This is a genomic window from Niastella soli (assembly GCF_017742245.1).
Lineage (GTDB): Bacteria > Bacteroidota > Bacteroidia > Chitinophagales > Chitinophagaceae > Niastella > Niastella soli.
Genome location: NZ_JAGHKO010000001.1, coordinates 693,746 through 924,431, shown reverse-complemented (window position 1 = coordinate 924,431; position 230,686 = coordinate 693,746). Strand labels below are relative to the sequence as shown.

Sequence of the window (230,686 nt, the reverse complement as noted above, 5' to 3'; positions counted from 1 at the left end):
AGCAACTGGAAATTAACCCCCCAGTCGGTAGTTACCTATTTAATCGGAGGCAAATTGAAAAACGGATTTGAAGTAACGCCCAAATACATTGGTAACAAACGGCTGATGGAAATAGCCGTGGCTACTTTAACTACCGACCGAGCCTTGTTATTATATGGATTGCCCGGCACCGCCAAAAGCTGGGTAAGTGAGCACCTGGCTGCAGCGGTTTGTGGCGATTCCACCATGATCATCCAGGGTACGGCCGGCACCAGTGAGGAAGCCATTCGTTATGGCTGGAACTATGCCCGTTTGCTGGCGGAAGGTCCATCAGAAAAAGCCTTGGTGGAAACACCCGTTATGCGTTCCATGAAGGATGGTAAGATTGTAAGGATTGAAGAGTTGACCCGTATTGGCGCCGATGTGCAGGATACGCTCATTACTATTCTGTCTGAAAAAACATTGCCTGTGCCTGAATTAAATACCGAAGTACAGGCGGTTAAAGGTTTCAACGTAATAGCAACCGCCAATAACCGAGATAAAGGGGTGAATGAATTATCAAGCGCGCTAAAACGCCGGTTCAATACCGTTATATTACCCGTGCCGGATTCAATGGATGAAGAAATTGATATAGTAAAACGGCGGGTGGAGAGCTTCGAAAAAGTAATGGAGTTGCCTGCAGAGCCGCCAGCGTTACAGGAGATCCGTCGTATTGTGACCATCTTCCGGGAACTGCGCAGCGGTGTTACCCTCGATGGGAAAACAAAAATAAAAACACCCAGTGGTACGCTTAGTACAGCAGAAGCCATTTCTGTAGTAAATAATGGATTGGCAATGGCGGCCTATTTTGGTGATGGTCAGTTAAAAGCCGCCGATCTCGCTGCAGGTATTATTGGTTCGGTTGTGAAAGACCCGGTGCAGGATAAACTTGTTTGGCAGGAATACCTGGAGACGGTTGTAAAACCAAGAGAAGACTGGAAGGATATTTATCGTGCATGTAGAGATTTGTTGTAACCAACCCCCACCACTCACCATGATCCACATACTAGGCATACGACACCATGGTCCCGGTTCTGCCAGAAATGTAAAAGAGTTTCTGGAGGCTGTACAACCGGACATTGTACTGGTAGAAGGGCCGCCTGAAGCGGACCCCTTGCTGCAATGGGTAAACCATGCTGAGCTGAAACCACCGGTAGCAATACTGGTGTATCAACCTGATGACCCGCAACGGTCATCGTTTTATCCTTTTGCAGAATTTTCTCCCGAATGGCAGGCAATCGCCTATGCCCGCCGCAATAATATCCATGTGCGGTTTATGGACCTGCCCAGCAGCCATCAGATCGCACTGGAAAAAGAAAAAAAGGAACCACCTGCTTCCGTTGAACCATCCGTGAACAATTATATGGTGCGGAACAATGAAGCAGGAGAAAAAATAGCATTCGCCAAAGACCCGATCTCGTACCTGGCCGAAGCGGCCGGTTATGAAGATGGTGAAAAATGGTGGGAGCATATGTTTGAGCACCGGCAAAGTAATGAACAGGTGTTTGACGCTGTAACAGAAGCTATGCAGGTGTTGCGCGAAACCATGCCGGGAAAGGAAGACCGCGCAGAACAATGCCGCGAGGCCTGGATGCGAAAAACCATTCGCCAGGCTGAAAAGGAAATGTTCCAGAATATAGCGGTGATCTGCGGCGCCTGGCATGCCCCGGCATTGGTTACCATGCCCCCGGCCAAAGAAGATAATGAGTTGTTAAAAGGGCTGCCCAAGGTTAAGGTAGAATGTACCTGGATCCCCTGGACCTACAGCCGGCTGAGCTATTACAGTGGTTATGGCGCCGGCATCGGATCGCCCGGCTGGTATGACCATATCTGGCATTACCCTTCAGATGATGGCACGCGCTGGATGGCCAAGGTGGCCCAGCTGTTCAGAACAAAACAAATGGATACTTCCGTAGCGCATGTAATAGAAGCCGTACGCCTGGCTGAATCATTGGCCAGCATGCGCAACTTATACAAGGCCGGACTGGAAGAATTGAATGAAGCTACCCGAACAGTGCTTTGTAATGGGGAAAGCATTCAGATGCAATTGATCAATGATGAGCTGATCGTAAGTAACCGGATCGGCGAAGTGCCCCAGGAGATCCCTAAACCCCCATTACAGCTGGATATTGAGAAGCTGCAAAAGCGACTGCGATTGCCAGCAATGGCCGACTGGAAGGATTATACGCTCGATCTGCGTAAGGAAAACGACCTGGAGCGCAGCATCTTCTTACACCGGTTACAATTGCTGGAAATAAACTGGGGCGAACGGCAGGAGGTATCAGGAAAGGGCACCTTTAAGGAACAGTGGAGGTTGCAATGGAGCCCGGAGTTGTCGATCAATATCATTGAAAAAGGCAACTGGGGCAATACGGTGGCAGAAGCGGCCGAGAAATTTGTGATCGCAAAAACCAATGATGCTGATTCATTAAGCGTGGTTACCGAGTTAATGGAGAATACCATTCCGGCCGAATTACACCTGGCCGTGGAAATATGCATACAACGCATCAATAACCTGGCTGCTGCCAGTGGCGATGTGATACAATTGATGGAAGTAGTGCCGGGACTGGTACAGGCAAGCCGTTATGGCAGTGTGCGAAAGACCGATGCCGACCTGGTATTGGGCATTGTAAATAGCATGCTTACCCGTATCTGTGTAAGTTTGCCCGCAGCCTGTACCGCCGTGAGCGACGATGCCGCACAAAAGCTGCTGGAGTTTTTCTTTAAGTTAAACGATGCGGTAAATGTGTTACAGCAAGAAGACATTACCACCCAGTGGCAGCAAACCCTGCAGGCCATAGCAGCAGGCGGTAATACCTCTCCTACCATTGCCGGGTATGCCACCCGGCTGCTGGCAGATTATAAATTACTGGAAGGCGAAGCGCTGGTACGTGTATTTCATTATGCCATGTCTTCGGCAACACCCCCAGATAAAGCAGCTGCCTGGCTGGAAGGTTTCCTCAAAGGCAGTGGTACTATTTTATTAATAGATAATGATCTGTGGAGCCTGGTTGACAACTGGGTAAATACCCTGGATGAAGAGACCTTTACAAGGGTATTGCCTTTGCTTCGAAGAACGTTCGCCGGCTTTTCATCACCGGAAAGAAAAAAGCTGGGCGAGAAAGTAAAGTCCGGCGGAACAGGTACCGCCATAAAACAGGTAGAAAGTAATCTTGATGAAGAAAGGGCCCGGCAGGGGATCCCGGTCATCCTGCAATTATTAGGCATAAAAACCAACCAATGAGCAACAACGAACAACATACCCGCAAATGGCGGTTGATCCTGGGTGGAAAAGAAAATGACGGCACTGGCGTTACACTGAATGAGCGTGACCTGCAAATGGATAAAACGCTGGAAGCGCTATACGACAGTACCCGCACGGGCGGACTGGGTCCTTCTTCGCCCAATGTGGCCCGCTGGCTGGGTGACATCCGGACGTTTTTTCCTTCCTCCATTGTGCAGGTAATGCAGCAGGATGCTTTGAACCGGCTGAACCTGACCCAAATGTTGTTTGAAAAGGAAATGTTGGAAAATGTTGAAGCCGATGTGCACCTGGTGGCTACCCTAATGACATTAAGCAAAGTAATTCCCGATAAAACAAAAGATACGGCCCGTCAGGTGGTGCGCAAAGTGGTGGAGGAACTGATTCGTAAACTCTCACAACCAACACAGCAGGCCATCATCGGCAGCCTGAACAGAAGCACCCGAAACCGACGGCCCAGGCATAATGAGATCAACTGGCATGCTACCATTCAAAAGAACCTGAAACATTATCAACCTGATTATAAAACGATCATCCCTGAAACCAGGATCGGCTATGGCCGTAAAAGGACCGCATTGAAAGATGTGGTGTTGTGTATAGATCAAAGCGGCTCAATGGGAACGTCTGTAGTGTATTCTGGCATCTTTGGCGCTGTAATGGCCTCCATACCCGCCATTAAAACAAAGATGGTAGTGTTTGATACCGCTGTCTCAGACCTCACAGAAGAACTGACCGACCCGGTGGAATTATTGTTTGGCGTGCAATTAGGTGGGGGAACAGATATCAACCTGGCGCTTACGTATTGCCAGCAGATCATTACCAAACCCAACGATACGGTGTTGGTATTGATCACTGATCTGTACGAAGGCGGTAATGAAGATAAAATGCGTAAGCGGGCTGCTGAACTGGTAGCCGCGGGCGTACAGGTAGTGGTATTGCTGGCATTGAATGATGAAGGCGCTCCCTTCTACGATCATAACAATGCACAATATTTTTCCAACCTGGGCATCCCTGTATTTGCCTGCACCCCCGATAAATTCCCTGACCTGATGGCCGCCGCCCTGAGTAAACAGGATATTGGGTTATGGGCCGCAAAAGAAGACATGGTTATTAAAAAATAAAGAAGGTGTCCTAAAAGTAACGACCACCTTCCTTGTTTTAAACTTTGTGAAGTAAGACGTAGGAGGTAGGAAATCTGAAATTCGCGAGCCTCGTACTTCCTACCTCTTACCTCGCTTACTTACGTGTGTATGTTTTGAAATAACCACATTCCCTGATCGCTTCTTTATAGAACTGCGTATTGGAATATTGTTGTTTCAATGCTTTAAAACCATTCCAGGCTAAAAAGTCAGGTCTGTTATCAGAGGTATATAAAGAATCTTTATTGTTGACTACTTTTCCCTCGTAATATTCATTGCGTTCACATTTGGCCAGCATGAAGTGGCATTTTGCTTTCTGCTCATCAGTTTTGGCAACACTGAGTGCCAGTGAATAGTATTTATTGGCCGGTTCCATACTGCCTGGAATAGTCAGGACGCGAGTGCCCTCACTGCTATAGCATTGATACACATTACAATCATAAAAGGCGCGGGCATTACCATACCAGGTTACATTGTAAAACGCATTGGCCAGCAGCATGGCATTGGTGTATACATCTGTACCTGTTTTGATTTTATCTTCCATGTCTTTCATTTTTTTGAGTAATGAAAGTTTGGTGTATTTTATCTTTTGCGGCGCTTCATGGTCACAATCGTGACAATCCTGTAAACGGCCATTGAAGGGGTTGCCCGGCATTTCGACACTAACAGTACCTGGCCCTGCTTTTGAAACGGCTTCCTCCATTTTTGAAATGGCTTCCTCCAGTTTGTTGGCATACGTTGCCTGGATGGCCTGGTATTCAAGCAGGTCTTCCATTTTTAGCGGATATTGTTTGGCGACCAGTACTTCATAAGGCGATTTATTGGGCTTGTTTAAAAAACTTTTCAGGGCCTCTATGTTTTTGTTATCCGAATAATAAGCGCAATCGTTTTCAAAACACACCGCTTTAATAGACTCGTGTTGATTGCTGTATTTGTGCGCCAATGTTCTTTTGATCCAGTTTATGGCCCCCTGGGTCCTTACTTCTTTATTTATATGCTCATCCAGCAGCCATCCAAGATCGGGTAAAATAGTTTTTTCCAGTTTGGCATCTGCTTTGGGTGCAACAGAAACGGTGTTTATTAATTTAAATACGCGCAGTTGTTCCTTTTCCCCTTGTTCTTTTGGCAGCTTTTTTTCTGCCTGTGCATAGCAGGCCGCTGCCTGCTGGTAGTTCCCTTTTGCCATATACAAGTAGCCGGTAGCCATATGCCACATGGCTGGCTGGTTGGTATTGCCAGCCTGTGCAATGCGGTTGATCAGGGCAGTCAGCGCGTTTTTGGACGTATCGCTGCCCTCATATTTATAAGAATTAGGATTCAGGCTTTCTTCTATCTCATTGATGGCTCTTGTTAATAAGAGATCCAGTTTTTCGCTGCGAGGGTTTAATGCATAGATCTCCTGGATGGCACGATATTGATCGCCATAAAAAACACCGAGCATCTGCCACAGCGTAGCCTTTTCGTCGTTATTGGCGCATAGGGCCAGCGTTGCCTTCCAGTCGTTTTCTTCCTGCGGATGAAAGCTATAATGGGCCACTGTTTTCAGGGCATTGGCGCCATCGTATACTTTGCTGTAATAATAATTGGCTTTAGTATAGTTCTTCAATTTATAGTAAGCGCCAGCTGCATAGGCCATGGTGCGATAATACAACTCATTCTTCGGAAAGGCTTTTTCATTGCTTTCGAAAAAGCTGATCGCTTTTTGGGCGGAGTCATTAAAGAAATAAGACCGTTCCAACTGGAACCAGTACCGTTGTTTTAAGAATGGATCTTTTGCCTGGGTGTACTGCTGCTGCAATTTGTTGTTTAAAGGCTTTGCGTTATAATAGGGATTTTTCTTTTTTGATTCATAATCCCATTCATATTCGAGGTTATTAACCGAAAATACTTCCGATTGCTTGGCGAGCGATAAATAAGTAAGGAAGGCGATTGCCTTTTTCTCCCCCTTTTTAAGCAGCTGGAACGACTGCATACTGGAAGGCAGGGTTTTTAATTTCCCGGCAGCGTAACCAGCTGCGCTGTCAATTGATCCCTCAGTAGCTTTGAGTAATAAATATTCCAGTTCGGTATACGGAGCGCCGCTGCCCAAATAAGCGGCCCAGTCATTGACATTTGATTTGTTAAACCGGGTGTCGTGTTGGTTATCGTACCCGAAACTATAAAAACTAAAAGAGGCATAGTAGAAAGGACTATAACTGCTATCGACAAAAGCCTCCGGGCTAAAGTTGAGGCGGGACCCATCGTCCCAGTCGCCGGCGCAGGCCAGTATAATACCGGTGCCAACGGTAATGGAACTAATTAAGGCTAGAACGTACTTTTTTGTAAATATCCTTTTCATATTGAATGAGGTTAGTGCTATCAAGGTCGTAGAAGATCAATTTGCCAATCCGTCGATTGGTATGTTGGTTTATTTGTTTTGTTATCTCCAGCAGGTCTTCAGCCGGTACATGCTCGGCTTTTATTTCATCACCCTGCTGAAAATAATAACCTGCCTTAAAGCAGGCATGTTTTGCCTGGTACCGGTTGTTAGTTAAAATAGTAAAGTTGCTGTCATTATTAAATTGTGTAAAGTTAGTTTTATTTAAGAGTTCAACTACCCGGCCGTTGCGTAGTTGAAGACCCCAGGAAAACAGGGGCAGGGCAACATCCAGTGGCAATGGATATGATCTTATATAAGCGTTGTACCGGTTGGCAATCGCTTTTTCATAAATGGAGTTATTGTTGTCGCCATTAATAGCGCCCATGTTGTAATACATGAGTACGCCACTATTAACTGGCGGTATGCCTGTTCTTTCTTTATATTTTACCTGGTGTAACCGGATAGTAGCAGAAATTTTACAAACTGCAATATCCCGGTATCGCCGAATGAACTCAAAGAAATTATCGCGGGTACTTTCGGTCCAGTCACAATCGAATTGTATTTCCCGGGTTGTGAGTTGCTGTGATTGATTTATTTGATGAACGAGCCGGGATACGTTAACGACCAGGGTGTTAATATCGGCAGGTTGCAAGCGTTCAAATGTTCTGTTCTTTATAAATATTACCGGCACTACGTTGTATCGCTTTATGGAGGAGTCCAGCTGGATAGGAGATACTGGCTCAGGTTGGGTAGCTTCGGGTTTGAAATCAATATCAAAATAACGAACGTACAAGGTGTCGACCGCATGTTCCCGTAATACATCCTGTTCGTACCCATTCAGACCGAACTGTGTTTTCCAGTAATAGAATGAAATAGGGCGATCAGGTTTTTGTTGTTGGCAGGCTGCCAGCAACAAAACAAAAACCAAAAGGGACCGGTACTTTTTCATTCCAGCGGGGTTATTGAATAACGGTTCGAAGATAAGACGGGTTATGCTTATACCCCAATGAAATGCATAGCGGTTACTGGGTAATCTGGCGGTGCCGGTCCTTTTTGCTGAAAAGTAAATGGTCCCTTTTGCCATCCGGCGGTTCTTCTCGATCCAACGAATACAGTTTAAATAGGAGTACTTGGTACTACCAATGAATGTTTTATATTGCAGCCCATGTCAGCATCCGGTTCAGAGATCAAGGTAGCAGTAGATGCCATTGTCTTCGGGTATTCCAAGAACGAAGGCGTGTCTATCCTGCTTATTCAGCGGAAATATCCCCCATTTAAAAATATGTGGGCTATACCGGGAGGCTTTGTGCTGCCCGAAGAGTCGCTGGAAGATGCGGTGCGCCGGGAATTACTGGAAGAAACAGGCATTGAGGTGAATTACCTGGAGCAATTGTATACGTTTGGCGATCCTGACCGGGACCCACGTAAACGGGTAATATCTATCAGCTATTTTGCCCTGGTGAAAAGCAGCCAGTTTCAGCAGTTAAAAGCCAGTACCGATGCGGAGAATGCAGAATGGTTCAATTTTAAATCCCTGCCTTCGCTGGCCTTTGATCATAAAAAGATCCTGAATATGGCCATTGAGCGGGTACGTACCAAGATCCGCTATCAGCCAATCGGGTTTGAGTTGCTTGATCGTAAATTCCCGTTCTCCGATCTGGAAAAGTTATATATTACCTTACTTGACCGCGATATAGACCGTCGTAATTTCTCCAAAAAAATGCTGGCCCTGGGCATACTTGATGAAACCAATGAGTATGCGAAGAGTGAAGGAAAGGGCCGTCCCAGCAAAATGTACCAGTTCAATAAAAAGCGTTACCAGGAACTGGTAAAGGAAGGGATCAATTTTGAGATCTAGCAAATATATAATACTGTTAAAGTGATAAAGCAGGCTTGATGGTTGAAAGTATGTAAAGTATATTACTCCTGCATCCCTTTATAAACCATTGTATGAAACCTCCTGTATTGCCCCTGCTAATCGCGTGTTTATTTCAATCCGGTGTTTCGTTTGCACAAACTACTGATAAAGCATTATTACACTTTGAAAGTGCCGGACTTTCGATGGGTGTCAGCAAACAGGAGCAGGTTATGGTTGGGACCAAGGTGGGGGAAGTGGCAATTACCGACTCGGTAAAAGGGTTTTGGCGTACGGCTAATGTTAATCCGGTTTCCGAGTCCTCATTAAGTGGTGTGTCAATAGAGAATGTCTGTTATTTCAATGCCGATACCGCATTTGTTTCAGGTTTTATAAAAAACAAGGATAAGTATAATATTATTTATCATACGATTGATGGTGGTAAGCACTGGAAACCCATTGACTTTGGTATGGATGGCTGGGTAGATGATGCCGCCTGTCTCGATAACGGCGAAGCGTGGTTGAGCGTTTCAGGTAAAGGGATCGCCTATACAAAAGATCATGGTTTTACCTGGAATTCGCTGTCATTTCCCTATCCCAGGGAACGGTTTGCAAAGATCTACTTTAATAATAAGCACGAGGGTATTATAGGGTCGTTGTGGAATGTACTGGCATATACTCCCGATAATTGTAATTCCTGGACCACCCTTCCCACGCCGCTGAATCAGAAAAAATATAACAAGACAGCCCCACAGCGTCGGCCAGAATTTGACCGTGTTGCCATATTTAAAGACTATTTGCTGGTAAGCCAGGAAGACCTTGTCTTTTACTCAAGGAAAGATTCGGTGAATTGGGTATTTATGCCCGGTTATACAGACTTTTATACTGATGCTGAAAACAACGCTTTGTATTTTAAAACAAGCAAAGGCGGTTTTATAAAAAGCGATGATCATTTACAACCGATATCAAGTTTTAAAAATATAGGTAATCCCTGTGCCGCAAGTTGCAAAAATGGCAGCCTGTTTATTTTGAATTTAATGAATATACTGCAGATAAATACAAAGGGTGAGGTAATTGAATCGCCCCTTTATACCAATAACCTGGCTGAAATAGAGCCAACCTTATTCCATTATTCAGCTAGTGGTAATCTGGGTTCCATTGGCAATAAAATTTACAGGCAAAAGGAGTATAAGGGTCAATGGAATTATGCATTTACTTTACCCTTTACATGCGATAGCGGTCATTTATCAATGACGGATACGGGCACCATTCTGTTTAGCCGAAAAGATGACTCCTTATTTTATTACAGCCTCGCAGATGCAAAAGTGGAAAAAAGGGCCAAAGCAGAAGTCTTGAAAAACTTTTGCGCCAAAGAAATACAAACAATAGTTTTTTCGAAAGGAAGCCAGGGGTGTTTCCATTATGTCTCAGACAAAATGGAGTATGTACTGGAAGGTGGAAGTTTTGTACTATCTCAGAAATCCAATCCGCAGAAAGGCCAAACTGTTTATTTAAAAGATAATGCAGATGAAATAGACCAGGAGGCAGTGCAGTCATTTGTAAAGAAGATCCCAGCTATTTACCACGATCTGATAACCATTAATGATTTGAAATTTACGCAAAACGAATATGATGCCTGTAAGCGTAATATACTGACGTTTAAAACGTTTCTGGAAAGCAACCAGGGTAAGAAAAAGGTGGATAGAGAAGAAAAAGAGGGCACCTTTACTTTTTACGTCAATAACCTCGATTTTAATAAGCTCATAGCCCTGGTAGACAGTGTTAAAACAATTGATCAGGCTGTTTTGTACAATTATTTTATGTTTTCCGGGTTGTGGAGCACAACCAGTTTATGGGCCAGGGTCTTGTTAGTAAATGCTGATAATGAAGTGCTGGAAATTAAAAGCACTTTTTATAAACCGGCTGCTTTTTATTTTCCCTGGGTGATCTCAGTGAATGGTACTACCTCAGCCACCATGTCTATTGAGATCAATAAATTTTTATACTCAGTATTCCCCGGTTTTCTTGATGCTGGCAAGCGAGTAGATATAATTCAAGACCTTGTAAAAGAACTGTATAGGCAAGAGGAATAAGCTCTGATAGTTTATTTTGCGTGTATTTGACGCAAAATATTTGGAGATTCCAGATCTGCGATATAAATTTGCGTATAAATAACGCAAAATGAAAGCAACTGGTGTTATTATCGCAAGATTTCAGACCCCGTACCTGCACGAAGGACACAAATATTTAATCGACGAGATCCGCTCGAAACACAATAAAGTAGTAATAGTACTGGGCGTATCCCCCGTAAAAGGCAGCCGCCGCAACCCCTTTGATTTTTATACCCGGGAAAGATTATTAAAACAATACGCCCCTGAGTTGATGGTATTGCCTCTGAGCGATCATCCCTCCGATGAGACCTGGAGCAAAAACCTGGATACCCTGTTACAAAATACCTTCCCTTCTGAATCGTTTATCTTATACGGTAGCCGCGACTGCTTTATGCCTTATTACAGCGGCCATTTACAGGTAGTAGCCCTGCCTGAGTTTGGAGAACATTCTGCCACGGCTATTCGCAATGATAATAGTGACAAAGTGCTTGACTCAACTGATTTCAGAATGGGGATCAATTATGCTTTTCAAAATACCTATTCAAAAGTGTATCCCACTGTTGATATTGCGGTACTGAAAGCGGACGATACCCAATTATTATTAGGAAAAAAGCACAATGCACCGCAATGGCGTTTCCCTGGTGGATTTACCGATCCTACTGATGATAGCTACGAGGCAGCAGCCCGCAGGGAATTGCAGGAAGAATGCGGTGATATAGAGGTGAACGCCATGCAATATATAGGTTCTACCAAAATAGACGACTGGCGTTACCGTTCTGAAGAAGATAAGATTGTAACCCTTTTATTTAAAACACAATGGGTGTTCGGACAGGCAAAAGCCAATGACGACCTGAAAGAACTGAGCTGGTTCCCGATAAAAGAGCTCCAGGCTATGATGCAGCAGGGAGACATTGCCAAAGAACACCACGTACTGGTAAATCTATTATTGAGTAACTTGAATAAATAATAACAGACCTTAAAACAACCCTGGTTCACATTTTAAACAGCACATCGTATGAAAACGCAAGAAAATTTTGTATTACTCGCCGATGCTTATAAATATTCTCACCATAAATTATACTATCCCGGAACAACCAAGATCTATTCTTATCTCGAAAGCCGGGGCGGACAATTTGATGAGACCGTGTTCTTTGGACTGCAATATTTTTTAAAATATTATCTCGAAGGCCAGGTGATCACCAAAGAAAAGATCGATGAGGCCGAAGTCTTTTTAACCCAGGTATTTGGCAGAACAGATGTATTTGACCGCAGTAAATTCGATTACATTCTGGAGAAATACAATGGCCGCTTACCGGTTAGAATAAAAGCAGTGGCTGAAGGGACCGTTGTACCGGTTAACAATGTGTTGATGACCATCGAGAATACAGACCCTGAATGTTTCTGGTTATCGAACTTTTTAGAAACCCTGTTGATGCAGGTATGGTATCCTTGCACCGTAGCTACTGTTTCTCACGAGGTAAGAAAGATTGTAGAAGAGTATTTTGAGGAAACTGCTTCAGAGGCATCCAAACCAGCCATTGATTTTGTACTGAATGATTTTGGTTTCCGCGGGGTAAGTTCTGTTGAAAGTGCCGGTTTAGGCGGCGCAGCCCACCTGATCAACTTCAGAGGCAGCGATACCCTGATGGGTAGTATGCTGGCAAAAAGATATTACGATGCACAAAAAGTATACGGCTTATCAATACCTGCAACAGAGCACTCAGTATGTACGCTGTTGGGTGAAGAAGGCGAACTGGAAGTATTCAAACACATTTTAAAGACCTTCCCTACCGGGGTAGTAGCTTGTGTGTCTGACTCCTTTGACATCTTCAGGGCTTGTAGCGAGTACTGGGGCACAGAATTAAAAGACCTCGTATTAAGCAGGGATGGTGTACTGGTAATTCGTCCGGATAGTGGTGATCCTGTTTTCACGCTGTTAAGAGTGTTTGATATTTTATTAAACAAATTCGGATATACTATCAATGAAAAAGGATACAAAGTACTGCCTCCGCAAGTACGCGTAATACAGGGGGATGGAGTAAATGTACAGGCTATCCGCAGTATCTATGGCGCCCTGAAAGTAAATGGCCTCAGTGCTGAGAACCTGGTGTTGGGAATGGGCGGCGCCTTATTACAAAAGGTAGACAGAGATACGCAAAAATTTGCCTTCAAATGTTCTTATGCCGAAGTGAATGGTAAACCTGTAGATGTGCAGAAAAGTCCGGTAGAACTGGATACACATGGTAAACTGGTACAGTCATTTAAAAAATCAAAAGCCGGACAATTAAAACTAATTCGCACCGACGCCGGCTATCAAACCGTAAGAAAAGAAACCCCAACCGGATATGAGGACCTTCTGATAACGGTGTTTGAGAATGGAGAAATAATCAACACCAGCAGTTTTGAAGAGATCAGGGAACGGGCAGTTGTTACGAGAGAGGTGCAGATGATATCTTAAAAGAAGTTTTATGAACCAACGTAGAAGAGTTGAAATAGCAAATGATACACTGGAGATCCTGGAGAAAGGATTTTACAATAATAGCAAGGGTGAAAAAGTAGATATAGCCTTAATCCAGCAAAACGCAGTTGACAATACCCGGTTATTCAAACCTGAAGAATTAGAAGAGCTACTGGAAACCATAAAAAAGGAGAACGGCTTTCAAACACAGTATGAAGTAACCAATGAGACCACCTGTGATGCGGCCCGCCGGCTGGTAAATGGCGGTGTACAGGATGTGCTTTGTTTGAATTTTGCTTCTGCAAAAAATCCAGGTGGTGGTTTTTTGGGTGGGGCCCTGGCGCAGGAAGAATGCATTGCACGGGCAAGTGGGTTGTACCCTTGTTTGTTGTCGGCGATGGAATACTATAACTATCACAGAAGTAATAGGACCGGTTTGTATTCTGACCACATGATCTATTCCCCCGCCGTACCCCTTTTGAAAGATGAAGGCGGGCAGGAACTGGATGTACCGGTATGTACTGCCATTATAACCTCCCCGGCTGTGAATGCAGGCGTTATTATGCGGGATGAGGGCGGTAAAATGGATAAAATAGCTCCAGTGATGCGGGTGCGGATAGAGAAGCTGTTAGCGCTTTGTCTGAGCAGGAAACACACCACGTTGGTGCTGGGCGCCTGGGGTTGTGGTGTATTCAGGAATGAGCCTGAAGTTATTTCACAATTGTTTCTGGAAGCGCTTAACGGCCCATTCGCCAACCAGTTTCAACGGATCGTATTTGCCGTTAAAACCAATAAGGAAAGTATAATAGAACCATTCAGGAAGAGATTTAATTAGGAACTAATCATGAAATACTCAATAGCCTGGTTAAAAGAACAAGTAGCCAAAGGAGTAGCAGTCAAGTATAATTTCTTCTGGGGACATACCCCAAAAATTCCCGGGGTAACAGATAAATCCTGTTTAAGTCAATGGTTTCCTGCTGCTTTTACAGTAGAAGGAATAACATACCCAACAGCCGAGCACTGGATGATGGCAGAAAAGGCACGCTTGTTCAAAGATGAAGAGGCCCTGGAAAAAATACTTAATTCGTCAAAGCCTGGTACCGCAAAAGCTTTAGGCAGAACGGTGAGAAATTTTGATAAGGCAGTATGGGAAGCCAAAGCTTATCATATTGTTGTGGAAGGCAGTGTGCGCAAGTTTTCACAGAACGAATCACTTAAAAACTTCCTGCTGACTACCGGTAACACAATAATCGTTGAAGCAAGTCCGCGTGACCGCATTTGGGGCATTGGCCTGGGTCAGGAAAGAGCTGCAGAAGGCCCTCACGTCTGGCGGGGAAAGAACTGGTTGGGTTTTGCCTTAATGGAAGCACGCGATAAATTAAATACAAACTGATGAAACCAAACCCTGTACACGGCGCTTTATTTGGACTGGCAATTGGTGATGCATTGGGGGTGCCTGTTGAAATGATAAAACGGGATGTGTTGAAGAAAGATCCAGTTCAGGATTTTACAAACTATAAAGGTCCTGAAGGATACAAAGGTCACCAGCAACCAGTAGGTACTTTCTCCGATGACAGCTCCCTCACGTTTTGCCTGGCTGAATCATTATGCAATGGCTATAACCTGAATGATATAGCAGCACGTTTTGTGCAATATTTCTTTGAAGGTTACTGGACAGCAGGTGGCGTCGTGTTTGGGGTGGGTAAATCAACCGAAGATGCAATAACCCGTTTACGGGATGGCGTTCTGCCAGAGCGATCAGGTAATTACGATGTGAATTGTACCGGCAATGGCTCATTGATGCGCATACTGCCGCTGCTGTTTTACCTACGGGCTTATCCTGTAGGAATGCGATACCATATGACCAGGCAGGTAGCCAGTATAACCCATGGAAGCATACAAACCATTTTGCCATGTTTCTATTTTCTTGAATTTGCTCTGGAGATATTAAATGGAAGTGACAGACAAACAGCTTATGGCAATACTGCTAAAACGGTGTCGACATTTATTTCAAATCTGGAACCTGGTCAACAGCATATGGATGTATTGACACCATTAATTAACGAGGATATTACGCAGCGGAGCGAGGGTTCAATCAATTCAATACACCATGCGGTACATACCATACAGGCCGCCATGTATTGTTTTATGAAAACAAACAGTTATACAGAGGCCGTATTAATGGCAGTGAACCTGGGTGATGATACCGATACTACCGCCGCCGTAACAGGTGGGTTAGCCGGTTTGTATTATGGATTCGATGCCATTCCTGAAAAATGGATCGCTCAATTAAAAAGAAGTAATGAAATAAAAGACCTGGGCGATCGATTGACGAAAGCAATGGGTCTTTAAAGAGAAGTATAGTAATGGAAAAGCAAGTAAAACATATAAGTAAATTTTTAAGCCTGGTGTTAAGACATGAACCAGCGCAAATAGGGCTTGCCCTCGACGAAGAAGGTTGGGCTGATGTAGCAGAGTTAATGGAGAAGATGAATAAAAAAGGCCCGCGCATTGATTTTGCTACTCTGGAAATAGTAGTAGAGACCAACGATAAAAAGCGGTTTGCTTTTAATGAAGATAAAACCCGTATACGCGCCAGCCAGGGACATACAATAGAAGTTGATCTGAACCTGCCGCCGCAGGTCCCGCCAACGGTCCTTTATCATGGAACTGCAGATAAAAACCTGCCCATTATTAAAGAAAAGGGGTTGGTCAGAATGGAGCGGCAGCATTTGCATTTATCTGCCGAAGTAAGCACTGCCAAAAACGTAGGTGGGCGTCATGGTAAGCCGGTAGTGCTGGTTATTCAGGCACTGGCCATGCATGAAAAGGGCTATGTATTTTATTTGTCAGCCAATGGTGTCTGGCTAACCGATCATGTACCCGCTGCATTTATCGGTTTCGGAGAATAACGTAATGAATTTCTAAATAACAAGTATGATAATAACCCCCGTTCATGGCGCTTTATTTGGTGTGGCTATAGGTGATGCATTGGGTGTGCCGGCTGAGTTTACGAACCGCAGTACGTTGCGGCAGGACCCTGTTACGGATTTTATCGGTTTTAAAAGTCATGGACAGCCACCGGGGACGTTCTCCGATGACAGTTCATTGACCTTTTGCCTGGCTGAATCTTTATGCCTGGGCTATGACCTGAATGATGCGGGCAAACGATTTGTTATGTGGTATGATGAGCATTACTGGACCGCCGGTAATGAAGTTTTTGATATTGGTAATACCACCCGAAATGCTATTTATCGTTTACGAAGAGGCACCAAACCTTCGCTGGCTGGGGACTTTGACGAAGGTTGTAATGGCAACGGTTCTTTAATGCGGATCATGCCCTTGTTGTTCTACATCCGTGATTTTGAGATCGAGAAACGTTATGACATTATTAAAGAGGTTTCTTCTATGACGCATGGACATATTCGCTCGGTGATTGCCTGTTTTTATTACCTGGAGTATGCATTGGAACTATTAAAAGGCAGCGATAAACAGACCGCTTATGCAAATACAGCAAAGTCAGTACATGCGTTTATTGTAAACAAACAAATTATACGGGACGAAGTCAATTTGTTTTCGCCATTGCTGCAGGAAGATATTACAAAAAGGGATATTGATTCCATTCCATCCCGGGGTTATGTGATGAATACGTTGCAGGCATCGATGTACTGTTTTCTTACTACCGACAACTATCAGGATGCTACCCTGATGGCTGTTAACCTGGGTAATGATTCAGACACTACAGCGGCCGTAACTGGTGGACTGGCCGGCCTGTATTATGGTTTTGATTCCATTCCTGAAAAGTGGCGCCATGAAGTTAAAAGAAGCAACGATATAAAAGACCTGTGCGACCGCCTGGCGAAAGCAATGGGGCTGTAGCAAATACCTGCCCATTAAACCTTTTTCTTCCTCTGCTGTTGTAGATGGCATGTCTCTACAATTAAGTATCCTTGATCAAACCCCCATTCGCCGGGGAAGTAATGCGGCTGAAGCTTTACAGGAATCTATTGAACTGGTGCGCAAGGCGGATGAATGGGGATATACCCGCTATTGGTTAAGTGAACATCATAATACCATTACACTGGCCGGCGCAGCCCCTGAGATCCTGATCGCCCGTCTGGCGTCAGAAAGCAAACGCATTCGTTTGGGATCAGGTGGCATTATGCTGCCCAATCACAGTACGCTGAAAGTAGCGGAGAACTTCAAGTTGTTGGAAGCCTTATATCCACAACGCATCGACCTTGGGGTGGGCCGGGCACCTGGCGGCGACCGCATCACTGCACAATTACTCAATCCTTCCAATACATTCGATCCGCAGGAATATATTCAACAGATCGGTGATCTGCAGGACTTCTTAACAGACAACCCAAACTACCATAATATACAGGGTAAAGTACGGGCCATTCCGAAAATAGATACGGTGCCTGAAATGTGGATGTTGACCAGTAGTGGCGAAAGCGCTTACCTGGCAGCTCATAGCGGTATGGCATTGAGTTTTGCGCAGTTCATCAATCCGGTTGGTGGTAAAGAAGCGATCGCTATTTACAAACAACGCTTTAAACCCTCGGCACAATTGAAAGCGCCTAAAACAAGTGTGGGTGTTTTTGCTTTCTGTTCTGAAGATGAACAAAAAGCAGCGCAGGTACAGGCCGTTATGGATTACCGGTTATTAAGTTTTGAAAAAGGCCGGTATGATGAGATCCCTACATATGAAGCTGCCAGCAAATATGATTATAGCCCTGCTGAATGGCAACGCGTATTGTTTAACAGGCAACGCACTATTGTAGGAACACCTGATGTAGTAAAAGAAAAAATTACAGCCCTGGCTGCCGAACTGGATGTACCTGAAGTAATTCTTTCCACATTTACTGAAAGCCAGGAGGACCGCTTCAAGAGTTACGAATTATTAGCTAAGCTGTTTGACTTAACTACTAATACAAATAGCAAGCAGGCATAATATTACTGATGCAATATTTTAATAAGCAGAAAAGCTGTTCTGATGAGCAGCTTTTTTATATTATATATTCCGCATGGGCATTGCCAATTTTGTGATCACGTATTATTTTTAGCCCAAACAAAACGGTTTCACAAACTGTTTTATAATTCTAGCCGTATTAGATTATATATGAAAATTAAAGCAATTATAACGGGCGCATCCGGAATGGTGGGGGAAGGGGTTTTGCATGAATGCCTGTTACATCCTGATGTAGAGGAAATATTGATAGTGGGTCGTAGAACAGCTGGTTATACACATCCCAGGGTAAAAGAAATAATACATCCTGACTTTTTTGACCTCTCGCCAATTAAGGATCAGTTGAAGGGTTATAATGCCTGCTACTTTTGTTTAGGCGCTTCTTCCATTGGTATGAAGGAAAAGGATTATCATCATGTTACCTACGATCTTACCATGCACATGGCAACCATCCTGGCCGATCAAAATCCGGGCATGACCTTTTGCTATGTTTCAGGCGCAGGTACCGATAGTACCGAACATGGAAAAATGATGTGGGCCCGCGTTAAAGGACAAACAGAGAACGACCTGATGCGTTTGTCGTTTAAAGCTGCTTATATGTTCAGGCCGGGTTTTATGAAACCTACCAAAGGACTGAAGCATGTATTAAAAGGATATAAATTCTTTACCTGGATGTATCCTGCTTTAAAGGCATTGTTTCCGAGCCGGGTGTCAACTTTACGGGAAGTAGGATTGGCGATGATCAATGGAACCTTGAAAGGCTACGAAAGGCCAATACTGGAAGTAAAGGATATAATAAAGCTGGCCCATAATACTGCATGACAAAAAAATCCCGCCGTGGCGGGATAAAAAAGCATTGCTGCTTTTTGTTTTTCTTGATTGGTAGCAAATTAAAGCCGTTCAGGGGTTAAAGGTTTCATCAGCAGCTTGCTGGAGTGTTCTATCTGGTCGCTGTTATAACCGTCCCGATTGTCGAAAAATTGCATAGTTCAGGCAGAAATGTAAAGGCAGGCTTTGTTATTTGACATATATCAAGTTCGGTCTGAGGGTAGTAAAGAATCCTATAAAGTATTAATTATTAGCAGTATATCAAGGCATGAATAATCTTGAATATATGCATTAAGCTGTTATTGAAGCAGCTAGTACGTTCAACTTTTATGCATTGCTTTCAGCAAATGAATGGTGGTATTCATATGTATAAGTTAGGAAAATTACCGCGAAAGCAGGTGAGTCGTGGAGGAGGGGGAAATATTACAGGGAAGGATAATAAATAGGCATTAAAGGATTACCGGCTTTAGCTCCTGTAGCTGCAACACGTACAGGGCTAAAGCGTGGCGGTAATGAATGCACAATGAATTGATTGATGGTAAAGGTTATTTTGCACACCTTTTAGTGAGCTTCTTGAGCGCTCGCTTCGTTAGTTGTTTTTTTATCATCCAATAGGCCATGCGCCTTTATCCATAACGTGAGTGAAACCAGTGAGGTAAAGATCAGCAGACCCGATAAATTGTATTCATTTTTCAAATACAGTATGGCACTTATTACGCTTGTAATTACAATGCAGGCCAGTTCCAATAACATGTAGAGCAGTTTCATATGGTACCGTTAATTTATAATGATTGAATACGGGAATACGGAATTGCTTATCAGCACATGCTGATAACATACAATACACTGGTTGATCCAGGAGATTGCTGGAATTGATTAATAGTCAAATGTGCGTAAGGAAATTGGATTTGACTTAGGGGTAGTAAATGTGCAGGGAAGTAATAGGTGCTTTACAAATTTGGCAAGCAAATTTTAATAGTGCAAGCTTTTGGCAGGTCTTTTCTTAAATATTTATTTTTCTTATAGACAAGCGGTTAATCTTTTTTGCATTATGCATTTTGTGCCACAGCAGGAAAATTGTTCAAGGCCAGGTATTCTGCCCATTGCAGACCGCCAGGTAATTGCCGGTCGCTGAATTCGAGATGGATCACCCGTCTTTTATTATTGTTTACCGTTCTGTTAGAGGCGTGGAGTAATAATGGCTGCATGATCATAATACCGCCTTGGGACACTTTACAAACAACTTCTTTTTCTTTGCTCCCGTCAATGGCCTCGGGCCGGTAGATCCCCTTTTGGTGTGAACCAGGCACTATTTTCAAGGCGCCGTTGTTTTCATCGGTATCATCGAGGTGTATCCTGATCGTAAAAATGTTCTCCAGCAGATCAACGGGTGGTTGTACGGCAAACTGATCGTTCTTGACAGTCCACTGATCAAACCTTCCACGGCTTTCTTCTGGTCAACGGAAATGGTGAGGTCCTGGTGGTAAGCTACAAACCAGTTTGACTGCTCCGGTTTATCAAAATAGATTGATTTTACCAGGAAGTAATCCTTGCCGAACAACTGGCTTATTATATCACGTAAACGGCTGGTAAAGATGTACGGGATTATAACGGGTACTTCTTTTACAAACCGCCTGATGGCAAACAGGTCGTTTGTTTTTCTAAAAGCCGGGCCATTGGTATCGATACTATTAATAGTATCAAGAATGGCTGTTACTTCGTTTATAGTAAATACGTCGTTGATGATCGCATATCCTGCTGACCGTAAAGACTCCATATGCTGTTTTTACAGTTGAATGATATTATAAATAGGCACCGGAGGATCGAATGACTGATTGCTCTCATTCTGATTATAGATCTTGTTTACGATGTCCATGCCTTTTATCACTGTACCAAAGGCCGCATAACCCTGTTTGTCAGGATTGTTCTCGCCGCCAAAATCAAAACCGGGCTGGTCGCTCAAACAAATAAAGAACTCGCTGGTGGCAGTGCCAGGCGCCAGGCGGGCCAAAGAGATAGTACCCCGCTTATGCAGAATATGCGTTTGTGCAGTGGTCTCGTGAGGAATACCGGTCAGCGTATCATGTACTTTGGGCATCGATTTATACATGCCTCCCTGTATCAGTTCGGCTTTGTCGGCATTGGAAGGCTGGTTGTCGTCGTTTAATACGCGGTAAAACGAACTGTTTTTATAGTACCCGGATTTGATATAAGAGAGAAATGCCTGCACGGTTTTAGGCGCCTGTTCAGGATATAACTCCACTTCTATTTCGCCTTTGCTGGTTTGTATTTCAATATGTGGGTTCTTATACTTTTGTCCGCAGGCTCCTAATAATAAAGACAGGGTTAAAACAAGTAGGTATTGGTTGCGCATCGATTAATTTTAACAATGCAATATATAGTTTATCACCTGATTGTTAAAGAAATAATAACCAGCTGTTAACGATCTCCCAAATGGACGGTTTTACTAAACCATGAGTAAACCGAAAGAACAGTACGCCTTCTTATACATGACCACTCTTTATTCACTTTAAAACACCAGGTCATGAAATCTTATTTACGCTTAACCGTTTTGTTGATTGCTGTTGCTTCTTTCACCAGTTGTACAAAAGTTGGAGTTATAGTAGATATACAACCTACCATTACCGGTTCATGGGTGCTTACTAATGCCGCTCAAAAAGATGCCTATGGCTGGTATACTGTGAATACCGGTGTTGAAAACGGCGTTTTTACTTTCTATAGCAATGGACAGGCCACCTATGTTGAAAATGGTTCTACGCTTAAAGGTAACTGGAGCATGAGCACTGCTTCTAATGGTTACTATGATGAAGCAGGAGTTTACTATACCAATTCACACCAGAACCTGCAGATCCACGTATCAAACTACAAGGGTGATGATGTTGTAGATATGGTGTTTGATAATGTAGATATTTATCCGAACTCTTTTGTAGCTACCAACTATATGAATCACACCATTGGCCGTTACAAGTTCAGTAGATATTAATTGGGTTTAATTCGTACTATATCGAAGGGTTATAAAATAAAGAGCCATCCCGCTAAACCGGAATGGCTCTTTTTATTTTGCTGAGGTTCATTAATTATAAAATCCCACGTTTGGGTGCAAACTCCTGCTCCCATTTTTCTATCTGATTTAATAGCTGGTAACTCGAAATAATATCCTGTGCAAAGGAAGCCTGTCTGAATGGCAGGTCAGCTGCTTTGCCCTGAGATAGTAACCAGGCATTGTTTATCAGTTGCTCTTCGCTATAAGTACCATCGCCGAGGGCTTTATAATACCGCATTTGTTGTTGCAGGTCTTTCTTCAGGGAGGCCGCCACTTTGTTGGCCAGTGGAAGATCATCAGCCAGGTAACAGGCTTCCAGGAACTGAAGTGAGAAGATGTTATGGAGGTTACCCCGATTGGTTGTCATGCCATACGGTACATTGGCTTCATTCACATGGTCATCATAGCGATGCAAAACTTTTCTGGCTTCTTCTTTTCTGCCAGCTTGTGCCAGGCTGCGGGCTATTTGGGCATGCGCCATTTTAATAGTGTTCATCCGGCGGCGGTTCTCTTCATCAAAATACACACTTTTTCTATTGGCGTGGCCATACCCAAATTTTTGCATGATGTTGTTATAAGCTACAGTAAGGTCCACTCCGGTATTTTCAACAGGCACCAGTTGGTAGGCGAGGCCATTCAACCGGGTGTATTTATCCAGACCCAGGTCTTGCGCCGTGCCGAGGTTGGCGAAACAGATCGGCCGTTTCCATTGATTGGCGGCAATTACCGCTAGCATGGCGAGGTCATTCTTGAAAAGATAGTTTTTATTATTCAGGTCAATGTGTAAGGCGTCAACTGCTTTTTCACCAGGTTGTATGGCCCCACTCGCGGTTGCCATTTTTATATCAACCAGCACGCTGAACTTTTGGGTAGGGAATAAATGATAGATATCTCCATCCTCTGAAGCAGAGGTGAACCGCTGATCATCGCTGCCTACTACGTTTTTAAGTATGTCGTACAGGTCATAGTATTTGTCTTTTTCGTACCCGGGCATTTGCGAGTAGTAAACTACATTAAGTTTATCACCGGCCACCTGTTCGGGCGTGAATACTACGTTGAAGGGCGCGCTTTTATTCACTTTATAGCGCAACTGGTCAAAGCCCCAGTCGGTACCAATAAGGGTGCTAACCACTACGCGCACATCTTTTCGAATGCCTTCCACTTCCTGGGCGTACCACAGGGCATAGGAGTCGTTGTCTTCGGCTGTAAATAATATGGCATTGGGTGGACAGCTTTCCAGGTAATTCTTTGCGAGGTCGAGGGCCAGTGTTTTCTGGCTTCGGTCATGATCGTCCCATTCCTGCTGCGCCATTAATACCGGAACAGCCAGTAAACAAAGACTGGCTGCCAGGTAAGCTGCCACTGGTGCCTTAGTTGCTTTCTCTAAAAGCTGTTTCAACCAAAGTACGCCTAAACCGATCCAGATACTAAATGCATAGAACGAACCCACAAACGCATAGTCCCGTTCCCGGGGTTGATACCCGGCCTGGTTTAGAAATACAACGATGGCCAATCCCGTGACCAGGAATAATAAGCCATTAACCAGCCCGTCGCGGCGATTTCTTTTTAGCTGATAGAACAATCCGGCAACACCCAACAGTAATGGGAGCATATACAACCGGTTGTAGGCTTTGTTACCAACATGGGCCGTATCGGGCATTTTTTGCTGATTGCCATACAGTGCATTATCAAGAAATGAAATGCCGCTAATGAAATTACTGTCGCGTGGGTTGCCAAATCCCTGCAGGTCGTTTTGGCGACCGGCAAAATTCCACATGAAATAGCGCATGTACATCCAGCCGGCCTGATACCGGGTAAAGTATCTCAGGTTATCGGCCATGTTGGGGGTTTCGTCAACCTCCAATCCGGCAAACTGGCGGTAACAGTCTATTTGCCCGCGTTCATTGCTGGCATCGTACATGCGGGGGAACAGGTGCGCGCCCGGAGCGCCGCTCCAATTTTGAATATAGCGGCTGCCTGCTACTTCATATTTTTTGTTGCCTCTTACATATTGATCGCCTGCTTTGGCGTAAGGTGTTTTCTCTGTAAAGTCGGGTCCATAAGCAATAGGCCAGTCGCCATATTTTTCCCGGCTCAGATAACCTTCCAGGTTAATGGGGTTATCAATATTGTACATGTCAACTCCGGGGTTGGCGTTCGAACGGATCATGGTGGTGAGATAGGTTGAGTAACCGAGCAACATAAAGGCGCAGCTCCACAAGCCAATTGTCAAATACTTCAGCTTTCTTTTATTGGCTAATCGTATACCCCAGGCAATAGTGCCGGCTATTAGTATAAAGAAGCAAGTAAAGCCAGCAAAGAAAGGCATGCCCAATTCATTGGTGAAGTAAATGTCAAAGGCGCCAGCGCTTTTTATGGTGTATACAATAATGAACTTCATGACAAACAGGGTGATGGCGCAACCTATTAAAAAGGCCAGCAGGGTATTCCGCTTTGTTACCTTAAACCGTTTGAAATAATACACCATGATGATGGCCGGTATGGTTAACAGGTTCAACAGGTGAACCCCAATGGAAAGCCCCATCATATAAAAAATGAATACAAGCCATTTGTCGGCGCCCGGTTGGTGGGCCTGCCGTTCCCATTTTAATATGGCCCAGAACACCAGGGCTGTGAAGAAGGAGGAAAGGGCATATACCTCACCTTCAACAGCACTGAACCAGAATGAATCGGAGAAGGTATAAGCCAATGCGCCTACTGTTCCTGCACTGATAATAATAAATATAGATTGCCGGGTAAGCGGCTCCTCATTTTTTTGTACCAGCTTTCTCGCAAAGTGAGTGATGGTCCAGAATAGGAACAAAATGGTAAATCCGCTGGCAATAGCACTCATGCTGTTAACGGCAACGGCGGCGTTGTGCGGGTTGTTACCAAACAGGATGATAAAGAACCGGGCAATCAGAATAAAGAGCGGAGCACCCGGAGGGTGAGGAATGCCGATAGTATAGGCAGTTGATATAAATTCCCCGCAATCCCATAAGCTAACGGTTGGTTCCATCGTTAGCAGATAAACGGTACAGGCTATGGCACATACCACCCATCCCGCCAGGTTGTTCACTTTGTTGAAATTCATTGTAATGGATTTAAAGTTGATGACATATATATGAGTTTATAGAATACACAGTCATCATCCGGCAATGGACCGGATGTTATATTTACTTTAATCCCTTTCCTGATCTGGTAATTTCAAAGTGCCTTTCTGTTTCAATGCCTTAACAGAACCTTAAATTTCGAATATATTTTTACAATACCATTTTCGGAGGTGTGATCATTGTCCTATAGAAACGTTAATAATTTCCAGAAACGGCCTGAAGGGTGATATGTGAATAAACAAACATATACACTATTTACAATGGCATAGATTTTTCTTCAGCTGTTGCATACAAACTCCCCATATGAAATTTGCTTTTCGTGGTTTAATGGTAATAGCCATGGTGCTGATTGCCGGTAGCTATAATGGCGCCCAGGCACAAAAGCTGTTTTTCCTGTTTGCGCACGGTCAATATGCTTCACCGGTGCAAACCGGTTTCAAGAACGATTACAATTTTGGATTGGGAGGGGAAGCGGGTGCCGGCATTGGCTTCGGCACAAAGACGTTTTTAACCGGCACATTAGGGTACACCGTTTTTGATGCAAAGACAAAAGAGCTGGGTAATATTATCTATGTTCCAATGAAACTGGGATTACGCAGATATTTTTTACCAGCTAATTTATTATTCATACATGTCGATGCCGGGGTGGCCCATATAAAAGATAAAACCAATAATGCCTCATCTTCCCGCTTTAGCGGCGATGTAGGTGCGGGCGTAAAGTTAGGCCCGTTTGAAGTAGGGGTGGCGTATGATGGGTTCTCACGGGGCGAGTCTGCAGGATATGCTTCGTGGTGGGCTTTTAAAGCGGGATGGAGGTTTGGGTTGTAGTAAAAAGTTGACCAGTTAACCAGTAATACAGCAAGCCGTAGGCCGAGTAAACAATAGAAAGCCGGAAGGACAGTTACTAAAAATTAGTAACGTGTGCCGGCTTTCAGTATTTTATATCATCTGCGTCTCCCCCCTCAATCTGGCGCCCCCCTCAGCGGGGTGCCTATATACGAGTAATCGTGCTCAATTTAAACTTTAGGTCCCCTTTATCAACATTGTCAACCCTATCAACGGTGCCAGTCCGATTATAAACAGCCTTTAATTTCTTCAATAGTCTCTAAGAAACGCTTTTCGTGTTTAATGTTTTTCTGCCACGCCAGATCACGTTCAATCAGGTCAATTTCTTTTTTGATAGTAGCACCTTCTTTGCCCGGTTCATTACCTAAAATATACACGGTGTCGGAAATAGCTACGCTGTTCTCTATGTCGTGCGAAACAATGATGAGGGTTTTTAACTCATCAGACAACGAAACCTGCAGTAACAGTTCCACCGCTTTGTCAAGCATACATACATCAAGGCCACTGAAGGGTTCATCCAGTAAAATAAAATCAGAACCCTTTAAAAGTTGTTGCATGATACTTACCCGTTGACGCTGTCCGCCCGATAATTGTTGCGGGTAAAGGTTCAAATGCCCGGTCAGTTGAAACTGTTCTGCATACTGGTCAATGGTTTGTTTTTCCTTGCCCGCCAGTTTTTTGTTCTTTTTGGCGGCCAGTAACAACGATTGATAAACGGTGCGCCATTCAAACAAATAATAGTTCTGGAAAATAACACCCATGTCACCGGCCTTTACCGGTTTATTGTCGTGGATGGTTATTTGTCCGGCGGTAGGGGCTTGCAATCCAGATAATATTTTGAACAACTGGGTTTTACCAATACCGCTTCTACCGATCAATGATACCACCTGCCCCTGTTCTACACCAGGACGGATGATATTCTTGATACAAAAATTTATGTCACGCAGAATAGGCCGGTCGTATGTAAGCTGCACATTGTTAGCCTGTAATACTACTTCTGCTTTAATACATTCTGTCATTTTGCTTTTGCTGTTTTTAACTTGCTATAAGGGAACAACCAGTGTCTGAGGGTTCCCAGTAAATAGTCGAAACATAAACCGATCATAAATATGGCCAGCTGTAAGGCCAGTACATTGGTAAGGTCGTTGTACTTATTGTATTTTATCAGCAGGGTACCAATACCACCTTCACTCATGCTCAGTCCTTCTACCATGGTGATCATTAACCACGAGATAGCGAAGTTCTGGCGCAGGATCTCGAATACCTGGTCGGCCTTACCAACGATGATCACTTCATACAAAGTTTGCCAGTTGTTATAACCCAGTGTTTTACACAGTTCATATTCCTGGGGGTTAATGTTGATGATCACCGCCAGGAACGAGGTTACAAAGAAAGGAACGATGCCAAATACCAGTAAGGATAATTTAAGCTCGCTGCCATCTTTTGTAAGAAGCGTGAAAATGAATATCAAACCCGTAAGTGTCAAATACCGGCATTTCACTATGAACAGGGCCACACTTTTAAAAAAGGGCAATACGGATAAATAAGCAAACAACAGGGTGATCAATATGCTGTACAACATGGCTTTTAAAGTAAGCAGCAGGCTTACCAGCATATTGTCGAGGAATAGTTTGGTGCCCAGCAGGTTTATAAAAGCACTGGCAACTTTACCTGGTTTGGGTATCAAGCCATCTGACAATACCTGCCATAGCAACAGCGTAATAACCACCTGTACCGCCACCATGATCATAAATGTTTGCTTGTTGATGGTAGCAAATGGTTGAATAAGCTTTTTCATTTTTTCTTTGGTTGGTTGGTTGCGGTTTGAACTGTTTAAATAAGCCGTGTTATGGCTGCAACCCCATAACACGGCATTTATTACTGATAGCTAACACTACTCGTTATTGACCCAACACAATTTCTACCCGGCGGTTCTTGCTTCTGCCAGATTCGGTACTGTTATCGGCTATGGGTTTTTCCGAACCATAACCTTTGGCTTCGATCTGGTTTTGTTTCAACCCTTTTTTCAACAGGTAGCTTTTAACTGATTCCGCTCTCTTGTGTGACAAAGGAACGTTCACGTCGTCGCTACCCTGGTTATCGGTGTGGCCATATACCCCCAGTTTCAAACCTTCCGCTACTACAGCCGATTCGAATATTTCATCCAGCAATTTGTACGAACCTGATTTGATGTTGGCAGAGCCAGTCTCAAACTCGATCTTGTACGATTTGGATGATACGGCTTCCGTGATCTGTTCGGCATATTTCGCTTCAATAGCCTTACCCTGTAATAAATCAGGGTGGTTAGAGATCACGCTGAACAGGAACGATTTGTCAACGGCTTTTTCGTATGGTAAAAAGCTGGGCAGTATGGTCGGGTACATTTTCACCATCAGGTTACCGAAGGTGTTGTACACTGCTTTATACCGGTCAACTTTATCATCGCCTAACCCATAGGTATTGGCCATATCGTTCAGGTTGAAGACGGCAGAGCCACCCAAATTCACCTTCAGACCCTGAATGTCTTTTTCTTCAATGCCATTAAAGTACTTCAACCAATAATCGGCATTTTGTTCCTGGTACAGTTTGGTGCTCACTTCAGCCGCAAACTTTTTGGCTTCGTTGAACGAACGTACCTGGTCGCCTGCCTGTGCCAGGGCAATGATCATGTTCTCGATATCGGTACGGTGATCATTCGCCCATCTTTTAATGGCAATGGTTTGGTTACTCATTTGCGATGCGTACTGTTTGGTGCTGGCGACAGATACCAGACCACCCTTTTTAGTGGCGACGTTTACGTCACCGGGTGTCCAGGTGGCTACCGCATCAACACCAACAGTGGTGTCGGTTCCGGTGGTTTTACCATTTACGATCAGTTTCCTTTTTTCAGTATAACCGGTGATGTACTTGTTAGGCGCATCCAGGAAGTCGTTGGCGGCAATAAGGTTAATGGCATTGCCGTCGTAGGTGGTTTCGTCGGGGTTTACTTTTAACCCGTTGTCACCGGCCCATTTTAAGAGAATATTGATGTCACCGTCGCGCAGTACACCGGCCACACATTTACCCAGCGCGTTCTTAGGGTCCTGTTTCCAGGACAGCGGACCCATCACCTGGTCTTCACCAAATGATTTACCGTGGGTGACTGGTATAATAATGGGTTGGTATTCGGGGCCTAAAGGTTCCAGCTCTTTGGCGAGCGAGGTCATAAAGGCCGGCATACCGTCGCCCATGAAGGTGATCAATACACCTGTAGCATTCGGGTTGCTTTTATAATCGTTGGCAAATTTTACCAGGTCGGCCATTTGTTTGTTACAGTCGTCCTGACGGATGTATGTCACATCGAGGTGCGCCTTGTCGAACAAAGAACCTTTTGTTGTACGAACGCCACCGTTAGCATACATACCGCTGAACTGGCTGTTCCAGGCCATGCGTTCCCAGGTAATTGATGTACCGCCGTTCACGGCCTGTTCATCACCAGGTAATGGTAATTGAACTGCATTGCCTTGTAAAGACGCTTCGGGTGCATCAGGCAGGGCTACTTTACCTACTTCAATGGAGCCGTTTACATCTTTCGGCCGGTTTTGATACCACCTCACTGCTAAAATACCTGTTGCTACTACTGCAGCGATGATCAATACTTTACCAGCGGGTTTTAATTTGAGTGCCATTTTCTAATTATAGTTTATAGTTGTTTAAATTGTTTTGTTTGGCTTTTCATAAGGTACGTGATAGTGAATCGGCAATCGGCAGTTCGCTTCGCCGCCGGTTGGCGGCTTCAGCGGTCGTGAAACGGCCTTCTTCCCTCCGACACGTCGGGCAGGCTGTCAACTGATCAGCTAGTCCAACAACCCCCTATACCTGTCAGGTGTATTTATTCCTTTCAACTTACCGTTATCACTATTTTTATCCAGCGCGTTCTGGGTGTAGTTAAAGTCGTTGTCCATATTGAACTGATTAATGAGTTCAATAGCCTGGGCCGATTTGGCTTTATCTTCCAGCACCTTGTCATCCATGAAGCGCGAGGTGACATCTATGGCCGATTTAATGTGGCCGATCTTTTCACCTATCTGTACCTTCAATATGGCCAGGGCTTTTTCGGCGTCCTGGTTCAGTTCATCGTCGCCCTTGAAGGCTTTCATGGCGCTTGTAACGGCCGATAAACCGGTCGTTACTGAATAGTACAGGTCTTTCTTGGCTTCCAGATCGAGCTTCGCATCTTCGAGCATAATACCACTCTCTTCATAGGCGGCATCGGCAAATTTTATCAGTTTGTTCAGGTCGCCTACTATGGGCGATACATTGTCGATGTACTCCCGGCAACGCAACACATTGTTGGCATACAGATCAACCTGACGACTACCTTTTCCTTGTTCGGCTTGCAGGATCTTTACTTTTTGTACGTTCAACTGCAACTCTTTTTCTTTGTCGCTCAGTTTGTCTACCAGCTCACTTTGTTTGCCTTTTAGTTTGGCGGCCTGTTGATATAAGGTGTTCCTGTCCTTATAACCCTGTTCAATTTTGGCTTGCAAAATGGCGAACGGGTTCAGCTCAATAGCAATGCCAATGGTGTAGTTGGCAATAAATTCAGACAGGTACTTCAATGCCCGCCAGAATTTTTTATTGGTTACGATCATCAGCAAAAAGCCAAGGATCACACCGCCAATAACCAGGTTCACCAGGTTCCAGGTTACGGTTACCAGCCAGGGCAATACATAGGTCAGGAACCCATATGCCAGACCTGCAAATAAGGATACAGCTATTACGGTGGTGGCTATGTTCTTGGGTTCAGAGAACCAGCCAGGTGTTTTTGCTTTTTGAATCGCGTTTATCATGTTTCGTTGGTTTATTGTATATAGTTTTTAATTTTTTCTATGTCACGGGTTATACGGTTTTTCATGGCCTCGCTTTCCAGCTTGTAGCCACCCGTATTGGCCTCGATCTTTGCTTCATTCTCTTTTATTTCTGCCTGCGTATTTAATAAGTCGTTTTGCAACGCGCTTATTTCCTGCGTCAGTTGTTGAATGCGTTTTTCTTTTTCTTCCATCTGCCGTTTCTTTTCCACTACCTTTTCTTGTAAAGCAGCGTCAACAGTATTGTGGAAATTCTGGGCATCGGTTTCCAGCAATTGCAGGTATTGCGCAGCGGTCGACATCAGTTTTTGTTTGTCGAGCCCCTGTACGCTTAAACCCGCAAAGGCTGTGATGAACCGTACCTGTTCATCTGGTACTGCCTGCATGGCTTCTAACATCTTACTGTATTCGAAGTAGTCAGGGCCGGGCAGGTTGGCTTCGCGAAACAATTTTTCAAAGTATTCTTTGAACTTACTGCTGTTAGCCGTTGTTGTATAACTGGTGTTAGCAGTTGTACTGGAGACAGTTGGTACTGGTTCTGTTTTGGGCAATCCTTCTTTATTAGATGGTTGCTTTTCCGTTTCCGGTTTTTTGTCGTCGTTTACCTCCACAAACGCAGACAAAATTTTCTTTCCTAAGTTGGCCATAGTTGTATATGTGTTTAAGTGGTTTGTATGAGCGCAAAACTTCCCCTGCTCCCGCCTTAACGGAAGTGTTTGATAGAGGAAATAATTTGATAATGGCTGGCTTTGGTCAAGCCACTTCCAGTCCCCCCGATTTATCGGAGAGTTTAAGTCTGTTCAGGAATGTCCGCGAGCGGTCACCCATAACAGTTGAACTGTTATGTCATTTTGTTATATCGTCTGCCTTGTTAGCTTAACTGAAAGTAATTCAGAAGGGCAGTGTGTCCCTGATAATAAGGGTACCGGCCATAGGAGGATTGATCTCCGGCTTTTTCTTTTCTCTTGCTGCGGGTATTACTGACTGTGATTGCTCATTTTGCATTTCATCGTATAACATCTGTCGTACCATTAGCAGAATTATTACACCAAGTAACGGACTGAGCCAACATTTTAATTTCATCGTTTGAGAATTGAGCATGGCAAAAACGTAACACTTCCCCGGCGCTTGCATATATGTAAGTGCCTGAGTATGGTTCATTCAGTGAGCCAAAAACGCTTGATTAAAATTGGCGGATTGCTGGTGGTTTTACTCGTTGACGGTAGATGAAGAAACGGAGTTCTATAACCTTGTTCATGTTAGTGGAGAATGTTCTCCTGTTTGTTTAGACAAGTCAAAGTTATATGGGCGTTAACATTTCGTTTAGAAAATCCGACACGAGCGGCAACTTTTGTTTGCCAGCCGGTAAAGTATGTATGATGATCGGTAGTATAAATGGGTAAAAGCGCCTAATGCGGGGTAAGTGGTTGAGTTTCTGCGTATAAGAGATCGAAAATTCTCCAGGCTATGCTATAACTGGCAATTCAAAAGTGGTTGATTATTAATTGTATATAACTCCATAGTCTAAGTATTTCTCTGAATGTCAATCGATTAAGCAGCGCCACATTGGTGAACCTTGAGGATACCATATATCCTGGGGTGTACCTACGGTATTCTTAGGCTATTCTTAGGGCCATCTTAGGCTTAAAACTTTGCCGTCTGCCAGATGCGAGTCTGGCTATTAGTCGGAGATTGCCCATTGTCCATTGCCAAAAAAAATTACCCGGAAGCAACAGCACTTCCGGGTAACTATAAAAGACCTTATTTACTCTGCAGCATGGTCAGCAATTTTCTGTCGAGCTTATATCCATACCAGTTTTCATATTGTATATCTGACCGGTTTGAATTCAGAAGACCGAAATCGCCTTTCAGTTCCCACAAGGCAAAGCCAATTCCGTTTGAAGCAAGAATGTCGAGCACATCGCCAAACCAGGCGAGGAACACATTGTGCGGGGTTTCTTTCCAGCAACCACATTCACCGCAATGCACGCCTACTCCTTTTTTTGCCAGGTCAATCCAGGGTTTGTAGTATTCCTCCATAGTTGCCTTGCTGTAATAATTGCCGCCCATATCGCCAGGCCATACAGGTTTAGGCTGATAGGCGGGGTCGGGAAATACCCAGGGGGCTTTGTAGTGTGAGATCTCATATGGTACATAACCCCGGCAGCTTTGTGCAATGTTGAGATCGATGAGTTCTGAAACGGGATCGGTACCGCCCATGTTACCATCGGCAATCACATAAAATTTTGGATTCTCTTTACGAATGGCCAAAGCGGCTGCCTGGGCTACGGCGCGATAAGTAGCGCCGGGTACAGCCGTGGTTTTTGAATTGGTGTCATTCACATCTTCCCGGTAACAGGGTTCATTCACCAGATCGAAGCTGATCTTTTGGGTTGACACATTTTTGAACCGTTTTGCCCAGAAGCTCCAGTGATAATTAAATGCATCCTGCGCATCTTTCTGCTTCCATAGATTATAAGGTTCGTGGTAACCGTTGCTTACACAAAAGCCGGGTGCACGATGCAAATTTAGACTTACGTGTAAACCATACTTTTGCGCCAGGTAAATGGTTTTCTCTATCTGATTTGCCTTGCTCTCATCTATCTTATATACATCGTCGGCATTGATGTATTTCTGATGCGCCTTTATATTCAAATACGTAGGATAGGCAACCGGCATGCGAATAAAGTCGAACCCCCAGTCGGCTACCCATTTAAAAAACTCCTCTGGCGTATTACCGCCAACATACTCGGGATCGGGCTGAAAATAATCAGGGATATTGAACCCCTTCCATTTGGGCAATTTGTTAAGTAAGGAGATGTCACTGTTGTCGGTAATGGTACTTGTAGTAGTAGAGTCACCGATGTTATTCTTTTTTGTTAGCGCTGCAATTTCAGGTACTACTTTAGAGCATCCTATAATTGTACTCGCAGCAGCCAGCCCGGCATTCCGTAGGAATGCCCGGCGATTCAGGCCTGTTTTCATATTCGCTACCTCCCAAGGATTTAAAAAGTGTGTAAGATTTTCCGCTACAATTAAAGAATAACTCATATTACATGTTTGATGCCAAAAAAAATAATGATCAAACAACTGTTCAGCAAATTTAATTCCCTTCTTTCCCGGCTGTTGCCAAACCGTCAGGTTAACTTCGTTTGATGATCTGTGATACTAACATCGATCAATATTACAGGTAAGAAAGTGTATACACCTGGTGACAAACATAAAGCCCACACGAAGCGGGCTTTATATTGCACGTATAAATGCAGGCAAACAATAATTTCGACATTGATTTTAATCAATTAGCACTGTAAAATAAAGGGTGAATGTCATGGAGGCAGTCTGCATAAGGTTTTTTGTTTGGCTGTATCGGGTAATGTTAAATGGTTTTTCACATTGTGTAATTACAGCCAGTAGGTGTTTTCGTTTAGCCGCCAGCGATTACTGCCAGGCAGGCGGGGCCGGAGACCGGTAGCAGGTTCAATGGTCACCGTTAATGCCCCATCGCCTGGCATGCTCGTGTTCACCAGAAAGTGCTGGCGGGATCAGTCAATGTTATTAACCGGTAGCGGAAATAAAAACCGGTGCGGCTTTTAATAGTAGCGCTAAAATTGCCAGCCGTGCTCACCGGTCTTATTTCCTATTCGAGTTGCTAAACGCTTTTTACCACCTGGCTGTATCAGTCAGGCGAAATATGGTTAGTAGATTTTGTGCGTGTGCGGTTGATTAATGGAGATGAGAAATATTGGAATTCATTCTTATTGAGATTAATGTCTGCAAGCTTTTCTGAAAATATTGGAAGGTTGTGGTCATCCGGATCAATGTTCGTTGTTAATGTAAAAATATAGGGAATGTGGTGTTGCTATTACCCCTATTAATTCAAAGAATACCTGAATTGGGTCAACAAATACTTAGTGTCGTTAGGGTGTGCCTCCGGTTTATTTGATATAGATCAATTAAATATTGCAATGGGAAGTAAGGGGTAAGGGAAAATGCTTACAGATAATGAAGGTTTCTTCTCAGTGAAGCAAATACATATATTTTTTTGTGTTCATAATTGAGTCAGTGGTGTTTTATATCTTATATAAATGTCGTTGATTTATACTTGGTTTGATAGCTGTACACTCTCCGATGTAAGAATCTTGTTTTAATCAAAACCATTAGCAGCATGAAAAGCTATTCAATTCGAGTAAACAGTATTGACCGGGAAAATGAATTTAAACGATTAGCGCTTGAAACCGGTGGTGATCTGGAAGAAGCCCATACGCTCATCAGGTTCTCGAATGATTTAGGGCGGGGAAAAATTAGGACCTGGCACCTGGATGCGGGATTGTATATGCGGGTATGGGACCTGTACCTGCTGAAACCAATTGAATTTATTAAGGAAGCATTGCCTGTATACGTTACTAATAATGGGTATAGTCTATTATGTATACATACTCATGAATCGGTTGAGCTTCGACATATTAACCAACATCAGCAATTTAATAAGGTACGGGAAAGGCGATTTGCCATGGTGCCCGACTCGGCAACAGCAGGTTTTCAATTGAATCCGGCACTGCCTGTGCAACTGATCGATTTTTCTATTTCAGGGTACTGGCTTAAACAACAACCCGGTTACCTGGGCATTGCCCGGTATTTTAATGACGACGCCATGGAGGTTAATGGAATGCCGGTGTTGGTAGAACCTTTTCATTTAAAAACCAATACGCTAACTAGTAAGCTGATAGAAAGAGTAGACGATCCCAGGGCGGATGCTACTGCCGTTTTTTCACTGGGGACCGACCTGATAAAGGATTTTATGTCTTTCACCTCAAGCTCAACGGAAAAAGCGAGCGGTAATATTGAGTTGTATTATGAAAAGGTAAAAAAGGCGGAGGCTATTCTACTCGATCACTTGCAGAAAATGCCACCACGTATGAGCATGATCGCAAAAATGGTGGCGCTAAGTGAATCTACTTTAAAGCGGTATTTCAAGCTTATTTATGGTAAAAGCGTATATGAGTACTATCTAAACAAGAAAATGGATATGGCACGAACGATCATGTTACAAAAACCCTATTCTGTAAATGAAATTGCAGAGTTGATGGGGTATGAAAAAGTGAGCCATTTTATTGAAATATTTAAAAAGCACCATGGCTGCTCTCCTGGTAGTATAAAGAAGAAGCAGCTTGAAAACGCGTCGTTTTCGCATTAACATCGTCCCCTTAGTCGGCTTTTACAACCCTGCGAAGCGTTTAGCTTTGTAGGGTTTTTTTGTTACTAAAACCCAAACTTGGGTAAGGTGGGTCTGTATACAGCCGGTTCATGTCGGGCTGGTTCTTTAAAGAACCAGTTGTAGCACCGGTTAAGAAGTCCTAAGAAATTATGTTTATAAGTGAATCGGGGTTGGTAACTATAATACTTAGCGCTGCCGATCTTGAATTTGATCAACACCATTTCCTGAAAAGCTTTTGATTTTATTTCATCCGATAAAGTAATAAGGCTGTTTAACTCTTCGGGATCATTTATAATATAGGCTTTGCCTGTTATTTGCAGGTAGTAGCCTTTACCCTTACGGTAGATCTGCATATCAGCTAAAAATTCGCGGTCAAACTCTTGTAAATGCTGCTCAGGCCGGTTGGTGAAGAACCAGATATTTGCCAGTTCGTCTACTTTTAATATCGATACTATGGTTGTAGGGAACTTTAACACGCCTCCGCTCATATTATAAAACAACGCACTTCCTATTCCCTGGATCTTATGCTGTAGAAAAGGTATACTGTTGGAGGATCTCATATGTGTGTTTTAGTGTTTAAAGTTCAAAACAAATACCAGTTAAAGTTTGCTTTCAAGAAGGCCAACAAGCACGATTCACGTAGAGTTTTTTCTACACATGCTTTAAGCTCTTTTGTCAATCGTGGCATTCCTTTTTTATCAATCGATTACGAATCCGTTTTTTTCACCACAAAACAATGCGTTATGGAAAGAGGTAGAAGTTCAAAGAGTCATGGTGCGACAAAAACTTCCAGGAGTAGTAGTAATAAAACGTCGGAGTCCATGGGTAAAAAGGATAAGAGTTCATTACTGAAAGATTTTTTTGTTGAGCAGTTACAGGATATCTACTGGGCAGAAAAGGCGTTGGTTAAGGAATTGCCCAAAATGCAAGGGGCCACTACCACAGAAGAGTTGGCAGAAGCTATAACTGAACATGTGACCGAAACACAGGAGCACATAAGCAGGTTAGAAGAAGCCTTTGAAATGATGGGTGAAACTGCCAGGGCAAAAAAATGCGAAGCGATGGAAGGTCTGATCAAAGAAGCACATAGTATTATAAATGAAACCCAAAAAGGCTCAGCTACCCGCGATGCGGCTATTATTATGGCCGCCCAAAAAGTTGAGCATTATGAAATTGCCACTTATGGCAGCCTGGTACAACTGGCCAAAACCATTGGATTGAATGATGTGGCCGAACTGCTGGGGCAAACCCTGGCTGAAGAGAAAAATTGCGACCAGGTGCTTACCCAAATTGCCGAAGGTAACATTAACGAAGAAGGAGCCCGGGAAGAGGAAGGTGAACAACAGATGGAGGAAGGCAATGAAGGGGAGGAAGATTAGAGCCAAATTAGAAATTAATTAAAACCACCCCGAATTACCCTAAAAGCAGGGGGCTGGTATGAGTTTTTTAGTTCTGGTTATAGATTTAGGGGTTTTTTAAGGTCTACTGGTGTCGGGCCATTCTTGGCCTGACTTTTTTTTGTCCCTACCTGACCAAAGTCCACAAATACTCACACGATTCCTAAATTTTACAATTATGCCGAGAACGAGAAAGAAGAACATACTATCTATGTTATTCCAGAAGATGTCGAATAAAGTGACCAAAGTGACCGGTTCGCCCGTGGCTTTTATGATCGCCCTATCGATAGTGATCATCTGGGCTGTTACGGGGCCGATATTTGGTTATTCAGATACCTGGCAATTAGTAATTAACACAGGAACTACCATTGTCACCTTTTTAATGGTATTTATAATTCAACAGTCGCAGAATAAAGACACGGTGGCTATTCATTTGAAATTAAACGAGTTGATAGCCAGTCATGAGCGGGCAAGCAACCGCTTGGTAGATATTGAGGATCTAACCGATGAAGAGCTACAAAGGATCAAAGAGTTCTACATAACCATTTCTGAGCTGGCTGAAAAGGAAAATGGAGTTAACATTTCTCACTCATTAAATGAGGCGAAAAATCTCCATAAATTAAAACAGCAACAAAAAACGGGGAAATGATATGGGGCAGTTGGCAAATGTGACGCATAGGCAATATTTAAAAATAAACAGGGATTATGCGAAAGCGGCCAGCCTGGCCGATCTGGTTTACGTGTCAGATAATAAACCAGGCATTGCACGAATAAAAAAAGGCAGGGGATACTCCTATGTATACGGGGGCAAGGTGATCCGGAAACAGGAAGATATCCAAAGGATCCGCAGCCTGGCTATTCCGCCCTCCTGGACATCGGTATGGATCTGTACCCTGGCAAACGGACATATACAGGCCACCGGTTTAGACCTGCGGAAGCGAAAACAATACCGGTATCATCCCTTGTGGTCGGTGCTACGTAACGAAACCAAATTTCACCGGATGGTAGAATTTGGCAAAGCATTGCCGGTATTAAGGAAACAAATTTTGATTGATCTTGACCAAAGAGTGTTATCGGCTTCGAAAGTGATTGCTACCGTGATCAGTTTAATGGAGCGCACCTACATAAGGGTGGGCAGCGGTGAATATGAAAAACAATATGGCTCTCATGGCTTGACTACGCTGAAAGACAAACATGTAGCCATTACAGGCAACACTATTAAATTCTCCTTTAAAGGGAAAAAGGGAGTGAGCCATAACATAACGCTCAAAAGTAAACGGTTAGCCCACATTGTAAAGAACTGCCGCGAAATACCCGGAGCGGAGTTGTTTCAGTATTTTGATGAAGGAGGTAACAAGCACCCTGTTGATTCGGGGATGATAAACAGTTATATAAAAGAAACTACGGGTATGGATTTTACCTCGAAAGACTTTAGGACCTGGGCGGGTTCGCTTAACCTGTTAAGATCGTTACAGGCCATGGGTGAAGCGCTTACACAAACCGAGCAAAAGAAGAATATAGTGGCTGCGTTGGATGAAGTGAGCCTAAAGTTAGGGAATACCCGCACTGTATGTAAAAAATACTACGTACATCCAGGGCTGATAGCTCTATACGAACAGAGTAGCCTGGATAAATATCTGAAAGCACTGGCAGGGGAGGACCCTACAGAGCCCGCTCCTGGTCTGCATGACGATGAACAGGTTTTGATGAAAATTCTACAGTCATTCCACAAAAGTTAACGGAGATTGGGAAGTATTTTCTACAGATGCAAATAGTTCCCGTTTAAAATTTTAGGCATAGTTTTTATAAAAATATATATGTAATCGGCCATAAGAAAAGAGCGAAAGGGAAAGTGAAAAGGCGCGGTAAAAAGCAGATTATTTAAACTCATAATAAACTTACGCTACAAATCAGGCCTTAACCAAGGACTCCCGATGTTTCTACATCGGGTTTTTTTTTTGCTCGCCCGCCAAAGCTTCAGCGTAGGCGGGATCGCCCGCCGGGTGAGAGGATATGGGGGAGGTAAGTAGTAGGAAGTTGATCAGTTGACCAGTTGATCAGGAAGAAGGTTGACTGCCGATTCTCGACATGAGGCCCGAACTTCGGAAATCCTTTCACGTTTGCCGTTTCACGTTTCACGTCTGCCGTTTGCCGTCTGCCGATTTGTATTAGCCCATTGCCCATTGCCTATTGCCAATTGCCCTTGTGCCTCGCCCCGCATGAAACACAAAACCCACCCCTTCCCTCCCAGGAGGGGATCTTAAAAACAAGCATTAACTAAACGACATTGATTGCCGATTGCCGAATCGAAGCCCGAACTTCGGAAATCCTTTCACGTTTGCCGTTTCACGTTTCACGATTCCCGTCTGCCGATTTGTATTAGCCTATTGCCAATTGCCCTTGTGCCTCGCCCCGCATGAAACACAAAACCCACCCCTTCCCCTCCCAGGAGGGGATCTTAAAAACAAGCATTAACTGACATTGATTGCCGATTGCCGACTGCCGATTGCCGAATCGAAGCCCGAACTTCGGAAATCCTTTCACGTTTGCCGTTTCACGTTTCACGTCTGCCGTTTGCCGATTTGTATTTCCCCATTGCCTATTGCCCATTGCCCTTGTGCCTCGCCCCGCATGAAACACAAAACCCACCCCTTCCCCTCCCAGGAGGGGATCTTAAAAACAAGCATTAACTGACATTGATTGCCGATTGCCGACTGCCGATTGCCGACTGCCGAATCGAAGCCCGAACTTCGGAAATCCTTTCACGTTTGCCGTTTCACGTTTCACGTCTGCCGTTTGCCGTCTGCCGATTTGTATTAGCCCATTGCCCATTGCCTATTGCCTATTGCCCTTGTGCCTCGCCCCGAACGAAACACAAAAACCCACCCCTTCCCCTCCCAGGAGGGGATCTTAATAAACAAGCATTAACTACACGACATTGATTGCCCATTGCCGACTGCTGATTCCCGATTTGAACATTGAACTCTGAACATAGAAATAGGAATAAAGAACTGTGAACTATATTTCCCAATTAAAAATTGGCTTCATCATATCGCGCTATAATACAGAGCGGAATAATTTTTTAAGCACTACAGTATCATTGTTACACTGATAAATGTGGTCAGGTTACAATAGTTACATTGCGTGCAGGTAATTGCGTTATAAGCCGGCGAACTATTAATAAACTTAAATTATAACTATATGACAACAAATAAGGACGTAATTGAAGTGCTGAACGATCTGATCAGAATCAATAACGATCGTACTGCTGGCTATATGAGAGCGGCAGAGGATACAAAAAATGTAGACATTGACCTTCGTACCATATTTGAAAGAATGGCGGATGACAGCCGTCAGAACGCGATAGAATTAACAGCACAGGTGGGCAGATTGGGAGGTGAGCCTGCAACTGGTACAACTACCACTGGCAAGGTCTATCGAGCCTGGATGAATGTAAAGGATATGTTCACCGGAAAAGATCGCCATGCATTACTGGCTTCCTGTGAATACGGCGAAGATGCTGCTCAACGTGCCTATGAGGATGCACTGGCTTCTGACGCACCCTTGGCAACGGACGTTCGTCAATTAATTACCAGCCAGAAATCATCATTGCGGAATGCACATGATATGATCAAAAAGTATAGAGATATGCATGAGATAACAAAATAATTTAAAATAGTGGCTTTAGTACTGTAGAGCAAAAACACAGGCCGTCCCGATTTATTGGGATGGCCTGTTTGTTTATATGTTGACTTTACACCAAATTGTTGAAAATATATTTGAAAATTAATATACAAGTGGGGAAATAAATACACTTTTTGTTGAAAACCATAAGAAAAACTGCTGGCAACAATTTTATAAATATAATGCAAGTAAATAAATGGGTATGAAAGCAGCTGATTATAACAGGTCTACTCCTTACATCCAAAGCATGGTATCATGCCTTAGTAAGGTAGTAGACGATGGTTACAAAGAGGATTTTATTGCTACCCGTGAAGGCCTGGAATCATCCAGTTCCCGGAAGTTATATAGTCCCAATGAAGTAAAAGTGATCACTTCATTCCGGTTTGAAGGATTTTCTGATCCCCACGATAGCGCAGTATTATATGTTATAGAAACGGTAGATGGAGTAAAAGGGACTCTGATCGATGGGTGTGGAAGTCTGGCGGATCCATTCGTATTTAAGTTTATTGCGGATGTGGAATCGAGGAATGAAAAATTGATGATCAACTGATCAATCTTTTTCCACTATATATATATACATATGAGATAAGAGCTGTCTTGATCTTTTCAGGACAGCTTTTTTGTTTTATGCAGGCTCTTGAGATAAAAAAAAAGTCCCTCCAAACTAAAGTAAGGAAGGACTGATTGTTAACTGAGACTTACTATATTGAACGATAAAATGCTAGGTGCTGCGCATTAAGCCAAGTATCAATGAAATTACGGCCAATACAATCAAAATATGTATCAAGCCACCCGCACTGTATACAAAGAAACCTAACAGCCAGCCTATTATCAGTATCACTGCAATCAGATAGAGTATACTTCTCATGGTGATCGATTTTTTAGTTTACTAATATGCGTTAACTAATAAAAATATATTGCCATGTGCCCTACACACCAGGTTGAGAACATTTATAAATAAAAGCATAATTGATGTAGATTATTTTGCTCAGGGCCCGACTATTGTACTCAATTATGGCAAACGGGAACGTTCTTTTTACTATTCTCCCGTATGATCATTTTCAAGATGATGGCAAATACCTGGAAAATCTTTAAACAGTCAGTAACCGAGTTTTTGAACGACAATTGTATAAAGCTTAGTGCCTCCCTGTCGTATTATACCATATTTGCATTAGGCCCCACCCTGATCATTATTATTTCATTTGCCGGCATCTTTCTGGGGCGCGAAGCGGTGGAAGGGAAATTATACCATCAGATAAGAACATTGATAGGTGATGCGGCAGCTGCACAGGTGCAAAGCATTATAGCCAATTTACAACACAGTAATCAAACTGTAGTAGCGGCCATTATTGGTATAGTCTTATTAATACTGGGTGCTACCGGGGTGTTCACCGAAATTCAGGGCTCTATTAATTATATCTGGTCTGTACGGGCCAAGCCCAAAAAAGGCTGGTTGAAATTCATCGTCAACCGGCTGATCTCTTTTTCGCTCGTAATTAGTTGTGGGTTTATTTTACTGGTATCCCTTGTTATAAACGCCTTAATGGAATTGTTAAATGAAAAGCTTCAGTTATATTTTAAAAGCGTTACTATTATTGTGTTTTATATTATGAACTGGGCATTGATCTTTGCCGTGATAACCGCCCTGTTTGCCATCATCTTCAAAGTATTGCCCGATGCTGTCATTCGATGGAAGGATGCTACCATAGGGGCAGCGTTCACTGCCATGCTTTTTATGTTGGGTAAATTCCTGATCAGTTTATATATAGGGAAATCAAATGTAGGGTTAGCGTATGGAGCGGCAGGTTCCATTATAGTAATACTGGTATGGGTGTACTATTCTTCCCTAATTCTTTATTTTGGAGCGGAATTTACCAAGATCTATTCCATATATCATGGCTCGGGCATAAAACCCATAGATACAGCCGTTTTTATTATCAAACAAGAATCAAAGGAAATTGGCGAATCTCAGCTGTAAGGTCGATTTCCAATTTTAACGTAGATTTTCTTCTACAGCCTCCACCGATATTTTACTATATTCTACAATTGTAATGGCATAGGTATTTTATAGGTATTTCCATAACCTTCCAGGTGGTTCCGAATTAAAAATATTGTTTCGAAATACACAGTACGCTAAAGCTAATTACGTGAAGAAAGCGGGAAAAATAACGCTGAAAATACTCTTGTGGTTCGTGGCAGTATTGCTGTTAATAGCAGTGTTGGTACAAACGCCACCAGTGCAGAATTTTGCCCGTAAAAAGGTACAAACCTGGTTGTCACAAAAGCTGGGTACCCGCTTTGAGATCGGCCGGCTGCGAATTGGCTTTCCTTCCTCCGTAGTACTCGATAATGTATATATAGAAGACAAAACCAAAGATACCCTGTTATACGGTGGTCGTATAAAGGTCAGCCTTCAAATGTTAAAGCTTTTGCATAACGAAGTGCAAATAGGTGACATTCGGTTGCAAAATATGACCGCCAAAATAAAACGGCAGCTGCCCGATACCACCTATAACTTTCAATTTATAATAGATGCCTTCGTAAGCGAAAATAAAAAGCCCGCCAAACCCGCCGATACCGCCGCTTTAAAAATGGGCCTTGACAATGTGTACCTCGATAATATCCGCTTCATATATAAGGACACCATCTCAGGCAACGACTGGACCATTCAGTTAGGTCATTTCAACACCCATATAGACAAGTTCGATCCGCAGAAACAGGTGTATAGTGTACCCGTCTTTTATCTCGACGGGTTAACCGCCCAGCTGTATCAATATAAACCACTGGTAACCGTGGAAGATGTGGTGGCCAATGATTCTTCCATGACACCAATGCCGGTGATCAATTTAAAGCAGGTACAGTTAAAAAACATCGATGTCGATTATCAAAACAATGTATCGGCCTTTTACACCCAGGCAAAAATTAAAGACCTGGATACCCGGGTAAATACAGCCGATCTGAACGGCCGTCGGATCATCCTTGACCGGCTTCGTTTACTTGGCGTTGACACCCGCGTAACCATCGGCAAAACGGAAGGCGCCAAACTGGTGAAAGAAAAAGCAAAGACCGAAGCCAAAGACATAGCCAATCAAAGCTGGCTGGTGAACCTGGGCAATATCAATATTCAAAAAACTAATTTCCAGTTTGATGATGAAAATCAGCCCCGGCAAAATGAAGTGCTCGATTACGGCCACCTGAACGCAACCGATATAACCTTGCAGGCCCGCAGCTTTTTAATGGATAATGATACCATAATGACGTCTATCCAGGAAGGTTCATTAAAAGAACAAAGCGGTTTTACTTTAAAACAGTTACAGGGCGATCTGGTGTATACCAACAAGAAGGTATATGCCGACAATCTGTTGGTTGAAACCCCTGGCACCCGGATAAAACATACCATACACCTCGATTATCCTTCTCTGGAAAGCATAAAAAAAAATATTGGTCACCTACAGGTAAGAGCAGTATTACCAGGATGCTATGTATCGAATCGGGATATTCTTTACTTCATGCCCGATTTAAAAAAGCAACCTGGGTTTGGTGATCCGGCTACCGTATTTCATCTAAATGCCGATGTGTCGGGCCGGGTGGATAACCTCAATGCCAAAGTATTGCAGCTACAGGGTTGGAACAATACAAAACTCGATGTAGCTGGTACCATAGTAGGGTTGCCGTCCATTGAGAAAGTGTACGGCGATGTACGCATCAATGAAATACGAACTACCAGAAAGGATGCCGAAGCTTTTTTACCCGAATCGGTACGTAAACAAGTGGCCATTCCTGAAACGGTGCAACTTACCGGTACTGTCAAGGGTAATACAAAACAAATGACCACCAACGTGGTGGTAAAAAGCTCTGCAGGCAATATTACCCTGAAGGGTAGTATGAATAATTATCAGGACATGAAAGCTGCTAGCTACGACATGCAGGTAAAGGCGCAACAAGTGCAAGCCGGTGCCATTATGAAAGATACCAGCCTGCAAACCGTTACGGCCGATATAGCAGTAAAAGGCAAGGGATTAACGCAGGAAACTGCCGATGCCACGCTGAAAGGCACGGTAGCGTCTGTCGTGTTCCGGCGATATAATTATCAGAATATAAACCTCGATGCAGCCTTTAAAAACCAGCAGGCAACTACTAATGTAAGTATTGCCGATGATAATATTCGCGTGGGGGGAAGTATCTCCGTGAACCTGGCCCTGGCCGACCCCGCATTAACGGCCGATGTAATGATTGACAGCATAAAAACAAAACCACTTCATTTTACCACTCAGGACATTATTTACCGGGGAAAAATTGAAGCCGATCTTTCCAATATAAATCCTGACAGCCTGCAAGGGGATCTGCTACTCGTCCATTCCTTACTGGTGAATGGGAACCAGCGTCTGCAGCTGGATACTTTATTAGTGAAAGCCACACAAAATGGCGATAGCAGTCGCATTATGCTGGAAAGCGATATAGCCAAAGCCCGCCTGACGGGAAAGTATAAATTAACACAGATAGGGGATATTTTCTCTCAGGCCATACAACCCTATTTTGCAGTAATGTCGGCAACGCAGCCCCCGCCAAAAGTTGAGCCCTATAACTTCAGAATAGGTGTATATGTAAAAGACAATCCCGCATTAAAAGCAATGGTCCCCACTATAACGCAGTTTCAAACCCTGTTTTTGACAGCCCATTTTTCCAGCGATAGCGGCTGGCAGGCCAGGGGCAATATGCCATTGCTGGTGATGGGTGGAATGACGATCGAGAACCTGCACCTCGATGCCGGCGCAGCAGACAGCGCCTTGCATTTTGTTACTACGGTAAACCAGTTTGCTGTAGGTGGTAATACCGTATACAATGCCAGGATCAATGCCAATGCGGCGCACAATAAAATAGATTTCGCAACCCGTTTTCACGACCGTGCAGGCCGTATTCAATATGCCATACCGGGAACCCTGCAACAACCACAGAGCGGTATCTATGATATAAGCCTGAAGTCTGACAGCCTGTTATTGAACTACGATTTTTGGACTGTAGCACCCGATAACCAGGTGCATATAGGTAAAAATGATATCAGGATGACCAATTTTATTCTTAATCACTTTTTTCAACAATTCAGCCTGAAGAGCAGGGGTAATGTGCTAAATGCACCGGTAGAGGCCAGCTTCACCAGTTTCCAGATCTCAACACTCGCTGCGTTTGTTACTTCTGATTCCATGGATATTGATGGTACACTCGATGGAAAAATATTGTTGCACGACATTACCTCCAAGCTCATGTTCTCGGGTGATGTAACCATCAATAACCTCAATTTCAAAAAAGATACAGTTGGTAATATAATAATCAAGGCAAAGAACACTACCCCCGATATTATCAATGCCGATGTGGCGCTCACCGGCCGGGGCAACCACGCAACGGTGAATGGTGATTTTTATCTAAAACCAGTTAATGGGAATGATTTCCAATTCAAGGTGTCGCTCGATACTATAAACCTGGCATCGATAGAAGGCGCTACCATGGGCGCTATAAAAAATGCATCAGGTAATATCACTGGCAAGTTTGATGTGTCGGGCACCTTTAGCAAGTTCAATATAGATGGCGGGCTCAACTTTAAGAAAACCAACTTTGTTTTAAGTATGGTTAACAACAACTTCTCTATTGAAGATGAAACCATCACAGTGAATAACGAGGGTATAAAGTTCGACAGCTTTACGCTTGAAGATTCCGCTAAAAACAAAGCCATCCTCGATGGCATGGTATATACCACCGACTTTACAAAATACAAGTTTGATCTTTCTGTAAAGGCCACCAACTTCCAGGCTATGAACAGCACAAAAAAGGAAAACAGTTTGTATTATGGCAAGCTGATCTTTAGCAGCAACATGAAAATAAAAGGGACTACCGAACAGCCTGTTGTGGATGGAAGCATCACCATTGGTGATAAAACAAATGTAACGGTGGTATTGCCGCAAACAGACCCGTCGGTAGTGACGCGGGAAGGTATTGTGCAGTTTGTAGATATGGATGCGCCCGAGAATGATACTTTGTTTATGAAAATGCGGGCTGGTCTTGATTCGCTTAACAAATCGGGTCTTACCGGATTGGACATCTCTGCCAATGTAGAGATCAAAAAAGAAGCGGAATTCACCATGATAGTAGATGAAGGCAATGGTGATTTTGTTCGTATGCAGGGCGAAGGATTGCTGACAGGCGGTATTGACCCAAGCGGTAAAACAACCCTCACCGGCTCGTATGAGATCAAGAGCGGATCGTACGAACTAAACTATAATATGTTGCGCCGCAAGTTCAACATCCAGGAGGGCAGCAAGATCGTTTGGAATGGCGAACCTACCTCGGCCGATCTGGATGTAACAGCTATATATACGGTAAAAGCGGCACCTATGGACCTGGTAAAAAACCAGGTTGAAGGAGAAGATGAAGGTGTTCGAAATACGTATCTTACCCGGTTGCCGTTTGAAGTGCTGTTGAAATTAAAAGGTGAGTTAATGCAGCCGCAGGTTAGTTTCGATATCCAATTGCCAGAATCAAGCAATGAGATGGCAAGGGGAACCACCACTACCATCAATAACCGGCTTATTCAATTGCGTGAGGAACCTTCTGAATTGAATAAACAGGTATTTGCCCTGATCCTGCTGAACCGGTTTGTAGGTGACAATCCATTTGAAAGCAGTGCGGGCGGGGTAACAGCAGAATCGTTGGCCCGTCAAAGCGCCAGTAAACTACTGACTGAACAATTGAACCGGCTGGCTGGCAGCCTGGTACACGGTGTGGACATCAATTTCGATGTTACCTCTTATGACGATTATTCAAGTGGAAGTGCGCAAACCCGCACTGAAATGAATGTAGGTGTATCGAAAAATTTATTGAGCGACCGGTTACGGGTAACAGTGGGCAGCAATTTTGACCTCGAAGGTTCTGCTCAAACCAGCAGTGGCAGCAGTAATGCGATAGCTGGTAATGTGGCGGTGGATTACAGTCTCAGCAAAGACCGCCGGTATATGTTACGGGGGTACCGAAAGAACGAATACGAGGGTGCTATTGATGGCTATGTTATTGAAACCGGGGCTGGGTTTATCATCACCCTCGATTATAATAAATTCAGGAACCTGTTCCTGGGCAAAAAGGGGCGGGAAGAAAGACGGCAACGAATGCAGCGTGCCCGTGAGCAGGAACAGCAACAACAAAAACCAACCCCACCAGCAGTGCCACAACAAACAAATATTCCATCATCCGAAAACAGGGAACTCATAAAGCGTGAAGATAGTTAGTTATATATACCTTCTTTTGCTGGTATTATGTTTGGTATTGTTGGGTGCCTGTTCCAGCACTAAAGTAGTACCTGCAGGCGATGCCTTATATACCGGCGCCAAAATCGATATCAGGGATAGCCTGCTCACCCGCAAAAAGAAAAAAGCGTTGAGCAGTCAGCTGTTGGCATTAACCCGGCCAAAGCCCAATCAAAAGGTTCTGGGCATTCCATTCAAATTAAACATCTATAATGCCTTCAGAGCCAAAAAGGGCCTCGGTAAATGGATCAGGGAAAAGATGGGCCAGCCGCCGGTATTACTGAGCAATGTAAACCTTAATAAAAATGTACAGGTCTTACAAAACTACCTGGTGAACAAAGGATACTTTAATGCGCGGGTGCGGGGCGATAGTACCATAAAAGGAAAAAAAGCATCGGCTACCTATTCAGTACGGGCCGATGGCCAGTACATTATACAAAAGGTAGAGTTCCGCGGCGATAGTTCTACCTTACAGCAGGCCATTCGGGGAACCATGCCTAAAACCCTGCTCAAAAAAGACAAGCCCTTCGATCTGGAAGTTATTACTACCGAACGGCTGCGGATTGACAACTACCTGAAGGAAAACGGTTTCTATTTCTTTAGTCCCGAAAACCTGCTGATAAAAGCCGATACAACTATTGGCCATAACAAGGTGGATCTGTTTATGACGGTTAAACCTGACATCCCTGATAACGCCCAGAAGGTATACCGGATAAACGATGTATATATTTTTACCGGGTATAACCTGGACGCAGCGCAAATGGATACCAGCAGGGCGGGCGCCACCCTTTATAAAGGATATTACGTAGTTGACAGAAGAAAGTTTTATAAACCCAAGCTATTTCAACAAGCCATGGCTTTTGATTCGGGCGACGTATATAACCGTACCGATCACAATGCCAGCATCAGCCGCCTGGTTAGCATGGATATATTTAAGTTTGTAAAGAACCGGTTCGAAGTAGTGCCAAATGTTGATTCCCCGTTATTGAATACCTATTATTACCTTACCCGGCAACCTAAAAAATCTTTACGGGCAGAGTTAAATGGTTATACCAAATCGAATAATCTTACCGGTTCAAACATTACACTGGGATGGCGTAACCGGAATGCTTTCCGGGGCGGTGAAATATTAGCCGTAAAAGCATCGGCCGGTTTTGAAGTTCAGTACAGCGGCCAGTTCAAGGGGTATAACACTTTCCGGTTTGGGCTGGAACCCTCCATTTCTTTCCCCCGGTTCCTGGTGCCTTTCTTTAATTTCAATACAAAGGGTGGATTTTTGCCCCGCACAAACATAAAACTGGGCTACGATATTCTGCAAAGGCAGAAGTTATACACCATGAATTCCTTCAGGGTTAGTTATGGATTTACCTGGAAGGAAAGCATTCAAAAGGAACACGAGTTGAATCCAATAGTGATCAATTATGTGCAGCCTGTTAGTATCACCCAGGAATATTTAGACAGCGCCAAGAATAACACAGCACTGTACTCGGCTATCGATACACAGTTTATCCTGGGTTCTGAATATTCTTACACATGGACGAACGTGGTTACCTATAAACCTGTAAACGGGTTTTATTTGAATGCCGGCATCGATATCTCGGGTAATGTGGCCGGATTACTAACCGGCGCCAATATAAGCAAAGGCGATACAGGTTATGTAATAGGTAAACAGTTCTCTCAATTTACCCGGTTAGTGGGTGACTTCAGGTTTTACCGAAAGGTAGCCAGCAACAGTGTTTGGGCAAACCGCATTTATGCCGGTATTGGTATCCCGTATGGCAATTCCAGTGCGCTGCCCTATGTGAAACAATTCTTTTCGGGTGGTAATAATAGTTTACGGGCCTTTAGAAGCCGTTCGGTAGGACCGGGCACTTTTGAGGCGCCGCAGCAAAACGGAACATTTCAGGAACAGCCTGGCGATATAAAATTAGAAATGAATACCGAACTACGGTTCCCGTTGGTAAGCATTTTACAGGGGGCCGTGTTTGTGGATGCGGGTAACGTATGGCTATGGAACGATGACAAATACCGGCCAGGTGCCCAATTCACCAGTAAATTCCTAAGCGAAATAGCAGCCGGTACCGGTGTCGGTATCCGGTTCGATCTGAGCTTCCTGGTATTGCGGTTCGATCTGGCATTCCCCATCCGTAAGCCCTGGTTAGAACCGGGCAAACGCTGGGTATTGAATCAGGTTGATTTCGGCAGCAGCGAGTGGAGGAAAGATAATTTGATCTTTAATCTTGCAATAGGTTATCCTTTCTAAGGAGGGTATCTGGATTAATAATGGTGATAGTGGCTTCGAGTTGGCAGGTTGCTAACCCAGCTTCCCTTCAATCCCCACCGTCTTCTGTACGCCCTCAAAGATCGATTTCCAGATAAAATTGAAGATTGACCGGTATACATCCCTTGGGTGAGAAACGGTTACGATGCGTACAGAACCGTTTTTTACCGGGTTGGCATTTTTTACCATTATATTGGCTATAAAAGACATCACCTTCTTTGTTTTCTCTTTGCCAGTCTCTTCATCTTTCTTTAATACTTTAATTTTTAGATCGTCGTATAGCAGGCGTACGAGGCCCTTTACTCGGTTGTCATTGCCGATTAAATTGAAATCAAGACTGGTAATGTTACCCGATTTGACCTCCACCAGGGCCATGGGCTTACTCAATTGGTTTAGGATGGTGGCATCTAAAGACTTTATATTGCCGTTGATCACAAATTTGCCATTCTTACTATTTAAATATAACTGCAAGGTTGCCCTGACTGGTATTTTGCTAAGAAAAAGACTGTTGAAGTTTACGGTGCAGATGCCGTTCTTACGAAGATCGGTGGGGTTATTGGTTACATTGGTCAGGGTAGCATGCATGGCATCGAATATAACAAGGCCGCTTTTACCGGTAAGGCTTTCCATCTCTTTGTAATGGATAAACCCTTGTTCAATGATCACTTTTTTAATGGCTACATTAACGGGGATCTTTAAAAAGCTTTGCTGTGGAAAACGACCTACCAGACTTACTTTTTTCTGCGGATAGTTTTTGTCCCGGTATACTTTAAGCTGCGCGTTTTTAATGATCAGTTCATTGGCGATCAAATTACCATTCAGGATGTCCTGTACATTCACCTGTTTGAACAACAGATGATGAAAATCAAAGTCAAACCGGTCTGTTTGCCATTTGGCAGCACGCGCAAAGGCAGCCTCGCCCAACAGAGGTGTGATATGCATGCTCTTAACCGCAAATGATCTTTCGCCGGATTGTAATTGAATGTTTTTAAACCGGTAATTGTAAAGATGCCTTTTGCTATATATAACAACATCGGCTACATCCAGCGATGCCTGTTCTGAAAACAACACCCGCGAAGTGTCGGTACTGGTGCTGTCGCTGATATTGATATGATGCAATTGTGCATTTATTTTTGAGCCGCTGAACACGGTATCTCCTTTGGGCCATTGACAGATATGGTAATCGGCATCGTTAATAAGGATGGTGTCTACCTTTATTTTTTCAAGCCCGCGTAATAAGATCTGATATATTTTGAAGGTAGTTGGGGTGGGGTCATTGTCTTTTTCCTTCTCAACGTTTTTATTGTTGAACATGGTTACAACAGGGCGGGTGAGTTTTATTTTGGAAGCGATCACTTCTTTGTTTAAAACTGCCGCATCTGTTTGTACGCCGGTGATATGGATCTCAGGAACGGTTACTCTTAATAAATTACGGGGAAGTGTAGGGTCATTTGGTTTTTTGTAAGTACTGTCGGGAATAAGCTGCAGGTTCTTGATAACTATTTCTCCTTCCACTTCATCTATATCAACACTGTCGTAAGTAATACGATATAAACTATCTGACTCAAGAAACACCAGTTGGGGTACTTTTTTCTGCAAGAAATCACTGCGCCATTTTTTATAATATATCAGTCCTGCTGCGGCCAGTAGAACAAGAATTAATAAAAAGATCAGCTTTTTCATATGCATAGTTTAGGGGTGTGGCTATTGTGTTTTTTATTTCATTACAAATGAATTAAGTAACGTGCATGTATGTATTAAAAACGATTTAATACAAACTGTTTTATCCTTTGTGTAGCAAATCCCAACCAGTCAAACAAATGGGCTGCACCGCATAGCAAGCATATGTTTATCATAGCCACTACTATCGTCTTTATCCATTTATAGAACTTGTTCATATGTAATAGTGATTAGGTTCCCGGTTATATCAAAAATTATTGTGCCTGCTAAAATGAGGTGGAAAAGAACTAACCATTTTGTGGCAGCGCCTGAGGATATATTTCCACGCAGAAGGTCTGAGTGCTAATTCAGGATTGGATTTTACGGCGAAGGCACAGGATTTTAACAAGTACGAAAAATTGCTCAATTAAAATGTGTGTCTCTAAATTTTTACTTATGAAAAAGATCTTATGCGCCGTCTTATTATCTGCCGCTTTTTTAACAGCAGGAAACAGTGTGTTTGCACAAGTGCAGCAAACAGATGCAGAAAGCTCCCTGTCTCCCAAGTTTGGGATCAAGGGAGGATTGAACCTTACCAATATGTATGTGAAAGATGTATCGGATGAAAACATGAAAGTGGGTTGGAATGCCGGCTTCTTTGCGAAATTACCAGTAACGCGGGGGTTCTCTATACAGCCTGAATTGTTATATACAACGAAAGGTGCTAAAGAGACCTATGATAATTTTATTGAAGGAAAAGGTGAATACCGCTTCAATCTGAATTATATCGAATTGCCATTGCTGGCAGTATTCAATGTGGCGAAAAATTTTAATATTCATGCAGGTCCTTACGGCTCCTATCTAATAGGGGCTAATATCAAAGACCTGAAAGATGATGGCACTATCAATCACATTACCGACCTGGATGCAGAAAATTTTAACCGTTTCGACTGGGGCCTTGCGGGTGGCTTTGGCATAGATATTTCTAACTTCACCTTAGGAGCCCGCTATAATTACGGATTCAGGGAAATAGGTAAATCCGGTAGCCTGTCTGGACAATTGACAAAAGACTCCAAGAACAGTGCTATCTCATTATATATCGGATTAGGATTCTGAGTGATATGGGTTTGAGGATTTCAAGAAAAAGCTGCCTCCCTTAGGGAAGCAGCTTTTTTATTAGGTAGCTCACCATAGTAAAGGCTCGCCTTTATAAAACTATTACGTCTTGATTTTTGGGGAATGTAATGATGAAGGAAGTTCCCACATTCAAGGTGGACTTTACATCAATAGCCCCTTTGTTGGATTGTATGATATTCAGGGTGCTGGCAAGACCCAGTCCCATTCCATTTCGTTTGGAAGTAAAGTAGGGCTCAAACAACCGTGAAATATTTTCTTCACTAATGCCACAGCCATTGTCGCTGATAACAATGCTGGGGTCAGGCGTATAATTAATGACAACAGAAATTCTTCCCTGTTTGTGATTGATGGCCTCTGTAGCGTTAATGAGGATGTTAGAGAATGCCAGTTTTAATTTTTCCTTGTCAACGGTCACTATTACGGGCGTGTCCGGATATTTGATCTCGAGTTTGATCCGTTGAAGGGTTAACCGGTCAATGGCATCGAGTATGCTTTCATCCATGATGCTCTGCAGCACATGCGTCTCCATTTTCATTTCTGCCGGGCGCGATGAATTCAACAGCTCGGTTATAAGTGCGCCTATGCGGTTACTGTTGCGCTGAATGATCTCGAGATAGGTTGACCCGTTCTCATTATTGGCGGTTTCCTCCCGCAGGTGCTCAACCGACAGATTGATATTGTTCAGCGGGTTGCGTACTTCATGGGCCAGGGTGCGCACCAGACGACCCGTAGCGGCCAGTTTTTCTATTTGTAAGGTGGCTTTTTCCGCTTTTTTAAGATTGGTGATGTCGTGCACGATGCCCTGCATATAATCCTTGTTGACGTTGCCTCTTTCGAGGGAAGCGGAAATAATGCAAATGCGATGGTCGCCCTGTTTGGTGCTGATCTCCGCTTCCAGGTCATTCACCTCCCGCCGTTCGGTAATTAAATACCGGAACCTTTCTTCTTCCCGTTTCTGAATAAAAAGATCATATATGTTTATTTGCATCAACTCTTCTTTGGTATAACCCAGCAGGTCGGTAGTGGCGTTGTTCACATCGTTAAAGCCACCATCCTGGTTAGCGGTGAACACCATGTCCTTCGAACGCTCGAACATATTGCGGTATTTGCGTTCATTGGCGCGGAGGGCCTTTACAGAAGCCGATCTTTCCAGGGCGTAACGAATGGAGCGTTCCAGCTTTTCTTCGTTTAATTCGCCTTTTATGAGGTAGTCCATGGCGCCCACACGCATGGCTTCCATATCAACAGTATGATTGCCTTTACCGGTTAACAGGATCACTGGTTCTTCACAGCCGGATACAATGGCTTCCTTCAACAGGTCGAGACCGGTTTTGGCACCCAGGCGATAGTCAATAAAGTAAATATCATTTGCCCGGCTCTTCATTTGTTCCAGTGCCTCTTTATAGGAATAGCACCAGTTTATGGTAAAGCCCGAAGAAGGGATACTGCGAATAAGATCACTGGTGATCAAATAATCGTCCTCATCGTCATCAACGATTAAAATGTGGGCCTGTAAGTTGGTTGCTATCATCAGTTCTGATAAGTTTATTGATGTTCCGGCAGAATTATAGTAAAGGTAGCGCCATTATCCGGTCTGCCGGTTGCGTAAATAAGGCCCTTGTGTTGGTCGACAATTTTTTTACATATGGCCAGTCCAATGCCTGAACCAGGGTATTCCGTTTTTCCATGTAACCGTTGAAAGATCTGGAAGATCCGCTCACTGTATTCCGGTTCAAACCCAATTCCGTTATCGGCAAATTCTATTTTGAACCAGACAATATCGGCATCGAGGTGGTGCTGTTCTTTCTGGTGGTTCGTTAACCGCAAACAACGGATGGCGATCACCGGTGGTATACCGATTCTTTTGAATTTAATGGAATTGTTTAACAGGTTATCGAACAGCTGCTTCATTTGCGAGGGTATTGCCTCTATCATAGGCAATAACTCAATATGAAGGGTGGTAGCTGTTTCTTCCACCTTTAATTCCAGATCGGTTTGAACGTCTTTTGCAATATGGTTCAGATCAACTGATACAAAAGGCTGGTTGCTGCGGGTGGTGCGGCTGAACTCCAGCAAGGTGTCGATCAGGTGCCGCATATTTTCAACCGAGGCTGAAATACGGGCGAGGTACAGCTTGCCGTCGGCCCCCAGTTCGGCTTTATATTTACTTTCGAGCCGTTCAATGAAGGTGGTGATCTTCCGCAGCGGTTCGTTCATATCATGTGAAGCTACATAGGCAAACTCCTCCAGTTCCTTGTTGGAGCGGTCGAGGTCCCTGATCTTTTCTTCCAGGTTCAGCTGGTACACGTGCAGGCGTGAAATATCGCGGGCGGTGCCAATGGTTTTTATCCACCGTCCTTCTTCGTTATAAAACAATTTGCCCGAAGACTCGATCTGTTTTAAATGCCCGTCCTTGGTTTTTATCTGGTATTCAGCAATAACATGTTCAGGTCTTTCCTTTTGGGAAAGGATGTTTTCTGTGAACAACCGGTGTTTTTCGAAATACGCTTCATCCACATGCTTTCGATATAAAGCATCGTTTACAACGATGAGGTTCTTGTCTGTGTCGGGGTCGTAGCCATAAAGGCGGTACATCCCGTCTGACCAGAAATACTGCCTGGTATTGGCGTCGAATGTCCAGGTGCCATAATCGAGGAATTTTTCATTTTCCTGTTTCATGGCTTTATAAGTGGCCAGATCTTGGTATAGTTGTGATTGTTCGGTTTCTACTTCACTGGTAATATCCTGGGCAATGAACAGTATAGACGCAACCCGCCCCAGGGCATTACGGCTGAGCACCGTGCCCATAGTGCGGAAGTACTTCCATGTACCGGTTTTATCCGATAAACGCGAATTGTAACTGTAGCTCTCATTATCCTGTAAAGCGTAAAAATGTTGCAGCTCCGTTTTTACTTTTTCCAGGTCGTCCTTATGCACAATGCTCATCAGGTCATTATCCCAGGTCAGTACATCTGCAATCGTATAACCAAGCAGTTCGGTTATTTTGCGGTTGATGTATTTTAGTTTCCTGGCTTCGGCATCATAGATGTAGACGATAGCTGGAAAAAAGTCAGTAATCTTATCCGGAAGCCCATCATTTTCGCCATTGGATTGAAACAAAAGCTTCAGAGGAGTGATCTCCTGATTTATTAGTTGTTCCATCAAAGCATGGACTTATATGACAATATTTCACTCGCAGGGTCATTAACCGTTGTTATTGGTTATTGAACTCCTGGTATTGTTTCATTTTGTTGTATAATGTTTTACGGTCAATGTTCAATAGTTTGGCTGCCTTGCTTTTGTTAAAGTTCGATTTCTTTAATGCTTCAATGATCGTCTCATATTCTGCATCGATGCTTGCGTTTTTCAGGGATAGTTCACTGTGTGAATGGTGCGGATGAGGCCGTGGTATTTCCGCTTCGCTTATGGGTGAAGGAATAGTTGGGGTTGATATGGCCTGCTTTGGTTCTGTTATTTGAATATTATAGGAGGCATCTGGTGCTTCGTCAAACTGTAACCGGGTAAAGTTGCTGATCTCGAAAGGCAGGGTATGTGCTTCCACAAAAGTGCCTTCTGCCAGCAGGGTTGCCCGCTTGATCACGTTCTTCAACTCACGCAGGTTACCGTACCAGATGTAGCTTTTGAAAATGTCTTCCACTTCCTTGGTAAAACCTTTTACATTTTTCTCCAGTTCTTTATTGGTTTGCAGCAGGAAATGGCGGGCAAATACCATAATATCCTCCTTGCGCTCGCGCAATGGGGGCACTACAATACTGAATTCGTTAAAACGGTGGTACAGATCTTCGCGGAACTTTCCTTTACGGGCTATGTCCCACAGTTTTTCATTGCTTGCCACAATGATGCGGATATCCAGGTCAATATCTTTGGTACCGCCTACGCGCCGCATTTTTCTTTCCTGTACTACGCGTAATAAGGAAACCTGGATGTCGTAAGATAAGTTACCGATTTCATCTAGGAAAACGGTACCGCCATTGGCCAGTTCAAGATTACCGATCTTCTGGTTCAATGCGCCGGTAAAGGACCCTTTTTCATGACCGAACAATTCACTTCCGGCCAGTTCTTTCGACATGGCCCCGCAGTCAATGGCAACGAATGGCATTGATTTACGACGGCTGCGTTTATGTATTTCCTGAGCAATGGCTTCTTTACCGCTACCGCTTTCTCCGTATATGATTATGCTGTAATTTGTCGGTGCTACCAGGTCAATTTGTTTCAGGATCTTTTTAAAAGGTTCGCTGTCCCCGAAGATATAATCACCTGAGATAACTACATGTTGTTTCAGGTCCTTTTCTGGAGTGCCTTCACCTTCAGAAGCTGTTGGATGCGTATAGGCAGGCGTTGCCTGCGGGGAAGTCGCAGCAGGAGTAGTGGCTGCAGGTTGTGGCTGCAGCGCTCTTTTTATGGTTACCAGTATTTCATCGGGAAATAATGGTTTGCCAATATAATCGTATGCCCCCAGTTTCATTACCTCTACTGCCACTTTAATATCGCTATAACCGGTCATAATGATGACTGGAACATCGGGGAGTTGTTCTTTTATTTTTACCAGTAAAGTAGTGCCATCCATATCATCCAGCCTGAAGTCGCATAGAACCAGGTCTGGCGTGAATGAATTCATTAATTCCAATGCCTTTTTACCGGCATACACTTCCGCCACTTCGTAGTTGTGCTTGGTAAGGAAGCGTTTTAATAACAGGCAAATATCCCTGTCGTCGTCAATTACTAGTATTTTCGGCATCTTCAAATTTACTTTTTTACTGTGAGTTTATGATGGATTGTTTTTGGATTGCCCGGATTAGAATGCGTAAAATTTAGTATTTTTTAACAATGCCTACCCTGAGCGGAGCCGAGGGGCTAAGCCCATATCGATCGCATTTGTGCTACCGGTATCTGCAAAATTTCACGGTATTTGGCAACCGTTCTTCTCGCAATAGAGAATCCTTTTTGCGCTAAGATAGATACCAGCTGCTGGTCGGTATATGGATTTTTTTTGTCTTCTTTTTCAATTGCGTCTTCAATAGCAACCTGAATAACCCGGTTACTGATGGCTTCTCCTTTTTCATTGATGATGCCTTCAGTAAACAGGTCTTTCAGCAATATCATGCCAAAAGGCGAATCAACGTATTTATTACACGTAATTCGTGATACAGTTGAAATATCCACGCCGGTTTTATCGGCAATATTTTTAAGGATCATAGGTTTAAGCAGTTTTATATCCCCCTCGCGAAAATATTCATACTGCATATTCACAATGGCTTTCATAATGCGCAACATGGTGCCTTCACGCTGCCTGATGGCGCTTACGAACCATTGGGCCGACTGATATTTATTCTTTAAATATTGTGCCGCGGCTGCGTCTTTCTTGTTTTTCTGGCTGTCGGCCACTATTTCTTTCCATTCGCGGCTAATAAAAAGGGAGGAAGAACGCTGGTTATACAGCGAAACTTCCAGGTAATCACCTTCCTGTACTATTAAGAAATCGGGAATGATGTGGGCGTTGGGGGTGCTGCCCTCCTGTACTTCGGCAACAGGTTTCATTTTCAGCGAGCTCACCAGTTCCAGAATGATCTTTAACTCATCTTCTTCCAGTTGCAGGCACTCCATAATTTTATCCATATTGCGGTTGCGCAGGTCCTGGTAATGGTCATGCAGCAGACATATGGCCTTTTGTACATCGGGGCGTTTGCCATTCATTGCGTTTAATTGCAGCAACAAACATTCGCAAATGCTGCGGGCGCCAATACCAATGGGATCCAGTTTTTGTATATTATCCAGGATCTTTTCAAAATCTTCCCCCTCGAGCCAGGTCTTCATAGCAAAAGAGTATTCTTCGGCTACTTTGTCAAGTGGTATTTCCAATAGGCCGTTATCGCTCAGCGAATCGATAAGGTAATCGGCCAGCAACGTTTCATCGGCGTCATTGCAGCAAAGGCGGTATTGCTTTTTCAGGTCTTCCCGGAAGTCGGTAGCCGCCTTCATTGGACTGAATGTTTTTTCTTCGTCGGGCAGATAATTGCTATACTCCATCTTGTAGTCGGGAATGTCGTCGTAACCGTACTCATCCCAGTCCTGATAGTCCTGCACCTGCTCTTTGGTGTATTTATCACCATTAGCATCTTCCTCCTCTTCTTTCTTTTCCAAAAAAGGATTGTCTTCCAGTTCCTGTTCAATCCTATGTTCTAATTCCAGTGTATTTAAATGAAATAAATTCAGTAGTTGTATCTGCTGCGGTAAAATTTTGGTTTCCTGCTTCTGCACAAGATTCTGCTGTAACATACGGGTTCATTTTTCTTTATTATCTTCAATATGCTTTCCATTTTACCATTATTACGAGATAATTTTTTAGTGCGTTGATTATTAGTAGTTTGTTCTTGATGCGTTTTTTTACTATGTTGCAAATAGTAATTGTGCTTTAAAGGGCGGGTGTAGAAAATTATCCCCGATTTGTAGAATTGATCACTATGAAGAAAAGACTATTTTTTATAATATCGGCATTTGTATTATCACTCGTAATTACCTTATCACTCTCTTACCTGTTGTATGAAAGTTATGTTCAGTCAAATGCACAGAACCGTCGGATTGAACATGCGTACAAGGTAATTCTGCAAACGAGCGCATTGGAGAATTTTATCAAAGAAGCCGAAACAGGTCAGCGCGGTTACCTGTTAACCAACGACAGCGTTTTTTTACAACCCTATTTACGCATTCGCGACGATATTAACCCGGGTTATCATTCATTGAAACGGCTTACGGCCGATAACCCTCACCAGCAACAGTTATTGAATAAAGCAGGATTACTGATGAATACCCTCATCGATCACTTTCAACACAGCGTATTCCTGAAATCGCGTATAAGCCTGATGGAGACCAAAGTGAATATGGATAGCCTTCGGAATGTGTTTAAAGAAATACAGACGGAAGAGACCAACCTGGTGAAACGCTATTCGGTAAACAAGTACGATCTGGTAATGCCGCGTTACTTTATTGCTGTATTCCTGTTTGCTGCCGTTGTCATATTTATTTCTTTTCTGGTAATATTGAAAGAATACCGCCAGCGATCGGGGTATCAAAAACAACTGGAGCAGAAGATACTGGAGGTAAATGCCTATAATGTAGAACTGGAACAAATTGCTTTTGCCACCTCTCACGACCTGCAGGAGCCGTTGCGGCGTATAAGAACTTTCAGCGACCGGTTATTGTGGAAGTACCGCGATCAGTTAAACGAGGATGGACAAATGATCCTGGCGAGAATTGATTATTCAGCCCGGCGCATGCAGGGATTAATTGAAGACCTGATGAATTTTGCCAACCTGGTACGTGGTGGAGAATCAATTAGTGAAGTGGATGCAGATAGATTATTGCAATCGGTTTGTGAATTTTTAAAACCGGAGATAGAACAGAAGCGGGCTACCATTCACATAGGGCAAATGCCGAAGATAACAGGTTTTGAAAAGCAATTGTTCCTGATGTTCAAAGCCCTTATTGACAATGCCATTAAGTTCTCAAAACCAGGTATTCCGCCGGTTGTCACCATTCAATGCGTGCAGGTTGCAGGAGAAGAGTTGAAACACTTTGATAGCAAGCTGCTAAAAAAGCAATTTATTCGCATTAGCGTGCAGGATAATGGTATTGGCTTCAGCAATGAATTCAGTCAGAAAATATTTTTGATATTTCAACGGCTGCATAGCGCCGCAGAATATGAAGGTAAAGGCATTGGGTTGGCTATTGTTGAGCGGGTAATGACCAATCACAATGGGTATGTGGTGACCACTTCCCAGCCTGATAAAGGCGCCCTATTTAATTTGTATTTTCCTTTACCGGAGAGTTAGCTATCAATTCAGCATGGTACCTGATGCTTTCAAAGGCTTTGGCAATGGCTGTTTCCCAACGGAAGGCTACACTATACCCGGTAAATTCACCGTTCTGTGCGCCGATCTTGATCAGTGCCGCTACCTGGTTGCCACCAGGATTGCTTAATGTAACTTCTACTACCGCGATCTCTTCCAGAATATCTTCCAGCAGGTTTGCCTTGAAAGATGATAAGAAACTAATATCCTCAAGCGGTATTCCCTGTGTTGTTTGTTCATCTATATGCATTAAATAGCTGTTCTTCATAACGGGTGATTTAAATATTACTTATAACGCAACTCACTATTAATTGTTCGTTCTACAACGACTGTCAGGAAGCAGCTCTACTCCATTATTGTAAAGGTTATGCCTGCAAGCCTCGTATAGTAAGTAGAAATAATATTGTAGAAGGATATCTACACGGCTGTAAATTTTTACCTGAACAGGGGCATGAAGCCATATGGTAAATAAGAAAAGGTATAGAGGAAAGGCCGCCGGTATGATTTTTACAAATTATAGTTTGTAATACCGGTGCGGTTGTAAGATAAGACACAACAGTATTTAAACCGGTTAACAATGGTTAAATATATTTGTTCACTTAAAAACTATCACTTATGTTACGTTGGACAGTTATATTTTTGGTGGTAGCTCTTATAGCGGCTCTTTTTGGTTTTACAGGTATAGCTGCAGGCGCTGCTTCCATAGCAAAGATCCTGTTCTTTATATTTATCGTATTGTTCCTGATCTCAATAATTGCTGGTGGTTTTCGCCGGGTTGATTAATGAGGAGAAAAGAAACGCACTTATGAGTTGGGAATATTTAAGTCCGGGAAAGTAGCCATAAACTGACTACTGTTCCGGACTTTTTTGTTTTATTAATTATCTGCTTAAGGAAATTTTAAGATTGTCGTTTTTAACAAATACTTACTTTTGAACGGATATAAAGAGGGAAGGATATTATGAACAATCAGCCAATACTTATTGCTGAAGATGATGCCGATGATCGGTACCTACTGCAAACTGCCTTTACTGAAATAGGCTTTCCGGAAAAGATAGATTTTGTGGAAAATGGAATTGAGGTGTTGAATTACCTTGATACTATCTATACCCGGAATAATTCAGCGGAGAAGGCCCTGCCCGGTTTTATTCTACTCGATTTAAATATGCCTAAAAAAGATGGCCGCGAAGTATTAAAGGAATTAAAACAACATCCGGTGTTTAAAAAGATACCGGTAATTGTTTTTACTACTACCAAGAATGAAATAGAAATAAAGCGCTGTTATGAACTGGGCGCTAACAGTTATGTGGTAAAGCCTATCAGTTTTGATGCTTTATTGAAAGTTGTTGAAAATATTCGCAGCTTTTGGTTTCAAACGGCATCCATTCCCGTTTCCTGAGTAGCCCCTTCTTCTTTCTTGTTTCTTTTGAAAAGGTTCCTGATCTTATGTATGATCTTTTCTGGCTCATCGGTTATGTGCGATGCAAAATTCTTTATAAAGAACGGGATCACCATTTTGGTTATCCAGCCGGTATTCCCCAATAATACTTTTTTTACGAAACCATCCGCAAATAAATTAACGCCCAGCTGCATAGCAGATGTGGTGGCTTTGCGCGTTAATAAATTGCGTAAAGTGGAGCCTGCAATGGTAAAAGGCCGCAGGTCTTCTTTAATTAAATGCCAGTCTTCTTTTATCAGCATTTCCTGCTCGGCCAGTAATAGTTTTAATCTGGCTTTCTCCTCCAGCAGTTCTTTATAACTCGATATCTGTTTTGTCATAAATTCTTCTAACAATAAAGTCTCTGAAAAATGGGAACACTACGCTTTTTCGCAACAGGTATAACAACAGTACTGTGAAAAGATAAATGCCCGCCACAATAAAGTATCCTGCTGATGTATTGTACAGCAATTTACCCAAATATAGGGAAAGCCCAATGCCCGCTAACAGTAATACACATAGCATTAATCCTGCCAGTAAAAAGAAAATAATAGCACGGGCGAAGGTTTTGGCCCCCGCCTGTGCTATGTTTATACGAGCTAAGTCATAATAAGTTTGTGCAATATCCTGAACGTGGTTGGCAAGGTTAGCTGTCTTGGTGTGTAAATCGTCCATAGGTGTTGTTTAAATCCGGTCTACATATTTTAAGCTATAATCAATTCAGCCAGCTTGAGTTAGCTTTCCACTTCGTGTGCTACTTCAGTTGCGGTCTTAACCATATTTCTCATTTCATCCCTACCTAGGGCCAGCAGTTCCGACACATCTTCCATTACTTCATCAATGCCATCTTTTATCTTTCTCCTTAAGTCACTTCCCTTTTCAGGGGCCAGTAAAACGCCGATGGCGGCGCCTGCAGCTGCTGCAGCCAGCATGCCTAGAATGATTTTTGTGTTAGATGTCATACATTTACGTTTTAGGAATTTGAGGAAAAAATTATACCACTGACAAAAGATTCCTGTTTTTTTTATATTTTTCATCAATGGGAAACAATTTCCCCAGGGATATTTAAAATTCAGCTCTAAAAACCATGACAAAGGAGCGCCTTAAGGTTTTAATAATTGACGATGAGAAGGATCTGTGCCTTTTGATCAAGGCCTACCTTAGCCGTAAAAACTGCGATGTTCATACTGCCTATACCCTAACCGAAGGGCTTAGCCAGGTAGATCAGTTTTTGCCAGACATCTTATTTCTTGATAATAACCTGCCCGATGGGCTGGGTTGGGAAAAAGCGGAGAATATCATAAAGGACCACCCTAATATAAAACTGCACCTGTTAAGCGCTTTTAACCCACCCCGGATAAAGGATAACCTGCCAGTGACCAGGATTTGGGAAAAACCCATTTCTCTGCGCGATCTGGATATGTACTTCAGTTAGTTATGCCTTTTATCTCTTATACTTCCCTTAGCAGTTCTGCATTCGCCGGTTAAGTATATTTGCACCTCATTTTGAAAACTATATGATGAGAATTGCAATTAACGGAATGGGCCGGATCGGCCGCCTTTTGTTCAGACGCCTGATAGATAGCCCAGCTGTTGAACTGGTTGCAGTGAACGATATTATGGACGCAGATAACCTGGCTTATCTGTTAAAATATGATTCAGTATATGGCACCTTTACCGGCTCTATTACCCACAAACCCGGAGTGCTTGTAGCGAATGGGAAAGAGGTAATGGCCCTTCAACAGCAACACCCTTACCTGCTGCCCTGGAAAGACCTGAATGTGGATGTGGTACTGGAATGCTCCGGTCTGTTCAGCAACCGCGCAGCCGCCGAACAACATATTAAAGCCGGTGCCCGTAAAGTATTGTTGTCTACTACCGGTTCAAACGACATCCCCCTGCTCGTATATGGCTTTAACCAGCATGCGCTTAGCAAGGAAGAAACCATAATTTCTCCCGGTGGCTGCATGACCAACTGCAGTACACATATCTTGTATATCCTGAATGCCATTGGCATCAAATCTGTACAGTGTAATATCTTACATTCCTATACGTCACGGCAGGAGCTGGTAGATGCCCCGCATAAACAATTCAGGCGTGGAAGGGCAGCTGCCGAATCCATCATTCCCGTAGAAATTGACCTCGGACAATCGCTCGAGCGGTTATTGCCCACATTGAAAGGCAAGATTGCCTCGGTTTCAACCCGGGTACCGGTAGCCAATGGTGCCCTGGCCGATTTTACCATTCAGCTGCAGGAAGAAACAACCCGTGAAGAGATAAACACGCTTTTTTCCACAGCCGCTCAAAACGATTATAAAGGAATTATTGAATATACTGAAGACCCATTGGTATCACTGGATATTAAAGGGAATACCCATTCCTGTGTTATTGATGGTACGCTTACCTCGGTAATTGGCAACCATGTAAAGCTGATAGCCTGGTTCGATAACGAATATGGTTTCACTACCCGGATGATAGATTGGTTGGGCTTGATGGGGGTGTGAGTTGGAAGTTGATAGGGGTGATAGGGTTGAAAGAGTTGATAAAGGCGGAGGTAGAGTAAGATGTAGGAGGTTGACCAGTTGATCAGGAAGAAGAAGGTTAATAAGTTTAACAAGGCCATGAGCGCGTGTCCGCCTTCGGCGGAAAGTCGAAGGGGCTGCAAAAAGACCGAGTGCCCTGAGCGGAGCCGTAGGGTCGAGGGCTCGGTTTGGAGGAATATATTTGGATGTTGATAGAAGGGTGACTGAAGTATGAAGTAGGAGGCAAGAAGTAGGAAGTTGGCGGGTTAAAAGTTGACGAGGAGGTGGTTGATAGAGTTGACGGAGTTGATAAGGGAAAGGCAGAGAATAGAAAGGCTGAAAAACTAACAGGCTGAATTATTATCGCGCGGTTGTATTGCTCCTTTGAAGGCCGGGAGGGGCCAACTGAGCAGTCAGCAGGTTGTATATTGTCGCGAGGCCAAAATTGCCGATTGCCGATTGCCGATTGCCGATTGCCGATTGCCGATTGCCGATTGCCGATTGCCGATTGCCGATTGCCGATTGCCGATTGCCGATTGCCGATTGCGGATTGCCGATTGCCGATTGCCGATTACCGGCCCTGAGCAAAGCGAAGGACCGGATTGCCCCATTGCCGCGTCGAGGGTCTGCCGTCTGCCTGAAGCGAGTCTAGCTATTAGTCGGAAATTGCCCATTGCCCATTGCCCATTGCCCATTGCCCATTGCCCATTGCCCATTGCCCATTGCCCATTGCCGGTCGTGGGTCTGCCGTCTGCCGTCTGCCGTTTGCCGTCTGCCATCTGCCGTCTGCGTCGCCGGAGCTTAAGCGTAGGAGGGCCGTCTCAATACCCAATTTTAATATACTTTTAATTCATTAACTTGAGATAGCGGACCCGGTAACTTTATTATTTGTGAATTTTGCGTCCATGAATTTTTAGCTATGGAAGAAATAAAAATTTTACTGGTTGAGGATGAAAGAAAGATAGCAGAGTCATTAAAGAAAGGACTTAGCGAACAAGGTTATTATGTAGAAGTTGCCTACGATGGTCTAATTGGCAAAAAGTTGTTCGAGACCTATCCGTTCGACCTTATTATCCTGGACATTAACCTGCCCGGGTTGAATGGGTATGAGCTGTGTAAGGAGATCCGCCGTCACAGCGAACGAATACCCGTAGTTATGCTTACGGCCCTTAATACAACTTCTGATAAAATTGAAGGGTTTGACGCCGGGGCCGATGATTACATTGTAAAGCCATTCGATTTTAAGGAGCTGTTGGTGCGTATCAGGGCATTGTTAAAAAGGATCTATCATAATATCCCTACCGGCAATATCCTGAAGGTGGCTGACCTTACCATGAACCTCGACAGTAAGGAAGTAACCCGGGCCGAAAAACCCATATCGCTTACTGCCAAGGAATTTCAGTTGCTGGAATACCTGATACGAAACAAAAACCGTGTGGTTTCCCGCGCAGATATAGCCTTGAATGTATGGGATATTGATTTTGACACCAAGACCAACGTAATTGATGTATATGTAAACTTCCTGCGTAAAAAGCTGGATAAGGATTTTGAAACCCGGCTTATTCATACGCAGGTAGGCATGGGGTATATATTGAAAGAAAACCCATAGGTTGAAAATAAAATTTAAAATAACCGCGCTTTTTGCCTTACTGGTTACCATTATTCTGTTGGTATTAAGTATTTCCGTTCATTATTTTACCTCGCTGCAACGGATTGAAGCGTTTAAAAAGCGGTTGAAAGGAAGGGCTAATAACGATGGGCAGCTGTTCTCCTATTTGGGGGATAGCGACAGCGCCCGTGCATTTCTATACCATATCGATTCTGCCTCAGCCTTTACGCTGAATCAGAAAAGTGTGGTGATCTTCGATTACCTCGACAGACCTGTATACCGGTACAATGCTGCCAGTGTTGATTCTATATTGTCCGATAAAGACATTTTGAAAGAGGCCCGGTTAAAACATGAAGTGTATTTTACTGTGAACAAGCGCGATGCGCTGGCCTTTCACTATACCGATAACCGAAGCCGCATTGTGGTTGTGGTAACCGCTTATGATGTGGATGGCTGGCAACGGTTAAAAGACCTGCGCGACATTCTGCTCACCTGTTTATTTATTGGTATTGCCATTGCGCTGGTGGTTGGCTATGCCTTCTCGGTACAGCTGGTAAAGCCTATTAAACAGATCATTCACGACGTAAAACATATTACCTCCCAAAATCTTACTCATCACATTCAGGCGGGCAGCACGCAGGACGAATTAAACCAACTGGCCAACACCTTTAATGAACTGCTCGACCGGTTACAGGAATACTTCCTGGTGCAACGGCGTTTTATTTCCAATGCGTCGCATGAGCTGTCGACCCCGCTTACCTCCATCCTGAGCCAGCTGGAAGTAACCTTGCAAAAGAAAAGAAGTGATGAAGAGTATAAACAGGTTATACAATCGGTTCATGAAGATGTACAGCAAATGCAGCAGCTTACCAAGAGCCTGTTGGAAATAGCCAAAACCGGTACCGAAGGTGGCATTGAGTTAAGTGAAGTGCGTATAGATGAGGTGCTGCTGAAAGTGACCGCCGATGTGCAGAAGAACAGCGACGCTTATAAAGTGTTGTTGGAATTTGGCGATTTCCCCGATGATGAAAAATCCTTCCTGGTTTTTGGGAACGGTGACCTGTTGTATAGTTCACTACGTAATATTGCGGATAATGGTTGTAAATTTTCGTTCGATCATCAGGTAATGATCAACCTGCTCTTCGAGAACGATAACGTAATTGTACAGTTTAAGAATTATGGCGATACCATCATGGAGTCGGAATCGGAGCATATTTTTCAGCCTTTTTACCGAAGTGCAACGGTTTCACCCATAAAAGGTTTCGGATTAGGGCTGCCGCTTGCCCAACGCATCATTAATATGCATAAGGGAACCATTAAAGTGCATTCTTCAAGAGAATCGGGCACCATTTTCACCATTACGCTTCCTTCAGTTAAAGCCTTTGCAGCCAAGGCCTAAGGTCTTACTATTACATCCCGGTTAAAGGTCTTCGTTAACAATTGTTAACCGTTGTTTAATTGCTTTTTAATTCCTGTTTAATTAGCGTTTAACCATAATAAAGCATATTTGGTGTTTCTATTATTTAAATGAAAGGGAATCATTTTGTTTTTATTTTCCGGATTTTGGCAGCTGGCGCTATTGTATTAATAGCGTTCGCTTTTGTGCTGCAACAAAAAAATAGACAACTGACTGAGTTCAATAACAAATTATTATTACAGAACGATTCCGTTCTATCAGTAAATCTGCAACTGCAAAAAGATATCAACTTCCTGAAGCACGACCTCGATAGTTTAGTACACAATTATCCAGAAAAGCAACCACTCACTTCCAGCAAACTGGTGTCTGTAAAATAGCCTTGAGGCAAGTATAATCATTGATGTAACATTAATGAAATGCAGCGCCGGTAAGCCTTTGCTGATGATTTAAACGGTTTAGCATCATGCAATCACATGATGTATGTCATTGGAAAGGAATGATTATAGTTCGATGTTTGTACGTCTTGGCTATAAAGAGAGTAACAGAAAAATAATAGACCAATTCTTTTAATAGTTTTTTAAAACATCGTACCTTTTGTAACGGGCCAGAACAAAACCCCCTAAAACAATATCTTAGCCTTTACTTAAACAATCTGCCTGGAATAAGTACATTTTTATTCTTTTGATGCCTAGTGCCGATATCCTTTGAAAGCTTGTGGTAATATCCGTATTAGTAAGTATTAACCATTTTTTTTTAGGCACCTAAAATAAGGAGGGCACCATGAAACACCATCAATCCCCTTACGTAAATAAGAGGAAGAAGTGTATAGAGTTTCACATCAAAAACGCCTGTGCGAACAGAATTGCACTCGCTGGTGATTTTAACAACTGGGCTCATGACCAGTTGACCTTACGTCCCACCAAGAATGGGTTTTGGAGTATAGAAATACCAATGTTACCACGTGGGAAATATTATTACAAATTCTTTATCGATGAGCGGATGTGGGCGGAGGATATAGAGAATCAGTTTCGTGAACCTGATGGCGTTACAGGATGGAATAGTGTGCTTGAAGTATAAACCTATGAATCGTATATCAAGTAGGCAGAGAAAAGAGAGTTGTGTTATATGGTGTATGTGATCCTGGGTGTTTAATTCGTACATCCCGATGAGATCGGGAGGAAAGCTTTGTTAAGTACTCAGGGTTATAAATAAACAAGATGAGTTCCCCAACATGTCGGAGAACTCATCTTGTTTTTTATGCATTATTATACACTTTATAAACAGATTCCCGCAGTACATTTCCACTATCAGAACATATAAAGGCCAGCACATCGGCAATGGCTTCCGGTTTTACCCAGTCATCGAATTTAGCATTAGGCATACTTTCGCGATTGGGTTTTGTGTCAATAGTACTGGGCGCTATTACCGATACGGTTACATTTGTTCCTTTGGCTTCCTTATTTAAAATTTCAGCCAGGCTGAACAGCAGCGATTTACTTAATGCATAGGCAATCTTATTAGCGCCTTCTTCCAAATGCAAGCCGGGGCGGGCACCGGTAAATATTAACCTGCCATATCCGTTTTGCATCATGTGCTGAAATAATGGCCTTGCTATATGATAGGCCGTTTCAAAATTCAGCGTGAACATTTTTCGTAACTGGGCAGTGTCGGTAGTGTCAATACCGCCCATTTCAAATCCACCGGCCAGCAACACCCCGCAATCAATATTGCCGTACAATCCTATTGCCTCATTTACAAATGTTTTACATTCAGATTCATCGGTAAGCTCAATACCGTGCAGCTCAAATTGGGGGTGCCTGTCGGCAAACCCCAGGTGGTTACCTGAATGATCAACCGCAACCACTTTATAGTCCTGGTCAAGGAATTTTTTTACAACAGCAGTACCAAGGCTGCCATTAGCGCCTGTTATAATAATGGTTTTTGGCATATTGAAAAATTATAAGTTGTTATCAAAGATAAAAAAAGGACCGATCCGCCAGGGGCGAACCGGTCCTTTTATTATAAAGTAACATACTGATCTAGAACAGGAAATTCCAGCCGTGTTTGTCTTCTTCCTGGCATTTACGAATAGCTTCCAGTCTGTTCTTTAACTGGAACATAATGGAGTTGTCGTTATACGCCGGTAAATGGTGATCGATACCATTTAAGTGAATAGTAGCAATGGGGGCTACTACAGCGGCTGTACCAGCGCCAAATGCTTCTGTAATGGTATTGTGACGGAAAGCATTTTCCAGTTCTTCTACACTTACGGGGCGGGCTTCATGTGGAATGCCCAGATCGCCGGCCAGTGTCAATAAAGAATCGCGGGTTACGCCGGCCAGAATAGAATCGCTGGTAGGCGGAGTAACCAACACGCCATCTATAACGAACATGGCGTTCATCATTCCGCTTTCCTCAATGTATTTGTTTTCGCGGGCATCGGTCCATAAAACCTGGTCGTAGCCGGCCTCTTTTGCTTTTTGTGTAGGGTAGAAAGCACCACCGTAGTTCCCTGCGCATTTTGCAGAACCCGTACCGCCTTTTGCAGCGCGGGTAAAATCAGTTTCCACTTTCAAGCGCAATGGGTTTGCAAAATAGGAGCCTACAGGTCCGGTGAACATGATAAAGCAATATTCATCAGCGATCTTTACGCCGTATTTGGCTTCGCTGGCAAACATGATGGGGCGAACATATAAGGCGCCGCCAGGTTGAGTAGGCAACCAGTCTTTATCTACTTCTATAAGACGGCGAAGGCCCTCTACAAATATTTCTTCGGGTACACCTGGCATGCACATGCGGCTTAAAGAACGCACCATTCTTTCATAATGCTTTTGTACACGGAAGAGGTTAATGCGGCCATCTTCCAGTCTGAATGCTTTCAATCCTTCAAACACAGATTGGCCGTAATGCAATGCCAGCGTAGCAGGACTAAGGGAAATATCACCAAAAGGCACAATACTGGGCGCTTCCCATTGTCCGTTTTTATAATAGCAGATCAGCATGTGGTCAGAAATATAGTTTCCAAACCCCAGCTTGTTAAAATCAACTTCAGGTAATCTTGATTTGGTTGTTCGCTGAACCATTATCTCGTCGGTAAGTTCCATAAACTAAATTTTTTTGGTGCTACAAGTCATTCGGATTGTAAAGATAACTCTTATAAGAGCAAGGGCAAAGGGTAGAGGCCAGAAGCAAAAGGACAAATTCCCGAAATTTCAAGATCGCAACACTCAGTGTCTTCCAAATACCTCATTGCCAATTCGTAGGGTTTCATTTACCAGCAGTTCAAAATCCTCAAACCGGCTGCGGTGGTTGGTAATGGCCGCACGGATGGCGTAGTGGCCATTCAACACCGTATAAGAGGGGGCTGCAATACCCTGTTCATGCAAACGCATCAAAATTTCTTTGTTCCCCTTATTTAAATCGGCATCGCAATTGCCGGGATTATACCGATAGCATACAATATTCAAAGGAACAGGCGCGAGCAACTCCAGTTCTGGGTGCAATTGGATCTGTTCAGCCAGGTATTGGGCCTGCTGCAGGTTTTGCCTGATCAGCGTTCGGTAGGTCTCAAGCCCGTTTTGCTTTAACAGCATCCAAATTTTCAGGGCTTTAAAGCCACGCGACAGTTCCATGCCCAGGTTATTAAAGGCGTCGGGACCGGCTGATAACCCACGCTCGTGCAGGGTTAAATAGTTTACTGCGGTAGTAAATGCTTCCCGGTGTAACTGTGGGTCGCGAATGAGCACACAGGCGGCCTCATAATTTACATACATCCACTTGTGAAAATCGAACGACAGGCTGTCGGCCAGTTCCAGTCCTTTCAGGGCACTTGCAAATTCAGGCAACAGTTTGGGAATGGCACCAAAAGCACCGTCTATATGCAGCCACAGATTTTGTTCCTTTGCAATGACCGCCAGTTCATCCAGTGGGTCTATTGCGCCGGTATTCACCGTTCCGGCATTGCCTACAATACAAAAGGGCTGGCAACCGGCGGCTCTATCTTCCTCGATCATCCGCCGTAGTTCATCCACGCAGATTCTATAATCCGCATCAACGGGCACTTTGCGAAAATTATCGCTGCCAATACCAATCACTTCAACCCCTTTTATCACGCAATTATGTGTTTCAGCTGAACCATAGACTGTCATAGGCCCTGAAATTGCCTGTAATCCCTTTGTTTTTATCTCGCGGTTGGCGTGGTGCCGCGCCACTATCAGCGCGGTAATATTGGCCAGGGAGGCTCCGCTTAACAACAGGCCACTGGCGGTTGCGGGGTAACCCATCATTTCCTTCGACCAGTCGAGCACCTGTTTTTCTACATACATGGGCATGCTATCGCCAATGCTTACGTTGGCATTCATGCCGGAGGCCAACATATCGGCCAACATGCCAAATGGCGAACCTCCGCCCTGTACCCAGGCCCAAAACCGGGGGTGAATGTTGTTGGTGTTGTAGGGAAGTACGTTGGCGAAAAAATCCTCATACACGCCAGTGGCCCCTTGTGGTAATTCGGGCAGGGATTGCCGCATACTGGCAATGGCATCTTTTGATGGTTTTTTGTAAACCGGCCGTTGACGCGTTGTTTCCAGGTAATAGAACAGGTCATCCAGCATCCGGTGGCCCAGCTCATTCAATTTAGACCAGTCCTGCGGGTCGAGCGTTTTTTCTTCTGTAAGTAAGGCTTCTTTATTCATGGCTATATTTTTGCGGGTATAAAGTTGCTTCATCAGGCCAGACCTGGCAACCCGTTTTCTGCTATCTCTTACAAATTTCCCCAGGAATACCTTTATAAAACAGATGCAGTTTTTAATAGTTTAACTAGATCAGTTGTGGTCGTGCTATTGAGGGTTACACCCTATCTGCTCCATGTCAGATACCTGTCGGATTCACAACGCTTACCTATTTGAGTTGTATGCTATTCGTCCATTTGCCGTACATATTCCGTACCTATTAAGGAACGGAACATATACGGGATATGTACGGGATATGTACGGGTTATATGCGGAAAATCAGTGAATTACACCTGCTACAAACATGCTTCAAACACGAAGAAGCCCCGATGCAGTAATAACTACACCGGGGCTTCTTCTACTATAAGATTATATATCAGATATTTATGAATAAATGTGCTCTATGGAGCTGCGGTACTTTTCCATGACCACTTTTCGTTTCAGGCTCAGTTTGGGGGTCATTTCACCGGTTTCAATGCTCCATTCCTGGGGCAACAGTTCAAACTTTTTTATCTGCTCAACGTGGTTAAAAAATTTATTGTAACTATCGATCAGCTCACGGTACAGCTCATGTACTTTTGGTTGTTTGATCAGTTCTTCGTTGCTCAGATCTTGCATGCCCTGTTTGCGGGCCCAGTCTTTCAGGGTTGGAAAGGCGGGAATGATGAGTGCGCCTACGAATTTTCGTTCTGACCCCACTACCATGATCTGTTCTATATAGATCGATTCTTTCAGCTTGTTCTCTATAGGCAGTGGTGCTACGTATTTACCACCGCTTGTTTTGAACAACTCTTTTTTGCGGTCAGTGATCTTGAGGTATTTATCATCTGCCATCATGCCTATATCACCGGTATGGTACCAGTCGCCACTCATTTCTTCTGCTGTAAGGTCGGGGCGTTTATAGTAGCCCATCATAACGTTGGGGCCTTTGCAAAGTATTTCGCCATCTTCTGCAATCTTTACTTCCACCTGGTCAATTAATGGGCCTACCGTTCCAAATTTCCGGTCCTGTTCTTCAAAGCGGTTTACGCTGATCACAGGGGAGGTTTCAGTAAGTCCGTACCCTTCCAATACTGGTATTTTGGCTGCGGTAAAAATGCGGATCAAACGCACCTGGCAGGCGGCGCCGCCGCTTACAATACATTTCAGGTTATTACCCAATCCTTCGCGCCATTTACTAAAAATGAGTTTATTGGCCAGGGCCAGCTGCAGGTTGTAGCTAAAGCCCATAGGTTTATTGATCTCGTACCGGGTAGCCAGGTCGTGCGCCCAGTAAAATAATTTTCTTTTTATACCGGTCAATTCAGCGCCTTTGGCCATAATGCGATCGTACACTTTTTCGAGCAGGCGGGGAACGGTGGTAAACATGCCGGGTCTTACTTCTTTCAGGTTCTCCCCAATAGTATCCATACTTTCCGCGTAATAGATCGAGATACCCCTGTACAGATAGAAATAAGAGATCATGCGTTCGAAAATATGGTTCAGCGGCAGAAAACTCAGTGCCTTCATATCAGGAAAGGCAGGCAAACAGGGGTAACAGGCCATTACGTTACTGAGTATGTTCTTGTGCGACAACATTACGCCTTTGGGCGTACCGGTTGTACCAGAGGTATATATGATTGTTGCCAGGTCTTCATATTTGATATTGGCAGCAATGCTTTGTACTTTTTGCTGTGCTTCTTCACTAGAAAGGGTCACCACTTCTTTCCAATGACGGGCATTGGCCACGTGTTCAAAAGTATAAATTTCCTTAAGTGAAGGCACTCGGTCCTTTACGGTTAAAACTTTATGAAATAATTCCTCATCGTTTACAAATACCATTTTCACCTGGGCATCGTGTAATACAAACTCCAGGTCCTGCACACTAATGGTGGGATATATGGGGGCCAGAATGGCACCGATCTGCTGTACGGCCAGGTCAAGCATGATCCATTCGGGCCGGTTTTTACTAAGAATGGCAATTTTATCGCGACTTTCGGCGGTCATATCGCCGCATTGGATGCCCAGGTTTAGTAAACCTGCGCTTAGTTTATCTACTGTAGTTTTTACATCCTGGGTGCTATAAGATTTCCATTGCCCGTTTTCTTTTGCAGCCAGCATGTTGGGCAATGGCTTTTTTTCTAAATGGAATTGCAGGCAATCGAATAATCGTTTGGGTTCGGTCATAGCTGTTTTTTAAATAGCCGGTCTTGGATTTTAATTGAATTTAGCAATTCTGCGCAAATAAAAAAAGTCCCGACGCAATGGCCGGGACTAATTATTTATTTTACTGTTTGGTAGTATTGCCCCGAGGGTAATTTGAATACCCGGTTATGTTGAAAGTAGTCGAATTTGTTATATTCTTCCTGGTGGGTCTTGGTCCAGTTTTCGTAGGCTGGCAGGTTGTTGGTAGTGCCAAAAACCCATTGGTTATAAGCATCGAACATACCCGCTTTTAACAGTTGCTGGTGATATTCGTATAGGCGGAAGGGAAATGCCTTGGCATATTTCGAAAACCATTCCAGCACGAACTTAGTGCGCACAGCCGATAAAGTTTCCGGAGTGACCCCATTGGTGCCCATAAATGTAGATTGTGATTTCATTACATCGAGGAATGCTTTCACAAAATCATTTTTTGTGTCCTGGTCTTTGGTCATATTGGCATCGGTGAATAATTTCTTGTAACCATCGAGCAGCACCATCTTAATTTCGGCAGTGCGTTTTGAATAGCTTTCAAGATTTATAAAAATTTCACCATAGATAAGGCACCATACTTTATCGGTAGTAAAATAGTAATATTTAGCGGCGTTATAATAAGTGCTTGAAAAGGAGGGGTCTGTTTCAATGCCTTTTTCCCATAATTTGATGGCATCGGTGTAATTTTTTTTGCTCCACAGCATTTCGCCATATTCATTATACAGGGTGCCGCTGTTGGGGAATTTCTTCAGGGCTGTCTTGTACATTTTTTCGCATTCCTTACCTTCTTCAATGGCCTTGTACAACATACCCAGGATCTGAAAGCTTTGTACATCCGCGTCCTGACGGTCGGGAAATTTTCTGGCCACTTCAATGCCATGCGAATAATCGCGGTTAAGGTAATAGGCAAAGGCCAGGTCTTTTTGCAGTTCCAGGTTATCGGTATTGGTTTGCAGTCCCCGGTTTAACACCAGAACGGCGTTGGAATAATCTCCCTGCTTCATGTAATTTTTGGCCGTTTCCTGTACAGTTTTTACATCAACAGGCTCCTGTTGGGCCTGTGTCATATTTACGGCCAATAATAAGCCTACAACTGGTAAAAGATGTTTCATACGGAGCCAAAGATAAGGGTTGTGGGGGCTTATTGTTGGGGAATAAAGTTAAAATCTGGGGGAGATGTATAATGGGAGGAGAGGTTGATAGGGTTGACACGTTAACAGGTTGACAAGGGAGGGTGAGTTGATCAGTTGACCAGGTTGATCAGGTTAACAGGTGACCAGAGCCTGCCCCGCTTGTGAGGATTGATAATATTGATTGGGCATAAGTGGACGTTTGCGCCAGGTATGATAATAATATTAACATTATAAACCCACCCCCCTACCCCCTCCTGGGAGGGGATTCCTTAAGACAAGCATTAACTAAACGACATTGAATGGGCAATAGGCAAGAGGTCTCGGCTTAGCCGGGAGCAATTGGCAATAAATTTTTAGGGGACATAAGATAATTATTAGTCGCAATAGTCGCGAGCCACTCACAACTCACAACTCACTTTCTCTCCGCCGGTTCATAAAAAGCTGAAAACCGGCAGGCGTTACTAATTTGTAGCAACTGCCTTTCCGGCTTTCTATAATTCGGCCTTCGGCCTCAATATGATTGTAATACTTGTTAACCTTTCAACCTATTAACCGTAAATCAAGTGTGTCAATAACCCATCCCTGAGCTTAGGTTCAAACCAGGTGCTTTTGGGTGGCATTACATTACCACTATCGGCAATATCGAACAACTGTTGAATGGTTACCGGATGCAAGCTGAAGGCTACGGCCATCTCGCCGCTGTTCACTCTTTTTTCCAGTTCTCCCAGTCCGCGAATACCGCCTACAAAGTCGATGCGTTTATCGGTACGCTGGTCTTTGATTCCTAAAAGTGGGTCCAACACCAGGTTAGATAATATAGACACATCCAGCACACCAATGGGATCGTTTGTCCAGGTACCTGGTTTAGCGGTAAGGGTATACCACTGACCTTTCAGGTACATGCCAAACTGATGCAGGGAAGCCGGAGCTACGGCGCTGCCTGATTTTTCAACAGTAAAATGAGCTCCTAATTTTTCCAGTAACGCTGCTTCGGTAAGGCCGTTCAGGTCTTTCACCACCCGGTTATAATCCATGATGTACAACTGGTTCGATGGGAACAGGGTAGTAAGGAAATAATCGGCTTCTGCCTTAGCCTGCGCACCCAGTGCTTTTCGCACCTTGGCTGCAGAGGCGGCCCGGTGGTGACCATCGGCGATATACGTTTGCGGGATCTGTGTTTTGAACAGATTGGTTATTTGGTTATTCACTGCATCATCGGTGATCACCCAAATGGTATGGCTGATAGCGTCATCGGCTACAAAGTCATACACCGGTGTGTGGGTGTTTTTCCATTGTTCAATCAGCGTATCCACTTCCGCATTGTTTCTGTAAGCCAGAAACACATTACCGGTTTGTGCACCGGTAGTGGCTATGTGATTAATACGGTCCTGCTCTTTTTCAGGGCGGGTAAACTCGTGTTTTTTAATAACATCATTCTCATAATCATCAACGGAACTGGCAGCCACCAAACCGGTTTGGCTTCGGCCATTCATTATCAGTTGATATATGTAATAGCAGGGTTTGTCTTCCCTGAATAAAATACTGCGTTGAATAAACGCTGCAATATTCTCTTTAGCTTTTTCATACACTGGCTGGCTATGGATATCCATATCCTCGGGCAGGTCGATCTCTGATTTTGTTATATGCAGGAACGAGTATGGATTACCTACTACTTCTTCACGGGCTTCTTTTGAATTCAGCACATCGTAAGGACGTGAGGCAACCTGCTTTGCCAGCTCGGGACGCGGGCGCAGGGCTTTGAAAGGAGAAATATTGGCCATTGTAATATTATTAAGCGTTTTTATAACCTTAAAAATTGCTTGGGCGCTGGATAATCAGGGTGATGGATTGAATCTGACAGATCGGATTGCATCGAAGCGAATGACCTGTCAGGTCTGCTTTACCCACCACAAGGCGAATTGCCGAGGCAGACCTTACAGGTCATGTCTCTTATCCTTTTTTATTTGCGAAATCCTTCATCAGGTCGGTCAATACCTGCACACTTGAAAGAGGCAAGGCGTTGTAAAGCGAAGGTCTGAACCCGCCAACACTGCGGTGACCTTTCACTCCATAAATATTGTTCTGCTTGCACAGGGTCAGAAATTCTTTTTCCAGATCGGTATTGTCCATCACAAAGCAGGCATTCATAATGCTGCGGTCTTCTTTATTGATCACCGTGCCTTTGAACACCGGTAAGCTATCGATGGTATTGTACAATAATTGCGCCTTCTGGTTATTGATCTTTTCTATTGCTGCCACCCCGCCCTGGCTCTTTAACCAGCGCAGCGTAAGCATACATACGTAAACTGCAAAAACCGGTGGCGTATTTAACATGGAACCGTTCTCGATATGTTGGCGGTAATCCATCATAGTTGCCAGTTTGCGGTTTACTTTACCCAGGATGTTTTTATTTACAACCACCAGGTTTACTCCCGCAGCACCTACATTCTTTTGGGCGCCGGCATAAATAAGGTCGAATTTTTTAAAGTCCATTTCCCGGCTCAGGATATCACTGCTCATATCCGCTACCAATGGTACACCGGCTTCAAAGAAAGGCGTGAAATCGTGCCATTGAACACCATGAATGGTCTCATTGGTGGTCAGGTGCAGGTATTTGGCTGTTTTAGGAACAGTGAATTGTTTGGGCAGGTGGTTGTAGTTCGATTCTTTAGCACTGCAAACTACTTCCACATGGCCGAATAGTTTGGCTTCTTTTATGGCTTTGGCCGACCAGGTACCGGTGTCGGTATAGGCGGCTATTTCATTATCATTCAACAGATTCATGGGAATTTGAAAGAACTGGGTGGAAGCGCCACCATGCAGGAACAACACTTCATGCTGATCATCAAGTTGCATTAATTCTTTCACCAGGGCAATGGCTTCATCCATTACTGCCTGAAACAGATCGGTGCGGTGGCCAATCTCCAGGATCGACAAGCCGGAGTTATTGTAATTTAAAATGGCTTCACTGGCTTGTTTAAATACTTCCGGGGGGAGAATGCTGGGTCCCGCGTTAAAATTGTGCATCATTGTTTCATCTTAAATTAGAAGGAGTGCAAAGGTACCTAATTTGGTGGACTAAAGACCCTTCAAATTTTGATGTTGATGCGTAATTCATTCATAATGAGTTAATCACAATCTTTGCCTATTGCCTTTCCCTGTAGCCATGCCTGGTTTAAACGGTCAAATTCGCGCTGGTCTTCTTCGCTGAAGTTCTTATGCGAGAGTTGTTTTAGGTCGGGTTGGCCGGCATTGACCCAGGCTGTATACCAAAAGGACGCCACGGCAGCAATGGATTGTTGCATACGCCGCTCGATCATGTTATTCAAAAGCTGGTCGTAGGCCAGACAGTAAGTACTGGCATATTGCCGGAGAACCTGGCCATTCCGGGGTTCAAAAGAATACTTCTGGTCGGCGGAAAACCGGGCGGTCAATTCCCGCTCAATTCGTAATACGGTGTCGGAAGCAGCAGCGCTTTCGAGCACTCGTTTCCAGGTAAATGCAAGCGGGTTGGCAAGGTAACTGGCTTTACCCATCAGAAAGTCCCAATTGGTAGCGGCCAGCAGTTCGGGAATACGCGATTCCCAAAAGGCATGAATACCCTGTTGGTTGGTGAGTTGCCCGTTGTGATTGCTGCATACATGCAGGGGTACATGTGCATCGGCGATATAATGCCCCAGATCGGCCGAAAGCTTCAGGATCTTCGCCTGATCTTTTTCCTTAAAGGCTGTAGTGAGCCGCTGCAGCATGATTTGAATGTGCCAGGGTACAATTCCATATGCCTGTAAAGTGTCATTGCCATATTTTTCAAGGGCTTTGGTGAACACGCGGGGCAATGAATCGAATGGATAGTTGCCGTAATGATCGATATCGATATAATGGCGGGCACCTTCTGCGGGTACCATATAACGACGTTTGTCGGGGTCAACGGCATGATCGGTGAGGAAGGAGAGATTGGGTTTATACAATACCATCATTTCGGGAGGCAGCATAAATACCGCATAATAATTTATCTGGCGGTGGGCGTAGAAACCCCAAGGGTACAGGGGGAGGTGGTAAAGTGTATATATAGTTATTAAAAGTAGCTTTTTCATTTGTGACAAGCGTTAAGGCAATGGGCAATAGATTTTTGGCGGCGCAAGGTAATTATTCATCTCAGCAGTCGCGAGCCCACTCACAACTCACAACTTGATGTCTTTGCAAAGATAGGAGCAACGTATTGTGAGAGCCGGTAGTTTGTCGGCTAAAATAAAAAAGGGAACTTCCATTAATTGGTAGTGTTCCCTTTTTTAGAGTATAAGTATAGTTATACAGCTTTTCTGCCTGCTGGCATTTACCTTATCCACAAAGGAGCGTCCATTGCCCATTGCCTATTTCCCATTGCCCTCTGGTGAACAACCCTTTGGCAGATGACCCACCTTGTATTTCTCTCTGCCCTCTTCCCTTTGCCTTCTGCCTTCCTATTTCCCATTACCTTTTGACGTTGCACTCTCTTCTTCGATGGTAGTAACGCCGCCTGAGATAGCAAACTTCATGGCTTCTGCTGAACTGATGTCGGTTAACAATTTTACCCGGTCGGTCTTAACAAAGTAAAGCCGGCCAGTGAGGGCATATGATTGAGGAACATACACCGCAACGTATTCCTGCAGGCCAAAGCCATGTACCTCTTCCTGGGTAATAAAACCGATCTGCCAAACATCAGTTGTTTCAATACTAACCAGTACAGCCTTATCAAATTTTCTTTTATTGCCGGCAAAGGCCTCAAAGAAATCTTTTACGGTAGAGTACAGGATCTTGATACCCGGGGTGCGTTCCAGTATTTTATCGAACAGGTCAACCAGTTTACTGATAATATAAGAGGAAGAGATATACCCTACCAGTATAACTATAAGGGTTACCAGTATAAATCCCAGTCCTGGTATTTTTTTAGCATTGCCGGCAGCGTCAGTACCCAATAAATCAGGGTTGAAATAGCTGATAAGGCTGGGCAGGATGTTGTCGACAAAATTAAATAAGGCAGTTACTGCATAAATAGTGATGGCTATAGGCGCTAAAATAATTAGCCCTTGCAGAAAGTACTGTATAACCTTTTTAAATATATGTGGAGATTTCATTAGCTGCTTTGTTTGTGCTTTCCAAAATTAGCCCATTGCGGGGGCTAATAAAATAAGCTTGTGTAAAGTTGTTTGTTTAAAGCTGGAAAGCAATCTGTTAGCAAAGATACGTGTTGGCGCAAATACTGTACCACAGCTATTATAAAGCATTAAATAACGAACATAGTTCGGTGGGGGCATTTGTTACAGGCGGTATAAAATTGGGGTCGGAAACTTTGGTAACGAAAAAAGTTTCCATAGTTTTGTGCCCGATAATTATGATACCAGACATAAACACAAAAGTGCGTATCCGGGATAAAGCGAAGGAATTATTCTTACGATATGGTATTCGCTCAGTATCCATGGATGATATAGCCAACCAGTTGGGTATGTCGAAAAAGACTATCTATCAGTACTATACTGATAAGAATGAACTGGTTGATGCGGTAATAGAAGATGAATTGCAGAATATGCAACATGATTGCCTGAAATGCGGTGAAGAGGCGAAGGATGCCATTGAGGAAATATTTTTAACAGTTGATCAGGTTGTTGAACAATTAAGTAGTATGAACCCCATGGTATTATACGATATGGAGAAATTCCATATTCGTGCATACCAGCGGTTTATGGAACATAAAAATAAATTCCTGTTACAGGTCATCAGAAAGAACCTGGAGTGGGGAGTGAAAGAGGGACTATACCGCCCCGATGTGGATGTGGATATAATATCGAAATTCAGGTTGGAATCGATGATGATCCCCTTCAACATAGACCTCTTCCCTCCATCGCGGTATAAACTATCTGAAGTTACCAAAAACATTATTGAACATTATGTATTCGGGGTTGCATCCCTGAAAGGACATAAACTGATTTTGAAATATCAACAGCATAGAAATAAAAATGCAAAGAACTATGAAACTGAATCCGGTAAGCATATCTAGAGTCGTGGTGATGCTGGTTTTAGCAAGCATCATGCGACCGGCTAATGCACAGGAAAAACATGCGTTCACCGCACAACAGGCGGTAGATTATGCCATGAAAAACAGTATAAACGTAAAGAACATCCTGCTCGACTACAAGTTACAGGAGCAAACAAACCGTGAAATAACATCGGCTGCGTTCCCGCAACTCGATGCAAGAGCGGGTGCAGTATATAACCCGAACATTGCCGTGCAGGCGTTCCCCAACTTTATTGCGGCTGGAACATATGGGGTTTTACAGCAGGAAGGCGTAAAAAATGCCTCCGGCCAACCCATTACTGCTCCGGGCGATTTTGGGTTGATCGAAGCCCAGTTTGGAACAAAGTATACCGCCAATGTGGGTGTTGATCTTAGCCAGATCTTATTCGATGGACAGGTATTCGTTGGTTTGCAGGCCAGAGAAACTTCGTTGCAATGGGCCAAAAAGAATGTTGAAGTAACTGAAGTGCTTATTAAAGCCAATGTTGTTAAAGTATACTATCAACTGGTAGCCGGTAAAACCCAGCTCGATCTGCTGGATGCCAACATTGAAAGATTATCAAAGCTGCAGCATGATACCCGTGAGATGTATAAAAATGGATTTTCAGAAAAGCTGGATGTTGATAAACTAACTGTTCAGATCGCTAACCTGGAAACCGAAAAAAAGAAGGTACAGAATAACATCTATACTGGATACCTGGGGCTTAAAATGCTGCTTGGTATGCCGGTAAAAGATGAGGTGGTGCTAACAGATACACTTAGCGACAGCAAACTCAAAGATGGTATCCTGGAATCCAGTACTTATAATTATTCTGACCGCAAGGAATTTCAATATGCCGAATTAGGAAAAAAGCTCAGGGAATATGATCTTAAACGTTATAAGCTGAGCCAGATACCAACTGTAAGGCTCACCAGTTCTTACTCAAAGAACGCGATGCGTAATAAGGCCGATTTCTTTGGCAAAGGCGACTGGTATACCTTTTCAAATGTAGGCCTCAACATTTCAGTTCCGCTATTTCATGGTTTCAGCACCCGGTCGAAAATTGAAACGGCCAAGCTGAATCTGGAAAAGACCTCCAATGATATGGAGAACCTGAAATTGACGATCGATCAGGAAGTGGCCATTGCCCTGGCAAACTTCAAGACTGCCATCGAAAATATGGATTATCAGAAGCAGAATATGAAGCTGGCAATAGAAGTATTTGATCAAACCCAGAAGAAATTCCAGGCGGGCCTGGGTTCAAACACCGAGATCAATACGGCCCAAACAGATCTGAAAAGCGCTGAATCTAACTATATAACCGCTTTACAGCAAGCTATTATAGCTCGTGTTGATTACATGAAAGCTATTGGAAAACTATAAGTTCAGTACTCTATAAAAACCTAAACCAACAAAATGCATTCAACGGATAAATTTACCGATATGAAAAGTACGTATAGCGTAATTGGCACTGTTGCAGTTCTTCTTTTATTAACAGCATGCGGTGCTACTTCTGGAAATAAAGAGCTGGAAGAGAAAAAAGCCAAACTGGAAGCATTAAAGAATGAGCAGGCCAAGTTGGAAAAAGAAATTGCTAAACTGGATACCAGTGCCGCAAAAGAAGAAAAACCCAAGCTGGTTGTGTTAAGTACTGTTCAATCTGCTCCTTTTACTCACTACATAGATCTGCAGGGTAAAATAGACGCTCAAAATATTGCCTGGGTTACGCCCCGCAACCAGGGTGGCCTGGTACGTGCTGTATATGTAAAACAAGGTGATTACGTACGTAAAGGTCAGTTACTGCTTAAACTTGATGACGGAACCGTTCGCCAACAGATTGAACAAAGCAATTTGACGTTGAGCCTTGCAAAAACTACGTATGAGCGTCGTAAAAATCTGTGGGACCAAAAGATTGGTACCGAGATGGAATTAATAAAAGCCAAGAATGATGTGGAAGCTGCTGAAAAGCAAATTGATCTTTTAAAAGAACAGCAAAACATGTCGAATGTATATGCTGAATTGAGTGGTGTTGCTGATCAGGTAACCATAAAAGTAGGAGAAACATTTTCTGCTACCAGTGCTTCACAAATGGGTATTCGTATCGTGAACACCGGTGATTTAAAGGTTACTGCGAATGTACCGGAAGCGTATCAAACAAAAGTACATGAAGGAACGGTTTTAAAAGTTACGTTGCCTGAGGATAATAATAAATCTATCAGCACAAAAGTATCTGTAACCGGTAAGCTTATCGATCCATCAACCCGCTCTTTTTATATTGAAGGACGTGTACCCGGAAGCAGTTTCCGTCCCGGCCAGGTGGCAATGGTGCGCATTCAGGATTATTCTGTTTCCAAGGCTATTACCATACCCATTAATACCCTGCAAAATGATGAAAAAGGAAAATTTGTAATGGTGGCTGCTACTGAGAAGGGTAAAAAAGTAGCTAAGAAAAGAGCTATAACTGCAGGAGCACTGTATGGCGATACGCTTGAAGTAACAAGCGGTCTGCAAGCCGGTGATGTAGTGATCACTGAAGGCTTCCAGGGTCTGTACGACGGTCAGGCCATCATTACCGATGCCAAATAGTATTAAGCAGATTTTGACTTACACACCAAATCTATTGTATGAGTGTTTTAGAAAATATTAAAGGTCCCTTCAAAAATTTCGGCCCCACTACGTGGAGTATAAAAAACAAGGCCTCTATTTACCTGGTCATGTTGGTCGTGAGTTTATTTGGAGTGTTCCAGTTCGTGACCTTACCCAAAGAACAGTTTCCTGATATCGTTATCCCTACCATATATGTACAAACCATTTATGTAGGTAATTCACCCAAGGATATTGAAAACCTGGTTAGCCGCCCCATTGAAAAACAGATCAAAGGGATCACCGGCGCCAAGATCAATAAAACCACCAGTACTTCCGTTGCGGACTACTCGGCCATCATGGTTGAGTTCAGCACCGATGTAAAAACTGATGTAGCGCTGCAGAAAGTAAAAGATGCGGTAGACAAGGCCAAGCCTGATCTGCCTACCGACCTTACTGAAGAACCCGCTGTTATGGAAGTGAGCTTTTCAGAGCAGCCCATCATGTACGTGAACCTGTATGGTGATTATGACCTGCCCCGGTTGAAAAAATATGCCGATGACATGCAGGATAAACTGGAAGAATTAAGCCAGTTGAACCGGGTTGACCTGGTTGGCGCACCCGAGCGTGAATTCCAGATCAATGTAGACAATTACAAAATGCGCAGCGCCAATATCACCTTCGATGATATTGCCAATGCTGTTTCCCGCGAGAATATGGATATCTCCGGTGGTTTGCTCGACGTAGGGAACACAAAACGTACGCTGCAGTTAAAGGGTCAGTTTAAAACCGCTTATGATATTCAAAAGGTGGTGGTGCGTAATACCAGCAGTTCGCCCATTTACCTGAAAGATATTGCAGAAATAAAAGACACCATCAAGGACAGAGAGAGTTATGCCCGCTTGAATGGTAAGAACGTAATTACGCTGAACATCATTAAACGTGCCGGCGAAAACCTAATTGAAACATCTGATGCGGTCAAGAAAGTGGTGGAGGAAATGCAAAAAACTTCACTGCCGAAAGACCTGAACGTATCTATAACCGGTGATCAGAGTAAAGCATCCCGCACTTCGTTCAACGACCTGGTAAATACCATCGTTATCGGTTTCGTGCTGGTGTTGATCATCCTGATGTTCTTCATGGGCGTTACCAACGCCTTCTTCGTGGCACTCTCGGTTCCCCTGAGTATGTTTGTGGCGTTTATCTTTCTACCCGCGGCGGACCTTATTGTAGGTACGCACGTTACGCTCAACTTCATAGTACTGTTTGCCCTGTTGTTCGGCCTGGGTATTATTGTGGATGACGCCATTGTGGTAATTGAAAATACCCACCGCATATTTGTTGAAGGCAAAGGACGATTGAATAGTGAACGATCGGCCATGATGGCGGCGGGTGAGGTATTCATACCGGTATTAGCTGGTACCCTGACCACACTGGCGCCCTTCGTTCCCTTGTTGTTCTGGCCTGGCATTATTGGTAAGTTCATGATCTATCTGCCTACGATGCTCATCTTTACATTAACGGCATCGTTGATAGTGGCGTTCATTATGAACCCGGTATTTGCTGTTGACTTCATGAACCATCCTGAAGGCGAACACAGACAACCCAAATCGGCCATCTTCCGCAAACCCGCTATATGGGCTACCCTGGTGGTAGGTATCTTATTCGATCTGAGTGGAGTTACCTTCCTCGGGAACTTTTTGATCTTCATCGTACTGATGATCATTCTGAATAAGTATGTGCTGGATGGAGTGATACATGCCTTCCAGAACCGTGCCCTGCCCTGGATCATGGGTCATTATGAAACAGCGTTACGCTGGGCCTTGAAAGGATGGCGGCCTGTACATCTGCTGCTGGGCACATTTGTTTTACTCATACTCACTTTTGTGTTCTTTGGCGCCCGTAAAGTGCCGGTAGTGTTCTTCCCCAGTGGCGACCCCAACCAGATCTATGTTTACCTGAAATTGCCGGTTGGTACCGATGTAAACTATACTGATTCCGTTACGCACACCCTGGAAGAAAAAGTTTACAAGGTGCTGCACATGGAGAAAGACAGCAAAGGAAATTATAAAGAGAACCCGATCGTTGAAAGTGTGATCAGTAACGTAGCGGTAGGCGCCGGTGATCCGCAGAGCGGCGATAGAAGTACAAGACCTGAGCTGGGCCGTATACAGATATCGTTTGTTGAATTTGAAAAACGCCATGGTGTTGCTACCGCGCCCATCCTTGATGAAGTACGCCAGGCGATAAAAGGTATTCCCGGTGCTGAGATCTCTGTTGACCAGGAAAAAGGTGGTCCGCCAACAGATCCTCCGATCAATATTGAAGTAGCCAGTGAAGATTTTGATAACCTGATCAAGACTTCCGTTTCGTTGAAGAACTACCTCGATTCTATACAGATACCTGGTGTGGAAGAGTTGAAAATGGATATTGACCTTACCAACCCTGAGGTGACCTTTACGGTTGACCGCGAGCGGGCGTTAATTGAGGGTGTTAGTTCTCAGCAAATTGGTATGGCAATAAGAACGGCTGTATTTGGCAGGGAAGTTTCGAAGATCAAGGATGGTGAAGATGAATACAAGATCCAGTTGCGTAACCTGGAAGGTCAGCGTAAGAGCCTGTCCGACCTGTTGAATATGGAGGTTTCCTTCCGTGATGCAAGTAATGGCGTAAAACACGTGCCCATCAGCTCGCTGGTAAAAGTTGATTATACCAGCACTTTGGGAAGTGTAAAACGTAAGAACCAGAAGCGGGTGATCACCATACGTTCAAACGTATTATTGAATGTGACCACACCTACCGCTGTAAACCAGGTAATAGCTACTCATATCGACAAGTTTAAACAAGGAGCTCCTGATGGGGTTACCATTAAACAAACCGGTGAGGGAGAGCAACAGGCCGAAACAGGCGCCTTCCTTGGTAAAGCCCTGGTGATTGCCCTGTTCTTTATCCTGTTGATCCTGGTAATTCAGTTCAACTCGATAAGTAAACCGGTGATCATTTTAACCGAGATCATCTTCAGTGTGATCGGGGTATTGTTAGGCTTTGCCTTTACAGGTATGCAGGTATCGGTGGTTATGACCGGTATTGGTATCGTTGGTTTGGCCGGTATTGTGGTAAAGAACGGTATCCTGGTTATTGAGTTTGCCGATGAATTAAGGGCTCGTGGTATGAAAACAAGGGAAGCGCTGGTGCAAGCTGGTAAAACGCGTATCATTCCGGTATTGTTAACTGCCCTGGCAGCGATCCTGGGTCTGATACCGCTGGCCGTTGGTTTGAATATCAACTTCGTTACCCTGTTCTCTGAACTGAATCCCCACATCTTCTTTGGTGGTGATAACGTGGTGTTCTGGAAACCATTGTCATGGACTATCATTTTTGGTTTGGCATTCGCGTTCTTTATGACCCTGCTGATATTGCCAGCCATGTACCTGATAGCAGAAAGGTTAAGAAGACCCATGCGTAAAATGTATGGTGGTAAATGGATCTCGTTTGTTGGTATTCCGCCATTAACGTTCATCTTTATTTTGTTAATGCTGGTTACCATGATGGTTCAGGGCTTTAAAGTAAGACGCAGAAGAAGAAAGCTGGCCGGTAAGAAGGAAAAAGTAAATGAAGCGTTTATTGGAAGCTGGTTCTAATACAGCTAAAAGCTTCACGCTTCAAGCTGCAAGCGAAAACATATAATGAAAAAGCCTCGCGATACATCGCGAGGCTTTTTCATTTTGGTGGAACTGCTATTTGTTGAAGTTTACTTATTTTCCAGTTTCGCGCGACGGCTGAAGCTTGCGGCTTTCAGCTTTCCGCTTTGGGCTTACAGCCGGGTCTTAAAATCCTTTTTTAGTTCCGTTTCCTTCAACCTGCTGACCATCAGTATTCAACTCTACAATTTCAAAACCGCTTTTTTGTAAGCCGGGAAGAATACGCATTTTATCGCCTACCAATACGATATTCACTTTATCGGGATGAATGTATTTTTTGGCAAGGGAATCAATCTCAGGCTTGGTGATGTTTTTCAGGATCTTGTTCTGCTGGTCAACGTAATTGGCGGGTAAATTATATTCCAGCATACGTTGAATAAAGCCGGCTTTTTGCATGCCGGTTTCATAACGCAAGGCATCACGTTGTCCAATAGCATTTTTCATAAATGTAAGCTCTTCCTCTTTGATGCCATCGGCGGAATAGTTCTTCAGTTCTTTCATTACTTCCGTTAAGGCACTGTCGGTAGCATCGGCTTTTATCCCTGAGCTGAAAGTAAAATCGCCTGTATATTCGTCGCCATTAAAGTTGGTGCGGGCGCCGTAGGTCCAGCCTTTGTCTTCGCGCAGGTTTATGTTTACGCGGCCATTAAAACCACCACCCAACGCAAAGTTCATCAACCCGGTTTTGAAATATTCACCGGTAGCATCATACTTTAAACCAGTCACGTCGCCTATTCTGAATTCAGTTTGTGCGGCCCTTGGAATATTTACCAGGTAAATTTTTGATTTAGTTACCTCCAGTGGCTTGGCTGTTACAGCGGGAAGTTCTATTGTTTTATTTGGCAGCTTATTCAGGAAAGACAGTTTGGGCAGTATTTCATTTTGGGTAATATCACCTACAAGTACCAGTTTGGTATTGGTGGCCGTCATGTAGTTATTGTAATAGTTCTCCACATCTTTCAGGGTGATCTTTTTTATGGTGCTTTCGGTACCATATTCATTCATGCCCAGAATATGATCAGGACCATAATCAACCAGCGCAATCACTCCATCAGCTACAACTGCCGGGCGGGTTTTTGCCTGCTTCAGGCTTTCCAGCGTTTGGTGTTGTATGCGATCGAAAGTTACTTCGGTGAATTTGGGATTGAACATCCGCTCCTGCAGCAGGGCCAGTGTTTTATCAAGGTTCTTTTTAAGCGCTTCCACTGTAAATACAATAGCGTCGCGGCTGCTGCTCACTTCAATACTGCTGCCCAGTTTATCCAGCTCAATGGTCATTTTTTCGGCCGTGTAGTTTTTAGTGTCTTCATTCATCATATCGGCAAACAGATTAGCGAGTCCTACTTTGGCCGTATCTTTTGCCTGCAATAAATGACCGCCTGGTATGGAGATGATGAGCGTTATTGTGGGGATCTCATTGTTTTCGGCCCCAATACAATGGATCTTGTTGGGGAGGTCCTTACGCCAGAAAGCCGGTACTTTTACAACCGGGTTAGGACCGTTGCCGGGGTGAACCGTGCGATCAAAATTGTCAGTTGCCTTTGTATACTTTAAACCGCCATAGCCATAATCAGGGGCGGTATAATGGCTTTTGTCTATTTCATAGTTGTCTGGCCCGGCAATAACATTTTCCTGTCCTTTGGGTAATACGCTTAATACAACCGCGTGTTTTCCTTTTATATACTGGTTGTATACCCGCATTACATCTTCTTTGGTAACGGCGTTATTCATTTTCACCAGGGTGCCAATCATGTTGGCGTTACCTGTTAATGTTTGAAAGGCTGCCAGTTGAAATACTTTGCCCGATACACTTTGCAGGCCATTGATATATTGTGCTTCGGTATATCCTTTGAACTTTTGAATGTCTTCATCGGTAACCCCGCGTTTTTCAAAATCATCGAGCGAAGTGCGGATCTGTTTTTCCATATCGGCAAGGGTTTTACCTGGCATGGGAACAACGCGGATGGTAAACTCACCGGCCAGTTCACTCAGCTGGCTGTATACGTTTGCCTGCAGGGCCAGTTGGGGTTTAACCAGGCTCTGGTACAATAAGGAGGAATTACCGCCACCCAGTATTTGCGCAAGGCAGGTGAGTGCGGGCATATCCTTATGATAGTTAGGTACCGTGGGCCATACGATATTTATCAAAGGGAGCCTGATGTAATTATCGGTATAGGAAACATAGCGGTCTTTATCGATCACTACGGCAGGCACTATTACTTTTTCAACTGCTGGTCCTTTAGGAATGGGACCAAAATACTTTTCTACCAGTTTAACTACATCGGCTGTTTTTACATCGCCGCCTACGGTTACCGTGGCATTATTGGGTCCATACCAGCGTAGAAAGAAATTTTTGAGGTCGTTTACATCAACGCGATTCAGGTCTTCAATATACCCGATGGTTAACCACGAGTAAGGATGGCCGTAGGGGTACAGGTTCCGGGAGGCAACTTCGCTCATCAACCCATAAGGGCGGTTGTCGTAGTTTTGTCCACGTTCATTTTTTACCGTTGCCCGTTGAATTTCGAATTTCTGTTGGGTAACGGCATCCAGTAAAAATCCCATCCGGTCAGCTTCGAGCCAAAGCATTTTTTCGAGTTGGTTCGATGGCACTGTTTCAAAGTAATTAGTGCGGTCGCGGTTGGTGGAACCATTGAGTGAGCCGCCGGCATCGGTAACCATTTTAAAATGTTCTTCATCTTTTACATGGTCGCTGCCCTGGAACATCATGTGTTCAAAGAAATGCGCAAAGCCCGATTTGCCTATTTGTTCACGGGCCGACCCTACGTGATACGTAACATCAACCTGTACAACCGGATCGCTGTGGTCTTCGGCCACGATCAATGTAAGTCCGTTTGGCAACAGGTATTTTTCGTAAGGAATAACGAGTTCATTGCCCTGACGGGTAATCTTTTCAATCAGCTTTGCCTGCGCGGCAACCTGGTTGTGGAGAGCTGGGAGAGCAACAGCCAAAAGCAGTATGGCCCTTTTCATATATATAATTTTTGTTAAACAAGTTTCGCTGTAAGGTAAAAGAATTATTATGGGGACGCCAAACCATTTATCAATAAAAAAATAATCCATACTCATGAAACGAATAGGCTTAATTTGCGACTAACGATGTTAAAGACGGCCCTCCTACGCTAAAGCTTCGGCGGGCAAGGTGACTGGCAAAAATTTAAAACTTATTATAAAAACATTAAACAGATTTACATGCGTAGCAACCACGAAATAGACTATAAGATTTATGGAGAAGAGATGCAATATGTTGAAATAGAACTGGATCCCAATGAAACAGCGATTGCTGAAAGTGGCGCCTTTATGATGATGGATGATGGTATTCAAATGGCCACTATGTTTGGTGATGGATCAAAACCACAACAGGGATTGCTGGGTAAACTGATGTCGGCCGGTAAGCGAATGTTGACCGGTGAAAGTTTGTTTATGACTGCCTTTACTAATGTGGGGCAAGGTAAAAAACGGGTGAGCTTTGCTTCTCCCTACCCTGGTAAGATCATTGCATTAGACCTACAGGAAATGGGTGGAAAGATCGTTGCGCAAAAAGATGCTTTCCTGTGTGCAGCAAAAGGGGTGAGTGTAGGTATTGAGTTTCAGCGTAAGCTGGGAACCGGTTTGTTTGGCGGGGAAGGTTTTATTATGGAAAAGCTGGAAGGTGATGGAATGGCCTTTGTACATGCCGGTGGTCACGTATTTGAAAGGACCCTGCAACCTGGTGAAGTATTACGTATTGATACCGGTTGTTTGGTGGCATATACCCAAACCATCGATTATGATATTCAATTTGTAGGTGGTATTAAAAATACCCTGTTTGGTGGTGAAGGCCTGTTTTTTGCAACACTATGTGGACCGGGTAAAGTGTGGATACAAACGCTGCCTATTAGCCGTTTGGCCAGTCGCATCTTAACTTATGGCGGACCTGGTGGTCGTAAAGAAGAAGGCAGCATCTTAGGCGGATTGGGCAATATGCTCGATGGTGATGGCTGGTAGTAGAAAATAAGAATTAAAGAGCCGGACTAAATGTTAGGCTAAAAAATAAAAAGGGCCATCCTTCGAATAGCGGGATGGCCCTTGACTATTTATATAAGGTAAGCTTATTTTCTGCTGGCGAGTTTCGATAACAGGCGTAACACTTCGATATACAACCAGATGATGGTTACCAGTAAAGCAAAAGCGCCATACCACTCCATGAATTTGGGCGCGCCTTGGTTAGCACCGTTCTCAATCATATCGAAATCCAGGATCAGGTTCATGGCGGCTAAGGCCACTACTACCAGTGAGAATCCGATACCGATAAGGCTTCCTTCATGCAGGAAAGGAATATCGATGTTGGCAAAGTGCAGGCCAATGGCAATCAGATAGAATACTGCAATACCCAGGGTAGCAGTGATTACGATCTTTTTGAAAGTTTGGGTAGCCTTGATGATGTTGAATTTGTACAACAGGAACATGGCTATTACTACGCCAAAGGTTAAGGCAACTGCCTGAGTTATAATATTAGGAGCGATTTTTTCGAATGCAAAGTTATAGTAGGCAGAGATCACACCTACTGCAAAGCCTTTGATGAGGGCGTATATGGGAGCCAGGTAGGGAGCCCATTGCATTTTGAAGACCATCAAAACGGCGATACCTAATGTGGCGAACACGCAAGGCCACATGTAAGGAGTTACATCAACACCGGAATAAACCATCTTCCAGGAAAAACCGGCTGCAGCCATAGTGAGTAAAAAAAGGATACCGAATTTGTTCAGGGTTCCTTTAACTGTCATAGAATCTGTTCCTGTAAGAGAATAGACCTTCTCGAAAGTTTTCTCGTTTAGGGCAGGATTACCGGATTTAAATAGAGCCATAGTGTTTAGAGTTTAATAATTGAGAGCAAAATACAAAAAACTGGGAATGTTAAAAGGTTAAAACAAGAGAGCTGGTGCTTATAAAAGAAAAGACCATCCTGACTTAGTCGGGATGGTCTTTTCTTTTTAATTATATTATCTTAATTATCCTTTTTAGGAGGATTGTTTCTTCTGTTGTCGTCTCTGCGGGGCGGTCTGTTGTCACGGCGGTGCTGGTGTTGCTGTCCCTGCCCTTGGCCCTTATTACCCTGACCTTGCTGTTGCCCTTGTTGTTGCTGACGAGGTTGATGATGTTCTTTTTGTTGATTGTCTTTTTGGTGGTGATGCCTTTTTTTCTTCTCGGCCCTTTCCAGACTGCGTAAGCTGATCTGGCCAACCACATCAACAAATTCTGGTTCTACCTCTTTTGGTTTTTGAGTGGTTACATCAACAGCTTCCAGTTCATCGGGCACCTGGTTTCTTTCGTTCAGCTGTTTGATCTTTCTTACCCGTTCAATGGTCAGCGGATACTGCTTGGTACTGTCGGGCAGGGTATACCACATGAGGTTTTTAAAGATATCTTTCTTTATCAGGATGGCGGTGCCTTTTGCTACCTGTAAGGTGTCGGCATTATCTGGAAAATGTTGTAAAGCATCCAGGTAAATATCCAACTCGTAGTTAAGACAGCATTTTAACCGGCCGCACTGACCGCTGAGTTTACTTTGATTGATTGACAGATTCTGATAACGGGCGGCGGTAGTATTAACTGATTTAAAATCGGTTAACCAGGTGCTACAGCACAATTCACGACCGCAACTGCCAATACCCCCTACTTTAGCGGCTTCCTGACGGGCACCTATCTGACGCATTTCTACTTTTACCCGAAACTCTTTGGCGTATACCTTGATCAGTTCGCGAAAATCAACGCGGTCATCAGCAATATAAAAGAAAGTGGCTTTGCGACCGTCGGCCTGAATTTCTACCTCAGTGAGTTTCATTTCGAGGTTCAACTGGCGGGCAATAGCCCGGGCCCTGATGAGGGCTTCTTTTTCGCGGTCTTTATTTTGTTGCCAGATCTCAATGTCTTTGTCGGTGGCGCGGCGTAATACCTTTTTAATATCGGGGTCGGTTTCGTCGGCATTTCTTTTCTTCATTTGCAGACGAACTATTTCGCCGGTAATATTAATAGTGCCAACGTCGAATCCGCTTACACCTTCAACGGCAACCAGGTCGCCTTTTTCAAATAAGTGAACAGTGGTGTTGCGGTAAAAGTCTTTGCGACTCCCGTTATTAAAAGTTATTTCTACAATCTTACAGCTCCCCGAAGGGTCGCTAAATGGCAGGTTACTCAGCCAATCGTGCACATTCATTCTGTTACAACCACCCGTGCTGCATCCGCCATTGCTTTTACAACCGGCAACTTTACCGCCTGTTCCGCATGAACTACATCCCATTCTTTATTAGGATTAACGATTTATAAAATTTATTTATGTTCGGCCGGATAACGCATGCAGAAATAATGGCGGGCGGGGTATTGTATTATACATTCCCTCCGGGTAGCCGGGGTGCGCCTATACTTGTTCAATGACGGGTCACAGTGTTATAACGTATTGAAAAAGACGCATTTATGGATAATATAGCGAAATAAGATAACCTGGTATATATAGAAATCCTGACTCGCATGCAACCCCAATCGCACAATTTTTCCGCATCCTGCTTTACAGGCCGATTTACAAATATAAGTTATTAACGTTAAAAGGGCTTGTATATGAATAACGTTTGTAAGTAAGCGATTAGCAGCGCCGGAAATGGGAGTGGGACAGTAGTATTATATTTTGATTGTCAATGCGCTATAGGAATTTAATTTTATCCCTTCTTTATAAATTATTGAAAATTAAGACTTTCTTTAAATAACCTCGGCTACCTGTTTACTTGCAAGTATGTGATATAATTTAATAGTGAGGGCGTGGAACAGCATTTTAGGGTTGGCGTTCCGTTCAATATAATAGGAGGCTTTGTCCAGCTCTTGAATAATAGCCTGTTGTTGCATGAAATTGGCAATTTTGTTCAGGCGGCCGGCAAAGTCTTTTTCTTTATCAGGCAGGTGCACATTGTCGGGCCCCATGGCATGCAGCCTGATGGCTTGTTCCAGCAGATGGGTAAAGTACCGGAGGAATTGTTTTTGTTTTTCGCGGCCCAGCTTACTCACTTCATCAATCCATTTTACCTGGGCTATGGGACCGTTCTTTAAAATGGCATTTAGCCATTCGCGTAACAACGATTGCCAGTCTTCATCGGCATGTTGCATTAACTGCAAGGCTTCGCGGTAATTGCCTTCGGCAATCAGGGCGGTTTGGCGGGCAGAGTCTTCGGCCACTTTTGCCTTGGATACCAGTGCTTCAGTAATATCCTGGTAGTTGAGGGCGGGTATTTTAATTAATTGGGTGCGGGATAAGATGGTTTGAAGGATCAGTGACTCATTTTCAGCCACCAGCACGAATAAAGTATTTGGCGGTGGTTCTTCAATCAGCTTCAATAATTTGTTTCCTTCATTGCCCAGGTATTCGGGCATCCACATCACCAGAATTTTAAATCCGCTTTCGAAGCTTTTGAGCGACAGTTTGCGGATGATATCGTTACACTCGTAAGCAGTGATATTCCCCTGTTTATTTTCCGCCCCTATAAATTGCAACCAGTCGTATGAATTACCATACGCATATTTGTCTATGAATTCGCGCCATTCGCTGATGTAATCTGAGCTCAGGGGTTTATCGCCCGATTTACGGGGAATAACCGGGTAAGAAAAATGCACATCGGGGTGCATTAGTTGCGCCATCTTCTGACAGGAGGGACATTCACCACAGGAATCAAACATGGCTGCAGATGGGGGAGGCGGTTCTTCCCCAAACAAAGATGGGCCCGGAGTTTCAGTGGCCCCCTTTCTGTTTACTTTTTCGCAAACGATGTATTGGGCAAATGCAATGGCCATAGGCAGGGCGCCGCTGCCCTCTTTTCCTAAAAACAAAAGGGCGTGGCTGATGCGGTTCTGTTGCACCATATTTACCAGATGCAATTTCACATCTGTTTGGCCAATAACATTTTTAAATAACATGCGGGGGCGAAGTTAAGTAATGTGCGAATGCGATTATGGGAAAATCCCGATGAATGGGTACAAGTTGTGCAAATGAAAATGCAAGGTAGTGTTAGCTGAGCGTCTTTTTTCGTATTAAATGGAAAGCACTCTTTAGAATGGAGATAAAAAACGGAAGCCCTGGCGTATTGCCGGAGCTTCCTGAATACTTTTAACGGGATCAACTCTTTTGGGCTTTAACTAGGAATAGGATCAAATTTGCTTTAAAGAGTTACCAGAAAAGTGATTGGGATCTGCCTTTCAACGGCATTGGATTTTTTTGCTGGTTTTTCATGGATATCTTCAGCTTTCACAGGATCTTTTGGATTTGGTTTACTTCAGATATCGGATGGTTTCTCTCGGACAATTGGATCGTTAAAAACGATATTGGATTGTATTTCAAAATTGTCATTATTAGCCCGCAAAGGGAACTTTATTCGTTCAAATGACATTTAATAGCGATGTGTTGACTGATTTTGCAGACGGGAAATTAGTGTAAACCCTTATATATTGGAGGGGTTTAACATTTACCTCCCTGAGTTTTGCTTGTGTGCAGAAAGCAGGCAATCGCATCTTCATATCATATATTACGCGAATATTAAAACCGGGTTGCCTGGAAAATAAAAAAGTCCTGACGGTACCGTCAGGACTGAGTATAATGCTGTGCAAGGTATTAGTTCAGGTATTTGGTCACCTCTTCGCTCGTAACCTTTGTTTTGTTGTGGATCACGGTGATTAGGTTTCCTTTTTCATCAAGCAGGAATTTGGTAAAGTTCCATTTAATCGGATCGGTAAACCCTTTTTTCTCTGCTTCGGCCACCAGGTATTTGAACAGGGGGTGAATATCGTCGCCCTTTACAGAAACTTTTTCTGCCATGGGAAAGCTAACACCATAATTCTTTTTGCAAAACTCCTGGATCTCTCCATTGGAACCGGGTTCCTGACTACCAAAGTTGTTGGCGGGAAAACCTACAATGACCAGCTTGTCTTTGTACTGCTCATATAATTTTTCCAGATCGGCATACTGAGGCGTGTTACCACATTTTGATGCGGTGTTCACGATCATGATCTTTTTGCCTTTGAATTTTTTAAAGTCAATAGTTCCGGCGCCATCCAGGGCAGGGACCTTAAAATCGTAAATAGAATGCGCTGCGATAAAAAGCAGGGATACAAGCAATAAACGTATCATAATTGGTAAAATTTAAAGTATAGTGTGTAATCGGCAACTTGTACTATACAAAGATGATACTAAATTGGTTGCTTTTCTGTAAAAATATGGTTAACGGCGAGTGCCGGTGTGCTAATTTTTTACTGAGCTATTGTCTTTCATAACATCCTAAATCAGCGGCGTTTCCAACTGGCCGGGGTTTGCCATCCAGGTCGAAAGTTACTCCCAGATTAGCCCCTTTGTTAATGGCCGGCGAGTTTTCGCTGAGGCGGAAATTGTAAAATTTTAGTTGTGTATTAATGCTGTCGAATGCAGGAGATTGATTGGCAATGATGTTTGTGGCTGTAACATTTGCCGGCTGGTTCTTCACTTTCCATAAACAGTTTTGAAAACTGACATTGAAAAGGGATTGCCCTTGTTTATCGGTTACCACTTCATCTTCGGTAGTTCCATTCTCGCCCCAGAAGATGCAATTTTTAAAACTGGCCGTACAATTGTCGGTGGATATTTTGTTTCCGTCTTTCGTATAATTGGTCACTACAAGAACGGGATCTTTATGCATTATATAAGTGTTTGACCAGGTTGCTGCGGTTATGTGTGAAAAATCGTAGTTGCCGCCGTAACCCAGTATAATGTTCTTTCCGCAATTACTGATAAGACAGTTCCGGGCTTTTATGTTTGAGCCTACAGCCATTATACCCGCATCGTAACAATTATCAATAATACATTCGTTTAAGGATACTTTAGGATTGGTGTTTACAGCTGCACCTGCGGCTACTATACCCTGATAGGCGTTCAGCAGGTTGGTATATTGAAGGGTATTGTCTTTACTTTTTGGAAGGAAATAAATGCCGGGCCAGCCACCGGGAAAATCGCGATAGGGATCATCGAGCCGGTCGCCTCTGAATACCACACGGGTACTGTCGTATTTTTCACCCACTACCTTTAGCGTGCCTTCAACAAAGATCGGGGCATCGGCATGCAGGTAAATACGGCAACCTTTTTCAATGGTAAGAGTGACGTTTTCAGCAATGTGCAAACCTCCCAGGATAACATACGGTACTATGTTGGTCCAGGTAACATTGCCGGTTACTGATCTTGATCGCATGAAATTGGCATTTTGTCCCCAGGCATCCAGTTGTACCCAACGTTGATTGCCGTTATAATCGATCAGGATACTGTCCTGTACTACAAAAGGCAGATCTGCAATGGTAGGATCGATCTTCACGGTTACAAAAACATAAATACTATCGTTGGCATCCATTTCGATGTCGTTTACTTCGGGGCCCTGCATGCCATCCACATTGATCTTGAAAAGGGAGGCATTGCCACCTTTAAGGGCCACCTTGCTCAAACGCAGCTTTTGATTATTGTCATTGTAAATACGAAAGTACCTGACAGTAGAACCTGTAGTGGTGAATAAGGTATCAAAATGAAGGCTGTCGGTGCTGGTGGTCAGCCTGGCCGTACTGCTGGTAATAAATGATTCCTTTTTGCAGGATATCAAAATGCTGGTAAGCAGTATGGCTGCTAAAATATATTTCATGTTCTGTAAAAATACAGGTTTTCGGATACAGATAAAACGACGCAGCTCTTGAGTTTATTTTATTGTAAATGCCATGGTCATTATGCTTACCCGGGTGTCGGCAGCAGTTAAAAGTTGCTGACCGCATGCCTCCAGGGTGGCGCCAGTGGTTATTACATCATCAACCAATAATATATGTTTCCCGGAAATCATTGCCGGTTGTTTCAATTCAAATTTGCCCTGCATGTTCAGCCAGCGGTTAATACGGTTCTTGTTTGTTTGGGTATCGCTTAATGTGTGGCGGTGGACAATATGTTCAAGCACAGGAAGCGATAAAACGGCCGCCATGCCCCTGCATAAAATAGATGCCTGATTATAACCTCGCTTTCGTTCCCGGGCTGCAAACAGCGGTAATGGCACCAGGGCATCGATATTGTTAAAGCGATGGGTTTGTAACAATGTTTCACCCATTTTGCGGCCTAAAAAAAATCCCAACTCTTTATTGCCTTTGTATTTTAATTCATGAACAATGTGTTGTAACAACGAATCTTTAGAAAAGTACAGGTAACTGGTGGCAGCGGTGATCGGCAAGCGGCCCCAGAAAATTTTTTCTACGGGGTTGCCGCCATGGTGATGAAACCCAGTTACCGGCAACCGGTTTATGCATTGCATACATAAAACCTGTTGCCGGCTCATAATGTCACTGCCGCAACCGGCGCAGTGGTGGGGAATGAAGAGATGTAGTAAAGGATGTAATATGTTTTTAAACATAGCAGTAGGTTAACTGCTACTAGCCAGGCCCCTGAAATATCGAATATTTTAATGTTGAAATAGTACACCTTCAAAATTCATTACTGATATTCAACAGTCGAGATTAAAAGAGGTATTGATAAACTTCTTCTACACGGCCCATGGGAACCACTTCAATATTACCAGTATGTTTTGCTATTGATTTTTGTCCGTACCGCGAAACGATGATCTTTTCAAAACCGAGTTTTTCGGCTTCCTGTATCCGTTGTTCTACGCGGTGAACGGCTCGTACTTCTCCGCTCAATCCCACTTCACCGGCAAAACAAACATGTGGAGGCAATGGGACATCTTCGTAGGAGCTCAGGAGAGCGCATAAAACGGCGAGATCGATCGAGGGGTCTTCTACCTTCAAACCACCCGCAATGTTCAAAAAAACATCTTTTACGCCGAAATGAAAGCCTCCTTTCTTTTCCAGTACTGCCAGCAGCAATTGTAAACGCCGCAGATCGAAACCAGATACGGTACGTTGTGGTGTTCCATACACCGATTGAGTAACCAGAGCCTGCACCTCAATCAACAACGGACGCATGCCTTCAATAGTGGCCGCAATAGCAATTCCACTCAGGCGGTCTTCCTTTGGTGTCATCAGTATCTCGCTTGGATTGCTCACTACCCGCATTCCGGCACCGGTCATTTCATAAATGCCCAGTTCTGAGGTGCTGCCAAAACGGTTCTTGATGGTTCGTAAAATACGATAAGCATAATGACGGTCGCCTTCAAACTGCAGTACAGTATCAACCATATGCTCCAGAATTTTTGGACCGGCTATGCTACCGTCTTTAGTAATATGGCCAATAAGGAAAACAGGTGTATTGGTTTCCTTGGCGAAACGTTGAAACTCAGCCGCCGATTCCCTGATCTGGGATATGCTTCCGGGTGACGAGTCGATATATGGCGATTGAATGGTTTGAATAGAGTCAACGATAACCAGGTGGGGCTTTAGTTTTTTGATCTCCTGAAAAATAGTTTGGGTTACGGTTTCTGTAAGCAGGTAAAAATTATCGTTCTGTATATTAAGTCTGTCGGCCCGCATCTTTATCTGCTGCTCACTTTCTTCACCGCTGATATATAATACAGTTTTATTCTGTAACTGTAAACCGTTTTGTAAAAACAATGTTGATTTACCAATACCAGGTTCACCGGCTATTAATACAATACTGCCAGGCACTATACCACCACCTAATACTCTGTTTAATTCTGCATCGGATGTAGTAATGCGTATCTGTTCGGTGCTGGTGATGCTGTGTAATGCAATGGTGCGAATAGATTTTGTTTCTTCGTGATAGTCATCCCATCCATTTTCTTTTTTAACGGATGGTTTTGAAATAACTTCTTCAACAAAAGTATTCCAGGTTCCACATGATGGACATTTTCCTAACCATTTTGCACTTTCATATCCACAATTAGAACAGAAGAATGCTGATTTAACTTTAGCCATGCGATAAAGTTAATGAAAAGCGCATCGGTAATTAAACAGCGGCATGAAAACAACTGTGGAATGAACAGATGAATTGGTGCGGGATGATTTTTGATAGAGGATATCAGATCAATGATGTTAATGAAAAATAAAAACAGCGTGGAGGGTGGTATGATAGTACAGAAAAATGAATGATCAAAACAATACTTTTTTGTATGATGAGGTAACCGAAAAATGCTGAAAAAAAGAGGTGAAAAACCAGCGCTTTTTTTTAAAAGTAAAAAGGCCAACATTGCTGTTGACCCTTTACTTACTAACCCATTAAATTCTTGCACTAAATTACAAATAAGCGCCACATAACAAAATTATTTTTTGGGGTTGTGAATAAATTCCAAGGCCTTATAATCGATTGCACAAATTTGTGAATTAGTGCCATAAAGTATTGATAATCATATTTTAATACAATTTTAAGAAATTGGTCAAAAAGCAGGTGATAAAATGTCAGCCCACTGCGATTATACGCTAACATAATGACAAAAAGGCCCCTGTTTTCTGACGAAAAATGGCGTAAAAAATACTCAAATAAAATGGTAACTGATTTGATAGATTATTGTTATTAATTAAAAAAAGAGTAAGAAAAATGACACCAGAAATTTGGTTGATTTCGATCCTGTTTTTAGTGATCAGTATGGTGGTGTCCGGTGTGCTAAAAGGCAAATTTGCAAAGTACAGCCGGGTGCCACTGACAGCCGGTTTAACGGGTAGGGATGTGGCAATGAAAATGTTACGTGATAATGGTATATACGATGTTCAGGTTAGGTCTTCCAACGGCTTTTTAAGCGACCATTATGACCCTGCTACCAAAACGGTAAACCTCAGTGAAGACGTATATAATGGTATATCAGTTGCTTCTGCGGCTGTGGCTGCCCACGAATGTGGCCACGCGGTGCAGCATGCCACTGCTTATCAATGGTTAGCAATGCGTAGCAAGCTGGTACCTGTGGTAATGTTCAGCTCGGGCATTGTGCAATGGGTATTATTCTTTGGAGTGCTGGCCGTTAATGCTTTCCCGGCTTTATTGCTGGGAGGAATTATACTTTTTGCCCTAACTACCTTATTTTCAGTAATTACGCTGCCTGTTGAGCTGGATGCCAGCAGAAGAGCCCTGGCCTGGTTAAATCGCAGCAGGATCACCGACGCACGGGAGTACCCGCAGGCAAAAGACGCGCTTAAATGGGCTGCCTTAACGTATGTGGTGGCTGCCCTGGCTTCCATCGCTACCCTGGTTCAATATATATTTATATTTCTGGGTGGCAGAAACAAGAATTAGGTGAAGACAATTAGTAAATACTTCCGAATTCAGAACCGCCTTATTTCTAACATATATTGCAAATTTTGATTTAGAGGATGTGCCCCGTTCGTTTGCTGGCGAGCGGGTTTTTTTTGTTATGGCAAGAACATGAATGGATTATGCGTGCAAAAGAAGAGTAAATGGGAGGTGATCTAGGTAATTTGAAGAATTTACCTACACACTTATCGGCAATAAATGCGCACTTATTGGCAAAACTGCACACTTACCAATTAATTCTTTGCGGTATAGTTTTTAAAAATAATTTTGACATGTCTGATTCACTTTTTTCCCTACGCCTTTCTGGTTTTATATTTCGATCGGGCAATTTCTTGCCCGATCCTTTTTTTATACCCACCTGAGAATCAATAGCAATTACTATAAGCAATAGACAATTTAATGATCTGGTCATCTTGATGGCAGATTAGCTTCCATTAACCATACCATACACTTTTCCTGCATGTTTTCCAATATTGGGATAGTCGAAGGCTAACCGGAGGACAAGCGAAAAATAACCGAAGGGATCCTGTAAGTTTTCTCTGAACGGGAATGCCTAAAAATGCAAAATTCCCGATGGTCGGGAATTTTGCATTTTATTTATTGCCAGTTGGCGGTAGCCTTGGGGCTATAATTTTATTTCGTCGTCGTGTTTGTCGAAGAAATGGAATTCAGTGAGGTGATAATTGGTATTCTCCCTGATCTTGACCTTCTGGCCGTATTTCCATCTCCATTTCCACTGTCTTGATTTAAACAGGCCTTTGGTAAGGTATGCATGCATAATGGGATGAACAACCAGGGTAAGGTCTTTATGCTGGTGGGTGATAAGATAACTAAGGTTCTTTTCAATTTCATCCTCCAGCAGCAGGGTAGAAGATATTTTACCAGTTCCGGCGCAGCTGGGACAAACTTCCTGGGTATTGATATTTACCTCAGGTTTCATCCGCTGCCGGGTAATCTGCATTAGCCCGAATTTGGAAATAGGCAGCACGGCGTGCTTGGCCCTGTCGGGGCGCATGCATTCTTCCATGGCCTCCAGCAACTTGCGTTTATTATCGGGCAGCTTCATATCAATGAAGTCAACCACAATAATACCACCCAGGTCACGTAGCCGTAATTGGCGGGAAATTTCCGCAGCAGCTTCGAGGTTGGTTTCCAGGGCATTTTGTTCCTGGTTATTTCCAACGCTTTTATATCCGCTGTTTACATCAATTACGTGCAGGGCTTCTGTATGTTCAATAATAAGATAGGCTCCGCTGGGCAGGTTAACGGTTTTACCAAAGGCGGCTTTCACCTGTTTGGTAATACCATACTGGTCAAAAATCGGCAACCCATTATTATAATAGGAGACAATTTCTGCTTTTTCGGGGGCAATGCGCTGGATGTAGTTACGGGTATCGTTATAAATATTCCGATCATTTACAACAACCCGGTTAAAGTCTTCATTCAGCAGGTCGCGCAAAATACTGGTGGTTTTTGTTTGCTCACTCAATATTTTAGCTGGGGCCACTGCACCTTTCAGATTTCTTTGAATAGTTTCCCAGGTCTCAACCAGTTCGGCCAGGTCCTCGTGCAATTCGGCAGTATTTTTTCCTTCTGCAGCTGTGCGAACTATTACCCCAAAATTTTTGGGTTTAATAGCCTCCACAATTTTCTGTAACCGTTTTCTTTCCTCAGCAGAATGGATCTTGCGGGAAACGGCTACTATATCATTAAAAGGAGTGATTACTACAAAACGTCCGGGGAGGGAAATTTCGCAACTAAGGCGGGGGCCTTTTGCGGCGATGGGTTCTTTCAATATCTGCACCAGAATATTCGGCTTACCGCTTAATACTTCGTTGATTTTACCGGTTTTTATAATTTCCGGTTCAACCTGGAAGTTGGCGAAGTTGAAACCCTGGGGGCTGTTATCATTAATAGCCAGCTGGGTGAATTTCAACAACGATCGGGCGTATGGGCTAAGATCTGTATAGTGAAGGAAGGCATCCTTTTCAAATCCTACATCAACGAATGCAGCATTAAGTCCAGGGATGAGTTTCTTTACTTTTCCGAGATATAGGTCTCCCACCGCGAAGCTTGCATCAGCTTTTTCATGATGCAATTCCACGAGTTTCTTGTCCTCTAATAGGGCGATTTCAACACCCTGAGGCGCTGCATTTATAATTAGTTCCTTATTCAAGCGTACTGTCTTTATACCGTCTAAACCATCTCATCACTACAAGGAAAGGTGCTGAAGAGGAATTAGTTGTCAGGTATCAGAATCAGCCTAGTAAGTACCCTAAAGTAACCTGTAATAAATGACAACATAACTAGATTCAGCGAAAGAAGGAAAAGGCCTCGCCGGAAAGGCGCGACCTTTTTCAAGAAGATAAAACTAGCGGTTCTTCTTCTTATGCCGATTTTTTCTTAATCTTTTTTTACGCTTGTGCGTGGCTATTTTATGACGCTTTCTTTTTTTACCACAAGGCATATTACACCAATGAGTTTAAAATTAAATAATACTGTTTCAAATGTCTTTGCCGGACAGGTTTAATTATTTATTACCAAGTAATATTATGCGTTCGTCGATTTCTTTAACAACCTCGGCATTATGAATGTGCTTCTTTCCTTCCTTATACCATTTCACTGCACTTGCCTTGTCGTTTTGCCGTTCATAGGCTTCAGCCAGCATCATTATCGCTTCCAGGTTATCAGGCTGATGATGCACTACTTTCAGCAGGCGTTCAGTCGCTTTGTCAAACTGTCCCGAAACCATACCGCCTAAACCGAGCATAAATTGCGCATACATATTTTCCGGATCCCGTTCGGCCACTTCTCTGATTTTCATGATCCCTTCCATTGGCGAGTCGCTGATGCCTCCGAGGAGGTAGCAACTACCCAGGCCAATTTTAAGTGAATCATTGTCCGGAGCAATTTGTAATGCCTTCTCAAATAACTCTTTAGCTTCAATTCCCATCCACCGCTGTAACCCTGGGTTATCCTGGCGGCGAATGCCTTCTAAAAAGAATTGGGCAGCAAAGGTGAGACTTTTTTGAGAATTTTCCAATTTAGCGGCTTCAGCCATATAATAACCGAAGGGAAGGAGCAAATGCGCCGTATCTCTCCAGAAGCCGGCCAGCTGTTTATACACCTTTATCTGCTGTTCTTTTACGTCACCACGCACCACGGCCGTTTCCAACTGAGCAACCTGGGCCTGCTGGGCAGGCGTAAGCTGCTTCTTGGATGCTTCCAGAATGGCAGTAAAACTTATTTCTTTAGGACTGGCCGCTGCTGCAACAGGGCCAGGGTTTTTTTTAGGGGGAATGGTTTTACCAAAAAAGAAGATCAGACACAGGAGCGCGACTCCACTGCCTACCAGAACCAATTGTTGCTTTTTCAAGAATCAAATCATTTAAGCAACAAATTTACATCTCATCATCCGGGTTTGGTTGATCTTCTTTTACTGATTGCAGTTTTTTAACTTCTGCAACGAATTCTTTGGCTGGTTTGAATGCAGGAATAAAATGTTCGGGAATATGCACCGCAATATTCTTTTTGATATTACGGCCAATTTTAGCAGCTCTCTTTTTTGTAATGAAGCTGCCAAATCCACGAATGTAGATGTTCTCGCCCTGGGACAAGGTGTCTTTTACTTCCTTGAACATGGTCTCCAGCGTAACCAGCACATCAACCTTCGGTATACCTGTTTTTTCCGATATTTGGTTAACGAGGTCTGCCTTTCTCATGTCGCATGAATTTTTACGGGTTTACAAATTTTTATTTTTAGAAAAAATTTTCATAGGAAATGTCAAAGGCAATCTACACTAAATCAATTCTTTAATGAAATTAACGGTAAATTTTCACATTTGCAAGAAAAGTATAAACAATTGAAAATGAATTTTAAACAATTTTTGTGCCTGTTTTTCTACTAAAGTCATTCATTTTCATTGAATTGTGAATAAAAACGGCTGCAAACAAGTATTAGCAATTTTTTTCAGTTTGAGTAAAACCCGCATTCACAAAGCCATTCAAGAGCCAAAAATGGCCGGTTGGCAGACTGGATACAGGAAAAACGAGCAATAATTACATGAAACGTCCATCCCCCATGAAATCGGGATGGTAAGATCCATCTGGCCCCAATAAATTAATATTTTCAGATGAAACCTGATTTTACGCGTAGGTTATTACAATGGAATAAGGACAGTAACAATAGAGCCATGCCATGGAAAGGTGAGAAAGACCCTTATAAAATATGGTTGAGTGAAATCATTCTGCAGCAAACAAGAGTTGAACAAGGCAGGAGTTATTATGAAAAATTCATTGCAGCATTCCCTACAATAATTCATTTGGCCAAAGCGAATGATGAGAAAGTTTTTAAGATGTGGGAAGGACTTGGTTATTACAGCCGTTGTAAAAACCTAATTGCTACTGCCCGCAAAATAGCCCATGATCATAAAGGCAAATTCCCTGCTACATATGATGAGATAAAAGCATTGCCCGGCATTGGACCGTATACGGCGGCTGCCATCTCCTCCTTTGCATTTAATGCACCACATGCAGTGGTGGATGGCAACGTACAACGCATACTGGCCCGTTACTTTGGTATTGACACCCCTATTGATACTACAGCAGGCAAGAAAGAGTTTCAAACCCTTGCACAGTCGTTATTACACCATGATGGACCAGGCATCTATAACCAGGCCATTATGGACTTTGGCGCTGTTATATGCAAGCCACAAAACCCATTATGCGGCGATTGTATACAGAACAAAGTGTGTGAAGCATTTAAGCAGAATACCGTAACACAGTTACCGGTAAAGCAAAAGTCAATTATACGCAAAGAGCGCTGGTTCTACTACTTTATCATAGAATACAGGGGCAAGTGGTATATTAAACAAAGAACGGGTAAGGATATATGGGAAAATTTATTTGAATTTGTTTTGTTTGAATCGCCCAATGCCATTGAAAACATCACTCCTAAACTACCATTCTTAAAAAAACTGGTCAATGGCCAGCAATGCCAGGTTGAAAGCATCAGCCGAACGTACCGGCAACAGTTGACCCATCAAACCATACATGGCCGGTTTATAAAGATCAAAGTACAGGAAGCGTTACCCATCTTGAGCAATTTTTTACTTATCGATAAGAAGCAAGTATCCAACTACGCCTTTCCCCGGGTAATAACTACGTTTTTGGGTGAGCCGGCATCTACGGCCCAGTTGTTTTAAAGCCGTTAGGAATCTTTATTATCGTTCATATGACGTAGCGGGCACTATTATGTACGGGTGGCTATACCTGGTAAAAACTATACTATTTGTGAAAGTCACTACAGATAAGTATCCGGGTCATAATCAGGCTAAAAAAATCTCTTTTTTTCTATTAAAAAATTTAACTTTAAAAAGGAATAAAAAGGCGCAGACGATTATATAACATCAAATTTACCATCTTATGAGAGGAGTAAACAGGGTAATGCTAATTGGTAATTTAGGAAAGGACCCGGATACACAGCACCTCGAGGGACACATTGCCGTAGCAAAATTTCCTTTGGCGACCACCGAAACATTTAAAGACAGATCGGGCAAGCTTATTTCTCAAACAGAATGGCATACCGTGGTACTATGGAGAGGATTGGCTGAGCTGGCGCAAAAGTACCTACACAAAGGTAGCCTGGTATATATTGAGGGCCGACTTCGCACGCGCAGCTGGGAAGACAAGGAGGGTAATAAGAAATTTGCAACAGAAGTAGTTGGAGATAATCTGATCATGTTGGATAAAAGGGCCGATGCAACGCATGGATCGCATGGCACTACTGCCCCTCATAGCGAAAATTTGGAAGGATTTAACAGTGCCGATATCCCACCCATAGGTGATACTCCATCCCAGGATTTGCCATTCTAACCCAACGCATTATTTTTGCAGTTCAAAAATAAATTCAGCAGGGGGCCGATTAAAGGTGTACTATATTGCTTTTAATCGGCCCCTTTCTGATTAACTTTGTTAATTAAGGATTTAACGACTGGGATGCAGTTCGACTTGATGAGATCAATATTATTCATGAAAACCCCAAGTTTTGGATAAGCCTTTGTTGATTTTTGGATCTGAGTATGGGTATAAGCTGCTGTTGATGGTGACCAACGTTCAGGCTACCACTCTGCTGGCTGCCGCAGTGCTGGTGTTATTACTGCTCTCTTTTTTTATTTCCGGTGCTGAAATGGCGTTCTTTTCACTGACGTACCGGGATATCAATATGCTCAAGACGAAGCAGGATACTGGCTGGAAAAGGATTGCCACCCTGTTGGAAGAACCCAGGGCGCTGCAGGCTTCTTTAATGATTGCCAATACCCTGGTGAATATTGCCATCATTATACTCTTGAATTTCTTTATTGACCAGGTACTGGTCATGAGACCTGGCAATGTTTCAATGTGGGTAGGTTATGGCATAAAACTGGTCATTATTTCCTCCCTGATCGTCCTTTTTGGCGAGATATTGCCTAAGGTGCGCGCCTCACAAAACAACCTGCGCTCAGCCTACGAAGCCTCCTTTCTGGTGGAAGTGATCTTTTACATGTTCAAGCGCATCTCCAACTGGCTGCTCAGGATATCTGATCGCCTCGAATCGTTGCTAGGCGGCAAGGCGTCCAGGGCATATACCCATCAGCAGCTGGAACAGGCTATTAAAAGCACTATACACGAAGAAGAGGAACAACGCATCCTGGCCGGTATTTATAAATTCCCCAATATTACCGTAAAACAGATCATGCGCACCCGGCTCGATGTGAATGGAATTGAATATGAAGCCAACTTTCAGGCATTGAAAAGAAAGGTGGAGGAACTTCACTATTCCCGCCTGCCGGTATACCGAAAAAGCCTTGATGACATTGTTGGTATTGTTCACACCAAAGACCTGCTTCTGTATTTGAACGAAGCCGATAATTTCGATTGGCATGTAGTTGTTCGGCCGCCGTTCTTTGTACATGAACAAAAACATATCGAAGACCTGCTGAAAGAATTTCAAACCAGGCATGTGCACTTTGCCGTGGTGGTTGACGAGTTTGGCGGAACCAGCGGTATAGTTACCCTGGAAGACATACTCGAAGAGATCATTGGCGACATCAGGGATGAATTTGATGAAGAAGAAACCGGTATCAAGAAAATAGACGAGAACACTTTTATTTTCGAAGGCCGCACCATGATACACGATGCCTGCAAAATTATGAACCTGGCAGAAGATACATTTGACCAGGTTAAAGGCGACAGCGATTCCATGGCCGGGTTAATGCTGGAACTGGTAGGGGAAATTCCCAAGGTAAATGATACCGCCTCTGTGGGCGATTTTGATTTTATTGCCCTGGAAGTTGACCGCAACCGCATCAAAAAAATTAGAGTCGCCATCAATATTAAACAGGATAAACAAATAAGCTAGCCAGGAACAACGTAAAAGGCCCGAGGTGTAAGGTTCCTGAACCCCGCAATGGCGGAGAAAGCGCTGAAACCAATAGTATAATTAAATGAAAACTTCTCTTATAAAAGTTACTTCCCTTATCGTTTTGCTGATTTCGGTAGTAGCCTGCAACAGTACGTACACCCCGAAACGGAAAGGATATTTCAAGATTGATTTTCCCAAACACGAGTACAAATTATTTGAACAACCGGGTTATCCTTACTCATTTGAATATCCGGTCTATGCGGCTGTTTTAAAAGACACTACCTTTTTTGAGGATAAACCTGAAAACCCTTACTGGATCAATATCGACTTTCCGCAGTTTCATGGAAAAATATACATCAGCTATAAGGACATTGGCAAGAACGACCTGAACAAGCTGGTGAACGACGCTTACAATATGACCTATAAACACAGTACTCGCGCAACGGAGATCGTTGATTCCGCCATGCATACACCCAATGGAGTAGGCGGGGTGTTTTTTTCGGTGGGAGGCAATGCCGCCACCGCCAAACAATTTTTTATAACTGATTCTGTCAGACATTTTTTACGGGGTGCCCTGTACTTCGATGCCAGCCCCAATGAAGATTCCCTGGGAGTGGTAAACAACTTTTTACAGGACGATATGAAGCACCTGATCAATACGTTCAAGTGGAAATAAGGGTGTTTAACCTGTTAAATGCCAGTTACCGGAAAAACTTTGCCAGCCCCACTGACGGTTTATATTTAATTTTACGTTTTAAAACCTTTTTAAGTGATAGTAGTAGACAAAGTGTTGATCAGTGATGAAATTGCAGAAGCGCAATTTGTATGCGACCTTAACAAATGTAAAGGTGGCTGTTGTGAAGAAGGTGATGCCGGCGCCCCACTCGAGGATGAAGAGCTCGACATCATGGTTGACCTGTATGAAAAAATAAAACCTTACCTCACCCCGGCTTCTATTGCCGAAATAGAGCGTAAAGGCAAATATGTTTATCATAAAGAATTTGGCTGGGTGACGCCCACCCTGGGCGGTGATAACGAGATCTGCGTGTATGGCACACGCGATGAAAAAGGTATTATAAAATGCGCCTTTGAACAGGCCTATAACGATGGCGTTATCAATTGGAAAAAACCAATTAGTTGTCATTTCTTCCCTATAATTCAAAAAACCGGCAAAAAGGGCGATTACGATCGAATGAACTATGAGCCGCGGCCTACTTTGTGTAGCCCCGCCTGTTCACTGGGAAAGAAATTAAAAGTTCCGGTGTATAAATTCCTGAAAGAACCCATTGTTCGCAAATACGGCGAAGACTTTTACAATGCGCTGGAAATAGCCGCTACAGAATATAAATCAGACAGTAAATAAACCTGGTTCCTCTGAAAAAGGCACTCTGACTACCAACGGGATAGCTCAGGATTATGAGGCCGAAAGTATCCAGGAACTTAGAACACTGGAATACAGGCCACAAGCTTGATGCCGTACCCCGCAGGCAAAGGCAGATTGCGGAAAGCACAAAAGAACTCAGAACTTAAAATAAGACTTAGAACCATATGAGCGAGCATGCTGACTCTTTCATGGCTAAAAGCACCATTAAGGCTGCTGATCTGGAACACAGAAGGAAAATAAACTTCAACATAAGTAAATACAATGCGTCAGTACCTCTTGGAAAAACGCAGTTTACCGACGTTCACCTGGCACGAGAAAAAGCTAAAAATATAAAATGGCGGGCAATTGAGAACCTGGATAAGAACCTGGAGCAGTTTGAATCCATTTTAACTAAACGCGGCGGAAAAGTGATCTGGGCTGAGGATGCCAAACAAGCGGTTGAAGAAGTACTGAAAATTTGCAAGGCGAAGAACTGCAAAACGATCGTGAAGAGTAAAAGTATGGTGACGGAAGAAATTCACCTGAACGATCATCTGGAAGAACACGGCATTGAAAGTGTGGAAACCGATCTCGGTGAATATATTCAACAGCTGGACGGCGAACCTCCTTACCATATTGTAACCCCTGCTATGCACAAAAGCCGGGAAGACATCGCCAAATTATTTGCCGAGAAATTGAATGTGGCGCCTAACCTGTCGGCCGAACAACTGACCCTGGTGGCGCGTGATAAATTGCGGGAGAAATATGTACAGGCTGAAATAGGCGTCACCGGCGCCAATTTTATACTGGCCGATATAGGTGGTGTAGCTGTAAGTGAAAATGAAGGAAATGCCCGTTTAAGTAACGCGTTCCCCAAAACACATATCGTTATCACCGGGATTGAAAAGGTGATTCCTTCCATGAATGACCTGGCCCTATTTTGGCCATTGCTGGCAACCTATGGTACCGGTCAGCAGGTCACTTCTTATAACACCATTATCTCTGGGCCCAGACAGCCGGGCGAACCCGATGGCCCCGATGAAATGTATGTAATTCTGCTTGATAATGGTCGTACCAACATCCTGGCCAATGAAAGGACCCGGGAAAGTTTGTATTGCATTCGCTGTGGTGCCTGTTTGAATGCCTGCCCTGTTTATAAAAACATTGGTGGCCATGCTTACGAAACAACTTATAGCGGCCCAATTGGGGCTGTAATTACTCCGCAATTAAAAGGCCTTGAAGAATGGAAGCACTTAAGCTATGCCTCCTCATTGTGTGGTAACTGTACAGAAGTATGCGCCGTAAAGATCAACCTGCACGAAATATTGCTGGAGAACAGGCATGATGCAGTAGAAGACGGGGATTATAGTTGGGGCGAAAAAGTAGCCTGGAAAGTGTGGAAACAAGCCTCCCTGCACCGGAACATGTATAATATGGGTAACCAGAAATTAAAGAACTGGATGGTAAATAAAGTGTTCAAAGGCTGGACCACCCACCGCGCCGACCTGAACTTCGCCGGAAAGACATTTAATGAGATGTGGCGTGAGAAGAAAAGATAACTGAAAAAGTCAACTATTACAGTTGACTTTTTTATTTTGCAGCTACCGATGCTACTTCTTTATACTCATACCATAACGCCACGATTGCAATACATCGTGGACTTTATTAGTAAAGAATTGTTTGATAAAGCCATCACTATCACTACCGATGCGGCTTACTTCAAGGCATCGGACCAACCGCGTTTAAACTATTCGGCCCAGGAGTTTTCTGATGGAGAATTCTTTTTGCGCTCCACCCATTTACTTTTTGAAACTGGTATTCGCCCCCAGCACTTTGAATGTTTTGAGGTGAACTTTTACAAGGCGTTTTACGAAACATCGGGCGATTTTCCATTCGATATATTTGCGGCTTCCTTTTATTTATTGAGCCGGTACGAAGAATACCTGCCACATGCCATAGATGAATATGGCCGTTACGCGCACATAAACTCCCTGGCACATCGTGAACACTTCTTAACACAACCGTTGGTCAATTACTGGCTACAATCGTTTAAAAAGGCATTGGAATACAAGTTCCCTGAATTGATTTTTAAAAAGGCGCAATTCAAATGCTTATTGACATACGATATTGACATGGCCTGGTCGTACCTGAATAAAGGCTGGTTGCGAACTATAGGCGGCTTTTATAATTCCATTCGCAAAAAAGAATGGGCGCGCGTAAAAGACAGATGGCTGGTTTTACGGGGTAAACGGAAAGATCCCTTCGATTGCTTCGAGTGGCTGGATGCCTGGCATTTATACTGTCGCCTGAAGCCTCATTTCTTTTTCCTGGCTGCTAAAAAATCTGGCCGTTACGATAAAAATAATTCCTGCAATAAAAAGCCATTCCGCGATCTGATCTCCTATTACGCCAAGACCTGGCATATAGGTGCGCATCCATCCTGGCAAAGCGGCGACGATGCAGCGTTGTTAAAAGAAGAACTGGAATGGCTGGAAGTGGTAGGGGAAAAGAAGATCACTCACAGCCGGCAGCATTACATTCGTTTTTTCATGCCTGTAACCTACCGACGGTTAATTGAAGCAGGCATCGAGAAGGATTTCTCCATGGGCTATCCTACGATCAACGGATTCAGGGCATCTGTATGCTCGCCATTTTATTGGTACGATCTCCAAAAGGAGCAGGCGACTTCGCTGCTGATCTATCCGTTTTGCTTTATGGATGCCAATTCATTATTTGAACAAAAGCAAAACCCACAACAAACATATAATGAGCTGGTCCAGTACTATGAGCGGGTAAAAGTTTGTAAAGGTGTTTTTATTCCGGTCTGGCACAACTTCATATTAGGTACCGATCCCACATTCGAAGGCTGGCGCAAAATGTTTGAATTGTTTATGAAAGAAACAGTGTATTGGGATGCTTATACTGACGAATAGATACAACGGGGAGGTTTTCAAACATATTTCGCAGGGGGCTTACCCGGACCTCACAGGGACTTTATCCCTGTGAGGTCCTTGTTAGGTCCTTGTGAGGTCCTTGTTAGGTCCCTGTTAGGTCCCCCTTTGATGTCATTAAAATTCAGGCGCAATTGGGCTTACATAAAAAAAGAGGGTGTATCAAAAGTGATACACCCTCTTTGCAATTATAATAAGCGTGCTAATTAGTGTTTGAAATGCCGCATGCCAGTCATAACCATAACTAACTGATGCTGCTGGCAATATTCGATTGAATCTTTATCCCGTACAGAACCGCCAGGTTGAATGAAGGCAGTAATACCGGCCGCATGACCCAACTGAACGCAATCATTAAAAGGGAAGAAGGCATCGCTGGCCAGTACAGCACCATTCAGATCGAATTCAAATTGACGGGCTTTTTCCAGGGCATGACGCAAAGCATCAACGCGGCTTGTTTGTCCGCAACCCTTGCCAATGAGCTGTTTATTTTTAACCAGTGCAATAGCATTTGACTTCAGGTGTTTGCAAACAATGTTGGCAAACTCCATATCGCTTTTCTCGTTGGCTTTGCTTTCGCGGCCACCTACTTCTTTCCACTCCAGGTAATTGCCTTTATCTTCACCCTGGGCCAGAACACCATTCAATACTGACTTATATTGATTTGGGCGGTTGGTCGTTGATTTCTGTTGTAACAGAATGCGGTTTTTCTTTGATTTTAAAACCGCCAGGGCGTCTTCATTAAATGAAGGGGCAATCAATACTTCAAAGAAGATCTCATTGATTGCATCGGCAGTGGCCTTGTCAATAGGTTTATTACAAACAAGTACCCCACCAAAAGCGCTTTCAGGGTCGCCGGCCAGGGCTGCATCCCAGGCTGCTTTCACAGAATCTCTGGAAGCGATACCACAAACGTTGGTGTGTTTGATGATTGCGAACACCGCTCCGGTTTCCCCAGCAGCAAAATCATTGATCAGTTGTACCGCCGCATCTACGTCAACCAGGTTATTGTAAGAAAGTTCTTTGCCATTTAACTGATCGAACAATTGATTCAGATCGCCATAGAAAATGCCGGTTTGATGCGGATTTTCGCCGTAGCGCATTGTTTTGGGACTGGGAATTGATTCCAGGAAGTACAGGTCGCCTTCCGGATTGAAATATTTTGCAATAGCCACATCGTAATGAGCTACAATTTGAAATGCTTTGGAAGCAAACGCCCGGCGTTGTTCCAGGGTGGTGGTGCCGTTTTGTGCAGTAAGCATATCGGCCAGGATCTGATAATCAGATTTTGCGGCTAAAACAGTTACATGACTGAAGTTTTTGGCTGCGCCGCGGATCATGGAAGGACCGCCGATATCAATTTTTTCGATGATCAGCTTTTCTTCAGAAGTGCTGGCAACGGTTTCCTCAAAAGGATACAGATCAACAATAACCAGGTCAATTTCCGGAATATTGTATTGCTTCATTTCCTGGAGATCCGTTTCTACCTCTCTGCGGCCCAGGATACCCCCAAAAACTGAAGGATGCAGGGTTTTTACCCGGCCACCTAATATGGAAGGGTAGGTGGTTAAATTTTCCACTGGTACCACCGGAATGCCCAATTTTTCTATAAATGACTGAGTACCACCAGTTGAATAGATGGTAATGCCTTGCTCGTGCAGCACTTTTACAAGCGGCTCAAGGCCATCTTTATAAAAAACGGAAATTAATGCAGACTGTATCTTTTTGGTCATATACGTATTTTATTCGGAAGTAGTGAAAGGGACATTGGGGATTACCAACCGTCAACGACTTATCAACAGTTGATTTAAGGGCGCAAAGGTAGGTTAATACAGGTTGAAAACAAAAGCACCCTTGTCTGCCACCGAAAAGGTGCCAAGCCCCATTTGGGCACATTCCTGTTGCCATTTGGCGACTTTCCAGGCAGCATTGGATGCATCAAAAACGAACTGGCGACAGGTGAAAACACGGGATACCTCCGCAATTTGAATGACAGAGTTATTGGAAAGAATAATAATGTCAACTGGGGTGTTTGGGTAAAAGCGGGAAAGGTCTAATGGACCATCGATCACTAAAAAGGAAGTGTGTCCGAACCGGAAAAAGTTTTTTTCACCCAGTATATTTCCGGGGTTAAATGTGTTGTTTACACGGTGTAGTAACCTGCAGGGTTGCAGGTGAAATTTTTGCAATAAGATGTCCTGCTGTAATAAACTATCCCCTTTAAAAAAATATTTAGTACCTACCATAACGTCAATGGCGCTATGTCTGGGAACGTTATAGACAATTAGTTTTTTCTGTTGGCGGGTGTTCCAGATCTCAACAGTACGAAAAACTATAAAAAACAATAGTGACAAAAGCGACAATACTGCGCCCCTGTTCCTGTTATTCAATAACCACCATGCCATTGCGATGATCAGGAGATAAAAACATACCAATTGAGGCCCGTTTATTTGCAGATTGCCCATAGTTGCATAAGGCAGGCTGCCAACCCATTCAATAAAAGTATTTAACCAGGAGATGGTATGTTGTAACAGATACCCTATCCCCGATGCTATTAATGGAAATAAGCCTGCCACACAGAGTATTATTTCCCCAATTATAATGAGGCTCGATAAAGGAACAGCCAGTAGGTTGGCAATGAGAAATAAATTGGGAAACTGATGAAAGTGGTACACAGAAACCGGTACGGTAAGTATTTGCGCTGCCAGCGTAACACTTACCGACTTCCATAAAAGGTTGAGGACCTTATTGGGTACATATAAGAGGTTGTAAATGGGTTTATAAAAAATGGCCAGGCTCAATACGGCTGCATATGACAATTGAAAACCCGCATCCCATAGCCAAAAAGGATTGTAGCAAAGCAACAGAAATGCAGAAGCCGCCAGACTATTATAGATGGACGTTTTTCTGTTTAGATGTGCCCCAATAACGAGGCAGGTGAACATAACTGCGGAACGAAGTACAGACGGAGAATTACCGGCAATACAGCTGAATAACCAAAGGCCGGCAACAATAACAAGGGGTTGTAACAGTTTTCCGCCTGGGCGTGAAGCAAGCGGTTTGCATAACAGCATTAATAACCAATATATTAGTCCAAGATGTAAACCAGAAATGGCAATGATGTGCACTACCCCGGTATCAGTATAGGATTGAACCAGGTGTTGGTCAAGGTCTTCTTTATACCCTATAAGCATAGCCTCGGCCAGTCCGGCTTCTTTTGTTCCGGGGATGTATTTTTTCAGCAGTGCAACAATTTGCGCTCTTGTGGAAAAAAGATATTTCCGAAACAGGTTTTCATTTTTTATTTTGAGTGGAACATACTCGCCCTGCTTAAGGTAAACCTGGTGTGAAATGCCCTGAAAAGTGCAGTACCGTTGATAATCGAAGCAGCCCGGGTTGCCAGTATTTTTTACCGGTTGCAATGGTTTATAGAGTAACAATTGTTTACCATAATGTAGCTGTTGAATGGTACTGTCTTTTTGAAAATAGAGAAGGATCTTACCGCTGACCTTGGTAAGAGCATGATTAAACAATACTGCCTGAACAGATGCAATGGTTTTATAGGATTGCTTTTTTTCAGACAGTGGTTCTTCAATGGTTACCAGAATAACCTTTCCTGCTGTATTCTGCCTGGTAATACTCGTTTTTTGATGTTGGATATCACCATAAAATAAAACTAAACCTCCCGTGGCAAATAGCGTTGCATGTAAGAATATGCCGTTAAGCCATTGGGCACGGTATTGGCGTGAAAGAGGCTGTGTATAAAAGAACCAGCGGGCTACAATAGGGAGGGCGAAAAACAGCCACATGAAATGAAGGGGAACAGGCCAATACCACTGAAAAGCAATGCCTGCAATAAGCGGAATTAAGAGCCGGATAAAAGGTGATCGTTTCCAAATGGGCCAGGCAGGCAAATGAGACATACCAACGTACCAATAAGTGATAAATAAAACAGATCAGTAATAGGAAATAAAAGAAAACCTGTGAATGGAGAAAGGGGAGGGGCTTTAAAAACAAACTACCTACTTTATCAAAAAAGGACAAGGCTAATGGTAAAAAGATAAAGCAGGTAGTTTGAAAAGGAAAATTCTGTTATCAGAATAAAATTTCCTCAAGAGGATTTGTGGATAACAAAAGCCTTGAGGAAATCTGTCGGCGGTTTTTCACAGGACCATTGGATTTATAAAACGGGATGATAGCAACTCTCCATCACTAATTTCAGACAAAAACCGGATACATGCCAGAAAAGCGTGATTTATTAACTACGGTTTTTTGTACGGGTAATTAGCGGGTTAAACACCCCCGTAAAAAGACGGGGTTAAATAGTGTTTTTTAAACGGTTATTTCTTTCTCATTTCACGGTATTTGCACCGTCATTTTCACGTGACTCATTGAACTCCTTCACGTTATGAATAATAGTAATTCGTAATTAGTTGTCTAACATTCAGTTGTAGCCGAAGTTTTCTGTGGTGTCGCCGCTACTTTTACAACGACAACACAATCACACTAAACAAAACTCACAAGCTATGACTACAATTGAAAAAAAATCCTTAGGGGTAGGAAAATATGTAAATACAAACCATGTTGATACCCTGATTCGTACCTATAAACAAGAACGGTGGCAACAGAATTCTGAGCGCATGGGGGAAGAAGATACCCTGAGTCTTTTCTATACCATTGAAGAATTGGAAGAATTTCTGCAACGTTCAAAAGCTGCCGGTGCCAACACTATCAGCATTCATTTTGGCGTATATCCTGAAAACTTTGCTGAAAGACCAGAATATGCCGGCAAACAAACTACCGTATTTGTAGCAACAGATCGCCAGGAAACTGAAAATGGCGTTGCTCATAAACACGTGTACCAGGAAACAACCAATGGCAAGCAACTGCTGGCTTACAATATGGGAACATGGCCTCCCGGAGGCGTTGAAACTGATTATGATGGCCTTGGTATCACTATTGTAGACAAGGGTGATGGCATGATCGTGATATAGGAAATTATCAGGACCTATTATATTTTGAAAATCCGCCCCGGTTTAGCCGGTGCGGATTTTTTATTTATGCTGAATTATCTACATTAGTGCCCGATGGAAGTGACCTCCCTGATTATAGAAATTATTTGTTTTTTAGCGTCCCTTGCCCTGTTTTGGCAGGCATCTGTACCGAAGTACCTGAAAGCTTTTCCTTTCTTCCTGTTGATCACGCTCGGGGTTGAGTTTGCCAATAAGCTATTTGTGAAGACGGATCATAGCGCAGCCCTGTTGTATAATACTTTCACCACATTCGAGATCATCTTTTACCTGTATATTATAAGATGTTGCATATATAATTTAAGGATCAAAACGATCATATTGTGGATAATGGTTATTTACCCGGTACTGGTAATTATAAACAGCGCTTTTTTTCAGGTAAAAACCTTCCACACGAGTACCTATTCATTCGGTTGTTTACTCGTTGTAGGTGCCTGCATCTATTATTTTTTAGAACTATTTCAATCTACTTATTCAGTTAACCTGGCAAGGGAACCGGCATTCTGGGTCTGTTCGGGGTTGTTATTCTTTTACACCTGTACCTTTCCATTAATGGGTTTATGGAACCACTTGCATGGATTGCCGAGTATCATTCTACGTAACCTGTTTGCCGTTTTACAGATCCTGAATGTTTTATTGTATTCTTTATTTTCTATTGCTTTTTTATGCAGGATCAGGTTCCGAAAGGTTAATACTGCATTGTAGATTCTACTATTGATATAAGTTTTAATATATGAGTGCTGATATTTACATAGTAATAATAATGGGCGCTATACTGGCTGTATTGCTGGTGGGCTTTATTGTTACCACACTTTTCCTGTATCAACGAAGACAACACCGGCAGGAGTCGGAAATAATCCGCATGAAAGAAGAATATGAACGTGAAACGCTGAAGTCGCAATTGGAAATACAGGAAGAGACCTTTAAGAATATTGGCCAGGAATTACATGATAATATCGGCCAAATGTTATCGGTGGTAAAGCTTTCCCTGGCAGTATTGCCCATGACCGACCAGCATGAAGCGCATGAACCTATACAGGCTGCCAGACAGGTATTGAATAAAGCGATGATTGACCTGGCCAATCTTACCAAAAGTCTGCATACCGATCGTATAGCTCAAATCGGTTTGGCTGAGTCTATCCATTTTGAACTGGAAAATATAAACCGCACCGGGTTGTTGGATATCGAATTCTCTGTGTCGGGTCTTGAACAAAGCCTCGACGATCAAAAAGGGATCGTGTTATTCAGAATTTTCCAGGAAAATCTCAACAATATTTTAAAGCACTCAAAAGCCAGGAAAATACAAGTGAACTTAACCTACCTTGAAAACAAATTCATAATGAAGATCATAGATGACGGGGTGGGTTTCAATGTTTCGGAAAAGAAAAATTCCAGTTCCTCTGCGGCTGGTGTTGGATTAAAGAGTATTTTCAACCGGGCAAAACTAATTGGTGCTGATATAGACATGCAAAGTGAACCTGGCAAAGGCACTGTTGTTACCATTCGATTGCCCATACCTCATTAAAAAAAGTGAATGCGCGAGAATAATGACAGTTAACAAACAAATACAGGTGGCTGTTGCCGATGACCACACTTTGTTGCGAAATGCACTGGCAAGATTGATCAATTCTTTTGAGAATTATAAAGTGTTGTTTGAAGCAAGTAATGGCCAGGAGGTTAAGGAAAAGCTTAACAAACATATTATACCCGACATAATTTTGCTCGATGTAAATATGCCGGATATCGATGGCTATGAAACAGCCAAATGGATTTACAAGAACTTTCCACAAGTAAAGATCCTTGCCCTTTCCATGTTCAGCGATGAAAATATTATTATTCGCATGTTACGCCTGGGTGCCAAGGGGTATATTATGAAGAATGCAGAGCCGGAAGAATTAAAACTGGCATTGGATTCGGTGTTGCATAAAGACTTCTATCTTTCTGAATTGATTTCCGGTAAGATCATCAGCGGTTTGCATAAAGACATGGACAAACCTCAGGAGCCTGTTCACCTCACTGAAAAGGAAAAAGAATTCTTGAAATGGGTTTGTACCGAACTGACCTATAAAGACGTTGCCGGTAAAATGTTTGTAAGCCCCCGCACGGTAGATGATTATCGAAACTCCCTTTTTGAGAAGCTGGGTGTTAAAACCCGGGTAGGACTGGTTATCTACGCCATCAAACACAGCATGGTAGAAATTTAATTACTATTTCTCTGTTTACTTATAAAGATAAATACCCGTAAAATAACGCTTGTTTATTTTACGGGTATTCAGTTTGTGCGTATATAGCTATCCCGATGCTGTAGTAAGACGCTAGCAGAACAGGTTAAAAAGAGAGAGGTAGTTACTTAAAGGATCTTCTTTAAATAACTACCTCTTTTTTATTTTCTATCTAACTTATTTACTCAAATACATGCTTCTGTCTTTATACAATTGACGGAAGTAAGGATCCCGCAGGTCTTTGATGAAGCGGATGGCTTCACCAGTGCTTTTCATTTCAGGACCCAGCTCTTTGCTTACGCCAGGGAATTTTTCAAAGCTGAACACCGGCTCTTTGATCGCATAGCCCTTGAGGCGTTTTACGAATTTAAAGTCGCGCAGTTTATTGGCGCCTAACATGATCTTGGTAGCTACATTCAGGTAAGGGATCTGATAGGCTTTTGCAATAAATGGTGTTGTACGTGAAGCGCGTGGGTTGGCTTCAATCACATATACTTTACCATCTTTAATGGCAAACTGAATGTTGATGAGACCCTTGATGTTTAATTTGAACGCGATCTTGCGGGCATATTCTTCCATTGTTTCCACCACCAGCGGGCTCAGGTTGAACTGAGGCAACACGGCGTTGCTGTCGCCACTATGGATACCAGCAGGCTCAATGTGTTCCATTACTCCCATGATATGAACGGCTTCTCCGTCGCAAATGGCATCTATTTCAGCTTCCTGGCAACGATCGAGGAAGTGGTCAATGAGGATCTTATTGCCGGGGATATGCTTCAACAGGCTTACTACTGCTTTTTCTACCTCTTCGTCATTTATCACAATACGCATGCGCTGACCACCTAATACATAACTGGGGCGAACCAGAACAGGATATCCTACTTTATTGGCTACTTCAACCGCTTCATCAACTGTATAGGCAGTTCCATAATTGGGGTAAGGGATGCCCAGTTCTTTCAGCATATCGCTAAAGCGACCACGGTCTTCTGCGATGTCCATGTTGTCGAAAGAAGTACCAATTATTTTCACTCCTTTTTTAGTTAACCGCTCAGCCAGTTTCAGGGCTGTTTGTCCGCCTAACTGAACAATAACGCCTTCTGGTTTTTCATGCTCGATCAGCTCCCATAAGTGCTCCCAGAATACGGGTTCAAAGTACAGTTTATCGGCCATGTCGAAGTCGGTAGACACAGTTTCGGGGTTGCAGTTCATCATGATGGCTTCATAACCGCACTCTTTCAGCGCCAGCAAACCATGCACACAGCAATAGTCGAATTCAATACCCTGGCCAATTCGGTTGGGTCCTGAACCGAGTACGATCACTTTTTTGCGATCACTCGCCTTGCTTTCACTGATGTTACCAGATTCGAAAGTGGAGTAGAAGTAAGGTGTTTTTGCTTCAAACTCGGCACTGCAGGTATCCACCATTTTATAAACGCGGGTAATACCAGCTGCTTTCCGTTTTTCGTATATTTCTTCATCACTGCCATCCTGCATGATTTTGGCGATCTGTTCGTCGCTAAAGCCCATGAATTTGGCTTCTTTCAGCAGTTCAATAGGCAGGGTGGCTGTTTTATATTTCTCGATCTCTTTTTCTACGTCAACGATCTTTTTGATCTCATTGATAAACCAGCGGTCGATGAGGGTGGCTTTAGCAATGGTCCCAACTGAAACGCCGTCCATAAGGGCATCCTTAATACGGAAGATGCGGTCCCATTTCGGAGTTTTGATATATTCGATCAGTTCTTCAGCGTGCATCTGGCTTTTGCCGTAGTAACCCAGTCCAACCGCGTTGTTCTCGAGGCTTTGACAGGCTTTCTGAATGGCTTCTGTAAAGCTTCTGCCGATAGACATTACTTCACCTACCGATTTCATTTGAAGGCCGAGTGTATCGTTGGCGCCTTTGAATTTATCAAAGTTCCAGCGGGGCATTTTCACGATCACGTAATCCAATGCAGGCTCAAAGTAAGCTGAAGTGGTTTTAGTGATCTGATTCTTCAATTCATCGAGGGTATAGCCGATTGCGAGTTTAGCCGCAATTTTAGCAATGGGATATCCGGTGGCTTTGGAGGCCAGGGCCGATGACCGGCTCACACGCGGATTTATTTCAACGGAGATCAGTTTTTCTGTTACGGGATCCAGGGCAAATTGTACGTTACAACCGCCTGCGAAATTACCGAGGCTGCGCATCATAAGGATGGCCTGGTTACGCATGTCCTGGAAAGCGGTATCGCTTAAGGTCATGGCCGGGGCCACTGTAATGGAGTCGCCGGTGTGAACCCCCATTGGGTCAAGGTTCTCAACAGTACAAATGATGGCTACGTTATCATTCTTGTCGCGTAACAGTTCCAGTTCGTATTCTTTCCAGCCCAATACGGCCTTTTCAACCAGTACCTCATGAATGGGAGAAGCTTTCAAACCTCTATCGAGGGCGGCTTCCAGTTCAGATTTGTCGTGAACGAATCCGCCACCGGTCCCACCCAGGGTGAATGAAGGACGAATTACAAGTGGGAATCCTATTTCCTGGGCAAATTCCTTTCCTTCGAGCAGGGAGTTGGCCACTCTGGAGGGAGCAACCGCAACGCCTATCTTCAACATCAGCTGGCGGAATTTCTCCCGGTCTTCTGCTGTGTCGATGGCGGCAATATCAACCCCGATCATTCGAACATTGTATTTTTCCCACACACCTAATTCTGCTGCCTCTTTAGCCAGGTTTAAGGCTGTTTGTCCGCCCATGGTCGGAAGCACCGCATCAATCTGGTTTTCTTCCAGTATTTGCTCAATGCTTTCTACCGTCAGTGGCAACAGATAAACCTTATCGGCCATCATAGGATCGGTCATGATGGTAGCAGGGTTACTGTTGATGAGAATTACTTTAATTCCTTCTTCCCTGATACTACGGGCTGCCTGTGAGCCGGAATAATCAAATTCACAAGCCTGGCCGATAATAATGGGACCTGAACCGATAATTAGTACTGACTTGATAGAAGTGTCTTTTGGCATTTTGAGTAAAGAGCGATTTTTTTAATTAAACCTTGATTGAACCTTTATCGGCGCCTTTCCTGCACAATTTTTGGCCATATTGGCGGGATAAATTGCGCAAAAGTAAGGCAGCGAGAGGAATTTTGGTGATTAATTTTTGTCTGAACTGAGATTGGTGAAACGCATGGGATAAATGGGAAAGCGGAAAAGGAGATATTTAACTGGAATAGAGGAAATTCCATTTGAGTGCCGGGTTTTATCGATATCGCAGAAATCCCATAATCTCATTCATCCAATACATCCCATGAATCGAATCTTATAAATCCCCATGCATCCCATAAATCCCGGTTCTGACAATAAAAAAGCCTTTACCATCAGGCAAAGGCTTTGAATTGCTGGCTGAAATTTATTTTTAATCAGTTGTTGTGAAAAGCCGCTAATTCGATATCATCAAGAGCAACTCCACCACCCCGTACCAGTTTTTTCTGTTCGGCCATTTGACGTTTTTCATCAAAACGGCTTTTGATACGGAATACCCATTTTTGTTTAGCTTCATTTCCACGAAAGATACCTACTATCGTGCCAACCGACAGAGCCATTATTAGTATCATCCTATTCCTTAGCGTTTTCATAAACCGAGTTTGTAAAATTTCTAGACTATACTTGTTATTATTTAAGACAACATATATACGCCAAATGCTGTTCCAATGTTTATAAAAATCGTACCACTATGTGGGTATTTTTTAAAAATTAACAGTTGAAAAACCTACACCGTTCTGTTTTTATTTTATTCTGATTTAACTGTGCAGGTAACCCGCCTTAATGTTTTTTTAATATTGGGACTTTGTTCACGTGTTCACCTGAAAAAATGGGCATTTCAATAGCTGCAATGGACATTGGTTGGTGTACTTTTTGGTAAGGCTATATGGAAATTTTTGCCAAAGACGTTTCACCGGTTATTTCCAACCACTTAGTTTTGCAACCTTATAAACGCCGGCTTGCCGGTGTAAACAGTTTTTGATTAATCAAGTCAAAACACCCATGAGAATACTCACACTATTGTTATTATTGAACAGTTCGGCACTGGTTGCCCAAATATTTCCACCTGCCAGTTATCCGCAGGGGTATTTTCGCGACCCTCTTGAAATACCCATTCGCCTTGCCGGAAATTTTGGCGAATTAAGGCCCAATCATTATCACATGGGTTTTGATATAAAAACGAATACTCGTGAAAACCTGCCCGTGTATGCAGCTGCCGACGGTTATATTAGCCGCATCAAGATAGAACCCTATGGTTTTGGCCGGGCTATTTACATAACGCACCCAAATGGTTTTACTACGGTATATGCCCACTTAAATGCATTTAACCCCGCCCTGGAAAAATGGGTAAAAGACCAGCAATACCAACGACATTCGTGGAAGGTTTTTCTCGAATTAACCGCTGATATTTTCCCGGTAAAAAAAGGTGATTTTCTGGCCAATAGTGGAAATACTGGTGGGTCGCAGGCGCCACACCTGCATTTTGAGATCAGGCGTACAGACGGCGACGTGAATGTGAATCCCTTTTTGTTCGGATTTCCCATTGCTGATAACGTTCCGCCCCAACTGCAACGGCTGGCAATATACGACAGGACCCGCAGCGTATATGAGCAAACGCCCCGCCTGTATCCGGTAAAAGCCTATTCAGGTTCTACTTATTTAACCACGCCCTCGGTTATCACCGTTTCTTCACCCCTGATCAGTTTTGCCATAGGGGCTTACGATACTCAAACCGGCTCTACCAATCATAACGGTATTTATGAAGCTACCCTTAAGGTGGATGACCAACCAGTGGTTGCCTTTAGAATGGATAATATCAGTTATAACGATACCCGCGACCTGAATGCGCATATTGATTATAAGACCAAATCCCAGGGTGGGGCTTTTTTGCAACATTTATCTGAATTGCCCGGATATGTAAATGGTATTTATAAACGAAAGAGTGGAAATGGGGCTATTGATGTAAGTGACGGGGCGGTACATGTTATTTCCATACAGGTAAAGGATGCCAGTGGGAATCTCAGTACAATTGAAAGCAAAGTGCGGTTCGTCAAAGCCAATCAGGAACAACCGGCGTCGGCTGGCAAACTGTTCTACCCTCAAATGATGGATGGTTTTGAAGGGCCTGATTGTGAATTTTACCTTGGCGAACGCTGTTTATACGATTCGGTGCATATCCGGTATAATAAATCGGCCAACTCAAATGACCAGGTCGTGTCGGCTATACATACAATTGGGGCGGCGTATATCCCAATCCGGGACTCTGTGCTGGTTCGGATTCAGCCGTTGCGTACACTAACCGATGCAGAAAAGTCGCGCACAGTAATGCAATGGTTTGCCGGCACTAAAACAGAAGTTCAAAAAGTTCAGTGGCAGGGAAACTGGGCATCGGCCCGGTTCCGGGATCTGGGAAGTTTTCAACTGGTGCTTGATATTGAGCCCCCGGTAATAACACCGATTGGTTTTGTAAACGGATCAGACCTGAGTAAGGCCACCCGCCTGACTTTTAAAGTAACCGATAATTTAGAAGAGATAAAAAATGTGCGGACTGAACTGGATGGAAAATGGCTGCGGTTTACCAATGACAAGGGAGTGATCTTTATTTACCAATTTGACGAAATGTGTATGGCGGGCCAGCATGAGTTAAAGATCCGGGCTGAAGATGAAGCCGGGAATGTAACCGAGAAAACGTATAATTTTACGCGTTAATTTTCAGAATCAATATGATCACTCTTAAAGAAGGCGATAAAGCCCCGGCATTTAGCGGAAAGGACCAGAACGGCAAAAAAGTAACACTCAGTGAACTCAAGGGTAAAAAAGTAGTACTGTATTTTTACCCGGAGGATGATACACCCACCTGTACGGTACAGGCTTGTAACTTACGGGACAATTATGCCTTATTGAAGAAAAATGGCTTTGAAGTGATTGGCGTTAGTCCGAATGATGAAAAAAGCCATAAAAAGTTTGAGACCAAGTTCAACCTGCCGTTTACGTTACTGGCCGATCCTGATCATACTATAATAAATAAGTACGGGGTTTGGGGTGAAAAGCAAATGTTTGGTAATAAATATATGGGTGTTCAGCGCACCACGTTTGTGATCAATGAGAAGGGTGTTATTAGTAAGATGTTCCTCCGGCCCAAGAATAAGCAACATGCGGAAGAGATTGTAGCCGCGGATAAATAACTTGATCAATATCAATAAACTAAATAATAGAAAAGCTAATAATATTAGTATTAATGGTTACCTTTAGGGTAATCATTAGTACTTTATGCCTACTATTACAATTACCAAACTCTATGACCTGGTTTCGCTGAAACTGGGCAAGGAAACCGCCGAGAATTTGACTACCTTTATTGAGGAAAAAATCAAAGGCGAAGTGGATACAAAAACTTCCATACTTGCTACAAAAGAAGACCTGGCCCGGGAAAGAGCAGACATGATAAAATGGATGTTTATTTTCTGGGCGGGGCAGATGTTAGCCTCAATTAGCATCATAGTGTTATTCCTAAAAAAATAGTATCTAATCTAGGTGTTTATTCAGTTGGGGTTATTCACTAAAAAATCAAAGGCGAAGTGGATACAAAAACTTCCATACTTGCTACAAAAGAAGATGTGGCCGGTGAATTTGGGGTAATCAATGCAAAAATAGAAACATCCAAGGCGGAGCTTATAAAAGATGCGGCTAACAATAAGGCGGAACTTATAAAAGCCGCTGCTAACAATAGAGCAATATTGATAAAATGGATGTTTGTTTTTTGGATTAGTCAGCTGGCGGCCATGTTTGGATTTATATTATTATTCCTGAAGAAGTAGCCCCTACCCCCTAGAGGTTCAAACAGTTCCTTCTTTCACTAAAATCAAAGGCGAAGTGGATACAAAAACTTCCATACTTGCTACAAAAGAAGATGTGGCCCGTGCTGAATTTAAAATAGAAGCATCCAAGTCGGAATTAATTAAATGGATGTTTGTTTTTTGGATTGGTCAGCTGGCGGCCATGTTTGGTTTAATTCTGTTATTCCTGAAGAAATAGCGCCTACCCGTAGCGTTTCAAACAGTTCTGGCTATTTTTCCCGCCTGGTTGCCTGCATTTCCCAACCAAATACAGTCGACGCATAATGGAAGGCTAATTCCATATTTATTGCTTTGACGTTGCTTTCAAATACATTCTTAATAGTATAATTATTGAGGTGAGATTGCCTGTGAGTTCACTCAGGATCCCTGGCTGTTCTTCATACAACCTGTAGGTAATTAGTGGTTAGGCCGTACATGTCCCGTACCTATATAGGAACGGCATATGTACGGCTCATATACGGGATATGTACGGGATATGTACGGGATATCACTGAATTTCAGATGAATATAAACAGGCTCCGGAGTGCATCCGAAGGCCTATATAACACTGTGTTGGAGGGTAGTTTCCCTTTCGCGGAGTACAGAAGCATCCAAAGCGGAATTGCTCAGCTAGATGCGTTTTTGGTCAGGAGGGACAGGGCTTTTTACTTCTTCGCCAGCCTTTCGGGAGGGGCTGGGTCTTTTTTAAACTCGTTTTTTTCAAAGTTTTCCATTACCAGGGCAGCACTACCGGTAATCTCAGCCTGATAACCCAGTGAGGAAATTTCTATTTCGGTATTGGAGGCCAGCCGGGGGATACAATGTTCATTTAATGCCTGCTGAATGGGCGCTTGCCAGATCTTTCCTGCCGATGACCCACGACCACTTAAGATAACCAGTTCGGGGTTCAATAAATGGATCAGAATGGCCACGCCCCTACCTATATTATAGCCTGACTCAGATAATATTTCTACCGCAAATTTGTCCCCTTTACCTGCAGCCCTTATAATGTCCTGGAAGGCCTGATCAGCGTGTTCTACCGACAATTCATTCAACAGTGAGATTTTACCCTCTTTTAAACCTTTGTTGGCTTTTTCAATGACCACCAGCAGTGAGGTTTCGGTTTCCAGACAGCCGCTTTTGCCGCAACTACATAATTTATTATTCAGAAAAAGCGGAATATGGCTGAACTCACCAGCAAATCCGTTGTTGCCCCGGAAGAGGTCGCCATTCAGTATCATGCCTAAACCAACGCCCCAGCCAACGTTTATCACCATGGCATTTTTTTTACCCCGTGCAGACCCAAACATCAGTTCGGCCAGGGCTATCAGGCGGGAATCGTTGTCGATGTATACCGGCAATTTGATCTTTGATGAAATATACTGGGTAATGGTGCCTTGTTCTCTTTCAAGAAAGGTATAATTCATACCCCTGACTGAATCAACAAACCCCGGCATGCCTATGCCCACACCGGCAATACTGTTTTTTGAGATGCCCGACCGGGTTATAACCTCATCAATCTTTTCGGTAAGCGTTTCCAGGGCCTGTGGGTTCCTGAGTAAAGGAAGCTCGAACATTTCTGTGGCGGTCACCTGTTGATTCTGCATGTTCAAAATGGCAATACGGGTGATCAGCTGGTCCATGGCCACTGAAACTGTGTATAAAACATCGGGTTTAAGGGAATACATAACGGCACGGCGCCCACCAGTTGACGCTGCAAAACCGGTTTCTGTGACCCAGCCTTCTTCAATAAGGTTTACCAGCATTTTTGTAGTAACCGGCAAACTCTTATTGATCTTGTCGCTTAGGTCGGCGCATGAAAGCATATTAGAAAAATAAAGATGCTTTATGATCTTTTTTCTATACAGTTGATTCTTTTCCGTCATGTACTGTTGCTGAATCTTTTACCAAATTTACTGTTAAGTAGCTGAACTTTAAAGCAAATCACAAAAGGTTGATCACAGGTTAGTCCCAACCCTTTTTTACAAGATCGTTGTTTTAGCAGATTGACCGCTCAAGTGTGCCTGTTTTTTCTAAATCGATTACTTCTTTAACAGGTTTTAACGTCATATTTTAAAGGTGGTACTAACAGGTCATGGACCCGAATGTATATAACGGGGCAACTATAATAATTTCTTTATCGTATAATTCTTTGAAACCTCTTCCAGAAGGGGTATTCCTGCTCCCTGAGGCCTGGCAGGTATGAACCATTTATTGCCCTACATAAATATATATTGATTTATCAGCTGGTGAGGTGTAGTCGCGATTATACCCTAATTCAAACTTTGTAAGTAGGCCGGGTAACCGGCTTACTTGTATATGGGTTATTTTTTAGTTTTAGGGTTTGGTTACCCTGTCCTTTCCAAGGACAGGGTTTTTTATGATGTATGCTGAAGTTACCCCCGAAAATGAGTGAAAGGCAACCAAATGAAACGGTTGATCGTACAACTCCATAGAAATTGTATTGCGACATTCACTCATTGAAAAACAGATTCAGCTACCTAAACAGCTGGTTTAATTGTTATACTATGATAAAAAAAATTACGGGCGTTTTAGCAGGCGGTATGCTATTGTTTTATGGTTGTTATAACGATAAGGAAGAGATCTTATACGGTTCTGCAACCTGCGATGGTGTCTCTGCATCATTTGCGGCGGATGTAAATCCAATTATTCAATCCAGCTGTGCCAAACCCGATTGTCATGCGGCAGGGAGCACCAATGGTCCTGGCGCTCTTACAACATATACACAAATAAAAAATGCTGCTGTAAATATAAAATCGGCGGTTGTTTCCCGTTTTATGCCAGAAGACGGCTCTCTTACAGAAAGCCAAATTAAATCTATAAGTTGCTGGGTCGACGCAGGGGCCCTCAATAATTAAACTCACATTTCTTCATGAACAAAAAAAGGATAATCATTGGTGGTATATTATTAGTTATTGTGCTGGTGGCCGTTTATGGCTGGTACCAATATACCAGGACAGTTCAGGGTCTTACCAATGTACGTGCTGATTTTTCTGTAAATGCTACCGAGCTGATCAATGAATTTGTTAGCAGCGAGGACGCGGCTAACAAAAAATACCTGAATAAGATCTTAGCGGTAAAGGGAATGGTTAAAAATGTGGAAGCGGCACAATACACTATTGTGTTGGGCGACACCAGCGATATGTCGAGCGTACGTTGTGTGTTAGACAGCAGCGCCAACACCACTGCAGGGGCCTTACAAAAAGGCGCTTTAATAACCATTAAAGGGGCTATTACCGGATTTAATAAGGACGAAACCGGCCTGTTGGGTTCAGATGTTCAGTTAAACCGCTGCGTTATATCCAACTAAGCAATTGTTAAAACCAAAAAATTTATCATGAGTTTCTTAATAAAGAAAGGCATCATATCCTGCTGCTTTGTATTAATGATGGCATCATTAATGGCACAGGACAAATACTTCACCAAAAGCGGAAGCATTCAATTTTCATCGAAAGGAGTTATTGAAACCATAGAGGCCAGTCATCGCAGTGTTACCTGTGTACTTGATTCAAAAACCGGGGACATTCAGTTTGCTGTGCTCATGAAGGGCTTTGAATTCAGAAAAGCAATGATGCAGGAACATTTCAATGAAAACTACGTAGAAAGCGATAAATACCCCAAGTCAGAGTTTCGCGGTCAGATCGTTAACAACAGTGAAATAGACTATACAAAGGATGGTTCTTATACTGCCCACATAAAAGGGAAGCTAACCTTACATGGACAAACAAAGGATGTAGAGGCAGATGGTAAGATAACAGTGAAGGGTGGTAAGCTGCTTGCTGCTTCAAAGTTTAAAATTCTGATGTCTGATTATGACATTGACATTCCAGGTTCTGTTACGCAAAATATGTCGGATACGATAAACATTTCCGTAAACTGTACACTTGAATTATTGCAACAATAAACTGAACAAACCAAACTAAAAGACCAACCGATATGAATAAAATAACCTACATATTATTGACCGCCTGTTTGGTTATTATGGCGACCAATGCCATTCAGGCACAGGAACAGGACTTGTTAAGCATGGTCAAGGATTCTGCAAAAAAGGAATATGCTACTGGTGCGTTCAAATCATCACGCGTTATCAATGGCCAGTCTATGGAAATGTTAGGCAAAGGAGTATTGGATGTACGCATTCTGCACCGCTTTGGTCTTATTAGTGACGGGGCTAAACAGTTTTTTGGTTTAGACCAGGCAACTATGCGGTTGGGTTTTGATTATGGAATAACCGATAACCTGTCTGTGGGCGTAGGTAGAAGCACTTTGAATAAAGAGCTGGATGGTTTTTTAAAATTCCGGCCTCTCCGCCAGGGGATAGGTGGTGGTTCTCCGGTTGCTGTAGTATTGGTAACAGGTCTTACGGTTCAAACCATGCCATGGGCTGATACCGCTCGCAAAAACTATTTTTCTTCCCGGGTAGCATATTACTATCAAATAATCATCGGCCGCAAATTCAGCAAAGCGTTCAGTTTGCAAGTGAGCCCTATAATGGTTCACCGAAACCTGGTTGCCAAGGCTGATCAGGATAACAATACCTTGGCTTTAGGCATTGGAGGCCGGTTGAAGTTATCAAAACGTACTGCGTTTGTTGTAGATTATCACCCCATACTGGCAGGACGTGAGCCAGGGACCAAGAACCCCTTATCAATGGGGTTTGATATAGAGACTGGTGGGCACGTATTTCAGCTACATTTTAGCAACAGTATCGGGATGAATGAAAAAGCCTTCTTAACCGGCACTACAGATGATTTCTGGAAAGGTGATATCCGGTTCGGCTTTAATCTTTCACGTGTATTTCAGGTAGCAAAGAAGAAACGATAAAGTTTTATTACCAGTGATCAATAAATAAAGCTTCCTGACATCCTCGGGAGGCTTTTATTTTATAACAAGTTCTACCTCGCCAAAATCAAACGCCCGTTCCATCACGTCTTTGGTAAGCAGCTGGCCGCTGTCAGAAACGCCCGTAATGGTTGTTTCAAATAAAACTGCGCCTTTCTTCAGGGTTACGGGTTGATGTAGTTTATATAAAACCTGTTGATATTCCTCCATGATGGTTTCAATGCCGCCTGAATGTAACTGACGGTACCGGTTCTCCAACGCCTGGCAGAGTTCCTGACCCAGGGCAGCAGCATCAAACTCTTTACCGGTGATCTGTTTTAATGAAACCGGATTAGGTAAACTGGGGTCAAAAACAACCTGGTTAACATTTATACCAATACCAACCACAGCATATAACCAGTCGGTGCCACGAAAAATGTTTTCAATTAGAATTCCCCCTGCCTTTCTGTCACGCCAATACACATCATTTGGCCATTTTATAGCCGTTTCATCCCCGGCATGTTTTTTATAAAAGTCATAACAAGCGAGGGCTACTGTAGCAGATAGCCAAAACTGGCGTGAGGGTAATAAGGCAGGTTTAACAACAGCACTAAGCATGATATTCTGATTAGGGGTTGTTAACCAGCTTTTTCCACGTTGTCCTTTGCCGGCTGTTTGCTCCATGGCAAACCAGGTTGTGCCATGACTTGCCAATCCGGCTTGTATTTGCCGCATGGCATAGTTGTTGGTGCTATCTATGGTTGATAATATGATATAAGGATGACCAATGGGGGCGTCTTTACCAGGATGTGACAAAAGATTATTATTTTTGGGATGCGCGAAATTAGGAATTAGCCCTGAGCGTTTAAGAAGAAATGCGGTGAAGAGCGAATTTATTCGTATTTTAATTACCCGTAGTCATTCCCCAGGTCAGGGAAGGAATGAGTCTGAATACAGAGCTCCTCACTACCAGAAAAACACATTGATCATTAAAATACAGGATTATTGGAACAAGTTTCATTGTTAGCTACCCGTCGTAAGCGAAATAGTGTAGCCCGGTTAACAAAAAATTCAAAGATTTTTAAAGCAATCATTCACGCCATAAAGGAAAAGAAGGGAGAGAATATTGTGTCATTGGACCTGCGTAAGATCCCTGAAGCTGTTGCCGACTTTTTTATTATTTGTGAAGCCAGCAGTACCACTCAGGTAAAGGCTATTGCTGACTTTGTACAGGAGCATGTTAGAGCAACAGTAGAAGAAACTCCTTTCCATAGCGAAGGGCAGCAGGCAGCTCACTGGATATTAATCGATTATGTTAACGTTGTTGTGCATATAATGCAGCCTGAAACCCGCAAATTTTACAAGCTGGAAGAAATGTGGAACGATGCTGAAGGTGAAGAATATTAAAGCTCGCCTGCAAAATTTAATGTTAAAATGCGGGTTTATGCGAAATAATGATTAACTAACAGCTTTTTAGGCGAACAATTTAGCGTCGTCGATCATTAATTATTTTATCTAGAAAACCAAGGACAAGCAACAATATAATATGTCACAAGACGAGTCAAGACAGAACGACCGCAATTTCCCTCGCTTACGGCCCCGTGATGACGGTGGGCAGCGAAAAGGTCCAAAATTCAATATTTACTGGGTTTGGGCAATCATATTCGCAGTTTTAGTAGGCTTTCAATTATTTGGTTCCTTTGCTCCAGACGCCAAAACCATTACCGACCTCGAATTTTACAAAATGTTGGATAATGGGGATGTAGAGAAGCTTAATACAGTTACTAATAAAAATACGGTTCGGGTTTTTATTAAGAAAGACAAATTAGAGAAGTACAAAGGTGAGCTTTCAAAAAATAACTGGACCAGCGTTGGTGATAAAGGCCCGCATTTCGAATTCAAGGTCATTAAAGCCGATGATTTCAACAAAGAACTAAACGCTTACTTCGATAAACATCCTGAGCTTACCCGGGTTGCCAATATACCCATTCAGGAAGGCGAGTGGTTTGGTTCTATCATTCAATTCTTGTTACCCCTTGTAGTGATCGTACTTATTTGGGTAATGCTAATGCGAAAAATGGGTGGTGGTGCATCCGGCGGCAGTGGCCCCGGTGGCATCTTTAACATTGGTAAATCAAGAGCTACCCTGTTTGATAAAGGCACTAAAGTAAACATCACCTTTGCCGATGTGGCCGGTCTCGATGAAGCCAAGGTAGAGGTAATGGAGATCGTAGACTTTTTAAAGAATCCCAAGAAATATACTTCACTCGGTGGTAAAATACCAAAAGGCGCCTTACTGGTAGGTCCTCCCGGAACCGGTAAGACCCTCCTGGCAAAGGCCATGGCAGGTGAAGCACAGGTTCCTTTCTTCAGCATGAGTGGTAGTGATTTTGTGGAACTGTTTGTTGGGGTAGGCGCCAGCCGTGTTCGTGACCTGTTTAAGCAAGCCCGTGAAAAAGCCCCCTGTATCATTTTCATCGATGAAATTGATGCCATTGGCCGGGCACGTGGTAAGAACGCGATCATGAGTAACGACGAGCGTGAAAGCACCCTGAACCAGTTACTGGTTGAAATGGATGGCTTTAGCGGAGAAAGCGGAATCATCGTTCTGGCTGCTACCAACCGCCCCGATGTACTGGATAGCGCGTTACTTCGTCCAGGCCGTTTCGATCGCCAGATCTCTATTGACAAACCCGATCTGAAAGGCCGCGAGCACATTTTTAAAGTGCACCTGAAGCCGATCAAGCTCTCTGAAAAAGTTGATATTCATAAACTGGCTGAACAAACACCAGGTTTTGCCGGCGCCGATATAGCCAACGTTTGTAACGAAGCCGCCCTGATTGCCGCCCGTAAAGGAAAGCAGTCCGTTGAAATGGATGATTTTCAGGATGCCGTTGACCGCGTAATCGGTGGTTTGGAAAAGAAGAACAAGATCATTTCCCCCGACGAAAAACGCATTATTGCATACCATGAAGCTGGCCACGCTATCTGCGGCTGGTTCCTGGAGCATGCGTACCCATTACTGAAAGTGACCATTGTACCAAGAGGCGTTGCCGCACTGGGATATGCACAGTATACACCCAAAGAACAATACCTGTACAATACTGATCAGTTAATGGACCAGGTATGTATGACATTGGGTGGCCGGGCCAGCGAAGACATTTTCTTCGGCAAGATCTCAACTGGTGCTCAGAATGACCTGCAACAGATCACCCGAATAGCTTATTCGATGGTTACTGTATATGGTATGAATGAAAAAGTGGGCAATGTAAGTTTTTACGATCCTGCCCAGGAGAATTCATTCACCAAACCATACTCTGAAGAAACTTCGAAGCTGATAGATGAAGAGGTGCGTAAGCTGATAGAAGAGGCGTATGAAAAAACAAAACAATTACTTACCGAGAAAAAGATACAGGTTGAAAAACTGGCCGAAGCTTTACTCGAAAAAGAAGTTTTGTTCCAAAGCGATGTAGAAGCATTGATTGGCAAGCGACCTTTTACAGATAAGAAAACGCTGGATGTAGACGGCGAAGGCCATGCCGAAGGCGCCATCAGCGAAGGTGTTCCGCCTTACGACAGCAATGTTACCAATCACCCTGCTACATAATAGCTATTATGAACGTTTCTTCAGCGAAGGAAAATATTTTAAAAAAGATAAGGAAGGCGTTGACTAGTTCAACGCCTCTCCCTTTTCCACAAAGTGAAGGTACCAGTTCCGTTTATCATCCATCTCAACAAGACCTGGGTTTAGAATTTGCCGAGCGCTTCACCAAACTCCAGGGCAAATTTGTTTTTTGCGAAAACTATAAAGAACTGGCTACTAAGCTTAACCAGGTGGTTGCCACTAACAAATGGGATAAAGTCTTTTGTAAAGAAGAAGGTTTACGGAAAGCTCTCGCAGATAATCAGTTCAACAACTATTCTCACAACGATCTGGCTTCGTGCGATACTGCTATCACAACCTGTGAATGGCTGGTAGCTCGTACCGGTAGTATTGTTATGTCGGCCGCCCAGGAAAGTGGCCGTACGGTTAGTGTATATGCGCCTGTGCACATTTGCATTGCCCATACCAGTCAACTGGTGTATGATGTTAAAGATGCATTGGCGAATGCCAGGAAGAAATACTCCGGTAATCTTCCTTCATTGATCACATTTGCGACAGGCCCCAGCCGCACAGCTGATATTGAAAAAACGCTGGTAGTAGGGATACATGGTCCAAAAGAAGTATACGTATTTCTGGTTGATCTATAAAAACGGCAATCGGCAATTCCCGACAAGTCGGGACAGGCCGTCAATCGGCATTGGATGTTGACGGCGCAAGCTCAGTCATTATACCCGGAACTCTCGAGCTATTCACGATTGACGATTCACGAAATTTCACTCATGCAATCAAATATTTACCGGCTATTTGTATACGGATCACTGCGTAGTGGGTTCCATAACTCAGTGTATTCCTATATAAGTCGGTATTTTATTTTCGATGGAATAGGATCGGTGCCGGGCCAGTTGTTCGATATGGGTGAATATCCCGCTGCTATTCCCTGCACAGAAGATCGTTTAATTACAGGGGAACTATACCACATTGCCCAAAAAGAAGATTTTGACTGGGTAATGGAGCAGCTCGATGATTATGAAGGATTATTGGTTGAACCCGGTGGCATACCGCTATTTAGAAGGGAACCTGTAAATGTGTTATTCAAAAATTCAACCGTAATTGCCTGGATGTATTGGTACAACAGATCGATCACTGATGAACATAGGATTGACTCGGGCGATTATGTGGCATATAAAATGGGAATAGGTAAGTAGGGGACCAGTAAAGGAGTTACACGATGACTAAAATGAACGCTGACAAAAAAATATACTTTTTATCCGACTTCCATTTGGGTTCTCCGGACCATGCAGCAAGCCTGGTGCGGGAAAAGCGAATTGTTGAGTTTTTAGAAGAGATTCGAAAAGACGCAGCTGTTATTTTTATTGTTGGTGATATGTTCGATTTCTGGTACGAATACCGTACCGTAGTGCCGCGTGGTTATGTGCGCTTACTGGGGAAACTTGCTGAAATAACCGACGCTGGTATTCCTGTACATTTCTTTGTAGGCAATCACGATATGTGGATGAAAGATTATTTTCAAAAAGAGCTGAATATTCCCGTATACTTTGAGCCCCGGGCTTTTGAGTTTAATAATAAAAAATTTTGGGTAGGGCATGGCGATGGACTGGGTCCCGGCGATCATGGATACAAGATGATGAAAAAGATCTTCCGTAACCCAATATGCCAATGGCTTTTTGGTATTCTGCCACCATATATTGGAATGGGGCTGGCCAATTACCTAAGCCGTAGAAGCCGCCATGTAACTGGCTCGGCTGATGATAAGTTTTATGGGGAAGAAGGAGAGTGGCTGATCACTTATTGTAAGGAAATGCTGAATAAACAGCATTACGATTACCTGGTGTTCGGGCACCGGCATCTGCCCATTGATTTTCCTTTAAAAGGTGGCAGCCGGTATATTAACCTGGGCGACTGGATCAGGTATTATACCTATGCGGTTTTTGATGGAGAGCAATTAAAACTTACTACCCGGTACCCTGAACTGGAAAACAAAATCATTCGCTATTAGTGGTTCGCATACTGATCATATTATCTTTTTTACTGTATTGCTGCCAAACAGCCTGCGCGCAAACAGCCGATACCACTTTTATATTTAATAAACTGGCCGGCCAGCAGGTAACTGATTTTACAGTTGATAACCTGGGCAATCTGTATATCCTGAATAATACAGGACAAATAAAGAAGATGGGCCCCGGGGGTGATTCCATTGCCGTATTTAACAATGTGCGGCAATATGGAAAATTGTATTTGATGGATGTTACCAATCCATTACGGGTATTGTTGTACTTCCGTGATTTTGGTACCATCGTTGTGTTGGACCGGTTTTTGAACACCCGGGCAACAATAGATCTTAGAAGGCAGCAGTTGTTTCAGGTAAATGCCATAGGCCAATCATACGATAACAATATTTGGGTGTATGACGAACTGGAGAGCAAATTGAAACGAGTGGGTGAAGATGGCCGGGTGCTTGACCAAACCACCGACTTCAGAATGATAGTAGATACAGCGCCCTCCCCTCAATTTATTGTTGACCAGAACAGGTTGGTTTACCTATACGATTCAATGAAGGGTGTTTATATGTTCGATTATTACGGCGCCTTTAAAAACCGGATCCAACTAAAGGGTTGGACGGACTTTACCGTAATTGGCAATGCCATGTATGGCCGGGATGCCAATATGTTGTATCGGTATGAATCCGGTACGCTGAATTTGCAAAACTACCCCATTCCTGTAGCTATGCGGGATGCACAAAAAATAAAGATCACGCCCGGAAATTTATATGTGTTGCGTAATAACCGCCTGGAGGTGTTTTCTTATCACTGATTGTTTCAAGAGATAATAACTATTTTATAGACCAACAGCTTTTTAAAGTTAATAACTTTGAAAAAGTTTAAAGCCACTGAATATTTTAGAATGGGAGCGTTTTTAAATACGGTTTTTCTTGATAATCCTATTAAAAGCTATCTGATCGTAGCTTGTTCTTTATCGCTGATATTTTTATTCAAAAGATTATTGTCACGCTATCTGGCAGGGGTTTTATTTGCCGTAGTAAAGCGCATGGTCCGTGGTGTAGATAAGCCATCATTTATAAAACTCGTAGTATCACCGCTGGAAGTTTTCATGCTCGTGTTGCTGAGCTTAATTGCATTTAATAAACTTAACTTTCCGACACTTCTGAATGTAGATATTTACAAGTTCAGCGTGCGGCAGTTTATTGATTCCATTGCTACAATTGTATTGATCATTGTATTTATATGGTTATTGCTGCGGATCATGGACTTTGTTGCAATGATCCTGCATCACCGGGCAGATCAAACTGCAGATGCTACCGACAATCAGCTGGTTGTTTTTTTCAAGGATTTCTTTAAGGTGGTATTGGTGATCTTTGGCATTTTACTGATCCTGAAATTTGCCTTTCACTATAACATCAGCAACCTGCTTACCGGACTTAGCATTGCTACAGCAGCCATTGCGTTATCTACACGGGAAAGCCTGGAAAACCTGATCGCTTCCTTTATCATCTTTTTCGACAGGCCATTTACCATGGGAGACCAGGTAAAGGTGCATGACATAACCGGTACAGTAGAACGTATCGGGTTACGTAGTACCCGAATAAGGACCGATCAAAAAACATATGTGTCAGTCCCCAATAAACAAATGGTGGATAGCATACTCGATAACTTGTCATTACGTACGCAACGAAGGGCCTTTGTACAATTAAAGCTGCATGCCGACACGTCGCACGATGCAGTGAACCAGTTTATTTTACGGGTTAAAAACTATTTAACCCAACGAAAAGACAAGGTGGAAAACCATACTGTATTCCTCGCTGATATAGTGGAAAATGCTTACATTATTAATGTTGAGTTTTTTGCTGCGCCTATACCTGTAGCTGATTTTAATGAACTGCGCCAGCAGGTAAATCTCTCGCTGATAAACCTCATGGGAGAAATGAATATCAAACTGGCTACCAGGGAGGAGGGCAGCAGGTTAGAACCCAAACAGGTGGTATAGTTGAATTGAACTATAAACGCATTAATGTAAACTTGCTTTGTTTATAACCCGGATCTTCAGAAGGGATTTCAATTGTCATTTGATTGGTTTGTAAAGAGTGCAATTTTAATGACATGGTGCGGTAGGCTTTGGAAAGGCCGTCGAAACTGGTTAATACAATGGCAGTGTTGCTGGGACTCAATGCGTAAGTTCCTTTGAACTGGGGACTGCTTTCATTGCTTCCACTCCATAAAAATGATTTGTCTTTATTAAAGACCAGTTTAAATCGGATGGCCTGGGCTGAAGATAATACCTTTCTTAGTTCCTGTCTTATACGAATACTGTCGGCTTTGAGAATACCGGGCAGTTTATTTTTTTGCTTATAGTTTTCAACCATATACCGAAGGCTGGCAAGGGTATCCTGGAAATCGAGCAAACGATCGGTGGTTTCCCAACGAACTACATACCAGATACCAGATAATGAAGGTTCAGTCGCGGTTTGTGCATGCGCGTGGTACTGAGAAATCAGGGCAAGAGCTATAATCAGGTATTTCCACATAGAAGGCAGTATTGTTACATGAAATTTACTGATTTTTCATTACGTGCAACAAAAACTTTTATCCTCAGGCATTGAGTATTAATTACATAAATAAGTTTTTGAACTACAATGCGGCTTTTATTTCAAGTAGAAATCCTTTCAATGATTGCAGGGATTGAATCATTTCAAAATGTTCCTTCGCTTTGGAGTTTTTCTTCAGGAAATCCTTTGCTCCTTCAATGGTGAGTTTGCGGCGGCGCAGCAGATCATAGATCAGTTCCAGGTTCTTGATATCAATTGGTCTGAAATGGCGGTCACCTTTCCGGTTTTTCCGGGGTTGAATAATGTCGAATTCATTCTCCCAAAAACGCAATAATGACTGGTTCACGCCAAACATTTCGGCTACTTCTCCAATTGAATAATACTGACGTTGGAAAAGGGTTTCATCATCAGGAATGTTTACCAGGTCGGCCTCGGCATCGAGGGCTTTGAGCGATTTACGGCCCCGGGTCGACTTTTTAACCGGCGTTGTGACAGATTCTGCCACGCTGGTTTCCCCCTCCATTTCCGGGGTTTTAGTCGGCTCTGGCTCCATTTTTAATGACTTTACCCGAATCCCCACAGAGGCTTCATTTTCCTGTTCTGCGGGCACTTCACTGCTGAATTCAAAAGTAATTTGGGAGTAGTTACGGTTGTCCATAATCCAATTGATAACCTGGTAAAATTGTATAAGCTATCAAATATCGTGCAGTAAAGATACACTGGCAAAAAACGGCTTATCAGGAGAACTTATCAACTATTGTTAAATAATGTGGAAAACCTGGGCTTTTATCCCTTAAAACACAGGCTGTTGGCGGATTTCAGGCTTGTAAAAAAGTTCATAAAAAGGGGGCTTAAATGAGGTTAAACCCTTTTATTTTCAGTAAATTTGCAGGATTAATTTTTTATAAACTTCTTTGAGTATTCCACACGAATCTATGGCTACAGAAACTACGGAAATTCCTATTAATGCCAATAACGGTTACGGAGCAGATAGCATTCAGGTTTTAGAAGGTTTAGAAGCAGTACGCAAGCGTCCTGCGATGTACATTGGTGACATTGGTGAGAAAGGTCTCCATCACCTGGTGTATGAGGTAGTAGATAACTCTATCGATGAAGCACTGGCCGGCTATTGTAAAAATATTGTGGTTACCATACACGAGGATAATTCTGTTTCGGTAGATGATGATGGCCGGGGTATTCCTACCGGCATCAACAGCAAGGAGAAAAAGAGTGCCCTTGAAATGGTAATGACGATCCTCCACGCGGGAGGTAAATTCGATAAAAATACCTATAAGGTATCTGGCGGTTTGCACGGGGTGGGGGTGAGTTGCGTAAATGCACTCAGTTCCAAACTGCATGTTACCGTACAACGTGAAGACAAGATCTTCGAACAGGAATATCGCATTGGGGTACCTCAATACGAGGTGCGCGAAATAGGCGCCAGCTCCAAAACCGGTACGCTGGTCCACTTCTGGCCCGATACTACTATTTTCACTGTCAATGTATATAAAAAGGATATCCTGGAAGGCCGTTTGCGTGAGCTGGCTTACCTGAACCGGGGTATTCGCATCACCCTGATCGATCTTCGTGAGAAGGACGATAACGGCGAAAGTTATTCCAAGACATTTTACAGCGAAGGTGGTATTATCGAGTTTGTTGAAATGCTGGATAAAAATGCCGGTCGTAGCACCTTGTTACCCAACATTATCAACGTTGAAGGAAGAGATGAAGAAACAAATGTTGCGGTGGAAGTGGCATTGACCTATAACGACAGTTACAGCGAGCATATTTATTCATATGTAAACAACATTAACACCATTGAAGGTGGTACACACGTTACCGGTTTCCGCCGGGCATTAACCCGTGTGTTCAAAAGCTATGGTGATCGCCAGAACCTGTTTGAAAAAGCGAAGGTGGAAATTGAAGGCGATGACTTCCGTGAAGGATTAAGCGCTATCATTTCTGTAAAAGTTCCCGAGCCGCAGTTTGAAGGACAAACAAAAACAAAACTCGGTAACAGTGAAGTAAGTGGCGTGGTTGATTCAACCGTTTCAAAAGTACTGGAAGCATACCTGGAAGAAAACCCCAAGGAAGCTAAAAACATTATTGCCAAAGTTATTCTGGCTGCACAGGCCAGAGCCGCTGCCCGTAAAGCGCGGGAACTGGTGCAACGTAAATCGGTATTGACCGGTGGCGGCCTGCCCGGTAAACTGGCAGATTGCAGTGATCGGAATCCTGAGCGTTGCGAGCTATTCCTGGTTGAGGGTGACTCGGCTGGTGGTACTGCAAAACAAGGCCGTGAACGTGCCTTCCAGGCCATTTTACCACTGCGTGGTAAGATCCTGAACGTGGAGAAAGCCATGGAGCATAAGATCTACGAGAATGAGGAAATTCGAAATATGTATACAGCATTGGGGGTAACAGTTGGTACACCTGAAGATCCCAAAGCGCTGAATCTGGCAAAACTTCGTTATCACAAACTCATCATTATGACCGATGCCGATGTGGATGGAAGTCACATTGCCACATTGATCCTTACTTTCATTTATCGGTATATGAAAGAAATGGTTGAGCAAGGTTATGTATACATTGCACAACCACCATTATACCTGGTTAAAAAAGGTAAAGAGTCGGCATACGCATGGAATGAAGAACAACGCAAAGCGCTGGTTGAAAAACTGGGCGGTGGCAAAGAAGAAAGCGTAGGCATTCAACGATACAAAGGTTTGGGTGAAATGAATGCGGAACAATTGTGGGAAACTACCATGAATCCCGATTCCCGCACGTTGAAAAGAGTTACCATCGAAAGCGCCGCTGAAGCAGATCGCATCTTTAGTATGCTGATGGGTGATGAGGTAGCGCCTCGTCGTGAATTCATCGAAAGCCATGCTAAATATGCACGCCTGGATGTATAATTAGTTAATGAGATAATTAGATATTGTGCTAATGAAATACAATAGTATTCATTAGCACTTTTTTTTATAGCACATTCTCAGATAAGTATATTAGCATATTGACTATACCGTTAGTAAGTTCACTATATCTGTTTGGCGATTTTTACTTGCTGTATTACAATTAATGTTGCTATTACATATTCTAAATCAATGCAAAAGGAGGGGTATATAAAAAAGCCGTATATTTAAACCCTGTTTTAATGTTCTGGCTAAGATTTTGTAAGTCTAGATGTCAACTTTTTTATTATACTAACCACGTAAATGAACCAAATTATGTCTGAGATTACACTCACTGCATACAACGTAAAAACAAAAGAGAAAGGTGTTCCTATTCAGGATGCGGTAATTACAAAAACTGCAAAAGGTGCTTATATGGCTCAGGGACACGATGGTAAAGGAAATAAATTAACCACCTTATTGGGTGAAGCAAAGGCTTTGGAAGCTATTAAAGCCGGTATTGCCAAACAAGGCTGGGAGTAAAAATTATTGAATCAGTCAGGATAAATGTAAGTCAAATGAGCCCATTAATAATATGACTCATTTGACTTATATGACTGATCAACTAAATAAAGTTTAAAAATTCATACTGGCTGCCTAATATCTTTTTATCATCTGCCTGCAGCCATTTATTCAGGATTGTTGCGTATACATTTTTGAAATCTACTTTGTATTTAAGATCGCCTTCCTGCAGATCTGCCAGATCGGGCATTGCATTTAATACTCCTTTTTGCTGCAACCCTCCACTTATCAGGAACATGTTATTAGCGGTACCATGATCGGTTCCACCACTTGCATTTTGTGATACCCGGCGTCCAAATTCGGAAAAGGTCATCAGCATTACATCCTGAAAACGGTTATTGCTTTTTAGGTCTTTTACAAAAGCAGCAATGGCATCATTCATCTCCGTGAATAATCTTTTTTGCTGACCTTCCTGTCCCACGTGGGTATCAAAACTTCCCAGTGATAAATAATATACTTTGGTATTGATATCAGAGAAAATAAGACTGGCAATTGTTTTCAGGCTATTTCCCATATCTGTTTTCGGATATACTGTATTGCTGGGGTGAAGACGGCTTTGCTTGAAAATATAATCGGCACTGCTTACCGTTTCGGCCATTGTTTTGTATAAATAGTCAACCGGTTTTTCCTCGCCATCAACTGTATGACTGGCAGCTACTTCTTTAAAATATTTTTCATTCGATGTAGCAAATAACCGGCGTGGGTCTTTCATAGCCAATCCTTTCACATGTTCACCTTTCATGGCAAGACTTAATACATCATCTATTTCCAGGGCCTGGGTAGGTTTGTCGCAACCAGTACACTGTGCATCGAGATAGCGACCTAACCAGCCAGTATATACATATTCATTACTATTGCTGGCGCTGTGCCAGATGTCCATACTTCTGAAGTGCGATCGGTCGGGGTTGGGATAACCTACGCTGTTTAAGATACCCAGACTACCGTCGTTGTACAGGTCTTTAAAACCGGTTAAGGCGGGGTGCAGACCTACTTCATCTGTTACCAGTAAAGCCTGTTCTTTAGTAATGCCCAAACGAGGGCGTGATTTATAATAAATGTCGTTACGTACAGGTATAACAGTGTTTAAACCATCATTGCCGCCACTTAATTGTAACACCACCACTACCTTGTTCCCTTGTGGGACCAGGGCAGGTTTTTCAAATGCTTTTAAAAATTTAGGCAGCATCAAAGATGCGGTAGCCAGTGAACCTATTTGTAAAAAGTCTTTACGTTTTATAAGCATATAATAAGTTCTTGAGTTATTTTGTTATTGAGTTTGTTAGTTATTATGCGATCAAATAACTTAACATAGCTGATATTCCGGAGTACTCATTAATTGAATAGTTGTACTCTTTATGTAGTTTTCCCGGCTTGATGCATCAATGTACTTGTTTAATATTTTTTCATCAAGGGGAGCAACACCTTGTATAAGGATCCCGGAGATAGCTGTCAATAATTTTTCCCGCGGAACTTTTTCAAACTTACTCAGATAGGTATCCCAATCTACTGCTGCTGAAATAACCTGTCCTCCTTTTTTGCCCATTTTCCCCATACCTTTTCCAGCCATATCTTTCATGCCCATCATTTGGTCATCATCGTCTTTGGGAGTGAGGGCTACTTCATCATTGTCATAGATCAATTGCGGAATGCGCAGACGGAACATCAGGGATGAACTGTCGATCCAGTTTTTACCACCGGGCCATCCGGCTACGTTGGGCGGGTAAAACAATGTTTGACCCAGTAGTCGTTGCAATAATAATTGTACCTGTTCATTTTCCAACTTCATAGGGAGGGCACGGCGAATGCCAACGATCAGTTCAACCGGCGATTTAATACGGCAGCCAATGTTTTTGGCATCGTAGAACCAATCGCTGGTAAAAATGTCTTTCATTAATTCTTTAATATCGTAGCTGCTATTGTAAAAGCGATCAGCTAACCACGTTATATGAGCCTCATCAGGCACATCGTTCACGAAATAGCGGTATATTTTTCGGGTAATATAGGTAGCGGTTTGTTTGTGTTCCAGCAGAATGTTCAATACTTCGTCACCAGTAAAGTTGCCGGTTTTACCTAACACGGTTTTTTGCCCATCGTCGTGCTGAAACTTTCTGAAGGCAAATTCACCGCTTATGTTAGCCCCCCAGCCGGTGAAGGCCCGGGCTGCTTCCTTAATATCGTTCTCGGTATAGTTTCCCCGTCCCATAGTGAACAACTCCATCACTTCACGGGCAAAGTTTTCGTTGGGGTGGCCTTTTTTGTTTTGATTGTTGTTGAGGAAATTGATCATGGATGCGCTCTTGCTTACTTCGCGCAATAGATCACCAAAATTGCCCAGGGCGTTCTCACGAATGGTCTGCAGCAGTTGTTGTTGGTAAAGGATATTAATATTACGGCTGGCAAAATGCCCATGCCAGAACAGGGCCATTTTTTCACGCAACTGTTGATCACTGTTCACCATCTGGTTCAGCCAGGTGATGTTTAGATTTTTAATGTCTTCGCGTGACTGCTGCCGGATCTTTTTCCTTTGGTTATCGTCCTGATTTTGTTTTTGTTTACCCGCTTCCGCAATTCCCATAACCAACCCTTTAAGGGCATTGTCGGCCACGTCGATCATTTCGGGACTTTTGGCAGATGCTTTGAACAGGGAATTAATGTAGGATTTGTTGGTGGCGGTTGCCAGTTGCAGGTATTCTTCAGCCATTGGGCCAAAGCCGGCACGCCATAGCAGGTGTTGATTTTTCAACTGGGGTGTTACAATCATTACGGGACGATTTGCCCTGTGACCGCCCCATTTGTTAAAAGTTTAACGAATTCTTTTAAATTAATATGAGCTTGATAAGATGTTGAACGCCAATCTGGTTAAATGCGGCTTTTTGCAGGTGTAAATAAAAAGGGCCCGCTATTAAGCGAACCCCCTGAAGGTGAGAAATATATTATCCTTGGGTATTAGAGTAAAAAGCGAAAACCTACATTGAATTCGACTTTACCTCCGGATGATATTCCGGCTGTGAATTGGTTAGCTTTAGTGATAATTGGTTTAGTATTACCAGGAGACGTTGTATTTTTTATCTCCGTTTTAGTATAGGCAACCCCCAACAGGTTATTAAGAGATGTTTCTAAAAGGAATTTTTTTGTAACGGCAAAGGATATTCCTGGTATTACTTCCAGAGAACCTATCGACGATTTGGTCACTACTTTAGTTCTGCTATTCTGTCCAAATGCTGAGGTGCTTTCACTTTTTATGTTTTCGTAGTTTGCACTGGCCTCACCAAATATATATAACCGGTTAACAATGGGGATATACTTACGTACGAAAATACCGGCTCCATAATCGTTAAACTTGTTTTCTAACTCTGAACCGTTATTTTTTATTTTACCATGGCCATATGTTAAGGAAATACCTACCACAAGATTATCCTTTACCACTAAGCCTATTGCCGGACTGATGTGAAAACTATTGCTTTTTGTATAAGGGGTATCCGTTCCTGATTTGGTTTGGTTATATCCAATACTACCACCTACCCAAACAGCGTCTTTGCTGATCTGGGCCTTGGTGCTTACCATAAATGCACATGCGAAAATGAGAATGAGTAAAAATCTTTGCTTCATATTACTTGGTTTTTGGTATAGCAAATATGAAAAGCAAAAAGGAAGTATGCATTATTGCATACTTCCTTTAGCAAAGATTTATGTTAAGAAAATTAGAAGAGAAAATCTCGTATATAGTTCTTAGTTGATCTGAGATGCGCCAAAATAACTATGAAGGGCAGCCGGTAATTGAATGCCGGTCTCGGTCTGGTGGTTTTCCAGTAAACAGGCAACTATTCTTGGCAGGGCCAGGGAGCTACCATTTAATGAATGCACCAGTTGATTTTTACCATTGGCGTCTTTAAACCTGATCTTCATCCGGTTGGTTTGATAGGCCTCAAAGTTTGATACAGAACTAACTTCCAGCCATTTTTGCTGTGCGGCGCTGTATACTTCAAAATCATAAGTAAGGGCAGATGCAAAACCCATATCGCCACCGCATAGTTTTAAGATGCGGTAAGGCAGTTCAAGCGATTGCAGCAACGTTTCCACATGGGCTACCATGTCTTCCAGCACGTCGTAGCTTTTATCGGGGTGAACGATCTGTACAATTTCTACCTTATCAAACTGATGCAGGCGGTTCAATCCACGTACGTCTTTACCATAGCTTCCTGCTTCCCGGCGGAAACAAGGCGTGTAGGCCGTCATTTTAACGGGCAGTTCGGTTTCCTTTAATAATTCATCACGATATATATTGGTAACCGGTACTTCCGCTGTAGGTATCAGGTAAAAATTGTCTTCGGTAACAAAATACATTTGTCCTTCTTTATCGGGCAACTGACCAGTACCAAAGGCCGAGGCCTCATTTACCATAAGCGGGGGCATGAACTCTTTATAACCGGCATTGGTATTATAATCTAAAAAATAGGCGATAAGTGCCCGTTGCAATTTGGCGCCTTTGCCAATATACACGGGAAAGCCACTGCCGGTAATTTTATTACCCAGTTCAAAATCTATGAGGTTGTATTTTTTGGTGAGGTCCCAGTGCGGAACAGCACCTGCATGCAGGGTGGGTTTGTTACCCCCTTCCCGTATGGTAATATTATCTTCGGGTGTTTTGCCGGGTGGTACTTTTTCAGAGGGCAGGTTAGGCAGTTTTACGATCTGCTCCTGCAGTTTTTTTTCTGTTTCTGCCAGTTGATCGGCTATTGGTTGCAAGGTTGATTTTAAAGCAGCCACTTCCTGTTTGTGTGTTTCCGCGGCTTCTTTTTGTCCCTTTGCCATTAATTGCCCGATCTCTTTGGATGCTGCATTTACTTTTGACTGGGTAGTATCAAATTCAAGCTGCAACTTTTTCCGGTTATCATCCAGGGAGATGATCTCATCTACCAATGCAAGATCCCTGAAATTTTTTAAAGCCAGTCGTTCCTTTACCAGCGCCGTGTTTTGTCGAATAAATGCGATCTGTAACATGTGAAATCAGGTTTGCGCAAAGATAGGTTAAATAGCCAATCCGGGCCAGGCCGGTAACAAGTAATGGAGATCAGCTAATTGTTTTATATACATCCTGTTTAACAATTGCCATCATATATTCAGGGTTGGCCAGTTCGGTAAAGTCGAACTGTCGATACAGGCCATGCGCATCGCGGGTAGCCAGCATAAAACGGCGTAAACCCTGCAGATCGGGGTGGGTAAGTATCACCTCCATTAACCACTTGCTAAGGCCCTCGCCACGGCAGGTTTCGTCGATAAAAACATCGGCCAGGTAGCCAAAGGTGGCGCAGTCGGTAATTACCCGGGCAAAACCCACCATTTGAGCGTCTTTATAAACACCAAAACAAATAGCGTTCTCTATTGATCTTTTTACCGTGTGCAAGGGGATCCCTTTCGCCCAATAGGATTGCTCAGAAAGGTACTGGTGAATGTATTCCAGGGAAAGTGTTGCTTTGTCTGTGTTGATGGTATAGTTGTCTTTGTGCCAAATCATAGGCTAAATTAGCAAAATTGGTTACTATCTTTGCATCATGCAGGCAAAAGACGATTTACAAAGCCGTTGGTGGAAGCTGGAAGAAAAGCTGATGGAACGGTTTGACAAAAAACCAGACATGGAAACTATTTTATTTTTAATAGGTATCCAGGAATTTGGGGATATAAAGGCAAAATTTACCAAAGAACAAAAGCAGGACCTGATGCATATTGCTACCTGTTCGTTACTGGCGCAAAGCGGCTATTACGAACTGGAAGGGGTAGATGAAGAGGGCTGGCCCCATTTCAGGCAATTGAAGGCACTGCCGGTGATGAACCTTCCAGAACAGGAGAATTTTTTAAAAGATCACATTCTTTTGTATTTTGATCGGCAGGAATTCTAATGCTTCCGATCTAAATCACACTACTTATGAATAAACTGTTAGTACTCCTCGTATCCTTATTTTTCTTTTCATCCTTTGGTGAACAGCATCCTTACCAGGTAAAAAAGGGCGATCTGAATAAAGATATAGAGCTGGTAACCTCCAAAGGTACAATGGTTATCAGGTTATCGGATTCTACTCCTAAACATCGCGACAATTTTATAAAACTGGTTAACCAGCATTTTTACGATGGGTTGTTGTTTCACCGGGTTATGAGTCAGTTTATGATCCAGGGCGGCGACCCTAAAAGTAAGACCGCAAAACCTGGTGAAGCATTAGGTGGGGGAAGTCCCGGTTATACCATTCCAGCTGAAATGAGATCAGATCTGTTCCATAAAAAAGGCGCCCTGGCCGCGGCCCGTACGCCAGATGAAGTGAACCCTACCCGCGAAAGCAATGGCAGCCAGTTCTTCATTGTGCAGGGAAGGGTTTATGACGATGCAGACCTGAACCAGGTAGAAGCCAGGCTCAATGGGTATAAGATCCCTGAAGCGCATCGGGAGGTATTTAAAACAATTGGCGGTTCCCCTTCGCTCGATACAAAATATACCGTATTTGGCGAAGTGATAAAAGGGCTCAATATAATCGATAGCATTGCTGCCGTTCCTGTTGGCGACCGGAACCGTCCGATAGAAGATGTACGTATCATAAAGGCTAGCCTTATAAAAAGACAATGATGTAAGAAGTACGGATTGTAAAAATGGAAAGCCAGTCATAATATAATTGTGCACTTTCCAATATCCGGCCCCTTGGGACTAACATAAATTTCTTAATCTTGCAGCACAAAAATTGAAAACATGAATTTTCCGGAAAATCTGCACTACACTAAAGATCACGAATGGATTAAACTGGAAGGCAACATTGCCACTATAGGAATTACCGATTTTGCTCAGCGCGAACTGGGTGATATCGTTTATGTAGAAATTGAAACAGTTGGCAAAACCCTGATGGCAGAAGCTGTATTTGGTACAGTAGAAGCTGTTAAAACAGTGTCTGACCTGTATCTGCCAGTTTCCGGCACCATTAACGAAGTTAATCCGGCACTGGGTGATTCACCTGAGGTGGTTAACAGCGATCCATATGGTGAAGGCTGGATGGTTAAAATGACCGTAAACAATCCGGATGATGTAAAGGCCCTGATGGACGCTGCTGCATATACAAATCTGGTAGGTGCCTGATAAATAAATTAAATCCGGTGCGGTTGTTATTACGTAAATTGAAAGTGGTTTAAGACCACTTTTTTTGTTTACGCCAGTTCCGGGTAAAAACATTGGGAATTACACTAACATATACTGAACAGGAGTTGGTGTCTCTGTTACGTAACAGGGATAACAAGGCCTTTGCATACTTGTATGATAACTATGCATCGGCCCTGTACAGTATTATATTGCAGATAGTAAGCGACGCCGAGCTGGCCAATGATGTGTTACAGGAGGTTTTTGTAAACATCTGGCGCAGAATTGAGCAGTATGATATGGGTAAAGGCCGCTTATTTACCTGGATGATGAACATCGCCCGGAATGCCTCCATTGATACCCTAAGGTCGAAGGGATATCAGAATAGCCGTAAAAACCAATCTATTGAGGATAACGTAGATACCTTACAGGTTACGGATGTATTACAGCCTGGAGTAGATACGATTGGGTTGCGAAAAGTGCTAGAAAAATTAAAAGCTGAGCAGCGGATATTAATAGAACTTGCTTATTTTAAAGGATATACGCATGAGGAGATTGCCGAGTTGGAAAAAATACCACTCGGAACGGTAAAGACGCGTATCCGGAATGCATTGATCCAGTTACGAGAGTTATTAAAGTGAACATACAGGAATACATATCAAGTGGCATAGTGGAAAGCTATGTATTAGGGCTCGCTGAGGACTCGGAACGGACAGCCTTTGAGCAAATGTGCACCCTGCATGCCGAAGTTCGTGCGGCCCGGGATGCTTTTGAGCTTTCCCTTGAGCAGCAGGCTTTGTCGGCGGCTGTTGCCCCTCCTGTAACCTTGCGGCAAAACATTTTGCAACAATTAGCGGCAGAAACGGTCCCTGAAAGCAATAGCATTACCCCTGTGGTGCAAATGCGTCCCATCCGGCGTTCGCCTGTTCCCATGGCTATGCGGTATGTGGCGGCAGCTGCCGTTGTATTGCTGGTGGCCAGTGCAGGGCTGAATATTTATTACTTCAACAAATACCGCGATTACAGCCAGCGGTATGACCAATTGCTGGCTCAGCAAACAGAGCTGGCAAAGAATAATAATGCCATGCAAACCCGCATGGGAAATTACGAGCAAACCATCAAAGGGTTAACCAATCCTTACATGGCAAAGATTACCATGGAAGGTAAGGACGTACCCAATAATGGAAGCCCAGACCCCCGTAGCCTGGCGACCGTTTTATGGGATACCCGCTCCAAAGATGTTTATCTGATGGTAAATAATCTGCCCATGCCTGAAACCGGCAAACAATACCAGTTATGGGCCATTGTAGACAACCAGCCAGTTGATGCTGGCATGCTCGATATGTCTTATGGTCATATGATGGTTAAAATGAAAAATATCCCCCGCGCCCAGCTTTTTGCGATCACCCTCGAACAGCGGGGTGGAAGTTCAACTCCTAAAGGGCCTATGTATGTAATGGGGAAAGTTTAGTTGTATACCACCAGTATGTTATTTTGAAGTATCTTACCCTTCTATATGTATATGATGCGATTTGTTAAAAAGCTTTGTACCTGGAAAATCATTCCTTTAGCCTGGACTGTAATAACCATAATCTTATTGTGCCTGCCAGGTTCCGCCATCCCCAGTGCCGGTGTTTTTTCTACAGAGGGTATTGACAAAGTGGTGCATACCATTTTATTTGGCGGCATTGTTTTGCTTTGGGGTTTCAACATGTATTTTCATCGTAATGACAAACAAAAATGGCAGCAGATTATTGTCTTACTGACACTTTTCAGTATAGGATTGGGGATTGGGTTAGAATTTCTACAACGGGATTATATTCCAAATCGCAGTTTTGATGGATATGATATCATCGCAGATTCAACAGGCGCCATATTAGCCGCTGTTTATCACCTTTTTGTAAGAGTAAGATAGAAGGGAATTTCTGTTAATCAGTTAGTTATATACAAAAAAATAGCCCCTGTAGAAACAGGGGCCGTAACCAAAACTAACTGCTTATGAGAAAATTGACTGCTTTGTGTGAGTCGTTAAAAAAGAACTTTATTATATAACGCAAATCGGATGCCATTAGTATAGAGGAGCCCGTTAAAGTAAGATTAAAAGATCACCTGCTAAGAGAACAAAGAACTTGCGCGATAAATTTCTAATGCAAAGGAACTACGTATTTCCAATATTTCAGACATCTGTTAAGACTTTTTGTAAAACGTTAACATTCGCGTGGTTTTAGAAATAACGTGCCGATACTACACACGTAAATTCCCGCAACCATACCAAACGAACGTTAATTTCAGCAGCCTATAACTCATTCATTTATATTTCGGTAATAAATACCGTTATAACGGCAAGTAGTACACTAGTTTAGTATGCTGTTAATTAATGAAAATTTAATGCCTTTTTCTTAATACCCACTTGTGGTGATTTTTGTGACTTTCATTCTGGTAAGCGGGGAGTGTGGAACTATTTCGGGCCGGTGGTGAAACGCTTGCTATATCAGCGTTGTATTAGTTTAGCAAGTTATACTTGTAACATTTTGGAAATACAGGGTAAATAAAAAGGCCCCGATACAGTGGGGCCTTTTAAAATGTGTTTCCTGGACGATTAATTCTGTTTAGCTAATTTTTCAGCATTTTCAGCAAATTGTAATGCATCAATAAATTCCTGCACATTGCCATTCATTACATCGTCTAAGTTATAAACGGTAAGCCCTATTCTATGATCGGTTATACGGCCTTGTGGATAGTTATAGGTTCTTATCTTGGCGCTTCGGTCACCAGAACTTACCAGACTTTTTCTATGTCTTGAAATTTCATCTTCCTGCTTACGTACCTCTTCTTCATATAATTTGGTACGAAGCATTTGCATCGCTTTTTCGCGGTTGCCTAACTGGGTACGTTCGGTTTGACACATTACCACAGTACCGGTTGGAAGGTGGGTTAAGATAACTTTGGTTTCCACCTTGTTCACGTTCTGTCCACCCGCACCACCGCTTCGGGCAGTTTCCATTTTTACGTCACTATCTTTTACTTCAACGTCTACTTCCTCAGCTTCGGGCATTACAGCCACTGTAGCGGCGGAGGTATGTACCCGGCCCGATGTTTCCGTATCTGGAACGCGTTGTACCCGGTGTACGCCACTCTCAAATTTCAGGGTGCCATATACATCTTCACCGGTTACTTCCAGCTGAACCTCTTTATACCCCCCTACGGTACCCTCCGATTCGCTCAGAACGGCTGTTTTCCAGCCTTTCTTCTCACAATAGCGCAGATACATGCGTAACAGGTCGCCGGCAAACAAACTGGCTTCGTCGCCACCAGTACCGGCCCGGATTTCCAGAATACAGTTCTTTTCGTCCTGTGGATCTTTGGGGATCAGCAACTGACGAATGTGCGCTTCCAGCTTTGTCTTGTTTTCATCCAGCGCAGGCAGCTCTTCCTTCGCCAATTCACGCAATTCGGCATCATCGCCATTCAGTGCTTCTTTATATACTTCCAGGTCACCCAGCACTTTTTTATACTCCTCGTAAGCAAGCACGATCTTTTCCAGGCTGCGGTATTCCTGGCTCATCGCCCTGAATTTCCTGTTATTGCTTACAATTTCAGGATTGGTTAACGCAACCCCCAGGTCCTCAAACTTGGCTTTTATGGCTTCCAGTTTGTCTAACATAATTTTGACTTATTTTACCAGTTACAGTCCCAAACGACGGTCAATCGATAAGGAAGAAAGAAATGTGCTTACTTTTGCCTCTTCTTTCGGACCAGCGGACCGCCCGTTTTTCCGACTGATATTAAAACCTGCAAAGTTAATTGTTTCAGCGCTTACATGAATTACCGAAAGTTCACCGCCGATCATTTATTTACCGGTTCTGAATGGTTATCAAACGATTCCGTTCTAATTACCGGCACCGAAGGAGAAATAATTGATATTGTGCCGGCGTCAGCCGCCGGGGAAGGGGTAACCTCTTTTACCGGAATTTTGAGCCCCGGGTTTGTAAACTGCCATTGTCACCTGGAACTGAGCCATATGAAGGGCATTATTCCCGAAAAGACCGGCATGGTTGATTTTCTGGTGCGGGTAATACAACAACGGGGTTTTGATGGCGAGATCATTCAAAAAGCCATCGAGGAGGCAGAAAACAGCATGCTGCAAAACGGCATAGTGGCAGTTGGAGACATCTGTAATACTGCTAATACGGTAGAACAGAAAAAGAAGGGCCGGCTGCTGTACCATAATTTCATTGAAACAATGGGGTTTATAGAGCAAACGGCGGGGCAGCGGTTTGATGCTTCCCGGGCCGTTTATGAGCAGTTTGCCCGCCTGTACCGCAACCCTGCGGAGTCCAATAGCATTGTACCACATGCGCCCTATTCGGTGTCACCAGCCTTATTTCAACTGATCACCCATTTTCCAGGTAATCACCTGCTCACCATCCATAGTCAGGAGAGTGGGGCTGAACGGGAGTTTATTGAAAAGGGTACCGGCGATCTTCACCGGCTATACCAGGCGCTGAATATTGATATCTCCTTTTATAAACCCCGGTCAACCGGAAGTTTGCCTGCCTATCTTTCTCATTTTCTGCCCACTCAATCGGTGATCCTGGTTCATAATACCAACACCAATAAGGATGATCTGGAATATGTTGCCAGTGGGCAATTGCCAATTGCCAATTTGTTCTTTTGTGTGTGTCCCAATGCGAATGACTACATTGGTAATCCCCTGCCCAATATTGACCTGTTACGGCAATACAAGGCGGCTATTGTGATAGGGACCGATAGCCTGGCTTCTAATCACCAATTAAGCGTCCTGGCTGAACTGCAAACCCTTCAGCGCCATTTCCCCAATCTTGAAAAAAAGGAACTGTTGCAATGGGCAACCCTCAATGGGGCAAAGGCCCTGGAAATCAATGATGTGGTAGGAAGTTTTGAGCCGGGGAAAAAGCCGGGGGTGCTTATTATTGATGAGCAATTTTCTATGGTGGAGCGATTGATATGATATAGCACCATCCATATCCGTCCTCCTCTTTGATACCTCAATGGTACCTCTTTGTCTCCTCTTTGGGTCCTCGGAATTCGAGGTGTTTCGGGGAGGAATTGAGGTAGTTCCGAGGAGGCAATGAGAAGAAAATAACAACCATCACAGGAATTCGACTATTTATCACACCATATTCCTCCATTCGTCACACCAAAAATGAATTTTCCGAGGAGAAATTACCATTCGTCACACCGTTCTTCTCGAGTCATCACAGCGGTTCCCGAAGCCCGTCACATGATAGAAATATCGAATGGAGGGAAGGGGTACCTTTGTATTTCGTACGGCAGTTCTTTGCATGCATATTCTTTAACCTAGCACTTCCTGTAAAACAGGTAACGTTTTCATGATCCCGAAATCTGCAAAGTGCAACACATAATAGGTTTGATAAGCCTGTAACAATATGCGCCGGGTTTCCTGGTTGAGTTTTATCTGCGACAATTCATGAGGCTGCATTGCCTTGAGTAATTGTGACGTGATATAACTGTAAGGGTATGATAAAAAATGGGGATGGACCGGATGCTCGTGTACAAATTCTCCTTCCTGCAGATCGAGATAGGTGGTTTGATCGGTATACTTATCGCTAAAACGGAACCCATAGAACGAAGCCAGGTGCAGGGCAAAGTATAAGGGGAAATTACCCGCTATCTGTACATCTGCCTTATCAAGATGTATAAACGCATCTTCAGCAAAATAGAACAACTCAGGGTTCGCTTCCGGTTGCTTGAGTGTTTTCGACAACAATTCCACCATGAACAAAGCCACAGAGTTTTTTACCACATCAAAAAAGATATGCTGGTATAAATAGCCCCATTTAAACTCACGCAGGCGTTGCAGATGATGCAACTCGTTATGATAAGCCGTAAGGTCAAGGATGGCGCCTGGCTGAAACAGGTTGGCCTTGCCGCTGCCTTTTTTGCTGGAAGTACGCACCCCATTTACTATATACGATTGTATGCCGAACAACTCCGTGAAAATAGTAACGATGACGCTGGTCTCGCCATATTTCACGGTTCGTAATACAATGCCCTTGGTATTATGGAGTGTCATTTTTGAATGAATACAATTTTGGTGACCAGTTTTTGTTGGTGTTCTTCATCGCTGGCCAATACCAGGTAAACACCAGATGAGATACTGCGGCCATTATAATCTTTACCATTCCAAATGGCCTGGCTGCCAAGCGCCTTTGTTTGATATACCAACCTGCCATTCAGTTCAGTGATCTTTACAATGGCATTGTTAGGTACGCCTCTGATGGCAATGGTACCGGTATAACCCGGTGGCACAGGATTGGGGAATACCAATACGTCACTATTGGTCTCTTTTGTTTCTGTAGCCGTGCTGCGAAACGAACAAATGCCTTTGGCGGTAGCAAAAAATACTTCACCGGTTTTGCCATCGATGGCAATCTGTTTTACATCATTGCTCAATAATGGACTATTACTTACTGTAAACCGGTAAATGATCTTACTGGCATCGGCACTTAATAGCCATACGCCATTTTGTGTACCTACCCATTTGCGATCGGCGCCATCCACAGCAATGGTTTGTACCTGTTCGTCGCTAAACAAATATCCTGCAAAGTTATCCTGCTGAACAATAGGTAACACCGCATCGCAGCCATTGTTTGTCACAGCCTGTTGTGTGCATTGAATAACGCCAATGCCTTTGGCAGTGCCCACCCAGATAAAGTTGTTTTTGTCTTTTGCAATACACCGTACATCATTATCCGGCAGGTTGCCGTTCCCTTTTCCACTGCGGAAAAATTTCCATTGATCATCGCCGGGGTTGTCGATGTTTTGGCCATGATTAAAACAGGCAAGGCCATTGTTCTTAGGCAGCACAATCCATTTCTGGTTATTATCATCGATCACTATTTGCGAAACGGCCTGCTCTGGCAGGGCAAAGGGAATAATAAACGACAGCCAGCTGCCATCTCCTTTTTTAACCAGCAGGGGGTTCAGTCCGCCATAATTGGCTACCCATAAATTATTATCGGCATCAAAAGCAAGACCGCTGACCCGGTAACTTTTTGCATTAAAATAGGTTGGTTGAACAGGGGAGTTTTGTTTGAAGATGTTGATGGAATTATCTTTTTTGATGTTCACCAATCCGCCGCCAAATGAACCGGCCCATACGCTTTCATCGACGGGATCAGCGGCTACAGCTACCAGATCGGTAAGTGAATCCAGCTTGGGAAAACGTGAACCATTGAAGTAATTCCAGGTGTTATCAGTAAATGAGAACAAACCGTTTTTATTATTGAGCGCTTCCCAATTGGTGTTTACAGCGCCAGCTGTTGCCCATATGGTATTATGGAGCGCCTGCATACTGCCGGTAGCTATTGCGGGCGGCGCATCGGGCAACAATCGGTGAAATGCATTGCCGCTGTAATTCGATAAACCCGCCAACGTATCTGCTATATAGTATTCATTTTGGTAAATAATTGCCTGTCGCGGCGCGGCGGTGAGTTGTGCGTCCAGGATTGTTTGATCGGTTGTTCCGGTAGCCGTAAGCACCACTATCCGGCCCGTGTTGTTATTGGTTTCGCTAAGGAGTATTTTGTTATTTGATACGGTGCAATTTCTGATGGTCCAGCCATCGCGGTATAATAAACTCCAGGCGTTGCCGGTTTGTAACCACAACGAATCGTTTCTTACCGCCACTACATTGTTTTGAATGGATGCCAATGCCTGTACATTGCCGGCAGGTAAACCATTGCTGCCAGAAACCAATTGCCAGTTGCGGAAATCCGCGAGATTGGCGTTCGCGGGTGCTTTCTTTAGTCCTTCGCTGGTAGCTGCATAAACCGTATTCCCATTGCTGGTAATAGCATTTACTGCCACCTTTGAACCGCCATTCCCAATGATGTAGGTATCTTTTATTTCGTATTTATCAAGGTTGATCACCACAATACCTATACCTGTAGCCAGATAAGCCAGTTGCTGATCAATGTATACTGTCTTTACTGTTTTATCGCCTGCTATACTGGCATTCTTTAAGGAATTAATATTGATGAGCTTGTCTTCAACCAATACATCAATATTGCTGTTATTGTAAGCAATTACCACCCGCTGGCCGTTTGGTTCGGCGCCCATAGCGCTGATGCCGGTTTCGGCCAAACCATTGGTGCGGCTCCAGCGTTCGATGGTGTTATCGACCACCTCAACAGAAAATAAACTATACGGAGTAGCGGCCCATATTTTACCATTGGTATAAGTAACGGCAGTTACCTGTTGGTAAGGTAGGTGATCCCGCCATTGACCTATTGGCTGAAATTGTGCCAGCGAAACAAACGGAATGGTGAGCGCCGCGCAATAAAAGGCCAGGATGCGTTGTAGCATAGTTTTCAAAGGTAATTATATGTGGTTGAATTAGTAATATACATGGGCCGGACCATTGCTAAAGAATTTCCCTGATATTAAATATGGCGGCCTTTATACTAAAGGATGACAAAAATGCGTACTAAAGGGCCTATTTTAATATAGCACCTGTTTCTGTGACAAGCTGCCATATTATAAAAAAAAGGTTTCTTAATTCATTGACATTAAAAGTTTGTTAGGGGCTTTTATTGGCGGTAAATAAACTTCCTTAATCCTGTTAAAATGAGTTTCTTTGCTGCCAATAATTAATATTCTTAGCAGTAAATTCTATATTCTACATGTGGGAAAAAATCGCCCGGTTCATTTTACGGTCACGCTGGATGTTATTGATCCTCTTACTGGCTTTAACCGGTTTAATGGGCTATCACGCTTCCAAAGTTCAAATGAGCTATGAGTTTGCAAGAGCTATTCCAACCGATAATCCCAAATACCAGGCCTACCAGGCATTCCGCAGTCAGTTTGGGGAAGACGGCAATTTGATGGCCATTGGTATCACTACCGACAAACTGTTTCAGGCTGATGTATTTAATGATTATGCTGCACTGGCCAAACAAATAAAAGGAGTGAATGCGGTGGAAGATGTGTTGAGTGTACCGGCCGCTACCAACCTGGTAAAAGATACTACCAACGAAAAATTGAATGGCGTACCGGTTTTCCCTGGCAGACAGCTCACACAACCTGAGCTGGATAGCATGGCTAAACTCTTTTACAGTTTGCCATTTTACCAGGGTTTGTTGTTTGACCCTACGTCCAATACCTACATGATGGGTATCCGAATTAATAAAGACGTACTGAACTCAAAAGGAAGAAATAAAGTAGTAACTGAAATTGTTGCAATAGCCGATGCATTTGGTAAAAAGCATAACCTTGAAATGCATTACAGCGGTCTGCCATTGATCCGTACCAACCTGGCAACCAAAGTGGCTTCCGAAATGCAATGGTTCCTGCTGGGCTCGCTTATTCTCTCTGCTATTATATTATTGATCTTCTTCCGCAGCTTCAGTGCTACCCTCATGTCGCTGGCAGTAGTGATCATTGGGGTAATATGGTGTATGGGTACCATTGAATGGATGGGATATAAGATCACCCTGTTAACAGGCGTAATACCTCCATTGATAGTGGTAATTGGTATCCCCAATTGTATATACTTCCTGAATAAATATCACACGGCTTACAACGATATCAATAGCGAGGTTTTCACCAATGAAAGCAGAAAACGGGTGGCTTTAACCGCCATGATCAGCCGCATGGGAGTTGTAACCCTGTTTTGTAATATAGCCGCTGCCATCGGTTTTGCTGTGTTTGGCCTTACCAAAAGCGCGGTATTGAAGGAATTCGGGATCGTAGCAGGTTTCAACATCATGGCCTTGTTCTTTATCTCCATCATGTTCATACCAGCGGTACTGAGTCTTTTGCCTGATCCTAAAAAGCGGCATACAAAGTATTTAGAGAACAAATGGCTGCTAGCGATTCTGGATAGCCTCGAACGCTGGTCATCGAATCACAAAAAACTGATCTACGGAGTAACGGCCATTATATTACTGGCATCTGTTGCAGGTATGTTCCGGTTGAAATCAGTAGGATTTATAGTAGATGACCTGCCAAAAACGGATAAGATCTATAAGGACCTTAAATATTTTGAAGAACATTTCAGAGGGGTAATGCCGCTCGAAATTGTGATAGATACCAAACAGAAACAGGGATTGCGACGGAGTCCGGTACAAACCTTTGCCCGGATAGATTCTTTATCACAGTTCATCACTGCACAGCCCGAAATGGCCCGGCCCCTGTCGATAGTAGAGGGGTTGAAATTTGCCCGTCAGGCTTATTATAATGGTGATAGCAGCGCTTACAAGGCTCCTAATGAAGCTGATCTCCTCTTTTTATCGCAATACCTCAGTGCTAAAGCATCAGCCGATAGCAGTGGCAAGTCAAACAACTTTAACCGGGTGGTGGCCTCCTTTATGGATAGCAATCGCCGGCTGGCGCGTATAAGCGTTAGTATGAAAGATGTAGGTAGCAAACGTTTACCTGAATTGATCAGCACTATTGAAGACCGCAGCCGCCAGTTATTCGATACTTCTAAATACCATGTAGAGTTTACTGGTACCAGTATTACCTTCCTCGAAGGCAGCGCCTTTATCATCAATGGGTTGAAGGAAAGCATTATGTGGGCGTTCCTGCTTATTGCCCTTTGTATGTTGTACCTGTTCAGATCGTTTAAAATCTTAATTTGTTCCCTTATACCCAATATTATTCCGCTGATCATCACGGCTGGGGTAATGGGATGGGCAGGTGTGGCCATTAAACCTTCTACCGTTTTGGTATTTTCGGTAGCGTTAGGCATCGCCATCGACATAACCATAAGGTTCTTAGTAAATTACAAACAAGAGCTCTCCATAAATAGTAAAAAGACCTCACATGAACTGGTGATTGACACCATTCATAAAACAGGTATAAGTATCATTTATACTTCGCTGGTACTCATCGCCGGATTTGTTATTTTCTGTTTTAGCGGATTCGGTGGTACGCAGGCGTTGGGTTGGCTTACGTCGCTTACTCTCATACTGGCAACGTTGACCAACCTGATATTTTTACCTGCTTTGCTTATGACAATGATAAAAAAATAGCCGATCGGGGAAAATAATTGAAGTTACCATGTGTGCTTTTAGTTATATTTACTTACCAAGTATACTAACTGTTTAAAAAGTCACACATGAGAAAATTTCTTTTACTGCTACTTGCAGTAGGGGCAAGCACCTGCCTGCTGCAAGCGCAAACCCGTACACTAACGGGAAGGGTCACTGCCTCAGACGGAAGCCCCATCCCAAACACTTCAGTAATTATTAAAGGAACAAGTAACGGCACCACTACGAATGCAGATGGCATGTTCTCCATGAGTGTTCCTGCCGGTTCCAGGATCATTAAGTTCTCCGCGGTTGGAATGAATGATGTGGAAGTTACCATTGGCGATAAGGGCGTGATCAATGCCCGAATGGAGTCGGCTGAAAGGAACCTTGCCGAGGTGGTTGTAGTAGGTTATGGAACACAGAAAAGGAAAGAAGCCACCGGAAACGTGGCCACCGTTAAAGGCGTTTCCATTGCAGATAAGCCCATACAAAGCTTTGAAGCAGCATTGGGTGGCCGGGCAACAGGCGTGCAAATAACAGTACCGAATGGTATTGTGAACAATCCGCCGGTGTTCAGGATCAGGGGAACCAATTCCATCTCCTTAAGTTCCTATCCGCTTGTGGTAATTGATGGGGTACCCACTTTTACCGGCGACTTCAGCGGTACCAATGCTGGCGCCAATGCGCTGGCGAGCATCAATCCAAGTGATATTGAAAGCATAGACATTGCTAAAGATGCTGCTGCATCGGCCATTTATGGAAGCCGCGCTGCCAATGGCGTTGTGTTCATCACTACCAAAAAAGGAAAAATGGGCCGCGCCCGCGTATCGTACGATGGTTGGGTGGGCTGGACAAAAGTGCAGCGCTTACCAGAACTGTTAAATGCGCAGGAATATACCGATTTTAAGAACCAGGGGTTGGTGAATGCCAAAACCTATAATGCCAGTACCAACTATTTTGCATTAACGAACGGCCCCGATGGCAACCCCATTGACACAAGATGGTACGATTATATTTACCGTACCGGCATCAGCCACAGCAACTCCATTAGTGTTTCAGGAGCTACAGAAAGTACCAACTATTATTTTTCATTAGGCTATACCAATCAGCAGGGTATTGTAAAACGAAATGAATTCAGGCGGAAATCGGTCTTGTTCAATATAGACCATAAAGTGAACAGCATCATTTCAACCGGCGCCAAGATCTCCTACTCCAATGAAGATAACCTGGCGGCGGTAAGTTCTGGTTCATTGCCCGGTGAAGCATTTAATTCCGGTGGGTTAGGTCGTCTTGCCATTTTAACAGCGCCCAGTATTTCACCTTATAATAACGACGGTACCTATAATACCGTCTCTGGCAATATTGGTGCAATGGGTAATAAACAGACCGTTGGTATCTATAACCCTGTTGTATCGTTAGACAAGAACCGCAGCAATACGGAGATAAACCATGTTCAGGCGAATGGCTATGTACAGATAAAACCGTTAAAATGGCTAACCCTGAAATCGCTGTATGGTATTGACTACCTGTATGCCGATAACCAGATCTTCTTTGACGCTATTAGTGGCGAAGGCTATGGCACTAATGGGCTTGCACAAAGTGCCCTGGGTAAAAACAAACGCAGCATTTGGACAAATACGTTATCTATAGATAAATCATTTGGGGAAGACCATACCCTCGGACTGTTGGCTGGTATCGAAGATCAACGAACAATCGGTGAAGGGTTCGGGCTTTCAAGACAATCTATTTCTGATCCTTATTTTACAAATACACAGGGTGGTTATACCGTGAATAACCCGTTTTTGTTGTCTGTAGGATCGAATTACCTGTACTCCCAGTTTGGCCGTATCAATTACAATTTCGCCAGGAAATACTACCTGAGTGGTAACCTGCGCCAGGATGAATTTTCAGGACTGGGATATACTGCACGAAAAGGGGTGTTCTGGGGCGTATCGGCCGGTTGGGAAATAACCAAAGAAGGTTTCTGGACATCTGCCGGTCTTGATAAAGTGTTCAGCAGTTTCAAATTCCGTGGCAGCTATGGTAAAGTAGGTAACATCAGTGGAATAGGTAATTATGAGTCTTTCAACACTTATTCACCCGGTCTATATGGCGGTCAGCCAACCATCGGTTATAACAAATCAGGCAACCCTGATCTTACCTGGGAAACAAGTAAGAAATCAGACGTAGGTTTGAATTTCGGTATCCTGGGTGAACGCATCACGGGTGAGTTCTCCTATTATAAGAACAACATCGACGGATTGGTACTCGATGTAACACAGGTGCCATCTGCTGGTATTCCCAATGCCATTAGAACGAACGTGGGCAGCATGTATAACAAAGGGTTTGAATTTGGCGTCAATGCCAATATAATTCAGGGAAAAGATTTCAGCTGGAGTACCTTTTTTAACGTAAGCATCAATAAAAACGAGGTAACTGCGCTGGCACCAGGCTTACCCTTTATTATAGTAACCTCACCAGCCGGTTCCACTACCAATGAGGCCGTAAGCATTACCCAACCTGGCTATAGCATAGGTACATTATATCTGATCCCAACCAAGGGCGTTGATCAGGCAACGGGTAGAAGGATCTTCATTAATGCAGATGGAAAAGAGGTTTATTATTCATATCCCACCTGGCAATATGCCGATGGCACTGCAGCCCCGGCTATTTCAACCACAGACAGAAGGATCCAACAGAACACCGTCCCCAAACAGATCGGCGGCCTGGAGAATACATTCAATTACAAGAATTTTGAATTGAATGTATTGCTAACCTATCAGCTCGGTTTCTATGTATATTATGGGACCGAAGCCGGATTGCGGGACTATCGTTACTGGAACAACGAAAAGGCGGTGTTAAGAGCCTGGACAAAAGCGGATGATATTACCGATATGCCAAAGAACGTATTTGGCGATAACTATTCGAATGGATCGGCCGTGCCGCTGGATATACATATGTATAAAGGCGATTTTCTGAAGCTGCGTAATATTACCCTCTCGTATAATATGCCCAAATCGGTCCTTGAGAGAATAAAGGTCAACAGCGCCCGGTTCTATATAAGTGGTCAAAATCTGCACATATGGACCAAATACCCTGGCCCGGATCCGGAAACTTCAACGAACGGAAATAATGCTGCCAACCAGGGCATCGACAGAAACCAGGTTGCTAATGGCAGAACCGTTACTCTTGGCTTGAAACTCGGGCTCTAGGCGCCTTTTCTTCTAAAAGCAAAACCAGGTAAAATGAAACAACATCTTAATTATATTGTATTTGCTTGTTTGATGGGGGTATTGATAAACTCCTGCAAACGCGGCGATCTGATGGATACCAAACCTACTGCGGATATCCCTGATATGAACGTGTATACATCAAAAGAACAGATCTTAAACCAGCTGCGGTCATTGTACACCAGTTTTAAAAATGGCCAATTCTACGGCGGGCGTTATTTGATCTACAGCGATATCAGATCGGAGGAATTCCTGAACGAAAGAACTAATGGGGTTACCGGTTTACAAACCTGGAACCATACATTGACCAATACGGTAGCAGAAGTAAATGGCCTTTGGGCACAAGCCTACCTGGCCATCAATAACTGTAACATTTTTTTAGAAGGGATGGATGCCCAGGGAAACGCAGTAGTGGGCGACTCTGTGTCTAAAAATTACCTGGCAGAAGCCAGGTTTATTCGCGGCCTTTCCTATTATAGTCTGTTGCAATTATATGCCCGGCCTTACTGGGATGGCAATGGCAGTAAAGATGGGTTACCCATTCGCTTAACCGGTAATAAACTGCGGGCTGAATATCAGTTGGCACGTAGTACAGTAGCGCAGGTATACACGCAGATCCTGAACGACTTTAATTACGCAGAAGCCAATTTACCTCTTGTATATGGTACTTCAGAATTAAATACAACCAGGGCGCATCGCAATACGGTAATTGCCTTGAAAACAAGAATGTACCTAAGCATGCAAAAATATCCCGAGGTTATTGCCGAGGCCAATAAGATAGTTACCGCGGCCGCACCCTTTAGCGCCAAAACGGGGGTTGCAAATGCTTTGCAGTCAGATGTCACTAAAGTATTTTCTACGTATAATACTACTGAATCCATCTTTTCAATGCCGATGACCTCCACAACAGGAGATTTTCCCGGCACCCAAAACCAGCTGGCCTATTATTATTCACCAGTTTCTTCCTCGGGTGGGGTTGGCAATGCAGAATATTCATTGAACCCCAGCGGTATTGCAGGTAATACAACCGTTTGGTCAGCTACCGATACCCGGCGTGCTTTTGTAAAAACTACCGGATCAGGAACAAGCAAAAAACAATGGCTGGTCAAGTACGCTGCGCCTACACCCTACACCGATTATGTACCGGTGATCAGGTACGCAGAAGTACTATTGAACCTGGCTGAAGCCCGGCAACGGAATTCAACCACTGTAGATGCACAGGCTGTGGCTTTATTAAATGCGGTGCACAACCGGTCAGATGCAGCCAAAACTTATACAGTAGCCGATTTTGCTTCCCCCAGTGACCTGATCAATGTTTTATTAACAGAACGGCGGATTGAATTCTTAGGTGAAGGCCTCAGAAGCTCCGACCTTTTGCGGTTAGGCCTCACCATTCCTGCCAAAGTAAGTACATCTGCTACAGTGCCAGCCATTGATGCCAATAACAGACAATACATTTGGCCTATCTCTTCAACTGAGCTGGACCTAAATAAACTATGTAAAGACAATCAATAGAAAACCTTAATAAGTCTAAAACGGTCTTACTAGCAACCCGAGGCTGCTCCAAAAAACGGAGCAGCCTCGTTTTTTTGGGTATATTCACGCCGCTTTTATGTGGAAAATGCACAAGTAAACTCAAATTGAGTTTTATTTGCATTCAAATTGGCCCAAATTAGGTAATATGATGATTAAATAGTATCTGTGTGCGAAAATTTGAATACATGATAAGTAGTTAATGAATTCATTAGAAAAAAAGCAGCACTTATTATTATTTTATGTCCTGATTGTATACACAGGCCTGAGTCACGAAAAACAACCAAACTATAGTCTATAAAACCGACCATATATGAGAAAGTTACTATGTACCCCCCTTCTCACAGCTTCCGTACGCTTCACTCTAAACGCAAGTATTCTTAAACGATTAGCACTACATGATGCCGTTTCCGGTGCATTCACCTGTAGCCAGCGGCATTGAGGTCATATATAGCACTACCGTTTTAAAACGCATGGTTATCAACAATTAAGTTTAAATCAGAAATAGATCAGAAAGGCTGTTGAAACTGTCTTACACGCAAACCGCAGTAGGTTCAAATTTTTTTGCTCCTGCTGAGATCTAATCTTTTAGAAAGGTAAATACAGCATTCTTCCCTTTTGTGACCTATTTCATATAAGTCTGTTTTTTATGTAAACCTTTTCCAGTTAAATCCGCAGCCATTAATACCGAAGTCCTATTCACTAGACAACCAAAAAAAAATTGAGATGAGAAAAATTCTAATGCTACTATGCGGCATGTTACTCCTGTATGGACAACTACTTGCCCAATCCAAAACAATTACCGGGAAGGTAACTGATGAAAGTGGAAACCCGGTTCCCAATGCTTCGGTTACTGTAAAAGGAACCTCGTTGGGAACAACCTCAAAAGAAGATGGATCTTATTCCCTTACTGTCCCTTCCAATTCAAAAACACTCACTATATCAGCTGTGGGCCTGGACGAACAGGAAATTGCAATCGGCGACAAAACATCGATACTGATTGCGATGACCCACAAACAAAGTACTTTACAGGAAGTAGTAGTTACTTCACTGGGTATCTCTCGCGACAAACGCTCACTGGGTTATGCTACTCAGAACCTGAAAGCCGATCAGTTCAACGATCGCGGACAGGTAAACATCGCAAACGCTTTACAAGGTAAAGTTGCCGGTGTAAACATAACCAACGCCAGTGGTGGTGCCGGTGCTTCAGTAAATATAAACATCCGTGGTATCTCTTCCTTTACCGGAAATAACCAGCCTTTATTCGTTATTGACGGTATTCCCATCAGTAATGATGTTGATAGAACCAATGGTGGTCCCAATGGTACACTGGGTGATAACCAGCCACCAAACCGGGCACTGGACCTCGATATGAACAACATCGAGTCTATCAATATCCTGAAAGGACCCGCTGCTTCTGTTTTATATGGTTCACGGGCTGCAGCCGGTGCTATCATCATTACTACTAAAAAAGGCAGTGGACAAAAAGGCCGGGCCGAGATCGTTGTTTCTTCTAATGAAAGCTTTCAACGCGCTACCGGTTTACCCAAACTGCAAAATGAATATGGACAGGGTACCAACGGTGCATACGTAAACAGCACTGGTAACTCATGGGGTCCAAAATTTGGTTCTAAAGCAACCATTGCCAATGGCTTGCTCCTGGCCAGTGGCGACTCGATCCCTTACAACCCTTATGCTAATAACATCAAGAATTTCTTCGAAACCGGAATTCTTTCTGATAACAACATTTCTATAAACAGTGGAGATACCAAACAGAACTTTTCTTTTTCTGCCGGTTACCTGTACCAAAAAGGTATTATGCCGAACACTGGTGTGAAAAGAGCTTCAGTGAAATTTGGTGGCAATACTGTATTGCGCGATAAAATTAAACTGGGTGGTTCTGTTACCTTTACCAATACTTTGCAAGATGGGGTGTTAGGTGGAAATGGTCAAAGTGCTTTGGCGGTTGTACAAGGGGTACCTCGTAGTGTTGATCTGCAGGCATATAAACGCGATAAAAGTTGGAAAAATCTTGATGGCACCAACAACTATGCTGTATCAGGAACTGAGAACCCATACTTTGGTGTGTATGAAAATCCTATAAAGAGCAATCTTTACCGTTTGATCGGTATTGCCAACCTGGGTTACGACATCACATCCTGGTTGAATGTTAGTTACCGCTTAGGGGTTGATGCATACACTGATCGTCGTAAACAGATCTTCGCCGTGAATTCAGGCCGTGTGCCACAGGGTTTAACACTCGATAACCCCATTACCCGCAGCGAAGTGAATGGCGACCTGATCATCACTGCCAAAAAGAACGACATCATAAAAGGCTTGAACGTATCTGGTTTATTGGGTAATAACATCAACCAGCGCAGATTCCAAAGCGTGCAACTGCAAGGTAATAACGTTGTTATCCCAGACTTTACCAATATCAGCAGCGCCCTGGTGTATACCGTAGGATCTCAGGAAACCAGCACCCTGCAACGGTTGGTTGGTTATTATGCACAGGCCTCATTCGATTATAATAACTATTTGTTCCTTGAGTTGACAGGCCGGGCCGATCAATCATCAACCCTGCCTAAAGGCAAGAACCTTTACTTCTATCCTTCTGTGAGTGCAGGCCTCGTATTTACTGATGCGTTTCAATTACAATCAGACGTACTCAATTATGGTAAAGTGCGGGTGAGCGCTGCTACTGTAGGTCGTGATGCACCTCCTTACCTGTTAACTGGTGTATACACAAAAGGATCATATGGTAACAACGTAGCTCAATTTGATTTCCCATTAACTTATACACCAGCCGGTACACCTTCACCAGTTACTGTAGCTGGTTTTGGTGCAAGCACCCGTCTGGGACCTAACCAACCACTGAAGCCCGAGTTCACCACTTCATATGAAGTTGGTTTGAATGCTTCTTTGTTTAGAAATCGTGTTACCGTTGACGTAGCTTATTTTGACCAGGTAAGTAAGAACCAGATCATCGACGTAGGTCTGGCGCCATCTACCGGTTACAGCAGTGTTACCTCAAACGTTGGTAAAATGACCAACAAAGGGATTGAAGCCTTATTAACCGTAACAGCGATAAATAACCGCGACCTTCGTTGGGAAGTATCAGGAAACTTCACCCGTATCAGAAACAAAGTGGTTTCAATTGCTCCGGGCATTACCAGTTTCGCTATCCCAGGAAGTGCCTTTACCGGTTCTATTCCTACCATTCAGGAAGGATCACCTTATGGTGTTATTGTGGGTGGTTTGATCACCAAAACGCCTGCTGGCGACCGTATCATCAACCCTGGTACAGGTACATACCTTTCAACTGTGGCTAACCAGGTATTGGCTAATCCCAACCCTGATTACCAACTGGGCTTTACCAACACCCTGAAAGTAAAGAGCTTTTCTCTTTCTTTTACATTTGATTTCATCAAAGGCGGTCAGGTATTATCGTTCACCGCAGCTACTTACAAAGGTCGTGGTATGTTAAAAGAAACAGCTGTTGACAGAGACCAACCACATATTCTGCCTGGTGTAGTAGAAGATCCTAATAACAAGGGTACTTATATTGCCAACACCATCCAGATCCCTGCGCAAACGTATTGGGGTGTGCTTGGTGGATTGCAAAGTGAGTTCAACGTATATGATGCCACCACTTTCAGAATGCGTGATATCTCAATTGGCTATGATCTGCCTCATTCATTGATGGATAAATTGAAGATCCAAAGCGCCCGGATTGGTGTATTTGCAAACAACGTATTCTATATTGCGCCTAATGCATTCTTTGATCCGCAGTTGAATACGCAAGGTGCAGGTAATATCCGTGGTCTTGATCTGCAAAGTGTGCCCAACGCAAGAACAGTTGGTGCTGGTTTGAAAGTGTCCTTATAATTTGTAAAATTTCAAGTATGAGAAAACTAATTCTATTTCTGATAATACCGGTTTTATTTTCTGCTTCGGCTTGTAAAAAATTCCTGGATGTAAATAAAAGTCCAAATAACCCGGAAAAAGTTCCACCAAGCGTATTATTGCCGGAAACTACCATTGGTATCGCTTTTGCCAATACGAATGATCTTGACAGGGCCACTTCTGTAATTATACAACATCTTGCAGGCACAGGTACCCAGTCTGTGGATTACGATACCTACAAACTCGAAGGTTATTTCGATAATCAGTGGAATCTGGAGCTTTATAATGGTGTCATCAACAACCTGGTAAAACTGATCAAGGAAAACCAGGAAACCAATCCACAATATGCAGGCGTTGCAAAACTCGAAATGGCCTATGCATTTTCAATGATCACTGATCTGTGGGGTGATGTGCCTTATTCACAGGCAGGGTTTGGATTAGATTATCTTAACCCACGCTTTGATAAGCAACAGGATATTTACCAGGGTAATTCAGCCGATGGTATTAAGAGCTTATTTGATCTGGTAAAAGAGGGAATGGCTGATCTGGATAAAACCAGCATCTTAAAACCCAAGACTGATGATATAGTATATGGTGGCGACATGGCTAAATGGAAAAGAATGGGTAATACCCTGTTGTTGAAATTTGCCAACACCATTGCTTTCAAGAATCCTGCACTGGCCAAATCAACCATCGATGCTGTATTGACCGCTAATAATTATATTAATTCGAACAGCCTTGACTTTCAGGTACCTTTTGGCGGCACAGGTAACCAGAACCCACTTTATAGCTTCAATTGGGTAAACCGCAAAACAGACCAGATATTGAGCACGCGTTTCCTCGACATGGAAACAAAATTGAATGATTCAGTACGGTTAAGTAAATTCTTTACAAAACCAGGAGGTCAGTTTGTGTCCTATGATAACGGTAATACCGTTTCATCGCCCAGTGAGAATGCAAGAAGTAAATATGCGCTTTTCCTAACTGGCGCCGCTGGCGAAGCCCCTGCTTATTTAGTCACCTATGCTCAGGTGAATTTCATTCTGGCTGAATCTGCATTGATGCTGGGTACTGCTGGTAATGCCAATACTTATTATCAGGCTGGTATCAGAGCGAACATGTCAAAAGTGGGTATCACTAAAGATTCAATCGATCTTTACTTTGCTACCAACCCTACAGTTGTAACCCTGGCGGGAACTCAGGAACAACAGCTTGAGCAGATCATCACCCAGAAATATATCTCATGGGTAGGTAATGGCATAGAAGCATTTAATGACTTCCGCAGAACGGGTTACCCCAAGCTGGCATTGGCAAGAAATGCTGCCGGACACGATCCGAATACAATTCCCACCAGGTTAACATATCCTAATGGTGAGTTACAAAGGAATTCCAATTGCCCCAACCCAATTACAAGAACTACTGTAAAAATGTGGTGGGCCAGATAATCATTAATGTTCCTTTAAATAATTAATAACATGAAATTCAGAATATATACAGCAGTACTTGGTTTATCAGCCGCCGTTGCACTCGCACTCAATGGTTGTGCTAAACAGGAAACCGATCCGCTTATGGATGCACGGCCCGAGGTGTCTGTTACATTTCCCAATGCCAAAGAATTCCGGCCCGATCCTACCGTTTACTGTTCACTAAATGACAGTATAATCCAGATCGAATTGTCAATTCCGGCCTCAAGCGGGAAAACAATAACGGAAATAAGCAAAATAGCTTCCGGTACTTCGTATACTAAAATACAATCCAATGATATATCAGGCTGGTATGTGGGAACACCTATTCCGGCGACTGGCACAAGCGTTACCTATAAAACTACGCTAAAAGAGTATTTTGCCTTCACAAAAACAACCTCAGTGAAAGCAAATACTGAACTGGCTAACAAGTTTTATTTTTCGGTAAAATTGAATGATGGTAGCCAACTGGTGACTATGCCTGTGCGGGTATATGTATTGCCAAAAATTTAATGTCGTATTTAGTACATACTTGCCCCGACGGTAACCGTCGGGGCTTTTTTATTTTATTTCCCTCCTTCCCCTAATTAAGCAATTGTTTTTGATCAATAAGTTGAATGAAAGATCAATCTGGCAATACTGAGAACGTCCTGATAAACCGTTAGTATCTTTTTAAGTTCTTGTGATCGGAAATATAATATGATCTGGTATATCTGTCGGGCCTGTGCAATATCGTGTATAATTGACCGTAATCGTTGTGAGCTGTGGTTTGATTCCCCCTTTAGTCCTGGTTATTCACTGTTATAACCTAATATAAATAGCAACTCCGATGAGAAAGCTCCTTATGTCTCTATGGTGCAGTTTATTGCTCCTGTCCGGGGACCTCATTGCCCAAACGCGTACCCTTACCGGAAAGGTAATCGACGACAATGGCAAACCCCTAGCCAATGCTTCAGTCATCGTTAAAGGGACCAGGGTGGGTACCATTACGAATACGGATGGTTCATACTCATTGAATGTTCCGGTAGGAGCCAAAACCCTTGTTATTTCTTCCATTGATATGCAGCCGGAAGAAATACAGATCGGCGGCCTTACAGTTTATAACCTGGTATTAAGACCACAGGAGGTATCGATGGATGAAGTGGTTGTAGTAGGTTATAATACCATTGCCAGGCGTTCGCTTACTGGTTCTGTGAGCAAAGTGAGTGGCGAAGCGCTGTCGAACAAACCGGTTGCCAGCTTTGACCAGGCACTCACAGGCAAGGCGGCCGGTGTACTGGTTAATACCTCTTCGGGGCTGGTTGGCGACGATGTGATCATTCGGGTAAGGGGCGGCGCTTCGGTATCAATGGGTGGTTACCCGCTGATCGTACTGGATGGTGTACCGGTAACGCAAGGGAACCAGCACGAGATATATGGTAAGTTCAATGCGCTGGCAGAATTAAACCCGAGTGACATTGAAAATATTGAAGTGCTGAAGGATGCTTCAGCCGCAGCTATTTATGGGTCACGCGGATCTGCAGGAGTATTGCTTATTACCACTAAAAAAGGAAAAGCCGGTACCACCAGCCTGAACTACGATAATTATATTGGGTTTAATGAACCCACCCGACAACTACAGGTATTGAATGCGCCTGACTACATGGCTACCATTAATAAATTAAAAAGCAATGCAGGATTGCCGGCCAGCGCCTTTTATGGCGATATAGATAATGATGGAAAAGCTGATACAATCAATACCAACTGGCAGGATGAACTCTTCCATAAAGGGCTGGTACAAAACCATAATGTGGCTATAAGCGGAGGCTCTGCAAGCTCCACTTATTTTGCTTCCTTAAACTACAATGAAAACCAGGGCTACCTTAAACCCACCTTACAAAAAAGAGGATCAGCCCGTCTGAATATGACCTCAAAGGTTACCGACTGGTTGCAGTTTGGCGTTAACACGCAGTATTCACGTACCAGGATGAATAACTTAGGCTCTGGAGTAGGCACTGCTTTTTCGGGAGTGCCGAGTGCGCCATTAACTGCATTGCCAAACATTCCTGTTTATAGCCCCGATGGAAACTATTATACAGGGCTGGGTGGAAATAAAAACCTGTCAGGATACTTTACACCAAACCCTGTAGCGGTGACCCAAATGAATTATGAAGACCGTGATGCGCACCGTTTTATTGGAAGTGCTTTTGGCGAGCTGCAACTGATAAAAGGGCTTAAATTGAAAAGCCAGGTGAACGTTGATTATTCAAGCGCTTATATTGATGCCTACTGGAATAAAGATATTGGAGATGGGGCTGGGCCCGGCGGAGTACGACAAACCAACTATAATGAAAAAAATACCTGGAGTTGGTTCAATACATTAAATTATAACCGGCAAATAGGCGCCGATCATGAATTGAATGTACTGGCTGGTACAGAGTACACCCGCCGTACTGCTAAATTCTCCTACAATTCAGGATATGGAATTTTTAATCCTGACCTGTTGATAATAAATACCGCCAATTACCAGGATGTGCTGGCCTATGATGGAATAGATGGCATTGACGATGGGCTGGCTTCTTATTTTGGCTGGGTCAATTACGGCTTTAGAAAAAAATACCTGGCTACATTTAATTTCAGAACAGATGCCGATAGCCGCTTTGGCAAAGATAAAAGATGGGGGTACTTTCCTTCTGGTTCGGTGGCCTGGCGGGTAACCGAAGAAGATTTTATGCGCCCCTATGTTTTTGTGAACGATCTGAAACTGAGAGCCAGCTATGGGGTAACAGGCAACTCAAATATTGGTTATTTCCCTGCACTTAGTACCATTGAACCGGACACCTATGCCGACATTCCGGTTCTTTCATTAACTAACCCGGGGAATTCTGCCTTAGGCTGGGAACGGCATGTACAATTTGATGCCGGTATTGATGCGCTGTTGTGGAAGAATACCAGCTTTACACTTGACTATTATAACCGAAAGACCCTTGACCTGATACTAAGGAACCCGGTGCTGGCAACGCTTGGTTTCCCTGACAATACTATTACCGAAAATGTTGGTGAATTGCAAAGCCGTGGTATTGAATTGTCCGTGGCTACCCCGGTATGGCATGGGAGGAATTTTGCCTGGGATATTAATTTCAATATGGCCTGGAACAAAACCAAAGTGATTGCCACCAATCTGTTTGGCGACGATCTGTATGATAATAATGATCCGAATGCTACTTATTCCATTGCCCGGCCTGGACAGCCATTAGGGGTATTTTATCTCATCCGATGGGCCGGGGTAAACCCGCTGAATGGCCTGCCTACTTTTTGGGATGTAAATGGCAATCAAAAACAATTTGATAAGGCAAACGCAGCTATGCCCTGGACCCTGGTTGCCGATGGCAGCAAAACTTCAGGGATAACTGCTTCAGACAGGGTATTAACAAATAAATCGCCCTATCCAAAGCTCTATGGAGGTATTAGTCAAACTTTCAAATACCTCGGTTTTGATGCAAGCGTCGATCTGCAATATGCGCTTGGATTTTATATCTACAATCAAACCAGGGCGAACCTGATGGCATTTGATAATTCAAAGAATAAATTGGTTGATATACAGCATGCCTGGACAAAAGCCGGCGATAACACCGATGTGCCCCGCCTATACTGGAGCGATAACTTCTGGACGAAAAATGCATCGACACGCTGGTTGGAAAAAGGCGATTTTCTGCGGGTCCGTAATGTGCAGATAGGTTACACCATTCCCAGGGCCATTAGCGAACGTATAAAGGTAAACAGGTTACGGTTCTATGTACAGGGTAGTAACCTGTACACATTCACCGGCTATACCGGCATTGACCCCGAAGCAAATTATGTAGGGGAAACCAACATTGGATTGGGGATCGATAAATTCAGACCTTATTTTTCCCGCACCTATACCATGGGTGTTAACCTGGGTTTATAAGTGCCGAATTGAATTAAAGACTAAAATTTAAAATATTTTATGCGATATATAGTATATAGTCTCCTGGTTATAGTGCTTGTAGACAGTTCCTGTCAGAAGAAAGTACTCGATATTAAACCGAAGGACATACTTTATAATGATCTTGCTTTTTCAACACCCGAAAAAATTGAGGCTGCTACAATTGCCGGTTATGATGGCTTACAGAATTATCAATTTTTAGCCGGGCGGGCATTGCTTTATGTTGATGCGATGGGAGAAGATATTATTGACCGGGGGCAAACTACGGGCGATATAAATCACTTTGGCCAGTTGTCAAACAGTGCTTTTGCTGCCAGTGTATGGAGTGCAGGTTATGATGCAATAGGAAGAGCCAACAGGACCCTGTCGGGTATTATGGACAATAGCGATAAGCTGAACCCAACTAAGGCCAAAGAACTGATAGCAGAATGTAAGTTTGTTAGGGCGGTGGCCAATTTCTACCTGGTTAATTTTTATGCACAACCTTATGGGTTCACCCTCGATGCGTCGCACCCGGGCATACCATTAATAACCGTGAGCTATACTTCAAACGATCCCGATGCCAATAAGCCAAGGGCAAGTGTAGGCGCCGTATATACGGCCATTATAGATGACCTTACAGCAGCGTTGGCCGATCTGCCTGTAAGTTATCCCAATGTTACAGATACTGTTTACAATAATAAGACCCGTGGTACCAAAGCGGCTGCAGCTTCCTTTTTATCCCGGGTTTATTTGTATAAAGGTGATTATTCCAATGCAAAAAAATATGCGCTGGATGTTATCAACGGAATGTATGGGACCTTTGCGTTGAACAGCACGGTAGATGGTGCCTTTGGCCCCACGCATTATATGACAAAAGAGACCATTTGGTCAATCCCAAATAACAGTAATGATAACCCAAGTACTAATTATTCCCTGCCTCAGAATTATAACGCGTTGGGTAGGGCTGATCTGGCAGTTTCCCCAACCTTTCTCGATACGGTAACCAATCGGTACTTTGGCAAGGGTGATAAAAGAAGAAGCATGATCGTAACAGGAGTGGGGACCTACAGTACCCTAAGCTTCACCACGAAATATCCTGATATCAATTCCCGGGCCGACTGGGCGCCGATCATCAGGTATCCGGAAGTGTTATTGACTTATGCCGAGGCCCAGGCCCGTACAGCTACGGGAATTGATGGGGATGCTGTTGCCAAGCTAAATGTGGTAAGGGACCGCGCCAAAGCTGATACTACCTTATCTTATACGGTGAATAGTTTTTATAATAACGACTCATTAATTGCTGCCATCTTAGGGGAACGCCGCATCGAACTGGCTTTTGAAGGCCACCGCTTTTGGGACCTGATGCGCATAAAAGCGACTGTGACCAATAAGTATGATAGTGATGGGCAAAAGAAATTATCCGATCAGCCTTTTGGCGCTCAAAAGAACATTTTTCCTATTCCACAACTGGAAGTAGATAAAAGCAAAAAAGTACTGGCACAAAACGAAGGGTATTGAGTATTTGCCAGGCATAAAAAGAAAACGTCCCGACACCAGCCGGGACGTTTTGCTTTATACAACTTAAAGCCCTATGAAAGTTATTTCAGAAATATTTCGTGTAATTTATTTTCCAGCTCTTCGCCACGCAATCCCTCACCAATCACATTGCCATCCGGATCGATCAATACATTGTAAGGGATGCCAGTGAAACCAAAAGTAGTTACTGCTTTGCTGTCCCAGAATGCGAGGTCGCTTACATGCGTCCATTTCAACTGATCTTCTTTGATAGCTGCTAACCAGTTATCTTTCTTTTTATCAAGCGACACACCCAGGATGGTGAAGTTTTTGTCTTTGTATTTGTTGAAAGCGGCAACCACATTCGGGTTTTCGGCGCGGCAGGGCTGGCACCAGCTTGCCCAGAAATCAACCAGTAAATACTTTCCTTTGAAATTTGAGATAGAAACCTTTTTGCCATTTACATCAGGTAAGGTCAATTCGGGTGCTTTCTTACCCATCCAGGCATTTTGTTGTTCCTGTTCTGCTCTTATTTTTTCAACCTGTTCTTTGTAAGCATTGTATCTTTTCTTCATTTCCGCCAGGTTCGAATCGCTGCTATACTTTTGCGTTAAGCCGTTAAGGGCTGTTTCAAACTCGGTTTGTGGCAGTGTTTTAGCCGACCGGCCTAATACAAACGCGGCCACTACTGGTTGGCTTACATCACCCATCATGCGCTTCATATACTCGTTCAGTTCCGTAATAGCAGCGTTCTTGCGGTTGGTACAATTAAGCAAAGTACTGTCCGGCGCGCCAATGCGTTTAAGGCTATCCAACTGGTTCATGGATTGCTCGGCGCTAACGCTTTTAGAATCGTAGGTGAAAATAAAATCCTGCAGCTCCCGGCTGGCTACAGAACCGGCCACCGTATAAAATTTCTCATTGGCCATATCAACGTCAACGGTGATGCTGGGAACATCGTTCACCAGGGGTACCATGGGGCCATCGGCCACCACCAGGTTGTACATGCCAACATCAGGGGCCTGGCCTTTTAAGGCATAAGTCCTTTTATCGGCAGAAACAGTAACTGAATCCAACTGAACAGGTGGCAGGTCGCCACCAAATGGCACTTCATATAAGAACAGCGTAACCTTCCCGTTTTTAACTGCATTAGGGTACTGCTTAGCTACTTTATCCAGGTTGGCAATATTGCCGGTTACCTCCAGGGTGCCCTTCTCCTTTGCACCACAGGCGCCCAGTGTAACCACTATTATGATCGGCAACAGCCAGTACGAAATTCGTTTCATCTATGTGATTTTTGTTTATAGTTACTGCAGTTTCTTTAAAAGGATATCGTTGGTAAGTTTTGGATCAGCTTTGCCTTTTGATACCTTTTTTACCTCGCCTACAAATAACCCGATCAATCCCTTTTTACCTTTTTTGTATTCTGACACTTTATCGGGCATTTTGTTCAATACTTCTTCTACCCAGGCGGCTACATTGCCTTCATCAGAATCCTGCAACAGGTTCAATTCTTTTGCTATTTGCAACGGTTGTTTACCTGGTTCTTTCAACAAGGCCGCAAATATTTTGGTTGAAGCTACAGAGAAGTTCACCTGGTTGCTATCGATCAGGGCTATTAGGGCGGCAATAACGGCCGGTTGTAAAGGAAAGGCGGTAATAGGCTCATTGGTTTCATTCAACCATGATTTAATGGGCCCCAGCATCCAGTTGGCGGCTGCTTTATAGTTGACCGCGTGCTCGATGATCTGTTCAAAATATACCGCCAGTTCTTTTTCATCTGTTATTACCCGGGCATCGTATTCAGGTAATTGTAATTGTTGGGTATACCGTGCCACGCGTTCTTCAGGCAAGGCCGGAATGGAGTTGCTGACTTCCTGCAGCAGTGCATCCGTTACCACGAACGGAGTCAGATCGGGATCGGCAAAGTACCGGTAATCATTGGCGTCTTCTTTGGTGCGCAGCGCGAAGGTAGTGCCATTGGCGGCATCAAAACTTCTTGTCTGTTGAATAATCTTGTCGCCGGATTCTATAATATCTACCAGGCGTTTTGCTTCGAATTCAATTGCCCGTTTTACGTTCCGGATAGAGTTGAGGTTCTTTACCTCTACCTTGGTGCCCAGGTTGGGGTCGCCAATTTTGCGTACAGATATGTTGGCGTCGCACCGCATACTGCCTTCTTCCATGTTGCCATCGCAGATCTCGAGATAGCGCAACAGCTTTCGCAGTTCAGTAAGATAGGCATACGCCTCATCACCACTATGAATATCTGGTTCGGTAACTATCTCAACCAGCGGTACCCCGGCACGGTTATAATCGACACAGGTGTTATTAGGATCAACATCGTGCAGGCTTTTACCCGCATCTTCTTCCATGTGAATACGGTTGAGCCTGATATCCCTGGAGCCTTCCTGGGTACGGATGGTTACATGTCCGCCCACGCAAACAGGGGTTGTATGTTGTGTTAATTGATAGCCTTTGGGCAAATCGGGATAAAAATAATTTTTGCGGGCAAAATAATTATGCCGGGTAATAGAGCAATTACAAGCCAGGCCTATTTTAACTGCATAGGAAATGGCCTTTTTATTCAATTTGGGCAAGGTGCCGGGGTGCGCCAACGTAATAGGGCTAATGTGTGTATTGGGATCGCCGCCAAAAGCAGCGCTATCGCCACAAAACAACTTGCTGTCAGTGAGTAATTGGGCATGCACTTCCAAACCTACAACTACCTCATATGCATCGTAAATTGTCGACATATTATTCTAATTGCCTAAAATGGTGAAAAATCAGACAAAAATACCTCATTTCTGGTTATGGTATTTTTAATAAAAAAGCCGCTCCGCCCAGCTAAACGGGAGGAACGGCTGTAATATAGGGCTGCTATTTGAAAACTTACAAATTGGCCGTATTTAGCTTTTTAGGCGTCTTTATTTCAACTGATTGTGATTTGCCATTCCGGTTAAAGGTTACCTTAACCGCTGTTTTATCCCCCGATCCGCGGGAGGCATTTATCAGGTCCTGCGTGTTGTTTACTTTTTTACCATCGAACTCAGTGATCACGTCGTCTTTTTTAATGCCGGCTTTTTCAGCTGCTGATTCGTTATCCACATCCAATACTTTTACGCCAATGCCATTGTCGGTATCCTGTGCTTTTATGCCCAAACGGGGTTTGCCCATACTGTACCTAAAGCTCCTGTCAAAGTTGTGGTTGAAATTTTCATTGTCTTGCCAGTCGAAATTAAAGTTTGGCAGTGGGTCAAAATTCGGCGACGTAAAAGTCAGGCTGCCGTGGTTCTTTTTGCCCAGCGTAACATTGGTTGATTGAATTTTCCCTTTCCTGTCATAAGTGACGTCTATTTTATCCTCAGGTTTGTGTTTGCGGATGATGCGGGTAAGATCGTCGGGACCATTGACAGTTTCATTATCAATTTTTGTAATGATGTCGTTTTCTTTTAAACCGGCTTTATCTGCTGCACTGTTCTCTGTAACATCCTGAATTTCGGCCCCGCCCTTCTCTGCTTTTTCGGTAATTACACCCAAAAAAGGGCTTTTGTCTAAGAATAAATTGTTAGAGCCATCAAAATGGAACGAATTGGCACCCGTAAAAGGGGAGTGGCCTGGTCCATAAATGAGGGTCCTGCCTTTTTTTATAACTATATTATCATCATCAAAATCGTCCAGCGGCTTTCCATTCACTATTACTTCATCATCTTTTATTTCGATGGTGATCTTGGTGTCTTTATCACCTTTTCTTTTGATGATGATCTCTTCATTATCGTTCATTTTGGATTTGTCCTTATCCTTGTCTTTATCTTTTGTATCCTGGGCTGCCAGTGGCTGGCATAACAGCAGGAACACGGCTGCAATGGCGGTGCAGGAAATCAGGAATCGTCTCATAGTATGTTGTTTTTTTAAGTGTTGGTAATGTTCTACGTCGATCTTCGTACATCAAATATAGGGATTTAATTGAAATACGAAAATTTTCGGAAATGTTAAGTTTAGTGAAGTTTTCGGGGGGTATCAGTTCCGTTAACAAGGCCGGCAGCGCCTAATGCAATGGCTTTCACTACTTCTGCCATAAATGGATAGTCGAGTGTTTCCACCTCATCGTTGAGGGAATGATAATACATATCGTGGGGAGAAGTACACATGAGCGTGTGGGCGGCTATATGTTTCCGGGCAAAAGAATAGTTATCTGACCGCTTAAATAAATTGTCAAAAAGGAATGGGTCGCCTTTGAAATAGTGGCTGCCATAGGAAGGGGCAAGCGCAAATAATTTTTTATTGAGCAGTTTTTTCAGGCTCGTATATTTATCTCCGGTTATGTACGGATTTTTTTTGTCGGCTGCTAATGGACGCCCGATCATATCCATATTGATCATGGCTTTGATGGCTTTGGTATTGAGCGTTTTTACCAGTTCTTTGGATCCGAGCAGGCCTTCTTCTTCGCCTGAAAATGCAATGAACAAAATGGTTCGTTCCCGGTTGGGTTGTTGGGCAAAATAACGGGCTAAATGAATAAGACCGCTGATCCCTGAGGCATTGTCGTTGGCGCCATTAAAAATATCATCTGTTTCTTCGGGATTGCCTTTTTCTGGTGACTGGTAAAAGGTGCTGTATTTTTTGGTGCCTACGTGATCGAGGTGTGCGCTGAAAATGATGATCTCTTTTGCTTTTGTAGTTCCGGGAAGCGCAGCTACCACGTTGTAAGAAATTAAATCAGCGGGAGGCTGAAAGTTAAAGATGGGTGCCGTAAATCCCCAATTTTTTGTTTCAACCGGCAATTGAAAGGAAAATAGATAATCTTTATTTGCCCCTATTGGCAAAGCGCCGGCATTCTTTAATTCTTCACTGATGAACAGGGCTGCTTCAGTTGCTTTTTTGGTACCTGAAAGGCGTCCCTGAAAGCTGTCTGCCGCCAGTGTTTGCACCAGGGCTTTCAGGGACGAAGCGGTTATTATTGAATCAATAGATATAGATACTGACTGGGCGGTGCCAATGGCTGCCTTGCTACATAAGAATACAATAAGGAATAATCGGGTACGGAATTGCATTCACCTATATTACAGTAAACTTTTCACTTTCTCTATCACCTGTTGCAGGTTGCTGGCATCCTGTCCACCGGCTGTTGCCAGTGTTTTTTGTCCGCCGCCACCGCCTTTTATCAGGGGAGCGATGTGCTCTTTAATGATCTTGCCGGCATCGAGTGAACGGGCGGCTGCTACGGTATCGGCTATGCCTACGGCCACAAAGGGCTTGCCGCCGATATTGGCGCATAACACCACCACATGATCGTTCAGGTGATTCTTCAGGTCAAAAGCCAGTTTCTTTAATGCATCGGCATTGCCTACTTCAACAATATCGCCCACGAATGTAACGCCGTTGATGATCTCATCTTTATGTAATAATTCATTGCGAACGCCTACCAGTATTCGGTTTTCCAGGTGTTCCAGTTTCTTCTTCAGATCGCTGTTGTCGGCTGCCAGGTTTTGAACGGCTTTTAACAGATCGGCCGGGCTTTTCAATTCTTCTTTAACCAGTTGCAACTGGGTTAATTGTTCATTTATGAATTGTTCAGCTGCCAGTCCGCAAAGCGCTTCAATACGGCGTACGCCCGCGGCTACGGCTGTTTCGTGTTTAATTTTAAACAGACCCAGTTCGCCCGTAGCGCCTACGTGTGTACCACCGCACAGTTCCACTGAATAGGCGGGGTCTATGACCACTACGCGCACCACATCACCATATTTTTCACCAAACAACGCCATGGCGCCCAGTTTAAGGGCATCTTCCTTAGGCATTTCTTTTATTACCACCGGTATGTTGGCGCGGATCTTTTCATTTACAATAGCTTCCACTTTCGCAATTTCATCGGTAGTCATTTTGGCGAAATGCGAAAAGTCGAAACGCAGGTATTCATCATTCACCAGCGAGCCTTTTTGTGCTACATGTGTACCCAGTACTTTACGCAGGGCTGCATGTAACAGGTGGGTGGCTGAGTGGTGAACGGCGGTTTTGGCCCGGCGTTCGGTATTGATGCGGGCATCCACAATCCCGGTTATATTGATCGGCAGTTTCTCAACAAAATGAATGGTGAGGTCATTCTCCTTTTTGGTATCTATAACAGCTACTTCCTCCCCTTCAAAAAATAAAGTGCCGGTATCACCTACCTGTCCGCCGCTTTCGGCGTAAAAAGGCGTTGTGGTTAACACCAGTTGGAAGGATGTTTTTCCTTTGGCAGTTACCTTGCGGTATTTCACCACTTTGGTTTCAGCCTGGGTATGATCATAGCCAACAAAGCTGGTACTGCCATTTTCACTCAACACAACCCAATCTTCAGCACTAATAGCGGTAGCGGCCCGGGCGCGGTCTTTTTGTTGCTGCATTTCGGCATCAAAACCTTTCTCATCTACCTCCAGGTTATTTTCACGGGCTATTAATCTGGTAAGGTCAATAGGGAAGCCGTATGTGTCGTACAACTCAAAGGCTGCTGAGCCATTGATGGTCTTGTTTTTGGTGGAAGCGATGATCTCATCAATTTTCTTCAACCCTTTTTCCAGTGTGCGCAGGAAAGATTCTTCTTCTTCCTTTATTACTTTGGCCACAAAGTCCTGCTGTTGCTGCAGTTCAGGGAACACAGTTTTGAACTGAGTAGCCAGAACAGGCACCAGTTGGTGCAACAGGGGTTGTTTATAATCGAGATAGGTATAATAATAACGAACCGCCCGGCGTAAAATACGGCGGATCACATAACCAGCGCCAGTACTGGACGGCAGCTGACCGTCGGCAATAGTGAAACTGATGGCGCGAATATGATCGGCCAGTACCCGGAATGCTACAGCCTGGTGCCAGTCGGCAATGGTTCCAGGAGTGGCTTTCGGATCATATTTCTTATTCGTGATCTGTTCAATAACGGCGAGTGTGCCGGTGAAAACATCAGAATCGTAATTGGATTGTTTGCCTTGCAGCACCCTGACCAGGCGTTCAAAGCCCATCCCGGTATCCACGTGTTTGGCGGGAAGGGACTCCAGTTTGGTTAATTCTGTTATTTTTTTACCACGAAGTTCTTTTGCTTCTTCGCCCTTGTTTTTTTCCTGCCATTCTGTAAATGCCTTCAGCCCGCCTTTTTCATTGTTCCAGATGCGATTGAACTGCATAAATACATTGTTCCAGATCTCGATCACCTGGGGATGGTCATTATTCACCAGTTCAGCACCGCTTTGTTGTTTCCTTTCTTCGTCGGTACGGCAGTCAACATGGATTTCAGAACAGGGACCACAGGGGCCGGTATCGCCCATTTCCCAGAAATTATCTTTTTTATTGCCTGGCAAAATGCGGTCGGGCGCCACAAATTTGCTCCATTCGTTAAAAGCTTCCTCGTCCTTGGCGAGATTTTCAGTTGCATCGCCTTGAAAATAAGTTACATATAACCGGTCTTTGGGTATTTTGTAAACTTCGGTAAGCAGCTCCCAGCTCCAGGCAATGGCTTCTTTTTTGAAATAGTCGCCAAAGCTCCAGTTGCCGAGCATTTCAAACATCGTATGGTGGTAGGTATCAACGCCTACTTCTTCCAGGTCGTTGTGCTTACCACTTACCCGAAGGCATTTTTGGGTATCCGCCACCCGGGGAAAGGGCGCTTTTTTATTTCCGAGGAAGTAATCTTTAAACTGGTTCATACCCGCATTGGTAAATAGCAGGGTAGGGTCATTTTTAACCACAATAGGGGCTGATGGTACAATTTCGTGTCCCTTATTACGGAAAAAATCCATAAATAGCTGTCGTATTTCTGCGCTGGTCATCATAAAACGGAACGATCTTTGATAAAAATTGACACTTAAGCCTTTATATTTGTAAATGTTACCGATATGGCAACGGCAGCAAAGGTAATTTAATTCGGGCTGTTTTGCTGAAAAGCAACCTTGGTAATCGGCTTGTATCCATGAAGAAGATAAAGTACTACTACAATACCAATACACTCCGTTATGAAAAACTGGAGACTCCGCTGCACGTTAAACTGCTGCGCGTGTTCGGTTTTATATCGGCCGCTATAGTTACTTCAGTTATAATTGTTTCTGTCGCGTATAAGTATTTCCCTTCCAGTAATGAGAAAAGGTTGATGCAGTATAATGAACAACTGCAGGAACGCTATTGGGTGCTGGATGAACAGGTGGCGAAAATGCAACAACGCATGACCCAGCTGGAAGAACGCGATAACGACATCTACCGGACCATTTTTGAGGCCAACCCTATCCCTGACAGCATGCGCGCCAAGGAAATGGCCCAGCAGAAAGAAAATGAAATGGTGGCCAGCATGACCAATTATGAGCTGGAAAACTCTATTGTACGCTCCCTCCACAACCTGGAAAACCGCATGGGCGCCCAGGAGAAATCATATGTTGAAATAACCAGTTTTATCAAGAATAAAGAACAGCTATTGGCCTGTACGCCAGCTATTCAGCCGGTTAGCAACAGCGACCTAAAGCGCCTGGCTTCCGGTTTTGGTTATCGTATTGACCCGGTGTATAAAACGGTAAAAATGCACGCCGGTCTCGACTTTGCCGCTCCTCAGGGTACCCCTATTTACGCTACTGCCAATGGTTCTGTAAAAGTAGCTGGCAATTTGGGTAATGGCTATGGTAATCACGTTGTTCTGAACCATGGTTATGGGTATGAGACCCTCTACGGCCACATGTACCGTATTAAAGTAAAACCCGGCGATAAAATAAAACGTGGTGAGATCATCGGCTGGGTGGGCAGTACAGGTAAATCAACCGGCCCCCACTGTCACTATGAGGTACATAAGAATGGCCGCCACCTCGATCCTGTTTACTTCTTCTACAACGACCTTTCCCCCGAACAGTACGATCGATTGCTGAAGATGTCCTCTTCAAGCAACCAGAGCTTTGATTAGTGTCGTGAATGTTCAGTGGATAATTAGATCGCAATTCGCAGATTAATTAATCTTAATGCGTTATTGGAGAATCATTGTCTATGCGCACTTTTTAAATGTGCGTCAAACAATTTTAATGAACCCATGTTATTGGAGGCTGGAACTTCTGATGTCTGAATAAGCAGCTGGTTTTCAGTTGATGGTACTTTTTCATTGACCATTGGCCATTACCATTGACCTATTCTGACATTTTAATGACGTCGAAACCGACAAACCATTGGGAATTTTAACGTTGTACCTGTAAATTTGCGTCCGAATATGTATAATCCGCCTGATATACTTTCAATGGCTTACAAGCAGCCGATCATGCATGATCAGTTACAACTGTTGCAGGAAAAAGAGCAACAGATGCCTGGTTCGGTGCAGTATGCCATAAAAAGATACCGGAAACATCCACAATGGAATATTGAGGATACCGGGGTATTGGTATATCATTACAAAAAATCAGCCCCACAGGAAAACTATGTGGAGCTTCGTTTTTGTATTTCGGGTAATATGTATTGCAATCAGAAAGAGGTGGAATGCGATCAGTGTAAACTGAATACCTCAAAGAACTGTGCTGAAAGAGTGGAAAGCATTGATGTAATGACCTTCCGCTTTCTGTCTGTACACCTGTCGCAATTTGTAAAACCCGGTAAAATGAAGACCATTACCGATGAGGTTTTACAATTTGTTCATCCTTCTTCTTTTTCGAAAATATTGCCTTTATGCGGCCGTACCCGCCAGGTACTGGAAGCATTGTTAGGCCATACTTATACTGATAGCCTGGAAAATATCTTTATCAATGGCCAAAGCCAGATGCTGTTGTTGTACAGCCTCGAATGTATGCTGGGCGATGATAAAGAAATAGAACCATTCCAATGCAAGTTCCTGGCTAATGAAGCCGATCGAGAAAAGATCGTGAAAGCCCGGGAAATTTTACTGCAACACATTGGTGAGCCTATTACCATTAAAGAACTGAGCCGTAAAGTAGCCATCAATGAATGCTATCTGAAAAAAGGCTTCAAAGAATTGTACGGCACTACTATCTTCGACTTCTACCAAAGCCAGCGCATGGAACATGCACGGTATTTATTATATGAGAAAGGGTTGACCGTAACCGAAGTATCTATGATGCTGGGCTATTCTTCTATCTCACACTTCTCCACTGCTTTTAAAAAGCAAACCGGTTTGAAGCCTTGTGAGCTGTTACTCCATTAATGCGTAACGCTTAACGCGCAACACAAAATTCAAATAACAAATAGGGACGCTGAATAACTGCGAGCCAGGTGTTCAGCTTTCAACGTTCAGGGTTCGGCGTTTCCGCTTCGCGTAAATCAATTTCCTTTTTTTGTAACTACTACACTTCGGTAGTTCCATAGTTTTGTATCACTCCACATTACGGCAGGCTAACCCCGCTTGCAATTCCTGTATTTATTTAATTACTAATTCAACAGTACAATATGCTGAAACAGCTATATTATATTGTACCAGCAATGCTTTGCTGTTACCTGACTGCAAGGGCTCAACAGACCGAACCGGACACTACTTCCCGGGAGTCGCTTGATGAGGTAGTGGTAACAGCTACCCGTACTCCGCGTTCGATAAAGAATGTTCCGGTGCCGGTAACGGTTATCGGGCAGGATAAGATCGAACGTATGGGGGCATTGCGGTTGAATGAAGTGTTGACTGAACAGGTAGGGCTGCAAATTATTAGTGACCATGGTACTGGCATACAATTACAAGGGTTAAGTTCCGATTACATTTTAATACTTATTGATGGCGAACCGGTTATTGGTCGTACCGCCGGAACATTAGATCTTACCCGGCTGGCTATAGGTAACATACAACGCATTGAAATTGTAAAAGGCCCGTCCTCATCGTTATATGGCAGCGAAGCCATGGGCGGCGTAATAAATATTATTACCAAGAAGATACCGGCTGCTTACACGGGGCAGGTACGCGCCCGGGTTAGACGATATAATACGATTGACCTTACTGCCGAAGCTGCCAGACAAAATGAACGCTGGGGCTGGTACCTGTTTGTGAACAGGCTTTCTACCAATGGATATAATACAACGGATAGTATTTCAAAAGCAATTCCTGCATACACAGCCTGGACGTTCAATCCAAAGCTGCAAATCAAGCTCAGTTCAAAGTGGGAGTTGACGCTCAATACCCGGTTTTATCTTGAAGAACAAAAGAATAATCTGGCAGTGGCCGAGGGCAATGGCCTGCACCTGTTAAAAGACCGCACCCGGAACACTGATTTGAACATTGCCCCCGTGCTTACCTTTAAACCCAATAATGACAACCGGTTGCAGGTGCGTAATTATATTACGGCCTATCATACCAAAACGTTCATCGATTACCAGCCTGAGAATACTCCGTATGATGAAAGCTATTTCAATCAGCAGTTTTACCGCACCGAAGCACAATACGATCATTCTTTCTCAGAAGCCCATACCAGTACAATTGGGGCAGGTAATATTATAGAAGCGGTGGAGGCCACTCGCTATGATAACAATAACAAACTAACACAACAATATATTTTTGGCCAGCATCAATGGATGCCCTCCAAACAATTTAACCTCGTGGCTGGCTTCCGGTACGACCGGCATAACCAGTACCGGGATCGAATTAGTCCTAAACTTTCGTTGCGATGGAATGTCAACCGTCGGCTGTCGATACAAGCTTCGGCCGGCGGTGGCTATAAAGCACCCGATTTCAGACAAATGCTGTTGAACTTTACCAACCCGGTAGCAGGGTATAGTGTGTTTGGTACCAGCGTAGTAGGGGCAGGCATATCCCGGTTACAAGCGGAAGGACAGATCAGCAGTTTATACCTCGACCCCGCCACTATTCAAAACATAAAGGCAGAAAGTTCCATAGCCTTTAATACAAGTGTGCTGTATACGCCGGCTAACCGCTTAACGGTTCAACTGAATGTTTTCCGTAATAATATTAGTGACCTGATTGATACCCGTCCTATTGCTTTAAAAACAAACGGACAGAATGTATTCAGCTATTTCAATTACAACAAGGTTTTTACCCAGGGAATAGAGTTTCAATCCAGCTATTCCCTGCCATTCGGATTACAGGTGTCTGCTGCCTATCAATACCTCGATGCCAAAGATGCTACCGTGTGGGATAATATAAAAGCGGGTAACGTGTATTACCGCGACGCTTCCAATGTTGATAGGAAAGTAAAGCGTCAGGATTATGGAGGCTTGTATAATCGCTCTAAACATTCGGGTAATATTAAACTCCTGTACGATGATACCCGCTTTAATTACAATGTTTCCCTTCGCGGCATTTACCGTGGCAAATTTGGCTATGGGGGTGATGTAAACAGTAATGCCATTCTCGATGATCCGGCAGAATATGCGGATGGGTATACTGTATGGAATTTATCAGCACAAAAGTTTTTCAATAAGATAACCGTAGAAGCAGGGGTGAACAACCTGTTCAAAGCAACCAATACCTACGATCCCTTACTGGCCGGCCGGCAGTGGTATGTAGGCGCTGCGTTGCGGTTTGTAAAAAACACCCGGCAACAAACCAGTAAATAAAACAAGCATTAAACACACAAACAATATGAGACACATAAGCCTTTGGATCGCCGCAGCATTAGTAGTTACAACAAGCGCCTGTAAGAAGGACAGCGATTCAACTCCTGCACCCCTGGAAGCCAAAACCGTAACCGACATTAACGCTAACCCGGCTGATAATGGTGGGTTTTCTATGTATTTTAATCTTACTACCGGAACGTCCGTTCCTGCTACTGATTCAGCCACTAACAAATGGGATATTGCTTTTAAAACAACTACGATAAAAGTAAACAGCGGCACCAGTGGCCCGGGCACCGCATCGGCTCAATTGGTTACCACCGGGTTTGATGATCTTATAGACGCTCCGGAGAATGGCTATGCAACAGATGGGGCAACAGGTTTTGCTATTCCTGCAGGTACTGGTAATGGCTGGTATAGCTATACTGGTGCAGCAGCAAGCGGCCCGCAGCATGCCATACTGCCTATTGCCGGTAAAACAATTGTTGTAAAAACTGTCAATGGTAAATATGCCAAGATCCAGATCGTAAGCTATTACAAAGGCAATCCCAATGTGAGCACTGCAGAGTTTGCTGACTTAGCCAAACGCCCCCTGGGTGGCTATTATACCATCAGGTATATGGTCCAGGCAGATGGAAGCAGGAAGCTGAAGTAAGTTGATCAGATGACAAGGATCCAGTTGATAGAGTTGACGGGGTTGATAGGGTTGACCCGCCTACGCCAAGGCTTCGGCGGGCGAAGCAGGAAGCTGAAGTAAGTTGATCAGATGACAAGGATCCAGTTGATAGAGTTGACGGGGTTGATAGGGTTGACCCGCCTACGCCAAGGCTTCGGCGAAGCAGGGTGATAGGGTTGATAATGGAAGTAGAAGTTGAAGTAAGTAAACCAGTTGATGAGTATATAAAGTGATGCAAAAGTAAAATAAGTAGCACTTGAGTGGTGAATGGTGAGTGGTAAGCAAGCTCGCCAAATTGCAGAGGTCTGAGGAATCGGAGACCCACTCACCACTCACCACTGACAAATTAAAGTTTATGAACAAAAGAATATTCTTAATCACATTACTCTTAATAACAGCAAGTCTCTCCCAGGCTCAGCAGCGAATCGTTTCCTTAAATGGCGCAGTGAGTGAAATGTTATGCGCATTGGGGCTGGAGAGTGCTATTGTTGGGGTAGATGTGACCAGCAATTACCCGGCCTCATTAAGTCAGAAAACCAAAGTGGGACATAACAGAAACATTTCTGCAGAAGGTATTCTGACCTTGCGCCCCACATTGGTGCTGGGTGTAAAAGACCAGATAAAACCCGAAGTGGCAGAACAGTTGACTGCCGCGCATGTGACCATCCTGTTATTACAACAGGAGTACAGCGTTGCCGGTACCCGCTCCTTATTGCAACAGGTAGCTGCTGCTACCGGAACAACTGAGAAAGCAAAACAAATAGAGGCCGATTTCAACAAACAGGTTCAGGCGTTGAAGATTGCCCCGGTAAAAAAGAAAGTACTCTTCATTTACGCGCGGGGAACGGGCTCTATGATGGTGGCCGGTACAGGCACACCTGTGGAGGAAATGATCCAACTGGCGGGTGCCCAAAACGCGGTAACTGAATTTAAATACTATAAACAGCTGTCATCAGAGTCGCTGGTAGCAGCCAATCCGGATGTGATCCTGTTATTCGACAGCGGCCTGCAAAGCCTGGGCAGTATAGATGGATTACTGAAAGTGCCTGGGGTGGCGCAAACCACTGCCGGCCGCAATAAGAAATTCATTTCAATGGATGGAGAGTTCCTGAGCGAGTTTGGCTTGCGATTGCCTCAGGCGGTAAATGAACTCAATAAAAAATTAAATCAGTAAGCTGTGAAAAGCAAAAGGATCACCATAGGATTACTCATATTGATGATCGGCACGGCCATAATAGCATCGGGGATCGGGGCTATGCATATATCACCGCAACAGGTGATAGCCATTCTGCTCAATCAAATTAAAATACATATTCCTGTTACTTATGATGAAGGGCTGGCTAATGTATTATTACAGATCCGGTTGCCCCGGGTAGTGGCAGCCATGCTCATAGGATCGGGACTTGCTGTTGCCGGTGCTGCCATGCAGGGATTCTTCCGTAATCCTATGGCTGATCCAACGTTGATCGGGATCTCTTTTGGCGCTTCGTTTTTTGCTGTACTGACCATTGTGGTATTATCGTCATTGCCCATTTTGAATAACAGTTCTTTAATACCCAAATATTACCTGCTGAATGTAACAACATTTGGCGGCGCCTGTCTTACATCATTCCTGGTATTCCGGTTGTCAAAAACCGGTGGCCGTTCATTGATCACCACTTTGCTGCTGGCAGGACTGGCGATAAATGCCATGTGCCGCGCGCTTACTGATCTGGTTACCTATGTGGCCAATGATGAACAGTTACGAACAGCTACCTTCTGGACCATGGGCAGCCTGGGTGGAATAACCTGGAGCAGTGTGCTGGCATTACTGCCATTCATGCTGGTCCCGATCATCTTATTACCCCGACTGGCAAAATCATTAAACGCCTTTGCGTTGGGCGAACAGGAAGCGGCATACCTGGGTATAAAAGTAAAGCGCTTAAAAACAATGATCGTTGTGCTGACCACCTTAATGGTTGGCGCATCGGTAGCCATTGCAGGCGTTATCGGTTTTGTGGGGTTAATAGTACCGCACATGTTGCGCAGTGTGACCGGTAGTGATCACCGGTTGCTGTTGCCAAATTGTGCCTTGCTCGGCGCTACCTTGCTCACGCTTGCTGATGTAGTGAGCCGGACCATTATTGCACCGGCTGAATTGCCAATAGGTATTGTTACTGCTGTAATAGGTACGCCGGTGTTTGTGTTGTTATTGATAAAACAAAAAAAGCAGCTGCGTTTACTATCATGATCGTTACGGCAAAAAATATATGCTGTTCCATAGGAAAGCAATCAGTGTTGCATAACCTGTCCTTTGAATGCAAGCCAGGTGAGGTTACCGTGGTATTGGGTGCCAACGGAGCAGGTAAGTCAACCCTGTTGCGCATCTTATCGGGTGAGCAAGCGCCTTCAGAAGGAGCTGTATTACTGAATGATAAAAATATTCAAACCATACCCCTTGCCCAACTGGCGTGTTGCCGGGCTGTATTGTCGCAACAGTATTTACTGAACCTGCCATTTAGTTGTGAGGAGATCGTAATGATGGGGCGTTACCCCCATTTCAATAATCACCCCACCAGGAATGATCATGACATTGTGCAACAGTGTATGCAGGAAATGCAAGTGGCGTCCTTTACGGGCCGATTGTATCAAACCTTATCGGGCGGCGAACAACAACGGGTACAAATGGCCCGGGTGCTGGCACAGCTGTGCGATGGGAATGCAAACGGGGGAACGGGCAAATTGCTCTTGCTGGATGAACCTACTGCCAGTCTGGATTGCCTGCATCAACAAACCTGTTTGCAGAAAGCCAAAGAGCTGGCGCAACTGGGGTATACAGTAGTGGTCATTTTGCACGATCTGAACCTGGCAGCCCAGTTTGCTGATAAAGTAATACTACTAAAGAGCGGTCAGCTGGTAAAGCAGGGAAGTATGGAAGAGGTATTACAACCCGGTTATATAGCCGAGGCATATGAGATGGAAGTAGAAACCTGGCATCATCCCGACTATCCCTTCCCGGTACTGGTACCGGCGAGTCATAAAATGATGTCTGTATTAAAAACTAATAACAAAAACAACATACATGAGTACGATAGCAGGTCTTTCGTTAAAGGATAAATGGTTGGTATTTCATAAGGAAAATCCGCGCATCCGCATTCGGGACGCTGCCCGGCAACTGGATACAACAGAAGCCGAAATAATAGCCGCCTTTGCAGGCAGCAGTGTAATTCGCCTCGAAAGCAAATTGACCGAGCTGTGGAAGCGCCTGCCTGAGCTGGGTTATATAATGGCCCTGACCCGTAACGAAAGTTGTGTGCATGAGCGAAAAGGCGTGTTTGAGAAAGTGGGCATCAACAGTAAACACGTTGGGATAGTGGTAGGGCCCGATATTGATATGCGGATGTTCTTTGATCGCTGGGCATTCGCCTTTGCCGTATTCGATAATGAGGCTGCGGCTTTTAAAAAATCAATTCAGGTCTTTGACCACCAGGGTACGGCAGTGGTAAAAATATTCTTACAGGAAAACAGTAACCACGATGCCTTCGAAAAACTGGTTCGTGAGTTTGAGGATACCCTGCAATTGAGCAGTCTTGCCATCCGTGAGCCTGAACCTGCACCTGCATACAATGATGACCAGGTTGATGTGGCGGCTTTTCAGCGTGATTGGAGCGAATTAAAGGATACCCATGATTTCTTCCCCATGCTAAAAAAACACCAGGTGTCCCGGTTACATGCCTTGCGTATTGCCGGTGAGTATGCGCGCCAAACTGCCAACGACCGGGTGACCGCCTTGCTGGAAAAAGCTTCTGAAAAAGAGCTGGAGATCATGGTATTTGTCGCCAACCAAGGCAATATTCAAATACATACCGGCCCTGTTAAAAAAATTGTAGCCATACCCGGATGGATCAATGTTATGGATCCTGCTTTTAACCTGCACCTGAAGCTGGAGGATATTGCCAGTACCTGGCTGGTGAAAAAGCCCACGGTCGATGGCATGGTGCATTCGCTTGAAATATTTGATGCCAATGGTAATCTGATCGTGCAATTCTTCGGTAAAAGAAAACCCGGAGCGCCTGAATTACCGGCATGGACTGAACTTGTAACAGGATTGCAATAGCAATCACCTGTTTCCGTAATGTGGAAAAGGTGCGGCCCTGGTCTCAGGGCTGCACTAAAAATATTTGCCGCGATTATTTTCTTATTGCGTAAACCATTTTACCGATTGTATAATGGTATTCAAGTGAAGGAATAGCATATTTGTAGCTATACTGCATGATTTGCGCAATTTTATACTATGACCGTTAAAAAGATTATAGGAAAAGTTCATTTGTGGCTGGGATTTACCTCAGGGATCGTTGTTTTCATTATTGCCATAACAGGCTGTTTATACGCCTTTCAAGCCGAGATCTCAAAAGGAATAGGAAAGTCTTACCGCTATGTAACACCGCGACAAACCCCTTATCTACCGCCTACCCAACTGAAAGAAATAGCTGAAAAGCAGTTACAAAAAAAGCATTTGCATAGTGTACAGTATGGAGCCAGTAATGAGGCAGTGGTAGCCACCTTTTACAACTTTGAACCTGGTAATGAATATTACTATACCATTTACCTGAACCCCTACAGCGGTGAAGTACTGAAGGTGAAGAATATGGACCGCGACTTTTTTAGGGTAGTATTATTAGGTCATTATTATTTGTGGCTGCCCGAAACCGTGGGACAACGCATTACCATTTATGCTACCATCATTTTTGTGGTGATGATGATCACGGGCATTATTTTATGGTGGCCAAGAAATAAAGCGGCAGCTAAACAACGATTCTCTATAAAATGGAAGGCCGCCTGGCGCCGAAAGAATTATGATCTGCACAATGTGTTGGGGTTTTATATGACCTGGGTGGTGATCTTTATGGCCATTACCGGTTTGATCTTTGGCTGGCAATTACTGGCAAACGCTATTTATAAAACTGCCGGCGGTAAAAAATCGTTGACCTACCAGGAGCCTTTGTCAGACAAAACAAAATGGAATCAGGCAACAGCCTTTCCGGTTGATAGATTATGGGGACAGATGCAAGAGGAACACAAGGATGCAGAAACAATAGAAATGCATTTTCCTGCAACGGACACATCGGCCCTTGAAGTAGCAATAAACACCGATGCAGATACCTACTGGAGAACAGATTACCGGTTCTTTGATCAGTATACCTTGAAGGAATTACCGGTTGAACATATATATGGCCGATTTAAGGATGCCAAAGGAGCCGATAAGTTACTTAGAATGAACTATGATATTCACGTGGGCGCCATTTGGGGTTTGCCCGGAAAGATATTAGCATTCTTCGCTTCATTGATCGCTGCCAGTTTGCCCATTACCGGATTTATGATCTGGTGGGGTCGTAGAAAGAAAAAACCTTCCCGATAAATCGAGAAGGCTGTACTAATCAAATACCATTAACCATTAAACCTTATCCTATGAAAACACAAATATACATATAAATTCATTTGTATGCATTTGTGTTTTCATTATTTAGAACTCATTAACATTCGCATTTAAGGAGGTTAAACTTTTAACCGTATCCGCCATTTGGACAATAAACCGGTAAGCAAAATGATCAGTAAGGCAAACACGAAAGACTTGATCAGACCCACACCACCGGTTAATAAAACTGCTGGTAAGCCAATACCTGCCAGATGGACCAACGGGTAAATGATATACGGTAACAGATAAGCAGTAAGTGTATTGGTGCCTGCGGGTTTAATAAGATCAAACCATTGTTGTTTCTTCTTGCGGTCTACCAGCCAGATCAAACCGGTAAATACCAGGATGCTGATGCCGGTGCAGATGGCTACCCATGATGGTGTAGCATGTATTTTTGAAATGCCCCCGCCTACAGGTCTGATGGCAAATCCGCCCACCAGCATTAGTACTCCCAATAGTAAGAAAAGCAGGTAACATTTGTTGTATTCCCTTTTTTCTGCCAGTGATGAATACAAGACGGCAGTAATAACACCCGCCATGGTAAGGGCAGGTAATGAGCCATCACCTGTGATCCAAACATAATGTCTGATGGGGTCCAGCATATGCAGCCAGCCTGCTTTGGTGGCTATGTTAAACAAGGTGAAGAAGAGAAATCCGCCTATAAGAATTGATAACCTTCCTTTTGAGAGCTGGAAAACAAGCGCAGCAAGCAGGTACGACCAGCCAATTAAACCCAGGATGCCCCACCACTGCGGGTGAAGCCAAACGGTGTGCTCCTTTTCACTGCCTTTATATACAGCAGCTAAGAACACCAGCAACGCGGTGCCAACACCTTGTAGGATTATCTTTTTTCTTTCTGACAGCGTGGAAGGATAATCGAGCCAGATAAAAAAGAAACCAATTGTTAGCAGGATCTCCCACACCGGTTTGGGTAGCATGGCAGCTGCATTATTATAATTCTCAAGATTTACATGAAAGAAACCCATTACCAGCAGTGCAAAAGAGCGGATCAGTATGTGTCCAAGAATATTGCTTTGTGAAGCGCCCTTTGCCCAGCGATTGCCAATGGCAAAGGGAATAGAGAGCCCGACAATAAAAAGAAAAGCAGGGAAAACGGTATCGGCCAAACCCATGCCGTCTTCATTGGCCTGGGTATGTTCTAGCCATTGCGGAATATCTTTCAGGGTCCATAGATCATTTACAAAGATCATCAGCAGCATGGTCAATGCCCTGAATACATCAATGGAAGCCAATCGTTGTGTGAATGGTCGCATAAAAAGCTTTGAGGTTTACTGTGAATATTAATAAAAAAAGCCGTTTCCGGGGTTTTAATCCATCAACGGCTTAATTTAAATATTTAGTAGCTAATATGAGTAATTGGTATAACTGACTTAGTAGTTTGCCAATATCATTTATAAACAGTACTATTTATTTTATAATATCTCCTGCAAACTTTCCTTTGCTTTTTGAATGGTCATGTCCAGGTCTTCTTTGGTTAATGCACTGCACAGGAACCAGGTCTCAAAAGCCGAAGGGGGTAAGTACACGCCCCGTTTCAGCATGGCATGGAAGAATTTCTTGAACAGCTCATTATTCGCTGCAGCTGCTGATGCAAAATTGATAATGGGGTGTTCGCTGAAATGTATACTGATCATGGAACCTAATTGGTTGATCACATACGGGGTGCCGCTTGCTTTCAATACCTCATCCAGTCCTTTGCGCAGATAGCTGGTGGACTCATCCAGCTGTTTATATATGGAAGGATTTTCTTTCAGAGTTTTCAACATTACATAACCGGCGATCATGGCCAGCGGGTTACCGCTTAAGGTACCTGCCTGATACACATTACCCAATGGAGAAATGTGTTGCATGATCTCTTTTTTACCGCCAAATGCACCTACAGGCATACCTCCACCGATCACTTTACCATAGGTTACCAGGTCGGCATTTACTTGCAGGCGTTCCTGTGCACCGCCAGGTGCGAGTCTGAACCCGGTCATTACTTCATCCATGATGAAGACAATACCCTGTAAATCGCAAATAGCCCGTAAGCCCTTCAGAAAGCCTTCCTGGGGTAAAATACAACCCATGTTGCCAGCCACTGGTTCAATAATGATAGCGGCAATTTCATTGTGATGTTCTGCCACCAGTTGTTTAACCGCGTCAAGGTCATTATAGGCGCAGGTAAGAGTATCGTTTGCCACACCGGCGGTAACGCCTGGTACGGTCTGAATATTAAAAGTAGCCAAACCACTGCCTGCTTTTACCAGGAACGAATCGGCATGACCATGATAGCAACCTTCAAACTTGATGATCTTGTTGCGACCGGTATAACCTCTTGCCAGCCTGATGGCACTCATACAGGCTTCTGTGCCGCTGCTTACCATGCGAATGAGGTCTACATTGGGCGCCATGCTGATAATAAGCTCTGCCATTTCGATTTCCAGTTCGGTAGGCGCGCCAAATGAAGTGGAGTATTGTGCATAGTCCTGAATGGCCTTCACAACCGGCTCATACGCATGGCCAAGGATCATGGGGCCCCATGAGTTGATGTAGTCGATATAGCGGTTGCCATCGGCATCGAACATATAGGCGCCTTTGGCCGATTTCATGAACACAGGTGTTCCACCCACGCTTTTAAAAGCCCGAACGGGAGAGTTTACACCGCCGGGAATGCTTTGCTGCGCCCGGTTGAATAATGCAATACTTTTCTCAATCATAGTAAGTGCTTTAGCTAATTAGTTTTACGGCATCTTTGGCAAAGTAGGTAGCAATGAGATCTGCGCCGGCCCTTTTAATGGCAGTAAGGGTTTCCAGGATGGCTTTGTTCTCATCTATCCAGCCCATTTTTGCAGCGGCTTTTATCATGGCATATTCACCACTGATATTATACGCACTAACGGGTACTGATACTGCATTCTTAACTTCCCGAATGATATCCAGGTACGCCAGTGCTGGCTTTACCATTACAATATCAGCGCCTTCTTCAACATCCATCAGGGTTTCTTTAACCGCTTCAATCCGGTTGCTGTAATCCATCTGATAGGTTTTCTTATCTCCAAAACCAGGCGCACTGTCCAATGCATCCCGGAAGGGGCCATAAAAGCACGAGGCGTATTTGGCGCTATAGCTCATAATACCGGTCTTGTTCAGTCCATGTTCTTCCAGTGCTTCGCGAATGGCAGCAATACGTCCGTCCATCATATCACTGGGGGCTACAAAGTCAGCGCCAGCCTGGGCATGACTTACACTCATTTGCGCCAGCACTTCCACCGTAGCGTCGTTCACAATTTCAGATCCTTCAACAATACCATCGTGCCCAAAAGAAGAGAATGGGTCAAGGGCTACGTCGGTCATCACCAGCATCTCCGGACAAGCATCTTTAATGGCCCGGATGCTTCGTTGCATCAACCCTTTGGGGTTTAAGGCTTCAGTACCTTTATTGTCTTTCAGTTCATCTTTGCTTTTAACAAACAGTAGCACGCTTTTTATACCCATGCTCCACAGTTCCTTTACTTCCTTAACCGTGTTGTCGAGGCTCATGCGGAAATAGCCAGGCATAGAGGCTATTTCTTCTTTATAGTTCTCGCCCTCGTTAATGAATAAGGGAACAATAAAATCATTTGGAGTTAGAATAGTTTCAGCCACCATGCTTCTGATAGCAGGCGACTGACGTAATATGCGGTTCCTACGTTGTAAATACATACGTTATTTCTGATTTTGTGATTTAGCGATTTCGGGATTTAGAATACCAAATCCTAAAATCAACAATTAATTTTCTTTATCTCTGTTTCGTTTAGCGGAGATATCAGTGGCATTGAAAATACTTACCAACTCATTCGCTTCTTTTATCAATGGCTCCAGTTTTTCGTGTGGTACAAGTCCCCAAAATCTAGAAATCCCGCAATCCCGAAATGTCTTTATAGCCACTCAACCGGGTTCAAACATGCTTGCCACAATTTATCTTCCTCACTGCCCGGCTGGGGCCGATAGTCGTATTCAAAGCGTACGGTGGGTGGCAGGCTCATTAAGATGCTTTCTGTTCTGCCATTTGTTTTCAAGCCAAACAAAGTGCCCCGGTCGTGAACCAGGTTGAACTCAACATACCGGCCACGGCGAATTTCCTGCCAATGTTTGTGTTGTTCAGTATAGGGTAGTGATTTTCTTTTCTGTACAATTGGTAAATAGGCGGTAATAAATGCATCACCACAGGTTTTACCAAAGTTGAACCAAAAGTCTACATCTTTCTCTGCCGACGGGCGTTGATGATCATAAAAGATACCACCAATGCCCCGGCGTTCTTTATTACGATGCCAGTTCACAAAATAATTATCGCATTCTTTCTTGAAAGCAGGGTAGAAGCCAGGGTCAAACGCATCGCAGGCATTCTTATAGGTTTGATGAAAATGTTTGGCATCTTCTTCAAACAAATAATAAGGCGTTAGATCGGTTCCACCGCCAAACCAGCGGTCTGCAGCGTTTTCTCCGGCCTCGTCATACACTTCAAACATTCTATAATTGCAGTGTACTGTAGGTACAAACGGATTTACCGGATGAAGCACCAATGACAAGCCACAGGCGAACCAGCTTTTACCGGTTATCTTTAACTGATTGCGCATGGCATCGGTTACTTCGCCAAATACAACGGAAGTGTTTACGCCTCCTTTTTCAAATACATTACCATTGGCAATTACCCGGGTTTTACCACCACCACCTTCAGCACGTTGCCATAAGTCTTCTTTAAAAGTAGCCTTTCCATCTTCCTGCTCCAGGGCAGCGCAGATTTTATCTTGCAGCCCATGAATATAATTGATCCAATTTTCTTTAATGTTCATATCGTCAGTATAAAATACAGAGTTTGTTAGTTCTTGAGTTATTAATTAACCAACTACTGCACTCCTCCGGTATTCTTTTACAGCATTCACAAAAGCTCTGGCATGATCAACTGGTACGTTTGGTAAAATACCATGACCCAGGTTGGCAATATGCCGTTGTCCGCCAAAGTCGTTCAGCATTTTCTTTACCTCTTTTTGAATCACCGGTATAGGCGATAACAATTTGGCGGGATCAAAATTCCCCTGCAGGGTTACGTTAGGGCCTGCCAGTTGACGGGCCATGGCCGGGTTAATACACCAGTCGATACCCAAACCATGAGCGCCGGTAGCAGCCATAGGTTGCAAAGAATGCCAGGCGCCTTTGGCAAAGATGATCGTAGCTACCTCATCTTTCAGGGCTGCTACAATTTGGCGAATGTATTTTAAAGAGAAATTCTCAAAATCATCGGGGCTCAGTAAACCACCCCAGCTGTCGAAGATCTGCACTACATCTACCCCTGCTTTCACCTGACCTTTCAGATAAGCAATGGTAGTGTCAGTGATCATCTGTAACAGTTTATGCGCTGCTTCGGGTTGGGTATAGCAGAAGATCTTGGCTTCATCGAATGTTTTGGAGCCTTTGCCCTGCACCATATAACACAGCAACGTCCAGGGGGCGCCGGCAAAACCAATTAAAGGAACACGGCCATTCAATTCTTTTTTGATCAGCTTGATGGCGTCAAAAACATAATTTAATGTTTCGTCTACATCGGCCACGCGAACGCGGTTCAGGTCATTGATATTTTTAATAGGTTCTGGTAACAGCGGTCCCTTGCTTTCTATCAATTGTACTTCCAAACCCATGGCTTGTGGAACAACAAGAATGTCGGAAAACAGGATGGCTGCATCAACCCCAATAATATCTACCGGTTGAATGGTGATCTCGCAAGCCAGTTCGGGTGTTTGGCATCGTTCAAAGAAGCCATACTTTTCGCGTAAGACCATGTATTCGGGTAAATACCGGCCTGCCTGACGCATCATCCATACGGGGGGACGTTCAACTTGTTCTCCTTTCAGTGTTCTTAATAACAGATCGTTTTGCAACATATATGTAGTGGTGTTACTTTTTAAAAAATTGAAACATTTTCTTTACCAGTTCTTCTTTACCAGGCCGTTCAGATTCTATGATCAGGTTATTGGTAAATGATTTTATCGCGTCAGCCGTTGTTTGACCAATGGCAAACAACACCGTTGTGGTGGGTACGGCATTGGCGTAAAAGAAACTTTGTACTGCGCTCGGACTAAAAAATAAAATACCATCATACGCTTTGTCAATTTTATGGGGCGTGCTGATGGTATGGTAAACGATCACTTCCTGTACCGCAATTCCGTTTTGCCGCAGTTTGCCGGGCAGCTCTTCCCGACGCTGATCGCCACAGAAAAAAACTACCTGCTTAATTTGTGTACTGTTGATTATTTTATCAGCCAGTTCTGCTGCGTTGTTGCCAACCGTGTGTATCGATTGATCGCCAAAATACCGGGCGGCCAACTGGCGGGTGGTATTCCCGATACAGAAAATATTCCAGTCGGGCGTTTCTCCATTTAAATAGGCCGCAACGGTACTTACTGCATTCATGCTGGTAAACACCACGGCGGCTGGTTGATTTATTATTTTGCCGATCTCTTCTTTGATACCGGTTGTTTGTGCAGGTGACGTGTCAATGAACGATACAACATCTATCTGAATATCCTTTGCCTTGGCTGCTAAGAGCAAAACCGTTTCCAAAGGCCTTGTGCTTAATATGGAGATCTTATTTGCCATTTCGGATCTGGTCTGCAATTGCCTGGCCGCCGTTTTCCAATAATTCCCTGGCGGCAATACTGCCCAGGTTGTTACTCTTAGCGACTGTTATTGTTTTTTGGATGGTTGCTTTCTCTTTTCCGTCTAATGAAAGAATGTTGCCTTCAAAATGGACCTGGTCATTTACGACGGTTGCCAATCCGCTGATAGGGGTGGAACAACCGCCCAGTAATGCCCGTAAAAAGTCTCGTTCAATGGCCGTGCACAGCGCGGTATCCGTATCGTTGAACAATTGACAGGCTTCAAAAGCATATTGATCATTTTCACGGCAAGCCACTACAATGGCACCCTGGGCGGGTGCTGGTAGCATCCAATCCAGTTCAATAGATTGTTCAGGACGCAAACCGATCCTTTCCAGACCGGCAGCGGCAAAGATGGCGCCGTTCCAGTGACTCTCGGCCAGTTTTTTTAATCGGGTATTTACATTGCCACGCAGGTTGTCGATGGTATGGTGTGGGTACCGGTTCAGCCATTGTGCCTTGCGACGAATGCTGCTGGTAGCGACGGTCAATGGTGAGTGGTGAGTGGTGAGTGGTGAGTGGCTCGCGCCATTTCCCTGCTCACTAAGAATGGCAGGAAGATCGCCCTTGTAAACTAATAAATCTTTATAAGAAGCTCTTTTCAAAACTGCCGAAGTAATAATTCCCTTTGGCAGTTGCGTGGGTACATCTTTCATGGAATGTACCGCAATATCTATACGTTCACTAAGCAGGGCAATATCGAGGCTGCGGGTAAAAATGCCCTGTACACCCATTTCGTATAAAGGAGTTTTGAGATCAATATCTCCTTCACTTTTTATATATACCAGTTCAGCAGTAATGCCATGCTGCCCCAGCAGGTTTTGTACCTGTGTGGCCTGCCATACCGCGAGCTGACTTTCTCTTGTCCCTATGCGGATCACTTTATTCATCAGTGCTTGTTCAATTTTTGCAAAACTAACTAATCGTGAAACGGCAAACGTGAAACGTGAAAAGGAAACCTGATTAATTTTTTCTAAAAATTATCGGTAGCCTAATCATTTTTGAGGCTGACAATTACGCGATCTCCCTGGATTGCAGGGTTTGGGCTCGGCTCATAGGGAGCGTCTGCCGTCTGCTGTCTGCCAGCCCGTCCCGAGTTGTCGGGATTTGCCGTTAATTCGATGGTGCAATGAACTCATTGATAGCTTCTATATAATAACAGCCACGTTGGTTATTCTGGCGCATTTTAGAAGCCATGCCATTTATTACACGTTGTATTTTCTCGTCGGCGTTTATAGTTTGGCGCGTAGCTACTTCGGGTGAAAGTCTAATGTATGATGGAAAGGTCTGGATCTCTTTTAATTTGGTTTTAACGGCTTTGAAAACCGGTACATGCTTGCGCATTTCGAACCATTCCAGAAACTCATCGATGTGTTCCTTTATGATGGCCATGGCCCTGGGCACTTCAGCTTCCCGCATTTGCAGGGTTTCGTCTTTCAGTTTCGACAACTCATCTACATTCACCAGGTGCACGTTAGGCAGTTCCTGGGCGCCCTCTTCCACATTGAAAGGGACCGACAGGTCGATGATGAGTTTTTCGCCCTTGCCTTGCAGGTGCGATTTCTTTATGGTGGGTTCTGCCGAATTGGTAGCTACCAGAATGATGTCGGAGGTTTCTATTTTTTCGGCCAGTTCTGATAAGGGAGCGTGATGCAGGTCAAGCTCCTCTGCCAGTTGAGCGGCTTTATCGGGAGAGCGGTTGATAAGTGTAATGTGATCGGCATCCAGGTAATCGACCAGATTCTTACAGGTATTGCGACCAATTTTACCAACACCCAGCAACAATATCTTTTTGTTGGAGACGTCGGTTATTTTTTCCCGGATGTATTGAACCGCAGCAAAGGAAACCGAAACAGTACCACCGCTGAGGTTGGTTTGGTTCTTGATGGCTTTTGAAGATTGCAGCACACAGTTTACCAGCCGTTCCATGAAGGTTTCGGTAAAGCCATGTTCTTTGCTGAATTTCACTGCCTGCTTTATTTGGCCTACTATTTCGTAATCACCTAATATCTGGGAGTCGATACCGGCCGCTACAGAGAAAAGATGCTCTATGGCTGCCAGTCCTTTTTTTACGTATGCTAATTGGGTGAAAGTAGAAGCGTTTCCTTCGGTTTGGGTGCACAGGAGGTTGATCAGTTGATCGGCACTTTCTGCAAAACCATATATTTCGGTACGGTTGCAGGTGCTTAAAACAAATAACTCATGCAAACCAAATTCGGGGGCTTTGGAAAGTAGGGTAGCGTATTGATCATTACTCACTGCAAATTGACCTCTTATCGCAGCATCGGATTTTTTGTAATTGATCCCGGCTATATAAAACTTTGTAATATCCTTGGTACTGTTTCCGTGCATGAATACTGAATTCTGAGATGACACTGCAAAAATACTTTCGGACTCGTCATTGTCCTAATATGTCTGTCATTACTCTGTCATTTTACTGTCTGATTATCATCATCTGAGCATATGAGGAAATTCATTGATCTTTTCACGGAATGAATTGAGGGTTTTTGCGAACGTTTGTTTTGGTAGAACCGTACATACTGTCAATGAACTGAATTTCAACTGCCAACATGGCGATTTTCGGATCTTGGGCGCTAAGGAGGCAAAGAGGTACCATTGAGGCTGATTTCTATGTCATCGGGTAGTAAAAAGCATGCGAACAGTTAACCAGGCAGCCGATCCAAATAAATTTGATTTTTAAGTTGTTAACCTGATTAATTTTGCACCCAATTATTATGACAACAACAAAAAAAGGTATTGTTTTAATGAATCTGGGCTCACCCGATTCAACGCAGGTAAAAGACGTGCGCCGGTATTTGAATGAGTTTTTGATGGATGAACGGGTGATCGACATGCCCTACCTGAGCCGGTTATTATTGGTGAAAGGCCTCATTGTTCCATTCCGGGCACCCAAATCGGCCCATGCCTATTCTACTATCTGGACGAAAGAAGGTTCTCCTTTAATGGTGTTGAGCAAACAATTACAAGTGGCGTTGCAACAACAGGTAACCGAACCGGTGGTCCTGGCCATGCGGTATGGCTCACCGGCACCCTGGACAGCCTATGATGAGCTGTTGGAAAAAAATCCTGACCTCGAAGAAGTGGTGTTGGTGCCTTTGTACCCACATTATGCGTTGAGCAGTTATGAAACAGCAGTGGAATACGCAAAAGAAGCGCACAAGAAAGGAAAGTATTCTTTCAAGCTGACTATTATTCCTCCTTTTTACGATAATACCCTGTACCTCGATTCTTTGGCTGATAGCATTAAGCCCTACTTACAACAGGAATATGATCATATAGTATTCAGTTATCATGGCATTCCCGAGCGGCATGTGCATAAAACTGACCCAACAGGACAGCATTGCTTAAAGGTTGATAATTGTTGTGAGGTAAATAGCGAAGCGCACAAGTATTGTTACCGGCATCAATGTTTGTTCACCACCAAAAAAATGGTTGAAATGCTGCAGATCCCCGAAGGGAAGTACAGCTATGCATTTCAGTCACGCCTGGGCAGAGATGAATGGTTAAAACCATATACCGCAAAACGACTGACCGAATTTCCGGCAGAAGGCGTAAAAAAATTACTGATAGCTTGTCCGGCTTTTGTGAGTGATTGTCTGGAAACCCTGGAAGAAATAGCCGAACAGGGCAAAGAATCCTTTATAGCATCAGGCGGTGAATCATTGACACTGATCCCCTGTTTGAATGTACATCCCATGTGGGTGAAGGCGATTGCGAGTTGGGTTACCTCATCAAAATAGCACATTACTTGTTCCTATGTATAACTACATCAAGGCGCTTCACATTGTATTTATTGTTACCTGGTTCAGTGGTATGTTTTATATTGTTCGGCTTTTTGTATACAATACGGAAGCAGGGGAAATGGCCGAGCCGGAAAAAAGCATTCTGCGCAAACATTTCACCGTAATGATCAAGCGCCTTTGGTTTGGTATTACCTGGCCATCGGCCATCCTTACACTTATTTTTGGTCCGTTAATGTGGTGGCAACTGGGCGTGTTACCCGGATGGTTATTAATAAAACTATTTTTTGTAGTGGGGTTATATGCTTATCACTTTACCCTGCATGCCATATACAAACAGCAAATGAATGGCGTGTTCAAATACAGTTCTCAAAAGCTGCGTATCTGGAATGAAGTTGCAACTATCTTTCTGGTTGCGATTGTGATGTTGGCCGTAGTAAAACAAAATATGAGTGTGGTGTGGGGACTGGTAGGACTGATTGGTTTTGTGGTAGTGTTAATGAGTGCGATCAAGATCTACAAGCGCATTAGAATGAAAAAGAAATAATTCGATAAAAAAACCTCCTTGGATGGAGGTTTTACTTCACTAATGTCTTTACTCCCGAAAACGGGTTGCGTTCGTAGGCACTGCACTTTGCCTGGATGGTTTTCCACAGGCATAACCAGAGATTAAAAACGGGAAGGGAGCGGATTACAAAAAGGTGTAAAAAAGAAAAACCTTTCCTTAGTCTTAGAATTTTAAAGGAAAGGGGAGCAGGACTACTCCCCTTTTTAACCCCTAAACCCTAAACCGTAGAAAAGGTTTTTCATATAATGAGGTAAACAGTAATCGTTGTTAAGAGCGTTTGTGTTAAGGACTTAATACTTAGAAAATATCGTACCAAAAATCACTTCATCACACATTTTAAGCCGCAATTATTTTCAACATTTTTAGTATTGTAAAGAGCACCTATTTAATTCCATAAATTATGCCAAACGTCAGAATTGTGGAAAACCTAGCTTAAATTCCTACCACGCGTTAAAAGACTTTCAAACAACTTCAATATTACCCAGATAAGTTTCAATTATCTGATATGGTATAACTATAACTTCAAAACAGCTCGTTTTCTTAAGAATTATAAATAAAAAAATAAATGGTAAAACATGCGTTTTTGCTACTAGTATAAATCGTGTTGAAACAACGAGAATATAGAGGCATGAATACCAGTAAGAAAGCTTGAAGGTTGCAGATGGAAAGTAGTGGAGTTGTAGTAGAGTGGCGGGAATGCTCAGGAAATGGTCAGGAGCTTGTCTATATATTGGCTGGTAGTTGTCTTGGGACTGTTTCCCTGTCCAAACCCCGGTCACATCCTAGTCAGATTCACTCCAGATATACTAAAACAGGCCATTTCACCGGTCATAATGCCATAAGAATCCCATAGGAATGCCATAAGAATGCCATAGGCTATGGGATTTTGATGGGATTACCAAGGCCGATTGTAGGGATTTGTATGCCTATAAGTGTGGACCTAACAGGGACCTAACAAGGACCTAACAGGGACCAAACAGGGACATAACAGGGACTTTACCCTTGTCAGGTCCTGGTTACCTCCTTGTCAGGTTCATGAAAACTTATAATAAGATTTTGATTTGACCCTAAGTAAATACGGTCGCAGGCTTTGCAGTGATCAAATGCATTAGTTCATTCGTTATAGTATTAATCAAAGAGGAAGGTAAAGGTGAGATAAGTTGGAAGAGCCAGGATCAAGGCATTACAAACCTGGGACCCGGAATTTCGATCATAAAACCTAATAACCTACGAACTAAGCACATAGGATCCGGAATAATGCATTAAAAACTAGGAAGTGTAAACTGGGCACAAGCGACCGGTAACCGGAACCCGCCAACTTTTCAGTACCTTTGCACACTTTTCGGGCTGCGGAATGTACTCTATTTTTCTTCGGCCCCCAAACAACAGTGTTTAAACAGATTTACCCGGAAGTATATGGCAGTTAACTACAGAGAGTTTCAGAAATTGAATTTGCCTGTTATAGAACAGGAAATGTTAGCTAAATGGAATGAAAACCAGGCATTTGAGAAAAGTGTGTCGCTACGCAACGACGCTCCTTCCTTTGTATTTTATGAAGGACCACCCAGCGCTAATGGAATGCCGGGTATTCACCATGTTATCAGCCGCACTTTAAAGGACCTGGTTTGCCGCTACAAAACCATGCAGGGTTTTCAGGTGAACCGCAAAGGTGGCTGGGATACCCATGGCCTGCCAATTGAGCTGGGGGTAGAAAAAGAACTGGGAATCACTAAAGAGGACATTGGTAAAAAGATCTCTGTTGAAGAATACAATCAAAAATGCCGCGAGGCCGTACTGCGGTATAAAGATAAATGGGACGACATCACCAGGAAAATGGGTTATTGGGTTGATTTGAACGATCCCTATATCACCTTCAAAAATGAATACATAGAGACCCTTTGGTACCTGCTGAGCAAAATGTATGAAAAAGGGTTGTTATATGAAAGCGTAAGCATTCAACCTTATTCACCGGCCGCTGGTACCGGTTTGAGCTCTCACGAGCTGAACCAGCCTGGTTGCTATAGAAATGTAAAAGACACCAGCGCTGTGGCCATGTTCAAGGCAGTACGGGATGCGAAGTCTGAATTCCTGTTTGATGCCATCAAAGATCAGAACAAAGAGGTTTTCTTCATGGCGTGGACGACCACACCCTGGACCCTGCCATCGAACCTGGGCTTGACGGTAGGTGGACGTATTACCTATGTGCTGGTGCAAACCTTTAACCCTTATACCCATTTACCGGTTAACGTGGTGCTGGCCAAGGACCTGGTGGGTAAATATTTTAAACCTGAAAACGAGAATACCGGTTTTGAGGAATTTAAAGAAGGCGATAAACACCTGCCCTGGAGAATACTTACCGAGTTCAAGGGCGCGCAAATAGAAGGCTGCCGTTATGAGCAACTGTTGCCATTTGAAGCTAATTCGCTGCAATCCATTACAGCATTGAACCCGGAAGCTAAACCTTTCAGGGTATTGATCGGTGATTTCGTTACTACGGAAGATGGTACCGGTATGGTACACACTGCACCGGATTTTGGCGCAGATGACTTTAGGGTTGGAAGCAAGTATAATATCGGCTTCTTTAGTGGTGTAAATAAATACGGTAAGCTGGAAAAACTGGTACTGGTTGACCGCACCGGTAAGTTCGTTGAAGGACTGGGCGAGTTCAGCAACCGGTACGTAAAGAACTACAAAGACGAGAAGGATTATGTGGATGTGAATGTTGACATCAGCGTAAAGCTGAAAAAAGAGAACCGCGCCTTCAAGGTTGAAAAATATGAGCATAATTATCCCCACTGCTGGCGTACCGATAAACCGGTGTTATACTATCCGTTAGATGCCTGGTTCATAAAAACAACCGCAGTGAAAGACAGATTGGTGGCACTGAATAAGACCATCAACTGGAAACCCAAATCAACCGGTGAAGGCCGTTTTGGTAACTGGCTCGAGAATATGGTTGACTGGAACCTGAGCCGGAGCCGTTTCTGGGGTACCGCCTTACCCATCTGGAAAACCGAAGATGGCAACGAAGAGAAATGTATTGGTTCGGTGCCACAGTTAAAAGAAGAGGCCGACAAAGCTGATAAAGCATTGGGTACCAACAATGCCAAACTCATGAACAACCTCGATCTGCATAAACCTTATGTAGATGAGATCATCCTGGTAAGCGATTCGGGCAAACCCATGAAACGGGTACCCGACCTGATTGACGTTTGGTTCGATAGTGGTGCTATGCCTTACGCACAATGGGGCCTCGATCATGACAAATTGAAAGCCGGCGACCCATACCCATTCAAGGCGCCATTCAACAAAAACTACCCGGCTTCCTTTATTGCCGAAGGGGTTGACCAAACCCGCGGCTGGTTCTATACCCTGCATGCCATAGCTGGTCTGTTATTTGATTCTGTTGCCTACCAAACCTGCGTATCGAACGGGTTGGTATTGGATAAGAACGGAAACAAAATGAGTAAGCGCCTGGGCAATGTGGTTGATCCGTTTAAGACTATTGAGACGTATGGGGCCGATGCCACCCGCTGGTACCTCATTACTAATGCCTCACCCTGGGAGAACATGAAATTCGACCTGGAAGGCATCAAGGAAGTACAGCGTAAATTCTTCGGCACCTTATATAATACTTACCAGTTCTTTTCGCTGTATGCCAATGTAGATGGGTTTGCTTTTAAAGAAGCCTATATACCGCTGGAACAACGGCCTGAAATTGATCGTTGGATCCTTTCTTCCCTGAACACCCTTATAAAAAAGGTAACTGAATATATGGACGATTACGAGCCTACCCAGGCTGGTCGGGCCATAGAAGAGTTTATGGATGAGCACCTTAGCAACTGGTATGTACGGCTGTGCCGCCGCCGGTTCTGGAAAGGGGAGTATGAGCACGATAAAATCTGTGCCTACCAAACCCTATACGAGTGCCTGGAGACCGTGTTGAAGCTGATGGCGCCCATTTCGCCCTTTTTTAGCGATGCGCTGTTCCAGAACCTGAACGCAGTAACCGGCAGGCATAAGGTAGAATCGGTTCACCATGCCGATTTCCCCGTTAGTAACCCGGCTGCCGTGGATGCTTCCCTGGAAGAACGTATGCAATTGGCCCAGGATAGCTCCTCGTTGGTATTATCATTGCGTAAGAGAGTGAATATCAAGGTTCGTCAGCCATTACAAAAGGTACTGATCCCTGTGTTGAATAAACACATGAAAAACCAGATAGGGCTGGTGGAAGACCTGATAAAAAGCGAAGTGAACGTAAAAGAAATAGAATACCTGACTGAAGATAACGGGTTTATTAAAAAGAAGATAAAGCCTAATTATACGGTGTTGGGTAAGAAATTGGGGGGCAAAATGAAAGCTGTAGCAGCAGCATTAGCCGAATTTACGCAGGAAGACATAGCCAAATTGGAAAAAGATGGCACAATTTCATTGCAAATTGACAACGAACCCTTAATATTACAGACTAATGAAGTAGAGATCACCAGTGAAGATATCCCCGGGTGGATGGTGGCCAATAAAGATGCTCTCACCGTGGCTTTGGATGTAACCGTGTCCCCAGAACTGGTCAGCGAAGGAAATGCCCGCGAATTAGTTAACCGTATCCAGAAGATCCGCAAAGACAGTGGTTTTGAACTCACTGATCGTATATTGGTAAAAGTAACCGAACACCAGGAGTTGAACCAATCGATCGCCCAATTTAATAAATATATTTGTGCGGAAATTTTGGCAGATGAACTTGTACTAGTACCTGAATTACCAGATGGCACCGAAATTGAAGTGAACGATATTCCAATAAAAGTGTTCGTTACAAAAAAAGCGTAAATGTATGGCAACCAAGAAAAAGGCGGCCAAGCCAGCAAAAAAAACGATTGCCCCAAAAAAGTCGGCCCGTCCGGCCGTAGGGGCAGCCAAACCTGCTGCTAAAAAAGTAGTTGCTAAAAAGGATGTTAAGCCTGCTGCAAAAAAGGCAGTTAAACCTGTTGAAAAGAAAGTTCCGGCCAAACACCCGGCCGTTGCCCACCACCAGGTTGCTGCAAAAGCACATGCAAAACCTGCTACGGAGCATACTGCGGTCAAGCCTGTTGCCAAACCAATTGAAATAAAAGAAGTAAAAAAAGTTGAAGCTCCTGTAAAAGTCGAAAAACCGGAAGTAAAGGTGGAAGTTAAAAAAACGGAACCGGTTATGCCTCCGCCCCCACCACCCAAAAAACCGGAACCTCCAAAACCGGTTAAAGTGGTGATTCCGGAAATAAAGACAAAAACATCGCGTCGATACGAACCGGAATTCACGAAATCAGTATTAGATCAACCAGAAAACATTCAAACAGGACCAACCATGAGATATAGTGATGCCGAATTAGGCGAGTTCAAAGAACTGATCTTGAAAAAAGCAGAACAGGCTAAAAAAGAACTTACTTATTTACAAGGTTTAATAACCCGCAAAGATGAAATGGGTGGCGATGAGAACGAAAATCGCTACATGACCATGGAAGATGGCAGCATGAGTATGGAACGGGAGCAGTTGGCCCAAATGGCCAGCCGCCAGATCAATTATATTGATCACCTCGAAAAGGCTCTTATGCGCATCGAAAACAAAACGTACGGTATTTGCCGGGTTACTGGTAAGCTCATCGATAAAGCAAGGTTACGCGCGGTACCGCACGCTACCCTGAGTATCGAGGCCAAGCAAATGATGAATAAATAGTTGTCTGCTTAATCGGTTGATTTTCATTCTGCTAATAGTGGAGTGACGCTTGTATGCCAATAACGTATCAACTAATAGAAATAAAAAAGTCCCAGCGATAACCGTTGGGACTTTTGTATTTAGAGAAGCCGAAGTATGAAGTAAGAAGTAAGAGGTTCGCGAGCTTCCTATTTCATACTTCTTACTTCCTACTTCTTACTTCCTACTTCTACATTTTATACCTGATAGCATTGACTAATATCTAGAAGCTCTTTTGTATACTGTCCGGCGCCCAGAATGCGGCCGGCATTGGTTTCTCCAGCAAATACTGATAATAGAATTTATAAGCTTCGTAACTGTTGTGAAGTCTCTTGGCACCTACGAAACTATGGCGCTCACCAGGGTACATCATAAACTCAAAATGCTTTTTCATATCCTCCAGCTTGTTAACGAAAACCATACTGTTTTGCATATGCACATTGTCGTCTGAAGTGCCATGTACAATCCGCAACAACCCTTTGTATTTATTGGCATACGTTAAAACCGAGGTGTTCTTATAGCCTTCGGGGTTATCCTGGGGGGTGTTCATGAAACGTTCGGTATAATGCGTATCATAAAACTGCCAGTCGGTAACCGATGAGTTGGCAATGCCATAAGGGAATACATCGGCGCCATAGGTAAGGGCCATACAGGTCATATAACCACCAAAACTGCCACCGGTAATACACAGCTTGCTGCTGTCTACCCAGGGCTGGCGTTTTAACCAACGGCCGCAGGCCATAAAATCTTCAATCTCATATTTGCCTAACTGACGGAAAATATAATTCAGGCCTTTCTTTCCAAAATGTCCGCTGCTGCGGTTATCAAAAGCAACCTGTATCAGACCCTCCTGTGCAAACCATTGGGCGGGTGAACCCGCAGGTCGCCAGCGGTCGTAAACAGTACCGGCATTGGGGCCACCATAAATGCTGACGAGTACCGGGTATTTTTTTGTAGGATCGAAATTGATGGGGTAGGTGATCTGTACCGGCAGTTCAAACAAACCATCGGCGGAGGTCACATATTTCAACTCACTTTTGGGCAGGTTATAATTATCGAAACTGCTTCCCTTGCTGCTGGCCACTTCTCTGATCACTTTTCCTTTGGCATCAACCAGGGCCAGGGCTGGCGGGGTGTTCAGGTTTGAATACCCGGTAATGAAATAACTACCGTTAGGTGAAACGCTAACAAGGTCATGGCTGTAATCTCCAAAGCTCAGGCGGGTAAGTCCTTTTCCATCTAATCCTGCTTTATAAAAATCAAACCGGGCTGAGTTTTCTTTTCGAGCCCTGAAGTAAACAACGTTTGCTTTGTTATCGATCTTTACAATGCTGGTGCCCCAGAAATTGCCATTGGTAATAGCATTCTTTAACTGGCCGTTAGTATCATAATAATACAGGTTTTCCCAGCCATCACGATCACTTTTTACAATACAACCTTTACCGGCAGGCAAAAAAGTGAGGCGTTCACTTTCATCCAGGTCTATCCAGGTTGATTGCTTTTCGTCATACACTTCTTTTTTATTACCATCGGTGGGATTGATGCTATAGAACTTCAGGTTGTTTTGCTTACGGTTCATCCATTGAACCCATAATTGTCCATCGGGGCTCCAGGCCGGCGCGCCGAAATACTGATCGTCCTGGGCGTTGAAGTCGGCCCAGATAACGTTGCTGGTTTCAACAGCTGCGATGCCAATTTTAACTTCAGGATTTTTATCACCGGCTTTGGGGTAGCGCGTGTTCTCCAGGTAACCATGTTGACCTTCTGCTACATAGATAGGGAATACCGGCACCTGTGACTCGTCGAAGTGCATAAAGCAAAGGTGTTTGCTGTCGTTACTCCACCAGAAGGCTTTATACCTGGTAGCCCGGCCAAGGATCTCTTCATAGTAGACCCAGCTGGAGTAACCATTCAAAATAGTGGCAGTACCATCGGTAGTCAACTGGGTTTCTTTATCAGCGGCTACGTTGTATGAATACAGGTTATTATCTTTTTTGGTGTAGGCGGCCCATTTTTTATCGGGGGAGAACGTAATGTTAATACCGCCGGAGATGTTTACAGAAGGCATCAGCTGGCTTACATCCATATCGGGATAGGGAACTGATTTCCCGGTCTTTACATCTACCATGGTAGTGGTAGTGTGGCCGTCGGCCTCTTTCTGCGTAAGCAAATAATGGGTATCGTCTGCCCAGCCCTTCACCACAGGTAATGGTTTAACAACATTGGTTTCACCGTTTTTGAAGATCTGGTCGAAACTGTAATTCTGCTTTTGAGCATGGGTACAAACAGCAATCAATAGCAGGCATGGCAACAACCTGCCCTTTTTAGCAGCCCTTTTCATGTAGTATGTTTAAATATTTGTGACTCGAAAATTAGGTATTTAGATAATTTGGCGAAGTTTTCATGGCTGAATGGTTTCACCAATTGACAATTGGTAAGGTGAGGTTTCCGAAAATCAGGAAAAGTTTCCGGTTGCCAGTTTCCGATCGCTCCGCGGGGCGGGGTAACCGGAAACCGGTAACTGGCGTCTACTTCACTTCCTGCATATCTACTAACTTCTTATAGAAGCCATTTTGACTTATTAAGGTATCATGTGTTCCGCGTTCCACGATCTTCCCTTTTTGCAAAACGATAATTTCATCGGCGTGGCGAATGGTGCTTAACCGATGCGCAATTACAATGCTGGTACGGTTCTCCATCATTTTATTGATGGCATCCTGAACCAGGCGTTCGCTTTCAGTATCCAGAGAGGAAGTGGCTTCGTCAAGAATAAGAATGGGCGGGTTTTTTAATACGGCCCGGGCAATGGTAAGGCGTTGGCGTTCGCCCCCACTTAGTTTGCTGCCGCGGTCGCCTATATTGGTTTGATAATTCTCTTCTTTTTTCATGATGAAATCGTGGGCATTGGCCACCTGGGCAGCCTGCTCAATTTCTGCAATATTGGCTACGGGGTTGCCCAGCGAAATATTGGCGGCAATGGTATCGTTGAACAGGATGGGCTCCTGGGTTACAATACCCATTTGATCACGCACCGACAGTAACGAATATTCTTTTATGTTAACCCCATCGATCAGCAATTCTCCGATAGTGGCATCGTGAAAGCGGGGTACCAGGTCGGCGAGGGTACTTTTACCGGCGCCGGATGAACCTACCAGGGCAACCGTTTTACCCTTTTCAATAGTAAGGTTGATGTTGTCGAGAATGGTTACATCGTCATATTTGAAGGTTACATTTTTAAATTCTATGTTCTTTTCAAATTTGTCGAGATGACGAGGTGATTCGGCTTCTTTAACGGTAACAGGTGCGTTTAACACCTCTTCAATACGCTCAATGGCGGCAGCGCCGCGGCGCATATTATAAAAAGCCTGGGAGAGGGATTTAGCCGGCTGAATAATATTGTAAAATACGCCGAGGTAGGTGATAAAGGCTGCGGATGTCAATCCTCCCTTTTGGGTAAATACCATATAGCCGCCGATCACCAGTATGATGCAGAAGATCATTATACCCAGGAATTCAGACATAGGGGAGGCCAGATCACGCTTGAACGCCATTTGAATGCGTAGTTTGTTCAGCAGATTATTAGTGCCAAAAAAACGGTCGCGCATCAGCTTTTCGGCATTGAAGGCTTTTACCACCCGCAGGCCACCCAGGGTTTCATCAAGGATACTTAACAACAAACCCTGCTGCTCCTGCGCATCGCCCGATTGTCTTTTCAATCTTTTACTAACCTTGCCAAGGATAAACCCGGCAAGCGGCAGCAACACCAGCATTACCAGTGATAACTTGGGGCTTAAGAAAATAAGCGTAGCCAGTACTATAATAATGTTCAGCGGGTCTTTGATCAAACCTTCCAGTGTACCCACAACGCACCATTCAATTTCGTTCATGTCGTTACTCATGCGCGACATCATATCGCCTTTGCGTTGGTCGGTAAAATAACTTACTGGTAGCACCAGTATTTTATTGTACAGGTCTTCGCGAAAATTGGTCATGATCCTGTTACGCAGCGGGATCAACATGCGGTACGAGAGGTATAAAAAAAGATTTTTAAATAAGATGGTAATAATGATGGTTAAACAAACAACAGCCAGTGCGTTTAATGGTCCGTAGTTAATTTTTAGGTAGGAGAGGCCGTATTTTAATTGGGCCATTACTCCATCAGAACTAAAAACCCATGTGGGCCGGGCCATAGCTGGTGTTTCCGGGTTAAGCAGCAGTGTTAAAAAAGGAGCCAGCAAGGTTATCGATACCAGGGAGAAAACAATAGATAACAGGTTGAAAACTAAGTATAATCCAATTTTTCCCTTCTGGTTCCGGAGATAAAAGAAAATCCTTGAAAATCGCTTCATGAATCAGTTAAATAATGAGTAAACGGTGCAAAGTAACTAATTTTACGGCTATTAAACCGTTAAGGAAATGCAAGAAGGGAAACGCCAAAAACAGGTGGGAAGTTTACTAAACGAAGAATTAAATTTAATTTTTCAGCGATTGGGGCTGAGTATGATCGATGGAGGCATGGTCTCCATTTCATCCGTAAAGCTTACGCCCGATCTGTTGGAAGCCCGCATCTACCTGAGTTTGTTTCAGGTTAAGGATGCAGATAGCACGCTGAAAAAGATCGAGGAAAGAGGCTGGGAAATAAAAAGGGAACTTACAGCCCGTGTGGCCAAACAGTTACGCCGGATGCCCGAGCTGAAGTTCTATCTCGATGATACGCTGGACCATGTATTTAAAATGGAGGAATTGTTCAAAAAGATCAATCCAACAGACAACGATCAGAATCAGCAATAGAACAAATTACAGTATCCAAAACACAAACTATTGAACTTCCTCTTTGCCTGGCGATATTTTAAAGCAAAAAAGAGTACCAATGCCATCAATGTTATTGCATGGGTAAGCATTGTTGCCATTATGGGCATTACGTTTGCTTTTATTGTAGTACTGAGTGTGTTCAACGGATTTGAAGGACTGGTAAAGTCGTTATATTCCTCGTTCTACCCAGATATAAAGATCTCCGCCAAATCGGGCAAGACCATTATGCTTACGCCGCAGCAATTGCAGAAAATTGCTGGGGTAAAAGGCGTGCGTGCCTATAGCCTGGTAGCGGAAGAGAAAACATTATTGATCAATGGCGATGTCGTAGTGCCCGTTAATCTCAAAGGGGTTGATACTTCTTATGAATCGGTGAGCGGGGTGGCCCAGAAGCTGATCCGTGGTAATTTTCAAACCGGTAGTGCAGATGAGCCTTCATTGGTACTTGGTAATGGGGTTGAAAATGCGGTGGGCGTCGAGAGCGATAAATATCTTTACCCGCTTTCGGTATATGCTTTTAAACGGGGCATGAACTTCAACGCGGCTGATCCTTATCAGTCGGTACAGGCTGCCAAGATCGTTACTTCAGGTACCTTTTTAATTCAGCAGGATATAGATAATAAATACGCCATCACCAATCTTGATTTTATGAAAGGGTTGATGGGGCTGAAACCTGATGAATACAGCGGGGTTGAGCTTGCCCTGCAAAATGGCACTGATGAAAAAGACGTACAAAAGGAAATACAGCAATTTTTGGGTGTAAGCTATTCTGTAGAAACGAAGTATGAACAGAATCAAAGTCTGTACAGTGTCATGAATCTGGAGAAATGGGCTATTTATGGCATACTTACCCTAATGCTTATTGTGGCAGCTTTTACAATGATAGGCAGTCTTACTATGCTGGTGCTCGAAAAGCAAAAAGATATACAGGTGTTGAAATCGATGGGCGCCAATAATAAACTGATACAAAAGATATTTTTGACGGAAGGGTTGCTGTTAGCCACTATTGGCTGTGTAGGCGGGGTTATATTGGCGATCATATTCTGTTGGGCCCAGGTTAAGTACAAAATAATCGCTATTCAGGGTGGTACTTTTTTAATTGATTATTACCCGGTACAACTGGTGGGAACAGATTTTCTGCTGGTATTGTTAACCGTGTCACTGGTCGCCTTTCTGGCCTCCTGGTTCCCATCGCGTAAGGCAGCCCTGCAGCCTATTGAGTTGAGGAGTTAAGCGCTGAGGGTTAGAGTTATAAGTGATTTAAGGATAAAGTATTATCAAAGGGTACTTATTTGTAAAAATTCATATATTTGTAACGCACAGGGTTGCGGCCCGGTGCCTCCGCTGACGGCCGGTTACTCTTATGGGGTAACCGGCCGCCCAGTTTTTAGAGGTGGGCAAGTTTTTCGTAAATAGAGTCATTGAACACCCACTGTCTGGTAATTGTAAACAGATTCCGGTTTTTGGTTATAACCCATATTATCAAAATGCTTTTATTTCTATCGGGTTGTAAGGCGCCAACAATTCCTTTTTTTATATCCTGAACAGCATAATCACGTCCATATAAATTGAGAATAGCGATATCAACTTTTTGCTTTGCTGCAAGATATATCTCCCTGCTAATTGTAGATTTCTTTATCGGTAAATCTTTATTCGGGGTTTTTATGTCTCCAAGGAGTTGACCATTTATTCGTACATCAGGATTTTTATTACCGAAGACATCTGGTAAGTATTTTTTTCTTAGATCCGCATCTTCTGCCTGTAATAAGGGTAACATTTCTATTGTAAAACCGTGATCAGCGAGGATCATGCATGCTTCCACGTTTTCTTTTAACTCATCTTTTCCATGTAATGGATGCAGGTCGATTTGGCCTCCTGCTAAGGTCAGGTATACCCGCACATAATCCCCGGTTTTACTGTTTATGATCTTTATATTATAATCCATGCACCATCAGTATTGTTTGGGTTACAGAACTGATAGCCTTAACTCAAGAATATATAAACCGCACTGTATATGCGGGACATATATAAATTTTAACTACTTATAAAGGTAGTGAATTAGAATCTATACCGAACAAAAAAGCCCTCCCGATGCGCGGGAGGGCTTTTTATATAATAAAGCTTCTTATTAATAATCACCAAGCGTTTCAGGTAATTGAGCAAGGGCGGAAGCCAGTTGCTCATCATTGGGGGCAATACCATGCCATTCGTGGTGGCCTTCCATGAAGTCGACACCGGCGCCCATTACTGTTCTCATTAAAACAACTACTGGTTTGCCTTTGCCTGTATGTTTTTTGGCTTCTTCCAAACCGGCAACTACAGCATCAACATCATTTCCTTTATCCAGGTGAACTACATCCCAGCCAAAAGCTTCGAATTTAGCACCCAGGTCACCCAGTTTCATTACTTTATCAGTAGGGCCATCAATTTGCTGACCATTCCAGTCAATAGTTGAAATAAGATTATCTACACCTTTAGCGCCTGCAAACATGATAGCTTCCCAATTCTGTCCTTCATCGAGCTCACCATCGCCATGTAGTGTATACACTGTAGTATTCTCGCCATTGAGTTTTTTAGTCAAAGCAGCGCCTATGCCTACGCTCATACCCTGGCCAAGAGAACCAGAGGCAATGCGAATACCAGGCAGGTGCTCATGGGTAGCAGGGTGACCCTGTAAGCGGGAGTCTAATTTACGAAAGGTTGCCAGTTCTTTTACTTCGAAATAACCCGCACGGGCCAATGTGGAATAAAATACTGGTGAAATATGTCCGTTCGATAAAACGAAAACATCTTCATTCCGGGCGTCCATATCAAACTTTGGGTTATGCTTCATTACCTTGAAGTATAACGCGGTAAAGTATTCTGTACAACCCAATGACCCCCCTGGGTGCCCACTGGCACAACCATGAACCATACGAACTATATCCCTGCGAATTTGTGTAGCAATGTCCTTTAAAGCTGGCATAGCAAGATTTAAATTTGGTTGCAAAACTACAGCAATTGTTTTGTATACATAAATCAAATTAAACTTTCCCAATATTTTTATATCAAAATGCGTTTTATAAACGGTATTCTGAATAGAAAGTAAGTGTTATTAATAGTTGGAATTCCGAAAATCCGCTGTAATTTGCGGTGCTTTGTTGTGTGTGAGCCCCAACCGGCCCGATTGGTAGCACGTATTATAATTCCAAGACTCAAAATCAGGCTGATGTTTGATGTATTATTCTCAATAGCTATTTCATTTGCAATTACCTTTTTAGCTATCCCGGTAATTATTACCGTTGCAGAACAGAAAAAATTATTTGACATTCCTGACGAAAGAAAAGTGCACCAAAGCCCTATTCCTTCTTTGGGTGGTCTTGGGATATTTGCCGGGTTTATGCTGGCATGTCTCATCGCCATTCCTTACCAGTCTGCACTCGACTTCCAATATTATTTTGCCGCAGCATTTGTGATCTTTTTCCTGGGCTTGAAAGATGATATCCTTGTCATATCACCGATCAAAAAATTCATTGGCCAGGTACTCGCTGCTTTCCTCATCATTTATAAAGGCAATATTCAGATAAAAAGCATGTATGGCTTTATGGGAATACATGAATTACCTGAAATGTTCAGCCTGTTATTGACTTACTTAACCGTTATTGTTGTCATCAACTCATTTAATTTGATCGATGGCATCGATGGCCTCGCTGGTACATTGGGGTTGATGGCGTCTACCGTTTTTGGTTTTTATTTCTTACAGGTTAACATGCTGCCTTATTCGATACTGGCCTTTTCATTGGCTGGCAGTTTAATGGCCTTCCTCATATTCAATTTTCAACCTGCAAAGATATTCATGGGTGATACGGGATCGTTGCTTATTGGATTGGTGAATGCCATTCTGGTGGTGAAATTCATCAGCGTGGCCAATCAAACTGATATAGCAATACCTGTTCTTGCATCACCTGCTATTAGTGTTGCCATACTGGTAATACCATTAATGGATACCTTACGGGTGTTTGCGATAAGAGCTTTTCACCGCCGTTCTCCTTTTAGTCCCGATAGAAATCACGTTCATCACCTGTTGCTCGACAGAGGCTATTCTCACCGGTTTATAACCCTAACACTGGCGTCAATAAATATACTGTTCATTCTGGCTGCCTATGCAGGACGTAACCTGGGTTGTACCTGGATCATTCTGGCCATTTTGATCGTATTCTTTTCTGGCATTGCGGCCCTGTATTATACCCGGCCACGTGCACGCCTGTATGTTGCCAAAGCACTGGAGCCTACCGACGGTGATATGAAAAACTCCAAGATCGTTCCACTTACCACGGATACCATTCTGGAGCATAAAAATTAGTTGCCGGCCAATTACCGGGATGATCCCGCTCATATACTGTTAAACTATATTCTTACATCTGCAATAAGGGCCCGGTAACCGGGATTTGGTAACCGGTATCAGTTATCTGCAAAGCAGGGCATGTTGCCAATTGTCTAATGCCCATAGCCTTTTACCCATTGCCAAAAAATTTAAGTAGGTTTGCAGGCATTTAATATTTCTTCCTATGTCAGATGAATTAAATATTATTAAGGAATTAGCCCAGGAGGGCATGGACAAAGCCATTAGTCACCTGGAATCAGAATTAGTGAAAGTACGTGCCGGTAAAGCCAATCCAAATTTGGTTGACGGTATTGTAGTTGATTATTATGGAACTCCTACACTAATTAGCCAGGTTGGAAATGTTTCGGTAGCCGATGCGCGTACCTTAACCATTCAGCCCTGGGAAAAAAATATGCTTCAGCCCATTGAAAGGGCCATTATTGCCGCCAATATTGGAATTAATCCACAGAATGACGGTAATATGATCCGGTTATTTATGCCGCCATTAACTGAAGAAAGGCGTAAAGAGCTGGTGAAAAGAGCCCAGGGGGAAGGTGAACATTCAAAAGTTGCCATTCGTAATATTCGCCGTGACGCTATGGAGCAGGTGAAAAAATTACAAAAGAATGGGTTGAGCGAAGATGTGTGCAAAGATGCTGAAAAGTTCATCCAGGAGACAACCGATCGCTACATTGCGCTGGTTGATAAACACCTGGCCGCAAAAGAAAAGGAAATCATGACTGTATAATACCGAAGTAGGATGTAAGAAGTAGGATGTAAGAAGCTCGCGAATTTCTTGCCGCCTACTTCCTACTTTTACGTCGCTTCGCCTTGTGCTTCTTACTTCCACCCTGTCTCTCTTTGTTTACCTGGCCCCGCTTTCCCTTATCAACCTGTCAACTTATCAACTTCTTTCTTACGCCCTACGTCTTACTTTCTACCTCTTTCTTCTTCCACCGTGTAGTTACATACACACCTCCCAGAATGATCACCAATCCCAGTATTTGCCAACCATTGATGCTTTCGCCTGCCAGCAATCCCCACGATAAGGCAACGAATGGAATGCCATAGGTAACCATAGAAGCAAACAAACCGCCGGAGCTTTTGATCAGAATATAAAAGAGAATAGTGGCCACGGCTGTTCCCATAATACCCAATAAAGAAGAAGCACTGCTTGAAAAGAGAAAGCCTTTTTGTGCAAGGGGCAGGGAGAAATAACCCGTAAACCAAAGTATGATCAGGCAGGGCAATAACAATAAGGCAAAGCTTACGGCTACCACGGCCAGGGAACCGGTTTCTTTTAAATGACGCCCAACGAGGTTGATGTTAAAGCCATACAAAACGGTTGCCATTAATGCAAAACCCGCATAGGAGAGATATTGAATATTTACAATGCCCTTTGCAAACAACAGCACCGCCATTCCGCTAATGGCTATTAAGACACCTGTTAATTTATGCAGTTGAAATACCTGGCCAAAAAACAGCAAACCAGTGAAGATGGTAAAAACAGGCGTGAGTGAATTAAGGAAGCCTGCCAGGGAACTATCGATCTTTGTTTCAGCAATACAAAACAAATAGGCAGGAATAAAACTGCCCAATATTCCTGATAAAAAAACATATCCCAGCTTATTGCCTGGAATATTTTTCCATTGGCGAATGGCTACGGGCAACAACACTACCCCGGCGCTGAGTATGCGGATGGTAGCTACCTGGTAAGGATTTAAGTATTCCATCCCCGCCTTCATCAGGATAAAAGAACTTCCCCAGATGATGCATAGTAAAACAAATACAACCCCGTTGGTAAGAGCCGCCCTATTGACTGACATGCAAAAATTTGTTCAAAAATCAGGTATTAACTTTAAAATGTAATAATTTAAAGAAACATATTTCCATGGCTAATATCAAATTAAAGGAAATCAGTACCCGGGCGCCCAAAGACTGGAACAAGGAGGAAACAAAAGAAAATCTTGCCAGTATACTGGCAAAGCTCAATGAGCTACAGAATTTGTTATATGCCGAATCACAGCATGCTATACTGGTAATATTGCAGGGGATGGATGCCAGTGGAAAAGACGGCGTTGTAAGAAAGGTGTTTACAAGTATGAACCCCCAGGGGGTACGGGTGCATTCATTCAAGGTGCCAACGGCCGAAGAATTCAGCCATGATTTTTTATGGCGGATACATGGCGTGGCCCCACCAAAAGGCATTATTCAATTGTTTAACCGCTCGCATTACGAAGATGTGCTGGTGACCCGGGTGCATAAATTGATCGACGAAAAAACGGTCAAAAAACGTATGAAGGCCATCAATGATTTTGAGCAATTGCTACAGGAACATAATAATACCCGCATCCTGAAATTCTATCTGCATATATCGCCCGAAGAGCAACAGGAGCGCTTGCAGGAACGTATCCACGACCCTACCAAACAATGGAAGTACAACGAAAGGGATTTTGAAGAAGCTAAATTATGGGATGATTACATGGCGGCCTATGAAGATTGTTTTGAATATTGTAACGATGTGCCCTGGACTATTGTGCCCGCCGATCAAAACTGGTATAAAGAACATGTTATAGCAGAAGCCCTTTTAAAAACACTGCAGAAACTGGATATGCAATACCCCGGATTGAAAAAAGGGTAATGGGGAAATATTGTACGTTTGAGGCTAATGGTTTAAAAATTTAATATATTAGTTGTAAATATCATTAACAACTAAAACTCTATTTTATGGGTATGATGAAAGAATTCAAAGAGTTTGCCTTGAAGGGAAACGTAGTTGACCTGGCAATTGGTGTTATTATTGGCGCGGCATTCAGTAGTATTGTTAGTTCGTTGGTTGATGATGTTATTACTCCTTTGTTATTAAAACCTGCTTTGCAGGCAGCCAATCTGCAAGACTTGGATAAGTTTACGATACTCGGGGCCGTTAAGATTGGCAAGTTCTTATCAGCTGTAATTAAGTTCCTTATTGTTGCTTTCATATTATTCCTTATAGTGAAAGGTATTAACCGGTTTAAGAAAAAAGAAGAAGCAGCCGCCCCGGTTACTCCCGAGGACATAATTTTATTGCGTGAGATCAGGGATGCTTTAAAGAAATGACCTACGTGGTTTTATATTTGCAAGGCATTTTGATACCAATCAAAATGCCTTTTTTAAATCTATTCAATTAATAATATGAAGAAGCTGGCGCTGGCCGTTGTAGCTGTTGGTATAACAGTTACCAGTATTGCACAAGACAAAACCGTTCAGGAATTAATGGGTGAATCAGGAAAGACGATCAAGAAAGACGAAAGTGACACTACGGTTAAAATCTGGAAAACGGGTGGCATGTTCAATATAACATTAGGCCAAACATCGCTCACCAACTGGGCGGCCGGTGGCGACCAGTTCTCTCTCAACAGCAATGGATTATTTAACGCACATGCGTTTTATAAAAAAGACCGGCATTCCTGGGATAATTCCATTGACCTGGAATTGGGCTATATCAATTCCACTTCACTGGGTACGCGTAAAACCAACGACCGCATCGATGCTATTTCGAAGTATGGTTACTTGTTATTTGATCATATATTCCTGACCGGTCTGTTTAATTTCCGGTCGCAGTTTACGCAAGGGTATACCTATCCCAATGATACCACCAAGATAAAAACGTCAAATTTTTTGGCCCCGGCGTATGTGATCGTTGCTGCGGGGTTGGACTGGAAGCCGAGCCCTACATTTTCGCTCTTCCTTTCACCCATAACCAGTCGCTGGGTCATAGTGAATGATGATGAATTATCGGCCAAAGGAGCATATGGGGTAGATTCGGGCAAAACAGTCCGCAATGAGGTTGGTGCTTATTTATCAGCTACAGTAAATAGGGAAATAATTAAAAATTTGACGTACAAAGCCAAGTTCGATCTGTTCTCCAATTATAAACACAACCCACAGAATATAGATCTTTTCATGACCAATTTGTTGAGCATGAATGTATACAAAGGATTCGGTTTTAATATAGGGGCCGATTTTATTTATGATGATGATCAAAAGAGCTTTGGAAAAGATAAGAATTCAGCCCGGTTGCAAGTGAGGCAATTCATTGGCATTGGCTACCAGCGAAAATTCTAATCCGGTGATTTTGAGCGGAGTTGAAGTACAAGCGGGCATACGAAGCCCTTCCTTTTCACAAGTTATATACAAAATGAGCCAGGGGAGGACTGTAATTTTCTCCAATTGTTTTTTTGGCGTACGTTTGTTGGCTTCCTCCGCCAGCTGGCAGAGGGTTACAGGTTAAAAAAGTTTGCAAGTGAATCAACAACCGTCGTATCAGATCAAGTTGCCGCAGTTTGAGGGTCCATTCGACCTGTTACTGTTCTTTATTGAGCGGGATGAACTGGATATTTATAATATTCCTATCAGCAATATCATAAAAGATTTCCTTACATATATTCATGGGCAGGAACAATTGAACATTGAATTGTCGAGCGAGTTTATCTTATTCGTTTCCACCCTGATGCGGATCAAAGCCAGGATGTTGCTACCACGTAAAGAACTGGATGCACAGGGCAATGAAATAGATCCCCGTCAGGAACTGGTTGACAAGATCCTTGAATATAAACGCTTTAAAGAAGCATCGGCAAAAATGGCTGAAATGGAAGCCATTCGTATGCTGATGGTGCGCCGGGGTAATTTGGCAAAAGAGATTGCCCAAATTGGGGAAGAGAACGGGGAGGGAACTGAAATTCAAACTATTACTCTTTTCAAATTGATGAAAACATTTGAAAAGGTAATGAAGAAGGTTAATCAGCGGAACGTAAAACCGGTGCATACCGTGGTGAAGTATCAGTATACCATGGATGAAACCCGTTCGTACGCACTGGATACCGTGAAGCGGGAAAAGTTAATGTCGTTTGAAAAGCTATTCGATGTTTGTCAGGACCGCATACATGCCATCTTTATTTTCCTTTCCATGCTGGAACTGGTTCAAATGAAGTACATGACCATTATGGTTGGCGAAGGCCGTAATAACTTTATGGTGGAGCTGAACGAAAATTGGGAACAGGATGTTGATCCCATACAACCGCCTATTAATCCTGATGATGATCCGGACAGACAACCAGAATCTGTTTTATAATATTAAAATCTGCTGACCTGACAGGTCCATGAACTTTGGTTGACCTGTCAGGAGTGCATGATCATTCTATAAGTGCTGGACCCGATGGCGCATCCGCCAAAGGCGGACAAGCTCTTACAGGTCAACTCACCACTCACAACTCACTGGTTTTATCAAAAATATACAGCAGTATCGGTTTGGGTGATTGATCAATCAGCTTCCCCAGCTTTTGTAAAAATGCTGCTGATACCATGGGGCATCCATCACTTTGGCAAATAGGCAGCGGATCAACTTCGGCATTTGGAACAGCCGTATAAGAATGCAGTACTACAAAACGTTTAAATGCATTGCTGTTGGTCGTATCCAGTCCATGTAATTTATACGCTCTGCCAAATCTTCCTGTATACGGGTTCCCGATCTTATATTTTCCCAGGGATGTGCAGCCGCAACCAACATCATTTCCATACTTACGGCCGGTAAGCCAGTTATTGTTACATCGGCCATGTGCTACCAGTCCGGCATCAACAACCGCATTCTTTTTAAGGTCATATACAAAGAACCGGTTCTTCCCCGATTCAATGCTCATATCAACCAGAAAGCAGGTGCTGGTATTATACTTGTGTTGTTTGGCGTAGCTCAGCAAGGGATTTGCGTACCCATGTAACCGGGTCATTAATTGCCTGTTTGAAACAGCTGTTATGCTGTGGACCGATTGGCTGCGGGGTTTGAGCCTGGTATAATACCAAACTGCAGCAGTTATGGTACATCCAAACAACAGCGCCAGGGAAAGGAACAGGATTCGTTTCATATTGCAGGGTTATGGAGCGGAGACGCTAACATAACAGAAATCCATATCGAAAACGAACCATGGGATGTTAAATAAAAGTTACAGGTTCCAGTTTCAAGGCCTGTTTTATAGAGACCCTGTAACCTGGAACCTGTAACAGCAAGTTGGCTCACAAGAGCCAGTATTTTAAAAGAGATTAACCTAATAACTGACTTACGCTAACCTTTCCCTTCATCATTTCACGTACTGCAATGGCAATGGCCGGTGCATCGTAACCACATTCGTGATACAATTCTTTGGGCGTACCATGTTCAACAATGGCATCGGGTATACCTAATATTTTCACTTCGGCTTTGTAATTGTGTTGAGCCATAAACTCCAGAATGGCGCTGCCAAAACCACCCGTAACTGTACCGTCTTCTACGGTAAGCACCTTATCGTATTTGCTGAATACTTCATGTAACAATGCTTCATCGAGCGGCTTAACAAAACGCATATCGTAATGGGCAGGGTTCAGGCCATCCATTTTTAATTCACGAATGGCGGTTGTAACAAAATTGCCCGGGTGACCGATAGAAAGAATGGCAATATCCTGACCATCCTTGATCTTTCTTCCTTTACCGATAGGGATTTCTTCAAATGGCGTTTTCCAGTCAGGCATTACACCCTGTCCGCGCGGATAGCGGATCACGAAAGGCCACTCCATAGTATCCAGCTGAGCGGTATACATGAGGTTACGCAATTCGCTTTCATTCATGGGGGCGCTGATAACCAGGTTGGGTATACAGCGCATATAGGCAATATCATACGCACCGTGGTGGGTAGGGCCATCTTCACCAACCAGTCCGGCGCGGTCGAGCACCATTACTACCGGCAGTTTTTGAATGGCTACATCGTGTACCACCTGGTCATAGGCGCGTTGCATGAAAGAAGAATAGATGTTACAGAACACGCGCATACCCTGGGTTGCCATACCGGCGCTCAGGGTAACCGCATGTTGTTCGCAAATGCCCACGTCAAAAGCGCGGTCGGGCATTTTATCCATCATGAACTTAAGCGAAGAACCCGAAGGCATGGCTGGCGTTACGCCAAAGATCTTGTCGTTCTTTTCAGCCAGTTCTATGATGGTATGTCCAAATACATCCTGGTATTTGGGCGGTTGTGGTGTTTCGTATTTCTTTTTATAAATTTCACCGGTGATCTTGTCAAACAAACCGGGTGCAT

General features: G+C 43.6%; 189 protein-coding genes (2 of these 189 cut by a window edge). 106 read left to right on the top strand and 83 right to left on the bottom strand.

What is annotated here, in order from left to right:
* The 3 genes in view from J7I42_RS03565 to J7I42_RS03555 are tightly spaced (at most 19 nt apart) and all read left to right on the top strand, a layout consistent with a single transcriptional unit that may run on beyond the window.
* Positions 1 to 993 carry the 3' portion of an ATP-binding protein gene (locus J7I42_RS03565; protein WP_209137395.1) on the top strand. Its footprint begins 87 nt before the window's first position, so the window shows 993 of its 1,080 coding nt (coding positions 88-1,080); the start codon falls outside the window, past its left edge; the stop codon is at positions 991 to 993.
* Between the two features lie 19 nt (positions 994 to 1,012).
* Positions 1,013 to 3,262 carry a DUF5682 family protein gene (locus J7I42_RS03560; RefSeq protein ID WP_209137394.1) on the top strand — a complete coding sequence of 750 codons (2,250 nt, stop codon included), beginning with the start codon at positions 1,013 to 1,015 and terminating at the stop codon, positions 3,260 to 3,262.
* Positions 3,259 to 4,401: a vWA domain-containing protein gene (locus J7I42_RS03555; protein ID WP_209137393.1), complete on the top strand. Its 1,143-nt coding sequence runs from the start codon at positions 3,259 to 3,261 to the stop codon at positions 4,399 to 4,401. The genes J7I42_RS03560 and J7I42_RS03555 overlap by 4 nt, the downstream gene beginning before the upstream one ends.
* Before the next feature lie 115 nt (positions 4,402 to 4,516).
* Here the strand turns inward: J7I42_RS03555 and J7I42_RS03550 are convergent, their stop codons facing one another.
* Entirely contained in the window at positions 4,517 to 6,757 is a 2,241-nt protein-coding gene (locus tag J7I42_RS03550) for a hypothetical protein (protein ID WP_209137392.1), read from the bottom strand.
* A complete protein-coding gene (locus tag J7I42_RS03545; RefSeq protein WP_209137391.1) occupies positions 6,714 to 7,727 on the bottom strand; it encodes a hypothetical protein in 1,014 nt (337 codons plus the stop codon). Before J7I42_RS03545 ends, J7I42_RS03550 begins: the two co-directional genes overlap by 44 nt.
* Before the next feature lie 216 nt (positions 7,728 to 7,943).
* Here J7I42_RS03545 and J7I42_RS03540 point away from each other — a divergent pair, with 216 nt between their 5' ends.
* The 11 genes from J7I42_RS03540 to J7I42_RS03490 all read left to right on the top strand — a co-directional run bounded on the left by J7I42_RS03540 (position 7,944) and on the right by J7I42_RS03490 (position 18,996).
* Positions 7,944 to 8,636, top strand: coding sequence for an NUDIX hydrolase (locus J7I42_RS03540; protein ID WP_209137390.1), 693 nt, complete (start codon positions 7,944 to 7,946; stop codon positions 8,634 to 8,636).
* Between the two features lie 92 nt (positions 8,637 to 8,728).
* Positions 8,729 to 10,726 carry a WD40/YVTN/BNR-like repeat-containing protein gene (locus J7I42_RS03535; RefSeq protein WP_209137389.1) on the top strand — a complete coding sequence of 666 codons (1,998 nt, stop codon included), beginning with the start codon at positions 8,729 to 8,731 and terminating at the stop codon, positions 10,724 to 10,726.
* Between the two features lie 88 nt (positions 10,727 to 10,814).
* On the top strand, positions 10,815 to 11,711 hold the full coding sequence (locus J7I42_RS03530) for an NUDIX domain-containing protein (RefSeq protein ID WP_209137388.1): 897 nt from the start codon (positions 10,815 to 10,817) through the stop codon (positions 11,709 to 11,711).
* A 48-nt stretch (positions 11,712 to 11,759) separates the two neighbouring features.
* Complete coding sequence (locus tag J7I42_RS03525; protein WP_209137387.1) at positions 11,760 to 13,202, top strand: nicotinate phosphoribosyltransferase; 1,443 nt, start codon at positions 11,760 to 11,762, stop codon at positions 13,200 to 13,202.
* A 10-nt stretch (positions 13,203 to 13,212) separates the two neighbouring features.
* Entirely contained in the window at positions 13,213 to 14,037 is an 825-nt protein-coding gene (locus tag J7I42_RS03520; protein ID WP_209137386.1) for a TIGR02452 family protein, read from the top strand.
* 9 nt (positions 14,038 to 14,046) lie between these two features.
* Positions 14,047 to 14,595: an NADAR family protein gene (locus tag J7I42_RS03515; protein ID WP_209137385.1), complete on the top strand. Its 549-nt coding sequence runs from the start codon at positions 14,047 to 14,049 to the stop codon at positions 14,593 to 14,595.
* Positions 14,595 to 15,554, top strand: coding sequence for an ADP-ribosylglycohydrolase family protein (locus J7I42_RS03510; protein WP_209137384.1), 960 nt, complete (start codon positions 14,595 to 14,597; stop codon positions 15,552 to 15,554). Before J7I42_RS03515 ends, J7I42_RS03510 begins: the two co-directional genes overlap by 1 nt.
* A gap of 14 nt (positions 15,555 to 15,568) precedes the next feature.
* Entirely contained in the window at positions 15,569 to 16,114 is a 546-nt protein-coding gene (locus J7I42_RS03505) for an RNA 2'-phosphotransferase (RefSeq protein ID WP_209137383.1), read from the top strand.
* 25 nt (positions 16,115 to 16,139) lie between these two features.
* Complete coding sequence (locus J7I42_RS03500) at positions 16,140 to 17,081, top strand: ADP-ribosylglycohydrolase family protein (protein ID WP_209137382.1); 942 nt, start codon at positions 16,140 to 16,142, stop codon at positions 17,079 to 17,081.
* 49 nt (positions 17,082 to 17,130) lie between these two features.
* Positions 17,131 to 18,159, top strand: a complete 1,029-nt coding sequence (locus J7I42_RS03495) for an LLM class flavin-dependent oxidoreductase (protein WP_209137381.1) — start codon at positions 17,131 to 17,133, stop codon at positions 18,157 to 18,159.
* 168 nt (positions 18,160 to 18,327) lie between these two features.
* Positions 18,328 to 18,996 carry a Rossmann-fold NAD(P)-binding domain-containing protein gene (locus J7I42_RS03490; RefSeq protein WP_209137380.1) on the top strand — a complete coding sequence of 223 codons (669 nt, stop codon included), beginning with the start codon at positions 18,328 to 18,330 and terminating at the stop codon, positions 18,994 to 18,996.
* Between the two features lie 567 nt (positions 18,997 to 19,563).
* Here the strand turns inward: J7I42_RS03490 and J7I42_RS03485 are convergent.
* From J7I42_RS03485 to J7I42_RS03470, 4 genes are all read right to left on the bottom strand, one after another.
* A complete protein-coding gene (locus J7I42_RS03485) occupies positions 19,564 to 19,770 on the bottom strand; it encodes a hypothetical protein (RefSeq protein WP_209137379.1) in 207 nt (68 codons plus the stop codon).
* 281 nt (positions 19,771 to 20,051) lie between these two features.
* Positions 20,052 to 20,357 (bottom strand): phytanoyl-CoA dioxygenase family protein, encoded by a 306-nt coding sequence (locus J7I42_RS03480; protein ID WP_317196236.1) that lies wholly within the window; start codon positions 20,355 to 20,357, stop codon positions 20,052 to 20,054.
* A complete protein-coding gene (locus tag J7I42_RS03475; RefSeq protein WP_209137378.1) occupies positions 20,318 to 20,779 on the bottom strand; it encodes a phytanoyl-CoA dioxygenase family protein in 462 nt (153 codons plus the stop codon). The genes J7I42_RS03480 and J7I42_RS03475 overlap by 40 nt, the downstream gene beginning before the upstream one ends.
* Before the next feature lie 9 nt (positions 20,780 to 20,788).
* Positions 20,789 to 21,376 carry a peptidylprolyl isomerase gene (locus J7I42_RS03470; RefSeq protein ID WP_209137377.1) on the bottom strand — a complete coding sequence of 196 codons (588 nt, stop codon included), beginning with the start codon at positions 21,374 to 21,376 and terminating at the stop codon, positions 20,789 to 20,791.
* A 171-nt stretch (positions 21,377 to 21,547) separates the two neighbouring features.
* Between J7I42_RS03470 and J7I42_RS03465 the strand changes: the two genes are divergently transcribed.
* Complete coding sequence (locus tag J7I42_RS03465) at positions 21,548 to 22,006, top strand: hypothetical protein (protein WP_209137376.1); 459 nt, start codon at positions 21,548 to 21,550, stop codon at positions 22,004 to 22,006.
* Between the two features lie 94 nt (positions 22,007 to 22,100).
* Here the strand turns inward: J7I42_RS03465 and J7I42_RS03460 are convergent, their stop codons facing one another.
* Complete coding sequence (locus J7I42_RS03460) at positions 22,101 to 25,160, bottom strand: glycosyltransferase family 117 protein (protein WP_209137375.1); 3,060 nt, start codon at positions 25,158 to 25,160, stop codon at positions 22,101 to 22,103.
* 322 nt (positions 25,161 to 25,482) lie between these two features.
* Here J7I42_RS03460 and J7I42_RS03455 point away from each other — a divergent pair, with 322 nt between their 5' ends.
* On the top strand, positions 25,483 to 26,007 hold the full coding sequence (locus J7I42_RS03455; protein WP_209137374.1) for a hypothetical protein: 525 nt from the start codon (positions 25,483 to 25,485) through the stop codon (positions 26,005 to 26,007).
* A 245-nt stretch (positions 26,008 to 26,252) separates the two neighbouring features.
* On the opposite strand, the gene J7I42_RS03450 is transcribed toward J7I42_RS03455, so the two are convergent.
* From J7I42_RS03450 to J7I42_RS35280, 8 genes are all read right to left on the bottom strand, one after another.
* Positions 26,253 to 27,044: an ABC transporter ATP-binding protein gene (locus J7I42_RS03450; RefSeq protein WP_209137373.1), complete on the bottom strand. Its 792-nt coding sequence runs from the start codon at positions 27,042 to 27,044 to the stop codon at positions 26,253 to 26,255.
* Complete coding sequence (locus J7I42_RS03445; protein ID WP_209137372.1) at positions 27,041 to 27,823, bottom strand: ABC transporter permease; 783 nt, start codon at positions 27,821 to 27,823, stop codon at positions 27,041 to 27,043. The genes J7I42_RS03450 and J7I42_RS03445 overlap by 4 nt, the downstream gene beginning before the upstream one ends.
* A gap of 103 nt (positions 27,824 to 27,926) precedes the next feature.
* Positions 27,927 to 29,693, bottom strand: coding sequence for an OmpA family protein (locus J7I42_RS03440; protein WP_209137371.1), 1,767 nt, complete (start codon positions 29,691 to 29,693; stop codon positions 27,927 to 27,929).
* 168 nt (positions 29,694 to 29,861) lie between these two features.
* A complete protein-coding gene (locus tag J7I42_RS03435) occupies positions 29,862 to 30,857 on the bottom strand; it encodes a hypothetical protein (protein WP_209137370.1) in 996 nt (331 codons plus the stop codon).
* An 11-nt stretch (positions 30,858 to 30,868) separates the two neighbouring features.
* Positions 30,869 to 31,522 (bottom strand): kinetochore Spc7 family protein, encoded by a 654-nt coding sequence (locus J7I42_RS03430; RefSeq protein ID WP_209137369.1) that lies wholly within the window; start codon positions 31,520 to 31,522, stop codon positions 30,869 to 30,871.
* Positions 31,523 to 31,766: 244 nt separating this feature from the next.
* Entirely contained in the window at positions 31,767 to 31,907 is a 141-nt protein-coding gene (locus J7I42_RS03425; protein ID WP_209137368.1) for a hypothetical protein, read from the bottom strand.
* Positions 31,908 to 32,636: 729 nt separating this feature from the next.
* Complete coding sequence (locus tag J7I42_RS03420; protein ID WP_209137367.1) at positions 32,637 to 33,926, bottom strand: glycoside hydrolase family 5 protein; 1,290 nt, start codon at positions 33,924 to 33,926, stop codon at positions 32,637 to 32,639.
* 350 nt (positions 33,927 to 34,276) lie between these two features.
* Positions 34,277 to 34,399: a hypothetical protein gene (locus tag J7I42_RS35280; RefSeq protein WP_262898093.1), complete on the bottom strand. Its 123-nt coding sequence runs from the start codon at positions 34,397 to 34,399 to the stop codon at positions 34,277 to 34,279.
* Between the two features lie 641 nt (positions 34,400 to 35,040).
* On the opposite strand from J7I42_RS35280, the gene J7I42_RS03415 reads away from it, so the two are divergent.
* Positions 35,041 to 36,069 (top strand): helix-turn-helix transcriptional regulator, encoded by a 1,029-nt coding sequence (locus J7I42_RS03415; RefSeq protein WP_209137366.1) that lies wholly within the window; start codon positions 35,041 to 35,043, stop codon positions 36,067 to 36,069.
* A gap of 65 nt (positions 36,070 to 36,134) precedes the next feature.
* Here the strand turns inward: J7I42_RS03415 and J7I42_RS03410 are convergent, their stop codons facing one another.
* Positions 36,135 to 36,650 carry a pyridoxamine 5'-phosphate oxidase family protein gene (locus J7I42_RS03410; RefSeq protein WP_209137365.1) on the bottom strand — a complete coding sequence of 172 codons (516 nt, stop codon included), beginning with the start codon at positions 36,648 to 36,650 and terminating at the stop codon, positions 36,135 to 36,137.
* Positions 36,651 to 36,911: 261 nt separating this feature from the next.
* On the opposite strand from J7I42_RS03410, the gene J7I42_RS03405 reads away from it, so the two are divergent.
* The 5 genes from J7I42_RS03405 (at position 36,912) to J7I42_RS35825 (ending at position 41,721) form a co-directional block, all read left to right on the top strand.
* Positions 36,912 to 37,469 (top strand): YciE/YciF ferroxidase family protein, encoded by a 558-nt coding sequence (locus tag J7I42_RS03405; RefSeq protein ID WP_209137364.1) that lies wholly within the window; start codon positions 36,912 to 36,914, stop codon positions 37,467 to 37,469.
* A gap of 196 nt (positions 37,470 to 37,665) precedes the next feature.
* The gene (locus tag J7I42_RS03400; protein WP_209137363.1) at positions 37,666 to 38,136 is read left to right on the top strand and encodes a low affinity iron permease family protein; all 471 of its coding nucleotides are present in this window, start codon (positions 37,666 to 37,668) and stop codon (positions 38,134 to 38,136) included.
* 1 nt (position 38,137) lies between these two features.
* Positions 38,138 to 39,226 carry a DNA topoisomerase IB gene (locus J7I42_RS03395; protein ID WP_209137362.1) on the top strand — a complete coding sequence of 363 codons (1,089 nt, stop codon included), beginning with the start codon at positions 38,138 to 38,140 and terminating at the stop codon, positions 39,224 to 39,226.
* Positions 39,227 to 40,688: 1,462 nt separating this feature from the next.
* Complete coding sequence (locus J7I42_RS03390) at positions 40,689 to 41,156, top strand: ferritin-like domain-containing protein (RefSeq protein ID WP_209137361.1); 468 nt, start codon at positions 40,689 to 40,691, stop codon at positions 41,154 to 41,156.
* 217 nt (positions 41,157 to 41,373) lie between these two features.
* Complete coding sequence (locus J7I42_RS35825; protein ID WP_209137360.1) at positions 41,374 to 41,721, top strand: hypothetical protein; 348 nt, start codon at positions 41,374 to 41,376, stop codon at positions 41,719 to 41,721.
* Between the two features lie 171 nt (positions 41,722 to 41,892).
* On the opposite strand, the gene J7I42_RS03380 is transcribed toward J7I42_RS35825, so the two are convergent.
* Positions 41,893 to 42,039: a lmo0937 family membrane protein gene (locus tag J7I42_RS03380; protein WP_236065388.1), complete on the bottom strand. Its 147-nt coding sequence runs from the start codon at positions 42,037 to 42,039 to the stop codon at positions 41,893 to 41,895.
* Positions 42,040 to 42,222: 183 nt separating this feature from the next.
* On the opposite strand from J7I42_RS03380, the gene J7I42_RS03375 reads away from it, so the two are divergent.
* The 3 genes from J7I42_RS03375 to tamL all read left to right on the top strand — a co-directional run bounded on the left by J7I42_RS03375 (position 42,223) and on the right by tamL (position 50,726).
* Positions 42,223 to 43,149, top strand: a complete 927-nt coding sequence (locus tag J7I42_RS03375; protein ID WP_209137359.1) for a YihY/virulence factor BrkB family protein — start codon at positions 42,223 to 42,225, stop codon at positions 43,147 to 43,149.
* A gap of 169 nt (positions 43,150 to 43,318) precedes the next feature.
* Positions 43,319 to 48,445: a translocation/assembly module TamB domain-containing protein gene (locus J7I42_RS35510; RefSeq protein WP_209137358.1), complete on the top strand. Its 5,127-nt coding sequence runs from the start codon at positions 43,319 to 43,321 to the stop codon at positions 48,443 to 48,445.
* Positions 48,432 to 50,726 carry a translocation and assembly module lipoprotein TamL gene (gene tamL, locus J7I42_RS03365; RefSeq protein ID WP_209137357.1) on the top strand — a complete coding sequence of 765 codons (2,295 nt, stop codon included), beginning with the start codon at positions 48,432 to 48,434 and terminating at the stop codon, positions 50,724 to 50,726. Before J7I42_RS35510 ends, tamL begins: the two co-directional genes overlap by 14 nt.
* A gap of 51 nt (positions 50,727 to 50,777) precedes the next feature.
* On the opposite strand, the gene J7I42_RS03360 is transcribed toward tamL, so the two are convergent.
* Positions 50,778 to 52,427, bottom strand: a complete 1,650-nt coding sequence (locus tag J7I42_RS03360; protein ID WP_209137356.1) for a hypothetical protein — start codon at positions 52,425 to 52,427, stop codon at positions 50,778 to 50,780.
* 432 nt (positions 52,428 to 52,859) lie between these two features.
* On the opposite strand from J7I42_RS03360, the gene J7I42_RS03355 reads away from it, so the two are divergent.
* Positions 52,860 to 53,519: a porin family protein gene (locus tag J7I42_RS03355; RefSeq protein WP_209137355.1), complete on the top strand. Its 660-nt coding sequence runs from the start codon at positions 52,860 to 52,862 to the stop codon at positions 53,517 to 53,519.
* 91 nt (positions 53,520 to 53,610) lie between these two features.
* Here J7I42_RS03355 and J7I42_RS03350 read toward each other — a convergent pair whose 3' ends face one another.
* From J7I42_RS03350 to rpoN, 4 genes are all read right to left on the bottom strand, one after another.
* Positions 53,611 to 55,071 (bottom strand): hybrid sensor histidine kinase/response regulator, encoded by a 1,461-nt coding sequence (locus J7I42_RS03350; protein WP_209137354.1) that lies wholly within the window; start codon positions 55,069 to 55,071, stop codon positions 53,611 to 53,613.
* 14 nt (positions 55,072 to 55,085) lie between these two features.
* Complete coding sequence (locus J7I42_RS03345; RefSeq protein ID WP_209137353.1) at positions 55,086 to 56,702, bottom strand: sensor histidine kinase; 1,617 nt, start codon at positions 56,700 to 56,702, stop codon at positions 55,086 to 55,088.
* A gap of 52 nt (positions 56,703 to 56,754) precedes the next feature.
* Positions 56,755 to 58,299 (bottom strand): sigma-54-dependent transcriptional regulator, encoded by a 1,545-nt coding sequence (locus tag J7I42_RS03340; RefSeq protein WP_209137352.1) that lies wholly within the window; start codon positions 58,297 to 58,299, stop codon positions 56,755 to 56,757.
* A gap of 116 nt (positions 58,300 to 58,415) precedes the next feature.
* Positions 58,416 to 59,837, bottom strand: coding sequence for an RNA polymerase factor sigma-54 (rpoN, locus tag J7I42_RS03335; protein ID WP_209137351.1), 1,422 nt, complete (start codon positions 59,835 to 59,837; stop codon positions 58,416 to 58,418).
* A 185-nt stretch (positions 59,838 to 60,022) separates the two neighbouring features.
* Between rpoN and J7I42_RS03330 the strand changes: the two genes are divergently transcribed.
* The gene (locus tag J7I42_RS03330; RefSeq protein WP_209137350.1) at positions 60,023 to 61,390 is read left to right on the top strand and encodes a sensor histidine kinase; all 1,368 of its coding nucleotides are present in this window, start codon (positions 60,023 to 60,025) and stop codon (positions 61,388 to 61,390) included.
* Here the strand turns inward: J7I42_RS03330 and J7I42_RS03325 are convergent.
* Positions 61,359 to 61,676: a hypothetical protein gene (locus J7I42_RS03325; protein ID WP_209137349.1), complete on the bottom strand. Its 318-nt coding sequence runs from the start codon at positions 61,674 to 61,676 to the stop codon at positions 61,359 to 61,361. The genes J7I42_RS03330 and J7I42_RS03325 overlap by 32 nt on opposite strands.
* A gap of 347 nt (positions 61,677 to 62,023) precedes the next feature.
* Here J7I42_RS03325 and J7I42_RS03320 point away from each other — a divergent pair, with 347 nt between their 5' ends.
* A complete protein-coding gene (locus J7I42_RS03320; protein WP_209137348.1) occupies positions 62,024 to 62,191 on the top strand; it encodes a DUF1328 domain-containing protein in 168 nt (55 codons plus the stop codon).
* 176 nt (positions 62,192 to 62,367) lie between these two features.
* Positions 62,368 to 62,805, top strand: coding sequence for a response regulator (locus J7I42_RS03315; protein ID WP_209137347.1), 438 nt, complete (start codon positions 62,368 to 62,370; stop codon positions 62,803 to 62,805).
* Here the strand turns inward: J7I42_RS03315 and J7I42_RS03310 are convergent.
* The 3 genes from J7I42_RS03310 to J7I42_RS03300 are packed head-to-tail and all read right to left on the bottom strand — an operon-like array spanning position 62,778 to position 63,806.
* Positions 62,778 to 63,185: a hypothetical protein gene (locus J7I42_RS03310; protein WP_209137346.1), complete on the bottom strand. Its 408-nt coding sequence runs from the start codon at positions 63,183 to 63,185 to the stop codon at positions 62,778 to 62,780. The genes J7I42_RS03315 and J7I42_RS03310 overlap by 28 nt on opposite strands.
* Positions 63,160 to 63,519 carry a hypothetical protein gene (locus tag J7I42_RS03305; protein WP_209137345.1) on the bottom strand — a complete coding sequence of 120 codons (360 nt, stop codon included), beginning with the start codon at positions 63,517 to 63,519 and terminating at the stop codon, positions 63,160 to 63,162. Before J7I42_RS03305 ends, J7I42_RS03310 begins: the two co-directional genes overlap by 26 nt.
* Positions 63,520 to 63,578: 59 nt before the next feature.
* Positions 63,579 to 63,806, bottom strand: coding sequence for a YtxH domain-containing protein (locus J7I42_RS03300; protein WP_209137344.1), 228 nt, complete (start codon positions 63,804 to 63,806; stop codon positions 63,579 to 63,581).
* Between the two features lie 125 nt (positions 63,807 to 63,931).
* Between J7I42_RS03300 and J7I42_RS03295 the strand changes: the two genes are divergently transcribed.
* Together J7I42_RS03295 and J7I42_RS03290 are read left to right on the top strand one after the other, a co-directional pair.
* Positions 63,932 to 64,279 (top strand): response regulator, encoded by a 348-nt coding sequence (locus tag J7I42_RS03295; RefSeq protein ID WP_209137343.1) that lies wholly within the window; start codon positions 63,932 to 63,934, stop codon positions 64,277 to 64,279.
* 82 nt (positions 64,280 to 64,361) lie between these two features.
* A complete protein-coding gene (locus tag J7I42_RS03290) occupies positions 64,362 to 65,348 on the top strand; it encodes a type I glyceraldehyde-3-phosphate dehydrogenase (RefSeq protein WP_209137342.1) in 987 nt (328 codons plus the stop codon).
* A 673-nt stretch (positions 65,349 to 66,021) separates the two neighbouring features.
* Here J7I42_RS03290 and J7I42_RS03285 read toward each other — a convergent pair.
* On the bottom strand, positions 66,022 to 66,198 hold the full coding sequence (locus J7I42_RS03285) for a hypothetical protein (protein ID WP_209137341.1): 177 nt from the start codon (positions 66,196 to 66,198) through the stop codon (positions 66,022 to 66,024).
* Between the two features lie 87 nt (positions 66,199 to 66,285).
* Here J7I42_RS03285 and J7I42_RS03280 point away from each other — a divergent pair, with 87 nt between their 5' ends.
* The 4 genes from J7I42_RS03280 (at position 66,286) to J7I42_RS03265 (ending at position 69,469) form a co-directional block, all read left to right on the top strand.
* A complete protein-coding gene (locus tag J7I42_RS03280; RefSeq protein ID WP_236065387.1) occupies positions 66,286 to 66,975 on the top strand; it encodes a response regulator transcription factor in 690 nt (229 codons plus the stop codon).
* Position 66,976: 1 nt separating this feature from the next.
* The gene (locus J7I42_RS03275) at positions 66,977 to 68,374 is read left to right on the top strand and encodes a HAMP domain-containing sensor histidine kinase (RefSeq protein ID WP_209137340.1); all 1,398 of its coding nucleotides are present in this window, start codon (positions 66,977 to 66,979) and stop codon (positions 68,372 to 68,374) included.
* A gap of 128 nt (positions 68,375 to 68,502) precedes the next feature.
* A complete protein-coding gene (locus J7I42_RS03270) occupies positions 68,503 to 68,769 on the top strand; it encodes a hypothetical protein (protein ID WP_209137339.1) in 267 nt (88 codons plus the stop codon).
* 403 nt (positions 68,770 to 69,172) lie between these two features.
* On the top strand, positions 69,173 to 69,469 hold the full coding sequence (locus J7I42_RS03265) for a hypothetical protein (RefSeq protein WP_209137338.1): 297 nt from the start codon (positions 69,173 to 69,175) through the stop codon (positions 69,467 to 69,469).
* A gap of 178 nt (positions 69,470 to 69,647) precedes the next feature.
* On the opposite strand, the gene J7I42_RS03260 is transcribed toward J7I42_RS03265, so the two are convergent.
* The 9 genes from J7I42_RS03260 to J7I42_RS03220 form a co-directional block, all read right to left on the bottom strand.
* Positions 69,648 to 70,340 (bottom strand): SDR family NAD(P)-dependent oxidoreductase, encoded by a 693-nt coding sequence (locus J7I42_RS03260; RefSeq protein ID WP_209137337.1) that lies wholly within the window; start codon positions 70,338 to 70,340, stop codon positions 69,648 to 69,650.
* Positions 70,341 to 70,431: 91 nt separating this feature from the next.
* Entirely contained in the window at positions 70,432 to 71,496 is a 1,065-nt protein-coding gene (locus tag J7I42_RS03255) for a branched-chain amino acid aminotransferase (protein WP_209137336.1), read from the bottom strand.
* Positions 71,497 to 71,619: 123 nt separating this feature from the next.
* Positions 71,620 to 73,086, bottom strand: coding sequence for a pyridoxal phosphate-dependent decarboxylase family protein (locus J7I42_RS03250; protein WP_209137335.1), 1,467 nt, complete (start codon positions 73,084 to 73,086; stop codon positions 71,620 to 71,622).
* A gap of 420 nt (positions 73,087 to 73,506) precedes the next feature.
* Entirely contained in the window at positions 73,507 to 75,288 is a 1,782-nt protein-coding gene (locus J7I42_RS03245) for an AMP-dependent synthetase/ligase (RefSeq protein WP_209137334.1), read from the bottom strand.
* A 95-nt stretch (positions 75,289 to 75,383) separates the two neighbouring features.
* The gene (locus J7I42_RS03240; protein ID WP_209137333.1) at positions 75,384 to 76,409 is read right to left on the bottom strand and encodes a tetratricopeptide repeat protein; all 1,026 of its coding nucleotides are present in this window, start codon (positions 76,407 to 76,409) and stop codon (positions 75,384 to 75,386) included.
* A gap of 569 nt (positions 76,410 to 76,978) precedes the next feature.
* Complete coding sequence (locus J7I42_RS03235; RefSeq protein WP_209137332.1) at positions 76,979 to 78,211, bottom strand: DUF1015 domain-containing protein; 1,233 nt, start codon at positions 78,209 to 78,211, stop codon at positions 76,979 to 76,981.
* Positions 78,212 to 78,380: 169 nt separating this feature from the next.
* The gene (gene serC, locus J7I42_RS03230) at positions 78,381 to 79,460 is read right to left on the bottom strand and encodes a 3-phosphoserine/phosphohydroxythreonine transaminase (RefSeq protein ID WP_209137331.1); all 1,080 of its coding nucleotides are present in this window, start codon (positions 79,458 to 79,460) and stop codon (positions 78,381 to 78,383) included.
* A 98-nt stretch (positions 79,461 to 79,558) separates the two neighbouring features.
* Positions 79,559 to 80,422, bottom strand: coding sequence for a zinc dependent phospholipase C family protein (locus J7I42_RS03225; RefSeq protein WP_209137330.1), 864 nt, complete (start codon positions 80,420 to 80,422; stop codon positions 79,559 to 79,561).
* Positions 80,423 to 80,890: 468 nt separating this feature from the next.
* Entirely contained in the window at positions 80,891 to 81,544 is a 654-nt protein-coding gene (locus tag J7I42_RS03220) for a DUF502 domain-containing protein (protein WP_209137329.1), read from the bottom strand.
* Positions 81,545 to 81,801: 257 nt separating this feature from the next.
* On the opposite strand from J7I42_RS03220, the gene J7I42_RS03215 reads away from it, so the two are divergent.
* Genes J7I42_RS03215 through J7I42_RS03200 form a run of 4 tightly spaced genes read left to right on the top strand, consistent with a single transcriptional unit; the run spans position 81,802 to position 88,686 of the window.
* Entirely contained in the window at positions 81,802 to 82,464 is a 663-nt protein-coding gene (locus J7I42_RS03215) for a TetR/AcrR family transcriptional regulator (RefSeq protein ID WP_209137328.1), read from the top strand.
* A complete protein-coding gene (locus J7I42_RS03210) occupies positions 82,436 to 83,845 on the top strand; it encodes a TolC family protein (RefSeq protein ID WP_209137327.1) in 1,410 nt (469 codons plus the stop codon). Before J7I42_RS03215 ends, J7I42_RS03210 begins: the two co-directional genes overlap by 29 nt.
* 60 nt (positions 83,846 to 83,905) lie before the next feature.
* Positions 83,906 to 85,048: an efflux RND transporter periplasmic adaptor subunit gene (locus J7I42_RS03205; RefSeq protein ID WP_209137326.1), complete on the top strand. Its 1,143-nt coding sequence runs from the start codon at positions 83,906 to 83,908 to the stop codon at positions 85,046 to 85,048.
* A 38-nt stretch (positions 85,049 to 85,086) separates the two neighbouring features.
* Entirely contained in the window at positions 85,087 to 88,686 is a 3,600-nt protein-coding gene (locus J7I42_RS03200; protein WP_209137325.1) for an efflux RND transporter permease subunit, read from the top strand.
* A 186-nt stretch (positions 88,687 to 88,872) separates the two neighbouring features.
* On the opposite strand, the gene J7I42_RS03195 is transcribed toward J7I42_RS03200, so the two are convergent.
* Positions 88,873 to 91,740, bottom strand: coding sequence for a M16 family metallopeptidase (locus J7I42_RS03195; RefSeq protein WP_209137324.1), 2,868 nt, complete (start codon positions 91,738 to 91,740; stop codon positions 88,873 to 88,875).
* A 219-nt stretch (positions 91,741 to 91,959) separates the two neighbouring features.
* Here J7I42_RS03195 and J7I42_RS03190 point away from each other — a divergent pair, with 219 nt between their 5' ends.
* Positions 91,960 to 92,754, top strand: a complete 795-nt coding sequence (locus J7I42_RS03190) for a TIGR00266 family protein (protein WP_209137323.1) — start codon at positions 91,960 to 91,962, stop codon at positions 92,752 to 92,754.
* Between the two features lie 104 nt (positions 92,755 to 92,858).
* Here the strand turns inward: J7I42_RS03190 and J7I42_RS03185 are convergent, their stop codons facing one another.
* From J7I42_RS03185 to radA, 7 genes are all read right to left on the bottom strand, one after another.
* On the bottom strand, positions 92,859 to 93,614 hold the full coding sequence (locus tag J7I42_RS03185) for a Bax inhibitor-1/YccA family protein (RefSeq protein ID WP_209137322.1): 756 nt from the start codon (positions 93,612 to 93,614) through the stop codon (positions 92,859 to 92,861).
* A 140-nt stretch (positions 93,615 to 93,754) separates the two neighbouring features.
* On the bottom strand, positions 93,755 to 95,047 hold the full coding sequence (locus tag J7I42_RS03180) for a PSP1 domain-containing protein (protein ID WP_209137321.1): 1,293 nt from the start codon (positions 95,045 to 95,047) through the stop codon (positions 93,755 to 93,757).
* 452 nt (positions 95,048 to 95,499) lie between these two features.
* Positions 95,500 to 96,705 (bottom strand): DNA polymerase III subunit, encoded by a 1,206-nt coding sequence (locus tag J7I42_RS03175; protein WP_209137320.1) that lies wholly within the window; start codon positions 96,703 to 96,705, stop codon positions 95,500 to 95,502.
* A 691-nt stretch (positions 96,706 to 97,396) separates the two neighbouring features.
* Entirely contained in the window at positions 97,397 to 97,912 is a 516-nt protein-coding gene (locus tag J7I42_RS03170; RefSeq protein ID WP_209137319.1) for a glutathione peroxidase, read from the bottom strand.
* Positions 97,913 to 98,039: 127 nt separating this feature from the next.
* On the bottom strand, positions 98,040 to 99,437 hold the full coding sequence (locus tag J7I42_RS03165) for a choice-of-anchor Q domain-containing protein (protein ID WP_209137318.1): 1,398 nt from the start codon (positions 99,435 to 99,437) through the stop codon (positions 98,040 to 98,042).
* Positions 99,438 to 99,491: 54 nt separating this feature from the next.
* Complete coding sequence (locus J7I42_RS03160; protein ID WP_209137317.1) at positions 99,492 to 100,187, bottom strand: ComF family protein; 696 nt, start codon at positions 100,185 to 100,187, stop codon at positions 99,492 to 99,494.
* Between the two features lie 103 nt (positions 100,188 to 100,290).
* Entirely contained in the window at positions 100,291 to 101,664 is a 1,374-nt protein-coding gene (radA, locus tag J7I42_RS03155; RefSeq protein ID WP_209137316.1) for a DNA repair protein RadA, read from the bottom strand.
* Between the two features lie 619 nt (positions 101,665 to 102,283).
* Here radA and J7I42_RS03150 point away from each other — a divergent pair.
* A complete protein-coding gene (locus tag J7I42_RS03150) occupies positions 102,284 to 102,973 on the top strand; it encodes a zinc metallopeptidase (RefSeq protein ID WP_209137315.1) in 690 nt (229 codons plus the stop codon).
* Between the two features lie 643 nt (positions 102,974 to 103,616).
* Here the strand turns inward: J7I42_RS03150 and J7I42_RS03145 are convergent.
* From J7I42_RS03145 to J7I42_RS03135, 3 genes are all read right to left on the bottom strand, one after another.
* Positions 103,617 to 105,167 (bottom strand): Rne/Rng family ribonuclease, encoded by a 1,551-nt coding sequence (locus J7I42_RS03145; protein ID WP_209137314.1) that lies wholly within the window; start codon positions 105,165 to 105,167, stop codon positions 103,617 to 103,619.
* A gap of 354 nt (positions 105,168 to 105,521) precedes the next feature.
* Positions 105,522 to 106,367, bottom strand: coding sequence for a tetratricopeptide repeat protein (locus J7I42_RS03140; protein WP_209137313.1), 846 nt, complete (start codon positions 106,365 to 106,367; stop codon positions 105,522 to 105,524).
* Positions 106,368 to 106,392: 25 nt separating this feature from the next.
* The gene (locus J7I42_RS03135; protein ID WP_081145882.1) at positions 106,393 to 106,713 is read right to left on the bottom strand and encodes an HU family DNA-binding protein; all 321 of its coding nucleotides are present in this window, start codon (positions 106,711 to 106,713) and stop codon (positions 106,393 to 106,395) included.
* A 411-nt stretch (positions 106,714 to 107,124) separates the two neighbouring features.
* Here J7I42_RS03135 and mutY point away from each other — a divergent pair, with 411 nt between their 5' ends.
* The 7 genes from mutY (at position 107,125) to J7I42_RS03100 (ending at position 114,689) form a co-directional block, all read left to right on the top strand.
* Positions 107,125 to 108,195 carry an A/G-specific adenine glycosylase gene (gene mutY / locus J7I42_RS03130; RefSeq protein WP_209137312.1) on the top strand — a complete coding sequence of 357 codons (1,071 nt, stop codon included), beginning with the start codon at positions 107,125 to 107,127 and terminating at the stop codon, positions 108,193 to 108,195.
* A gap of 220 nt (positions 108,196 to 108,415) precedes the next feature.
* A complete protein-coding gene (locus J7I42_RS03125) occupies positions 108,416 to 108,865 on the top strand; it encodes a single-stranded DNA-binding protein (protein ID WP_209137311.1) in 450 nt (149 codons plus the stop codon).
* Between the two features lie 172 nt (positions 108,866 to 109,037).
* The gene (gldE, locus tag J7I42_RS03120) at positions 109,038 to 110,390 is read left to right on the top strand and encodes a gliding motility-associated protein GldE (RefSeq protein ID WP_209137310.1); all 1,353 of its coding nucleotides are present in this window, start codon (positions 109,038 to 109,040) and stop codon (positions 110,388 to 110,390) included.
* 85 nt (positions 110,391 to 110,475) lie between these two features.
* On the top strand, positions 110,476 to 111,069 hold the full coding sequence (gene gldD / locus J7I42_RS03115; protein ID WP_209137309.1) for a gliding motility lipoprotein GldD: 594 nt from the start codon (positions 110,476 to 110,478) through the stop codon (positions 111,067 to 111,069).
* Positions 111,070 to 111,162: 93 nt separating this feature from the next.
* Positions 111,163 to 111,756, top strand: a complete 594-nt coding sequence (locus J7I42_RS03110) for a DUF3109 family protein (protein WP_209137308.1) — start codon at positions 111,163 to 111,165, stop codon at positions 111,754 to 111,756.
* Positions 111,757 to 111,941: 185 nt separating this feature from the next.
* Positions 111,942 to 113,315 carry a LutB/LldF family L-lactate oxidation iron-sulfur protein gene (locus J7I42_RS03105; protein ID WP_209137307.1) on the top strand — a complete coding sequence of 458 codons (1,374 nt, stop codon included), beginning with the start codon at positions 111,942 to 111,944 and terminating at the stop codon, positions 113,313 to 113,315.
* Between the two features lie 84 nt (positions 113,316 to 113,399).
* Positions 113,400 to 114,689 (top strand): polysaccharide deacetylase family protein, encoded by a 1,290-nt coding sequence (locus tag J7I42_RS03100; protein WP_209137306.1) that lies wholly within the window; start codon positions 113,400 to 113,402, stop codon positions 114,687 to 114,689.
* 224 nt (positions 114,690 to 114,913) lie between these two features.
* On the opposite strand, the gene purH is transcribed toward J7I42_RS03100, so the two are convergent.
* Both purH and J7I42_RS03090 read right to left on the bottom strand, forming a co-directional pair.
* Complete coding sequence (purH, locus tag J7I42_RS03095; RefSeq protein WP_209137305.1) at positions 114,914 to 116,437, bottom strand: bifunctional phosphoribosylaminoimidazolecarboxamide formyltransferase/IMP cyclohydrolase; 1,524 nt, start codon at positions 116,435 to 116,437, stop codon at positions 114,914 to 114,916.
* Positions 116,438 to 116,530: 93 nt separating this feature from the next.
* Positions 116,531 to 118,627, bottom strand: coding sequence for a ComEC/Rec2 family competence protein (locus J7I42_RS03090; protein ID WP_378570081.1), 2,097 nt, complete (start codon positions 118,625 to 118,627; stop codon positions 116,531 to 116,533).
* 603 nt (positions 118,628 to 119,230) lie between these two features.
* On the opposite strand from J7I42_RS03090, the gene J7I42_RS03085 reads away from it, so the two are divergent.
* From J7I42_RS03085 to J7I42_RS03070, 4 genes are all read left to right on the top strand, one after another.
* Complete coding sequence (locus J7I42_RS03085; protein WP_209137303.1) at positions 119,231 to 119,698, top strand: hypothetical protein; 468 nt, start codon at positions 119,231 to 119,233, stop codon at positions 119,696 to 119,698.
* A 93-nt stretch (positions 119,699 to 119,791) separates the two neighbouring features.
* On the top strand, positions 119,792 to 120,439 hold the full coding sequence (locus J7I42_RS03080; RefSeq protein WP_209137302.1) for a hypothetical protein: 648 nt from the start codon (positions 119,792 to 119,794) through the stop codon (positions 120,437 to 120,439).
* Between the two features lie 28 nt (positions 120,440 to 120,467).
* Positions 120,468 to 121,259, top strand: coding sequence for a sensor histidine kinase (locus tag J7I42_RS03075; RefSeq protein ID WP_209137301.1), 792 nt, complete (start codon positions 120,468 to 120,470; stop codon positions 121,257 to 121,259).
* 22 nt (positions 121,260 to 121,281) lie between these two features.
* Positions 121,282 to 121,938: a response regulator transcription factor gene (locus tag J7I42_RS03070; RefSeq protein WP_209137300.1), complete on the top strand. Its 657-nt coding sequence runs from the start codon at positions 121,282 to 121,284 to the stop codon at positions 121,936 to 121,938.
* Between the two features lie 195 nt (positions 121,939 to 122,133).
* On the opposite strand, the gene carB is transcribed toward J7I42_RS03070, so the two are convergent.
* On the bottom strand, positions 122,134 to 124,956 hold the full coding sequence (gene carB / locus J7I42_RS03065; protein ID WP_209137299.1) for a carbamoyl-phosphate synthase large subunit: 2,823 nt from the start codon (positions 124,954 to 124,956) through the stop codon (positions 122,134 to 122,136).
* Positions 124,957 to 125,351: 395 nt separating this feature from the next.
* The gene (locus J7I42_RS03060) at positions 125,352 to 125,567 is read right to left on the bottom strand and encodes a hypothetical protein (protein WP_209137298.1); all 216 of its coding nucleotides are present in this window, start codon (positions 125,565 to 125,567) and stop codon (positions 125,352 to 125,354) included.
* 409 nt (positions 125,568 to 125,976) lie between these two features.
* Between J7I42_RS03060 and J7I42_RS03055 the strand changes: the two genes are divergently transcribed.
* The 5 genes from J7I42_RS03055 to J7I42_RS03035 all read left to right on the top strand — a co-directional run bounded on the left by J7I42_RS03055 (position 125,977) and on the right by J7I42_RS03035 (position 129,006).
* Positions 125,977 to 127,683, top strand: a complete 1,707-nt coding sequence (locus tag J7I42_RS03055; protein WP_209137297.1) for a M23 family metallopeptidase — start codon at positions 125,977 to 125,979, stop codon at positions 127,681 to 127,683.
* Between the two features lie 14 nt (positions 127,684 to 127,697).
* A complete protein-coding gene (gene bcp, locus J7I42_RS03050) occupies positions 127,698 to 128,159 on the top strand; it encodes a thioredoxin-dependent thiol peroxidase (protein ID WP_209137296.1) in 462 nt (153 codons plus the stop codon).
* A gap of 85 nt (positions 128,160 to 128,244) precedes the next feature.
* Positions 128,245 to 128,493, top strand: a complete 249-nt coding sequence (locus J7I42_RS03045) for a hypothetical protein (RefSeq protein WP_209137295.1) — start codon at positions 128,245 to 128,247, stop codon at positions 128,491 to 128,493.
* 56 nt (positions 128,494 to 128,549) lie between these two features.
* Complete coding sequence (locus J7I42_RS03040; RefSeq protein WP_209137294.1) at positions 128,550 to 128,789, top strand: hypothetical protein; 240 nt, start codon at positions 128,550 to 128,552, stop codon at positions 128,787 to 128,789.
* Positions 128,790 to 128,844: 55 nt separating this feature from the next.
* Positions 128,845 to 129,006 (top strand): hypothetical protein, encoded by a 162-nt coding sequence (locus J7I42_RS03035; protein ID WP_209137293.1) that lies wholly within the window; start codon positions 128,845 to 128,847, stop codon positions 129,004 to 129,006.
* 466 nt (positions 129,007 to 129,472) lie between these two features.
* Here J7I42_RS03035 and J7I42_RS03030 read toward each other — a convergent pair whose 3' ends face one another.
* Positions 129,473 to 130,693: an ROK family protein gene (locus J7I42_RS03030; RefSeq protein WP_209137292.1), complete on the bottom strand. Its 1,221-nt coding sequence runs from the start codon at positions 130,691 to 130,693 to the stop codon at positions 129,473 to 129,475.
* A 642-nt stretch (positions 130,694 to 131,335) separates the two neighbouring features.
* Here J7I42_RS03030 and J7I42_RS03025 point away from each other — a divergent pair.
* From J7I42_RS03025 to J7I42_RS03010, 4 genes are read left to right on the top strand one after another with little or no spacing between them, the layout of a single operon-like run.
* Complete coding sequence (locus J7I42_RS03025; RefSeq protein WP_209137291.1) at positions 131,336 to 131,686, top strand: hypothetical protein; 351 nt, start codon at positions 131,336 to 131,338, stop codon at positions 131,684 to 131,686.
* A 14-nt stretch (positions 131,687 to 131,700) separates the two neighbouring features.
* On the top strand, positions 131,701 to 132,138 hold the full coding sequence (locus J7I42_RS03020; protein ID WP_209137290.1) for an OB-fold protein: 438 nt from the start codon (positions 131,701 to 131,703) through the stop codon (positions 132,136 to 132,138).
* A 27-nt stretch (positions 132,139 to 132,165) separates the two neighbouring features.
* Positions 132,166 to 132,732 (top strand): YceI family protein, encoded by a 567-nt coding sequence (locus J7I42_RS03015; protein WP_209137289.1) that lies wholly within the window; start codon positions 132,166 to 132,168, stop codon positions 132,730 to 132,732.
* Positions 132,733 to 132,764: 32 nt separating this feature from the next.
* Complete coding sequence (locus tag J7I42_RS03010; protein ID WP_209137288.1) at positions 132,765 to 133,652, top strand: DUF5777 family beta-barrel protein; 888 nt, start codon at positions 132,765 to 132,767, stop codon at positions 133,650 to 133,652.
* Positions 133,653 to 133,706: 54 nt separating this feature from the next.
* Here J7I42_RS03010 and J7I42_RS03005 read toward each other — a convergent pair whose 3' ends face one another.
* Positions 133,707 to 134,465, bottom strand: a complete 759-nt coding sequence (locus tag J7I42_RS03005; RefSeq protein WP_209137287.1) for a biotin--[acetyl-CoA-carboxylase] ligase — start codon at positions 134,463 to 134,465, stop codon at positions 133,707 to 133,709.
* Positions 134,466 to 134,654: 189 nt separating this feature from the next.
* Here J7I42_RS03005 and rsfS point away from each other — a divergent pair, with 189 nt between their 5' ends.
* The 7 genes from rsfS to J7I42_RS02970 all read left to right on the top strand — a co-directional run bounded on the left by rsfS (position 134,655) and on the right by J7I42_RS02970 (position 141,276).
* Positions 134,655 to 135,056, top strand: coding sequence for a ribosome silencing factor (rsfS, locus tag J7I42_RS03000; RefSeq protein WP_236065386.1), 402 nt, complete (start codon positions 134,655 to 134,657; stop codon positions 135,054 to 135,056).
* 139 nt (positions 135,057 to 135,195) lie between these two features.
* Entirely contained in the window at positions 135,196 to 137,256 is a 2,061-nt protein-coding gene (gene ftsH, locus J7I42_RS02995; protein ID WP_209137286.1) for an ATP-dependent zinc metalloprotease FtsH, read from the top strand.
* An 8-nt stretch (positions 137,257 to 137,264) separates the two neighbouring features.
* Entirely contained in the window at positions 137,265 to 137,900 is a 636-nt protein-coding gene (locus J7I42_RS02990) for a LutC/YkgG family protein (protein WP_209137285.1), read from the top strand.
* Positions 137,901 to 138,032: 132 nt separating this feature from the next.
* Complete coding sequence (locus J7I42_RS02985; protein WP_209137284.1) at positions 138,033 to 138,458, top strand: gamma-glutamylcyclotransferase family protein; 426 nt, start codon at positions 138,033 to 138,035, stop codon at positions 138,456 to 138,458.
* Positions 138,459 to 138,490: 32 nt separating this feature from the next.
* The gene (locus tag J7I42_RS02980; RefSeq protein ID WP_209137283.1) at positions 138,491 to 139,270 is read left to right on the top strand and encodes a UDP-2,3-diacylglucosamine diphosphatase; all 780 of its coding nucleotides are present in this window, start codon (positions 138,491 to 138,493) and stop codon (positions 139,268 to 139,270) included.
* Positions 139,270 to 140,085 (top strand): hypothetical protein, encoded by an 816-nt coding sequence (locus J7I42_RS02975; protein WP_209137282.1) that lies wholly within the window; start codon positions 139,270 to 139,272, stop codon positions 140,083 to 140,085. Before J7I42_RS02980 ends, J7I42_RS02975 begins: the two co-directional genes overlap by 1 nt.
* Before the next feature lie 57 nt (positions 140,086 to 140,142).
* Entirely contained in the window at positions 140,143 to 141,276 is a 1,134-nt protein-coding gene (locus tag J7I42_RS02970) for a mechanosensitive ion channel family protein (protein ID WP_209137281.1), read from the top strand.
* A 10-nt stretch (positions 141,277 to 141,286) separates the two neighbouring features.
* Here J7I42_RS02970 and J7I42_RS02965 read toward each other — a convergent pair whose 3' ends face one another.
* Both J7I42_RS02965 and J7I42_RS02960 read right to left on the bottom strand, forming a co-directional pair.
* Positions 141,287 to 141,814: a hypothetical protein gene (locus tag J7I42_RS02965; protein ID WP_209137280.1), complete on the bottom strand. Its 528-nt coding sequence runs from the start codon at positions 141,812 to 141,814 to the stop codon at positions 141,287 to 141,289.
* A 103-nt stretch (positions 141,815 to 141,917) separates the two neighbouring features.
* Positions 141,918 to 142,493, bottom strand: coding sequence for a MerR family transcriptional regulator (locus tag J7I42_RS02960; protein ID WP_236065385.1), 576 nt, complete (start codon positions 142,491 to 142,493; stop codon positions 141,918 to 141,920).
* Between the two features lie 277 nt (positions 142,494 to 142,770).
* Here J7I42_RS02960 and gyrB point away from each other — a divergent pair, with 277 nt between their 5' ends.
* On the top strand, positions 142,771 to 144,750 hold the full coding sequence (gene gyrB, locus J7I42_RS02955; RefSeq protein ID WP_209137279.1) for a DNA topoisomerase (ATP-hydrolyzing) subunit B: 1,980 nt from the start codon (positions 142,771 to 142,773) through the stop codon (positions 144,748 to 144,750).
* A 312-nt stretch (positions 144,751 to 145,062) separates the two neighbouring features.
* Positions 145,063 to 145,269, top strand: a complete 207-nt coding sequence (locus J7I42_RS02950) for a hypothetical protein (RefSeq protein ID WP_014221898.1) — start codon at positions 145,063 to 145,065, stop codon at positions 145,267 to 145,269.
* Positions 145,270 to 145,351: 82 nt separating this feature from the next.
* On the opposite strand, the gene J7I42_RS02945 is transcribed toward J7I42_RS02950, so the two are convergent.
* The 5 genes from J7I42_RS02945 to J7I42_RS02925 all read right to left on the bottom strand — a co-directional run bounded on the left by J7I42_RS02945 (position 145,352) and on the right by J7I42_RS02925 (position 150,823).
* Positions 145,352 to 146,551, bottom strand: a complete 1,200-nt coding sequence (locus tag J7I42_RS02945) for a DUF1501 domain-containing protein (RefSeq protein ID WP_209137278.1) — start codon at positions 146,549 to 146,551, stop codon at positions 145,352 to 145,354.
* Positions 146,552 to 146,611: 60 nt separating this feature from the next.
* A complete protein-coding gene (locus tag J7I42_RS02940; protein WP_209137277.1) occupies positions 146,612 to 148,069 on the bottom strand; it encodes a DUF1800 domain-containing protein in 1,458 nt (485 codons plus the stop codon).
* A 185-nt stretch (positions 148,070 to 148,254) separates the two neighbouring features.
* Positions 148,255 to 148,917, bottom strand: coding sequence for an autotransporter outer membrane beta-barrel domain-containing protein (locus J7I42_RS02935; RefSeq protein WP_209137276.1), 663 nt, complete (start codon positions 148,915 to 148,917; stop codon positions 148,255 to 148,257).
* Between the two features lie 120 nt (positions 148,918 to 149,037).
* Positions 149,038 to 150,309: a serine--tRNA ligase gene (gene serS, locus J7I42_RS02930; RefSeq protein WP_209137275.1), complete on the bottom strand. Its 1,272-nt coding sequence runs from the start codon at positions 150,307 to 150,309 to the stop codon at positions 149,038 to 149,040.
* Between the two features lie 70 nt (positions 150,310 to 150,379).
* Entirely contained in the window at positions 150,380 to 150,823 is a 444-nt protein-coding gene (locus J7I42_RS02925) for a GNAT family N-acetyltransferase (protein WP_209137274.1), read from the bottom strand.
* A 37-nt stretch (positions 150,824 to 150,860) separates the two neighbouring features.
* On the opposite strand from J7I42_RS02925, the gene J7I42_RS02920 reads away from it, so the two are divergent.
* From J7I42_RS02920 to J7I42_RS02895, 6 genes are all read left to right on the top strand, one after another.
* A complete protein-coding gene (locus J7I42_RS02920) occupies positions 150,861 to 151,205 on the top strand; it encodes a hypothetical protein (RefSeq protein WP_209137273.1) in 345 nt (114 codons plus the stop codon).
* Positions 151,206 to 151,231: 26 nt separating this feature from the next.
* Positions 151,232 to 151,921, top strand: coding sequence for a peptidylprolyl isomerase (locus J7I42_RS02915; protein WP_209137272.1), 690 nt, complete (start codon positions 151,232 to 151,234; stop codon positions 151,919 to 151,921).
* Between the two features lie 120 nt (positions 151,922 to 152,041).
* The gene (gene gcvH / locus J7I42_RS02910) at positions 152,042 to 152,422 is read left to right on the top strand and encodes a glycine cleavage system protein GcvH (RefSeq protein WP_209137271.1); all 381 of its coding nucleotides are present in this window, start codon (positions 152,042 to 152,044) and stop codon (positions 152,420 to 152,422) included.
* A gap of 92 nt (positions 152,423 to 152,514) precedes the next feature.
* On the top strand, positions 152,515 to 153,060 hold the full coding sequence (locus J7I42_RS02905; RefSeq protein ID WP_209137270.1) for an RNA polymerase sigma factor: 546 nt from the start codon (positions 152,515 to 152,517) through the stop codon (positions 153,058 to 153,060).
* A gap of 29 nt (positions 153,061 to 153,089) precedes the next feature.
* Entirely contained in the window at positions 153,090 to 153,890 is an 801-nt protein-coding gene (locus J7I42_RS02900; protein WP_209137269.1) for an anti-sigma factor, read from the top strand.
* Between the two features lie 51 nt (positions 153,891 to 153,941).
* The gene (locus tag J7I42_RS02895; protein ID WP_209137268.1) at positions 153,942 to 154,334 is read left to right on the top strand and encodes a VanZ family protein; all 393 of its coding nucleotides are present in this window, start codon (positions 153,942 to 153,944) and stop codon (positions 154,332 to 154,334) included.
* Between the two features lie 684 nt (positions 154,335 to 155,018).
* On the opposite strand, the gene prfA is transcribed toward J7I42_RS02895, so the two are convergent.
* The gene (gene prfA / locus J7I42_RS02890) at positions 155,019 to 156,083 is read right to left on the bottom strand and encodes a peptide chain release factor 1 (protein ID WP_209137267.1); all 1,065 of its coding nucleotides are present in this window, start codon (positions 156,081 to 156,083) and stop codon (positions 155,019 to 155,021) included.
* A 156-nt stretch (positions 156,084 to 156,239) separates the two neighbouring features.
* Between prfA and J7I42_RS02885 the strand changes: the two genes are divergently transcribed.
* Positions 156,240 to 157,409, top strand: a complete 1,170-nt coding sequence (locus tag J7I42_RS02885) for an amidohydrolase family protein (RefSeq protein ID WP_209137266.1) — start codon at positions 156,240 to 156,242, stop codon at positions 157,407 to 157,409.
* A gap of 345 nt (positions 157,410 to 157,754) precedes the next feature.
* Here J7I42_RS02885 and recO read toward each other — a convergent pair whose 3' ends face one another.
* Together recO and porZ are read right to left on the bottom strand one after the other, a co-directional pair.
* Positions 157,755 to 158,495, bottom strand: coding sequence for a DNA repair protein RecO (recO, locus tag J7I42_RS02880; RefSeq protein ID WP_209137265.1), 741 nt, complete (start codon positions 158,493 to 158,495; stop codon positions 157,755 to 157,757).
* Positions 158,492 to 160,789 (bottom strand): type IX secretion system anionic LPS delivery protein PorZ, encoded by a 2,298-nt coding sequence (gene porZ, locus J7I42_RS02875; protein WP_209137264.1) that lies wholly within the window; start codon positions 160,787 to 160,789, stop codon positions 158,492 to 158,494. The genes recO and porZ overlap by 4 nt, the downstream gene beginning before the upstream one ends.
* A 317-nt stretch (positions 160,790 to 161,106) precedes the next feature.
* Here porZ and J7I42_RS02870 point away from each other — a divergent pair, with 317 nt between their 5' ends.
* The 8 genes from J7I42_RS02870 to J7I42_RS02835 all read left to right on the top strand — a co-directional run bounded on the left by J7I42_RS02870 (position 161,107) and on the right by J7I42_RS02835 (position 179,036).
* A complete protein-coding gene (locus tag J7I42_RS02870; RefSeq protein WP_209137263.1) occupies positions 161,107 to 163,458 on the top strand; it encodes an efflux RND transporter permease subunit in 2,352 nt (783 codons plus the stop codon).
* A gap of 86 nt (positions 163,459 to 163,544) precedes the next feature.
* The gene (locus tag J7I42_RS02865; protein WP_209137262.1) at positions 163,545 to 166,670 is read left to right on the top strand and encodes a SusC/RagA family TonB-linked outer membrane protein; all 3,126 of its coding nucleotides are present in this window, start codon (positions 163,545 to 163,547) and stop codon (positions 166,668 to 166,670) included.
* A 33-nt stretch (positions 166,671 to 166,703) separates the two neighbouring features.
* A complete protein-coding gene (locus tag J7I42_RS02860; protein ID WP_209137261.1) occupies positions 166,704 to 168,203 on the top strand; it encodes a RagB/SusD family nutrient uptake outer membrane protein in 1,500 nt (499 codons plus the stop codon).
* A gap of 744 nt (positions 168,204 to 168,947) precedes the next feature.
* Positions 168,948 to 172,109 (top strand): SusC/RagA family TonB-linked outer membrane protein, encoded by a 3,162-nt coding sequence (locus tag J7I42_RS02855; protein WP_209137260.1) that lies wholly within the window; start codon positions 168,948 to 168,950, stop codon positions 172,107 to 172,109.
* Positions 172,110 to 172,126: 17 nt separating this feature from the next.
* Positions 172,127 to 173,572: a SusD/RagB family nutrient-binding outer membrane lipoprotein gene (locus J7I42_RS02850; protein ID WP_209137259.1), complete on the top strand. Its 1,446-nt coding sequence runs from the start codon at positions 172,127 to 172,129 to the stop codon at positions 173,570 to 173,572.
* 30 nt (positions 173,573 to 173,602) lie between these two features.
* On the top strand, positions 173,603 to 174,103 hold the full coding sequence (locus J7I42_RS02845) for a hypothetical protein (RefSeq protein ID WP_209137258.1): 501 nt from the start codon (positions 173,603 to 173,605) through the stop codon (positions 174,101 to 174,103).
* Between the two features lie 316 nt (positions 174,104 to 174,419).
* Positions 174,420 to 177,518 carry a SusC/RagA family TonB-linked outer membrane protein gene (locus J7I42_RS02840; protein WP_209137257.1) on the top strand — a complete coding sequence of 1,033 codons (3,099 nt, stop codon included), beginning with the start codon at positions 174,420 to 174,422 and terminating at the stop codon, positions 177,516 to 177,518.
* Between the two features lie 39 nt (positions 177,519 to 177,557).
* Complete coding sequence (locus tag J7I42_RS02835) at positions 177,558 to 179,036, top strand: RagB/SusD family nutrient uptake outer membrane protein (RefSeq protein WP_209137256.1); 1,479 nt, start codon at positions 177,558 to 177,560, stop codon at positions 179,034 to 179,036.
* A gap of 80 nt (positions 179,037 to 179,116) precedes the next feature.
* Here J7I42_RS02835 and J7I42_RS02830 read toward each other — a convergent pair whose 3' ends face one another.
* The 5 genes from J7I42_RS02830 to alaS form a co-directional block, all read right to left on the bottom strand.
* Positions 179,117 to 180,319, bottom strand: a complete 1,203-nt coding sequence (locus J7I42_RS02830; RefSeq protein ID WP_209137255.1) for a TlpA family protein disulfide reductase — start codon at positions 180,317 to 180,319, stop codon at positions 179,117 to 179,119.
* 21 nt (positions 180,320 to 180,340) lie between these two features.
* Positions 180,341 to 181,789, bottom strand: a complete 1,449-nt coding sequence (gene gatB, locus J7I42_RS02825; protein WP_209137254.1) for an Asp-tRNA(Asn)/Glu-tRNA(Gln) amidotransferase subunit GatB — start codon at positions 181,787 to 181,789, stop codon at positions 180,341 to 180,343.
* Positions 181,790 to 181,925: 136 nt separating this feature from the next.
* Complete coding sequence (locus J7I42_RS02820) at positions 181,926 to 182,930, bottom strand: PDZ domain-containing protein (protein WP_209137253.1); 1,005 nt, start codon at positions 182,928 to 182,930, stop codon at positions 181,926 to 181,928.
* A gap of 101 nt (positions 182,931 to 183,031) precedes the next feature.
* Positions 183,032 to 184,087, bottom strand: a complete 1,056-nt coding sequence (locus J7I42_RS02815) for a M28 family metallopeptidase (RefSeq protein WP_209137252.1) — start codon at positions 184,085 to 184,087, stop codon at positions 183,032 to 183,034.
* A 9-nt stretch (positions 184,088 to 184,096) separates the two neighbouring features.
* Positions 184,097 to 186,832 carry an alanine--tRNA ligase gene (gene alaS / locus J7I42_RS02810; RefSeq protein WP_209137251.1) on the bottom strand — a complete coding sequence of 912 codons (2,736 nt, stop codon included), beginning with the start codon at positions 186,830 to 186,832 and terminating at the stop codon, positions 184,097 to 184,099.
* Between the two features lie 137 nt (positions 186,833 to 186,969).
* Here alaS and J7I42_RS02805 point away from each other — a divergent pair, with 137 nt between their 5' ends.
* The 9 genes from J7I42_RS02805 (at position 186,970) to J7I42_RS02765 (ending at position 197,602) form a co-directional block, all read left to right on the top strand.
* Positions 186,970 to 187,941 carry a M23 family metallopeptidase gene (locus J7I42_RS02805; protein ID WP_209137250.1) on the top strand — a complete coding sequence of 324 codons (972 nt, stop codon included), beginning with the start codon at positions 186,970 to 186,972 and terminating at the stop codon, positions 187,939 to 187,941.
* Between the two features lie 297 nt (positions 187,942 to 188,238).
* Positions 188,239 to 189,180: a helix-turn-helix domain-containing protein gene (locus J7I42_RS02800; protein WP_209137249.1), complete on the top strand. Its 942-nt coding sequence runs from the start codon at positions 188,239 to 188,241 to the stop codon at positions 189,178 to 189,180.
* Between the two features lie 242 nt (positions 189,181 to 189,422).
* The gene (locus tag J7I42_RS02795) at positions 189,423 to 191,531 is read left to right on the top strand and encodes a TonB-dependent receptor plug domain-containing protein (RefSeq protein WP_209137248.1); all 2,109 of its coding nucleotides are present in this window, start codon (positions 189,423 to 189,425) and stop codon (positions 191,529 to 191,531) included.
* A 25-nt stretch (positions 191,532 to 191,556) separates the two neighbouring features.
* A complete protein-coding gene (locus tag J7I42_RS02790) occupies positions 191,557 to 192,183 on the top strand; it encodes an HmuY family protein (RefSeq protein ID WP_209137247.1) in 627 nt (208 codons plus the stop codon).
* A gap of 376 nt (positions 192,184 to 192,559) precedes the next feature.
* A complete protein-coding gene (locus J7I42_RS02785) occupies positions 192,560 to 193,378 on the top strand; it encodes a heme/hemin ABC transporter substrate-binding protein (RefSeq protein WP_209137246.1) in 819 nt (272 codons plus the stop codon).
* Positions 193,379 to 193,381: 3 nt separating this feature from the next.
* The gene (locus tag J7I42_RS02780) at positions 193,382 to 194,434 is read left to right on the top strand and encodes a FecCD family ABC transporter permease (protein ID WP_209137245.1); all 1,053 of its coding nucleotides are present in this window, start codon (positions 193,382 to 193,384) and stop codon (positions 194,432 to 194,434) included.
* Positions 194,431 to 195,300, top strand: a complete 870-nt coding sequence (locus J7I42_RS02775; protein WP_209137244.1) for a heme ABC transporter ATP-binding protein — start codon at positions 194,431 to 194,433, stop codon at positions 195,298 to 195,300. Before J7I42_RS02780 ends, J7I42_RS02775 begins: the two co-directional genes overlap by 4 nt.
* Complete coding sequence (locus J7I42_RS02770) at positions 195,266 to 196,300, top strand: hemin-degrading factor (protein ID WP_209137243.1); 1,035 nt, start codon at positions 195,266 to 195,268, stop codon at positions 196,298 to 196,300. Before J7I42_RS02775 ends, J7I42_RS02770 begins: the two co-directional genes overlap by 35 nt.
* Before the next feature lie 177 nt (positions 196,301 to 196,477).
* Complete coding sequence (locus J7I42_RS02765; protein ID WP_209137242.1) at positions 196,478 to 197,602, top strand: PepSY-associated TM helix domain-containing protein; 1,125 nt, start codon at positions 196,478 to 196,480, stop codon at positions 197,600 to 197,602.
* A 137-nt stretch (positions 197,603 to 197,739) separates the two neighbouring features.
* On the opposite strand, the gene J7I42_RS02760 is transcribed toward J7I42_RS02765, so the two are convergent.
* The 8 genes from J7I42_RS02760 to hemA form a co-directional block, all read right to left on the bottom strand.
* Positions 197,740 to 198,933 (bottom strand): heparan-alpha-glucosaminide N-acetyltransferase domain-containing protein, encoded by a 1,194-nt coding sequence (locus J7I42_RS02760; protein WP_209137241.1) that lies wholly within the window; start codon positions 198,931 to 198,933, stop codon positions 197,740 to 197,742.
* 159 nt (positions 198,934 to 199,092) lie between these two features.
* A complete protein-coding gene (gene hemL, locus J7I42_RS02755; protein ID WP_209137240.1) occupies positions 199,093 to 200,379 on the bottom strand; it encodes a glutamate-1-semialdehyde 2,1-aminomutase in 1,287 nt (428 codons plus the stop codon).
* Positions 200,380 to 200,389: 10 nt separating this feature from the next.
* Complete coding sequence (gene hemB / locus J7I42_RS02750) at positions 200,390 to 201,364, bottom strand: porphobilinogen synthase (RefSeq protein ID WP_209137239.1); 975 nt, start codon at positions 201,362 to 201,364, stop codon at positions 200,390 to 200,392.
* A 215-nt stretch (positions 201,365 to 201,579) separates the two neighbouring features.
* On the bottom strand, positions 201,580 to 202,494 hold the full coding sequence (gene hemF / locus J7I42_RS02745; RefSeq protein ID WP_236065384.1) for an oxygen-dependent coproporphyrinogen oxidase: 915 nt from the start codon (positions 202,492 to 202,494) through the stop codon (positions 201,580 to 201,582).
* A 45-nt stretch (positions 202,495 to 202,539) separates the two neighbouring features.
* Positions 202,540 to 203,580, bottom strand: coding sequence for a uroporphyrinogen decarboxylase (hemE, locus tag J7I42_RS02740; protein ID WP_209137238.1), 1,041 nt, complete (start codon positions 203,578 to 203,580; stop codon positions 202,540 to 202,542).
* A gap of 13 nt (positions 203,581 to 203,593) precedes the next feature.
* Positions 203,594 to 204,295, bottom strand: coding sequence for a uroporphyrinogen-III synthase (locus tag J7I42_RS02735; protein WP_209137237.1), 702 nt, complete (start codon positions 204,293 to 204,295; stop codon positions 203,594 to 203,596).
* On the bottom strand, positions 204,285 to 205,244 hold the full coding sequence (gene hemC / locus J7I42_RS02730; RefSeq protein ID WP_209137236.1) for a hydroxymethylbilane synthase: 960 nt from the start codon (positions 205,242 to 205,244) through the stop codon (positions 204,285 to 204,287). The genes J7I42_RS02735 and hemC overlap by 11 nt, the downstream gene beginning before the upstream one ends.
* Before the next feature lie 223 nt (positions 205,245 to 205,467).
* Positions 205,468 to 206,706 carry a glutamyl-tRNA reductase gene (gene hemA / locus J7I42_RS02725; protein WP_209137235.1) on the bottom strand — a complete coding sequence of 413 codons (1,239 nt, stop codon included), beginning with the start codon at positions 206,704 to 206,706 and terminating at the stop codon, positions 205,468 to 205,470.
* Between the two features lie 383 nt (positions 206,707 to 207,089).
* On the opposite strand from hemA, the gene hemH reads away from it, so the two are divergent.
* The 4 genes from hemH (at position 207,090) to J7I42_RS35010 (ending at position 214,390) form a co-directional block, all read left to right on the top strand.
* Positions 207,090 to 208,115, top strand: coding sequence for a ferrochelatase (hemH, locus tag J7I42_RS02720; protein WP_209137234.1), 1,026 nt, complete (start codon positions 207,090 to 207,092; stop codon positions 208,113 to 208,115).
* Positions 208,116 to 208,131: 16 nt separating this feature from the next.
* On the top strand, positions 208,132 to 208,662 hold the full coding sequence (locus tag J7I42_RS02715; RefSeq protein ID WP_209137233.1) for a CopD family protein: 531 nt from the start codon (positions 208,132 to 208,134) through the stop codon (positions 208,660 to 208,662).
* 1,437 nt (positions 208,663 to 210,099) lie between these two features.
* Positions 210,100 to 213,507 carry an isoleucine--tRNA ligase gene (gene ileS, locus J7I42_RS02710; RefSeq protein ID WP_209137232.1) on the top strand — a complete coding sequence of 1,136 codons (3,408 nt, stop codon included), beginning with the start codon at positions 210,100 to 210,102 and terminating at the stop codon, positions 213,505 to 213,507.
* A gap of 4 nt (positions 213,508 to 213,511) precedes the next feature.
* A complete protein-coding gene (locus tag J7I42_RS35010) occupies positions 213,512 to 214,390 on the top strand; it encodes a TraR/DksA family transcriptional regulator (protein WP_236065383.1) in 879 nt (292 codons plus the stop codon).
* Positions 214,391 to 214,631: 241 nt separating this feature from the next.
* Here the strand turns inward: J7I42_RS35010 and J7I42_RS02700 are convergent, their stop codons facing one another.
* Both J7I42_RS02700 and J7I42_RS02695 read right to left on the bottom strand, forming a co-directional pair.
* Positions 214,632 to 216,749: a S9 family peptidase gene (locus tag J7I42_RS02700; protein WP_209137231.1), complete on the bottom strand. Its 2,118-nt coding sequence runs from the start codon at positions 216,747 to 216,749 to the stop codon at positions 214,632 to 214,634.
* Between the two features lie 187 nt (positions 216,750 to 216,936).
* Positions 216,937 to 218,757 carry an ABC transporter ATP-binding protein gene (locus J7I42_RS02695; RefSeq protein WP_209137230.1) on the bottom strand — a complete coding sequence of 607 codons (1,821 nt, stop codon included), beginning with the start codon at positions 218,755 to 218,757 and terminating at the stop codon, positions 216,937 to 216,939.
* A 67-nt stretch (positions 218,758 to 218,824) separates the two neighbouring features.
* Here J7I42_RS02695 and rbfA point away from each other — a divergent pair, with 67 nt between their 5' ends.
* Both rbfA and J7I42_RS02685 read left to right on the top strand, forming a co-directional pair.
* The gene (gene rbfA / locus J7I42_RS02690; protein ID WP_209137229.1) at positions 218,825 to 219,199 is read left to right on the top strand and encodes a 30S ribosome-binding factor RbfA; all 375 of its coding nucleotides are present in this window, start codon (positions 218,825 to 218,827) and stop codon (positions 219,197 to 219,199) included.
* 30 nt (positions 219,200 to 219,229) lie between these two features.
* Complete coding sequence (locus tag J7I42_RS02685; RefSeq protein WP_209137228.1) at positions 219,230 to 220,453, top strand: FtsX-like permease family protein; 1,224 nt, start codon at positions 219,230 to 219,232, stop codon at positions 220,451 to 220,453.
* 154 nt (positions 220,454 to 220,607) lie between these two features.
* Here J7I42_RS02685 and J7I42_RS02680 read toward each other — a convergent pair whose 3' ends face one another.
* Together J7I42_RS02680 and J7I42_RS02675 are read right to left on the bottom strand one after the other, a co-directional pair.
* Positions 220,608 to 221,165: a CdiA C-terminal domain-containing protein gene (locus tag J7I42_RS02680; RefSeq protein ID WP_209137227.1), complete on the bottom strand. Its 558-nt coding sequence runs from the start codon at positions 221,163 to 221,165 to the stop codon at positions 220,608 to 220,610.
* Positions 221,166 to 221,348: 183 nt separating this feature from the next.
* The gene (locus tag J7I42_RS02675; RefSeq protein WP_209137226.1) at positions 221,349 to 222,185 is read right to left on the bottom strand and encodes a transketolase; all 837 of its coding nucleotides are present in this window, start codon (positions 222,183 to 222,185) and stop codon (positions 221,349 to 221,351) included.
* Between the two features lie 243 nt (positions 222,186 to 222,428).
* On the opposite strand from J7I42_RS02675, the gene J7I42_RS02670 reads away from it, so the two are divergent.
* Together J7I42_RS02670 and frr are read left to right on the top strand one after the other, a co-directional pair.
* On the top strand, positions 222,429 to 223,562 hold the full coding sequence (locus J7I42_RS02670; RefSeq protein ID WP_209137225.1) for an MraY family glycosyltransferase: 1,134 nt from the start codon (positions 222,429 to 222,431) through the stop codon (positions 223,560 to 223,562).
* Between the two features lie 205 nt (positions 223,563 to 223,767).
* Positions 223,768 to 224,331 (top strand): ribosome recycling factor, encoded by a 564-nt coding sequence (gene frr, locus J7I42_RS02665; protein WP_209137224.1) that lies wholly within the window; start codon positions 223,768 to 223,770, stop codon positions 224,329 to 224,331.
* Between the two features lie 175 nt (positions 224,332 to 224,506).
* Here the strand turns inward: frr and J7I42_RS02660 are convergent, their stop codons facing one another.
* A complete protein-coding gene (locus J7I42_RS02660) occupies positions 224,507 to 225,409 on the bottom strand; it encodes a DMT family transporter (protein WP_209137223.1) in 903 nt (300 codons plus the stop codon).
* A gap of 65 nt (positions 225,410 to 225,474) precedes the next feature.
* Here J7I42_RS02660 and J7I42_RS02655 point away from each other — a divergent pair, with 65 nt between their 5' ends.
* The 4 genes from J7I42_RS02655 to J7I42_RS02640 all read left to right on the top strand — a co-directional run bounded on the left by J7I42_RS02655 (position 225,475) and on the right by J7I42_RS02640 (position 228,696).
* On the top strand, positions 225,475 to 226,224 hold the full coding sequence (locus tag J7I42_RS02655) for a PPK2 family polyphosphate kinase (protein ID WP_209137222.1): 750 nt from the start codon (positions 225,475 to 225,477) through the stop codon (positions 226,222 to 226,224).
* Positions 226,225 to 226,316: 92 nt separating this feature from the next.
* A complete protein-coding gene (gene mscL / locus J7I42_RS02650) occupies positions 226,317 to 226,682 on the top strand; it encodes a large conductance mechanosensitive channel protein MscL (protein ID WP_209137221.1) in 366 nt (121 codons plus the stop codon).
* A 75-nt stretch (positions 226,683 to 226,757) separates the two neighbouring features.
* Positions 226,758 to 227,690: a DUF3078 domain-containing protein gene (locus tag J7I42_RS02645; protein WP_209137220.1), complete on the top strand. Its 933-nt coding sequence runs from the start codon at positions 226,758 to 226,760 to the stop codon at positions 227,688 to 227,690.
* Positions 227,691 to 227,868: 178 nt separating this feature from the next.
* A complete protein-coding gene (locus tag J7I42_RS02640) occupies positions 227,869 to 228,696 on the top strand; it encodes a segregation and condensation protein A (RefSeq protein WP_209137219.1) in 828 nt (275 codons plus the stop codon).
* Positions 228,697 to 228,829: 133 nt separating this feature from the next.
* On the opposite strand, the gene J7I42_RS02635 is transcribed toward J7I42_RS02640, so the two are convergent.
* Both J7I42_RS02635 and dxs read right to left on the bottom strand, forming a co-directional pair.
* Positions 228,830 to 229,483, bottom strand: coding sequence for a murein L,D-transpeptidase catalytic domain-containing protein (locus J7I42_RS02635; RefSeq protein WP_209137218.1), 654 nt, complete (start codon positions 229,481 to 229,483; stop codon positions 228,830 to 228,832).
* Between the two features lie 175 nt (positions 229,484 to 229,658).
* On the bottom strand, positions 229,659 to 230,686 hold the 3' portion of the coding sequence (dxs, locus tag J7I42_RS02630; protein WP_209137217.1) for a 1-deoxy-D-xylulose-5-phosphate synthase. Its footprint extends 904 nt past the window's final position; the window shows 1,028 of its 1,932 coding nt (coding positions 905-1,932); its start codon lies beyond the right edge, outside the window — the gene reads right to left on this strand; its stop codon occupies positions 229,659 to 229,661.

What these genes read in the sequence shown, in the direction of transcription:
- J7I42_RS03490 (WP_209137380.1), top strand. Translation starts at nt 18,328, where the DNA reads ATGAAAATTAAAGCAATTATAACGGGCGCATCCGGAATGGTGGGGGAA.
- J7I42_RS03215 (WP_209137328.1), top strand. Translation starts at nt 81,802, where the DNA reads ATGATACCAGACATAAACACAAAAGTGCGTATCCGGGATAAAGCGAAG.
- J7I42_RS03390 (WP_209137361.1), top strand. Translation starts at nt 40,689, where the DNA reads ATGACAACAAATAAGGACGTAATTGAAGTGCTGAACGATCTGATCAGA.
- J7I42_RS03015 (WP_209137289.1), top strand. Translation starts at nt 132,166, where the DNA reads ATGAGTTTCTTAATAAAGAAAGGCATCATATCCTGCTGCTTTGTATTA.
- J7I42_RS03455 (WP_209137374.1), top strand. Translation starts at nt 25,483, where the DNA reads ATGAAATTTGCTTTTCGTGGTTTAATGGTAATAGCCATGGTGCTGATT.
- J7I42_RS02980 (WP_209137283.1), top strand. Translation starts at nt 138,491, where the DNA reads ATGAACGCTGACAAAAAAATATACTTTTTATCCGACTTCCATTTGGGT.
- J7I42_RS02775 (WP_209137244.1), top strand. Translation starts at nt 194,431, where the DNA reads ATGATCGTTACGGCAAAAAATATATGCTGTTCCATAGGAAAGCAATCA.
- J7I42_RS02885 (WP_209137266.1), top strand. Translation starts at nt 156,240, where the DNA reads ATGAATTACCGAAAGTTCACCGCCGATCATTTATTTACCGGTTCTGAA.
- J7I42_RS02760 (WP_209137241.1), bottom strand. Translation starts at nt 198,933, where the DNA reads ATGCGACCATTCACACAACGATTGGCTTCCATTGATGTATTCAGGGCA.
- J7I42_RS02950 (WP_014221898.1), top strand. Translation starts at nt 145,063, where the DNA reads ATGTCTGAGATTACACTCACTGCATACAACGTAAAAACAAAAGAGAAA.
- J7I42_RS02790 (WP_209137247.1), top strand. Translation starts at nt 191,557, where the DNA reads ATGAGACACATAAGCCTTTGGATCGCCGCAGCATTAGTAGTTACAACA.
- J7I42_RS02805 (WP_209137250.1), top strand. Translation starts at nt 186,970, where the DNA reads ATGAAGAAGATAAAGTACTACTACAATACCAATACACTCCGTTATGAA.
- J7I42_RS03030 (WP_209137292.1), bottom strand. Translation starts at nt 130,693, where the DNA reads ATGACGGAAAAGAATCAACTGTATAGAAAAAAGATCATAAAGCATCTT.
- J7I42_RS02695 (WP_209137230.1), bottom strand. Translation starts at nt 218,757, where the DNA reads ATGAAGCGATTTTCAAGGATTTTCTTTTATCTCCGGAACCAGAAGGGA.
- J7I42_RS03400 (WP_209137363.1), top strand. Translation starts at nt 37,666, where the DNA reads ATGCCGAGAACGAGAAAGAAGAACATACTATCTATGTTATTCCAGAAG.
- J7I42_RS35825 (WP_209137360.1), top strand. Translation starts at nt 41,374, where the DNA reads ATGAAAGCAGCTGATTATAACAGGTCTACTCCTTACATCCAAAGCATG.
- J7I42_RS02895 (WP_209137268.1), top strand. Translation starts at nt 153,942, where the DNA reads ATGATGCGATTTGTTAAAAAGCTTTGTACCTGGAAAATCATTCCTTTA.
- J7I42_RS03300 (WP_209137344.1), bottom strand. Translation starts at nt 63,806, where the DNA reads ATGACATCTAACACAAAAATCATTCTAGGCATGCTGGCTGCAGCAGCT.
- alaS (WP_209137251.1), bottom strand. Translation starts at nt 186,832, where the DNA reads ATGATGACCAGCGCAGAAATACGACAGCTATTTATGGATTTTTTCCGT.
- J7I42_RS02770 (WP_209137243.1), top strand. Translation starts at nt 195,266, where the DNA reads ATGAGTACGATAGCAGGTCTTTCGTTAAAGGATAAATGGTTGGTATTT.
- J7I42_RS02985 (WP_209137284.1), top strand. Translation starts at nt 138,033, where the DNA reads ATGCAATCAAATATTTACCGGCTATTTGTATACGGATCACTGCGTAGT.
- J7I42_RS02675 (WP_209137226.1), bottom strand. Translation starts at nt 222,185, where the DNA reads ATGCCAGCTTTAAAGGACATTGCTACACAAATTCGCAGGGATATAGTT.
- J7I42_RS03530 (WP_209137388.1), top strand. Translation starts at nt 10,815, where the DNA reads ATGAAAGCAACTGGTGTTATTATCGCAAGATTTCAGACCCCGTACCTG.
- J7I42_RS03180 (WP_209137321.1), bottom strand. Translation starts at nt 95,047, where the DNA reads ATGGGATGTAGTTCATGCGGAACAGGCGGTAAAGTTGCCGGTTGTAAA.
- J7I42_RS03125 (WP_209137311.1), top strand. Translation starts at nt 108,416, where the DNA reads ATGAGAGGAGTAAACAGGGTAATGCTAATTGGTAATTTAGGAAAGGAC.
- J7I42_RS02835 (WP_209137256.1), top strand. Translation starts at nt 177,558, where the DNA reads ATGCGATATATAGTATATAGTCTCCTGGTTATAGTGCTTGTAGACAGT.
- J7I42_RS02655 (WP_209137222.1), top strand. Translation starts at nt 225,475, where the DNA reads ATGGCTAATATCAAATTAAAGGAAATCAGTACCCGGGCGCCCAAAGAC.
- J7I42_RS03325 (WP_209137349.1), bottom strand. Translation starts at nt 61,676, where the DNA reads ATGAAGAACAGCTATTTAATGCATATAGATGAACAAACAACACAGGGA.
- J7I42_RS02785 (WP_209137246.1), top strand. Translation starts at nt 192,560, where the DNA reads ATGAACAAAAGAATATTCTTAATCACATTACTCTTAATAACAGCAAGT.
- ftsH (WP_209137286.1), top strand. Translation starts at nt 135,196, where the DNA reads ATGTCACAAGACGAGTCAAGACAGAACGACCGCAATTTCCCTCGCTTA.
- J7I42_RS02915 (WP_209137272.1), top strand. Translation starts at nt 151,232, where the DNA reads ATGAATAAACTGTTAGTACTCCTCGTATCCTTATTTTTCTTTTCATCC.
- J7I42_RS03055 (WP_209137297.1), top strand. Translation starts at nt 125,977, where the DNA reads ATGAGAATACTCACACTATTGTTATTATTGAACAGTTCGGCACTGGTT.
- gcvH (WP_209137271.1), top strand. Translation starts at nt 152,042, where the DNA reads ATGAATTTTCCGGAAAATCTGCACTACACTAAAGATCACGAATGGATT.
- J7I42_RS03185 (WP_209137322.1), bottom strand. Translation starts at nt 93,614, where the DNA reads ATGGCTCTATTTAAATCCGGTAATCCTGCCCTAAACGAGAAAACTTTC.
- gyrB (WP_209137279.1), top strand. Translation starts at nt 142,771, where the DNA reads ATGGCTACAGAAACTACGGAAATTCCTATTAATGCCAATAACGGTTAC.
- mscL (WP_209137221.1), top strand. Translation starts at nt 226,317, where the DNA reads ATGATGAAAGAATTCAAAGAGTTTGCCTTGAAGGGAAACGTAGTTGAC.
- prfA (WP_209137267.1), bottom strand. Translation starts at nt 156,083, where the DNA reads ATGTTAGACAAACTGGAAGCCATAAAAGCCAAGTTTGAGGACCTGGGG.
- J7I42_RS03465 (WP_209137376.1), top strand. Translation starts at nt 21,548, where the DNA reads ATGAAATCTTATTTACGCTTAACCGTTTTGTTGATTGCTGTTGCTTCT.
- hemF (WP_236065384.1), bottom strand. Translation starts at nt 202,494, where the DNA reads ATGAACATTAAAGAAAATTGGATCAATTATATTCATGGGCTGCAAGAT.
- J7I42_RS02680 (WP_209137227.1), bottom strand. Translation starts at nt 221,165, where the DNA reads ATGGATTATAATATAAAGATCATAAACAGTAAAACCGGGGATTATGTG.
- ileS (WP_209137232.1), top strand. Translation starts at nt 210,100, where the DNA reads ATGGCAGTTAACTACAGAGAGTTTCAGAAATTGAATTTGCCTGTTATA.
- J7I42_RS02855 (WP_209137260.1), top strand. Translation starts at nt 168,948, where the DNA reads ATGAGAAAAATTCTAATGCTACTATGCGGCATGTTACTCCTGTATGGA.
- J7I42_RS03525 (WP_209137387.1), top strand. Translation starts at nt 11,760, where the DNA reads ATGAAAACGCAAGAAAATTTTGTATTACTCGCCGATGCTTATAAATAT.
- J7I42_RS03355 (WP_209137355.1), top strand. Translation starts at nt 52,860, where the DNA reads ATGAAAAAGATCTTATGCGCCGTCTTATTATCTGCCGCTTTTTTAACA.
- J7I42_RS02840 (WP_209137257.1), top strand. Translation starts at nt 174,420, where the DNA reads ATGAGAAAGCTCCTTATGTCTCTATGGTGCAGTTTATTGCTCCTGTCC.
- recO (WP_209137265.1), bottom strand. Translation starts at nt 158,495, where the DNA reads ATGACACTCCATAATACCAAGGGCATTGTATTACGAACCGTGAAATAT.
- J7I42_RS03445 (WP_209137372.1), bottom strand. Translation starts at nt 27,823, where the DNA reads ATGAAAAAGCTTATTCAACCATTTGCTACCATCAACAAGCAAACATTT.
- J7I42_RS03405 (WP_209137364.1), top strand. Translation starts at nt 36,912, where the DNA reads ATGGGTAAAAAGGATAAGAGTTCATTACTGAAAGATTTTTTTGTTGAG.
- J7I42_RS03505 (WP_209137383.1), top strand. Translation starts at nt 15,569, where the DNA reads ATGGAAAAGCAAGTAAAACATATAAGTAAATTTTTAAGCCTGGTGTTA.
- J7I42_RS03165 (WP_209137318.1), bottom strand. Translation starts at nt 99,437, where the DNA reads ATGAAATATATTTTAGCAGCCATACTGCTTACCAGCATTTTGATATCC.
- J7I42_RS03360 (WP_209137356.1), bottom strand. Translation starts at nt 52,427, where the DNA reads ATGAAAAAGCTGATCTTTTTATTAATTCTTGTTCTACTGGCCGCAGCA.
- hemE (WP_209137238.1), bottom strand. Translation starts at nt 203,580, where the DNA reads ATGTTGCAAAACGATCTGTTATTAAGAACACTGAAAGGAGAACAAGTT.
- J7I42_RS03020 (WP_209137290.1), top strand. Translation starts at nt 131,701, where the DNA reads ATGAACAAAAAAAGGATAATCATTGGTGGTATATTATTAGTTATTGTG.
- J7I42_RS03190 (WP_209137323.1), top strand. Translation starts at nt 91,960, where the DNA reads ATGCGTAGCAACCACGAAATAGACTATAAGATTTATGGAGAAGAGATG.
- J7I42_RS03085 (WP_209137303.1), top strand. Translation starts at nt 119,231, where the DNA reads ATGACTACAATTGAAAAAAAATCCTTAGGGGTAGGAAAATATGTAAAT.
- carB (WP_209137299.1), bottom strand. Translation starts at nt 124,956, where the DNA reads ATGCCAAAAGACACTTCTATCAAGTCAGTACTAATTATCGGTTCAGGT.
- J7I42_RS03205 (WP_209137326.1), top strand. Translation starts at nt 83,906, where the DNA reads ATGAAAAGTACGTATAGCGTAATTGGCACTGTTGCAGTTCTTCTTTTA.
- rpoN (WP_209137351.1), bottom strand. Translation starts at nt 59,837, where the DNA reads ATGTTACAGCAGAATCTTGTGCAGAAGCAGGAAACCAAAATTTTACCG.
- J7I42_RS02635 (WP_209137218.1), bottom strand. Translation starts at nt 229,483, where the DNA reads ATGAAACGAATCCTGTTCCTTTCCCTGGCGCTGTTGTTTGGATGTACC.
- gatB (WP_209137254.1), bottom strand. Translation starts at nt 181,789, where the DNA reads ATGTCGACAATTTACGATGCATATGAGGTAGTTGTAGGTTTGGAAGTG.
- J7I42_RS03510 (WP_209137384.1), top strand. Translation starts at nt 14,595, where the DNA reads ATGAAACCAAACCCTGTACACGGCGCTTTATTTGGACTGGCAATTGGT.
- J7I42_RS03245 (WP_209137334.1), bottom strand. Translation starts at nt 75,288, where the DNA reads ATGACCGAACCCAAACGATTATTCGATTGCCTGCAATTCCATTTAGAA.
- J7I42_RS03485 (WP_209137379.1), bottom strand. Translation starts at nt 19,770, where the DNA reads ATGAAACTGCTCTACATGTTATTGGAACTGGCCTGCATTGTAATTACA.
- J7I42_RS03295 (WP_209137343.1), top strand. Translation starts at nt 63,932, where the DNA reads ATGACAAAGGAGCGCCTTAAGGTTTTAATAATTGACGATGAGAAGGAT.
- J7I42_RS02845 (WP_209137258.1), top strand. Translation starts at nt 173,603, where the DNA reads ATGAAATTCAGAATATATACAGCAGTACTTGGTTTATCAGCCGCCGTT.
- J7I42_RS03150 (WP_209137315.1), top strand. Translation starts at nt 102,284, where the DNA reads ATGACACCAGAAATTTGGTTGATTTCGATCCTGTTTTTAGTGATCAGT.
- J7I42_RS03260 (WP_209137337.1), bottom strand. Translation starts at nt 70,340, where the DNA reads ATGCCAAAAACCATTATTATAACAGGCGCTAATGGCAGCCTTGGTACT.
- J7I42_RS02960 (WP_236065385.1), bottom strand. Translation starts at nt 142,493, where the DNA reads ATGGACAACCGTAACTACTCCCAAATTACTTTTGAATTCAGCAGTGAA.
- bcp (WP_209137296.1), top strand. Translation starts at nt 127,698, where the DNA reads ATGATCACTCTTAAAGAAGGCGATAAAGCCCCGGCATTTAGCGGAAAG.
- J7I42_RS03550 (WP_209137392.1), bottom strand. Translation starts at nt 6,757, where the DNA reads ATGAAAAGGATATTTACAAAAAAGTACGTTCTAGCCTTAATTAGTTCC.
- J7I42_RS03045 (WP_209137295.1), top strand. Translation starts at nt 128,245, where the DNA reads ATGCCTACTATTACAATTACCAAACTCTATGACCTGGTTTCGCTGAAA.
- J7I42_RS03105 (WP_209137307.1), top strand. Translation starts at nt 111,942, where the DNA reads ATGAGCGAGCATGCTGACTCTTTCATGGCTAAAAGCACCATTAAGGCT.
- J7I42_RS03345 (WP_209137353.1), bottom strand. Translation starts at nt 56,702, where the DNA reads ATGGAACAACTAATAAATCAGGAGATCACTCCTCTGAAGCTTTTGTTT.
- J7I42_RS03560 (WP_209137394.1), top strand. Translation starts at nt 1,013, where the DNA reads ATGATCCACATACTAGGCATACGACACCATGGTCCCGGTTCTGCCAGA.
- J7I42_RS03265 (WP_209137338.1), top strand. Translation starts at nt 69,173, where the DNA reads ATGAAACACCATCAATCCCCTTACGTAAATAAGAGGAAGAAGTGTATA.
- J7I42_RS03135 (WP_081145882.1), bottom strand. Translation starts at nt 106,713, where the DNA reads ATGAGAAAGGCAGACCTCGTTAACCAAATATCGGAAAAAACAGGTATA.
- hemH (WP_209137234.1), top strand. Translation starts at nt 207,090, where the DNA reads ATGACAACAACAAAAAAAGGTATTGTTTTAATGAATCTGGGCTCACCC.
- J7I42_RS02795 (WP_209137248.1), top strand. Translation starts at nt 189,423, where the DNA reads ATGCTGAAACAGCTATATTATATTGTACCAGCAATGCTTTGCTGTTAC.
- J7I42_RS03475 (WP_209137378.1), bottom strand. Translation starts at nt 20,779, where the DNA reads ATGGAGTCTTTACGGTCAGCAGGATATGCGATCATCAACGACGTATTT.
- J7I42_RS03225 (WP_209137330.1), bottom strand. Translation starts at nt 80,422, where the DNA reads ATGCTGCCTCCCGAAATGATGGTATTGTATAAACCCAATCTCTCCTTC.
- J7I42_RS02765 (WP_209137242.1), top strand. Translation starts at nt 196,478, where the DNA reads ATGACCGTTAAAAAGATTATAGGAAAAGTTCATTTGTGGCTGGGATTT.
- serC (WP_209137331.1), bottom strand. Translation starts at nt 79,460, where the DNA reads ATGATGCACAATTTTAACGCGGGACCCAGCATTCTCCCCCCGGAAGTA.
- J7I42_RS02935 (WP_209137276.1), bottom strand. Translation starts at nt 148,917, where the DNA reads ATGAAGCAAAGATTTTTACTCATTCTCATTTTCGCATGTGCATTTATG.
- J7I42_RS03515 (WP_209137385.1), top strand. Translation starts at nt 14,047, where the DNA reads ATGAAATACTCAATAGCCTGGTTAAAAGAACAAGTAGCCAAAGGAGTA.
- J7I42_RS03320 (WP_209137348.1), top strand. Translation starts at nt 62,024, where the DNA reads ATGTTACGTTGGACAGTTATATTTTTGGTGGTAGCTCTTATAGCGGCT.
- frr (WP_209137224.1), top strand. Translation starts at nt 223,768, where the DNA reads ATGTCAGATGAATTAAATATTATTAAGGAATTAGCCCAGGAGGGCATG.
- hemB (WP_209137239.1), bottom strand. Translation starts at nt 201,364, where the DNA reads ATGTATTTACAACGTAGGAACCGCATATTACGTCAGTCGCCTGCTATC.
- J7I42_RS03315 (WP_209137347.1), top strand. Translation starts at nt 62,368, where the DNA reads ATGAACAATCAGCCAATACTTATTGCTGAAGATGATGCCGATGATCGG.
- J7I42_RS03290 (WP_209137342.1), top strand. Translation starts at nt 64,362, where the DNA reads ATGATGAGAATTGCAATTAACGGAATGGGCCGGATCGGCCGCCTTTTG.
- J7I42_RS02820 (WP_209137253.1), bottom strand. Translation starts at nt 182,930, where the DNA reads ATGAGACGATTCCTGATTTCCTGCACCGCCATTGCAGCCGTGTTCCTG.
- J7I42_RS03075 (WP_209137301.1), top strand. Translation starts at nt 120,468, where the DNA reads ATGAGTGCTGATATTTACATAGTAATAATAATGGGCGCTATACTGGCT.
- J7I42_RS35010 (WP_236065383.1), top strand. Translation starts at nt 213,512, where the DNA reads ATGGCAACCAAGAAAAAGGCGGCCAAGCCAGCAAAAAAAACGATTGCC.
- J7I42_RS02715 (WP_209137233.1), top strand. Translation starts at nt 208,132, where the DNA reads ATGTATAACTACATCAAGGCGCTTCACATTGTATTTATTGTTACCTGG.
- J7I42_RS02870 (WP_209137263.1), top strand. Translation starts at nt 161,107, where the DNA reads ATGTGGGAAAAAATCGCCCGGTTCATTTTACGGTCACGCTGGATGTTA.
- J7I42_RS02800 (WP_209137249.1), top strand. Translation starts at nt 188,239, where the DNA reads ATGTATAATCCGCCTGATATACTTTCAATGGCTTACAAGCAGCCGATC.
- J7I42_RS03060 (WP_209137298.1), bottom strand. Translation starts at nt 125,567, where the DNA reads ATGAAAACGCTAAGGAATAGGATGATACTAATAATGGCTCTGTCGGTT.
- J7I42_RS02735 (WP_209137237.1), bottom strand. Translation starts at nt 204,295, where the DNA reads ATGGCAAATAAGATCTCCATATTAAGCACAAGGCCTTTGGAAACGGTT.
- J7I42_RS03195 (WP_209137324.1), bottom strand. Translation starts at nt 91,740, where the DNA reads ATGAAAAGGGCCATACTGCTTTTGGCTGTTGCTCTCCCAGCTCTCCAC.
- J7I42_RS03025 (WP_209137291.1), top strand. Translation starts at nt 131,336, where the DNA reads ATGATAAAAAAAATTACGGGCGTTTTAGCAGGCGGTATGCTATTGTTT.
- J7I42_RS02945 (WP_209137278.1), bottom strand. Translation starts at nt 146,551, where the DNA reads ATGCTTATAAAACGTAAAGACTTTTTACAAATAGGTTCACTGGCTACC.
- J7I42_RS02965 (WP_209137280.1), bottom strand. Translation starts at nt 141,814, where the DNA reads ATGTGGAAATACCTGATTATAGCTCTTGCCCTGATTTCTCAGTACCAC.
- J7I42_RS02815 (WP_209137252.1), bottom strand. Translation starts at nt 184,087, where the DNA reads ATGCAATTCCGTACCCGATTATTCCTTATTGTATTCTTATGTAGCAAG.
- J7I42_RS03555 (WP_209137393.1), top strand. Translation starts at nt 3,259, where the DNA reads ATGAGCAACAACGAACAACATACCCGCAAATGGCGGTTGATCCTGGGT.
- J7I42_RS03175 (WP_209137320.1), bottom strand. Translation starts at nt 96,705, where the DNA reads ATGTTATTTAAAAATGTTATTGGCCAAACAGATGTGAAATTGCATCTG.
- gldD (WP_209137309.1), top strand. Translation starts at nt 110,476, where the DNA reads ATGAAAACTTCTCTTATAAAAGTTACTTCCCTTATCGTTTTGCTGATT.
- J7I42_RS03495 (WP_209137381.1), top strand. Translation starts at nt 17,131, where the DNA reads ATGTCTCTACAATTAAGTATCCTTGATCAAACCCCCATTCGCCGGGGA.
- J7I42_RS02990 (WP_209137285.1), top strand. Translation starts at nt 137,265, where the DNA reads ATGAACGTTTCTTCAGCGAAGGAAAATATTTTAAAAAAGATAAGGAAG.
- J7I42_RS03255 (WP_209137336.1), bottom strand. Translation starts at nt 71,496, where the DNA reads ATGGAACTTACCGACGAGATAATGGTTCAGCGAACAACCAAATCAAGA.
- J7I42_RS03520 (WP_209137386.1), top strand. Translation starts at nt 13,213, where the DNA reads ATGAACCAACGTAGAAGAGTTGAAATAGCAAATGATACACTGGAGATC.
- J7I42_RS02920 (WP_209137273.1), top strand. Translation starts at nt 150,861, where the DNA reads ATGCAGGCAAAAGACGATTTACAAAGCCGTTGGTGGAAGCTGGAAGAA.
- radA (WP_209137316.1), bottom strand. Translation starts at nt 101,664, where the DNA reads ATGGCTAAAGTTAAATCAGCATTCTTCTGTTCTAATTGTGGATATGAA.
- J7I42_RS02925 (WP_209137274.1), bottom strand. Translation starts at nt 150,823, where the DNA reads ATGATTTGGCACAAAGACAACTATACCATCAACACAGACAAAGCAACA.
- J7I42_RS03420 (WP_209137367.1), bottom strand. Translation starts at nt 33,926, where the DNA reads ATGAGTTATTCTTTAATTGTAGCGGAAAATCTTACACACTTTTTAAAT.
- J7I42_RS03240 (WP_209137333.1), bottom strand. Translation starts at nt 76,409, where the DNA reads ATGAAACATCTTTTACCAGTTGTAGGCTTATTATTGGCCGTAAATATG.
- J7I42_RS03395 (WP_209137362.1), top strand. Translation starts at nt 38,138, where the DNA reads ATGGGGCAGTTGGCAAATGTGACGCATAGGCAATATTTAAAAATAAAC.
- J7I42_RS03210 (WP_209137327.1), top strand. Translation starts at nt 82,436, where the DNA reads ATGAAACTGAATCCGGTAAGCATATCTAGAGTCGTGGTGATGCTGGTT.
- J7I42_RS02940 (WP_209137277.1), bottom strand. Translation starts at nt 148,069, where the DNA reads ATGATTGTAACACCCCAGTTGAAAAATCAACACCTGCTATGGCGTGCC.
- hemC (WP_209137236.1), bottom strand. Translation starts at nt 205,244, where the DNA reads ATGAATAAAGTGATCCGCATAGGGACAAGAGAAAGTCAGCTCGCGGTA.
- J7I42_RS03430 (WP_209137369.1), bottom strand. Translation starts at nt 31,522, where the DNA reads ATGGCCAACTTAGGAAAGAAAATTTTGTCTGCGTTTGTGGAGGTAAAC.
- J7I42_RS03500 (WP_209137382.1), top strand. Translation starts at nt 16,140, where the DNA reads ATGATAATAACCCCCGTTCATGGCGCTTTATTTGGTGTGGCTATAGGT.
- J7I42_RS03330 (WP_209137350.1), top strand. Translation starts at nt 60,023, where the DNA reads ATGAAGAAAAGACTATTTTTTATAATATCGGCATTTGTATTATCACTC.
- mutY (WP_209137312.1), top strand. Translation starts at nt 107,125, where the DNA reads ATGAAACCTGATTTTACGCGTAGGTTATTACAATGGAATAAGGACAGT.
- J7I42_RS02865 (WP_209137262.1), top strand. Translation starts at nt 163,545, where the DNA reads ATGAGAAAATTTCTTTTACTGCTACTTGCAGTAGGGGCAAGCACCTGC.
- J7I42_RS03220 (WP_209137329.1), bottom strand. Translation starts at nt 81,544, where the DNA reads ATGAAATCTCCACATATATTTAAAAAGGTTATACAGTACTTTCTGCAA.
- J7I42_RS03425 (WP_209137368.1), bottom strand. Translation starts at nt 31,907, where the DNA reads ATGGTACGACAGATGTTATACGATGAAATGCAAAATGAGCAATCACAG.
- rbfA (WP_209137229.1), top strand. Translation starts at nt 218,825, where the DNA reads ATGCAAGAAGGGAAACGCCAAAAACAGGTGGGAAGTTTACTAAACGAA.
- J7I42_RS03410 (WP_209137365.1), bottom strand. Translation starts at nt 36,650, where the DNA reads ATGAGATCCTCCAACAGTATACCTTTTCTACAGCATAAGATCCAGGGA.
- J7I42_RS03310 (WP_209137346.1), bottom strand. Translation starts at nt 63,185, where the DNA reads ATGACAAAACAGATATCGAGTTATAAAGAACTGCTGGAGGAGAAAGCC.
- J7I42_RS03440 (WP_209137371.1), bottom strand. Translation starts at nt 29,693, where the DNA reads ATGGCACTCAAATTAAAACCCGCTGGTAAAGTATTGATCATCGCTGCA.
- porZ (WP_209137264.1), bottom strand. Translation starts at nt 160,789, where the DNA reads ATGCTACAACGCATCCTGGCCTTTTATTGCGCGGCGCTCACCATTCCG.
- J7I42_RS03160 (WP_209137317.1), bottom strand. Translation starts at nt 100,187, where the DNA reads ATGTTTAAAAACATATTACATCCTTTACTACATCTCTTCATTCCCCAC.
- J7I42_RS03305 (WP_209137345.1), bottom strand. Translation starts at nt 63,519, where the DNA reads ATGGACGATTTACACACCAAGACAGCTAACCTTGCCAACCACGTTCAG.
- J7I42_RS03340 (WP_209137352.1), bottom strand. Translation starts at nt 58,299, where the DNA reads ATGCCGAAAATACTAGTAATTGACGACGACAGGGATATTTGCCTGTTA.
- J7I42_RS03090 (WP_378570081.1), bottom strand. Translation starts at nt 118,627, where the DNA reads ATGTCTCATTTGCCTGCCTGGCCCATTTGGAAACGATCACCTTTTATC.
- J7I42_RS03280 (WP_236065387.1), top strand. Translation starts at nt 66,286, where the DNA reads ATGGAAGAAATAAAAATTTTACTGGTTGAGGATGAAAGAAAGATAGCA.
- J7I42_RS03460 (WP_209137375.1), bottom strand. Translation starts at nt 25,160, where the DNA reads ATGAATTTCAACAAAGTGAACAACCTGGCGGGATGGGTGGTATGTGCC.
- J7I42_RS03070 (WP_209137300.1), top strand. Translation starts at nt 121,282, where the DNA reads ATGACAGTTAACAAACAAATACAGGTGGCTGTTGCCGATGACCACACT.
- J7I42_RS03380 (WP_236065388.1), bottom strand. Translation starts at nt 42,039, where the DNA reads ATGAGAAGTATACTCTATCTGATTGCAGTGATACTGATAATAGGCTGG.
- J7I42_RS03470 (WP_209137377.1), bottom strand. Translation starts at nt 21,376, where the DNA reads ATGCGCAACCAATACCTACTTGTTTTAACCCTGTCTTTATTATTAGGA.
- J7I42_RS02830 (WP_209137255.1), bottom strand. Translation starts at nt 180,319, where the DNA reads ATGAAACGAATTTCGTACTGGCTGTTGCCGATCATAATAGTGGTTACA.
- J7I42_RS03350 (WP_209137354.1), bottom strand. Translation starts at nt 55,071, where the DNA reads ATGATAGCAACCAACTTACAGGCCCACATTTTAATCGTTGATGACGAT.
- J7I42_RS02660 (WP_209137223.1), bottom strand. Translation starts at nt 225,409, where the DNA reads ATGTCAGTCAATAGGGCGGCTCTTACCAACGGGGTTGTATTTGTTTTA.
- J7I42_RS03235 (WP_209137332.1), bottom strand. Translation starts at nt 78,211, where the DNA reads ATGGCCAATATTTCTCCTTTCAAAGCCCTGCGCCCGCGTCCCGAGCTG.
- J7I42_RS03375 (WP_209137359.1), top strand. Translation starts at nt 42,223, where the DNA reads ATGATCATTTTCAAGATGATGGCAAATACCTGGAAAATCTTTAAACAG.
- hemA (WP_209137235.1), bottom strand. Translation starts at nt 206,706, where the DNA reads ATGCACGGAAACAGTACCAAGGATATTACAAAGTTTTATATAGCCGGG.
- J7I42_RS03010 (WP_209137288.1), top strand. Translation starts at nt 132,765, where the DNA reads ATGAATAAAATAACCTACATATTATTGACCGCCTGTTTGGTTATTATG.
- J7I42_RS03080 (WP_209137302.1), top strand. Translation starts at nt 119,792, where the DNA reads ATGGAAGTGACCTCCCTGATTATAGAAATTATTTGTTTTTTAGCGTCC.
- J7I42_RS02850 (WP_209137259.1), top strand. Translation starts at nt 172,127, where the DNA reads ATGAGAAAACTAATTCTATTTCTGATAATACCGGTTTTATTTTCTGCT.
- J7I42_RS03545 (WP_209137391.1), bottom strand. Translation starts at nt 7,727, where the DNA reads ATGAAAAAGTACCGGTCCCTTTTGGTTTTTGTTTTGTTGCTGGCAGCC.
- J7I42_RS02670 (WP_209137225.1), top strand. Translation starts at nt 222,429, where the DNA reads ATGTTTGATGTATTATTCTCAATAGCTATTTCATTTGCAATTACCTTT.
- J7I42_RS03250 (WP_209137335.1), bottom strand. Translation starts at nt 73,086, where the DNA reads ATGAATAAAGAAGCCTTACTTACAGAAGAAAAAACGCTCGACCCGCAG.
- J7I42_RS03435 (WP_209137370.1), bottom strand. Translation starts at nt 30,857, where the DNA reads ATGATAAACGCGATTCAAAAAGCAAAAACACCTGGCTGGTTCTCTGAA.
- J7I42_RS03540 (WP_209137390.1), top strand. Translation starts at nt 7,944, where the DNA reads ATGTCAGCATCCGGTTCAGAGATCAAGGTAGCAGTAGATGCCATTGTC.
- J7I42_RS02645 (WP_209137220.1), top strand. Translation starts at nt 226,758, where the DNA reads ATGAAGAAGCTGGCGCTGGCCGTTGTAGCTGTTGGTATAACAGTTACC.
- J7I42_RS02700 (WP_209137231.1), bottom strand. Translation starts at nt 216,749, where the DNA reads ATGAAAAGGGCTGCTAAAAAGGGCAGGTTGTTGCCATGCCTGCTATTG.
- J7I42_RS02860 (WP_209137261.1), top strand. Translation starts at nt 166,704, where the DNA reads ATGAAACAACATCTTAATTATATTGTATTTGCTTGTTTGATGGGGGTA.
- J7I42_RS03450 (WP_209137373.1), bottom strand. Translation starts at nt 27,044, where the DNA reads ATGACAGAATGTATTAAAGCAGAAGTAGTATTACAGGCTAACAATGTG.
- J7I42_RS03200 (WP_209137325.1), top strand. Translation starts at nt 85,087, where the DNA reads ATGAGTGTTTTAGAAAATATTAAAGGTCCCTTCAAAAATTTCGGCCCC.
- J7I42_RS03170 (WP_209137319.1), bottom strand. Translation starts at nt 97,912, where the DNA reads ATGATACGTTTATTGCTTGTATCCCTGCTTTTTATCGCAGCGCATTCT.
- serS (WP_209137275.1), bottom strand. Translation starts at nt 150,309, where the DNA reads ATGTTACAGATCGCATTTATTCGACAAAACACGGCGCTGGTAAAGGAA.
- purH (WP_209137305.1), bottom strand. Translation starts at nt 116,437, where the DNA reads ATGACCAAAAAGATACAGTCTGCATTAATTTCCGTTTTTTATAAAGAT.
- J7I42_RS03535 (WP_209137389.1), top strand. Translation starts at nt 8,729, where the DNA reads ATGAAACCTCCTGTATTGCCCCTGCTAATCGCGTGTTTATTTCAATCC.
- J7I42_RS03415 (WP_209137366.1), top strand. Translation starts at nt 35,041, where the DNA reads ATGAAAAGCTATTCAATTCGAGTAAACAGTATTGACCGGGAAAATGAA.
- J7I42_RS03270 (WP_209137339.1), top strand. Translation starts at nt 68,503, where the DNA reads ATGAAAGGGAATCATTTTGTTTTTATTTTCCGGATTTTGGCAGCTGGC.
- hemL (WP_209137240.1), bottom strand. Translation starts at nt 200,379, where the DNA reads ATGATTGAGAAAAGTATTGCATTATTCAACCGGGCGCAGCAAAGCATT.